Here is a 227,447-nt window from a genome sequence, read left to right as displayed (position 1 = left end):
TGTGGGTGGCCAGGGTCGAACCATTGCCCGGCAGGGCCAGGCCGAGGGCTTCCATCAGGCAGTTCATCGAGTTGGCGGTAAACATGCCGGAGCAGCTGCCGCAGGTCGGGCAGGCGCTGCGCTCGTATTCGGCGACTTTCTCGTCACTGGCCGAATCGTCGGCGGCGATCACCATGGCGTCAACCAGGTCCAGGCCGTGGCTGGCCAGCTTGGTTTTACCGGCTTCCATAGGCCCACCAGACACGAAGATCACCGGGATATTTAGGCGCAGGGATGCCAGCAGCATGCCGGGGGTGATCTTGTCGCAGTTACTGATGCAGACGATGGCGTCGGCGCAGTGGGCGTTGACCATGTATTCCACGGAGTCGGCGATGATTTCACGGCTCGGCAGCGAATAGAGCATGCCGTCGTGGCCCATGGCGATGCCGTCGTCGACCGCGATGGTGTTGAATTCCTTGGCCACGCCGCCGTGTTTTTCGATCTCGCGGGCGACCAGCTGACCCATGTCCTTTAGGTGCACATGGCCGGGCACGAACTGGGTGAAGGAGTTGGCGATGGCGATGATCGGCTTCTTGAAGTCTTCATCCTTCATCCCGGTGGCACGCCACAGGGCGCGGGCGCCGGCCATGTTGCGGCCGTGGGTGGAGGTTTTTGAGCGGTAATCGGGCATGACACGGTTCCTGCGGTTAATCAGGTGATGTTCGTATGGTGAGCGTCGACTGCACCGGATGCAAACGGGAGATGGCCGTGCGTTCGGCGGGGGGCACAGGACAACGCGGGGTGGCCGCTTGTCTGACCCGTGCTCAGAGACCCGCCAGAGGATGGACGGCGAGGGATGCGCCGATTCTACGCCCGCCGCTGCCGCCGAGCCAAGGCGCATTGACTGTCGGCGACTGCGGTTGATGCGGTGGGGCAGCGGATTGGCATCGCTCCTTGGTGCGATGCCGTTCATCCGCTTACCCCCTTTGGGCGACTGCCTGCGTGACCGGCTGGTCATTTAGGGTGCTTGGCGGTGCGTACTGCCGGTGAGGCGGGCGCCCACAATCGCCAGCGCAAATGTGTGCTGCGCAGTCCACTCCGATGCAGTGGTTCGGGACGGCGATGGCGACTCGTATAAAAGGACAATAGAACGAGGAATCTTCGATGCTTGACTTGAAACTCGGCAGCCTGGCGGCTGCTTGCCTGTTCATTTCCATCAGCGCTTTGGCTGCACCGCTACCGGACACACCGGGGGCAGCGTTCCCGAATGTTTCCAATTTCGACCGCAGCGGCCCTTATGCCACCAGCAACCAGAGCGAGGGGCCGAGCTGTCGCATTTACCGGCCCAGCAACCTGGGGCAGGGCGGTGTGCGCCATCCAGTGATCCTCTGGGGCAACGGCACCGGTACCGGGCCGTCAACCTATGCCGGGCTGTTGTCGCATTGGGCCAGCCACGGATTTGTGGTGGCAGCGGCAGAAACCTCCAACGCAGGCAGCGGTCGGGAGATGTTGGCCTGTCTGGATTATCTGGTACAGGAGAACGGCAACGCCTACGGTACTTATGCCGGCAAGCTCAACACCGGGCGGGTCGGCACCTCCGGGCACTCCCAGGGCGGTGGCGGTTCGATTATGGCCGGGCAGGATCAGCGGGTGCGCTCCACTGCGCCGATCCAGCCCTACACCATCGGTCTGGGGCACGACACTGGCTCACAGCGTCGCCAGCAGGGGCCGATATTTCTGATGTCCGGCGGTGGCGATACCATCGCCATCCCCTATCTGAATGCCCAGCCGGTCTATCTACGCAGCAATGTGCCGGTGTTTTGGGGCGAGCGTCGCCTGGTCAGTCATTTTGAGCCGGTGGGTGATGGTGGTGCTTACCGTGGGCCAACCACGGCCTGGTTTCGTTTCCAACTGATGGACGATCAGAGCGCTCGGAACACCTTTTTCGGTACCTTGTGTCGTCTCTGCAGCAGCCTGCAGTGGTCAGTCAACCGGCGCGGTATCCAGTAGGTCGCAGTGCCCGCCTTTCGGGGCGGGCTTTCAGTTGGGCCGTTCGATACCGCGCATGCGAGTGGCGCGTCGGCGCAGCAGTTCGATGGTAATCAGCAGGACAATCGACATCAGGATCAGCAGGGTGGCGATGGCCAGAATGCTCGGGCTGATTTGCTCGCGCAGGCCCGAGAACATTTGCCGAGGGATGGTGCGCTGCTGCGGCCCGGCCATAAACAGGATCACCACCACCTCGTCGAACGAGGTGATAAAGGCGAACAGCGCGCCGGAAATCACCCCGGGACGGATTAGCGGCATGATGATGTCGAAGAACACCCGTAGCGGCGTGGCTCCGAGATTGAGAGCGGCGCGGGCCAGGCTGTAGTCGAAGCCAGTGAGGGTGGCGGTCACGGTGATGATTACGAACGGCGTGCCGAGGGCCGCGTGGGCGATGATTACGCCCAGGTAGTTGCCGGCCAGGCCAAGATCGGAATAGAAAAAGAACATGCCAGCGGCGGTGATGATCAGCGGCACGATCATTGGCGACAGCAGCAGCGCGGTAATCAACCGCCGCGCTGGCATGTCATCGCGGGCCAAGCCTACAGCTGCGCACGTGCCCAGGATGGTGGCCAGCAGGGTGGCGAAGAAACCGATCACAAAACTGTTCTTGATTGCCAGCAGCCACTTGTCGTCGGTAAAGATGGCGGTATACCAGCGCAGCGAATAAGCCTCGGGCTGAAAGGTGAGCATGCCTTCGGTAAAACTGAAGAACGGCTCTACGTTGAAGGACAGCGGGATGATCACCAGAATCGGCATGATCAAAAACAGCAACACCAGCCAGGAGCTGGTTTTCAGCAACCAGCTGCCCAGGTGATGCCAGAAGCCGTAATAGGCGGGAATCTTCATTGTAGGGTCTGCTCCTGCTTCGTTCGTGAGCTGCGTTGCTGCGGCAAATGGTGCCAGGCTAGGCGCGGGACGCGGGGAATGGTGTTCCCTTGCCAAGTCCCGCAACGCCGCATGGCATCATTTGCCGCGCAACCCGGAGGGCCGGGCCAGTTTTTGCGCGGTGCTGCGTTATTCGTCGTTCATTTGGAATACCAAACGTCTCTCCTCATGCCTTGCTCCGCGCAAAAACTGGCTCCGGCGCAGCCGCGAACGAAGCAGGAACAGACCCTCTAGCCCAGTTTGATATTGCTGGCACCGACGAAGCGGTCGTACAGCCAGTACAGCAGTAGGATCAGCGCGAGCAGCAGGGATCCCAGTGCGGCGGCCAGCTCCCAGTTGTTCGAGCGCTGCATATGGAAGGCGATGATGTTGCTGATCATCTGCCCATCGGTGCCGCCGACCAGCGCCGGGGTGATGTAGTAGCCCACGGAAATGATGAATACCAGCAGGGCGCCGGCGCTTAGTCCGGGCATTGTCATCGGGAAATAGATGCGGGCGAACGCCGGAATCGGCCGTGCACCCAGTGACAGCGCCGCGCGCAGGTAGCTGGGGTCGATGCCGCGCATCACGCTGTACAGCGGCAGAATCATAAACGGCAGCAGGATATGGGTCATGGCCACCACCGTGGCGAATGAGGTGTAGAGCATTTCGATGGGCTGATCGACGATGCCGACCCCGAGCAGAAACGAGTTGATCACCCCGTTGGTCTGCAGTAAGGCGATCCAGGCCGTGGTGCGTACCAGCAGTGAGGTCCAGAACGGCAGTAGCACCAGCACCAGCAGCAGGTTGGCACGGTTCTCCGGCAGCCCGGCCAGGTAGTAGGCCAGGGGGTAGCCGAGTAGGGCGCAGAAAACGGTGATGATCAGCGCCATGTTCAGGGTCTTGGTGTAGAGCTGCAGGTAGATCTGTGTGTCTTCGCGTACCTGAATGCCTTGCTCTGGGTTTAGTTCAAGGTCGAGGGCGGTCAGGTAGTAGTCATAGGTGTAGGGCTTGCCGGCGCGCTGGATGGCGTACCAGGTATCCGGGTTGCTCCACTTGCGATGGGCCTTGAGCAGCGTATCCGCACCTTGTTGTGCGAGTTGTTCGTTATTCAAGCGCGAGACCTTGCGCGCGGTGGATTTGACCACGCTGGACATGCCGGCGGTAGCGCGGTTGATCTCTTCGGCTAGCTTGCCGGACTGGCGCTCTTTGGCCAGGTCATGCAGTTCCTTGGCGAAAACAGTGAGTGTCTGTTCATCGGGTATGGTTTTGCCGTCCCAGCGTTGCAGCTCGCTTAGGGTCAACGGAATTAGGGCGGCCACCGTCGGGTGACTGACACTGCGCCAGAGCATGCTGGCGATGGGGGCAACGAAGCTGAGCATGATGAATATCAGCAGCGGCAGCACAAACAGAAACGCAGTCAGACGCTTCTTGCGTCGACCACTGGCGGCTTGGTTGGCTTCGGTGCTGGTGAGAGAGGACAAGCGTTAACTCCTATACAACCTGAAAGCGACACCCCGCGCCATTGTGGCGCGGGGTGTCCGAGGTATTACTTCAGCAGCCACTCGTTGAATTTTTCACCGAGGGATTCGCCGTAGTCAGCCCAGAAGTCCGAACCGGCTTGGATGCCTTTGCTCAGGTGAGCAGTCGGCAGGTGCGGTGCAGCGCTTTGGTCAGCCAATGGCATGGAGGATTTGCGCGTCGGGCCGTAGGCCACGTCTGGCATGCCGGCCAGTGGGGTGGAGCCAGTGGCGTAGGCAATGAACTTCAATGCCAGGTCTTTTTTCGGCGAGCCTTTGACGATGGCCCAGGCGTCGAGGTCGTAGACGTGGCCGTCCCAGACGATGACGAAGGGTTTGTTTTCCTGGCGGATGGCGTCATAGAAACGTCCGTTAGCCGATTGCACCAGTACCGCGCCGCCATCGTTGAGCAGTTGTGGGGCTTGCGACCAGGAGTCGAACCAGACGATATCTTTCTTGATGGTGTCCAGTTTGGCGAAGGCGCGGGCCTGGCCTTCTGGAGTGGACAGCACATCATAGACTTCGCCCGGCGGCACGCCGTCAGCCAGCAGCGCCCACTCCATGTTCACCTGTGGACGTTTGCGCAGGGCGCGCTTGCCCGCAATTTTGCTGGTGTCGAAGAAATCGCTGATGCTCGCGGCCTTGGTGCCGCCGATGGTTTTCTCGTTGTAGGCGAAGACCACCGACCAGACGATGTTGCCGACCGCGCACTCACTGGCCAGGGCTTCAGGGATAAAGTCCTTATCGGCGGGTACGCCATCGATACCCGCCGGCAGGATGTCGCGCGGAATGCTTTCCAGCAGGCCTTCGGAGCAGGCGCGCTCAAGGTCGATTACTTCGAAGTCGACCACGTCCCACTGAATATTGCCGGACTCGACCTGGGCTTTGATCTCGGCTACACCGCCGGTGTAGTCCTCGAACAGCACCTTGTTGCCAGTGTCTTTCATAAATGGGTCGATCACGTGCTTCTGCTGAGCTGCACCATAGGCACCGCCCCATGACACCACGGTCAGGGTTTCTTCGGCGCTGGCGGTGAAACTTGCCGTGCCCAGGGCGGCGGCGAGGGCGAAGGTGGAAAAGCGGGTGGTCAGTGTTCTAGCCATTGCTGTGCTCCATTGCTTCTGCTTTTAGTTATTGGGGTCAGGTTGGTGTGACGACTGGGCGATCCAGGGCCTGGCTGTCTTGCGGTAGCCAGGCCAGGGCGACTTCTTCCTTGGCACTGAGTTGTGGGGCGCTGCTGTCATTCATGTTCTTCACCACCAGTTCGGTGCCGCCTGCGGTTTCGAAGTGGTAGCGGATGTATTCGCCGACGTAATGTCGGGTGACGAAGCGCGCCAACACCTGATTGCCGGTGCTGCCTAGGCGTTCGGTGAAGCTGAGCTTTTCCGGGCGAATAGACACGGTGGTTGGCAGGCCGACTTCGTTGCAATTGGCTTTCAAGGCGCTGACCAGACCGCCATCTTCCAGACGCACCTGCACGCTGTCCGCGCCGACGCTTTCGATCACGCCGTTGAGCTTGTTGCTCTCGCCAATAAAGTCGGCAACGAATAGGTTGGCCGGGCGCTCGTAGAGCACGTGGGGCGGCGCACATTGCTGGACGATGCCGTTGTTGAATACGGCGATGCGGTCGCTCATGGTCAGCGCTTCGGTCTGGTCATGGGTCACGTAGATCACGGTGAAGCCGAGCTGCTCGTGCAGGCGTTTGATCTCGAACTGCATCTGCTCGCGCAGTTTCTTGTCCAGTGCGCCGAGGGGTTCGTCCATCAGTACGATGTCGGGTGCAAAGATCAGTGCCCGGGCCAGCGCCACTCGCTGGCGCTGGCCGCCGGAGAGTTGGCCGGGAAAACGGTTGCCGAAATCCAGCAGTTCAACCAGCGACAGGTACTCATCGACCTTGGCGTTAATTACTTCCTTGGGCTGTTTGCGAATTTTCAGCGGGTAGGCGAGGTTCTCGCGCAGGGTCATATGTGGGAACAGCGCGTACTGCTGGAACACCATGCCGATATTGCGCTGATAGGGGGCGATGCTGGTGACCGAGCGGCCGTTGATCAGGATCTCGCCGCTGGTCACGTCCTCGAACCCGGCGAGCATCATCAGGCAGGTGGTTTTACCCGAGCCGGACGGGCCGAGCAGGGTGATAAATTCGCCCTTGGCCACATCCAGGTTGAAATCCTTGACCACCAGATTCTTGTGGTCATACGTCTTCTTGACGTTGGTGAATTGCAGGAACGGTTTGTCCCCAGCCAGGTCAGCCATACCCCTCCCCAAATGTGCTCTGAACAGACAACTGCTTATGGCCGTTATCTGAATACTTGAATCCGTGTGCCCGCTTTTATGCTGTAACGGGTACTTGTTTGAATGTTCAAGTTACGCAAGCACTGTGCCAGTCGGTCGGCGGCATAGTGCGAGCGCGGCGGTGCTGGGATGTAAGCCTAGTCCAGGCGCGGGGTTGCGCCAGGCCGGTGTGGGGAGTGGTAACAGCGCGGGAGAGAAAGAAGCACCTGCCGACACGCACTCGGCAGGTGCAGGTGCCTAGGGTCTGTTGCCATTTCGACGCGCGCCGCGTTGCCGCGCAAAATCTCGCCAGGCTAGGCGGAGGACGCAGGGAATGGTTGTTCCCTTGCCAAGTCCTTCAACACCGCATGGCGAGATTTTGCGCGCAAACCAAAGGGCCGGGCCTGTTTTAGCGCGATACTGCGTTTCTCGACACTCATTTGGAACAACCACAAAAACGCCGGGAGCGTTTTAGCGCGCAAGCCCCGAAGGGGTGAAGCACATGGATGTGCTGAACAAACTTCGTGTCTCGTGCCTTGCCTCGCGCTAAAACAAGCTCCGGCGCGACCGCGAACGAAACGGCAACAGACCCTAACTATTGGGCAGCAGACGCACTGTCAGGCTCTTGATATAGCGGGTCTCATTAATGGCCGGGTGCACCGGGTGATCCGGGCCTTGGGCGCCGCGCTCGAGCAGCTGGATATTGCGGTCCAGATGACGTGCGCTGGTCAACAGGATGTTCTGCAGGTTGTCTTCTTCCAGGTGCATGGAGCAACTGGCGCTGATCAGGATGCCGTCCTTGTTGAGCAGGCGCATGGCTTGCTCGTTGAGGCGGCGGTAGGCGCCTTCGCCGTTCTTCTGGTCTTTCTTGCGTTTGATAAAGGCGGGAGGGTCGGCGACGATCACGTCGAAGCGCTCTTCCGAGGCTTTCAGCTGTTTCAGCGCTTCGAACACATCGCCTTCGACGCAGGCGACCTGGTCGGTCAAACCGTTCAGTGCGGCGTTGCGTTCAACCCCATCAAGGGCAAAGCCGGAAGCATCCACGCACATCACGTCGCTGGCGCCGAAGGCTGCAGCCTGCACACCCCAGCCGCCGATATAGCTGAACAGGTCGAGCACGCGCTTGCCTTTGACGTAAGGCGCCAGGCGCGCGCGGTTCATGCGGTGGTCGTAGAACCAGCCGGTTTTCTGCCCTTCGATTACCGGGGCTTCGAACTTCACGCCGTTCTCTTCCAGGGCGACCCACTCCGGCACCACGCCGAACGGGGTTTCCACATAGCGGGCCAGGCCTTCGGCATCGCGGGCAGCGGAGTCATTCTTGAGCAGGATGCCGCTGGGTTTGCACACCTGGATCAGTGCGGCGAGTACGTCATCCTTATGCCGCTCCATGGTGGCCGAGGCCAGTTGCACCACCAGAATGTCGAAGAAACGGTCGACCACCAGGCCGGGCAGCAGATCGGAGTCGCCGTACACCAGGCGGTAGCAGGGCTTGTCGAATAGGCGCTCGCGCAGGCTCATGGCGACGTTGATGCGGTGCACCAGCAGGGATTTGTCCAGCACGTGTTTGACGTCACGCGACAGCAGGCGCGCGCAGATCAAATTATTCGGGCTCATCGCGACGACGCCCAGCGGCTTACCGCCGGTCGCCTCGAGGATGGCCTGGTCACCGGCTGCGAAGCCGCTGAGCGGAGTGGCGGCGACGTCGATTTCGTTGCTGTAGACCCATAGATGGCCGGCGCGCAGGCGTCGATCGGCGTTGGCTTTCAGGCGCAGGCTGGGCAGGGACATGCTGGGGACTCCGAAAAAAGAGCGGAATTATAGCGGTTTCATAAAGGGTGCGTCGGTTACAAAAGTCGCCTGTGGAAGTGCTGGGGGTTTAGCTAGACTGACGTTCACTTATCATTCCGGTTGTTCCCGTTATGTCCCAAGAGCTTTCCGCCGAATATATCCAGCAAGTGCTGCAGGGCATCAGCGTGCCGCCGCAGCCGCAGATCATGGTGGATTTGCAGATGGAACAGGTGATGCCGAGCCCGGACCTGCGCGCCATCGCCAAGCTGATTGGGCAGGACCCGGGACTCTCCGGCGCGTTGTTGAAACTGGTGAACTCGCCATTTTTCGGCCTTGCCAATCGAATTGCCTCGATCCAGCAGGCGGTCAATCTGCTGGGCTGCAACACGGTGATCAACCTGATCAACGCGCAATCGATTCGCGGCGAGCTGACGGACGAGGCCATCGTCACCCTCAATCGTTTCTGGGATACCGCCCAGGATGTGGCCATGACCTGCCTAACCCTGGCCAAGCGCATCGGTTACCACTCGCCAGATGAGGCCTACACCCTTGGCCTGTTCCACAACTGTGGCATCCCGCTGATGGTCAAGCGCTTCCCCAATTACATGACTGTGCTTGAGGAGGCCTATGCCAGCGCCACCGGCGAGCGCCGCGTAGTGGATACCGAGAACCGCCTGCTCAATACCAACCACGCGGTGGTCGGCTACTTCACCGCCAAGTCGTGGAACCTGCCGTTGCACCTGTGTGAGGCGATTGCCAGCCACCACAACGCCCTGGCGATTTTCACCGAGGATTCCAGCCGCGATGCACAGCTGAAAACCCTGCTGGCGATTTTGAAGATGGCTGAACACATCTGTGAAAGTCATCTGGTGCTGGGTAATCAGCCGGACGACCATGAGTGGCAGAGCATCGAACAGCTGGTGCTGGAGTATGTCGGCCTGTCCGGATATGACTTCGAGAACCTGCGCGAGAGCATTCGCGACTTAGGGGCGAGTTAATCGGCAGCTAGCCTGCCTCGTCGATGTTGGAGCATTCCTGCTAAGGTAGGCGCCCGCTCGGATTGCTCAGCTGACCACTCGCTATGCCAGAACTTCCTGAAGTAGAAACCACTCGCCGCGGCATCGCGCCGTTCCTTGAGGGCCAGCGTGTCAGCCGGGTGATCGTGCGCGAACGCCGCCTGCGTTGGCCGATTCCCGAAGATCTGGATATCCAGCTGTCTGGGCAGCGCATCGAATGCGTCGAGCGGCGCGCCAAATACCTGCTGATCAAGGCCGAAACCGGCAGCCTGATCAGCCATCTGGGTATGTCCGGCAGTCTGCGTCTGGTCGAGACGGGTTTGCCAGCGGCCAAGCATGAGCATGTGGATATCGAGCTGGAGTCCGGTCTAGCCCTGCGCTACACCGATCCGCGCCGGTTTGGTGCGCTGCTCTGGAGCGCCGAGCCGTTGAGCCATGTACTGCTCAGCAAGTTGGGGCCGGAGCCGTTGACCGAACTGTTCGATGGCGAGCGATTGTTCCAGCTGTCCCGTGGCCGCGCCATGGCGATCAAGCCTTTTATCATGGACAACGCCGTGGTGGTCGGGGTGGGCAATATCTACGCGAGCGAAGCGCTGTTCGCTGCGGGTATCGACCCGCGCCGTGAGGCTGGCTCGGTGTCGCGGGCGCGTTATCTGACGCTGGCGGACGAGATCAAGCGCATCCTCGCCCATGCCATCGAGCGCGGCGGCACCACCCTGCGTGACTTTGTCGGTGGCGATGGCCAGCCGGGTTATTTCCAGCAGGAACTGTTCGTCTATGGACGTGGCGGTGAGTTTTGCAAGCACTGCGGCAGCACCTTGCGCGAGGTCAAGCTCGGCCAGCGCGCCAGCGTCTATTGTCCGCGCTGCCAACGTTAAGGTCTTTTGTCGGGCTGGATTTACTCGTTAGGCACGGGTGGCTGAACTGACTACATAACAATAAGAACGACCGAGGTATTGATGTCCGGTAATTACCTGCCCCGTAACTTTGTGGCCGAGTGGGTCGGCCGCGTGGCGCTAAAACTGATGGGCTGGCGTGTCGAAGGGGAGTTGCCGAAACTCGACAAGTTCGTAGTGATTGGCGCGCATCACACCTCCAATTGGGATTTCGTGATCTTTATCGCGGTGAAGTTCGTTCTGCGGCTGAACGCCCGCTGGTTCGGCAAACATACGATTTTCCGATGGCCCTTTGGCGCGCTGATGCGCCTATGGGGCGGTATCGCCATTCGGCGCGAGCGCCAGGGCAATACGGTTGAACAGGCCGTGCAGGCTTTTCGCGAACATCAGCAATTTATGCTGATCCTCTCACCCGAAGGCACGCGCAAGAAGGTTGAGCGCTGGAAAATGGGCTTCTATCACATCGCCCTCGGCGCGGGCGTGCCAATTGTACTGGGCGCGCTGGACTACCAGAATCGGCGTGTAGTTATCGGTCCGACATTTATACCGACGGGAGATGAAATGGCCGATCTCAAGGAGATTCTGGTGTTTTACCGACCCTTTATTCCGAAAAAACCTGAATACGCCTTTTATGGCGATTGACGGCCGTCACGCTGACAATTACCAATGCGCTGTTATAGTTAGACTCACCGCCTCCTAATAGCTGAAGGATCGCCCCATGAAACTGTTCCGCTCAACCGCTGCTGCTCTGGCGCTGACCACTGGCCTGCTGGCGCTGCCGGCTTATGCTGACGTAGCGCAGCAGAACACTAGTGGCGACCCTCTTTATACGGCTAACGCACCAAAAGCCTATTCAATGATTGGCGATCTGCTGATTGCACGACCGTTACTGATCGGTGCAACTGCTATCGGTGCTGTGGCATTTGTTGTAACGCTGCCGTTCTCCGCAGCGGGTGGCAATATTGGTGAGGCAGGTAAGTCACTGGTTGTTGAGCCTGGTATGGCTGCTTTTGTACGCTGTCTCGGCTGTACTACCAGTGGTTATCGCAAAGACTAGTAGCTTCGCTGTTTTTGGGCTGCCTCGGTATTTTGGCCTGGCAGCCCTGTGTAGCCCATAGCCTTCGCCTGAGTCTGATTTACTGGGGAGCTGCCGTTCTAATCACCGCAGTACCAATCCCGCGCGGATCACTTGCCGCCGCAACCTTCCCGTCTTGCTTGTCCCAGTACAGCACCTGTTGATTGCCGTACTGCCTGCCGGTTGATTTCAATTGATGCCCGAGCGCCTCTAGCGCTGCGATTTCTGTTGGGCTGAAAGTGTCCGGTTCGTGCTCGATCAAGTCGGGGCGAAACTGATGGTGGTAGCGGGCGACACTGGGCCAGCGCTCGACCGGTTGCTGATCCAGGTACTGCAATATCGCCAGCAGCACCATGCTAGGAATCCGGCTGCCGCCCGGCGTGCCGAAGCTGGCGAAATCCTCGGTGCTTTCGATAAAGCTTGGGCTCATGCTCGACAGCGGCCGTTTGCCGGCGGCGATGCTGTTGGCCTGGCTACCGCTCAGGCCGTAGGCATTACTGCCTTGTATATCGGCGGCAAAGTCATCCATCTCATTGTTCAGCAACACCCCGGTGCCGGGGGCGGTAAAGGCTGCGCCGAACGGCAGGTTGATCGACAGTGTCGCCGCCACCGCGTTGCCCTCGGTGTCGAGTACCGAGAAATGGGTGGTGTGGTCGCCTTCCTGCCAGGTTTTGCTGGGAGGCAGGCTGTCACTCGGCGTGGCACGTTGTGGGTGGATGTCGCTGGTCAGCTGCTTCAGGTAGGCAGGGGCCAGCAGTTGTTGCGCCGGGTTGCGGACAAAGTCCGGGTCACCTAGCAGGCCGCGATCACGGTAGGCGCGGCGCAGGGTCTCGACCACCAGATGAGTGCGCTGCACGCTATCAGCCTGCTGCCAGGGCAGTTGCTGCAGCATCAGCAGGCTTTGTCCCAGAGCGATGCCGCCGGCTGATGGCGGTGGTGCGCTGATTAGCTCGCGCCCCTGAACCAGAGAAACGCGCAGTGGCTGGCGTTCAACGATGCGGTAGTCAGTCAGGTCCTTGAGGGTCCAGATACCGCCTGCCTCACGCACTGCCTTGACCAGCTGTTCTGCCACCACTCCGCCGTAGAAACCCTCAAGGCCATTTTTGCCCAGTTGTTCCAAGGTGCGGGCCAGTTCCGGCTGACGCAGCAGGCCGAGTCCTTCGGGTATTTCGCCTTTATCGAGGAATATCTGCGCGGTTTCCGGGTTGTCGCGCATAGCCGCTAAGCGCCAGCGGGCACGTTCCCGGTAAACCCGGTCGATGCTGACACCGCTGCGGGCCAGGCGAATGGCCGGCGCCAGCGAGTCGCGCAGCGGCAGGTGGCCGAAGCGTTCGGCCAGCTCGACCAGCGCCGCCGGGAGGCCGGGAATGGCAGCGGCCAATGCGCCATTTAGCGAAAGATCTTTGCTGATTTCGCCGTTGACTCGATACAGATCGGCATGGGCTGCTTGTGGGGCGCGTTCGCGGGCATCGAGAAAGCGATAGGTGGGTTGCTCGCCGGCTTCGCGTAACAGAAAGAAGCCGCCGCCGCCCAGGCCCGAGCCGTAGGGCTCGACCACTGCCAATGCCGCACTGATCGCTACAGCCGCATCAAAGGCATTCCCACCCAGGGCCAGGGTTTCCTGGCCGGCCACGGTGGCGGCTGGGTGTGCGCTGGCAATGGCGATGCGTTCAGGCTGGGCTGCGGCATGCAGCTCAAGGGCGCAAAGCAGAGCAAGCGCGCCGAGCACGGCACGCCAGTGATAGCCGCAGAAAAGGCGGCCGGTCTTCATGCTTTACCGGTGATGATCAGGTACTTCTGCATCAGTTCATCCTTGCTCTCGACATTGTTTTCATCGAGTGGGATGCAATCGACCGGGCAGACTTGCTGGCACTGCGGCTCATCGTAGTGGCCGACGCATTCAGTGCACAGGTTGGGGTCGATCTCGTAGATTTCTTCTCCCTGAGAGATCGCGGCGTTCGGGCATTCGGGTTCGCAGACGTCGCAGTTGATGCAGTCGTCGGTGATGATCAGGGACATGACGCACTCCTGCTGTGCTCTCTTGGGCACAGCCATAAAACTGGGGAAACAATGCGCAAATTGTGCCCCATCAAGGCCGCGCTTGCACGCGGCCGACGCTTTGCGATCAGCGCTTGAAGCGCTCTGTCAGCGCTGCGGCCACGGCCGGGTGCACGAAGTTGGAGATATCGCCACCCAAGGCAGCGATTTCGCGCACCAGGGTCGAGGAGATAAAGGAGTATTTTTCCGACGGAGTGAGGAACAGGCTTTCCACGTCCGGGGCCAGTTGGCGGTTCATATTGGCCAGCTGGAACTCGTATTCGAAATCGGACACTGCACGCAGGCCCCGCAGGAATGCATTCGCGCCTTGTTCTTTGGCGAAGTGCGCCAGCAGGGTGGAAAAGCCCACGACTTCGACATTCGGCAGATGTTGAGTGACTTCCCGGGCCAGTTCAACGCGTTGTTCCAGGCTGAACAGCGGATTCTTCTTCGGGCTGGCGGCGACCGCAATGATCACGCTGTCGAACAGCCGTGCGGCACGTTCGACCAGGTCGCCGTGCCCCTTGGTGATGGGGTCGAAGGTGCCTGGGTATAACACTCGATTCATCGTGACGTCCTGGCGGGTCCGTTGGGGAGTCGGATGGTAGCGCAGCAAGGCGACGTCGGCCAAGTCAGCGCGGTTGGCTTTAGACCTTGCGCGCCAGGACAACCAGCAGCGTGGCGATCAGCAGGCAGGCCAGCGCCAGCCAGTCGGCGATTACCACCCGGCGCAGCGCCTCGTTATAAGTAGGGCTGCTCCAAGCCAACAGAAGAAAGCTCAGCACACTGACCAGGCCGCCAATTAGAGCGAGCGGTTGCAGGGCCGGGCGAAAAGCGGCGTAGACCAGAAAGGCACCGAGCAGGCCGAACAGCACCGCGCGGCTGCGCATCAGCAGGAGCAGGTTGGGTTCCTCGAAGGCCAGGCCGTAGAGCTGCGCCAGCCGCTCAGCGCCGAGCACACCACTGAGCGGCAGCAGGTGGATGATGCCGGCGATAATCAGCAAGGCGGAAACCACTTTTTGCAGCATGACCCTGTTCCTCCACAAGAATTTACCCGCGTAGCCGTTCGGCGAGTTTTGTCGCGAGCTTGGCCGTTAAGCCGTAGATCGACAGCTGCGGGTTGGCCCCGATGCTGGTGGGGAACAGCGAGCCGTCATGGATCGACAGGTTGCCCAGCTGGTGATGGCGGCCAAGGCTGTCAGTCACTGCCTGCTGCGGGTCTTCACCCATGGCGCAACCGCCCATGACGTGGGCGCTGCCGAGGCGGGTGCGGTACAGCTCCAGGCTGAGGTTGTCGATCAGGCTTTTCGCTTCGGCCAGGGTTTTCACATAGCCGGCATCGGCATGCAGCGGCAGCACCGCCTTAGCCCCGGCGGCAAACTGAATCTCGGCCATGGTATGGAAGGCCCGGCGCACGCCGTCCCAAGTGTAATCGGTCATCTGGTAATCGAGCACCGGGCTGCCATCGCCGCGCAGTTCCACCGTGCCTTCGGCGCTATCTGGGTGGAAGCCGTCGCGCAGCAGGGCCAGCATCACATTGGTGTTGGGCAGCTGCTCCATGCGCATGGCGTTATCGACACCGAAACGGCCGAGCAGGGTGGCGGTCAGCGCCGGTTGCAGCGGCGGGACTTCGAGCTTGTAGGACAGGCGCCCAGCGGTGCCGTCATCCCATTGAAAGTGATCGGAGTAGATCGACTGCGGCGCGCCGTAGAAAGGGTTGATCACCTGATCGAACAAGGCTGCGGAAAAATTCACTAGATGCAGAAAGGTGCGCTTGCCCGTGCGCTGATGCGGGTCCGGTGCATTCGAACGCAGGAGAATCCCCGGTGTGTTGATGCCTCCGCCGGAGAGTACGTAATGCTTGGCCTTGACCGTAATCTTGCGGCCATTGGGGGCGACGCAGCGCTCGTCCATGCCTAGGCATTCGATGCCCATGACCTGGTCACCCTCGATCAGCAGCTTGTCGGCACGGGCCAGATAGAGCAGTTCGCCGCCTTTCTCCAGGGTCGCTGGAATGGTGGTAACCAGCATCGATTGCTTGGCGTTGGTCGGGCAGCCCATGCCGCAATAGCCGAGGTTCCAGCAACCGCGTACGTTGCGCGGAATCGTCTGCCACTCGTAGCCGAGTTTTTCACAGCCGCTGCTGAGCACCGCGTTATTGGCGTTCGGCGGCACGGCCCAGGGCGCGACGCCCAGGCGCTGTTCCATCTGCTCGAACCAGGGCGCCATTTCTTCTGAGCCGTGGCCTTTGACGCCATGTTCCGTAGCCCAGTGTTCCAGGGTTGGTGCGGGTGTGCGAAAGCTCGAGGTCCAGTTGATCAGCGTGGTACCGCCGACTGCGCGGCCTTGCATGATGGTGATCGCACCATCCTTGCTCATGCGCCCGATGCCTTCCTGATAGAGGCTGGCGTAGGCCTTGTCTTCAAGCATCTTGAAATCGTCGCTGGTCTTCAGCGGGCCTTCCTCGATCAGCAGCACCTTGAAGCCTGCCGAACTGAGGATTTCCGCGGTGGTGCCACCGCCCGCGCCGCTGCCGACAATGGCGACGTCGGCTTCGAGGGTCAGATCGCTGTCCAGGCGTGAGCCGTTATAGGTTTTCCAACCACGGGCCAGGCCCTCTTTAAAGCTATCGGGTACAGGCATTTCAGGTTCTCTTTTTTATGATCGCGCTGCTTAAAAGGTTGAGCGAGCTAGAGCCAGGCTAGGCGCAGATGCGCGAGGACGCGGAGTTTACGAGCGTAAATGAGCAGTACTCGTTTCACTCGCCCTTGCGGGCCGCCCTCCGGGCGTTCGGTGACACGTCACCGTCCGAGCGCATCTGCAACAACGCATGGCCGACGCGCAGCCAGCCGTCAGACTGTAGGAGGTCCGGGGTAGCCGCAGTGCGCCCAGGACTCGGCTCGGCTATACCAGCTCATCATCACCAGCTGCAGCAGCGAGGCGTGGCCCATCTTCAGCAGGCCGATGGAGCTGTTCTGCCAGCGGTCGAGAAACGCCTGTACATCGGCGCTCGAAGCGTTTTCCCAGCTGCCCCAGACGCCAGTCAGTGGGCCACGGGTGATTGGCATGGCCAGCACGTCGAACAGCTGCACGGTCAGCTTGAGCAGTTCCGGTGAGAGGTGGCTAAGGCTGTAATCGAGGTTGGCGAGGGTACCCGCCACGGCTTGTGGCATCTTCTCGGCCGTGACCGCTCCGGTCAGCATCACCGGGATCAAGGCATTGAGAAAGGCCAGGTCGGACTCGCGGATTACCGCAAAGCCGGCTTTCGGTATGCTGGCCGAACAGCCGCTGAGGCTGGCAGTGAGCCCGGCAGTGGCGAGAAAGGCCGAGCCCATCAGGCCGACCTTGAGCAGGCCGCGCCGCGACAGGCCGGTAGCTGCGAGAGTGCTGTCGTGCATTGTTGTTATCACTCAAACAGGCTGATGCAGGAGCGGATTAGCCGCTCCTGCAGAGGAAGGGTTAGCGAACGAAGAGTTTGTACACCAGTTTCTGGATCGACTTGCCGTATGGCGGGTAGATCAGCTTGGCGGCGTTGAAGCGCTGTTTGATAAACACGCCCTTGGCCTTGCTGAAAGTGAGGAAGCCTTCATGGCCGTGGTAATGGCCCATGCCGGACGGGCCGACGCCGCCGAATGGCATGTCGTCCTGGGCCACATGCAGCAGGGTGTCGTTGAGGCATACGCCGCCGGAGTGAGTCTCGTGCAGCACGCGCTGCTGCTCGCCCTTGTCGTAGCCGAAGTAGTAAAGCGCCAGCGGCCGGTCGCGCTCGTTGATAAAGGCGAAGGCATCTTCCAGCTTGTCGTAGGGGATGATCGGCAGCAGCGGGCCGAAAATCTCGTCCTGCATCACCTTCATTTCATCCGTCACGTTCAGCAGCACGGCCTGCGGCATGCGCCGGCCCTGAGCTTCGGGGTACAGCGAGATCACCGTGGCGCCCTTGCTTTCGGCGTCCTGCAGGTAGCCGTTGAGGCGATGCTGCTGGCGCTCGTTGATGATCGCGGTGTAATCCGGGTTATTTGCCAGCGCCGGGTAGAAGCTCTGCACCGCATCGCGGTAAGCCGCGACGAAGCCGTCTACGCGGTCTCTTGGCACCAGCACATAGTCCGGAGCCACGCAGGTCTGGCCGGCATTCATGGTCTTGCCGAAGGCGATGCGTTCGGCCGCGTCATTGAGCGGCACGTCGGCGCTGACGATGGCCGGTGACTTGCCGCCCAGCTCCAGGGTCACCGGGGTCAGGTTGTCGGCCGCAGCCCGCATCACGTGTTTGCCGATGCTGGTGGCGCCCGTGAACAGCAAGTGGTCGAACGGCAGTTTGGAGAAGGCCATGCCGACTTCCGCTTCGCCCAGCACCACGGTTACCAGATCCTCAGGGAAGACCTTGGCTAGCAGATCTTTGATCAGCTGCGAGGTAGCCGGGGTCGACTCGCTCATCTTGATCATCACCCGGTTGCCGGCCGCCAGGGCGCCGACCAGCGGACCGATGGCGAGGAATAGCGGGTAGTTCCACGGCACGATCACCCCGACCACGCCCAGTGGCTGGTAGATGACCTTGGCGGCGGCGGGCATAAATTGCATGCCGACGCTGCGCCGCGACGGCTTCATCCATTTTTTGATGCGCTTGGTCGCGTAGTGAATGCCGTGCAGGCTGGGCATCAGCTCGGCGAGCAGGGTTTCGTCGGCGCTGCGGTTGCTGAAGTCCTGGGAGATGGCGCTGATCAGCGTCTCGCGCTCGTCGCGAAGCAGGTCGCGCAACACATTCAGCCACTGGATGCGTTGCTCGGCCGAGGGCATGGGGTTGGCCTTGAACGCCTGACGCTGACGGGCAAAGCTGCTCTCCAGCTGGCTGAGCTGTTGTTGGCTCTGTTGCAGGCTTTGTTCTAGGTAGGCGACGTCGGCGACCATGGTGTTACTCCTCGGCATTCCAGCGATGCAGTGCGGCAGATGGGCTGACGTCGCTGCAGAAAAGGTGTGCTGGATTTTTAGAGCAATTGCTCTAATCTGTCAAATAGCATGGCGCTTTAAGCCGATGTGCGTAGCCCAACTAAACGTTAGCGAGCGCGGATCGATTGGCGTGCAGGTAACACTTTGGTGCCGGCTGCGTGTACCTTTGCCGGGCTTTTGAGCCGAGATCGAGTTGCTATGTCAGCCCCACTGAAAACCCGCGAACGCATCATTCAAGAGAGCCTGGCGCTGTTTAACGCCCAGGGCGAGCGCAGCGTCACCACCAACCATATCGCCGCGCACTTGGGCATTTCACCGGGCAACCTGTACTACCACTTCCGTAACAAGCAGGCGATCATCGCCGAGCTGTTTAGCCTCTACGAAAGCCAGGTAGACACTTTTCTGCGCCGCCCCGAAGGCCGCGCGCTAACGGTGCAGGACAAAACTTTCTACCTGGAAGCGCTGCTTGCTGCCATGTGGCATTACCGCTTTCTGCACCGCGATCTGGAGCACTTGCTCGACAGCGACGCCGAGCTGGCCGAGCGCTATCGCTTGTTTGCCCAGCGCTGCCTGGTGCAGGCGCAGAATATCTATCAGGGCTTTGTTGAGGCCGGCATCTTGCTGATGGATGAGGCGCAGATCGAGGCGCTGACCCTTAATAGCTGGATCATCATGACCTCCTGGGTGCGCTTTCTCTGCACCACTCGCGGCAACCCCGGCGACCTCAGCCAAGAAATGCTCCGCCGTGGCATCTACCAAGTGCTTGCGTTGGAAGGCGGCTACACCGCCCCGCAAGCGCGCGAGGCTTTGGATGCCTTGTACGCCAAACTGCATGTGCCGCTTGATCAGGTGATCTAAATGGCATCCGGCTTTGCTGCGGCGGCGCTTTTGTAGTTGTCGGGTGGGGCAACGCGAAGCTTGCCCACCGTCACCTACACAACCACTCGAATATCACTTGCCCTATTGGTGGATGATAAGAGCGTCATCCACCCTACAGGAGTTTCGCGGCTTGCTCGGCCAGCCACTGCGGGATGCGTCGTTCTAGGTAATAGCCCGGCTTACCCAGGCTGCCTTCGACAAAGCCGACATGGCCGCCATGGGCGTGCAGCTCGAATTCGATGCTGGATGACAGTTCGTTGGCTTCGGGCAGGCTGTGGGGGAAGACGAAGGGATCGTCGGCGGCCTGGATGATCAGCGTGGGTGTTTCGATCCGGCTAAGGAAGTAGCGGCTGGAGGCGCGCCGGTAATAGTCCTCGGCGTCCGCGTAGCCATGCAGCGGCGCGGTGATGCGGCCGTCGAAGTCCCAGAAGGTACGCATGCCGTCCAGCGGGCCGAGTTTCTCCAGCGTGGATAGTCGGTCGGCCATGCCCTGATGAGCGAACAGGCGCTGCTTGTCCTTCACGTAAGCCACCATCTCGTGCATGAAATGGCGCTGATAGACCCTGGAAAAGCCCATGCCGATGCGGTCGGCGCACTGATCCAGACGAAACGGCACTGAGACTGCCGCCGCGCCCTGCAACTGACTTTCTGCGCCGGTCTCGCCGAGATACTTGAGCAGCACATTGCCGCCCAGTGAGTAACCCACTGCATACAGCGGCGCCATTGGCCGCTGGGCGCGCAGGTGGCGCACCGTTTCGGCCAGATCTTCGCTGGCGCCGGAGTGGTAACCACGGGCCAGCAAGTTCGGCTCACCGGAGCAGCCGCGCCAGTTCAGCGCCACGCTGGCCCAGCCCTGGGCCGCCAGTTGTTGCTGCAAGCCCAGCACATACAGCGAGTCGGATGAGCCGGTCAGGCCATGCAGCACCAACACCAGCGGTGTGCTGGCGTCATGCGGGCCGTGCCAGTCCAGGTCGAGAAAGTCGCCATCTTCCAGCCACAGGCGTTCGCGGATGCGTGCAAGCTTCGCTGGCGTGCGGCACATCGGGTTCCACAGGGTTTGCAGGTGTGGGCCGGGTAACCACCAGGCGGGCTTGAAGGGCGTTTGCATGACCAGATATCGCTTGGGAAAGCGCTCAGGCTAGGGCCTGAGGCGGTGAAACGGAAGCGATATGAGTAGGGCGAATAACAGAACCTGGCCGAGGTTGGGCTTCACAGCGTGAAGCCCCAAGGTTTCCCCTCAGGCTTCGGCCGTGCGCTGCCATAGCGCGTAATACACCTGGCCGGCCTTCTGCTCGCGGTGCAGGCGCCAGTTGCCGGGCATGCCCAGGCTGGACGGTGAATTTTCGCTTTCGGTGTAGACCCAGGCGTCGGCCGCCAGCCAGCCGTTCTGCTCCAGCAGGGTACAGGCGGGCAGGAGCAGATTCTGGTTGAACGGCGGGTCGAGAAACACCAGATCGAACGGTGTGGCTGCCGGGTTCTGCAAGTAGAGCAGGGCGTCGGTCTGCTGCAGCTGGCCGTTGCCGCAGTTCAGCGTTTGCAGGTGCCCGCGCAGGCTGGCGATGGCGGCAGGGTTGAGGTCCAGGGCCAAGGCGCTGCCGGCACCGCGTGACAGTGCTTCAAGAAACAGCGCACCGCTGCCAGCGAACAGGTCGAGCACTTTGGCGCCTTCGACGTAGGGCGCCAGCCAGTTGAACAGGGTTTCCCGTACGCGGTTTGGCGTTGGCCGCAAGCCGGCGGCCATGGGGAAGTTGAACTGGCGTGAGCGCCATTGCCCGCCGATGATCCGCAGCTGGCCATCGCCACTATGGGCGGGGTTGGCTTTCGGCGGCTTGGGTCGCTTGCTCATCAGTGCTCCGGGATCGCAGAGGGTTGTTCGACAGGGTTGTCAGTGGGCGGCGGCAGTTCTTTCTGAGCCACTGCCGGGCCTGCGGTGACGATCACCAGCGCATCGGGGTTCAGGTGCTTGGCCATGGCAGCCTTGACCTGCGCTACATCCAGCGCCTGCACGTCGCGCATAAAGTCTTCCAAGTAGCTCAGTGGCAGGTCGTAGAAGCCCATGGAACCCAGCTGACCGACGATGGCCGCGTTACTGGCAGTGGACAGCGGGAAGCTGCCGGCCAGCTCGCGCTTGGCGTTGTTCAGCTCGTCAGCGGTCGGGCCGTCCTTGATGAAGTCGGCCAGCATGCTTTTGACCAACTGCAGGGTGCCATCGCTGAGTTCGGCGCGGGTCTGCAGGTTGATCATAAACGGACCGCGCGCCTGCATGGCGCTGAAGCCGGAGTAGACGCCGTAGGTTAGACCGCGTTTCTCACGCACTTCGGTCATTAGGCGGGTGCCGAAACCACCGCCGCCGAATACCTGGTTGCCCAGGTAGAGCGCGGCGTAGTCCGGGTCGCGGCGATCGATGCCGAGCTGGGCGATCATCAGGTGGGTCTGGTTCGACGGGTACTCGATATGTAGCAGGCCGGGTTCGGGTGTTTCCGGCTGGGCGATGCGCGGTAGTGCCGGGCCTTTGGGCAGGGCGGCTGAGACTTGGCTGGCCAGGGCTTCGGCGTCGCTGCGCGAGAGGTCGCCGACCAACGCGATAATCGCATTGCTGGCGGTGTAGGCCTTGGCATGGAATGCCTGCAGTTGCTCGCGGCTGATTGCCGGAATCGACTCCGCCGTGCCATCGCTCGGATGGGCGTACGGGTGCGTGCCGTACAGGCGCTCGAACAGCGCCAAGCTGGCCAGCTTGCCGGGGTTCTGCTTCTGGTACTCGAAACCGGCCAGCAGTTGGTTCTTGATTCGCGCCAGGGCGTCTTCTGGGAAGGTCGGCTGGCCGAGCACCTGATTGAACAGCTGCAGGGCCGGCTCGCGTTTGTCCGCCGCACTGAGGCTGCGCAGGCTGGCGATGGCCATGTCGCGGTAGGCACCGTTGCCGAAATTGGCGCCGAGGTTTTCGAAGCCGGCGGCAATCGCACCGACATCCTTGCCCGGTACGCCTTCGTTGAGCATGGCGTTGGTCAGCATGGCCAGGCCGGCAATTCCGTCGTCATGGCTGCTGCCGGCGGCAAAGGTCAGTTGCAGGTCGAACATCGGCAGCTCGCGGGCTTCGACGAACAGCACCTTGGCGCCTTCGGTGGTTTGCCAGGTCTGGATATTCAGATCACGGCGGCTGGGCGGCTGATCGCCAAGGGCGGCCAGGGACTCGATGCTGGTCGATTCAACGGCCGGAGCCGCGGTTGGGCTGCTATCCGGGCGGTTGCTCACCAGGGCCAGCAGGGCCAGCAATATCAGTAGCGCCAGGCCGAGCAGGCCGTAGCGCAGGCCATTACGCTCACTCATTGCGCTTCTCCTCAGGCAGAGCATGGGCGACGCTCAGGCGGTCGCGGGTAAAGAAGGTGCGGGCGGCCTGCTGGATATCGGCCGGGGTCACGGCCTCCAGTTCGGTCAGCTCCTGGTCGATCAGCTGCCATGACAGGCCGACGGTTTCCAGTTGGCCAATGGCGGTGGCCTGGCTGGTGATCGAATCACGCTCGTAGACCAGGCCGGCGATCACTTGTGCACGCACACGGGCAAGCTCTTCGGCGCTCGGTGGGGTGTTCTTCAAATCCTCCAGCTCGCGCCACAGGCCGGCTTCGACCTGCTCAAGCGTCTTGCCGGTCTGCACGTTGGGCGTGGCGGACAGGATGAACAGACTGTCGCCACGGGAGAAACCGTCGTACCAGGCCGATGCGCCGGATACCAGTTCCTCGCCGCGCTCCAGGCGGGTCGGTAGGCGGGCGCTGTAGCCGCCATCGAGCAGGGCGGCGGCCAGGCGCAGCGCGTGCACCTGGCGCGGTTGTTCGGCGGTGGCGAGGCCTGGCACGTTAAAGCCCATCATCAGGCTCGGCAGCTGGGTTTTCAGGTGCAGGGTAATACGCCGTTCGCCCGGTGCGGCCAGCTCACGCGGCGCTTTTGCCGTCGGTACCGTGCGCTTGGGGATGGCGCCGAAATAGCGCTCGGCAAGGATTTTCACCTCGGCGACGCTGACGTCGCCGACCACCACCAGGGTGGCGTTGTTCGGCGCGTACCAGGCTTCATACCAGGCGCGCAGTTCCTCGACGGTCATGCGCTCAAGGTCGGCCATCCAGCCGATGGTCGGCGTGTGGTAACCGCTGGCGGGGTAGGCCATGGCCTTGAAGCGCTCATAGGCCAGGCTCGACGGCTTGTCGTCGGTGCGCAGGCGGCGCTCTTCCTTGATCACCTCGATTTCCTTGGCGAACTCGTCGGCCGGCAGCTTGAGGCTGGCCAGACGGTCGGCTTCCAGTTCCAGGGCAATGGCCAACCGATCGCGGGCCAGCACTTGGTAGTAGGCGGTGTAATCGTCGCTGGTAAAGGCGTTTTCCTCGGCGCCCAGTTCACGCAGGATGCGCGAGGCTTCGCCGGGGCCGAGCTTGCGGCTGCCCTTGAACATCATGTGCTCGAGGGCATGGGACAGGCCGGTCTGGCCCGGCGTCTCGTAGCTGGAGCCGACCTTGTACCAGAGCTGGCTGACCACCACCGGAGCGCGATGGTCTTCGCGCACGATGACCTTGAGGCCATTGTCCAGGCTGAATTCGTGGGTCGGTTGCGGCTCTGCGGCCAGGGCCAGCAGCGGTGTAAAGAGCACGCCGAAACATAAGGCGGCGACACGATGGGCAAGCGTAGGCATGGGGTCTGTTCACCGTAAATGACAGGTTGCCGGGTCGCCCAGGGCGGCTCGGCACGCATGAAGCGCGGGTGTGAGGTGTAGGGCAAAACCTGCGGCAGAGTATCGTCTGTTATGCCAGTCAAACCACAGCAGCTGTTTGGCCGCGCCAGGCAGAGGCGGATTCTAACGGCAAGCGGCGCACAACAGAACCGTGAGACCTCGCCGCTATGGGCCGGTTCCGCCCGCGCCGGCGATATTGCTCAGGCCTCGATTGTGGGCTTGAGGCCGAGACCACGTGCATCGAGAAACGCCGCCAGGTAATCGATAAACGCCTGCACCTTGCGCGTGGCGCGCCGATGGCTGGGATATACGGCGAGGATCAGTGGACCGAAGGCATCCGGGTCGAAGTCGTACTCGGGCATCACCTGCACCAGTTGGCCGCTGTCCAGATAGGGCTGCACGCTCCAGGTCGGGCAGCCGTACAGGCCTGCGCCGCTCAGGGTATTGGCCAGCAACAGATCGTAGTTGTCGCTTTCCAGGCGGGCATTAGGCACTGGGACGCGCAGGCGCACACCGTTTAGCGCCAGCCACCAAAAGTGCTGATCCAGTGAAGGATGGCGGTAGAGCAGCCATTGGTGCTGGGCGAAGTGCTGCGGGCGCACCGGCGTCGGGTTGGCGGCCAGGTAGGCCGGGCTGGCGCACAGCACGATACGGTTGTGCCCCAGGGGCTTGGCAATCAGCCCCGGCAGGTCGCTGCGGCCCTCGCGCAGGGCCAGGTCATAGCCACCTTCGACCAGATCGACAAAGGCGTCGCACAAATCCACCCGCAGGCGAATCTGCGGGTTGGCGACGAGAAAGCCGCCACACGCCTCATCGAGAAACGCCCGGCCAAAGCCCAGCGGCGCGGTCAGGCGCAGTTTGCCATGCAGGCCGTGCTTGAGCTGACCGATCTCCTCACCGGCATCGTGTAGGCGCTGCAGCACCTGGCGCGCGGTATCTAGATAAAGCCGTCCGGCCTCGGTCAGTGCAGTACGGCGGGTGCTGCGCTCGAACAGCTGCGCGCCGAGTTCGGCTTCCAGGTGGCTGACCGCCTTGGTCAGGGCCGAAGGCGTCTTGCCCAGTTGCTCGGCCGCGCGGCTGAAGCTGCCGTGCTCGGCGGTGGCGACAAACATGGCCATGGCGCTGAGCTTGTCCATAAAGTTTTTCCTGATTGGCAAAAGAATTTTGCTTGGCACTGCGGTTCTGCCGCCAGAGTACAGGCGCTAGTCTCGAGGCCAGATCAATAAAAACAAGAGGCTAAGGCAATGCAACGATTTATTCCAAGCCTATTGGCCGCCGCTCTGGCTTTTTCCTCGATGGAAGCCATGGCCGCCGCTGACTTGCTGCTGTTCAACGGCAAGGTATACACCGCAGAACCCGGTCAACCCTTGGCCCAGGCCGTGGCGGTGGTGGATGGCAAGATCCTCAAAGTCGGCAACGATGCCGAGATCAAGGCTCTGGCCGATGCCGATACGCAGCTGATCGACCTGGCCGGCAAGGTGCTGATGCCGGGCATGATCGACACCCATAGCCATCCGGTGATGGCCGGCATGGCCAGCCTGCGCGCCAACCTGTATGACGAGGTGCTGCCGTTGGCCGAGCTGGAGCAGTGGATCATCGCGCAGGACCAGGCCGGCATGGCGCGCATGGGCGACTTGATCGTGATTTCCGGCAGCAGTTCGGCCTACTGGCAGCAGAGCGCCGAGCTTGGAAAAATATTCAATCGGGGTCGTTGGGCCGAGCAGCCGCTGGTGCTCGATGGCATCGACGGGCATACCGGCTGGGCCAACCAGGCCATGCTCAAGCGCCTGAAAATCAATGCCGAGCTGGTGCGCAGCCTGGACGACAAGGAGCGCGGCTTTATCGAGCATGATGCCGAACTCAACCCCACTGGCTACCTGGCGGAAACCGGCTGGGATCGGGTGCGCAGCCAGTTCCCTGCGCCCAGCGACGCCGACATGCTCGGCGCTGCCCGCGAGGCGGTGAAGATCAATAACCAGGTCGGTGTTACTGCCTGGATGGACGCCGCAGCCAATGCTGGTGACGGCGACAGCCTGTTCGAGTTGCGCCCCACCGAAAAGGATGTCGGCGTATTGCCGCTGTACCGCAAGCTGGCCGAGAACGGCGAACTCAGCGCCCACGTCGCGGCGCTGCTGATCACCCACCCACAAAGTAAGCCGGCCGATCTCGACGTGCTGGGCAAGGTTATGCAGCAGTTCCAGGGCGTGCCGAACCTGACCTTCCCGGGCATCAAGATCTTTGCCGATGGCGTAATGGAGTTTCCCGGGCAGACTGCAGCGGTGCTAGACCCATTCCAGAACAGCCTCAAGCGCGGCGAACTGCTGATCGACCCTAAGAGCTTCGGCAAGCTGGTGGCGGCGACCGAGCAGCGCGGCTGGATCATGCATGTGCATGCGGTCGGTGATCGCGCGGTGCGTGAAGCGCTGAATGGCTTCGAATACGCCCGCTCGCTGAAACCAGCGGTGGTTCCGCACAGCATCAGTCACCTGCAGCTGGTCAATCCCAAGGAGTTCCCGCGCTTTAAACGGCTGGGCGTGATCGCCTCGATGCAGCTGCTCTGGGCCACCGCCGAGAGCTATACCGAGGAGCTGGTCAAACCCTATATCAGCGCCGCGGCCTATCAGTACCAATACCCGGCGCGCTCGCTGCATGAGGCCGGAGCGACGATCGCCGGTGCCAGTGACTGGCCGGTATCCAGCCCCAATCCATGGAACGCTATCGCCCAAGCCAGCACCCGCAAAGGGCCGATGGGCGTGCTGAATGCCAAGGAAAGCATCGACCGCGAAAGCATGTTCCAGGCCTACACCATCAACGCCGCCAAGGCTCTGCGCCTGGACAGCCAGATCGGCTCCCTGGCACCCGGCAAGCAGGCCGACCTGATCGTCCTCGATCGCGATGTGTTCAAGGTCAGCGATGAAGAGCTGTTCGACACCCAGGTGCTGCGCACCTTCTTCGCCGGCAAGCAGGTTTACGCCCCGGCCTCCTGACCCAGACTCCGCCCGCTCCGCTGTATCGGCACTGCTCCCCGCATGGGGCGGGGCGGGCGGAGCCTTGTCCAGCAGGCGCCACAGACCCATAACAATAAGGAAAAGCCAATGCGCGTATTACCCATCCTCACCCTTGCCAGTCTGACGCTGCAGCCCCTCTGCAGCCAGGCAGTAGAGCTGAATGATCAGTTTGCCCTGCTGATCACCCCCAAAGTGGTCAGCGACTACCGCTCCGACGGCGTCTCGCAAACCCTCGGCGACCCAGCCGCACAGCTCGATGTGATGCTCAGCCATGTCAGCGGTGCTTACCTCGGGGCCTGGACCAGCCATGTAAATTTTGGCTACGACTGGGAAAATGACGATAACTACGGCACCCGCCAGGAAGTCGATTACTACGCCGGCTACTACTGGCAGATCAACGACCACATCAGCCTGGACACCATGTACAGCAAGTACACCTACCCAGGTGAAAGCCAGTTCAACAGCAGCGACATCATCGTCACCCTGGAGGCCTACGGCGCCTATGTCGGCGGCAAGTATTCGGTCGATACCGATGACGACAAGCTCAACGCGTACATCGGTTATCGCACCCAGTTGCCGTTGGACGTAGCCCTGGATGCCCGCTACGGTAACGTCGACTACAAGGACGATGTGCTCTGGAACGAAGACTTCAGCCGGTCGCGGCAGCGCTATGACTACTGGCAGGTCGACCTGACCCGCGATCTGATTGGCGTGACCTGGGGGCTGAGCTACATCGACACCGATCAGTCGAAAGCCGAGTGCTTGAACTTCAGCGGCTACGACGACCTATGTGGGCCGACCGTCGTCGCCAGCGCCAGCAAGACCTTCTAAGGAGCAACACATGCCGTCGGACGCGCCCGCTTGGCCTTAGCGCCAGCGGACGCGGAGGTGCTAGGATACGCATCCGTTTTACTGGCGGCCGTGTCTGCTGGGGCATCCGGGTATTACTGCGCACACTCTTCAGCTCTGTTGCGCTGCGTGGGTAATACTTTCTGAGCCTTGTACCGGCGTGTCGCACCATTCGAGATAGCCGTCCTCCATGCTTGGTTCCAACGACGACAAGAACACCCCCGCGCCTGCTGCGCCGTCCTCTGCCGAGAAGCCCGCAGAGAAGAAAGACCTGTTCGGCTGGCTGCGCAAGAAGCCGCAGGCACCGAGCAGCCCTGAACCGCAGCCGGCGCCCGTCAGCGAGCAGCCTGCTGCTCCGGCTGTTGCCGAGACCGCACCTGCGCCCGTTGCGCCGGTAAGCGAAGTCGCTGCGCCAGTTGAGTCGCCAGTCATTCCCGCAGAAGTCGCTGTTGAGCCGCAGCCTGCTCCGGCAGCCCCTGTCCAGGCTGAGCAGACTGTTGCTGTCGCTCCCGCGCTGCCTGAAGCCGGCGAAGCCAACCCGCAGCCACGGACGTCGCGTTTCCGTATCAATGCCGGCAGCGAAGTGCTGCATGCCCATATTGAACAGCCAGCGCTGGTTGAGCCGGTTGTCGCGCCGACAGTGGCCGAGCCTGCAGTCGTGCAACCCGTCGTTGCCCCGGTCAAAAGCGCCGAGGAAACTCGAGCGGGCTTTCTCGAACGCCTCAAGCAGGGCTTGTCGAAGACCAGTGCCAGCCTCGGCGAAGGCATGGCCAGCCTGTTTCTCGGCAAGAAGGCCATCGATGATGACCTGCTCGAAGACCTGGAAACCCGCCTGCTGACCGCCGACGTCGGCGTCGAAGCCACCACCGCGATTATCGGCAATCTGACCAAGCGCGTGGCGCGCAAGGAGCTGGCCGACAGCGGCGCGTTGTACAAGGCCCTGCAGGACGAGCTGGTGGCGCTGCTCAAACCCGTCGAGCAGCCGCTGCAGATCAACAGCAGCAAGCAGCCTTATGTGATTCTGGTGGTCGGCGTTAACGGCGCCGGCAAAACCACCACCATCGGCAAACTGGCGAAGAAACTGCAGCAGGATGGCAAAAAGGTCATGCTCGCCGCCGGTGATACCTTTCGCGCCGCTGCCGTTGAGCAGCTGCAGGTGTGGGGCGAGCGCAACCAGATTGCGGTGATTGCCCAGCACACCGGTGCCGACTCCGCCTCGGTAATCTTCGATGCGGTGCAGGCCGCCAAGTCGCGCGGCATGGACGTATTGATTGCCGACACCGCGGGGCGCCTGCATACCAAAGACAACCTGATGGAAGAGCTGAAGAAGGTTCGTCGGGTGATCGGCAAGCTGGATGACACCGCGCCGCACGAAGTGCTGCTGGTGCTGGACGCCGGCACTGGGCAGAACGCCATCAGCCAGGCCAAGCAGTTCAACCAGACGGTCAATCTCACTGGCCTGGCGTTGACCAAATTGGACGGCACCGCCAAAGGCGGGGTGATCTTTGCCCTGGCTAAGCAGTTTGCCTTGCCGATTCGCTATATCGGCGTGGGTGAGGGCATTGATGACCTGCGCACCTTCGAGGCCGAGGCCTTCGTTCAGGCGCTGTTCGCGGAGAAATAGGATGATCAAATTCGAGCAGGTCGGTAAGCGCTACCCGAACGGCCACATCGGGCTGCATGAGCTGAGCTTCCACGTGCGCCGTGGCGAGTTCCTCTTCGTCACCGGCCACTCGGGCGCGGGTAAGAGCACCTTGCTGCGCCTGCTGCTGGCGATGGAGCGGCCGAGCAGCGGCAAGCTGCTGCTGGCCGGCCAGGATTTATCGCACATCACCAATGCGCAGATTCCGTTTCTGCGTCGACAGATCGGCGTGGTGTTCCAGAATCATCAGTTGCTGTTCGACCGCAGTGTGTTCGACAACGTGGCGCTGCCGCTGCAGATTCTCGGCCTGTCCAAGGACGAAATCGGCACCCGCGTGCGCACTGCACTGGAGCGGGTGTCCCTGGCCGACAAGGCCGAACAATCCCCTGGCGATTTATCTACCGGTCAGCAGCAGCGCGTCGGTATTGCCCGCGCCGTTGTGCATCGTCCGGCGCTGCTGCTGGCGGATGAACCCACCGGTAACCTCGATCCGCGCCTGGCGGCCGAGATCATGGGCGTGTTCGAAGACATCAACCGCCTGGGCACCACCGTGCTGATCGCCAGCCATGACCTGGCGCTGATCGCGCGCATGCGTCACCGCATGCTGACCCTGCAGCGCGGCCGCCTGATCGGCGACGGGGAGGCCGCATGAGCGCCACCCGCATGCCGCCACCGCAGCCCGCGCAGCGCGTAGGTGCTGCACCGAAGAAGTCCGAGTCGCCGACGCCGGGTGATGACGGCCCAAGCTTTACCCACCAGCTGCATGCCTGGCTGGAAAACCACCGCGCCAGTTTGGTCGACAGCTTGCGCCGTCTGGGCAAGCAGCCAATCGGCAGTTTCTTTACCTGCTTGGTGATGGCCGTGGCCCTGAGCCTGCCCATGGGGCTGGCGCTGCTGCTGGATAACGTCGAGCGGTTGGGTGTGTCCTGGCAGCGCGCGGCGCAGATTTCCCTGTTTCTGCAAATTGACGCCACGGATGCCCAGGGCCAGGCGCTGCGTGAGCAGATCGCGGCAATGGATGATGTCGAAGAGGCCGAATGGATCAGCCGTGAACAGGCGCTGAACGAGTTCCAGCAGCAGTCGGGGCTGGGTGAAGCGCTTAAGGAGTTGCCGGATAATCCGTTGCCTGGGGTGATCGTGGTCACGCCGCAGCAGGTCGACAAGATTGCCCTGGAGGCCTTGCGCTTGCGCCTGGCCGAGTTGCCGCAGGTGCAGCAGGCACAGCTTGATCTGCTCTGGGTCGAGCGCCTGAGCGCCATGCTCAAACTGGGTGAGCGCTTTGTCTTCGGCCTGACGCTGTTGCTGGTGATGGCGCTGCTACTGGTAATCGGCAACACCATTCGTCTGCATATCGAGAACCGCCGTACCGAGATCGAGGTGATCAAGCTGGTCGGCGGCACCGACAGCTATGTGCGTCGGCCCTTCCTCTATATGGGCACTCTCTATGGTTTGGGTGCTGGGCTGCTGGCTTGGCTGCTGCTGGCCTACGGTCTGGGCTGGCTAAATGACGCCGTGGTGCGCCTGGCCGGTTTGTATGGCAGCGACTTCGCCCTGGCGGGCGTGCCGATAGCCGATGGTCTATCCCTGCTGCTCGGTGCGGTGCTGTTGGGCTATATTGGCGCCTGGCTGGCGGTCGCACGGCACTTGAGCGAACTAGCCCCTAGATAGTAAGTTATTGTTTTGCTTGATATTGACTATGTGTAAGGGAACTTGTACCTCGGTATAAAGTCCCAAGGAGCAGTGCTAGACTGCCCCACGATTCGTAAGTCGGAGGATTCAGATGTCCACTTCTTTGCAACCTGTTCATGCTCTGGTTCCGGGTGCCAACCTGGAGGCATACGTGCATGCGGTAAACGGCATCCCGCTGTTGACCCCCGAGCAGGAGCGTGAACTGGCGGAAAGTCTCTTCTACAAGCAGGACCTCGAAGCCGCCCGGCAGATGGTGCTGGCTCACCTGCGGTTTGTGGTGCATATCGCTCGCAGCTACTCCGGTTATGGCCTGGCCCAGGCCGACCTGATTCAGGAAGGCAACGTCGGCCTGATGAAAGCGGTCAAGCGTTTCAACCCGGAAATGGGTGTGCGCCTAGTGTCCTTCGCCGTGCACTGGATTCGCGCCGAGATCCACGAGTTCATCCTTAAAAACTGGCGCATTGTCAAAGTCGCCACCACCAAGGCGCAGCGCAAGCTGTTCTTCAACCTGCGTAGCCAGAAGAAGCGTCTGGCCTGGCTGAACAACGACGAAGTACATGCCGTTGCCGAAAGCTTGGGTGTTGAGCCGCGTGAAGTGCGCGAGATGGAAAGCCGCTTGACCGGCCACGACATGGCCTTTGATCCAGCTGCCGAGGCGGACGACGAAAGCGCCTTCCAGTCGCCGGCGCATTACCTGGAAGACCACCGTTACGACCCGGCGCGTCAGCTTGAAGATTCGGACTGGAGCGACAGCTCCACCGCCAATCTGCATGAGGCGCTGGAAGGTCTGGATGAGCGTAGCCGTGACATTCTCTACCAGCGCTGGCTGGCCGAGGAAAAAGCCACGCTGCATGACCTGGCCGCCAAGTACAATGTGTCGGCCGAGCGCATCCGTCAGTTGGAAAAGAACGCGATGAACAAGCTTAAGGGCTCGATCGCCGCGTAAATCGCGCTACTTTCAAAAGCCGCACCCAGGTGCGGCTTTTTTATGGCCTGCCATCCTGGCGGCCACCCTTGGGCCGTCGCTGTGCGACGTTAAAAACTGCTCCGGGCAGTTTTTTATGCTGCCACCCATCTTTGGCGGCCACTTTTCGGGCTGTCGCTGTGCGACGTTGAAAATCGCTAGTGGCGATTTTTATGGTCAAGGAAATCTCAATGAAATTACCGCCCATACGCCTGCAACATTGGCTGATCTTTGCCGTAGTCGCCGCCCTGTTTTTTGCCTGGGGCGCCTGGCTGATGCGCCCGCAGCCGGCCGCGCAACCTTTGCCTTGGCTGGCAGAGTGGCAAACCAAGGTGCTTACGCCGTTGGCGGATGATCGTCTGAGCCTGGTGCACCTAAATGATGCTCTGGAAGGCGAGCTTTGGCTGCAGCCCAATCTGGATGGCGCGCGTCTGCTGTATCGCGGTGAGTTGCAGGATAGCGGCGCAAACTGGTCGCTGGAGGCGGAGGTCGGTCTGGATAAAGCCGAACTTGAAAGCTTGCTGGCCGCCGCAGGGCTAAAGCCAGCGGACAAGGAGCAGCCGCTGGGCAGCCAAATGCTGGTGCCATTGGCCAATCGCCCGATTATTGCGCTGACCCTGCTACCGCCTGCGCCGCTGGATGTCGCGCGACTCGCCGCGAGCATCGGTCAGCCGCGTCTGACCCTGGAGCTGGCCGAAGGGCAGGCTTGGGTCTATCCCGAGCTGGGCATGACCGCGCACCTACAAGACGAAGAGCTGTACTTCCTTTATGCCATACCGCGACATCTACTCAAGCAGCGCTGAGTTAGAGGTCTTTCAAGCGCGCTGGCCACCATTCGGGGTAACTGGGTTGCAGGCGGTTGAGGTAATGACTGCCGCCCAGTTGCCACATCTGCTGGCGAATCCAGCTGGCTCGACGGCTGATGTGCGCACTCGGGCGGCTGGCGCTCCACTCGCGTGGGTTAGGCAGCACGGCGGCTAGCAGGCTGCTCTGCTGGCGTGACAGATAGGGCGCGCCGACCTTGAAGTGATGGCGCGCTGCCGCCTCTGCACCGAACACGCCGTCGCCCCATTCGACGCTGTTAAGGTACACCTCAAGAATCCGCTGCTTGGGCCAGAGCAGTTCGATCAGGCCGGTGAACCACACCTCGAAGCCTTTGCGCAGCCAGCTACGACCGGACCAGAGAAACAGATTTTTCGCCACCTGCTGGCTCAGGGTACTGGCGCCGCGCAGTGAGCCGCCTTGCTGATTGTGTTCCAGGGCTGCCTGGATGGCTGCGACATCAAAGCCCCAGTGTTCGGCGAACTTCTGATCCTCGCCGGCAATCACTGCCATCTTCAGATCGTCCGGCAGTTCACTCCAGGGCCGCCAGCTGCGCTGCAGGTTGATGGGTTTATCGTCGACCCAGGACTCGATCTTACGCTCGGCCATCAGCGCGGTGCCGGGTGGAGGCACCCAGCGGAATAACAGCACCAGTAGAACCGAGGCGAGCATCAGCCAAAGCAGGAGTTTGAGCAGTCGACGGAAGAAGTATCGAAACATGCGTGCTTGGCCGGGATGAATTTGCCGGCCATTATAGCCAGCCCTGTTTCTATAACTGGAGTGATGCATGGCTCGTCTGTGGTTATTGCTGTCCGCCTGTGCCGGTTTTAGCGGTGTCGCTTTGGGCGCCTTTGCTGCGCATGGCCTGACGTATCAGCTGACGCCGGCCTACCTCGCGGTATTCCAGACCGGTGCTCACTACCAACTGATTCACGCGCTGGCGTTGTTCGGCGTTGGCCTGCTGGCCTTGCTGCGGCCAGCGCCGCTGGTCAATTGCGCCGGCGCGCTGTTTAGCCTGGGTATCCTGCTGTTCTCCGGCAGCCTGTATGCGCTGACCTTGAGCGGCATCAGTGCATTGGGCATGGTCACGCCTTTCGGCGGCCTGGCGTTTCTCGCCGGTTGGCTGTGCCTGGGTGTGGCTGCCTGGAAGCAGGGCTCGCGCAATATTGCCTGACCCGTAAGTCAGAAAGCAGGACGAGTGGCAGCCTTTAGCCTTGGTCAGCGTCCATGATCAGGCTAGAATGCCGGCCCTTTTCCCAGTTGTGACCAACCCGTCATGCGTATTCAGTTAAACGGTGAAGCGTTCGAATTGCCTGACGGTGAAACCGTCGCCGGGTTGATCGACCGCCTGGATCTGGCCGGACGCCGCGTGGCGGTTGAGCTCAATCTGGATATCGTGCCGCGCAGCCAGCACGCCACCACCGCCTTGCGCGACGGTGACCAGGTTGAGGTGGTACATGCGATTGGTGGCGGTTAAGGCCAGCCCACTCCGCTGAAAGTCTGCCCACTTTACGAGGATTACCCATGAGCCATGCGCCCAGCGACAAGCCCTTTACTCTGGCCGGCCGTACCTATCAGTCGCGTCTGCTGGTCGGTACTGGCAAGTACAAGGACCTCGAAGAAACCCGCCTGGCTATCGAGGCCTCGGGTGCCGAAATCGTTACCGTGGCCGTGAGGCGTACCAATATCGGACAGAACCCGGACGAGCCGAATCTGCTGGATGTGATTAGCCCCGACAAGTACACCATCCTGCCGAATACCGCCGGTTGCTATGACGCCGTAGAGGCGGTACGTACCTGCCGTTTGGCTCGCGAGCTGCTCGACGGCCACAAGCTGGTCAAGCTAGAAGTGCTGGCCGACCAGAAGACCCTGTTTCCCAATGTGATCGAAACCCTCAAGGCCGCCGAAGTACTGGTCAAGGACGGCTTCGACGTGATGGTGTACACCAGTGATGACCCGATCATCGCCCGCGAACTGGCGGCCATGGGTTGCATCGCGGTGATGCCCCTGGCCGGTTTGATCGGCACCGGGCTGGGCATCTGCAACCCGTATAACCTGCGCATCATCCTTGAAGAAGCTACCGTTCCGGTATTGGTTGATGCCGGCGTGGGTACCGCGTCCGACGCCACTATTGCCATGGAGCTGGGCTGCGAGGCGGTGCTGATGAACAGCGCGATTGCCCATGCGCAGAACCCGATTCTGATGGGCGAAGCGATGAAGCACGCGATCATTGCCGGACGTATGGCCTACCTGGCCGGGCGCATGCCGAAGAAACTCTATGCCAGCGCCTCGTCGCCGCTGGATGGCCTAATCAAGTAAGGACTACGATTTGCTGCGCGCCGGCCCTGCTGCGTTAGAAACAGGCTGGAGCGCCAGCCCGGTCGTAATGCTCATTTACAACTCGTAAACTCGTATGCGAGCCCAGTCCGCTTCCTCGCCAGCTTTGACCAGCCGGAGGCTGTTACTAACGTAGCGCCCTGCATGGCTCTAGCTCGCGAAATCGTAAAAGCACTTTAAGAGCACAGCATGACTGAATTGCAGCAACAGCCTGATCCGGCTGAAGACACTTCCAAGCACCGCGCGATCAAGAGTTTCGTGATGCGTGCCGGGCGTATGACCGAAGGCCAGCAACGCGGTCTCGATCAGGGCTGGCCGAAGTTTGGCCTGCAACTGGAGGATGGTCTGCGCGACTTTGATCAGGTGTTCGGTCGCAGCGCACCGCGGACCTTCGAAATCGGTTTTGGCATGGGCCATTCCACCCTGGAAATGGCTGCTGCCGCGCCCGAGCAGGACTTTATCGGGGTGGAAGTGCATCGCCCGGGTGTTGGTGCGTTGCTCAACGGTCTGATGACGCAGAACCTCAGCAATATGCGCGTCTACAGCTGCGATGCGCTGGAAGTGCTGCGTAACTGCGTGGCGGACGCCAGCCTGGATCGGCTGCTGCTATTCTTCCCGGATCCGTGGCACAAATCCCGCCATCACAAGCGCCGCATCGTTCAAGCGTCCTTCGCTGAACTGGTGCGGCAGAAGCTCAAGGTTGGCGGCGTGCTGCACATGGCCACCGATTGGCAGCCCTATGCCGAGTACATGCTGGAAGTGATGAATGTCGCGCCCGGTTATCAAAATCAGGCTGAGGATGGTCAGTACGTGCCGCGTCCGACGGAGCGCCCAACTACCAAATTTGAGCGCCGCGGCGAGCGTCTGGGGCATGGCGTATGGGATCTGAAGTTCCAGCGCATCGATTGATTGATTCACGCGCTGAGGTATCGGCGCAGCAAGACCATAAGCACATGGACGATTGCACAAGATCGGAATAATCCGACGCCCGCCAGGACGGCTCCTCACCAAGACGGCACATAAACCCGGGCAGCACTGCCCCGGTCATAAAAACAGCAGCCCTGCCTCAGGCCAGGCTGCGAGGAGATCGCTGTGTTGAGAACGCTTTCAATTCTGCTGCTGGCTACGTGCGCGCTACAGGCACAGGCCAAAGTCGACAGTGCTCAGGCTGCACGCCTGGGCCAGGACCTGACCCCACTGGGCGGTGAGCGCGCGGGTAATGCCGCCGGCACCATTCCTGCCTGGGATGGTGGCCTGGCACAACCACCGGCCAACTACCAGCCGGGCATGCATCACCCTGACCCCTACAGCGCTGATGCGCCCTTGTACCAGGTCAACAGCCAGAATCTGGCACAGTACCAGGCGCAACTGCCGGCGGGCCTCAAGGCATTGTTGGAGAAGAACCCGGATTACTTCCTGCGGGTGTTCCAGACCCGTCGCAGCGCGGCCGCGCCGCAGCGTATCTATGACGCTACGCGCTTCAATGCGCAGACTGCCGAGCTGATTTCCGGCGGTAATGGTGTCGACGGTGCTGCAGCCGGTATTCCCTTCCCGCTGCCGACAACCGGCCAGGAAGTCATCTGGAACCACATCATGCGTTACCGTGGCGACCAGATTACTTTCGCCACCAACCAGGCTGCGGTGCTGTCCAACGGTGCCTACAACCTGCTCAAGCTGGAGCGCGATATCTACTTCCTCTACGGTCGTGAAGGCGTCAGCCCGCAGGACCTGGACAACACCCTGTTCTACTACAAGTACAAGGTAGTCGCGCCGGCCAAGCTCGCCGGCTCGGCGCTGGTGGTGCAAGAGACCCTCGACCAGGTACTGGCGATTCGCAAGGCCTGGCGCTTCAACCGTGGCGAGCGCCGCGTGCGTCGTTTGCCGATGCTGGCTTACGACACCCTGCAGCCGGATAGCAACGGCATGGCCACTGCCGATCAGGTCGACTCCTACAATGGTGCACCGGATCGCTACGAGTGGAAGCTGGTTGGCAAGCAGGAAATGCTGGTGCCGTACAACAGCTACGCCGTGCACCAGAAGGGCATTCCCTACGACAACATTCTCAAGAGCTCCACGGTTAACCCCGATTTGCTGCGCTATGAGCTGCACCGCGTCTGGATAGTCGAGGCCGATCTGCGCAAGGGCTTTAGCCATCCGTATGCCAAGCGTCGTTTCTATATCGACGAAGACAGCTGGCAGATTCTCGCCGCAGACCTGTACGACAAGAGCGGAGAGCTGAGCGGTGCGCAAGAAAGCCACCCGATCAGCTATTACGACGTGCCGATGTTCGGCAGCACCCTGGAAACCATCTACGACTTCAAGGGCAAGCGCTACTTCGTCGATGGCCTGGATAACAATGAGCCGATGTACAACTTCAACGCCAAGTTGGGCCCACGTGATTTCACCCCGCAGGCGCTACGCCGCGAAGGTAACTAAGCCTCGGCTCAACTGAAAACCGCCTCTTCGCAGGCGGTTTTTTATGGACGGGCAACTACAGTGATGCGAGTGCGCATGGCTGAGCCTGTCGGCGCTGCGTCGATTTCTATCGGTTATCCAGGTCATGCCAGGGAGGGTATATGGGCAAGCGGAGTCAGTGTCTGTTGTTGCTTGCGCTGTTGTTGAGTGGCTGCAGCACTCAGGGCGAGCGCAGCATTCAGGAGGTGGCCGGCATCTGGTCAATTCGCCAGTTCAATGAAAGCAGTTTTGCCTTGGGCAAGAGCAACCATTACCGGGTCTATCACCGCGGTCAACTGGTGCGCCTGGCGCCGCCACTGGTAGAGCGGGAAACCAGCGAGCTGCTGGCGGTAGGCCACTTCAATCCTGGGGTGTTTCCCTATCCGGACCTGATCGTACTGGTGCATGACCGCTTTACCAATGCGCGAGGCTATGGCGATGCCAAGCTGCGGGCATTTCAGCTGATTTCCAAGCAGGACAGGTTCGAGATCGTGCCAACCGAGATAGCCGCTGCGGGTTTTTAGTTGCGGCTGCTGGCCTGACTGAGCAACCCGCTAGCGATGGGGTTGGCTGCAGGTGTAAGCGGCTGGCTGGGTTTGTTCGGGAAGTGCAGGCTCTCGCGGCGGCCATGGCGGCGCAGGGTGACATGCTGGCGCTGCACGCTTTCAAGGGTCACACCTGGGGCGACGGTGGCACCCACCATAAAACGCTCAGGAGTCTGGCCGGCCTGCCCAATGATGGCACTGGAGCGACTGCTTTGCGGGTGATTGAAGGCGGCCATCAAGGTCAGCTGCAGAGATGTAGCCGGAGCCGGGTCGCTACTGTCGACTAGAGGGACGCCGAACAGCCCCGCCAGTTGCTGTTGATCGATAACCGGCTGCGCTTGGGCCTGTTGCACGGGCGCCAGGTTGATCGGGCGATGCAGTAGTCGCCAGAACGCCGTGCCCTGATAGGCCAGGCTAAGACTTCCGGCCAGCACAAGCAGCAGGCACAGGACGGTGATCAGTTGTTCCGGAATTATTGGCTGGGCTGGTTTATCGAGCTGCAACATAAAGAATCCTTCATGAAAAAGCCCATGACTGCTCAGGCAGCCATGGGCTTGGGTGCTGCCGGGTGTTTACAGTTTGCTGATACTGACGTTGTCGATAAACAGCGACTCAGCGCGTTGCGTGCCCAAAATCAGCAGGTCGACGCGGCGCAGAGTACCTGCCGGCAGTTGTACCTCATGCTGCAACTTGCTCCAGCTGCCACCACGGGTGGTGCGCTGGCCCAGCGGCAGGTACTGTCCACGGCCATTGCCATCTTCGACATACAGGTAGGCGTAAGCGATGGCGCTGATCATGCTGCTGCGACCGATACTCAGGTCGGCAGAAACGCGATAGCGATTACCGGCCTGGACGTTACCGACCAGGCTGACGCTCGCGCCGGCGCCTTCGTACTGACGCTGATAGGCTTCCAGGGCTTGGCGGCTGCCGTTGGCGAACGTGCTGGCGCGTGCGCTGCCATGGAAGCCAGACCAGCCAGCAATGCCGTTCTCGAAGTTCCAGCCGAACTGGGTCGGAGCAGGAGGTACCGGCGGTGCGGCAGCCTGGACTTCCTGCAGCTCGACCTCATCGACCAGCAGGCTGCTGCCGCTGTCGCTCCAGATCGCCACATACAGATTGCGCACGTTGCTTGGCGCTGTGTAAGTGAAAGATTTCTCCAGGCGGCTGAACTCGTTGCCAGTCACCGACAGGCTTGCCGTCTGCTCGGCGCTGTAGGTAAAGCGACCATCGGTGCTTTCCTGCAGGATCGCCAGGCGTACGTTTTCACGGCTGTCGCGGGCCTTGAGCATGGCTTTGGCTTTCAGACGATATTTTGCGCCGGCCGTCAGGCCGGTGACCGGTGTGGCCAGTACGTCGAAGGCCTGGGCATCCATTTGCAGCGCGTTGTCGCGGCAGTTCAGGGCCACATTGACCAGGCTCAGTTGCGCCTGACCGAACAGTGCACGCCAACCTTGGTTGCTGCTGAATTCGCCGTTACTGACCAGGCCCTTGAGTGCAGGCTTGCTGCACCAAGGCAGTTCGGCTGGCGGCGTGGTCGGATTGCCCGTGCCCGGGTTGTTGGTGATCGGCACCTGGGTGGCGCGGAAGGTGGCGATCTGCGCGGCCATGGTGTTTAGCGAGCGCACGGCATCGGAGCGATCGGGCATGCCGCAAGGCTGATTGGCGCAGTCGGCGTCATTCAGCCTTGGGGTGGAAAATACCGGCGCCTGACGGCGAGCATTGAAGACCTGCGGGTAGGCCATGATGGTGCTGAACTGGCCCTGGACGCCGTAGCCACGGCTCCATTCGTGGGTGCCGTTATGACCGTTGGCGTTGTAGTAGCCTTCCTGTTGGTCCTGCTCGTAGGAGTGACGCAGGCCCATGTTGTGGCCGGCTTCATGGGCGAAGGTGCTGAGGCTGCAGTCAACGCCGGTAAGGCCGTAGGCCATTTCCTTGGCACCGCTGTTGAAGCGATCACTGTTCTTCGCGCCAGTGCCCATCCAGGCGATACCACAGACGCCATAGCCCTGGCCCTGGGTGGTGCGGTTGATCAGTTGCACCACGTCGGCACCGTATTGCTCACGTAGGCGTTTTACCTGGGCGTCGTCGGTGAACTTGTTCAGGTTGGCACTGGACACGTCGTAGTAGTTGGCCCAGTCAAGCAACTGCTTGTGTACCAGGCGCAGGCGGAGATTGACGCCGCTTTTGGCGTAGGCCGTGTTGGTGTATTCGATATAGCTAGTGATGCGTGCGTCGATATCGCGGCCGTTAGGCAGGCTCTGCGCGTCTTTGGTGTAGAGCACCATGATGTCGACGGTTTGCGGGTTGGCCTGGGCGCTATGGGCGGTCAGAGCCAGTGCGAGGGCAGAGAGCCATTGCACTTTCTTCATATCAGCGTTCCTTGTGCGATGTGGGTAAAGAGGTGATCAGCCCTGGGTGGGCGGTGGCAGCGGGGCCAGTTCTTTGTGGTCGTAGTGCAGGTGATCATTAGGATCGGCCCGCATTACCAGCTGGTTCTCATCGGTGATCACCGTCTTGCCGGTGGCGTTATCGATGATGATCGACAGGCTGCCGTCGAGCGTGGCGACGGTGATATGGGTCTCCAGCGCACCCTTGACCAGGGTCATGCTTTCCACCTCGTCACCATCGATCAGGCTGCCTTGCCATACGGCGCTGCCGGCGGTGTTGCGGGTTTCGCCGAGGGTGGCGCGGGTTGGGCTGCTACGCCCCGGCAGTGCCAGAGAAACCACCTGACCGACCGCCAGATTGCTGAGTTGCTGTGGGTCGACCTGGGTCAGGTGCTGGGTGATGCCGTTGCTCTCGGTTTCCTGCAGCGACTGGGCATCCCAGAGCGTGGCCTGCGCGGCGCTATTGGCGGCCACGGGCGGTTTGGCCTGCAGGGTGGAGACGCCGCTGGCGCCCTGGCTAGCTGCCTGATTTGCGGACGCGGCAGTACTCTGGCTGGGCGCGGGCGCTTGGCTGTCGGGGGCGTTGTTTGATGCTGCCTGGGTTGGCTTTGGCTGCTCAAGGTCAGCCGAGAGCACGACCCCCAGCACACCGCCGACAATGGCGGTGGCGACTGCGGCTGTAATCCAGCGTTTTGACATGCGACTGCTCCATTAGTCTGGGAAGTTGAAGCAGCGCAGTCTAGGTAGAGCCTTTACGGTTATTCGCTATGCAGTTCACAGGCAGAGGGTATGGGCAGTGCCAGCTTGTCTAATTTGAACGCTGGTCTCATATGCAGGGTGTGCCACGTCTCGTTGGAAATGGGGCACAGTTCCAGGCAGCTCGGTTATGCCGTTGCTGCGCAGTGCAGCAAGGGTTTTGCGTTTATTCGGGCAGGGCGGTTGCGTCACGTTTGGGCAGCTGTATGGGCAGGGCAGCCAGTGCTTTGATGGCCACTTCACGGCTCGGGTAGCTGCCATAGAGAACGGCATAACGGGTTTCTCCGCCCCTATTACGTTCGGCCAGGCGCAGCGGCTGCTTGGGATGGCGCTCTAGCAGGGCTTGCATAAATTCGCGACTACTGCCTTCAACCAACTGGATGGTGTGGCGTCGCGTTGCAACCTTGGGTTTGCTTTCGCCGCCACGGCCATCGCCCAGGGTGGCTGGGTCGACAGGTTTTGGCGTCTCAATCAGAGCCTTGCTTGGTTTTGCCGGGATGGCTTTGGCCGGCTGGCGCAGGTCGGTCGCAGGAATATCAATGCCCTGGCTGAACAAGGCATTGGCCTGCTGCGGTAGATGGTCGTAACCGTTGGCCTGGCCGAGCAGGCGCAGGTCACGGTATTTACCCAGGCTCAGGTTGGCCAGGCCGACGCCGTCGCGTGCCACGGAGGGGCGCAAAAATACCATCAGGTTGCGCTTCTGCCGGGCTTCGCGGGTTGAGCGGAACAGCCTGCCAAGCCCGGGGATATCACCGAGCAGCGGCACCTTGCTCTCGCTGCTGGTGATGTCGTCCTGAATCAGGCCGCCGAGCACGATCACCTGGCCGTCATCGGCCAGCACGGTGCTCTTGATCGAGCGCTTGTTGGTCACCAGATCCACGGCCTGGGCATTCAGTCCGGTGCTTGGGGCGATGGAGGAGATTTCTTGCTCGATCACCAGGCGCAGGGTGGCGCCTTCATTGATATGCGGCGTGACCTTGAGGGTGACGCCGATATCCTTGCGCTCGATAGTGGTGAAGGGATTGCTCGAGCCGGCAGCGTCGGTGGTGTAAGAGCCGGTCTGGAACGGTACGTTCTGTCCGACCAGAATTTCGGCGGCCTGGTTGTCCAGGGTCAGCAGGGTTGGGGTAGAGAGCAGGTTGCTTTTACCGTTCGACGACAGCGCGGTGATCAGCGCGCCGAAGTTGTCGTTGCCAACGCCGATAATCGCCCCATTGGGCAGCGCCGCAGCCAGCTCGCCGGTTTTTTCGCTGGCGATGGCGCCAAGCAGAGTACCGACCGACAGGCCGGTGTTACTGAAATTGACGCCGCCCAGGCCACCGCCGCTGCGGCCATCGATGGCCCATTGCACGCCGAGGGCGTCATTGATATCGCCGGACATCTCGACGATGGCCGCCTCCACCAGCACCTGGGCGCGAGGTATATCCAGCTGGCGCACCAGATCCTCGAACATATTGACGATATCGGCTTCGGCCATGATGACGATGGCATTCAGGCTCTCGTCGGCGCGAATCATCAGCTTCAACGGCGTGGCGTTTTCACTGCCCTGACTTTGGCTCAGGTTGTCGCCGAAGTCGCCGAGGGTCTTTGCCATTTCCTTGGCATCACCATGGCGCAGGCGAATAACCCGGGTATTGGTCGAGCGCGAGCTGGGCGTGTCGAGGCTCTGCGCCAGCTTTAACAGGCGTGCGCGGGCATCGCTGGGACCAAGCAGCAGCAGACGGTTGGCGCGGGTGTCGGCAATTACCTGGGCACCGCTGGCCTGGGCGTTTTTCAGTGAACTGTTGATCACCGCTGCCAGCTCATGAACCCAGGCATGGCGCAGGTCATAGACGCTGAAGTCGTCCTGATTCTGGCTGTCCAGCTGGCGGATGATTTCGTCGATGCGAGCGATATTGGCCGGCGTGTCGCTGATGATCAGGCTGTTGGATGAAGGCACAGCGGCCAGGTGACCATGGTTGGCGACCAGCGGGCGGATCAGCGGCAGCAGGTCGTTGGCAGCGCCATGCTGCACTTGCAGCACGCGGGTTTCCAGGTTGCCGCGGCTGCCGGCGGTGGTCTTGGCTTCGCTGCTGGGGATGATGCTCAGCTGATTGCCCTGGGGCATCACGGCGAAACCATGGGTGCTCATCACCGAGAGGAACAGTTTGTAGACCTCGGCGATATTCATCGGCTGCTGGGCAATCACCGTGACCTGGCCTTTCACCCGTGGGTCGATGATAAAGGTCTGCCCGCTGATGCTGGAAATCTGCTCGATAAAGTCGCGAATCTCCGCGCTCTGCATATTGATCGTCCAGCTTTCCTCGCTCTGCGCAGGTGCCTCGGTCGACGCATTGGCCTGGCTGGCGATGCTTAGCAACAGGGCCGTGTGCAGCAGTAGCAGGCGGACTAGATGGCGCAGGGCAGGCGTGATCATGGCTAGGGGCATCAGTATGTGTGGCCGTAATGCACTGCCGCGGCTGACGCGAGGTCGGACAAGGGAAGGCTGGAGGCGCTGTTCGGACGGGAGAAAACGGCTGCAACCAGCACTGCGAGCAGTGTTGGGGGCGCAAGGCTAATGAAAAAAGCCGGCCTGTGTTGAGGCATGATGGCGATCTGCGATGATCGTCACAGTCAGTCGGTGATTTGTTGCCTGGGCGTGATGGACGTCAGTTGGCAGTTGAGTCTGTAAGCGGAGCCTGAGGCCAGGCTCCGCTCAGTTCGCCGGCAGCTCAGCTGCGGTCGGCGAGGATGCCGATGATAAAGAACACCAGAATCAGCACCGGGGCCAACGTGAAATTGTTGAAGAAACCCAGGCCCTTGGCCATGTACGGGGTGGCGAAGACGATCAGCAGGCCGTAGCCCACCGCGCAGAGCAGCACGAAGATCAGCGTGCGAAAAATAAAGTTCATGCTGCTGGTGTTGCGCTGCACCCAGGCGTTGATGCCGGGGCCGAACAGCACCAGCAGGGTGGCCATGATTGCCAGGGAAATATCGTAGAGGTGGCTGCGGCTCCAGCGCGACAGGGTGACGATCAGGTCGAGTAGCAGGTCCATCAGGTTTCCTTAGCCGTGTGGGCGCATGCGTCAGGGTAGAAAGTGTTGCAGCAGGTCATTGAGAAACAGCTGGCCTTCGCGGGTGGCGCTCAGGCGCATCGGGTCGCTGTGCAGCAGGCCACGTTGCTGGGCCTCCAGGCGTGCTGCAGCAAGCTGGCTGAGCGGCAGGCCGGTGCGCTGAGTGAACAGCTCGCTGGCGACGCCGTCCGTGAGGCGCAGCACATTCATCAGAAATTCGAAGGGCAGCTCATCCGCGCTCAGTGCGCGCTCACCGGCACTGAAGCGTTTGCTGCTGTCCAGATAGTCCTTGGGCAGGCGGGTTTTCCAGCTGCGGCTGATAGTGCCGTCCGGGGAGCTTAATTTGGCGTGGGCGCCGGCACCGATGCCGAGGAAATCGCCAAAGGTCCAGTAATTCAGGTTATGTCGCGCCGCTTTGCCTGCCTGGGCATAGGCCGAAACTTCGTACTGCGCGTAGCCTTCGGCGGCCAGCAGGGCCTGCCCAGCTTCCTGAATGTCCCAGAGAATATCGTCCTCGGGCATTACCGGCGGCTGGTTCCAGAACACCGTGTTCGGTTCCACCGTCAGCTGATACCAAGACAGGTGCGTCGGCCCCTGGGCAATGGCGATGCGCAGGTCGCTGAGGGCATCCTCGATGGACTGGTCCGGCAGGCCGTGCATCAGGTCCAGGTTGAAATTGTCGAAGCCGGCGGCGCGGGCCATATCGGCTGCGTGCACCGCTTCATCGCCGTCGTGGATACGTCCCAGGGCGATCAGCTTGGGCGCCTGGAAACTCTGCACGCCAATAGACAGGCGATTGATGCCCAGGCGTCGGTAGTCCTTGAACTTGGCCTGCTCGAAGGTGCCCGGGTTAGCTTCCAAGGTGATTTCGATATCGGCGGCAAACGGCACGCGCCGTTCCACACCCTCAAGCAGGCGACCGAGGGCTTTGGCGGAAAACAGGCTGGGGGTACCGCCGCCAAAGAAGATCGAACTCAGCGGTCGGTTATGCACCTGCGCCAGATCGGCATCCAGATCGGCCAGCAGAGCGTCGACGTATTCTTCTTCCGGCAGTGTTGGCCCGGCGGCGTGGGAGTTGAAGTCGCAATACGGGCACTTCTTCACGCACCAGGGGATGTGCACATAAAGTGCAAGTGGCGGCAGCTCGAAGCCGCCACCGGACGCCGTGGTCATGCCAGACCCAGCCGCTGTTTCAGCAGGGCCATGGCGCGCGCGCGGTGGCTGATCTGGTTTTTCTCGGCCGCCGGCAGCTCGGCGCTGGAGCAGTCGCGCTCGGGCACCCAGAACAGCGGGTCATAACCAAAGCCTTCCACGCCTTGCGCGGCGTGCAGGATGCGCCCGTGCCAGAGACCTTCGCAGATGATCGGCAGCGGATCGTCGGCATGCCGCACCAGCGCCAGGCAGCAGACGAACTGCGCGCCGCGCTCGGCATCCGCAACATCTTTCAGCGCGTCGAGCAGCTTGGCGTTATTCGCCGCATCACCCTGGCCATCGGCGTAGCGCGCCGAGTAGATACCTGGCGCACCGCCGAGAAAATCCACCGCCAGGCCCGAGTCGTCGGCCAGCGCCGGCAGGCCGGACAGTCGTGCGGCATTGCGCGCTTTGAGGATGGCATTCTCGATAAACGACAGGCCGGTTTCTTCCGGCTCGACCATCGAAAATTCGCCGACCGAGCGCACGCGCACACTGCTACCGAGCATGGCCTGCAGCTCCTTGAGTTTGCCGGCGTTATGGCTGGCGAGTACAAGCTCGTTGAAATGCATCATGGATTCAGGGCCATCATTCGTCTGGGAAGAATTCCTGGTTGAAATTGAAGCTGTACGCCACGCCATCGGTAGCACGCACATTGATGGTGAAACGCAGCATCTCGCGCTGAGTGAAGTTGAATTGCGCCAGGTAATAGATGGCCTCGTCTTCGTTGATCTGCTTGAAAGTCAGCGGCTGGCTGCGGCCGACCAGGTCTTTCACTTCACCACTGACGCTGGCGCTGCTGGCCTTGCCCGCCTTGAGCACGGAGATATTCACCACGCCCTGGGTCTTGCTGCGCACCAGGCCGCTGGCGGCTGCGATGTCCGGTTGCAGAAACTCGGAGTTGAAGGCGATGTAGTGCACGTCGAGGTCGCCGAAGGTCTGTTTGCGTTCAGCAAGCGCCGGCAGGCTCAGACACAGGGCGATAAACAGAAATGCGATGCGACGCATAAGGGTTCTCCAGATAGCAAATCTTGCGGGGCAGTCGCCTAGTTGGCGATCTGCACGTCTTCGGCTGTGGGGCCGCTGATCCGGTAAATGCCGATTTCACCTAACAGATTAGGCCAGATCCGGCTGGCCCAGCCGTGCCGGTGGTCGCGGTCCACGGCCAGGCGATCCATGACTTTCGCACCCTGGTTGTGGCACAGGTTTTCGAAGTCTTCAAAGGTGCAGAAGTGGATGTTTGGCGTGTTGAACCAGGTGTACGGGAGAAAATCCGACACCGGCATACGGCCCTTGGTGGTGAGGTACCAGCGGCAGTGCCAGTGGCCGAAATTGGGGAAGGTGATGATGCAGGTCTTGCCGACGCGCAGCATTTCCGCCAGCACCTTGTCCGGGTAATGCAAGGCCTGCAGCGACTGGGTCATGACCACCACGTCGAAGCTGTTGCTGGCGAAGTTGCCCAGGCCTTTGTCGAGGTTCTGCTCGATGACGTTGACGCCCTTACTCACGCATTGGGCGATGTTGTCCGCGTCGATTTCCAGGCCATAGCCGAACACCTGCTTGTGTTCGGCCAGCCAGGCGAGCAGTTCGCCATTGCCGCAACCCAGGTCGAGCACACGGCTGCCAGCGGGAATCCACTCTTGGATGATTTCGAGATCCGCGCGCATGGCTACACCTTAATCCGTTTCATATAGCTGTCGAACGCCTGCAGGTAGCGCGGAATCGGCATCAGGAAGGCGTCGTGGCCCTGAGGCGCATCGATTTCCAGGTAGCAGACGTTTTTCCGCGCAGCGGTCAGCGCATCGACGATTTCTCGCGAGCGTGCCGGCGAGAAGCGCCAGTCGGTGGTGAAGGACATCACGCAGAAGTCAGCGCTGACATGCGCCAATGTCTTGGCCAGATCGCCATCGAAGGACGCGGCCGGATCGAAGTAGTCCAGCGCTTTGGTCATCAGCAGGTAGGTGTTGGCGTCGAAGCGTCCGGAGAACTCCTCACCCTGATAGCGCAGGTAGCTTTCCACCTGGAATTCGACGCTGTGGAAGTCGTAGTTGAGCTTTTCGCTCTTCAGGCCACGGCCGAATTTTTCGCCCATGGCGTCGTCCGACAGGTAGGTGATGTGGCCGACCATGCGCGCCAGCATCAGCCCGCGCTTGGGGATCACACCCTGTTCCTGGAAGTGCCCGCCATGGAACTGTGGATCAGTCAGGATCGCCTGGCGCGCCACTTCGTTGAAGGCGATGTTCTGCGCCGACAGCTTGGGCGCCGAGGCAATTGCCAGGCAGTGGCGCACGCGCTCGGGGTAGCTGATGGTCCATTGCATGGCCTGCATGCCGCCGAGGCTGCCGCCGATCACTGCGGCCCACTGGCGGATGCCGAGGTTGTCGGCCAGCCGCGCTTGGCTGTGCACCCAGTCCTCCACGGTCATGACCGGGAAGTCGGCGCCGAAGGGTTTGCCGGTCGCGGGGTTGAGGCTGCTGGGGCCGGTGGAACCGTTGCAGCCGCCGAGATTGTTCAGGCTGACGACGAAGAACTTGTTGGTGTCGATCGGCTTGCCGGGGCCGATGCAGCTGTCCCACCAGCCCGGTTTACGGTCTTCCGCACTGTGATAACCGGCAGCATGGTGATGGCCGGACAGCGCGTGGCAGATCAGCACGGCGTTGCTTGCCGTGGCATTTAGCTCGCCATAGGTTTCGAAGATCAGTTGGTAGTCGGCCAGGCTGCGCCCGCAGGCCAGCGCCAGAGGTTCTGCGAAGTGCAGAACCTGCGGGGTTACTAGGCCAACAGAGTCTTGGGGAAAGGCAGTCGACATCGACCCTGCTCGCAATAAAGGAAGTGCCGCAGTCTAAAGAGCGCCGCCCCAGGCGGCAAGAACAGCGCTAGGCTCCGCTAGGAATGCATTGCCTGATTTGCAATGCCCATTCGGGTGTTTCGTCATCCGCCGCGTATGTTTTGCAAAGCGAGCCTTCGCGGGTGCGGAATAGAAGGCGAGGGTCTTGATCGTTTACCGAGTTGTCGTAGACGTAAAGTCGATCAACCAAAGATGTCAGTGCCACGCAATTGGCAATGGACTTTGTATAGCGCGCGACAATTTTACTGATGGGGACTTCATGACCTCCATCCATGTAGCGGTATGTGATCCGATAGGCATTGATAGCGGGGTGCGAGGTGCTGACGAAGAACACTCTGACAAAAAATCCGGCATCTACAGCGCGCTGGATAAAATCAAGTTTGTCTTCAGTGGATAGAACGGTCTCAAATGCCAGGCTGCGCTTTTCGATTAGGCATTGTTCGCGTAGTCGCTCTGATTTATCGGCGGCCTGCTTGAAGGCGTCCTCCGAGTTCCAGCCACCGAACTCATTCTGTGCAATTTCGTCTGGATTTACGAAAGTGCAGTCAGATAGCCAGTGGTGTTTGCGCAGCATCTCAGTGATGGACGTCTTACCGGAGCCATTGGGGCCGGCAAACACTAACAGTTTGGGTCTGGCTTCAGGCATTGCGCTGTGCGCGTACAGCATTGGACTGTTGCTTGGCTTTGATCGCACGAGCCAATGATTCGGTAAGTAGGTTATCTACGCGAGCAACCCTTTTGTGGGCTGTTTGACGTACTTGTGACATTAACTTGGAAAGCTGCACGTCACTCGGGTCGTCTTGGCTTGCAACCAAGTCAAAAGAGCTATTCATTTTCAGTACTCCTTAAACATCTTTCCTACGTGGCAGCATAAGAGCTTCATTAGTGAAAGCCAACAGCGCTATTCCCCGATGCTGTGCGGGCGCGCAGCCCCTGGCAGGTTAACCACCTTGCCCTGGCGCTGCACGGGGGCAGGGCGACGCAGGATGCGCAGCATGTCGTTGGCCTGCGCCAGTTGCTGCTCCAGTTCGCCGCTGTAACGCGCCAGTTGCTGGCCGCGTTGACGCGCCTGCTGGGTTTCCTGGGCCAGGGCCTTGAGCCGCAGCATATGGGTTTCCAGCAGTTGTTTGTGCTCCAGGGTGTGCTGCATCAGTGGCATCAGCGCATCGCTGGCCCACTGCTCGGCTTCCTGGCGCATACGTTGATGCAGGCCGATGACTTCCTGCACCAGGGTGGCGAAGAAGCGCTTGGTCAGGCTGCGCTGTTCGGTCAGCAGGGTTTTCAGCTGCAGGCGGAACTGGTCGGCCTTGGTCTGCTGCTGCTTGAGCTCACGCAGGTAGCGTTTGACGTTGAACTGCGGTGCGTCGACGCCGTGCAGCGGGTTCTCTTCGTTGTGCCGACGGTAGATGGCCGCGACCATCTTGTTGGCCATCTCGGCTTCCTGCGACAGGTTGTGCAGGTCCTGCTCCACGCTGCGGAAGAAATGCAGGATGGCCTGGTTGATGCCCAGGGTGGTCCAGCTGCCGGTGAGGTTCTTGCGCACCTTGTTCAGGTGTTCGTCCAGGCGTTCACTGCGCGAGGCGTGGCGCAACAAGTCGCCCTGACGCTTGAGCAGGCGCTGGTTGGTTTTCAGGCCAAGCAGGCGTTTGTGGTGCTGGCTGTGGTCTTCCTTGGTCTTGGCGGTCAGCTCGAACAGCATCTGGCCGTTGTCGTGCTGATGGTTGCTCAGCAGGGCCTGCTGCTCGTTGACCTTTTCCAGGCGCAGGTTGAGCACGTGCTGGCTGTTCTGCAGCAGAGCCAGCACCTGATTGACCACGCGGTCTTCGAGCAGGCGCTCCTTCTGCGCGATGATGCGCTCGCACAGCAGGTTTTCCAGGTTGCTCATCTGGCTGCGGGCCAGCAGCTCCGGGTCCTTGCGCACCTTGGCCAGCATCGCCTGTTTGGCCGACAGCGGCAGTACGTCCTCCACGCGGATGCCGAGCTGGCGCGCGGTGCTGGTCTGGATCTGGCGGATGGCGTTCTGCACAAAGGCTTCGCCGGCCAGGTCATCCCACAGCACGTCGATCTTGTTCAGCACGGCAAACAGGCTGGTCTGGGTGTCTTCGTCGAGCTGGCGAATATGTTGTTGCCACACGGCCATGTCGCTGGCGGTCACGCCGGTATCGGCGGACAGCAGGAAGATGATCGCCTGGGCACTAGGCAGCATCGACAGGGTCAGCTCCGGCTCACTGCCGAGGGCGTTCAGGCCTGGGGTGTCGAGGATGCGCAAACCCTGACGCAACAGCGGGTGATCGAAGTTGACCATGGCGTGACGCCAGGCCGGCACCAGCACTTCGCCGGACTTATTGGTGCTTTCCAGCATGTCCGGGTGGAAGCCCAGGGCAATCGCCTGTTCGACCGGCATGGGCTTGGTCCGCGCGACCTGGACAAAGGCCTGGACCATATTGTCCGGGTCGCTGAGGTCCAGCGGGATATTTACCCAGTGCCGCGGAATACGTTTGAACTGCGCCACGCTGGCTTCGGACACACGGGTCTCGATCGGCAGCAGGCGGATATAGGAGCGCTCCGAGCGCGGATCGAAGAACAGCTCGGTGGGGCACATGGTGGTGCGCCCCGCCTGGGACGGCAGCATGCGCTGGCCGTAAGAAGAGAAGAACAGGCTGTTGATCAGCTCGGTCTTGCCGCGCGAGAACTCGCCGACAAAGGCCAGGGTGATGTGGTCGGTGCGCAGCAGCTTCAGCGCGCGCTCAAGCTTGGCTTCCACGGCGTCGGAGTTCAGCCGATTGGTCACCAGCCAGCTGCGATAGCGGGTGATTTCGCGCATCAGCTCGCGCTTCCAGGTGACGTAAGCATCGACCTGCTGACTGAGACGTTCCATGCTCATCCTGGGCTTTCCTCCGGTTGGCGCATCCATTGTGGGGCGACTGGGGCTATACGGCACCCAGGTTAAGTCGGGCACAGATTGAACGATGCCGCGCAGCTGACTGACGCGGCAGATAACGCTTTTAAAGCCTGTGGAATTACGCCAGATCCCAGAAGTTCGTGGATTGACCTGCTTGGCATTATGCGGGTCGCAGCTATGGCGTCAATTGCATGTCATCGCACGCCCGCCTTATGGTCGGTCGGGGTGACTGAATGGTCAGGGGCGGCGGCAGGGGCGGGATACACCTCCCCTGCGCGCGTAACCTTCAGATCGCCAGGCTTAGGCCTTTATACATACCGGTCATGATCGCCAGGTTGCGAATCACCAGCATGTCGATCAGGTTGAGGAGCAGAAACGCCACGATAGGCGACAGGTCCAGCCCGCCCATGCTTGGCAGGATGCGGCGGATCGGCGACAGCAGCGGCTCGCAGATCTGGTTGATCAGCATGGCGGTGGGGTTATGGCTGCCCTGGGCGACCCAGGACAGAATCACGCTGATGATCAGGGCGAAGAAGAACACCTTGAGGAACAACGCGGTGACGCCAATGATCGACCACACCAGCAGCTGCAGCGGGTTGTCCAGGCCATAACCGAGCAGCAGCAGGGTCACTGCCATCAGCAGCAGTTGCACCAGAATCGCCAGCATCAGCGAGGCCAGATCCAGCCCGGCCAGGCTCGGAATTATCTTGCGCAGCGGCTTCAGCAGCGGGTGGGTGGCGCGCACAATGAACTGGCTGACTGGGTTGTAGAAATCTGCCCGCACCAGTTGCAGGATAAAGCGCAGCAGCACGATCAGCAGATACAGGCTGCCAATGGTCTGCAGGATATAAACGGCGGCAGTGTTGAGTCCGATCATTTTCGTTCCTTATTGGCCGAGTTGTTCGGCCAGCTCGGCAGAGCGGTGGGCGGCAGCGTTCAGGGCTTTCTCGACCAGGGCTTCGAAGCCGTCGGCCTGGAAGCTCTTGATCGCCGCTTCAGTAGTGCCGGCAGGTGAGGTTACCCGGCGGCGCAGTTCACTGGCATCGACATCGCTGGCCACGGCCATGCGTGCGGCGCCAAGGGCGGTGTGCAGGGTCAGCTGGACGGCGGTATCACGCGGCAGGCCGAGTTTCTCGCCAGCAGCGGTCATGGCCTCGATCAGCAGGAAAAAATACGCCGGGCCGCTGCCGGACACGGCGGTCACGGCATCAATCTGCGCTTCCTTATCCAGCCACAGCGCCAGGCCTACGGCGCTGAGCAGCTGTTCGGCCTGCTGGCGCTGGGTCTGCGATACGTGTGCATTGCCATACAGGCCGCTAACGCCCTGACGCAGCAGTGCCGGAGTGTTGGGCATGCAGCGCACAATTGCACGTGGGCCGAGCCAGTTTTCCAGGCTGGCGCAGCTGATACCGGCGGCAATCGACACCACCAGCTGCTGCTCGCTGATATGCGCGGCGAGATCCAGGCACACCTCTTTCATCACCTGCGGCTTGATCGAGAGCACGATAACGTCCGCGCCCTGAATGGCCTCGGCGTTGCTGGCAAAGGTTTCGATGCCATGTTCGGCGCTGATCTTGCTGCGCTGTTCGGCGCCGCGGTCACTGGCGCGAATGGCGCTGGCGTCAATGCCCTGGGCACGCAATCCGCCGATCAGGCTGGCGGCCATATTGCCTGCGCCGATAAAGGCAATGCGGGGAGTGGTCATAACGGGCTTCCTTTAAGAAGGCTGAAGGCAAATTCAATCAGCTAGTGCTGTAGTCGCGCGCGCCGAACAATGCGGTACCGATGCGCACCCAGGTCGCACCTTCGGCGATGGCGGCTTCCAGATCATGGCTCATGCCCATGGACAAGGTGTCGAGGTCCAGGTTCAGGTCTTGCTGCAGCTCGCGCAAGCGGGCGAAGGCGGCGCGTTGCTCGTTGGTGTTGTCGGTCGGCTCAGGGATTGTCATCAATCCGCGCAGGCGCAGGTTGGGCAGTTGTGTAACCGCTTGTGCCAGTGCCGGCAGCTCGTCCGGGTTGCAGCCGGACTTGCTGGCCTCGCCGCTGACATTCACTTGCAGGCAGATGTTCAGCGCTGGCAGATGCGCCGGACGTTGATCAGACAGGCGCTGGGCGATTTTCAGACGGTCCACCGAATGCACCCAGGCAAAGTGCTCGGCGATGGGCTTGGTCTTGTTCGACTGGATGGGGCCAATGAAGTGCCAAGTCAGCGGCAAATCGCTCAGCTCGGCCTGCTTGTCCAGGGCTTCCTGCAGGTAGTTTTCACCAAAATCGCGAGTGCCGGCCGCAAATGCCTGACGAATCGCCTCAGCCGGTTTAGTTTTGCTCACTGCGAGCAGGCCAACAGCCGCACAATCTCGCTGCGAGGCTTGCGCCGCCTCACGGATGCGCACTCCGACCTTTGCAATATTCTCTGCTATCGTGGACATTACTTGCGCCCGCCGCCTGGGTTTCGCGGCATTCTACCTGCTTGTCTGTCATTAGGGAGTCCCATGGATATCACTGAATTGCTGGCCTTCAGCGCCAAGCAAGGTGCATCGGACCTGCATCTCTCCGCTGGCCTGCCTCCGATGATTCGGGTCGACGGTGATGTTCGCCGGATCAATTTGCCTGCGCTGGACCATAAACAGGTGCACGCACTGATCTACGACATCATGAACGACAAGCAGCGCAAGGATTTCGAGGAGTTCCTCGAGACCGACTTCTCCTTCGAAGTGCCAGGCGTGGCGCGTTTCCGGGTTAACGCCTTCAACCAGAACCGTGGTTCTGGCGCAGTATTCCGGACCATTCCGTCGAAAGTACTGAGCATGGAAGACCTCGGCATGGGCGAGATTTTCCGCAAGATTTCCGATGTGCCGCGTGGTCTGGTGCTGGTCACCGGACCGACCGGCTCGGGCAAGTCGACCACTCTGGCGGCGATGCTCGACTACATCAACAGCAACAAGTACCACCACATCCTCACCGTTGAAGACCCGATCGAATTCGTCCATGAATCGAAAAAGTGTCTGATCAACCAGCGTGAGGTACACCGCGACACCCTCGGCTTCTCCGAAGCCCTGCGTTCGGCCCTGCGGGAAGACCCGGACATCATCCTGGTCGGCGAGATGCGCGACCTGGAGACCATCCGCCTGGCCCTGACCGCTGCAGAAACCGGCCACTTGGTATTTGGCACCCTGCACACCACCTCGGCGGCCAAGACCATCGACCGTGTGGTCGACGTATTCCCGGCCGAAGAGAAGTCTATGGTTCGTTCCATGCTCTCCGAGTCGCTGCAATCGGTTATCTCGCAGACGCTGCTGAAGAAGATCGGTGGCGGTCGCGTAGCAGCGCACGAAATCATGATCGGCACCCCGGCAATCCGTAACCTGATCCGTGAGGACAAGGTGGCGCAAATGTACTCGGCAATCCAGACCGGTGGCTCGCTGGGTATGCAGACCCTCGACTCCTGCCTGAAGACCCTGGTTTCCAAGGGCATCGTTAGCCGCGAAGCGGCGCGCGAAAAAGCTAAAACGCCAGAAAATTTCTAAATCGACAGTACCCGGCAGGCACCTGCCTGGCGGGTTCAGCCCAGCGGCAATCCACGCGCCTGCCGCTGGCCTTGCATAACCGCGTGATGCACATGGGCGAACAACGATGGAATTCGAAAAACTGCTGCGCCTGATGGTGGAAAAGGGCGGCTCCGACCTGTTTATTACTGCTGGCGTGCCGCCGTCGATGAAGGTCAACGGCAAAATCATGCCGATCACCAAGACGCCCATGTCGCCGGAGCAGACCCGTGAAACCGTGCATGCGGTGATGAACGAGCAGCAACGCCGCGACTTTACCGAAAATCATGAGTGCAACTTCGCCATCAGCGCGCGCGGTGTTGGTCGTTTCCGCGTTAGCGCCTTCTACCAGCGCAACCTGGCCGGCATGGTGCTACGCCGCATCGAGACCAATATCCCGACGCTGGATGAGCTAAAGCTGCCGGAAATCCTCAAGAAGCTGGCGCTGACCAAGCGCGGCCTGGTGCTGTTTGTCGGTGCTACCGGTACCGGTAAGTCGACCTCGCTGGCGGCGATGATCGGCTACCGCAACAAGAACAGCAGCGGTCATATCATCTCCATCGAAGACCCGATCGAATATATCCACCAGCACCAGAGCTGCATCGTCACGCAGCGCGAAGTCGGCATCGACACCGAGTCCTTCGAAGTGGCGCTGAAGAACACCCTGCGCCAGGCGCCGGACGTGATTCTGATCGGTGAGGTGCGTACCCGCGAGACCATGGACCACGCCGTGGCCTTCGCCGAAACCGGTCACCTGTGTCTGGCCACCCTGCACGCCAACAACGCCAACCAGGCGCTGGACCGCATCATCAACTTCTTCCCGGCTGACCGGCAGAACCAGGTGTGGATGGACCTGTCGCTCAACCTCAAGGCCATCGTTGCCCAGCAACTGATTCCTACCCCGGACGGCAAGGGCCGCCGCGCGGTAATCGAAGTGCTGATCAACACCCCGCTGGCCGCCGACCTGATCCGCAAGGGCGAGGTGCACGAGCTCAAGGCGTTGATGAAACGCTCCACCGAGCAGGGCATGCAGACCTTCGATCAGGCGCTGTACAACCTCTACAGCCAGGGCGAGATCACCTACGAAGATGCGCTGCTGTACGCTGACTCGGCCAACGACCTGCGCCTGATGATCAAGCTCGGCTCGGAAACCGACGGCGACCATCTGAGCAGCATGGCCCAGGGCTTGTCGCTGGAAGTCAGCGAGGAAGATCCGGGTCGGCGCTTTCGCTGACTGTTGGCGGTTGCGCGCTGGTGTGGCGAATGCGTTTGCCGCCCTGGCGCGCGACGGCTTCGGCCTGACCATCGCGTTGCGCGCCGGCGCGCGCCTGACTCATCAGCTGTGGAATCAGTGGTCCTTCCGGCAGGTTTTTCCAGAAGCGCACGGGCATGCTGGTTTCCAGGGCGCTGCGATTGAGTCGCGCGGGATTGAAGGTGCTGCCGTAATAGGCGAGCCACAGGGCCTCTCCCTCATCCTCGGGCGCTTGCGCCAGGCGTTGCCACTCACTGGGACACGGTCGCTGGTAGTGCAGTCGCTGGCCATCCCAATACACGCCGTCATCCGGTGTGGCAATCAACCAGGTACTGCGCCCCAGGCGTTCGGCAAAGTGCCCACAGGCACTGGCCAGAATGTCGTGGACAGGCTCATGCCAGGCCACCAGCTGTGGCCCTTCGGCGCTTTCCGGCCGTGGATGAAAACGTAGAAAGGCATGCAGGTGATGGGCTTCGCGGCGTACCGCTTTGAGTCGCTTATGCAGCTGGCTGCCATCTATGTCCCCCGCGAGCATGGCGGCGCGATCACCCTGGGCGACGCGCCAGAGAATCCGATAGAGCAGGCTCCAGCGATCCTCGACGCGAAAGTATGAGGCGCTCTGCAGCAGTTCAAGTAACTGTTTAGGAATGCGCGGTGCCGGGCTCGTTACGGCGCGGCCGAGGCTTATCGGCGTTTGGTCAAACAGTCCACCGCTGTCGCCGTCACCCAGCCAGTTGACCTGGTGCGGTGGCACGCCTTGCTGTAACAAGCTTCTGGCGACCTCGCGCCAGCCAGCAAAGCTGCCGTCGAATTGCGCGCAATGCATCACCACAACGCCATCTGCGCAGGTGTTTCGCTGAGTTGCTGGCGCAGCAGCAGGGATTCGCGGCTGGCCTGCAGGGGGCGGTAATCCTGGGTGACGATAAAGGGCTTGGCCTTTTCCAGTGAGCAGCGCAGGCGCGTCAGATCCTCGAAACGAATGCGTTTCTGCCGACGCAGGGCGACCAAACGGTTTGCACTGAGCACGCCGATGCCCGGCACACGGGCGATCATCGCCGGTTCTGCGCGGTTTAAATCGACCGGGAAATGCTCGCGGTTATTCAGCGCCCAGGCCAGTTTCGGGTCGATATCCAGCGCCAAGTTACCAGGGCCGCTCAGCAGCTCGGAGGCAGCGAAGCCGTAGCCGCGCATCAGGAAGTCGGCCTGATACAAGCGATGTTCGCGCAGCAGTGGCGGCGCTTCAAACGGGACGGTGTTGGGGCTTTTCGGGATCGGGCTGAACGCCGAGTAATAGACTCTGCGCAGGCGATAGTCACCGTAGAGCGAGGCGGCAGTGTGCAGGATGGTGCTGTCATCGGTGGCGTCGGCACCGATGATCATCTGCGTGCTCTGGCCCGCCGGGGCGAAACGTGGCGCACGTATTTCTGCTCGGGCCTCGCTCTCGCCCTGGTGGATCGAGTGCATGGCCTGCTTGATGGTGAGCACTTTCTTTTCCGGGGCTAGGCGGATCAGGCTGGCTTCGGTGGGCAGCTCGATATTCACGCTGAGGCGGTCGGCGTAGCGCCCGGCTTCGGCAATCAGCAATGGGTCTGCGTCTGGGATGGTCTTGAGGTGGATGTAGCCGCGAAACTCATGCTCTTCGCGCAGCAATTTGGCCACGCGGATCAGTTGCTCCATGGTGTAGTCGGCCGAGCGAATGATCCCGGAGCTGAGAAACAGCCCGCTGATGCAGTTGCGCTTGTAGAAGTCGATGGTCAAGGCCACCACTTCTTCCGGGGTAAAGCGCGCGCGCGGCACGTCGCTGGAGCGGCGATTGACGCAGTACTGACAGTCATATAGGCAGAAGTTGGTCAGCAGGATTTTCAGCAGGGCCACACAGCGTCCGTCCGGGGTGAAGCTGTGGCAGATGCCCATGCCATTGGTCGAACCTATTCCGTTTTTACCCTTGGAGCTGCGGTTTGGCGCGCCACTGCTGGCGCAGGAGGCGTCGTACTTGGCGGCGTCGGCGAGGACGGTGAGTTTTTCGATCAGCTGCATGATTCGGCCTGTTTAACTGGCTATACATACAGTATTTAGCAATCGCCAGCGGGCTTCAAGTGTGGATGTGGCTAACTGCATGGTGGATTTCCCCAAGCGGCGAACCTTGCGTAGAGTGGGCCGTCAAAGCGTCATCAGCCAACAGGAGCATGCACATGCAGCGACAGGACACGCACAGCAAACTTATCGGCTATCTGCTGTGGATTTTTGGTTTTCTCGGCGCTCACCGTTTTTACTACGGCAAGCCGGTAACCGGGACCATCTGGTTTTTCACCTTTGGCCTGCTGTTTATCGGCTGGATCATCGACCTGTTTCTGATTCCGGCAATGGATCGCGAAGCCGATCTGCGTTTTACCGCCGGCGATACCGATTACAACGTTGCCTGGATTCTGCTGACCTTCCTCGGCATTTTTGGCGTGCACCGTATGTATCAGGGCAAATGGATCACGGGAATCATCTACCTGTGCACCGGCGGCTTATTTTTGCTGGGCGTGCTGTACGACTTCTGGACTCTGAACACTCAGGTGTCGATCAAGAACGCTGAACGCAGCTAGCGTTCAGGCAAGAAAAAGCCCGCCAATTGGCGGGCTTTTTGTGCTCTGCCATCCATGGCGATCACCCGGCGGGCCGTCGCTGCGCGACGTCAAAAATCGCTCTCGGCGATTTTTTATGTGGCGATGAGTCAGGCTTTGTAGCTGACGTGCCCATCTACCAGGGTGTAGCGCACGGCGCTGGGCAGGCAGTGACCAATAAACGGACAGTTGGCGCCTTTCGAGTACCAGCTCTCTCCAGCCAGGGTCGAGGCCTGTGGATCAAACAGCAGCAGGTCGGCGGGTGCGCCCACGTTCAGGTTGCCAGCGGGCAGGCGTAGTGCTTGTGCCGGGCCGCTGCTCAGGCGGGCGAGCAGGCTGGGCAGGTCGAGCAGGCCATCCTGCACCAGGCTCATGGCCAGCGGCAGCAACAATTGCACGCTGCTGATGCCGGGCTCGGTGGCGCCGAAGGGGGCCAGCTTGGCGTCGCGCTCATGGGGCTGGTGGTGGCTGGATATGGCCGAGATCACCCCGCTTTTTACCGCAGCACGCAGGCCGTCGCGGTCGGCGGCGGTGCGCAGCGGCGGCTGTACGTGGTACAGGCTGGAGAAATCACTCAGCGCTTCATCGGTAAGGATCAGCTGATAGAGCGCCACGTCGGCGGTTACCGGCAGGCCACGGGCCTGAGCATCGGCGATCAATTGAGCACCGCGGGCGCTGGTCAGCTGGCTGAAGTGCGCGCGTACCCCGGTCTGCTCGACCAGTAACAGGTCGCGGGCCAGGGCCACGGTTTCCGCGCTTTCCGGAATGCCCGGCAGGCCGAGGAAACTGGCGGTCGCGCCTTCGTGGGCCAGGCCGCCCTCGGCCAGGTCATGGTCCTGGGAATGGAAAATCACCGTCAGGTCGAAGGTGGCCGCGTACTCCAGGGCGCGGCGCAGGGTGCGGTTATTGCGAAAGCTGTCCAGGCCGTTGCCGAACGCCACGCAGCCGGCGTCGCGCAGCGCCACCAGTTCAGCCAACTGCTCGCCTTCCAGACCTTTGCTCAGTGCGCCGATCGGGAACACCTTGGTGTGTCCGGCCTCGCGGGCGCGGTCGAGAATCAGCTCGGCCACGGCCGGGGTGTCCAGTACGGGCTTGGTAAACGGCGGGCAGCACAGACTGGTGATGCCACCAGCGGCGGCCGCCAGGGTTTCCGTGGCGATGCTGCCTTTGCGGCTATACCCCGGCTCGCGCAGGGCGACGTTAAGGTCGACCAGCCCAGGTGCGGCGATCAGGCCCTGGGCGTCAATGCTCTGCTCGGCGACGAAATCGGCTGGCGCCTGGCCAATGGCGACGATCTTGCCGCTTTCGAGGTAGATATCGGCAAGCTGATCAAAGCCGCTGTTGGGGTCGATTACACGAGCTCCGAGGATACGCATACGCATCAGTTCTGCTCCTCGGCATCTTGATTGAGTTGGCGTTGCGCGGTCTGGCCGCTCATGGCCATGGACAGCACCGCCATGCGCACGGCGATGCCGTAGGTAACCTGGTTGAGAATCACCGACTGCGGGCCGTCGGCCACTGCCGATTCGATTTCCACGCCGCGGTTGATCGGACCAGGGTGCATCACCAGAGCATCCGGCTTGGCCGGCTTGAGGCGTTCTTCGGTGAGGCCGAAGAGGCGGTAGAACTCACCCTCGCTGGGCAGCAGGCCGCCGGTCATGCGTTCACGCTGCAGGCGCAGCATGATCACCACATCGACATCCTTGAGGCCGGCAGCCATGTCGCTGTAAACCGTCACGCCGTATTGCTCGATGCCAACCGGCAGCAGGGTTTTTGGCGCGATTACGCGGATATCCGGGCAGCCGAGGGTTTTCAGCGCGAGCATGTTTGAGCGTGCCACTCGCGAGTGCAGGATGTCGCCGACGATGGCCACCGAAAGATTTTCGAAGCTGCCCTTGTGCCGGCGAATCGTCAGCATGTCGAGCATGCCCTGGGTCGGGTGGGCGTGGCGGCCGTCGCCGCCATTGATGATCGCCAGGTTGGGGCACACATGCTCGGCAATAAAGTGCGCGGCCCCGGAGTCAGCGTGGCGCACGACGAAGATGTCGGCGGCCATGGCTTCCAGGTTGCGCAGGGTGTCGAACAGCGTCTCGCCCTTGCTGGTCGAGCTGGTTGATACGTTGAGGGTGATGACGTCGGCAGACAGGCGCTGGGCCGCCAGCTCGAAGGTAGTGCGGGTGCGCGTGGAGTTCTCGAAGAACACGTTGCACACAGTCTTGCCACGCAGCAGCGGGACTTTCTTCACCGCGCGCGCACCGACTTCAAGGAAGGAGTCGGCGGTGTCGAGGATTTCCGTCAACAGCTCGCGCGGCAGGCCGTCGAGGGACAGGAAGTGGCGCAGTTGGCCTTGGTCATTCAGCTGCAGCGGGCGCTTGGCGGCTATGGTCGTCATCTGGCGAGTCTCAGTTGGCAAGCGTCTGGAGTTCGAGGGTCAGCGGCGTGGGGCCGGACAATTTTACCCGCTGATCCTCTGCCAGCGACAGGGTCGCACCGACCACATCCGGGCGGATTGGCAGCTCGCGGGCATTCAGGTCGAGCAGGCTGACCAGGGTTACGCTGGCAGGACGACCGTAATCGAACAGCTCATTGAGTGCGGCGCGGATGGTGCGGCCGCTCATCAGCACGTCGTCGATCAGCACCAGGTGCTGACCTTCGATCTCGAACGGTAGCTCCGAGGGCTGCACCTGCGGGTGCAGGCCGTTCTGGGTGAAGTCATCACGATAGAAGGACACATCGAGAATGCCCAGCGCGTCGTCGCGGTCCAGAGCTTCCAGCAGCGCCTGAGCAACCCAAACGCCGCCAGTGCGGATGCCGATAAAACGCGGTTCACTGATCTGCCGCTGGTTCAGGTGGCTGGTCAGGGCAGCGGCCATTTGCGGTAGCAGTTCGGCCGGGTTGGGTAAGCTCATGGCAACACTCCAGATATATACAAAACAGCCCTTGAAAACGTAGGCGAGGCAGCCGAGACAAGGCAAAAACAGGCGAGGAAGCGCAGTTTACGTGTTGTAAATGAGCATTGCTCGCTTCGCTCGTCCTTCGGGCCGCGCTAAAGCACGTCAGCAGTTAGCTGCTTTCCGAGCCTGTTTTTAACGCAGTATCGGCAACGCAGGTAGTTTTCAGGGGCTGTTTTCTTCGAGCCAGCCTTGCAGCAGTAACGCGGCGGCCAGGGCGTCGACCGGGCGCTCGCGGTAGCCGCTATTCTGCCCTTGCTGCAGGCGCTGGCCCTTGGCTTCATAAGTGGTCAGGCGTTCGTCGTGGGTATGCACGGGCAGGTTGAAGCGGCCGTTAAGGCGGCGAGCGAATTTCTCGGCACGCTCGCTCATCTCGCTTTTTGTGCCGTCCATATTCAGCGGCAGGCCGACGACGATGGCGTCTGGCTGCCACTCCTTGATCAGCGCTTCGACCTTCTGCCAGTCCGGCACGCCGTTCTGCGCCTTGAGGATGCACAGCTCGCGGGCCTGACCGGTGATCACCTGGCCGACCGCAACGCCGATCTGCTTACTGCCGTAATCGAAGCCCAGCAGCAGGCGCAGCGGTTTTGCATTCGCCTCGGCCATCAGGCGTGCCCGGCTTGCGAGGTAAGCAGGCTGAGGTTGACCCCTAGGCGTGCGGCCGCGGCGTTCAGGCGCTGGTCGAAAGGCAGGTCGAAGAGGATGGTGTTATCGGCCGGGCAGGTCAGCCAGGCGTTGTCTGCCAGCTCTGCCTCTAGCTGTCCGGCTTCCCAGCCGGCGTAACCGAGGGTGATCAGGTATTTCTCCGGGCCAGTGCCGTCGGCAATGGCGAACAGCACGTCCTGCGAGGTCGATAGGCCCAGGTCGCCTAGTTCCAGGGTGGCTTGGAACTGCGGGCCGCTGGGGTGCAGGACAAAGCCGCGATCGGTTTGTACTGGCCCTCCGGTCAAGATCGGCGTGCTCTGGCAGAGCGCGGGCGGCTCGTCATCCGGGCGCAATTGCTCAAGTACGTCAGCCAGGTTGAGGCCGTTGGGCTTGTTGATCACCAGGCCCATGGCGCCGAACTCGTTATGGTCGATGAGGTAGGTGACGGTCTGCGCGAAACGTGGATCGGCCATATGTGGCATGGCAATCAGGAAGTGGTGTTTGAGGTAGCTGGGGCTGGCGTCTTTCATGGGCATTAGTTTCAGGCTTCAGGCCATTGGCTTCAAGCGCGACGCGGCATCGCTGGATAAAAGTCTGTCTGATCAGTTGCTTGACAGGCGATCGCCACGCTCGAAGCGCCAGGTACGGATGATTTCCAGGCGGTCGACATCGGCCAGATCGCCGGTAAACGGCGCGAATGGCGCGGCAAGTCGCACAATGCGTTGGGCGGCCTGGTCGAGCGTGCGCTGCCCGGAGGATTCCAGCACCTGCACTTCGTACAGGGTGCCGTCGCGGTTGATCGACACCAGCAGGCGCAGGCTGCCGTAGATGCCCTGACGGCGTGCTTCATCTGGGTAATTCAGATTGCCGACCCGCTCGACCTTCTTGCGCCACTCATCTTTATACCAGGCGCCCTTGTCGCGCATGGTCGAGGCGGCGTTGAGGCGGTGGATCTTCGGTCGCTTGGCGTATTGCTGAACTTCCTGGGCCAGTTCTGCTTCCAGGCTGGCGATTTCCGAAGACAGTTGCGCGCTGTCAAACACTGGCGCTGGCCGGGCTTGCGGCGTTGGCTTGGCTTCTTCGCGCTTTACCGGGGTTTTCTGCTGCTGTGGGGCGCGGGTGGCGACGGCAGCTTTCGGTGCTTGCTGGCGTACTGCTGGCTGTTGCGGCGAGGCCGGCGGAGTGATGCGCTTGACTTCGCTGTCCTGAAACAGTGCCTGCTCGGTGGTTTTCGGCGCGGCTTTGTGTTCCAGAGTACCGCTGCCTTGCTGGTTGTCCTGGGCTAGGAAGTCGGCCTCTTTAGGCTTTTCTTCGCTTTTGAAGGTGGAGAGGGTGATTTCCAGGGTTTTGCTGATCTGGCTCGGTTCGGCCAGGGTAAAGCCCAGGCCGAGGATCAGTGCAGCATGCAGCACGGCCGCGAGGAACAAGGTGAAGCCCAGGCGGTCCGCCGGCTGTACGCCGGCGCTGGAAAGTTCAGGGAGTTGGGCTGCTGCGTTCATCGCGTGTCGGGTCTGCTCAGGTTGCCGCGCAGTCTGCCGAGGGCGCATGGAAAAGTCTATGAAGCACTGCGCGCATTGAGCTTCTCGGCAATCTTGTCCATCAGCTGTTCGCCGATGCGTGTATCGAAGGCGGCGTCGATCTCGCGGATGCAGGTCGGGCTGGTCACGTTGATCTCGGTCAGGTGCTCGCCGATCACGTCCAGGCCAACGAACAGTAGGCCTTTCTCGCGCAGGGTCGGGCCGACTGCGGCGGCGATTTCACGGTCGCGCTCGGTCAGCGGCCGGGCTTCGCCACGCCCGCCGGCGGCGAGATTGCCGCGGGTTTCGCCTGCCGCTGGAATGCGCGCCAGGCAATAAGGCACCGGCTCGCCGTCGATCATCAGGATGCGCTTGTCACCATCCTTAATTGCAGGCAGGTAACCTTGGGCCATGATTTGTTGCTGGCCGTGGTTGGTTAGGGTCTCGAGGATCACTGACAAGTTGGGGTCGCCCTCGCGATGACGAAATATCATCGATCCACCCATCCCATCGAGGGGTTTGAGAATGATGTCACGCTGCTCTTTGGCAAATTCGCGCAGAATGTCGCCCCTACGGCTGACCACGGTCGGCGGTGTGTATTGGCCGAATTGGGTGGCAAAGTACTTTTCATTACAGTCGCGCAGACTTTGCGGGCGGTTGACCACCAGAGCGCCCGCTTGCTCGGCTTGTTCCAGTAGGTAGGTGGAGTAGACAAACTCGTTATCGAAGGGCGGATCCTTGCGCATCAGGATTACGTCCAGCTCGCTGAGCGCGATATCGTGCTCGTTACCCAGTTCGAACCAGCGCTGTGGGTCGTTGAATACGCTAAGCTCTGAGAGTCGAGCGCGCGCTTCGCCCTTGGCTTGGTAAAGATCTTTCTGCTCCATATAGAAGAGGGTCCAGCCGCGCGCTTGGGCGGCCAGCAACATGGCCAGCGAGCTGTCCTTCTTGAAGGCGATTTGGGCGATGGGGTCCATGACAATGCCGAGGCGGACGCTCATGGCGGGGTTCTCCGTAAAATGGCAGCGATTAAATTGTGCTAAGACGTGATGTGGCGTCAGGGTGGCGCTGACAAGTCGGGTGGTCAAGGAAAAACCTTGGCTCCGCGCGGCTTATAGATTGCATCTGGAGAGTGTGCTAAAAAGGCCCGACGATTGGGTTGTAGCCCGTCGGTGACAGGGCCTCAGGCGCACTGATATAACGCAAAAATAACGACTCACCGAGGCGATGGTAGGGCAAACATGGAACAGCATTCCGAGGGTTTGAGGGTGATGGTGATCGACGATTCGAAAACGATTCGTCGTACCGCGGAAACCCTGCTGAAAAAGGTGGGCTGCGAGGTAATTACTGCAGTTGACGGCTTCGATGCTTTAGCAAAGATCGCCGATACCCATCCGAACATCATCTTTGTCGACATTATGATGCCGCGGCTCGATGGCTATCAGACCTGTGCCTTGATCAAGAACAACAGCGCTTTCAAATCCACCCCGGTGATCATGCTGTCTTCTAAAGACGGCCTGTTCGATAAAGCCAAAGGTCGCATTGTCGGTTCCGATCAGTACCTGACCAAGCCCTTCAGCAAAGAAGAGCTGCTCGGCGCGATCAAAGCCCATGTGCCTGACTTTGTACCGGTGGAACAAGCGTCCTGACGCCTGGCTGAATAGCTGAGCGCCTTTTTAAAGTATTGGGAAACACCATGGCTCGAATTCTGATTGTTGATGACTCGCCGACTGAAATGTACAAGCTGACCGCTATGCTGGAAAAGCATGGTCACCAGGTACTAAAAGCGGAAAACGGTGCCGACGGCGTTGCCTTGGCACGCCAGGAAAAGCCGGATGCAGTGCTGATGGATATCGTCATGCCAGGCCTCAACGGTTTTCAGGCGACCCGTCAGTTGACCAAGGATGCCGACACTAGCCACATCCCGGTGATCATCGTCACCACCAAGGATCAGGAAACCGACAAGGTCTGGGGGAAGCGCCAGGGCGCGAAGGATTACCTGACCAAACCGGTTGATGAAGACACCCTGGTTAAAACCTTGAATGCGGTATTGGCCGGCTAATACCGGGTCAGTCCGCAATTAAAAAAGAATAAGGCCGCAGCTGGCATGTCGGACGCGCAAACACCTTTTCAGACCCTCCAAGATATCGACAGACTCTGTCGTTCGCTGGCGGCTGGCTTGCCTTCGCAGCAAGCCGTTGTGCAGACCTGGAGCGGTATCGGTTTTCGCATGGGCGACCGTTTTTTCGTCGCGCCTATGGGTGAGGTTGGCGAGGTGTTGCATGAACCGCGCCATACTTTGCTGCCCGGCGTTAAAAGCTGGGTCAAAGGCGTAGCCAACGTGCGTGGTCGTTTGCTGCCAGTGATGGACCTGTGTGGTTTCTTCGGTAGCGAGCTGTCGCCACTGCGCAAGAAGCGCCGCGTCTTGGTGGTTGACCACCAGGAAGTCTTTGCCGGCCTCACGGTTGATGAAGTGTTCGGCATGCAGCATTTTCCTGTGGATACCTTTTCCGAGCAGCTGCCGCCGCTCGAGGCATCCATAGCACCATTTATCCACGGAGTATTTCAACGTGAACAGCCCTGGTTGGTGTTCAGCCCACACGCGCTGGCCCAGAATCCGGGTTTTCTCGACGTGGCGTATTAACAGTTTATCGGTGGGGCCGGCTTTGTCGGCCTTTTGGCGTTACATGGGAACCGTAGTGCGGTCGGTCCAGGCGGGGGCCAGTAAATGAAAAAACTAAATGCAGGTAATTTGTTAGCAGGTGCGCGCAGTAGCACATTGATCGCAGGGCTGTTTATTGTCCTGATTGTCTCGATCGTGCTGTTGTTCGCCAACTTCGCCTACATCAACACCCAATCCAACTACGACACGGAGTACATCGGTCACGCCGGTGAGCTGCGCGTACTCTCCCAGCGTATCGCGAAAAACTCCACTGAAGCGGCGGCCGGTACGGCCGAAGCGTTCGCCTTGCTGCGCGATGCGCGTAACGACTTTCAGACTCGTTGGGGTTATTTGACCGACGGTAACGAGGAAACCGGGCTGCCTGCAGCGCCGGAATCCCTGCAGCCGCAGATCGCTGTGGTGCAGCAGGACTGGGATACGCTGCGGCAGAACACTGACGCCATCCTGGCCAACGAACAGACCGTACTGTCGCTGCACCAGGTAGCCGCCACCCTGGCGGAAACCATTCCGCAGCTGCAGGTCGAGTACGAAGAAGTGGTCGATATTCTGCTGGAAAGCGGCGCGCCAGCGGCTCAGGTCTCGGTTGCTCAGCGTCAATCCTTGCTGGCGGAACGTATCCTGGGTTCGGTGAACAAGGTACTCGCCGGTGACCAGGACTCGGTGCAGGCGGCTGACATGTTCGGTCGTGACGCCAGCCTGTTCGGTCGCGTATTGAGCGCGATGCTTGAAGGCAACGCCGCCATGGAAATCTCCCAGGTAAGCGACGAGGAAGCCCTCGAGCGTCTGGCGGAAATTTCCGAACTGTTCGAATTCGTATCTGGTTCGGTGGACGAGATTCTCGAAACCTCGCCTGAGCTGTTCCAGGTACGTGAGTCGGCCAACGTTATCTTCAGCGTTTCGCAGACTCTCTTGGACAAAGCCTCGGAGCTGGCTGTCGGCTTTGATGACCTGGCCACTGGTCGTGCCATCAACACCCTGGTCGGTTACGTACTTGGCGCTCTGGCGCTGGGCTCGATCATCCTCATCGGTTTGGTGATGGTGCGGGAAACTAACCGTCGTCTGGCATCTACCGCCGAGAAGAACGAACGTAACCAGGCGGCGATTCTGCGACTGCTCGATGAAATCGCCGACCTTGCAGACGGTGACTTGACTGTGGCCGCGACGGTAACCGAAGACTTTACCGGTGCCATCGCTGACTCCATCAACTACTCCATTGACCAGCTGCGTGACCTGGTAGCAACGATCAACCTGACCGCCGTACAGGTAGCCGGTGCGGCCCAGGAAACCCAGGCCACGGCGATGCACCTGGCTGAAGCTTCCGAGCACCAAGCCCAGGAAATTGCCGGTGCTTCTGCGGCGATCAACGAAATGGCCGTGTCGATTGACCAGGTATCGGCGAACGCCTCGGAGTCCTCCGCGGTAGCGGAACGTTCCGTAGCCATCGCCAACAAGGGTAACGAAGTCGTACACAACACCATCACCGGCATGGATAACATCCGTGAGCAGATCCAGGACACCTCCAAGCGTATTAAGCGCCTCGGTGAATCGTCCCAGGAGATCGGTGACATCGTTAGCCTGATTAACGACATTGCTGACCAGACCAACATCCTCGCACTGAACGCCGCGATCCAGGCCTCCATGGCCGGTGACGCGGGTCGAGGCTTCGCCGTGGTAGCGGACGAAGTACAACGCCTCGCAGAACGTTCTTCTGCTGCAACCAAGCAGATCGAAGCGCTGGTTAAGACGATTCAGACCGACACCAACGAAGCCGTTATCTCGATGGAGCAAACGACTTCCGAAGTGGTGCGCGGTGCTCGTCTGGCGCAGGATGCCGGGGTTGCACTGGAAGAGATTGAGAAGGTATCCAAGACCCTCGCGGCCTTGATTCAGAACATCTCCAACGCTGCTCGCCAGCAGGCGTCGTCGGCGGGCCATATTTCCAACACGATGAACGTGATCCAGGAAATTACCTCGCAAACCTCCTCCGGTACCACTGCAACCGCCAAGAGCATTGGTAACCTGGCCAAGATGGCCAGTGAGATGCGTAAGTCGGTATCCGGCTTTACCTTGCCGGGTGGGGAGCAGGCTTAACCTGGTGCCACGCGGCAGGCTGAAAAGCCTGTCGCACAAGGACTATGGCCGTGAGCGAGGGGCACGACATGCAGTCAGGCGTCTGGGCCTTGCAGCCTTTGGCAGACATGACAGCCACGGAATTCCGTGACTGGCAGACGCTGCTCGAGGAGCGCACTGGGGTCGTTCTCAATGAACGGAGGCGGGCGTTTCTGCAAACCAATCTGAGTGCGCGGATGCGTGAGCTGGGCGTAATGGATTACGCCACGTATTACCGGCAGGTAACCGATGGTCCCCGCGGTGCGGTGGAGTGGTCGACCTTGCTGGATCGGCTGACTGTGCAGGAAACCCGCTTTTTTCGTCATCGTCCTTCCTTTGAAGTGCTCGAAAGCTATTTGCGTGAGCGTTTGCAGCGGGGCGTGACGCAGCCATGGGAGCTGTGGAGCGTTGGTTGTGCCAGTGGCGAAGAGCCATATTCGCTGGCCATCAGTGCGGCCGAGGTTCTGCGAGAAAGTGAACACCCGGATCATTTCGGGGTAACAGGCACTGACATCAGCCTGAATGCCCTGAGTAAGGCGCGCGATGGCCAATATGGTGCACGCCGTCTGGAACAGTTGGATGCCGATCTGTGCCAGCGTTACTTCCTGGCCCAGGACGATGGACGTTTCAAAGTGGTGCCTAATCTGGCCGCGCGCGTGTGTTGCGCCCGGCTCAATGTGCTGGAGCTGGCCAAGGCACCGATGTCAGGTATGGACGTTATTTTTTGTCAGAACTTGTTGATCTATTTTCGTCGCTGGCGTCGCCGCGAAATCCTCAACCGCCTGGCCGAGCGCCTGGTGCCCGGAGGACTGCTGGTGGTGGGAGTGGGCGAAATAGCAGGTTGGCAGCATCCGGAGTTGATCCCGGTAGCCGACGAGCGAGTTCTGGCGTTTACCCGCAAGGGATAAGGCAGAGCCAAGTTTATGAGTGGAGTGGCTATGGGTGATCGGCACGATTATGTCGCCCTGGAATGGGTTAAGGGCGAGATCGCGGAAACCCTGAAGCAGGCGCGTCAGGCCCTCGAGGCGTTCGTTGAGAACCCTCAGGACGCTACGCGCATGCGTTTCTGCCAAACCTATGTGCATCAGGTGCTCGGCACCCTGCAGATGGTCGAATTTTTCGGTGCGGCGCTGCTGGCTGAGGAAATGGAACAGCTGGCCGGCGCCCTGATCGACGGCCGGGTGACCAATCAGGGTGAAGCCCTGGAAGTGCTGATGCAGTCGATTCTGCAGCTGCCGGTGTACCTTGACCGTATCCAGACTGCCCGCCGCGACCTACCTATGGTCGTGCTGCCTCTGCTCAATGACCTGCGCGCTGCGCGCGGCGAAAAACTGCTCTCGGAAACCAGCCTGTTTGCCCCGGATATGTCCGGTCGCACGCCGGCGCTGCCCCATGAAACCCTTGACCAGCTGCGCACCGCCGAACTGCCGGTGTTGCTGCGCAAACTGCGGCAAATGCTGCAAATGGCCTTGGTCGGGGTGATTCGCAATCAGGACCTGCCGACCAATCTGGGCTATATGGCACGGGTGTTCGCGCGCCTGGAGAACCTCTGCAAGGACTCGCCACTCGGCCCGCTGTGGCAGATTGCCTCGGGCGTGATCGAAGGCCTTGCCAATGGCAGTGTGACCAATGGCACCTCGATTCGTACCTTGTTGCGTCAGGTCGATAAGGAGCTCAAGCGCCTGCTAGAACAGGGCGCCGATGGCCTTAACCAGGCTGCTCCCGACGAGCTGAGCAAGAACCTGCTGTTCTATGTGGCCAAGTCGTCGGCGCAATCGCCGCGTGTGCGTAATCTCAAAGAACAATATCGCCTCGACGATGCGCTGCCGGACAACGATGTTGTCGACGAAGAGCGGGCTCGCCTGGCCGGTCCGGACCGCGACGCCATGCGTTCGGTAGTCGCCGCACTCTGTGAAGAGCTGGTGCGGGTTAAGGACAGCCTCGATCTGTTCGTACGCAGCGACCGCACGCAGGTTGCCGATCTGGATGCCCTCGCTGCGCCACTCAAGCAGATTGCCGACACCCTCGCCGTGCTGGGGTTCGGCCAACCGCGCAAAGTCATTGCCGACCAGCTTGATGTGGTCAACGGCCTGGCCAAGGGCCAGGGTGAGCCAAGCGATGCAGTGCTGATGGATGTTGCCGGCGCACTGCTGTACGTCGAAGCGACCCTGGCTGGAATGGTCGGCCCCGCGCAGGACGGTGGCCATGAAGAAAGCCATCTGCCCACCACCGACGTGGCGCAGATTCACCAGCTGGTGATCAAGGAAGCGCGCAACGGACTGGAGCAGGCCAAAGACGCGATCATCGAATTTATCGCCTCGCAGTGGAACCATGAGCACCTGGCCCGTGTTCCCGATCTACTGACTCAGGTGCGTGGCGGCCTGGCGATGATTCCGCTGCAGCGTGCCGCTGACCTGCTGAATGCCTGCAATCGTTATATCCAAGAGCAGCTACTGGCGCGCAAGGCCGTGCCCAACTGGCAGAACCTCGACACCCTGGCGGACGCCATCACCAGCGTTGAGTACTACCTTGAGCGCTTGGCTGAAGACCACGCTACCCAGGGTGACCTGATTCTTGACGTGGCCGAGGAAAGTCTGGAAAGCCTGGGCTACCCGCTGAAAGAGAAACCCTCGATACTCGACCGCGTCGAGCCGCCCGTAGAGTCCTTCGCGCCGTTGGCCGATCCGTTGGACGATATGGAAGTGCTCAGCGCCGAACCGGAGCAGCCTGCTGAGGTTGAACCGAGCCTGGAACCGGTGGTCGACGAACCCCTGAGCCTGGATCTGGCAGACGATCTCAGTGCCGAGTTTGCCGATCTGGATTCGACAGCGATTGAAGCGTCATCCAGCGAGGCTGAGTGGGCTAGCGAGGCACCCGCTGCCGATCTTGAACTGATCGATTTCAGCATCGACCTGCCCGACGCCGAGCCCGTGCCGCTGGTTGAAACTCAACCAGAACAGCCGTTCGCTGGCGAGGAGATGCAGCTCGGCAGCTTTGAACTGGATGAGACCGACAGTCCGGCCAACTGGAACGAGGCTGAACTGGCCGCTCTCGAGTTGCCTGAAGTCGAGCTGCCAAGCGCTTCGCTGAGCGAAGAGCCTGAGAAACCTGTAGCCGAAAAAGCCCTGTCGATGGCTGACGTGATGGCCGCGCCAGTGCAAGCAATAAACCCGCCGGCTCACGATGTGCCGCCGAGCCTGCTGCCGCCACCGGCTGATGAAGAGCCAATTGATGAAGAGTTGCTGGAAGTCTTTATCGAGGAAGTGGGTGAAGTGCTCGAAACCATTGGCGAGTACTTCCCGCAGTGGTGCGCCGACACCGACAACAAGGATGCACTGACCGAAATCCGCCGGGCTTTCCACACCCTCAAGGGCAGTGGGCGCATGGTTCGTGCTCTGGTCATTGGTGAGCTGGGCTGGTCGATTGAGAATTTGCTCAACCGCGTGCTCGACCGCAGCATTCAACCTGGCGCCGAGGTACAGCAGGTAATCGCCGATGTGGTCGAGCTGATGCCTGCCCTGGTCGATGAATTTGCCAATAAAGCACAACGTCAGCGTGACGATGTTGACCACCTGGCAGCGACGGCGCACGCCCTGGCCAAAGGCCGAAGCCTCCCAAAACCTCAAGCCCCGGTTGAGCAGGTAGCGGAGCCCGAGGGCAGTCCAGTTGCTACCGCCGAACGTGTTGAGGATGACGACGGGCTAGATCCGCAGTTGCTGGAAATTTTCCGCAACGAAGCTGAGATGCACCTCGATACCCTGGTTGGCTTCCTGGCCGATTGTGCTCAGGAGCTGCCGCAGCCCGTTACTGACGACCTGCAGCGTGCCTTGCACACCCTCAAGGGCAGTGCCTCGATGGCCGGTATCCAGCCAGTGGCTGAGATCGCTTCACCGTTGGAAAAGCTGGTCAAAGAATTCAAAACCAACCTGATCCCGATGGACCTGGCCGAAGCGGAGCTGCTGAGTAGCGCCGAGAAACTCTTCCGCCTGGGTCTTGAGCAGCTGGAAAGCCAACCGCTGGCCGTCTTGCCGGGTGCTGCCGAGTTCCTTGAGCGCGTGCAGAAGCTGCACAGTGACCGCCTTGAGCATGCTGAAAACAGCCGCCAAAGTGATCAGGGTGATAAGCGCGATCCGCAGATGATCAGCATCTTCCTTGCCGAAGGCATGGATATCCTGCTGGATGCCGAGGACCTGTTACGCAAATGGCGCGAACACCCGTCCGAGCGTCAGGAGCTGAGTTCCCTGCTGGACGAGCTGACTACCCTCGGCCGCGGCGCCGAAATGGCCGAGCTGCCGCAGATCGATGAGCTTTGCGAAGCCTTGCTTGACCTCTATGGTGCGGTCGAAGAAGGCCGCCTGGCGGTCAGCGAGCGTTTCTTCAGCGAAGCAGAACAGGCACACGAAGCCCTGATCGGCATGATGGATCAGGTCGCCGCCGGCCTGCAGGTCAGCGCGGCTCCTGAGCGCGTAACGGCCCTGCGCAACTTGCTGATGGAGGCGCTGGATCCAGACACCCTGGCGTTACTGTCGAACAACGGTGACGGCGGTATCGAGATTGTTGAGCTGGCTGATGCCACTGCCGCGCTGGAAGAGCTCAGCCCGGCTGAGCCAGATGAGCTGATTGAACCGCTAGAGCTCGACGCGCCTGACGTTGAAGAACTGCCCGCGCCTGCCGAGGCCGTCAGTGAGCCTCTTGCCGAAGCACCGGCTGCCTCACTATATGAATCGCTCGATGAAGAAATGGTATCGATCTTCCTCGAAGAGGCAGTCGATATTCTGGAAAGTGCTGGTCAAGCGCTTGAGCGTTGGTTAGCCGACCCAGATAACAAAGCCGCTCTATCATCACTGCAGCGCGATTTGCATACCCTCAAGGGTGGCGCGCGCATGGCCGAGATTCGTCCGATTGGCGATCTTGCCCATGAGCTCGAGTCGTTGTACGAGGGCTTGGTCGACCGCCGTTACAGTTTTTCGCAACCACTGGCGAACCTGCTGCAACAAAGCCATGACTCACTGGCCCAACTGCTGGAACAGCTGCAGGCACGTGCCCCCATGCATTCGCCGCTGGAACTGATCGAGGCCATTCGCAGCTTCCGCCAGAGCGGCGGACAAAACTTGCCAGTGACCCCGGCTAGCTCCGAGCCTGTTGCCGAAGCCGAAGCCGAAGCCGAAGCCGAAGCCGAAGCCGAAGCCGAAGCCGAAGCCGAAGCCGAAGCCGAAGCCGAAGCCGAAGCCTTGCCACCGATCGAGTCACTCGATCTGGCAGAGCCTGAGTCTGTTGAGCTGCCGCAGATTGAAGAAGAGATCGACTTTGGCATGCTGGTGGATGCTCCGCACGAGCCGCTGGAGATCGAAGAGCTTGAGCTGCCTGCTGCTGAATTTGACGAACAACCGTTGGTCGAATTCGATGGCGAACCTGAAGCCGAGCTTGTTCCGATCCCTGAAACTGAGCCAGAGCCAGAGCCAGAGCCAGAGCCAGAGCCAGAGCCAGTCGCTGTTACTGCACCTGCCGTATTTGATGACGAGCGCGATCCGGAGCTGGTGGAAATCTTCCTTGAGGAAGGTTTCGACATCATCGACAGCGCCGGTGCGGCGCTGCAACGCTGGATGGGGGACGTCAACAACAGCCTGGAACTGGAGTCGCTGCAGCGTGATTTGCACACCCTCAAGGGTGGTGCACGTATGGCCGAGATCCGTGAAATCGGTGACCTGGCCCATGAGCTGGAATTCCTTTACGAAGGCCTTGGCCAAGGGCGTTTGCGTGCCAGCCAGGATCTATTCACTCTGCTGCAAGCCTGTCACGACAGCCTGGCCGAGATGCTCGAAGCGGTACGCGGCAAGCGCGGCGTACCGAGTGGCGAAGCGCTGATCGAAACCATCAAGCGGTTTCGCGCCAACCCGGATGAGCAACTGAGCATGCCGTCTTCGGTAGCCCTCAAGGCCGCCGAAGCCCAGCAGGATGACGATGCCGAATCTGACATCCTCGACATCTTCCTTGAGGAAGGCGATGACCTGCTGGAAGCCATGGAAGTCGCCATCGGCCGTTGGGAGGCTGACCGTGAAGACGGCGCCGCCATCGACGATATGCTGCGCATCCTGCACACCCTTAAAGGTGGTGCACGACTTGCCGGGCAAAAGCGCCTGGGCGATCTGACCCACAGCCTCGAGCAGCACCTGACCGAAGCGCAAGCCCAGGGCGCGCCTTGGCCGCAGAGCCTGTTTGTCGATGTGCAGTCAGGCTTCGAAGGCTTGCAGCAGGAACTCGACGCGCTGCGTCAGCGCCTGAATGACAGCCTGGTGACCGATACGGCCAGCCAGCAAGCGGCTGCTCCAGTTGCCGAGCAAGCCGCGCGCCTGCCGGAACTGAGTACGCCGATTGTTGCGGCCAGCGCCATGCCCGCCAAGGAGCTGGTGGCCAAGGTGCTGCCGTTCGTCCGTCGTGCCGAAGAAGCTGCGCAAGAAGCGGCTTCCCGTCGCGCGCCGCAGGAACTGGTCAAGGTCCCGGCCGAGTTACTCGAAGGCCTGGTCAACCTGGCCGGTGAGACATCGATTTTCCGTGGCCGTGTCGAGCAGCAGGTCAGTGACTTCGGTTTCACCCTGAGTGAGATGGAAGCCACCATCGACCGCGTGCGCGATCAGTTGCGTCGTCTCGATACCGAAACCCAGGCGCAAATTCTCAGCCGTATTGAGGCTGAAGCCGAGCGTATGGGCTATGAAGATTTCGACCCGCTGGAAATGGACCGTCACTCGCAGTTGCAGCAGCTCTCGCGTGCACTGTTTGAGTCGGCTTCCGACTTGCTCGACCTGAAAGAAACCCTGGCCGCGCGTAACCGCGACGCAGAAACCCTGTTGCTGCAACAGGCGCGGGTCAACTCCGAACTGCAGGAAGGCCTGATGCGTACGCGCATGGTGCCTTTCGACCGTCTGGTGCCGCGTCTGCGCCGTATCGTGCGGCAGATTTCCGGTGAGCTGGGCAAGCAGGTCGAGTTCGTCGTTGGCAACGCCGATGGCGAGATGGACCGTACCGTACTCGAACGTATCGTCGCGCCACTGGAACATATGTTGCGTAACGCCGTTGACCACGGTATCGAAGCGGCTGGTGTGCGTCGCGCAGCCGGTAAGCCGGAACAGGGCACCATTCGCCTGGCGCTGGGCCGTGAGGGCGGCGATATCGTCCTGACCCTGGCCGATGACGGCGGCGGTATTCGCCTGGAAGCGGTGCGGCGCAAGGCCATCGAGCGCGGCTTGATGGACGCCGACTCCGATCTGACCGACTACGAAGTGCTGCAGTTTATCCTCGAGGCCGGTTTCTCCACTGCCGAGAAGGTCACGCAGATTTCCGGGCGTGGCGTGGGAATGGACGTGGTCCATTCTGAGGTCAAACAGCTCGGCGGCTCGATGAGCATCGAGTCGATCCCCGGTACTGGCACCACCTTTACCATTCGCCTGCCGTTTACCGTGTCGGTCAACCGCGCGCTGATGGTGCTGTCGGGTGAAGACCTCTACGCCATTCCGCTGAACACCATCGAAGGTATCGTGCGGGTCTCCCCGTACGAATTGGAAGCCTACTACGCGCCGGATGCACCGCGCTTCGAGTACGCCGGGCAGAGCTATGAACTGCGCTACCTGGGCGACCTGCTGAACAACGGCCAGCAGCCCAAACTGGTTGGCCAGAGCCTGCCGCTGCCGGTGATTCTGGTGCGCTCCAAGGAGCATGCCGTAGCCGTGCAGGTCGACTCCCTGGCTGGTTCGCGCGAGATCGTGGTGAAGAGCCTCGGTCCGCAGTTCGCTGGCGTTCACGGGATTTCCGGTGCAACCATCCTCGGTGACGGTCGCGTGGTGGTGATTCTTGACCTGCTGGCAACCATTCGCGTGCTGCATGCGCATTTGCTTACCCAGCTGACGCCGCGTCTGCTCAAGCAGTCGGCAACGGCGGCGGAGATCGAAGCGGATCGGCCGACCCTGGTCATGGTGGTCGACGATTCGGTCACCGTGCGCAAGGTCACCAGCCGTCTGCTCGAGCGTAACGGCATGAACGTGCTGACCGCCAAGGACGGTGTCGATGCGATCTCGCAGCTGCAGGAGCGCAAGCCCGACATCATGCTGCTGGACATCGAAATGCCACGCATGGACGGCTTCGAAGTGGCCACCCTGGTGCGCCACGATGAAGGCCTGAAAGACTTGCCGATCATCATGATTACCTCGCGTACCGGTGAAAAGCACCGTGAGCGGGCCATGAGCATTGGTGTCAACGAGTACCTTGGTAAGCCTTACCAGGAGTCCTTGTTGCTTGAAACCATTCAGCAACTGGTGGGCCGCCACCCGGTAAACCGCACATGAGTGAGAAAACTGCAGCCCGTATTGCGGTTATTGCCGACACCTCACTGCAGCGCCATGTGCTGCAACAGGCGTTGACTGGTAGCGGCTATCAGGTGGTGATGAACAGCGACCCGGCGCGCCTCGATCAGGAAACCCTGAACGCCTGCGAAACCGATCTGTGGCTGGTTGATCTGGCGCAGTCGGAAGACTTGCCGCTGGTCGACAGCCTGATGGAAAGTGCCTCGGCCCCGGTGCTGTTTGGCGAAGGCCACGCACCTGAGCGTCATTCGGAAAACTATCCGCGCTGGGAACGCCGCCTGTTCGGCAAGCTGAAGAAGCTGGTTGGCGATCCATCTCAGGCCGTTGGCCCGAGTCTGGAAGCCCTGCTGGCTGAAGCGCAGCGTCCATCGCGTCTGGATTTGCCGGCTGAGCTGGCGGACACCCCGCTGGTAGCCGGCGAGCCGGCGCGTCAGGTGTGGTTGCTGGCGGCCTCCCTGGGCGGCCCAGCTGCTGTAAAAACCTTTCTCGATGCCTTGCCGGGCGGTCTGCCGGTGGGGTTCGTGTATGCCCAGCATATCGATGCGAGTTTCGAGAGCGCGCTGCCGCAAGCGGTGGGACGCCACAGCCAGTGGCATGTGAATCCGGCGCGGCATGGCGACCCGGTGCGTTGCGGTGAAGTAGTCGTAGTGCCGATTAGTCATGAACTGGGTTTCAGTGATGACGGCCAGATGCAGATTTCCGAGCGCGGCTGGCCTGAACCCTATAGTCCTTCGATCGATCAGATGATGCTTAATCTGGCCCAGCATTTTGCTGCACTGAGCGGTGTGATCGTTTTCAGCGGCATGGGCAGCGACGGCAGCGCCGCAGCCGCCTATGTGCGTCGCCAGGGCAGTGTGATCTGGACCCAGCGCGCGGACAGCTGCGCCTGCCCGAGCATGCCGGACAGCCTGCGTGAAGGTGGTTACAGCAGCCTCAGCGGTGACCCGCGCGAGCTGGCCGCTGCCCTGGTCAATCACCTGGCCGAGCAGTGCCGATAATCCGGGGCCATGCCCTGTACAGGAAATTCACATGAGCCAAGCCGTCGCCACGCAGAACAGCGCCAACAGCCTTACCGGCCTGTTGATGCCGCTGACTGACCGTACTCTGCTGCTGCCCAACGTCGCGGTGGCCGAGCTGATCCCTTATCGCGCACCGCAAGTCAGTGAAGGCATGCCCGGCTGGTTCCTCGGGCAGATTGCCTGGCGCGATCTGCGCCTGCCGCTGCTGTCGTTCGAGGCCGCCTCGGATGGACAGGTTAGCGTCAGCCCTGGCTCGCGGGTGGCGGTGATCAACGCTCTCGGCGGTCGCCCGGCAGTGAAATTTATTGCCGTGCTGGTGCAAGGCATTCCACGCTCAATCAAAGTCGGTGCCGAGCTGGTACGCGCCGATGTCGCCCTGTCGCCGTTGGAGCTGGATGCGGTGCAATTTGGCGAGGCTGTGCTGAAAATTCCGGACCTGATTGGTCTGGAGCAGAAGCTGGCGGATGCCGGATTGATCTGACCGATAACAAACAAAAAAGCCCGCGCTAGCGGGCTTTTTTATGGCGCTGATGTGGGCCTAGAAATCGCCCCACAACTGCTGCGCCACGCTTAATGCTACGACCGGCGCGGTCTCCGTGCGCAGCACGCGCGGGCCGAGGCGGGCGGCGTGGAAGCCCTGGGTCTTGGCCAAGGTGACTTCGTTGTCGTTTAGACCACCTTCCGGGCCGATCAGAAAGGCCAGCGATTTAGGCTGTGGGTGGCTGGCCCAGGGTTCGGCGACCGGATGCAGCACCAGTTTCAGCTCGGCGGTTGCCTGCCCCAGCCAGTCGTTCAGACTGATCGGCGGGTGAATAATCGGCAGCACCGAGCGGCCGCATTGCTCGCAGGCGCTGATCGCCACTTGCCGCCAATGCGCCATGCGCTTGTCGGCGCGTTCATCCTTGAGGCGCACTTCGCAGCGCTCGCTGACGATCAGGCTGATTTCATTGGCACCCAGTTCGGTGGCTTTCTGAATGGCCCAATCCATGCGTTCGCCGCGGGACAGACCTTGGCCCAAGTGAACATGCAGCGGTGATTCGGTCTGGCCGGCAAAGGCTTCGCGCAATTCGACGCGCACGCTTTTCTTGCCCACCTCAATCAGCTCGCCCCTATATTCCTGGCCGCTGCCATCGAACAATTGCACCGCATCGCCCACGGCATGCCGCAACACGCGGCCAATATAGTGAGCCTGTGCTTCCGGCAGCTCGTGCTGGCCGAGGGAGAGGGGGGTATCGATAAAGAAACGGGAAAGGCGCATGGATTGATCGCAGCAGCGGCACAGTTGAGGCGGCAAGCTTAACGCCTTAGGCGTGCCGCATACAGCCGGCGAAGTCTGAACGCTTAGATATCCGTAGGGTGGATGACGTTCTTTTCATCCACCAGGCTAGGGCAACGGTGGATGGGTAAAACGTCAGCTACGCGCCCCGATCCACCCTACATCAGCCCGGATCGCGAAAGCCTGGGTAGTTGGTATTGCCTTGCGCCACGCTGACCGAGGTGCGGGTGGCGATGTCGATACCTTCGCTGGCCACCTCGGCGAGGAAGTCGATCTGCTCGGGTGTGATTACATAGGGCGGCAGGAAGTACACCACGCTGCCCAGTGGCCGCAGCAATGCGCCACGCTCCAGGGCATGCTGGAACACCTTGAGGCCGCGACGTTCCTGCCAGGGGTAGGCGGTCTTGCTGGCCTTGTCCTGCACCATTTCAATGGCCAGGGCCATGCCGGTCTGGCGCACCTCGGCGACATGCGGGTGGTCGGCCAGGTGCGCGGTGGCGCTTGCCATCTGTGCGGCCAGGGCCTTGTTGGCTTCGATTACATTGTCCTGTTCGAATATGTCTAAAGTCGCCAGGGCGGCCGCGCAGGCCAGCGGGTTGCCGGTGTAGCTGTGCGAGTGGAGGAAGGCGCGCAGGGTCGAGTAGTCCTCGTAGAACGCCTCATACACCTCGTTGGTGGTCAGGCAGGCGGCCAGCGGCAGATAGCCGCCAGTCAGTGCTTTCGATAGGCAGAGAAAATCCGGGCGAATACCGGCCTGTTCACAGGCGAACATCGTCCCGGTGCGGCCGAAGCCGACGGCGATCTCGTCGTGGATCAGGTGCACGCCGTAGCGGTCGCAGGCTTCGCGCAGCAGCTTGAGGTAGATCGGGTGGTACATACGCATACCGCCGGCGCCCTGGATCAGCGGCTCGACGATTACCGCCGCGACCTGATGGCTATGCTCGGCCAGTGTCTGTTCCATGGCGGCGAACATGTTGCGCGAATGTTCTTCCCAACTCATACCCTCGGGGCGGTGGTAGCAGTCCGGGCTGGGTACCTTGATGGTGTCCAGCAGCAGCGCTTTGTAGGTGTCGGTAAATAGCGCAACATCGCCCACCGACATCGCCGCGATGGTCTCGCCGTGGTAGCTGTTGGAGAGGGTAACGAAGCGCTTCTTCGCGGGTTTGCCGACGTTGAGCCAGTAGTGAAAGCTCATTTTTAGCGCAACTTCGATGCAGGAGGAACCGTTGTCGGCGTAGAACACCCGGTCCAGGCCTGGTGGGGTCATGTTGACCAGGCGCTCGGACAATTCGATCACTGGCTGATGGCTGAAACCGGCGAGGATCACATGCTCCAGCTGATCGACCTGATCCTTGATGCGTTGATTGATTCGTGGGTTGGCGTGGCCGAACACGTTGACCCACCAGGAGCTGACCGCGTCGAGGTAGCGTTTGCCGTCGAAGTCCTCGAGCCACACACCTTCGCCACGCTTGATCGGCACCAGCGGCAGCTGTTCGTGGTCCTTCATTTGTGTGCAAGGGTGCCAGAGCACTTTCAGGTCACGCTGCATCCACTGGTCATTCAGGCTCATCGCTGTACTTCTTCCTCGGCTCGCAATCATCTGCACCAAGCCTATCAGAAGCACTGCGCTGGATGGACGGCACAACCACGGGTGGATGGCCCAGGAACCCGTTGATCTTCTCTATCATGCCGCCTGTAGCCTGGCTGCTGAACTTTGCGGAATGCCTCCAGCCTAAAGCGGCTGAGGTAAAAAGCAAAAACTACGTATCGTATTTCCCGATATTTCAAAGCGAAAATTTCCGCTTTTAGCCGATAGGTTTATTGTTAGTCTTGCTCCACTCGCGGTTCTAGTCCTTCTTTCCGGAAAGTTTTTAATGCAATGGCGTAATAGCACTTCTCACTACGGCCTGGTCAGCATCGTGCTGCACTGGTTGGTAGCGCTGGTCGTGTTCGGTCTGTTCGGCCTGGGTTACTGGATGGTCGACCTGGACTACTACAGCAGCTGGAGGCAGACCGCACCGGACCTGCACAAGAGCATCGGCCTAGTGCTGTTTGCCGTGATGCTCGCCCGGGTGGTGTGGCGCAGGGTTAGCCCGCCGCCAGCAAGCTTGCCCAACCATGGGCGGATGACACGCCTAGCCAGCAAGCTGGGTCACGGCTTTCTCTATCTGGGGCTGTTTGTCCTGATGATTTCTGGTTACCTGATTTCCACGGCAGACGGTCGTGGCATCCCGGTATTCGGTCTGTTTGAAGTGCCAGCCAGTTTGACCAGCATTCCCGATCAGGAAGATATTGCCGGACTGGTGCATGAGTACCTGGCGTGGACGCTGGTGATCTTCGCCGGTGTGCATGCTCTGGCTGCGTTGAAACACCACTTTATTGATCGCGACCGTACGCTTGCGCGGATGTTCGGTCGCTAGTTCTGTTTGTTGTTTCCGGGGCTGGATTGGCCCCATCCCACACTCACAAGGAGCATGCCCATGTTGAAGAAAACCCTCGTAGCCCTGGCGCTTGGTGGCGCACTGATCGGCGCTGGTCAGGCGATGGCGGCTGACTACGCCATCGACAAACAAGGCCAGCACGCTTTCGTCAATTTCAAGATCAGCCACCTGGGCTACAGCTGGCTGTACGGTACGTTCAAGGACTTCGACGGCAGCTTTAGTTTCGACGCCGCCAAGCCGCAGGACAGCAAGGTCAACGTGACGCTGAACACTACCAGCGTCGACACCAACCATGCTGAGCGTGACAAACACATCCGCAGCGATGATTTCCTCAACGTCAGCGAGCACCCAACGGCGACTTTCGCGTCCACATCGGTCAAATCCACCGGTGAAGGCACTGCCGATATCACCGGCGACTTGACTCTTAATGGTGTGACCAAGCCTGTGGTGATTGCCGCCAAGTTTATCGGTGAAGGAAAAGACCCATGGGGCGGGTACCGTGCCGGCTTCGAGGGCAGCACCACCCTGAAGCTGAAAGACTTCGACATCAGCAAAGACCTGGGCCCAGCCTCGGAAAGCGTCGAACTGATCATCTCGGTTGAAGGCGTCCGCAAGTAAGACTGCCTGGATGGGTTAGTCGCGCAGCGGCTTAACCCGTCCCTGCTCTGAGCTACACAAACAAAAACGCCGCCCAATGGGCGGCGTTTTTGTGTGCGGCTAGCAGGCTGTTGAAAAACTACCTGCGTTGCCATCGCGGCGTTAAAAACAGGCTCACAGCCGAAGGCTGAACGTGCTTTAGCACGGCCCCGAAGGGGTGAGCGAAGCGAATCAAATGCTCATTTACAACTCGTAAACTTCGCTTTTGACTCACTGCGTTCGCCCTTCGGGCCAGCCTACGGCTGTTACTTCGCTGCGCTGCGTTTCGCCTGTTATTGCCTTGCGCTGGCTGCCTCGCCAACGTTTTTCAACGGCCTGCTTCGCGGACTATGACTCTTCGCGGTTGCGCGTCAGCAGGGCCGGCTTTTCGCCGCGCGGACGTGCGCTCGCCAATTCGTCAAGCTGCTCCGGTGTCGGGAAGCGGTCCAGGCGTGAGCCCTTGTGCACGATCACCGGTTGCTTGTCGCGTGGGCTTTTCACTGCCGCTTCTTGGCGTGGCAGCTCATCGCGGTTCAGCGAGGTGGTGCGTGTATCACGTGGTGGACGTGCACGGCCGGAACCATTACGGCCCTGACCACCTTGGCCGCCACCCCCAGCGCCCTGACGACGGCCTTGCCCGCCAGCATTGGCAGCACCGCCATTGCTGCGCGCAGGCTTGGCTGGGCGAGCCCCCTGGCCGGCGTTCGAACCGTTTGCCGCAGGCGCACCGGGCCGACGGCCACGGTTCTGCTGCTTGTTCTGGTTCGGGCTTACATAATCGGCACGGTTGCCGAAATTGTCGATTTCATCGTCGCGGAACTCGTCCGGCGCGCGGTCCGGAGGCAGGGTCGGCACGGCTGGCGCTGCGGCGCGGCTCGAAGACGAATTGCGCGACTGTTGGTTGCGCCCGCCCTGGGGCTTGCTGCGGTTATTGTCACGGCCGCTGTCCTTACCCTTGTCCTTGCGGCCGCCGCCATGGCGTTCGCCTTCCGGCTTGGCGCCGCGTGGCTGGCGTGGTTTCTGCGGCTCGCGGACTTCCGGGCGCTCAGCCTCGACCTTGCTGGCATCAAAACCGAGCAGATCGCCATCGGCGATGTTCTGCTTGGTCATGCGCTCAATGCCCCTGAGCAACTTCTCTTCATCCGGCGCCACCAGAGAGATCGCTTCACCACTGCGGCCCGCGCGGCCAGTACGGCCGATGCGGTGCACGTAGTCTTCTTCGATGTTTGGCAGCTCGAAGTTGACCACGTGTGGCAGTTGATCGATATCCAGGCCGCGGGCGGCGATATCGGTGGCTACCAGAATGCGTACTTTGTTCGCCTTGAAGTCGGCCAGAGCTTTGGTGCGCGCGTTCTGGCTCTTGTTACCGTGAATCGCCACAGCCGGCAGGCCGTGTTTATCCAGATACTCGGCCAGGCGGTTGGCGCCATGTTTGGTGCGGGTGAACACCAGCACCTGTTCCCAGGCGCCCGCGGTGATCAGGTGAGCGAGCAGGGCGCGCTTGTGGCTGGCCTGGACGCGGAATACCCGCTGTTCGATGCGCTCGACCGTGGTGTTCGGCGGCGTCACTTCGATGCGTTCCGGGTTGTGCAGCAGCTTGCCGGCCAGATCGGTGATGTCTTTCGAGAAGGTCGCCGAGAACAGCAGGTTCTGGCGCTTGGCCGGTAGCTTGGCGAGGACCTTCTTCACGTCATGGATAAAGCCCATGTCGAGCATGCGATCGGCTTCGTCGAGGACGAGGATTTCCACGTGCGACAGGTCGATGGCGCGCTGGTTGGCCAGGTCGAGCAGGCGACCGGGGCAGGCCACCAGGACGTCGACGCCCTTGGCCAGGGCCTGAACCTGCGGGTTCATACCAACGCCGCCGAAGATGCAGGCGCTGACGAATTTTAAATCGCGGGCATACAGCTTGAAGCTGTCATGCACCTGGGCGGCCAGTTCGCGGGTCGGTGTCAGCACCAGTACGCGCGGTTGTTTCGGGCCGTGACGCTGTTCGCGATCCGGGTGACCGTTGGGGAACAGTCGCTCGAGGATCGGCAGGGCAAAACCGCCTGTCTTACCTGTACCCGTCTGGGCCGCCACCATCAGGTCGCGGCCTTGCAACGCGGCGGGAATGGCCCGCTGTTGCACCGGAGTGGGTTGGGTGTAGCCGGCGGATTCGACCGCACGGACTAAAGCCTCGGAGAGACCGAGGGAGGCAAAGGACATGTGTAATCCTGTCTAGTGAGGGCTTGGCCCTATGGGGTGTATTGCCTGGCTTGAATCACGCTTGGGGGGCGCAATCCCGTCCGGTACTGCTGACCTCTGGGGGCTAGCATCCGGGCGCAAGCCTGGCGGGAAGGGCCGAGTATAACAGAGCGGCCGGTCTGTGCGAGTGTCTGCCTGCTCGGTGGTCGGTGCGCCGTTGCCATGCCAGCAACGGCGCGGGTTCCGCCGATTCAGCTGGTCAACTTGTAGCAGGGCACATAGGCGCTGTTGCCCGGTAGTTTCATCCGGTGCTGATCGACGAAAGCCTGCAGCAATAGATCGAGCTGCAGCATGATCTCGCGCTCGCCGGTGATCTCGTAGGGGCCGTACTGTTCGATCAGGCGGATGCCTTTGTCCTTGACGTTGCCGGCGACAATCCCAGAAAACGCCCGGCGCAGGTTGGCCGCCAGCTCATGCAAGGGCTGTTCGCGGGTCAGCTTGAGGCTGGCCATGTTGGCGTGGGTCGGCTCGAACGGGTGCTGGAAGCTCTCGTCGATTTTTAGCAACCAGTTGAAGTGGAACGCATCGTTGTGCGCACGGCGGTACTGCGTGACCGCCTTGATTCCTTCGGCCATTTCCCGCGCGACCTGCTCGGGGTCATCGATGATGATGCTGTAGCGTTGCTGGGCTGCCTCGCCCAGGGTTGCGCCGATAAACGCGTGCAGCTGTTCGAGGTAGGCGGCGGCGCTGCGTGGTCCCGTCATGATCAGCGGGAAGGGAATGTTCTGGTTATCCGGGTGCATAAGGATGCCGAGGAAATACAGCAGCTCCTCGGCCGTACCGGCGCCGCCAGGGAAGATGATGATGCCGTGACCAACACGGACGAAGGCTTCCAGGCGTTTCTCGATATCCGGCAGGATCACCAGCTCATTGACGATTGGATTGGGCGCTTCGGCGGCGATGATTCCCGGTTCGGTCAGACCCAGGTAGCGGCCTTGCACGTTGCGCTGTTTGGCATGGGAAATGGTCGCGCCTTTCATCGGTCCTTTCATCACCCCAGGACCGCAGCCGGTGCAGATATCCAGGCCGCGCAGGCCCAACTCGTGGCCGACGGTCTTGGTGTATTTGTATTCTCCGGTGCTGATCGAGTGGCCGCCCCAGCACACTACGATCTTCGGTTCGACGCCAGCGCGCAGGGTGCGAGCGTTACGCAGCAGATGGAAGACGTAATCGGTGATGCCCTGAGAGCTGCTGAAATCGATGCGCTGATTCTCCAGCTCGCTCTGCGTGTAGACGATATCGCGCAAGGCGCTGAACAGCATCTCGCGGGTGCTGGCGATCATCTCGCCATCGACGAAGGCGTCGGCGGGCGCGTTGAACAGCTCCAGGCGAATGCCGCGATCCTGCTGCAGGATGCTGATTTCGAAGTCCGGGTAGGCTTCCAGAATGGTCTTGGCGTTATCGCTGTGTGAGCCGGTATTGAGGATCGCCAGGGCGCACTGGCGAAACAGCGCATAAACGCTACCGGAACCGGTTTCGCGCAACTGCTGCACTTCACGCTGCGAGAGGGTTTCCAGGCTGCCCTTGGGCGTCACGGTGGCATTGGTGGTTTTACGTGTGGCCATTGCGGCGCTCCATGTTTGTGATACCGCGTAAGCCCTACATGGCTAGACGCTTGCTGAAAGTATGGTCGTGACTGAGTGCTTTGGGTTATGAGTTAACCGGGTAGTGCGTTGCAAAAGGCTACCGTGGTTTGCCGGGAGAGTGGTGAAAAGGCTGCGGCGCAGGGCCGGATAAAGAGCCCTCAGCATCCGCAGGGTGCGGGTGCTGAGGTTGCTGCCATGGCGCGTTAGCGCGGCAGTTTGAGGTTGTTCCAGATAGCCAGGCTCGGTTCTACCAAGTTCATGCTGTAGAAGTGCAACCCAGGGGCGCCGCCCTGCAGTAGGCGTTCGCACATCTCGCTAACGACCTGCTCGCCGTAGGCGCGGATGCTGTCGCTGTCGTCGCCATAGGCCTCCAGCTGCTTGCGCACCCAGCGCGGAATCTCTGCGCCGCAGGCATCGGAGAAGCGCGCCAACTTGCTGTAGTTGGTGATCGGCATGATGCCCGGCACCACCGGAATATCTACGCCCAGCTTGCGTACGCGCTCGACGAAATAGAAGTAGCTGTCGGCGTTGAAGAAGTACTGGGTGATTGCACTGTTGGCACCGGCCTTGGCCTTGCGTACGAAGTTAGCGATGTCGTCCTCGAAATTGCGCGCCTGCGGATGCATCTCCGGGTAGGCGGCAATTTCGATATGGAAGTGATCGCCGGTCTCGGTGCGGATAAAGCTGACCAGTTCGTTGGCGTAGCGCAGCTCGCCGCTGGCCATGCCCATACCGGAAGGCAGGTCACCGCGCAGGGCGACGATGCGTTTTATTCCAGCATCTTTGTACAGATTGAGCAGTTCGCGCAGCTCGGCCTTGCTGTCACCGACGCAAGACAGGTGCGGCGCAGTGCTCACACCAACATCGTTGTTCAACTGCAACACGGTGTTCAGGGTGCGATCACGGGTCGATCCACCTGCACCGTAGGTGCAGGAGAAGAAATCCGGCTTGTAGGTCGCCAGTTGGCGCGCCACATTCATCAGTTTTTCGTGCCCGGCTTCGGTCTTGGTGGGGAAGAACTCGAAGCTGTAACGGCGTTCTTGGCTCATAGGGTTTCTAGCCTTGCAGACGTAGGGTGGATGGCGTTATTCCATCCACCTTGCAGGAAGTCGGCGGTGGATAAGCCATAGGCTTACCCACCCTACGCATTAGTAGCGGTAGGCGTGCGGCTTGAACGGACCTTCCACGGCTACGCCGATGTAGTCCGCCTGGGTCTTGGTCAGCTGGGTCACCACGCCGCCAAAGCCCTTGACCATTTCCAGGGCGACTTCTTCGTCGAGCTTCTTCGGCAGCACTTCCACGGTCAGGCGCTCGGCCTTCTGTGCCGGCATCAGGTCGGCGAACTTCTGGCCGAACAGGAAGATCTGTGCCAGCACCTGGTTGGCGAACGAGCCGTCCATGATCCGGCTTGGGTGGCCAGTGGCGTTGCCCAGGTTAACCAGACGGCCTTCGGCCAGCAGGATCAGGTAATCGTCGTTGTGCGGATCGAAGCTGCCGGTGCCTGTGCGGTGGATCTTGTGTACCTGCGGCTTCACTTCTTCCCACGCCCAGTTCTTGCGCATGAAAGCGGTGTCGATTTCATTGTCGAAGTGACCGATGTTGCAGACTACGGCGCGTTTTTTCAGAGCTTTGAGCATGTTGGCGTCGCAGACGTTGACGTTACCGGTGGTGGTAACGATCAGGTCGATCTTGCCCAGCAGCTGCGCGTCGATGCTGGCGGCGGTGCCGTCGTTGATGCCGTCCTTGAATGGCGAAACCACTTCGTAGCCGTCCATGCAGGCCTGCATGGCACAGATCGGGTCGACTTCGGTGACCTTGACGATCATGCCTTCCTGGCGCAGCGACTGTGCCGAGCCCTTGCCCACGTCGCCGTAGCCGATAACCAGCGCTTGCTTGCCGGACAGCAGGTGGTCGGTGCCACGCTTGATCGCGTCGCTCAGGCTGTGACGGCAGCCGTATTTATTGTCGTTCTTGCTCTTGGTCACCGAGTCGTTGACGTTGATCGCCGGGATCTTCAGCTCGCCCTTGGCCAGCATGTCCAGCAGGCGGTGTACGCCGGTGGTGGTTTCTTCGGTAACGCCGTGGATGCGCTCCAGCATCTGTGGGTATTTTTTGTGCAGGATTTCGGTCAGGTCGCCGCCGTCGTCGAGGATCATGTTGGCGTCCCACGGCTTGCCATCTTTCAGGATGGTTTGCTCGATGCACCATTCGTATTCTTCTTCGGTTTCACCCTTCCAGGCGAATACCGGGATACCGGCGGCGGCGATGGCGGCAGCGGCCTGATCCTGAGTCGAAAAGATGTTGCACGACGACCAGCGTACTTCGGCACCCAGTGCGGTCAGGGTTTCGATCAGCACGGCGGTCTGGATGGTCATGTGGATGCAACCGATGATCTTCGCGCCTTTCAGCGGCTGCTCACCAGCGTATTTGCGGCGCAGACCCATCAGGGCTGGCATTTCTGATTCGGCGATGATGGTTTCGCGACGGCCCCAGGCAGCCAGGGAAATGTCGGCGACTTTGTAATCGTTAAAAGCGGCGCTCATAAAAAGCTCTCCATTCGTTGTCTGCGAATGGGCGCCGTTGATGCGTATGGTTAACGCCCCATCCGAGCCTGACAAAACTCCGGTATCAGAGTTTGCTGCAGCGCCCCTCGGACGGGTGGCGGGAGCAACCGGAGCGGTGCCGGTTGCGTGAAGCTGGCGAAGTATAGCCAGCCCGGTGCAGAAGCCCAAGGTTTTCTGTCGGGCGAATTGGCTGTTGCGCCGTGCCTTCTGGCCGGTTCAGCCATGGCCTTTGTGTTGTACCTGAGACAGGCTGCAAGCCTCATTTTCCCAACCGCTGGAGCCTCCATGACCCTTGCCTACTGGTGCGTGCTGATCGCTATTGTTCTGCCTTATTTGGCCACTGCCAGCGCCAAGTTCCTTGGTGCTGGCTACGGGCCGCGCGCCAACAGCGACCCGCGCACCTTTCTCTCCGGCCTTGAAGGCTGGCGCAAGCGTGCCAACAACGCCCAGCTCAACGGCTTCGAGGTGACGCCTGCTTTCGCTGCGGCAGTGATCATCGCCCACCAGGCCGGTGGTGCCGCGCAGGGGCTGCTGGATCAGCTGGCAATGGCCTTTGTGCTCAGTCGGGTGCTGTATTTTATCTGCTACCTGGCCGACTGGGGCCCGATCCGTTCGCTGGTGTGGTTCGCCGGTATGGCGCTGATCGTCGCGTTGTTTGTCGTCTCCGCTTAGCGCTTACGCTGCAGCACTCGCGCCGTTCTGGTGTCTGCGGCAAAACACCACGCTTGGCCGGTGGTTGGTCGGTGGCGATACTGTCGCCCGTCATCCATCCGGTTGTTGGTATTGAAGGTGTTATGAAGCGTAAATCCCTGTTTCTGATTGTGCTGACGCTGGCTCTAAGTGGCTGCGGCGGTGTCGACCCCAATTCGCCGCAAGGTCAGCGTCAGAGCATTTTCAAGCAGATGCTCAAGGTCAGCGAAGACCTCGGCGGCATGCTGCGCGGGCGACTGGCGTTCAAGGAGCAGGCATTCGTTGAGGGCGCCGCCAAGCTCGATCAGCTGACGCGCACGCCCTGGCAACACTTTCCCCAGGTGCGTGAAGACGGTGAGGAGAGCCGCGCCAAGGATGACGTCTGGCAGCGCCAGGCGCGTTTTCAGGAATTGGCTCAGGCCATGGAAGCCAGTACCGCTGCACTGGTGGCCGCCACTGCCGCGCAGCCGTTAACGGCGCCGGCACTGGTGGCGCCGATGCAACGTGTCGAAGACAGCTGCAAGGCCTGTCATGAAGAGTTTCGAGCGTTCTGAGCACCGTTCAGAACCCGGATACCTGCGCCTCACGCAGTTGGGTGCGCAGGGCCTGTACTTCCGGATGTTGAAAAAAAGCCTGTAACTGCGCCGCACGCTGCGGACCGATACCGGGTTGACGTTGCCAGTCGGCTACGCTGCGTTGCGCCAGGGTGTCCCAGTCTGCGTCCAACGTCAGATGACTATTGCCCGGCAGGCCGAGGGCGCGCAGCCAATCATGCATAGGCCGTTCGCGGGCCAGGTTGAAGCTCTGCTGCAGAGCGCTGGCGCTGCGTGGGCCCAGGCCCGGAATGCCCTTCAGTTGCTCGGCGGAGAGGTGCAGCCAGTCGAGTAGGCTGTCGAGCTGTTTCGCATGCAACAGTTTTTCCCAGGTGCCGGGGCCTACGCCCGGTAGCGCCAGGCCCTGTTTGCTGCTGAGCCAGGCCAGGCGTGCGCGAAATTGGCTAGCGCAGGCCGGGGTGGCGCGCCAGCAGCTCAGTTCGTGATAGGCCGCTGGGTCGGGTACGCGCAGTGCGACGCGTTGCTGGGTGCGCCAGAGCACGCTGTCGAGCACTGGAATGGTCAGCCCTGAGAGGCGGATCACCACCTGATCACCAGGGCGAATGTCCAGGGCCTGCCAGCGCTGCAGCGAGCCGGCGCTGACATATTCGATGCGCCGGTCATCCAGCTTGACCGGCTGTACGCGCAGTACTGGGGTGATGCGCCCGCTGCGACCGATACGAAAGTCCACTGCCTGCACCACCGCTAATGCCTGTCTGACTGGGTATTTCCAGGCCACCGCCCAATGCGGAGGTTCGGCTTGCCAGCGCGCTGCGGCGGGGCGCTGGCCTTGGCGCAGGACTACACCGTCGGTGGCGAAGGGCAGGGCGCTGTTGTACCAGCGTTCGCGCCATTGGCTGGCCTGTTCGAGGGTGCGAATCGGCTGGCTGAAGCGCTGACTGTCGGCAAAGCCCAGCTCGGCCAATTGCTGCAGACGTTGGGGCATCAGAGCTGGGCCATTGGGCCAATCCCAGACAAACAGGCCGATAGCAGCGGCGTCCTTGCTGGTCAGCTTCTGCCGGTTCAGCAGCCCGGCGACCTTGCTGCGCGCGCCAAGGCCACCGGATTTGTGTTGGATGTGCCCCGGCAGGCGCCAGTACAACTCGCCCTGCAGCACCAGGCTGATTGGCTTTGGCAGTTGTGCGGGTATAGCTTGCAGATGGCGGGCGTGAACGCTCCAGTCCTGTCCCGTGCGGCCATTGCCACGGCTGATCAACTGTTGCAGCTGGCCGTTGTGATAGACCAGGCTGACGGCTACGCCATCGACTTTGGGTTGAATCCACAGGTCTTTGCGGTTGGCGACCCAGGCTTCCACTGCGGCACTATCAGCCAATTTGCGCAGTCCGGTATGTGCAGTTGGATGCGATTGGCGGCCGTTGCTGGTGCTGAGCGGGTCGGTTGTCGCGGCAGAGACATCTGGGAAGCAGGCGCGCCAGCGCTGCAGGTTGGCGCTGGCCTGGTCATAGAGTTCGTCGGCCACTGGTGATTCGCCTTGGCGATGGTAGGCATCGTCCCAGGCTGCCAATTGCTGGCTCAGTGCAGCGATTTCCAGCTCGGCGCGTTGCCTCTGCCAATCCGGGCAGGGTGCGGCCCAGGTGTGTAGGGTCAGGGCGGTGAGTAACAGCGCTAAGGCGGCTTTCATACTGAGCATCCTTGCTCGGAACGGTTTATCCAGCGTAGCAGCTATGCTTAATAGGTCAGCTTAAGCGCGTGTTTGGGGGTGGCAGCTTTATGCCAATGGGATTGCATCGGTGTTGGGGTGTAGGCCTGTGCCTGCTTGTCATGGGTTTTGCGCCATTTGGCGTGGTGCGTGCGGCCGATGCGCTGGTCGAGCAGTGGCGCTTTGTGCATAACGCGCCGGAGACGGCCGATGATCAGCGCTACGCTTATCACTGGCGCGTATTACGCGCTGCGCTGGAGGTAACCCGCGAGCAATACGGCGCCTATCAACTTGAGCCCGGCCAGCCGCTGAGCGAGAAGTTGCAGGTGGTCGAGATGCAGCGCCCGCATGGCAGCCTCAATACCCTGGTGCTGGATGCCACGCAGTCTCTGGAGGAAACCCTGTTGCCGGTGAAGATCCCGGTCGACAAGGGCTTGCTCGGTTACCGGGTATTCCTGATTCAAGCCGCCGATCAGCCGCGCTTTGCCGGCGTACAGTCACTTGAGCAGTTGCGTCAACTGCGATTTGGCCAGCAGCGCGAGTGGTCCGATGTGGCGGTGTATAAGGCGGCTGGCTTGCCGGTGGTCACCGGCAGCAGTTATGAAGGGTTGTTCCATATGCTGATGCTGCGGCGTTTCGATGCCTTTGGCCGGGGTGTCAGCGAGGTAAGCGGCGAGCTGGCGCACTGGCGCAAGCAATACCCACAGATGATCATCGAGAACGAGCTGCTGTTGTATTACCCGTTGCCGGTGTACTTCTGGTTCGCGCGCACTGATGAGGGCCGCCTGCGTGCGCAGCGTGTCGAGGAAGGCATGCGCATGCTGATTGCCGACGGCACTCTGGATCGATTATTCGCTGAGGAATATGCCGCCACCATCAAGCAGCTTGGTCTGGAGCGCCGGCGTACCTTGAAAATTGCCAATCCTCATCTCTCCTCGCTGCATCCGTTCGACAAACCAGAGTATTGGTTTGTGCCAGCCCCCTAACCCTGAAGTGTCATATTGAGACAATAAAAAACCCGCCGTAGCGGGTTTTTTCTGCAGCCGATTGCCCTTACAGGCCGGCGGCGGCGCGCAGGTCGGCGACCTTGTCGGTCTTCTCCCAGGTAAAGGTGGTGAAGGTGTCGTCACCGACGGTCTTCTGCTGCGGGGTGCGGCCGAAGTGGCCATAGGCCGCGGTTTCCTGGTACATCGGGTGCAGCAGGTCGAGCATCTTGGTGATCGCGTACGGACGTAGGTCGAACACCTCGCGCACCAGCTTGATGATCTTGTCCTCGGCGATCTTGTGGGTGCCGAAGGTGTTGATCGAGATGGAGGTCGGCAGGGCCACGCCGATGGCGTAGGACACCTGGATTTCGCAGCGATCAGCGAGGCCGGCGGCGACGATGTTCTTCGCTACGTAGCGCCCGGCGTACGCCGCCGAACGGTCGACCTTGGACGGATCCTTACCGGAGAATGCGCCGCCGCCGTGACGGGCCATGCCGCCGTAGCTGTCGACGATGATCTTGCGGCCGGTCAGGCCGCAGTCGCCCACCGGGCCGCCGATCACGAAGTTGCCGGTCGGGTTGATGTGGAACTGGGTGTCCTTGTGCAGCAGTTCGGCCGGCAGGGCGTGCTTGATGATCAGCTCCATCACCGCTTCGCGCAGGTCCGGCAGCGAGACTTCCGGGTTGTGCTGGGTGGACAGCACTACGGCGTCGATACCGACTACTTTGCCGTTCTCGTACTGGCAGGTGACCTGGGATTTGGCGTCCGGGCGCAGCCACGGCAGCAGGCCGGACTTGCGGGCTTCGGCTTGGCGCTCGACCAAGGCGTGGGAGAAGCGGATCGGCGCAGGCATCAGCACGTCGGTTTCATTGCTGGCATAGCCAAACATCAGGCCCTGGTCGCCGGCGCCCTGGTCTTCCGGCTTGGCGCGATCGACGCCCTGGTTGATGTCCGGGGACTGCTTGCCAATGATGTTCATCACGCCGCAGGTGGCGCCGTCGAAGCCGACGTCGGAGCTGGTGTAGCCGATGTTGCAGATCACATCGCGGACGATCTGTTCCAGGTCGACCCAGGCGCTGGTGGTGACTTCGCCAGCGACGATGGCCACGCCAGTCTTGACCAGGGTTTCCACGGCGACGCGGGCGTGTTTGTCCTGGGTGATGATGGCGTCGAGTACCGCGTCAGAAATCTGATCGGCGATTTTATCGGGATGGCCTTCGGATACGGACTCGGAGGTAAAGAGGGAGTATTCGCTCATCGTGCGGGTTCCTGTTGGTTGCCGGTAATTGCAGCCCGTAGGCCATGAGTTATTGGAGGTTTGGCGAAGTGCCGCACCTGAATCTGAAAACCGTTGCGTAACCCGATATAGAGGCTTTCGCAGGTGTTGAGGTCGGCCGCGATGGCCCAGCGGGCCAGATCATCCTGTTCGAAGCCCAGCCACAGATCACCGCAAGCTTCACGGGCCCAGCTCTGGTTGTGGCTGCACAGCTCGGTGATCAGCAGGCTGCCGCCGGGCTTGAGGCGCTGTGCCAGCTGCTTGAGTGCCTCGGCCGGGGCGGCAAAGTGGTGCAGCACCATATTCAGCACCAGACAATCGGCGGCCGGGTAGTCGTCCTGCAGAGCGTCGGCCAGCTGTAGTTCCACATTGTCCAGGCCTTCCTCTGCGCAGCGCATGCGGGCCAGTTCGAGCATCGCCGCGCTGTTATCCAGGGCCAGCACCTGCTTGAAGCGTCGCGCCAGCTCTGGCAGAAAGCCGCCGTCACCCGGGCCGATTTCCACGGCGCTGGCATCGGTCGCAAAGCCTAGGGAGTCGAGCAGGGCTAGAACGCTGTCGCGGTACTGCGGCAGGCCGGCGATCAGGTCCTGCTGCGCCTGAAAGCTCGCGGCGCTGCGGGCGAAGAACTCCTGGCTGGCAGCGGCACGCTGGCTATGCACGGCGGCAATGCGTTGCTGCACCTCGAGCGGTAGCGACAGCTGATCGACTTCATCAAGCAATGCGGCATGTAGACGGCTGCCCAGCTGTTCGCCCTGAGCCAGAGCGCGGCGATAGAAGATCGCGTTGCCTTCGCGGCGTGTGGCCACGAGCCCCGCTTGAGCCAGCACCTTCAGGTGGTGACTGATGCCGGACTGGCCAGTGGCGAAGATCTGCGCCAGCTCCAGTACGCCGAATGAGTCGTTGGCCAGGGCGCGCAGAATGTTCAGGCGCAGCGCATCACCGCTGGCCTTGCACAGGGCGGAGAGGGCATCGACCGGCTCGAAGGCCAGATGGGAGGCGCGCATATTCATAGGCTGGGCAGTCTAGGCGGTCATTTTTTATCCAGCAAGGGCAATATCAAAAAGTTTTGATATTGCCCTTGCTGGCGCTCAGGCCAGAAAACATTGGCTGCGCGACTATCTGTCATTGCCCCGACAGGCCCCGCTGGGCGAAAATGGCCGCCTTTTTCGACCCCAGTTGCCCAAGCAACCCGTAGGAGATTCAGTGATGCCCAGCCGTCGTGAGCGAGCCAATGCCATTCGTGCCCTGAGCATGGATGCCGTGCAAAAGGCCAACAGCGGCCACCCCGGTGCCCCGATGGGTATGGCGGATATCGCCGAAGTGCTGTGGCGTGATTTCCTCAAGCACAATCCGAGCAACCCGAAATTCGCCGACCGTGACCGCTTTGTACTGTCCAACGGCCACGGTTCGATGCTGATCTACTCGCTGCTGCACCTGACCGGCTACGACCTGTCCATCGAAGACCTGAAGAATTTCCGTCAGCTGCACAGCAAAACTCCGGGTCACCCGGAATACGGTTACGCGCCGGGCGTCGAGACCACCACCGGACCGCTCGGCCAGGGCATCGCCAACGCCGTCGGTTTCGCCCTTGCTGAAAAAGTCATGGCCGCGCAATTCAACCGTGACGGTCACAGCATCGTCGACCACTACACTTACGCCTTCCTCGGTGACGGTTGCATGATGGAAGGCATCAGCCATGAAGTCTGCTCCCTGGCCGGCACCCTTGGCCTGGGCAAGCTGATTGCTTTTTATGACGACAACGGCATTTCCATCGACGGTGAAGTGCATGGCTGGTTCACCGACGACACGCCGAAGCGCTTCGAAGCCTACGGCTGGCAGGTGATCCGCAACGTTGACGGTCACGATGCCGACGAAATCAAGATGGCGATCGAGACCGCGCGCAAGAGCGAGCAGCCGACCCTGATTTGCTGCAAGACCATCATCGGCTTCGGTTCGCCGAACAAGCAGGGTAAGGAAGAGTCCCACGGCGCCGCCTTGGGGCACGACGAAATCGCTCTTACCCGCGCCGCTCTGAACTGGAACCACGCGCCGTTCGAGATCCCGGCTGACATATATGCCGAATGGGACGCCAAGGAAGCCGGCCTGGCTGCCGAAGCTGAATGGGACCAGCGTTTCGCCGCTTATTCCGCCGCCTACCCGGAACTGGCCAACGAGTTTGTCCGCCGCATGGCTGGCGAGCTGCCGGCCGACTTCTCCGCCAAAGCCAGCGAATTCATCCGCGCCGTGGCCGAAAAGGGCGAGACCATCGCCAGCCGCAAAGCCAGCCAGAACTGCCTGAACGCCTTTGGCCCGCTGCTGCCGGAACTGCTCGGTGGCTCTGCGGATCTGGCCGGTTCCAACCTGACTCTGTGGAAGGGCTGTAAGCCAGTGGTTGCCGAAGACGCTTCGGGTAACTACATGTACTACGGCGTGCGCGAGTTCGGCATGAGCGCGATCATGAACGGCGTCGCCCTCCACGGCGGCCTGGTGCCTTATGGCGCGACCTTCCTGATGTTTATGGAATACGCCCGTAATGCTGTGCGCATGTCGGCGCTGATGAGGCAGCGCGTGCTGTACGTGTTCACCCACGATTCCATCGGTCTCGGCGAAGACGGCCCGACCCACCAGCCGGTCGAGCAGCTGACCAGCCTGCGTACCACGCCGAACCTGGACACCTGGCGCCCGGCCGATGCCGTCGAAGCCGCGGTGGCCTGGAAGTTCGCCATCGAGCGCAAGGACGGTCCAAGCGCGCTGATCTTCTCCCGCCAGAACCTACCGCATAACCTGCGTGACCACGAGACCGAGGCGGCCATTGCCCATGGCGGCTACGTGCTCAAGGACTGCACTGGCGAGCCGGAGCTGATCCTTATCGCCACCGGTTCGGAAGTCGGCCTGGCCATCCAGGCGGCCGACAAGCTGGCCGAGCAGGGTCGCCAGGTACGTGTGGTATCTATGCCGTCGACCAACGTCTTCGACCAGCAGGATGCGGGCTACAAGCAGTCGGTACTGCCGCTGCAGGTCACCGCGCGGATCGCCATCGAGGCCGCTCACGCCGACTTCTGGTACAAGTACGTCGGTCTTGAAGGTCGCGTTATCGGTATGGAAACCTACGGCGAGTCGGCCCCGGCCGGCGCGCTGTTCGAGCATTTCGGCTTTACCGTCGAAAACATCCTGGAAACCGCCGCCGAGCTGCTGGACGCCTGATCCGGCGAATGATGGGTGATGCCGCTTTGCGGCTAACCCATCCTACGGTTGCCTATCGAGATCACCATGTCCCAACGCCCCTATCGAATTGCCCTCAACGGCTACGGCCGCATTGGCCGTTGCGTGCTGCGTGCATTGCATGAACGTGGTGCAGGGGCGCAGCTGGAAATCGTCGCGCTGAATGATTTGGCCGACCAGGCCAGCATCGAATACCTGACCCGTTTCGACTCCACCCACGGGCGTTTCCCCGGTGAGGTGAAGGTCGATGGCGATTGCCTGCATATCAATGGCGACTGCGTGAAAGTGCTGCGCCAGGCGTCACCGGAAGGTATCGATTGGGCCGCCCTGGATATCGATCTGCTGCTGGAATGCTCTGGCCAATACACCAGCCGCGCTGATGCCCAGCGTTTTATCGATGCGGGTGCGCCACGGCTGTTGCTGTCGCAACCGATGGCCAGCGAGGCGGATATCGATGCCACGGTGGTCTTCGGGGTCAATCAGGATTGCCTGAGTGGCCGTGAACAGCTGGTGTCGAACGCGTCCTGTACCACCAACTGCGGCGTACCGTTGTTGAAACTTCTCAACGAGGCGGTGGGTCTGGAGTATGTCTCCATCACCACCATCCACTCCGCGATGAACGATCAGCCGGTAATTGACGCTTATCACCACGAAGACCTGCGCCGCACGCGCTCGGCCTTCCAGTCGGTGATTCCGGTGTCCACCGGTCTGGCGCGCGGCATTGAGCGCTTGCTGCCGGAACTCTCTGGGCGCATCCAGGCCAAAGCCATACGTGTGCCGACGGTGAATGTTTCCTGTCTGGATATCACCCTGCAGACCGCTCGCGATACATCGGCGGCCGAGATCAATGCGGTGTTGCGTCAGGCGGCCGAGAGCGGCCCGCTAAAAGGCCTGCTGGCCTACACCGAACTGCCCCACGCCAGCTGTGATTTCAACCACGACCCGCATTCGGCGATTGTCGACGGCAGCCAGACCCGTGTCTCCGGCCCGCGTCTGGTGAATTTGTTGGCCTGGTTCGACAACGAATGGGGTTTTGCCAACCGCATGCTGGATGTCGCCGAACACTTCCTTTTAATAGCCAACCCACAAGTGAGCGAGCTAGAGCGAGACAAGGCAAAAACAGGCGAAGAAGCGCAGTTTACGGGTGGTAAATGAGCATTCTGAGCCTGTTTTTAACGCAGTATCGCCGACGCGCAGCCGCTTGTGGCTTGGCGCAACCAGCCCCCGTGAAGGACTGATATATGACTGTTCTGAAGATGACCGACCTCGACCTCGCCGGTAAGCGCGTGCTGATCCGCGAAGACCTCAACGTGCCGGTAAAAGACGGTGTGGTGAAGAGCGACGCGCGCATCCTCGCCTCCCTGCCGACCATCAAGCTGGCGCTGGAGAAGGGCGCCGCCGTGATGGTCTGCTCGCATCTGGGACGTCCGACTGAAGGCGAGTTCAGCGCAGAGAACAGCCTGGCCCCCGTCGCCGCCTACCTGAGCAAGGCCCTGGGCCGCGACGTACCACTGGTCAAGGACTACCTCGGCGGCGTTGAACTCAAGGCCGGTGAGGTCGTGCTGTTTGAGAACGTGCGCTTCAACAAGGGCGAGAAAAAGAACGCTGATGAGTTGGCCCAGCAATATGCTGCCCTGTGCGACGTGTTTGTCATGGATGCCTTCGGTACGGCTCACCGCGCCGAAGGTTCGACCCACGGCGTGGCCAAATTCGCCAAGGTCGCTGCGGCCGGTCCGTTGCTGGCTGCCGAGCTGGACGCTCTGGGCAAGGCCCTGGGTAACCCGGCCAAGCCAATGGCTGCTATCGTTGCGGGCTCCAAGGTGTCGACCAAGCTCGACGTGCTCAATAGCCTGAGCCAGATCTGCGACCAACTGATCGTTGGCGGCGGCATCGCCAACACCTTCCTCGCGGCTGCCGGTTTCCCGGTCGGCAAATCACTGTACGAAGCCGATCTGGTCGACACCGCCAAGGCCATCGCTGCCAAGGTCAGCGTGCCGTTGCCGGTCGATGTGGTGGTGGCTAAAGCCTTTGCCGAAGACGCCGAAGCCACCGTCAAGCTGGTGGCCGATGTGGCCGAAGACGACATGATTCTGGATATCGGCCCGCAGACCGCCGCGCAGTTCGCCGAGCTGCTGAAGTCGTCGAAGACCATTCTGTGGAACGGCCCGGTTGGCGTGTTCGAGTTCGATCAGTTCGGCAATGGCACCAAAGTGCTGGCCCAGGCCATCGCCGAAAGCCCAGCGTTCTCTATTGCCGGCGGTGGCGACACCCTGGCGGCCATCGATAAGTACGGCGTTGGCGCGCGGATTTCCTATATCTCCACCGGTGGTGGTGCATTCCTTGAGTTCGTCGAGGGCAAAGAGCTGCCGGCTGTGGAAGTGCTTGAAGTCCGCGCCAAGGATTGATGCGCGTAACGGGCTTGTTCGGCGCGTGGTCAGCATGGCCCTGCTAGGGTGAAGGGCGAGTCTCTGTATCTGCACGGGTAACCCCCGGCAGATCGGGTTGTCTGAGTAACCAAGCAAGGAGTGTGACCATGGGCAGGTTTGTCGTATTGGTGGTTATGGGTTTGTTGTTGGTCGGTTGTGCGGATAATGTCCGGGAAGATGCCTGCAAGGTCTTCAGCCCTGCGCAGATCGAGACGCCGAGCAATCAAGATGCCCAGCGTATTGATAGTCAAAGCGGCAGTGGTGCCGACGGCGGAATGCCGGATCAGCGCTGCTGACAAGGGAAACGGATGACGGGAAAAGGATGGATTGGACTGGCCGCCGCGATGCTGTTGCTGGGGGCATGCGCCAGCCAACCGGCACCGAGTGATGAGTGGACCCGTTGGGTCTGCGACAGTCAGGCCGAGGTGCTGTGGCGCTTTACCGATAGCAGCCGTGAAGCGCTCGACCTGCGGCTGGGCGGCGGCGATATCGTCCACCGGCTGGAACTGGAGCCTGCGGGCTCTGGCGCGCTTTACAGCGACGGTATGCTGGCCTTCCACACCAAGGGCGATGAAGGCCTGGTATACCGGGTGGCCAATAACGACCTGATTGGTCGCGGCTGTAAGGCGCAGTAGCGGACAAGATTGATGGCGGGCTCAGGTGGCCCCCCAGGCTTTACCCTCGCGCTCCGTTGGTGTGCGAGACGGGCAGGGCGCAACCCCTGGTCCCAGAAACTTGAACACGGCCCGCCCCTGCGGCAGGCTGGCAACGATTAACGATCCTTTGCGGGAGACAGGAAAACCATGGCACTTATCAGCATGCGTCAGATGCTCGACCACGCCGCCGAATTCGGCTACGGCGTGCCGGCCTTCAACGTCAATAACCTCGAGCAGATGCGCGCGATCATGGAAGCGGCCGACAAGACCGACTCTCCAGTGATCGTTCAAGCGTCTGCTGGCGCGCGTAAATACGCTGGCGCGCCGTTCCTGCGTCACCTGATTCTGGCGGCCATCGAAGAGTTCCCGCATATCCCGGTGTGCATGCACCAGGACCACGGCACCAGCCCTGACGTCTGCCAGCGCTCGATCCAGCTGGGCTTTAGCTCGGTGATGATGGACGGCTCGCTGAAAGAAGACGGCAAAACCCCGGCCGACTACGACTACAACGTCGCCGTAACTCAGCAGACCGTGGCCTTTGCTCACGCCTGCGGCGTGTCGGTAGAAGGTGAGCTGGGTTGCCTGGGCAGCCTGGAAACCGGCATGGCCGGCGAAGAAGACGGCGTTGGCGCCGAAGGCGTGCTGGACCACAGCCAGATGCTAACCGACCCGGAAGAGGCCGCCGACTTCGTCAAGCGCACCCAGGTCGATGCCCTGGCCATTGCCATCGGCACCAGCCACGGTGCGTACAAGTTCACCAAGCCGCCGACCGGCGACATCCTCGCCATCGACCGTATCAAGGCGATCCACGCGCGCATTCCCGACACCCATCTGGTGATGCACGGTTCTTCTTCGGTGCCGCAGGAGTGGCTGGCGATCATCAACCAGTACGGCGGCGACATCAAAGAAACCTACGGTGTGCCGGTTGAGGAAATTGTCGAAGGCATCAAGTACGGCGTGCGCAAGGTCAATATCGATACCGACCTGCGTCTGGCGTCCACCGGTGCCATGCGCCGCCTGATGGCCACCAACCCGAGCGAGTTCGACCCGCGCAAATTCTTCGGCGCCACCGTGACCGCCATGCGCGATATCTGCATCGCCCGTTACGAAGCCTTCGGCACCGCCGGCAACGCCTCGAAGATCAAGCCGATATCCCTGGAAGGCATGTTTCAGCGTTATGCCAAGGGTGAGCTGGCCGCCAAAGTGAATTGATCACTGCAGCGTCAATCGTTCAAGAAAAAGCCCGCTGAATTCAGCGGGCTTTTCTTTTGGCAGCATCCTACGAGGGAGAGCCTACGTGGACCGCACTGCTGCTGTTGTTCGTCCTACTTGGACGCTGGCTCAGTGGTCACATGATCGACCTTCAGCACGTAGAACGTCGCTGCACCGGCTTCGGTTTCATAGCCGCTGTTGTCCTGGGTGTAAACGCCGGCCTTGAAGTACAGAGGCTTGGGCGCCCATGCAGGATCAACATGGGTCGACCATTGCGTGCCCTTGACGTTTACCGCCAGCAGCCCCTTGGGTGTCAGGCGCAGGGAGTAGGTGAAGCGCTGATTCAGCTGGACGCCACTGAGTACGGTGATCACCTGGCCCACCTCATCCAGTGGGTGGGTGCGGACTTTGGCGACGATGTTGGCGGTGCCGGTCTTGGTCTTGTATTGGAACTCCAGCTTCACCATTGGCTTGTTACTGCCGTGCGCGTGAATCTGACCGATCACCACCTTGCCGGTAGAGGGCACCTGAGTAACGGCTACGGCCGCGCGCAGGATGTTGTCGGCGCTGGGGTAAGTCCAGTTGCGCAGTTTGCCGTCGGCATAGGTTTCGCGCAGCTCGCTACGGGGATAGCTGGCATTGCTGGTGGTTGTGCCATTGACGGGGGCCCAGAAAATAATCGAGCCGTCATCTGACTTGAAGTAATAATCCTGATAGCCGCCCGCTAGCAGCGGGGTCTCGATGGTGGTTGCCGGTACACCGACGGGAATGGAGAGGTTCCAGATTGCAAGATCGATCATGACTGAGTTCTCGATAGAGAACTTTCAGTCGGGCATTTCTCATCCGCGAGTTAGTAGCGATGTACTCGGCATTCCGGCCTGTGTGCTCGAACTAAAAGTTAGGCTAGGGAAAGACGGCAGGGGCGCCGCATTGCTTCGACGGCCTGGGCCATCGAGACGGAAGGCTTTATACGCGTGATGACGGAGGTTGTTAATTGATGTTGGCGTTTTTCTTGACGTCAAAAAAATGTTTATTTGGCGCTTGGCTATTATTTTGCCAGTAGAAAATAGACGTGAAAAAAACGTGTATAAATTCACGCCTTGATAACAAAGGAAAGTTTTCTGAGTCAGGCGTCAGTTTTTTGGAAGGCAGGTAGGGGTGGGCGTTTTTCTATGCGCAAATATCCGACGAGTGGATACATAGTGGCTTACCGGCGCTGGGTTTTTAGGGCGTTTGGGGTGGCAATTTTTCCTGCCTTACTGGTTGGTTGTGCAGGGCCTGCACGATTAACACCAGTACCGTTAGCGGCACCCTTGCCGAGCGATCCGCAGGCTTGCCTTACTCGCGCCGAGTGCAGCATCAAACTGTCACGTACGCTGCTCTTTGTCTTCGATTATGCCGCTGCCGGCGCGCCGTTGGTGCAGCGTGAGGGTCGGCTGCTGTTCACTCCAGCCGATGCGCCAGTCACGGACTGGCCGGCGCTGTATTTCCGCCTGGCCGAGACTGAGCAAAGCGCCTTTGCCTTTAATGCGCAGTGCCGGGCAACCGCCTGCCGCCTGACGGTAGAACAGTTGCTGCAGATTTACCGCAGCTACCTGGCTGACAATCCTTGTCCCATCAGCGCGGCGGTGTGCCGTGTCGACTAGTGCCTACGATTTGTCCGGCAAGTTGGCCAGAAACGCCAGAATCGCTGCCTGCACCCGTGGCGTGTCATTCGGCGAAAGGATGTCGCCAGCCAGCACATGGTGCGACGGGTCTTGGGTGTCCTTGAGGGCAATCAACTGTTTGTGCGGCGAACCGAAGCGGGCGAAAGCTGTTTCGATAGCGGCGGCGCTGACCACCTGATCGCCGTTCGAGTAGATGGTCAGCAGCGGCGCCTTGATCTGCTCCAGCGGCTGTTCACGCACGTATTTCACCAGCGCCATCATTGGCAGCAATGCCTGCACCGGATAGCGGTGGCTCCAGTAACGCGCCTGCTGCGGATTATGCGGCTGCCATTGATGCTCAGGCCCCAGCAGCAAGGGTACGAAATGCGTGGCCCAGGGCCAGGTCAGCACGGTAGCTGCCGGGTCTTTGGGGGCGAAATTTGGCGACACCATGATATAGGCCAGCACTTGCGGGCTATCGCCCTGCAGTGCGAGCCAGGTGGCGAGGGTGGCGCCGGTCGAGGTACCGATCACCAGCACTTGTTTTCCCAGGCGCTGACCTATCTGCAGCGCTTCCTGGCTGTCTTGCAACCAGTCGTTCACGCTGGCCTCGGCCATCGCCGCGCCGCTGCGGCCGTGACCGTTCAGGCGGGTGTAGAACAGGTTGGCGCCCAATTGCTGGGCCAGTTGATCGCTGAGCGGCGCGGTTTCCTGGCGGGTGGCTGAGTAGCCGTGCAGGTAGATGATCGCCACATCGGTTTGGCGCTGGTCCGGATGGGCCCAGACGATAGTTTTTTCTGCCCCAGGGGTAATGTCCGGGTGGCGCGCTTCGGTCTCGGCTAGATATCGGTTGAGGTCAGCGGGCAGCTCGACAGGCTTCAGTTGTATGTCGACTGGCGGCACCGGGCCGAGGCCGAATGCCACGGCGAGCAGCGCGAGGGTCAGCGCACAGTAGGACAGGGCTTTTTTCATCGTGCAGTTCTTGTATGGGTTGTTGGCAGGCGGGTTGCTGGCATTGTGCTACAGCAGTCATAACTGCGCCTATCGCCCATTTGTGGGCTTGGTAAAACCATGTAAAACACCTGCCACATACAGTGCACCGTGCTGGTCCATACTCGGGCCACTGTCGTCTCTGGAAGTCCGCCCGCATGCCGAGCAAATTGCGCACTCTGTTGTACTTCTTTATCGCTGTGCTGCTGACGAGTGTGGCGGGCAGCGTACTGCAGACGCAGTTCAATCTGGCCAACCTGCAAGCACTCGGCGCGCCCATGCCGCTTGACGTGCGTGCCTATACCACCTGTCTGGACCTGCTGGGCTTTAGCCCGACTTTCGCGGTGTTGGTACTCCTCGGTTTTCTCTTTGCCTTACCGGCGGCCAGCGTGCTGGCACGCGCCTGGCCAATGTGCCGCTGGCTGCTGTTTACCCTGGCCGGTGCGCTGGCTGTGCTGGCGGCGATGGCGCTGGCCAATGCGTTGCTGCCGATGCCAACGTTGATCGGCGCCAACCGCAGCCTCGCTGGCACTCTCGGGTTGATGGCCTGTGGCAGCCTTGGGGCACTGCTATTTGCCCTGTTGGTGCGGCGTTTTCGCTCCGCGTAACCCTGACTCATTCCTCTGCAAGCAAAAGGCCCGAATCATGTTGAATACTTCCCGCGCCCTGATGTTGCTTGGTCTGCTTGGCAGCAGCTTGTTGGTACACGCCATGGATTACCGCATCGAAACCGTGACCGAAGGCCTGGAGCATCCCTGGTCGCTGGCCTTTTTGCCGGATGGGCGCATGCTGGTGACCGAGCGGGTCGGGCGTCTGCGCATCATCGAGCAGGACGGCAGCCTCAATCCGCAGCCGGTCGGTGGCGTACCCGAGGCTTTTGTCGCCGCTCAGGCCGGGCTGATGGAGGTGTTGCTTGACCCTGAATTCGCCAGCAATAAGCAGCTTTATCTGAGCTACGCCTACGGCACTACCCAGGCCAATAACACCCGTCTGAGCAAGGCGCGGCTGGTCGATGGTCAGTTGCAGGATGTGCAGGTGTTGTTCACCGCGCAGCCGGCCAAGTCCGGTGCCGCGCATTACGGTGGGCGTATGGCCTGGCTGCCGGACAGCAGCCTGGTGCTAACCCTGGGCGACGGTTTCGACTGGCGCGAGCAGGCCCAGGACCCGAGTAGCCACCTCGGCAAGATCGTTCGCCTCAACCGTGATGGCAGCATTCCCAAGGACAACCCGCTGGTGGGCCAGACCGGCGCCGCTGCGGAAATCTACAGCCTGGGCCATCGCAACGTGCAGGGCATCGTCTATGACAACCAGCTGCAGCGCCTCTACAGCCACGAGCACGGCCCGCGCGGCGGCGATGAGTTGAACCTGATCGAGCCCGGCAACAACTATGGCTGGCCGCTGATTACCTTCGGCATCGACTACACCGGTGCGCAGATCTCGCCCTATACCGAACTGCCTGGCCTGCAACAGCCCTTGTTGCAATGGACGCCCTCGGTGGCACCGTCGAGCCTGACCCAGTATCGCGGCGCATTGTTCCCCGAGTGGCAGGGCGATCTGTTTGCCTCGACCCTGGCCGAGCGCAGCGTGCGCCGCATCCGCTTGCAGGATGGCAAGCTGGCCGGTGAGGAAGTGTTGTTTGAAGAGTTGGCCGAACGTATCCGCGATGTGCGCGGCGGGCCGGATGGCGCGCTGTACCTGCTTACTGACAGTGCTGACGGCCGCCTGCTGCGCGTGGTGCCGAGTCAATAACCACGCCACCAAAAGCCGCACCCTGGTGCGTGCGGCTTTTGGCATAATCCACGGCCCTATCGTGCCGCGTCACCTAGACCATGACCCCGTTTAAATACCTGCAAGGCTACCCGGCTCAGCTGCAAGACAAGATTCGCCAGCTGATCGCCGAACAACGTCTGGGCGATTATCTGGCGCGATCCTACAGCGGCAAGCATGCGATCCAGAGTGACAAGGCGCTGTACGCCTATATTCAGGGGCTCAAGCAGGAGCACCTGCGCAATGCGCCGGCCATCGACAAGGTGCTCTACGATAATCGCCTCGACCTGACCCACCGCGCCCTCGGCCTGCACACGGCGATCTCGCGGGTGCAGGGCGGCAAACTCAAGGCGAAGAAGGAAATCCGCGTGGCTTCGTTGTTTCGCGAGGCCGCGCCGGAGTTTCTGCAGATGATCGTGGTGCACGAGCTGGCGCATCTGAAGGAAGCCGAGCACAACAAGGCCTTCTACAAGCTTTGCGAGTACATGCTACCCGGCTACCACCAGTTGGAGTTCGACCTGCGGGTGTATCTGACCTGGCGCGAATTGCCGGGCACGGTTCCCTAGAATCTGTTTACGGTCTCGCGAGCTAGAGCCATGCAAGGCGCTACGCCAGTAACAGCCTTCGGCTGGTCAAAGCGGCGAGGAAGCGGAGTTTACGTGCGGTAAATGAGCATTCCGAGCCTGTTTTTAACGCAGTAGGGCCGAGGCGCAGCAGATCTTAAGCAGGTTCTAGCCCCGCAGCCGTAAATTGAGCTGATCCACCACTTCGGCCCATTCGGCGTCGGCCAGCAGTTGCTGGCGGAGGAAGTCTGCCTGGGCCTTGTCCCAGAACGGCGCGTCGGCCAGCAGGCAGTCCTCCGCTAGGGGTGAGTGACGCTTGATAAACAGGTCGATGCTGATCGGGTCATGCTCGAGACCCAGTTGCTGGAACAGTGTTTCGAGTTCTAGAGTGTTGGTTTGCATGAAGATCTCCCCTGAAAGCTATCGGCTGATAGCCCTTTAGTCGACCAATAGATGCGTAAACAGTTGCATGATGATGCATTGCTCCACTTGCGTATCCGATTGACCTGCTAGGCTGGCAAATACCGCCATCCCGTGGCTGAGGCCGCTACTCCATGTGTTCGAACTTTCTGCGCCGGCTGTCGCTGGCGTTTTGCTGTGTGCTGCTGATCGCGCCCCTGTCAGCGCGCGAATTGTTGGCGGTAGGCAGCAACTTTCCTGGCGTGTTCGAGCAGAACGGCAGCGGTTATAGCGGCCTCGCCACCAGCGTATTACGCCAGGCACTGGAGCCGTTGGGCTATCAGGTTCGTTTCGAGCTGCATCCCTGGGCTCGTGCACAGCACATGGTGGCGCGCGGTGAGGGCGATATCCTTATTGGGCCCTACAAAAACGCCGCGCGTGAGCAACTCTTCGCCTTTTCCGCTCGGCCCTTCTACCGCGATCACATCGTTTTTTACCGCCCACGTGGCCGCGGGTTGCGTTGGGATGGCGACTATCAGCAGCTGCTCGGTCGGCGTATTGGTGTGGTGCGTGGGTGGGTCTATGGCGCGCATTTCGACAGCCGGCGAGAGCAGCTCAAGTTAGTCACCGTGCAAGGCGTCGAGAATGGCCTGAAGATGCTCGGCGCCGGCCGCCTGGACCTGCTGGCCAGCAATCAGCGCAATACCCAGCCGGTGCTTGTGGCGTTGGGCTTGGCCGATAAGCTTGAGCAGCTGGAACCGCCGATCGACCTGCAGGATGGTTACTTCGCCTTTCCCCGCAAGGGCCGTTATGGGCCTTTACGTGAGGAGCTCGATCGGGCGCTGCAACAGATGATCGAGCAAGGTCAGTTGGCGCAGTTGGCTGCCGACTGGCAGGTGGATATTCCTTAAACGATCCGCACAATCTCCAGCAGTTGCACGCCACTGGCCACCCGTAGGGTCACTTCGTCGCCGACGGTCTTGCCAAGCAGGATCTGCCCAAGTGGCGCGTGCGGGCCGATCACCTGAACCGTCTGGCCGTCCTGTTGCAGTTTCATGGCTGCACCGTCCGGGCCGAGGAACAGGCATTGGTGGCGATCTTCGTCGTCGCTCAGCTCGATCAGCGCGCCGAGCTGGATGCCCAGTTGAGGGTCAAAAGCGCGTAACACCAGCTGCTTCCAGTTCGCCAGGGTCTGGCGAATAGCGGCTGCGCGGCGTGCCTGCCCGGTGGCCAGGTAGGAAGCCTCCAGGCCGAGGGTGTCGTATTTGTTCTCGGCGATATTTTCTTCGTGGGTCGCCGTTTCATAGGCGGTCAGCGCCGCCTGCTGGGCCTGCAGCAGGTCATCTTCGAGGCGGGCGATAACCTGTTGCAGCAACTGGGATTTGTTCATGCGTGGCTCTTCAGTAGATGTGCGGCCAGGGTGCGCAGCGGCCCGAGCTGGCGGCAGATCAGCGCCAGCTGGGTTTGCACCAGGCGTTGCTGGTCATCCAGGTCGTCGCTGAGTTGTTCAAGCTCGGCCGCCAGTTGCTCTTCGGCGTCACTGTGGATGGCCACCGGGCGCTCTTCGTTCAGGCAGCTAGCAATTTCCTCCAGGCTGGCGGCCAACTGGCTGGCGCTGGCCAGTAGCGGGTTGTCGCTGCCGCTCAGGCTGGTTTCGCCACGGTGCGCGCCGAGTCCCGAGAGGTAACTCAGGAGGGTGTGTGAGAGCACCAGAAAGCGAAAGCCAATATCCGCCTCCTTACGAAAGTGCCCCGGCTCCATCAGCATATTGCCCAGGGTGGTCGACAGCGTGGCGTCGGCGTTGTGCGCGTTGCGTCGGGCCAGGCGATAGGCCAGGTCGTCGCGCTTGCCGTTGGCGTACTGGGCGATGATCTGCTGCAGGTAGCGGCTGTTGCAGCTCAGGGTGCTGGCAAGCAGGCGATTCAGGCGCCGGCCCTGCCAGTCCGGCAGGATCAGCAGCACCGCCAGGCCGGCGATCAGGCTGCCGAGCAGGGTGTCGACCAGGCGTGGAATAAACAGCCCGTAGCCATCGCCGACCTGGTTGAAGCAGAACAGCACCAGCAGGGTGATGGCAGCCGTGGCCAGTGTGTAGCGGCTGCTGCGCAGGGCGAAGAACACCACCCCGGCGACCACCGCGAACAACGCCTGCACCAGCGGGTTGGGGAACAGATCGAACAGCGCCCAGCCAAGTAGCAGGCCGAGCACCGTGCCGCTGATGCGCTGCATCAGCTTGAGCCGGGTCGCGCCGTAGTTCGGCTGACAGACGAACAGCGTGGTCAGCAGAATCCAGTAGCCCTGGGTCGGGTGGATCCAGTGCAGCAGGCCGTAGCCGACGGTCAGGGCGCAGGACAGACGCAGGGCGTGGCGAAACAGCAGCGAGGTCGGCGTCAGCTGTAGGCGCAGGCGTTCCCAGACATCTTTGAGTGACTGCGGCTCGCGGTCGAGCAGGCTGCTATCCTGCTGCTCCGCCATGGCGTCTGGGTTGCTGGCGTTGCCCAGCAGGGTATCCAGGCTGCGCAGGTTGCCAGCCAGGGCGCCGAGGGAGCGCAGCAGGTGACGCCAGGCCGGGTTGCTCTGCACGCGCAGGTGTTCGAGGGAATCGTGCAGGTCGTCCAGCGCCTGGCGGCACAGCTCGCGGTATTCGAACGGCTGGCGCAATTCGATGGCTTGGGCCAGGCGCTGGCAGGCTTCGCCATGCAAGCGCAGCAGGCGCTGGCAGCGAAACAGCACATCGCTGTGGAAGAACGCTTCGGCCAGCTCGTTGTAGGGGTAGTGCGAGGAGCTGGCGCGTTCGTGAATGTCCTGGGCGAGAAAGTACAGTTTCAGGTAGCGGCTGACCTTCGGCCCCGGCCGGCCATTGCCGACGCGGTGCAGGATGATTTCTTTGGCCGCATTCAGCGCGGCCACCACGCGACCGTTCTGTTTGGCCAGGGCCAGGCGGCGCTCTTCCACGTCCAGCTGACGCAGCGGCTCGAACAGCGCCGCCTTGAGCTTGAGGTACTGGCCCAGCTCACGAAACAGCCGCGCCAGGCTGTGCTGCACCGGCTGGTTGGCGAACAGCGTATTCCACAGCACGGACAGCAGGCCATACCAGGCTGCGCCCGCCACCAACAGCAGAGGCTCCTGCCAGAGGCCCGCCGCGCCGCCGCGCTGCTCCACGCCGATCATGCTGTACACCGCGAGAATCAGCGTGGCTGCGCCAAGGGTGGCGTAGCGTTCGCCGAGTGCGCCGAGCATGGTCAGGGCAAAGCTCGACAGCGCCAGGGCGCAGACGAACAGCCAAGGGTAGGGGAACAGAAACTCCACCGCATAGGCCGCCACGCTGAAGCAGCCGAGGGTGACCAGCAGTGCCACCAGGCGGCCTTGCCAGCTGTCGTCGGTTTCCGCCAGGGCGCTGGCGATGACGCCGAGAAACAGTGGAATCAGCGCATGCATCCAGCCCTGCGACCAGCACAGCAGCAACGCCCCGCTGAGGGCGATATACACCCGCAGGCTGTAGCTGAATTTGTCCTGGGCCCAGAGGCGACGAAACGAGTGGCGAAGTGAGGGTGGCGACATCAGGCGGTGGCCTTAGCGTGAAACGTACGCGCAAGACTAAAGCAATAACCCGGGCTACGGCACGCCCTGTTGCCAGGCTTGGGCCGCCAGGCAGTGAAGGCACTTGGCGAGCCCGGTAGGCTCTGCGTTGAGCTGAGCGCTCTGCATCAAAGCGGCCAGACCAGCAGCAACAGCGGTACGCTGATTGCCACCACCAGAATTTCCATTGGTAGGCCCAGGCGCCAGTAATCGCCGAAACGAAAGCCTCCGGGACTAAGAATCAAGGTGTTGTTCTGGTGGCCGATGGGGGTCAGGAATGAACAGGACGCGCCGATGGCCACGGCCATCAGCAAGGCATCCGGGTTGACGCCGAGCTGGCTGGCGGCGCTCAGGGCAATCGGGCACATCACGGCAGCCGTGGCGGCGTTGTTCATAAAGTCCGAGAGGGTCATGGTCACCACCAACAGCAGCGTCAGTACCACCACCGGATTACCCTGGGCTAGGTGCTCCATCAGCAGGCGCGCAAGCAGGTCGGCCGCACCGCTTTCGGACATGGCTCCGGCAATGGGAATCATGGCGCCGAGCAGCACGATCACTGGCCAGTCGATGGACTCATACAGCAGGCGCAACGGCACCACGCGGGCCACCATAAAGACCAGCATCCCGGCGGCGAACGCCACGGCTGCCGACAACACGCCGAACGCCGCCAGCGCCACAGCCAGGAGCATTACGCTAACCGCAAAGCCGGCCTGGGTCGGGTTGGGGATGCTGATGGAGCGGTCAGCCAGTGGTACGCACTCAAAGTCATTGGCGAAGTCGGCGATATCGCCCGCTTCGCCCTGTACCAGCAAGACATCGCCTTGTTCGAGCTGGGTCGACCGCAGTCTCTTGATCGAGCGATGGCTCTGCCGCGAGATCGCCAGCAGGTTGATGCTGTAACGGTGGCGCAAATGAATATCGCTGGCGGTCTGACTGACTAGCCGAGAGTCCCGGCGCACCAGCAATTCTTGCAGCACTCGTTCGTCGTCGCTGCTGTCTTTCTTCTCCTCGGTCTTGGTTTTCTCGGCCGTGCCTGCATCAGCGTCTTCATCGTCCGCTGCCTGCTTGGCCGCTTCGAGCGTCAGTCCCAGGGTGCTGAGGACCTCTCCCAGAGATTCCGGCTCGGCCTCGATCACCAGCACGTCATCAGCCTGAAGGACGCGCCGCGGGTTGGGTGCCGATAAGCGCAACTTGTTACGTACCATGCCCACTACCTGGGCATCGGCCTCCTCCAGCAGTTGTTCAACTTCACGCAGGCTCTTGCCCACGGCGTTGGCATCTTGCTTGACGCGGGCCTCGGTAATGTAAGTGCCGGTGTCGAAACTGGCGACACCGGCCACCTCGCGGCGCGGCACCAGTCGCCAGCCGATCAGGCTAATAAACAGTACGCCGGCCAGGGCCACGGCGACGCCCACCAGGCTGAAGTCAAACATGGCGAACGGCCCTGCGTCAGTCTCGGCCCGGAAGCTTGAGACAATCAGGTTGGGCGGTGTGCCAATCAGGGTGGTCATTCCTCCCAGAATGGTACCGAAGGCCAGTGGCATCAGGAGGCGACCGGGGGGCAGCTCTTGCTTGCTGGCGATTTTCAAGGCAATCGGCATCAGCAGGGCTAGAGCGCCGACGTTGTTCATAAAGGCCGATAGCAAGGCGCCCAGGCTGGTCAATGCAGCGATCGAGAGCATGGGGCCGGCATCAACGGGTAATATTCGCTGAGCCATGGCGTCCACCGCGCCGGTCCTCTGTAAACCGAAGCTGAGTACCAGCACACAGGCCACGGTGATCACTGCGGGGTGGCCAAAGCCGATAAACGCCTGTTGATCCGGCACCAGGCCGGTGATCACGCAAGCCAGCAGGGCGCCGAGCGCGACGATGTCATGACGCCAGCGGCCCCACAGAAACAGGCCCATGGTCGCGACGAGAATGGCGAAGATCAGTCCTTGCTCTTGGGTCATGGCGATACGCTTATTCGATAGAGGTTAAAGATGGCGGTTTAGCTATGCCCGGCCAATAGGCGGCCTACACCACAGTGCTGACAGCGGTTTAGACATAGTGTGCCGCCGCATAGCCCGAGGCCCAGGCCCACTGGAAGTTGAAACCGCCCAGATGGCCAGTGACATCCAGCACCTCGCCGACAAAATACAGCCCCGGCGATTTCAGCGACTCCATGGTCTTCGACGACACCTCGCGGGTATCCACGCCTCCCAAGGTGACCTCGGCGGTGCGGTAGCCCTCGGTGCCGGCTGGCACCAGCTGCCAGTCGCCGAGCTGCTCGGCAATCGCCTTGAGTTCGGCGTGGGTGTACTGCTTCATCGGTTTGGAGGCGAACCAGTTGTCCGCCAGCAGCCCGGCCATCTTTTTGGTAAATAGCTCGGCGAGCAGGGTTTTCAGCTCGCTATTGGGCCGCTCGCGCTGCTGCTCGGCCAGCCACTCGGGCAGATCAATATGCGGCAGTAAGTTGATGCTGATGGCCTCGCCGGGTTGCCAGAATGAGGATATCTGCAGAATCGCCGGGCCGGACAGGCCGCGGTGGGTAAACAGGATATTTTCCTTGAAGCTCTGGCCGTTGCAGCTCACCACGCAGTCTTCCACCGAGGTGCCGGACAGCTCGGTGCACAGCGTCTTGAGTTGCGGGTCGGTAATGGTGAAGGGCACCAGGCCGGCGCGGGTCGGCAGCAGGGTATGGCCGAATTGCTTGGCCACCTGATAGCCGAAGCCGCTGGCGCCGAGGGTCGGAATCGACAGGCCACCGGTGGCGATCACCAGTGACTCGCAGCGCACCAAGCCGGCGCTGGTCTGCAGCTGGTAGCCGCTGTCCAGTTTGCTGATCTCACTGACCGATGTGTCCAGGCGCAGTGTCACGCCGGCTTCATCGCACTCGCTGAGCAACAGACCGAGGATGTCGCTGGCCTTGTTATCGCAGAACAGCTGGCCGAGTTTCTTCTCGTGGTAGGGCACGCCGTGCTTGGCCACCAGGCCGATAAAGTCCCACTGGGTATAGCGCGCCAGGGCGGATTTGCAGAAGTGCGGGTTCTCCGAGAGAAAGTTGCCCGGCTCGCAGTACATATTGGTGAAATTGCAGCGCCCGCCGCCGGACATCAGGATCTTCTTGCCTGCCTTGTTGGCGTGATCCAGCAACAGCACCTGGCGTCCGCGTGCGGCAGCCGTCAATGCGCACATAAGCCCGGCGGCTCCGGCGCCAATAATCACGACCTGGGGTGTAAGCACAGCCATTTCCTCAACCTGCGACACGCGCCAAGGCTGGCGCAGAACAGCGCGCATCTTAACTGCAAGTTGTCGGGTGCGCTTGCGGGCGGGACCTGAGGTTGTAGGTCATTACCTGCATGCCAATATCTAGCAGGTCGGTACTGAATGGAATTTCGCCGCAGGCATGGAAACCGAAGCGTGAGTAGAAGGCTTGTGCCGCGCAACATCCAGCCACAGCCGCTCTTGTTGGCGTGCTGAAGCACGCTCACAGATAACCCTCAGTAACTGCATGCCATAGCCTTTGCCGGTCGCGGACTTGAGCAGATAGATCTTCTGCAGTTCTGCGCCCACTGCGTTATGCAGTGGCATGCGGCTGTTCCAGTTGAGTTTGGCAAAGCCCTGAGTATTGCCGGCCGCGTCCTCGGCCAGTAGCCATAGATGCTGGTCCGTCGCCGCGAGCGAGCTGGCTAGGTTCTCGCTTGAAAAATCAACGGAAAGAAAGCGCTGCATCCCCGCGGGCGTCCAGATTCCACTGAAATGCTCACGGTAGGTATCGCAGCCGATGCGCTGCAACCTTTCTAGATCAGCATCTGCGGCATCGTGAATGCGTAGGGGTTGTTGTGGCGCCATGTGGCGGAACTCCTGTTTGCCGCGGTGGATTGTTGCCTGCACAGAGTAGCTTCCGGGATGTTCGCGGCTATGACTGCGCTGTCAAAAAACGCTGTGGCAGCTAGGATTAGTTTTCCGCTTGCTCTGGAACCGCCGTTGATGAATGGACTGCGTGCCTGCCTGCTGTCGTGGGTGCTGTTGGCACCTATATATGGCCATGCTGCAGAAACCTTGCGGTTGGTGGCCGATCCCTGGCCGCCATTCAATGACCAGTCGCTGCTAAACAACGGCGTGGCATCCGACCTGGTGACCACTGCCCTGACGCGCGCCGGCTACACCACCAGTTACGCTCAGGTACCTTGGGAGCGCGCGGTGCGGGGGTTGCAGCAGGACATCTATGATGTGCTGATCAATGCCTGGTACACCGATGAGCGGGCGGTGTTTGGTCATTACTCGCAGCCTTACTTAATCAACCGCATCCGCTTTCTGCAGCGTAAGGGCAGTCAGATCAGCTTCAAGCAGTTGCCCGATCTGTACCCCTACAGCATTGCCGTGGTGCGCGGTTATGCCTATTCCAATGAGTTTGATCAGGACAGCCGGCTGACCAAGGTCGGCGTGGTCGGCTTTGAGGTGGGCGCACGCATGCTGCAGGCACGGCGGGTGCAGTTGACCCTGGAAGATGAACTGGTAGCGCGTTATCACCTAAGCCGCGGCCTGGTCGGGATTCGCGATCAGCTGGAATTTCTACCGCAGCCGTTAAGCGAGAACGGCCTACATATCCTGGTCAGCCGCAAACATCCGCAGCATCAGCAGATTGCCGATGCCTTCAACAAGGCGATTGAGGAAATGCGTGCCGATGGCAGCTATGCGCAGATCTTTAAGCGTCACGGCTTGTAAAGCGTTGCTGTCAATTCTGGGTCATGTTGCGCTGATCACGGGCGTACATTCTCAAAGCGTTTGCGATACGCACTAGGCGTAAGTCCCACCCGTTGTTTGAACAGGCGCCGAAAGGAGTTGCCGTCGTCATAGCCCACCTGCAGGGTGATCTGGTCAAAGGCTTGCTGGCTGCTTTCCAATAAGAACTTGGCCCGCTCGATACGCAAATTCTGCAAATACTCAATGGGCGTTTGCTCAGTGGCGGCTTTGAACCGGCGGATAAAGTTGCGCATGCTCAAGCAGAACGCCTCAGCCACCTGCTCCATAACAATGCCCTGCGCCAGGCGATGCTCCAGCCAGACCTGGATCTTGAGAATCTCGGCGTCGGTATGGTTTTTCTTGAAGGTGGTGCTGGCGTAGGGGGTTTGGCTGCGCACGGCGACATCGACCAGCAGCTTCTTCGCGCATTCGGCAGCCAGCTGGGGTGAGGAAAATTTGCGGATCAGGTGCAGCAGCAGGTCGCTGCCGCTTGTGGAGCCTCCCGAGCACAGCACCTGGCCGTCATCCGTCACGGTGCGCTCGGGTTGTAACTTCACCTTGGGGAAGCGTCGCGTGAATTGTTCGCTGAACAGCCAGTGCGTGGTGGCGCAGCGCCCATCCAGCAGCCCGGCCTGGGCGGTGACAAACGCACCGGTGCACATGCTGGCGATATAGCTGCCTTGCTGGTGCTGCAGTTGCAGCCATTCGACCATTCTGCCCAGGCCGGGCAGCACGCCGAGAATGTTGAACATAAAGCCGGGCACGATAATCAGCTGCGGGTTGTGTACCTCATCCAGGGCTTTGTCTGGGGTCAGTCGCAGGCCGCCGGTGCAGGCCACGCTGTGGCCATCGATTGACGCGGTTTGCAGGGTGAACAGCGGTGCCTGGCCGAGTTCATGGCTCGCGCTTTTCTCGGTCGCATAGTGGTGCAACACATTGGCGGTTGCGAAGAACTCCAGGGTCGCGGCCACGCTGGTAGAGGAGCAGTGATCGGCCATCAGGACGGTGACGCGCATTGCTACTCTCCGGTCTGCGGGGCGTACTGATAAAAATCGCATGTTATATGTCATTTCTGCCCATAGAGGCAGCCATGCGTGCGCTCTAGTCTGTGCTTATCAGCTTCCGATCATCGATAACACAGGGATTTCCAGCATGAAGAACACGGCATACCGACTGTTCAAAAAGCCTTTCTTCGGCCGCTTTGTGCGGCCCTGGCGCTGGCCGGAAAATGTTGAGCAGAGCCAGTGGCAGCGCCTGACCGTCGATAGCCAGTCGGGTGCGCGCATCTCTGCGCTGCTGGCTGCGGCGCACACCGCGCAGGCCAAAGGCGCAGTGTTGCTGGCGCACCCCATGGGCGTGGCGGCCAAGGGCTTCTGGATAAAGTACGGGCATGCCGAGCTGCTGCGCCAGGCGGGCTATCACGTGATGCTGTTTGACTTGAACGGCTTCGGCGAAAGCACCTCGACCACTATGGATTACCCGCTGGATGTGCTTGCCGCTGGCCAGGCGCTGCAGGTGCAGTACCCGGCGCTACCCGTTGCGGTACTCGGTGCTTCCATGGGCGCGGCCATGAGCCTGTGCGCGTTGGCGCAGCCTGATCATCCGTTCAAGGTGGCGGTGCTGGAATCAGCCTTTCCGACCCTGCTGCACTTCTGGTCGCGTTACCCCATTCCCAAGCTGGGTATCCAGCTGTCCAAGCTGGTGTATCCCGCCGGTGAGCGCAGCTTGCGCCCCACCTACGCCGCGCAGCGCCTGGTGGGCCGCCCCGAGCTGTTGCTGATTTACGGCGAGGCCGATGAGCTTACCCCGGTCAAAGACGGCAAGTTGCTGCTGCAGGCTTTGCAGGGCAAAACCGCCGTGGAGTTCTGGCAGGTGCCGGGGGCCGAGCATACTCATGCCTACGCCGCGCAGCCGCAGAGCTATGCGCAGCGTGTCATCGGGTTTCTGGATAAGCATCTGCAGGCGCAACGCCTGGCGTCTTGATGGCGGAGCAGCGTGGCTTTCTATTGCTGCGTTACTGCCAGCAGTTGCGCCCGCGGCCCTGGTTCTTGGCCTGATACAGGCGCAGGTCGGCCTGGTGCAGCAGGCTTTCCAGGTCGTCCGGGGCGCCATGGTAGATGCCCGCACTGAAGGACAGGGGCGGTGCGCCGATGGCGTATTTCAGATTGGCGCAGTGTGCGCGCAGCTGGTCGAGGGTGTCGCTGAGGGTTGCGGCGTCCTGCTGGCTGACCATGGCAAATTCTTCGCCGCCCAGGCGGCCGAGCAGGGCGTCGGGGAAGGCGGCGGAAAATGCGCGAGAGAAGGCGATCAGCGCTGCGTCGCCGCTGGCGTGGCCATGTTCGTCGTTGATCCGTTTGAAGAAATCCAGGTCGAGCATTGCCACGCTAAGGTCGCGGCCGCCCGAGCGGGCCTGCTGGAACAATTGCTGGCCATGCTCATAAAAGGCGCGGCGATTATTTAGGCCGGTCAGGGCATCGAACTGTGCCGCTTGTTTCAGTGCACGCAGCAGGTCGCGGCGTTCGAGGGTCGACATCACCCGGCAGTTCAGCTCTTCCGGGCAGAAGGGTTTGCGCAGAAAATCATCGGCGCCGTGCTTGATAAATTTGGCGCTGAGCGAGCCCTTTACGTCGGCCGAGAGGCCGAGAATGATCAGTTCGTGGCGCTTCATCTTTTGCCGCAGCAGTTTGACCAGGTCGAAACCGCTCAGCCCCGGCATGCTGTGGTCGACCACCAGCAAGTCGATATCCGGCTGCTCCTTGAGGATGCGCAGGGCGTCGTCGCCGTCGCAGGCTTCAAGAATCTGGTAGCGATGCGGGGTCAGCACGTGGCGGATGTAATGGCGGGTGGCGTCGGAGTCCTCGGCTATGAGGATCTTCACTTCGCTGTTGCTTTCCAGGCGGTGCAGCAGGCGGAAGGCGTACTCGTAGGAGTGCTGGCTTTCCTTGAGCACGTAGTCGACCACGCCCTTGAGCAGCATCTGGTCACGGCGCTGCTCGTTATAGGTGCCACTGAGCACGATGCACGGCAGGTGATAGCCCATCACCACATCGACGATCTCACCATCCGGGGCGTCTGGCAGGTTGAGGTCGACGATGGCGGCGAAGAACAGCTCGGCCGAGGTTTCCAGCATCACCTGGGCTTCGCCCATGGAGGCGCAGAAAATCGGCTGAAAACCGCTCTCCTTGCGAAACAGATGTTCGAGAATTTTCAGCACCAGCGGGCTGTCTTCGATCACCAGAATATTGCGCAAGGGGGCTACTCCTCTGTCGCTGGCCGCGTCAATGCAGCCGTCTATTTAGCTCATGCGGAAACTATAGGGTACGAATACGCAGCGAGCGGCCCTTGATCTTGCCTTCACTGAGGCACTTGAGTGCCTGCATAGCAACAACGCGCTCGACGGCCACATAGGCCTGGAAGTCGAAGATCGCGATCTTACCGACCTGCGCGCCAGGGATGCCCGCAGCGCCAGTCAGTGCGCCGAGAATATCGCCGGGGCGCAGTTTGTCTTTGCGCCCGGCGCCGATGCACAGGGTAATCATTGGCGGCTGTAACGGCGCGCCGCCCTGGTGTTTCAGGCTGCTCAGCGGATGCCAGTTGAGCGGCGCCCTTTGCAGCGTTTCAATGGCTTGGGCGCGATGGCCTTCGGCGGGGGCAACCAGGCTCATGGCCAGGCCCTTTTCACCGGCACGACCGGTACGGCCGACGCGGTGAATATGAATTTCCGAGTCACGCGCCAGTTCGACGTTGATCACCATGTCCAGCGCATCGATATCCAGGCCGCGCGCGGCTACATCGGTGGCCACCAGTACGGACAGGCTGCGGTTGGCAAACATCGCCAGCACTTGATCACGGTCGCGTTGTTCCAGGTCGCCGTTCAGCGCGGCAGCCGAGATGCCTTTGGCGGTCAGGTGGTCGACCACTTCCTGGCACTGCTGCTTGGTAAAGCAGAAGGCCACACAGGATTGCGGTCGGTAGCAGTTGAGCAGCTTGACCACCGCGTCCATGCGCTCTTCCGGGGCGATCTCGTAGAAGCGCTGCTCGATCTGCGTATCGTCGTGCATGGCCTCGGCTTTGACCTGTTGCGGGTCGCGCATAAAGGTCGCGGACAGCTGCTTGATCCCGCTTGGGTAGGTGGCCGAGAACAGCAGGGTCTGCCGGCGCGTCGGGGTCTGGCTGATGATTTCGGCGATGCTGTCATAGAACCCCATGTCGAGCATGCGGTCGGCTTCGTCGAGCACCAGGGTGTTCAGACCGTCGAGCTTCAACGTGCCCTTGCTCAGGTGCTGCTGGATGCGCCCCGGGGTGCCGACGATGATCTGCGCGCCGTGCTCCAACGAGCCGATCTGCGGGCCAAACGGCACGCCGCCGCACAGAGTCAGAATCTTGATGTTGTCGGCGGAGCGCGCCAGGCGACGCAGTTCTTTGGCCACCTGATCGGCCAGCTCACGGGTCGGGCAGATCACCAGCGCTTGGCAACCGAAGAAGCGCGGATTGAGCGGGTTGAGCAGGCCGATACCGAAGGCGGCGGTCTTGCCGCTGCCGGTCTTGGCCTGGGCGATCAGGTCCATGCCCTTGAGCATTACCGGCAGGCTCTGCGCCTGAATCGGGGTCATCTCGGTGTAACCGAGGGACTCGAGGTTCGCCAGCATGGCGGCGGAAAGCGGCAGAGAAGAGAAAGCGGTGTTGGTCACGGTACAGGCCTGCTAAACGAAATGGCGTGCAGTGTAACAGGCTAGCTGGAGCGGCTTAGCTCTAACGGTCAGCCGGTCTTTGCGGGTGGCTAGAACAGATCGATGGGGTCAACATCCAGCGACCAGCGCACGGCGCGGCCGCTGGGCATCTGTTCCAACGCGTACATCCAGGTATTGAGCAGGCGGTGCAGCGGCGCGCGGGCGTTGGCCTGCACCAACAACTGCGCGCGGTAGCGGCCGGCGCGGCGTTCCATCGGCGCGGGCACCGGGCCGAGCAGTTCGATGCCGCTGAGTTTCAGCTCGTTCAATAACAGCTCGGCTTCGCTGCAGGCGTCGTCGAGAAAGCCTTCGGCCTGGCCGGGCTTGTGCGCCTCGGCGCGTAGCAGGGCGAGGTGGCAGAACGGCGGCAGGCCAGCACTGCGCCGTTCGCTGAGGGCCTGTTCGGCGAAGGCGAAGTAGCCCTGTTCGGACAGTTGCACCAATAGAGGATGGTCGGCCAGGTGGCTCTGGATAATCACCTTGCCCGGCTCTTCGGCGCGACCGGCACGTCCGGCGACCTGGACGATCAGCTGAGCCATGCGCTCGCTGGCGCGAAAATCCGCGGAAAACAGCCCGCCATCGGCATCGAGGATCGCCACCAGGGTCACGCGCGGGAAGTGGTGGCCCTTGGCGAGCATCTGTGTGCCGACCAGGATGCACGGTTCGCCGCGTTGCACGGTGTTGAACAGGGTGGTCATGGCCTCCTTGCGCGAGGTGCTGTCGCGGTCGACGCGCAATACCGGTACGCCGGGGAAGAGAATCTCCAGGCGTTCTTCGGCGCGCTCGGTGCCAGCACCGACCGGGCGCAAGTCGACGTTGTTGCACTTCGGGCAGTTGCTCGGCTGGCGCTCGACGTGGCCGCAGTGATGGCAGCGCAGCTCGCGCGAGCGCTGGTGCACGGTCATCCGCGCGTCGCAGCGCGGGCATTCCGACAGCCAGCCGCAGTCGTGACACAGCAGGGTGGGAGCGAAGCCGCGACGGTTAAGGAACACCAGCACCTGCTGGCCGGCCTGCAGGGTTTGCCCGATGGCCTGCTGCATGGGGCCGGAGATGCCGGAGTCCAGCGGCCGGCTTTTTACATCCAGGCGCAGAAAGCGTGGCTGCTTGGCGCCGCCGGCGCGCTCACGCAGGTGCAGCATGGCGTAACGGCCGCTGTGAGCGTTGTGCAGGCTCTCCAGCGAGGGCGTGGCCGATCCCAGGACAATCGGGATGTTCTCCTGATGGGCGCGCACCACCGCCAGATCGCGGGCGTGGTAGCGCAGGCCTTCCTGCTGTTTATAGGAGGCGTCGTGTTCCTCATCGATGATGATCAGGCCCGGCCGCTGCATCGGGGTGAACAGCGCCGAGCGGGTGCCGATGATGATGTCGGCCTCGCCATCACGCGCCGCCAGCCAGGCGTCTAGACGTTCGCGGTCATTCACTGCCGAATGCAGCAGGGCGATACGCGCGTTGAAGCGCTGCTCGAAACGCGCCAGAGTCTGCGGGCCGAGGTTGATCTCGGGGATTAGCACCAGGGCCTGCTTGCCGGCCTCCAGGGTTTCGCGGATCAGCTGCAGGTAGACCTCGGTCTTGCCACTGCCGGTAACGCCAGCGAGAAGAAAAGCCTTGAAACTGTCTGCGCCGGCGCGGATCGTCTCGCTGGCTGCGCGCTGTTCGGCATTCAGTGGCAGTTCCGGCTGCGCCAGCCAGTTGGCGTGGCGCTCGCTTGGCGCATGGCGGCGTACTTCGACCTTGACCAGACCCTTTTCCAGCAGCAGGTCGAGGCTGTCCTTGTTCAGTTGCAGCTTGCTCAACAGCGCATGGGCGACGCCGTGGGGGTGCTGGGCCAGGGTCTTCAGCGCATCACGCTGGCGCGGCGCGCGGCTCAGGCGTGGATCATCGAACTGCGCGCCTTCAGTGACCGACCAGAAGCGCTGTTGACGCACTTCCGCCGGCTCGCCCTGGCGCAGCAACACCGGTAGCGCCCAGCTCAGGGTGTCGCCGAGGCTGTGCTGGTAGTACTGCGCGGTCCACAGGCACAGCTTGAACAGCGCGGGCGGCAGCGGCGACTGGGCGTCGAGCAGTTGCAGGGCGGGCTTGAGTTTGTCCGCCGGCACCTCGCTGCGATCCGTCACCTCGATCAGGATGGCGATCATCTCGCGCCGACCAAACGGCACACGCAGCCGCGCGCCCGGCTGCAATGCGCTGCGCGGCACACCGGGCGGGGCACGGTAGTCGAACAGGCGGCGCAGTGGCGAGGGCAGGGCAAGGCGCAGAATGACGTCGGGCACGCAAGGGCTCCAGCTGGAAGGGCGCGATCTTAGCATGCAGCCAGTCGACGGCCGGCCTTGCGTCGCTGCGGTGCTCTGGTATTATCGCCGGCCTAATTCCGTGCGGTACCTGACAATAGTGTCTGGTGGCGGCACGACAGTCCTGAGGAATCACCATGAAAGCCGATATCCACCCGAACTATGTAGCCATCACCGCCACCTGCAGCTGTGGCAACGTGATCGAAACTCGCTCCACCCTGGCCAAGCCACTGAGCCTGGACGTGTGCAACGAGTGCCACCCGTTCTACACCGGCAAGCAGAAAATGCTGGATACCGGCGGCCGTGTTGATCGCTTCAAGCAGCGTTTCGGCATGTTCGGCGCCAAGCAGTAAGCTTGCGCGCAGCGACGGAGGCCCTGATGGGTTTCCCCGCGCTACTGAAAAAGGCGTCCCTAGTGGGCGCCTTTTTCGTTTTCGGCGTTTATGCCGGCACCGCCCTGGCGTTTTGCCCGGCCCCCGGCAAGTTGCCCAGTGCCAAGGTGCAACGGGTGGTGGATGGCGACACCCTGCGTCTGGTCGATGGGCGCAATGTGCGCTTGATCGGTTTGAACAGTCCGGAAATGGGTCGCCAAGGCCGCTCTGCCGAGCCTTTCGCCGAAGCCGCTCGCAAGCGCTTGCAAGCCCTGGTAGCGGCCAGCGATGAGCGCGTTTCATTGCAGTACGGCAAACAGACCAAGGATCACTACGGACGCACTCTGGCGCATGCCTACGACGACCGTGGTCGCAATCTGGAGGCGCAGTTGCTGGCCGAGGGCTTGGGCTATCTGGTGGCTGTCGCGCCCAATCTGGCGCTGGTGCCGTGTCAGCAAGCCGCCGAGCGCAGTGCGCGGCAGGCACGTGCCGGGCTCTGGCAGCGCTCGCCGGTGCAAGCCGCTGTACAGTTGAATAGCGGCGGTTTTGCCCTGCTGCAGGGCCAGGTCGAACGTGTCGAGCGCAATGGCGGCGGGCTGTGGTTGGAAATGGGTGATTCGCTGGTGCTGCATATCGCCCCGCGTGCGTTGGGCAATTTTGATCTGCGTGCTGTCCAAGGCCTTGAAGGTCGCAAGGTCGAGGCCCGCGGTTGGGTGATCGACCGCTCCAAGCGTGGCGGCTTACGCGCGGGGCAGGCGCGCTGGATGCTGCCGCTGACCGATAAGGCCATGTTGGAGGTGTTGCCATGATCTTGCGCGTAATGACGGTGTTCGTCCTGCTGCTGCAGTTGGTGGGTTGCGCAGTCAACCCGGCCACCGGCCGCAGCAACTTTGTGATGATGAGCGAGCAGCAGGAACTCGACCTCGGCCGCCGCTACAACCAGGAAATCCTCAAGCAGAACCCGCGCTACGCCGACGAGAAGCTGCAGGCCTATGTGCAGCAGGTCGGTGAGCGGGTGGCCAAACACAGCCACCGCAACCAGCTGGCCTATCAGTTCACCGTGGTCGACAGCCCCGATATCAACGCCTTTGCCCTGCCGGGCGGCTACATCTATATCCATCGCGGACTGCTGGCCTACCTCAGCTCGGAAGCCGAACTGGCCGCCGTGCTCGGCCACGAGGTGGGCCACGTTACCGCGCGGCACAGCGTGCAGCAGCAAAGCCAGTCCACCGCCTGGGGCTTGCTGGGCCAGGCCGTGGCGATTGGTACCGGCGTGGGTGCCGCTGCCGATGTCACCGGCGTGCTGGGCAGCGCCTTTGTGCGGGGCTATGGCCGCGATATGGAGCTGGAGGCTGACGGTCTCGGCGCGCAGTATCTGGCCCGCAGCGGCTATGACCCGCAGGCGATGATCGAAGTGGTCAAGGTGCTGAAAAATCAGGAAGACTTCGCCCGCGACCAGGCTGCAGCGAGCGGTGAGGCGCAGCCGGCCGGCGGTTACCACGGGTTGTTCGATACCCATCCGGATAACGACCGGCGTTTGCAGCAGGTACTAGGCCCTGCGCGGGCCTTGGCCACCGGCCAGCAGGAGGTCAATCGCGAGGTCTTTCTCAAGCGACTGGAAGGTTTGCCCTTCGGTGATTCTGCCGAAACTGGCGTGCGTCGTGGCCAGCGCTTCTATCACGCCGATCTGAACTTTACCCTGGCGTTTCCCCAGGGCTGGAGCTTGCTCAATCGCCCGGATGCGCTGATTGGTCACACCGCCGATCAGCAGGCGTTTATTGCCATGACCCTGGAAGATAACCCACAGAACCTGACGCCGGCTGAGCTGCTGCGCCAGCGCGTCGGCGGTCAACGGCTGGTGGCCGGAGTCGAGTTGCAGCAGGCTGGCCTCACGGGTTACAGCGCGGTGATTCCAGGCAATGCCGCCAAGCGCGTGGCGGTTATCCAGCAGGGTGCGCGGGTTTACCTGTTTGTTGGTGCGGTGCGTGGTCGCGCCTCGTTGGAAAGCCACGATGAGCAGTTTCTCAGCGTGATCAAAAGCTTCCGGCCGATGACCAGTGCCGAGTACCAGCAGGCGCAGCCGCTGCGCCTGCAAATGGTCAAGGTCAAGCCGGGGCAGACCATTGAAGCGCTGGCCAAGGGCAGCAAGTTGCCAGGTGACGCGCTGAAGACTCTGCGCCTATTGAATAACCTCTACCCGACAGGTCAGCCGCGTGCTGGCGACTGGCTGAAGGTCGTGCGCTAGGGCCCGCGTGCCCATCCGGACTTGCCAGTCTTGTGCAGCTGTATACAACTTGCGTATCCTCGGCCGCCTGCCTGTTCAACAGCCCAAAGCGGAAATGCCAACATGTCTGATTTGAAAACAGCCGCTCTCGAATATCACGCCAAACCCCGTCCGGGTAAGCTGAGTGTCGAGCTAACCAAGCCCACCGCAACCGCACGCGATCTGTCCTTGGCTTACAGCCCGGGCGTCGCTGAGCCTGTGCGCGAAATCGCGCGTGATCCGGAGCTGGCGTACCGCTACACCGGCAAAGGCAACCTGGTGGCAGTCATTTCCGACGGTACCGCGATTCTCGGTCTCGGCGATCTCGGCCCGCTGGCTTCCAAGCCGGTGATGGAAGGCAAAGGCGTGCTGTTCAAGCGCTTTGCCGGTATCGACGTATTCGATATCGAAGTCGAGTCCGAGAGCCCGCAGGCCTTTATCGACACCGTACGCCGTATCTCGATCACCTTTGGTGGCATCAATCTGGAAGACATCAAAGCACCTGAGTGCTTTGAAATTGAACGCACGCTGATCGAACAGTGCGACATTCCAGTGTTCCACGATGACCAGCATGGCACCGCGATCGTCACCGCCGCCGGCATGCTCAACGCCCTGGAAATCGCCGGCAAGACCTTGCCAGAGGCCAAGATCGTATGCCTGGGTGCTGGCGCTGCAGCAATCTCCTGCATGAAGCTGCTGGTGAGCATGGGCGCCAAGGTCGAGAACATCTTTATGATCGACCGCAAAGGCGTGATCCACGCCGGCCGCGACGATCTGAACCAGTACAAGGCGGTATTCGCCAGCGAAACCGACAAGCGCACCCTGGCTGATGCGCTGGACGGTGCTGACGTATTTGTCGGCCTGTCGGGTGCCAACCTGCTGGCGCCGGAAGACCTCAAGCGCATGGCGCCGAGCCCGATTGTGTTCGCCTGCTCCAACCCTGACCCGGAAATCAAACCGGAGCTGGCCCATGAAGTGCGTAATGACGTGATCATGGCCACCGGTCGTTCCGACTACCCGAACCAGGTCAACAACGTGCTGGGCTTCCCGTTCATCTTTCGTGGTGCCCTGGACGTTCGCGCCACGCGTATCAACGAAGAGATGAAGATCGCTGCAGCCCTGGCCCTGCGTGACTTGGCCAAGCTGCCAGTTCCTCAGGAGGTCTGTGACGCCTACGGCGGCATTGCCCTGTCGTTCGGCCGTGAGTACATCATTCCGAAGCCGATGGACCCGCGTCTGATTACTGTGGTCTGCGATGCTGTGGCCAAGGCTGCGATTGAAAGCGGTGTGGCGACGCTGCCATATCCGAAGCATTACCCGCTGCAGTCGGTAAACGACGTGTTCAACGGCTAAGCGCTTAGCTCAAGAGCAATAAAAAACCCGCTACGGCGGGTTTTTTATTGGCGCTATTTTGGCTATGCCAGGCGTCATGCATCTGCCGCAAGAGGCCTCAAAACAGGTCGATTGGCGCTGCTTCATCGGCAGGCAGCGGGCTGCCCGGGATGTACATGCCAGGCTCAAACTCGCCCATGGGTGGTGGCGAGTCCTCACTCTTGAACAGCTCGAAATAGGCTTCCGGTGTATCGGGTGTTGCTGCACGGCCGCTGTGTGGATCGATGCGCAAGGTCAGCAGGCCTTCGGGTTCGGCCAGTATGTGGCTGGGCTTGTCCTTCAACGCGGCGCCCATGTAGCTCATCCAAATCGGCAGGGCCACTGTGCCGCCGTATTCATTGCGGCCAAGGCTTTCCGGTTGGTCGAATCCGGCCCAGACGGTGGTGATGTAGTCGGCGTTATAGCCGGAGAACCAGCTGTCTTTCGACTCGTTGGTGGTGCCGGTTTTGCCCGCCAGGTCATCGCGGCCCAGGGCCATGGCACGGCGACCAGTGCCGCGCTTGATCACGTCCTGGAGCATGCTGGTCATGATGTACGCGGTGCGCTCATCGATGATCTGTTCGGCAAGCACCGGTTCAGGCGGCAGTGGCTGGTCGCCAACGCTGAGTTGCAAGGCGCTGCTCTGTTCTGCGCGTTGAGCTATGCCGGTGGGGGTTTGCGCGGGGCTTGCATTAAATAGTTGCTTGCCGGTGCGGTCCTCGATTCGTTCGATCAGGTAAGGCTCGGTTTTGTAGCCGCCGCTAGCAAACACACTCCAGCCCTCGGCAATTTCCATTGGTGTGAGGCTCGCGGTGCCCAGCGCCAGAGACAGATTGGGCGGCAGGTCCTTCGTCTCAAAGCCAAAGCGCTCGATATAGCTCAAGGTGTTGGCAATGCCGAGGTCCTGTAATAGGCGAATCGACACCAGGTTACGCGAGCGGTACAGGGCTTCGCGCAGGCGGATCGGGCCGAGGAAGGTGTTGTTGTCATTCTTCGGTCGCCATACCTGCGACAGCGCATCGTCGGCGAACACAATCGGCGCGTCATTCACCAGCGTGGCGGCTGTGTAGCCGTTATCCAGCGCGGCGCTGTACACAAAGGGTTTGAAGCTTGAGCCTGGCTGGCGCTTGGCCTGCGCGGCGCGGTTGTAATTGCTTTGCTCGAAGGAGAAACCACCTACCAGCGCGCGAATGGCGCCGTTGTTCGGGTCCAGCGAGACCAGGGCGCTCTGCGCCGCCGGCAGCTGAACAAAGCGCAAGCTGCCGTCTTCCTGGCTCTGCACGCGGATCAGGTCACCGATCTGGCTGACATCGGCAGGCTGCTGTGGGCGAGGGCCGAGGCTATTGGTATTCAGAAACGGTCGCGCCCATTTCATGCTGTCCCAGGCCACGGCGTGTTCTTCGCCGTTTCGCAGCAGGACCATAATTCCACTTTTTTCTACGGCAGTAACAATGGCTGGCTCCAGGCCGCCGAGAGAGGTTTGCTTGCTCAGCGCGGCTTGCCAGTTCTCCTTGGTCATACCCGGCAAGCGACTTTCCGGCCCGCGATAGCCGTGGCGCTGGTCATAAGCGATCAATCCCTCGCGGACTGCCGAGTTGGCCGCGAGCTGTAGGTCGCTGGATACCGTAGTGGTGACGTTGAAACCATCGGTGTAAGCCTCGCTGCCGTAGCGGCCGACCATTTCTGCGCGTGCCATTTCGGCTATATAGGGTGCTGCCAGTTCCGGTGCCGGCACGTGGTAGCTGACGTTGATGGGTTCAGCCAGGGCTTCTTCATAGCGCTGCTTGTCGATGCGGCCGAGGCCGTACATGCGCCCAAGAATCCAGTCTCGGCGCTCCATTGAGCGTGCTGGATTGGCCAGGGGGTTATAGCGTGATGGGGCTTTCGGTAGGCCGGCAATCATTGCCATTTGTGCAAGGCTGGCCTCACGTATGGATTTGCCGTAATAAACCTGTGACGCTGCTTCGATACCGTAGGCGCGATTGCCTAGGTAAATCTTGTTGACATAAAGCTCAAGGATTTCGTTCTTACTGAGCTCTCGTTCAATCTGTAGGGCCAGAAGTATCTCGTTGATCTTGCGGGTGAAACTTCTTTCGCTGGTCAGAAAGAAGTTCTTCGCCACTTGCATGGTAATGGTGCTGCCGCCGGTTTGAATTTGCCCGCTTTTCAAGATTTGCGTTGCAGCGCGCATCAGGCTGGTAAGGTCGACGCCATAATGGTTGGCAAAGTTGTCGTCTTCGGCTGCCAGCAAAGCGCTGATGAAGTCCGGGGGGATTTCCGCAAAGGCGATTGGCGAGCGGCGCATTTCACCGAATTCAGCAATCAGCTTGGCGTCGCTGCTGTAGACCCGCAGAGGAATCTGCAGCTGGATGCTGCGCAAAGATTCGACGGATGGAAGGCTAGGGCTAAGATAGAGGAAGGCCCCGCTGAAACTGAGTACCAGGCCACAAAAAGCGGCGAGGCAAGACCAGCAAAAAAAACGTAAAAGACGCATCAAGATTTTTGGATTTCCAGATAAAAGAACGGGTTAAGCGAAACACAAGGTTAAAAGAGAAAAACTGATCACATTATAAGCGGTTTTTTTGCTGGGTAGCCATTTGCGCTTCTGTCAAGACTGTTATTTAATGTGAAAAAACATAAATAGTCCGTAAGTCGCGGATGCCAATAGGAAATCGGTCGTGCTAGGGCTCTTCAATAAGAAAGCGAATACGCTACTCGGGATCGATATCAGTTCGACCTCCGTCAAGCTCCTCGAATTGAGCCGCTCCGGAAGCCGCTACAAGGTAGAGGCTTACGCAGTCGAGCCGCTCCCGCCAAACGCGGTGGTTGAAAAAAACATTGCCGAGCTAGAGGGAGTGGGGCAAGCGCTCGCGCGCGTGCTCGCCAAAGCCAAGAGCGGTGTGAAAACCGTCGCGGTGGCGGTGGCGGGTTCTGCAGTGATTACCAAGACCATCGAAATGGAAGCCGGGCTTTCCGATGATGAGCTGGAGAATCAGCTGAAGATCGAGGCCGACCAGTACATCCCTTATCCTCTGGAAGAAGTTGCTATCGATTTTGAAGTGCAGGGCGCCTCTGCGCGCAATGCTGATCGTGTCGAAGTGCTGCTTGCCGCTTGCCGCAAGGAGAACGTTGAAGTCCGCGAAGCCGCTCTGGCGCTCGCCGGGCTTACCGCCAAGGTGGTTGATGTCGAAGCCTATGCACTTGAGCGTGCATACGGTCTGTTGATCGATCAGCTGGGTGGTGGTCGTGATGAGCTGACCGTAGCGGTTGTCGATATTGGTGCGACCATGACCACACTCAGCGTCCTGCACAACGGTCGCACTATCTATACCCGTGAGCAGCTGTTTGGCGGCAAACAATTAACTGAAGAAATTCAGCGCCGCTATGGCCTGTCCGTCGAAGAGGCGGGACTTGCGAAAAAGCAGGGCGGTTTGCCAGACGACTATGACAGCGAAGTGCTGCAGCCATTTAAAGAGGCCGTGGTTCAGCAGGTTGCACGCTCGTTGCAGTTCTTCTTTGCTGCCGGTCAGTTCAATGATGTCGATTACATCCTGTTGGCTGGTGGTACCGCGTCGATTCCCGATCTTGATCGTTTGATTCAGCAAAAAATAGGCACCCAAACATTGGTTGCCAACCCATTCGCTGAAATGGCGCTGAGTGGCAAGGTCAACGCCGGTGCGCTCGCCAGTGATGCGCCGGCCTTGATGATTGCCTGTGGTCTGGCGATGAGGAGTTTCGACTAATGGCGCGGATTAACCTTCTACCCTGGCGCGAGCAACTGCGCGAAGAGCGCAAACAGCGCTTTTTGGTGACGCTTGCGGGCGTGTTTATTGTTGCGGCAGGAACTGTACTTCTTGGCGATCAATACTTTAGTGGGGCGATAGAGCAGCAGAGTGCGCGGAATGAATTTGTACGTAAGGAAATAGCTGTTCTGGATGCGCGTATCAAAGAAATCAGTGAGTTGAAAACTCGTCGCCAGCAGCTTCTAGAGCGAATGAAGATTATTCAAGATTTGCAAGGTAATCGACCGATTATTGGCCGTATCTTCGATCAATTAGTTAGAACCTTACCTGATGGGGTTCATTTCACTGGGGTGAAAATGACCGCAAAAAATATCGCTATTGTTGGCGCTGCTGAGTCTAACAATCGCGTGTCAAACCTGATGCGAAATTTAGACGCGTCGGAATGGTTGACGGCGCCAAACCTTACTGAAGTTAAGTCTGTAACGGCCGGTGCAGTTGATCAGGCTAATGTCTTTCAGTTAAGCGTGCAGCAAACTCAGCCCGGGCTTGTAGAAGAGGAGGCTAAATAATGAGCCTTAACGATTCTTTAGAAAGCCTGCGGAAAATTGATTTAAGTGATCTTGACATTAATAATGTTGGCTCGTGGCCTGCAGCAGTAAAGTTTATTGTGGGTGTCCTCCTGTTAGTTGCAGTCATTGTCTTGGGTTATAGCTTTCACCTTAAAGACTTACAGGTTCAGCTAGAGGGTAAGAAGGCCGAGGAAGTATCTCTCAAGGAGCAGTTTTCAAGTAAAGCTTTTCAGGCTGCAAATCTTGATGCTTATAAAGAGCAAATGCAGGAGATGGAGGTCTCGTTTGGTGCGCTTTTGAAACAGCTGCCAAGTGATACCGAGGTTCCCGGGCTGTTAGAGGATATAACTCGCACGGGGCTGGGTAGTGGTTTGGAGTTTGAAGAAATTAAGCTGCTGCCAGAAGCTGCCCAGCAGTTCTATATAGAGCTTCCAATACAGATTACAGTGGTGGGCGCGTATCACGACTTGGCGACCTTTGTCAGTGGTGTTGCAAGTCTTCCGCGAATTGTAACATTGCATGATTTTAATCTGGTTTCGGCTAATGAAGATAGTTCATCTAAACTGCGAATGAGCATTTTGGCTAAGACTTATCGATATAATGACAAGGGAGGGGCGCAATGATGCTTTCCAGGTCTTTATTGGTTTTCTCGATAGCAGTTTTGTCTGGCTGCGGTGGCGGTGATTTTTCAGACCTTCAAAGTTATATGGATGAGGTGCGCGCCCGCCCCAAGGGTGAAATTGAACCGCTGCCAAAATTTCAGCCTTATGAAAGCTTTACATATAGCGCCTCTGCGCTGAGAAACCCGTTTCAGCCCCCGGTTAAATTGGAAATGGCTGATCGGAAAAAAGGTTCTAAAGATGTAAAGCCTGATGAAACGCGCACAAAGCAGTTTCTTGAAGGTTTTAATATTGAAGCATTTGTAATGGTAGGTACCTTGGCTAACGACTCTGGCGCTTTTGCGCTGGTGAGTGGTGCCGGTGGCGTCCATCGGGTTCGGGTAGGTGATTATCTCGGCCGTAATCATGGTCGGATACTTGCTATAGACGAGTCAAAAATTGATGTGATTGAAATCGTTCCAGATGGCGAAGGCGGCTGGTTGGAGCGGCCGCGCAGCTTATCCCTTAAGGAGCGCTCTTAATCGGAGCGGAATGAATATGAAAATAAATAACCGATCTGCTCAGTGGAATATGATTATGAACACATCCCCTTCGTTTTTGGGGCTTTCTCTTCTTGCTGCACTTTTTGCGCCGGCGCTGATGGCCGCAGACCTTCAGTCGCTTGATGTTGCTTCATTGCCGGGAGATCGTGTCGAGTTGAAATTAACCTTTGATGAGCCTGTGCTCGCTCCTCGAGGGTACACGATCGAGCAACCGGCGCGTATCGCGCTTGACTTGCCGGGCGTATCAAACAAATTAGGTGCCAAGACTAGGGAGTTGGGGGTTGGGAATGCGCGAAGCGTTACCGTTGTTGAGGCAAAAGATCGTACGCGGCTTATAATAAACCTTACGAGCCTTTCTCCATACAGCACTCGTTCCGAGGGTAATAACCTTTTTGTGGTTGTTGGTGAAGGTGTTAGCAGCACAGCTTCAAGCGCTTCCTCGGCAGCACCTGTTGTGTCTGCGCCAATCAAAAAGTATGCGTCTCAAGAAAGTGCAATTAGCAATATAGATTTTCAGCGTGGAGAGCTTGGTGAGGGCAATATTGTAATCACATTGTCTGACTCCTCTGTCAGTCCCGATATTCAAGATCAGGGCGGTAAAATTCGCTTAGAGTTCTCAAAAACACAGCTGCCTGAATCGCTTCGGGTAAAGCTTGATGTGAAGGACTTCGCTACCCCTGTGCAATTTGTTAGCGCCACGGGCTCTGCTGATAAGGCAAGTATTCTTATAGAGCCCTCAGGTATTTATGATTATTTAGCGTATCAGACGGATAACAAGCTTACTGTTAGCGTAAAGCCGTTGACACAGGATGAGGCAGAGCAACGTAAGATTGATAGTTTTTCCTATACCGGTGAGAAGCTATCTCTTAATTTCCAAGATATTGATGTTCGCTCTGTTCTGCAGCTAATTGCAGACTTTACTGATCTGAATTTAGTTGCCAGTGATACGGTGGCTGGAAACATTACACTTCGCCTGCAAAATGTACCGTGGGATCAAGCTTTGGATCTGGTACTGAAAACAAAAGGTTTAGATAAGCGTAAGGTTGGCAATGTCTTGCTAGTAGCGCCAGCTGACGAGATAGCAGCGCGTGAGCGTCAAGAGCTTGAGTCAAAGAAACAGGTTGCAGATTTGGCTCCTTTGCGTCGTGAGCTTATTCAAGTTAATTATGCTAAAGCTTCTGATATGGCCAAACTTTTCCAATCAGTGGCTAGCGCTGATGGTTCTGTCTCCGATCGCGGTTCTATTACTGTGGATGATAGGACTAATAGTATTATTGCTTACCAAACACAGGAACGGCTCGATGAGTTGCGCCGCATTATCGCGCAGCTTGATGTGGCCGTACGCCAAGTAATGATTGAGGCCCGGATTGTCGAGGCGAATGTGGACTATGATAAAGCGCTTGGTGTGCGTTGGGGAGGGGGGGCAAGAAGCGGGCGGTGGGATGTAAGCGGCAAAGATGGGGCGCAAATCTTTGATAAGGATACTGGTCAGCGCATGGTTCTAGGGACTGACAAGATAGGGGATACTACCGTAGATGATGGTTTGGCTTACTTGCCCTTTGTGGATATGGGGGTTGCAAGCAGCACTTCTGGTATTGGGATCGGCTATCTGGGCAGTAATGTCGTTCTTGACTTGCAGTTGTCTGCTATGGAGAAGACTGGTAACGGCGAGATAATTTCTCAGCCTAAGGTTGTCACCTCTGATAAGGAGACTGCAAAGATATTGAAGGGCTCTGAAATTCCCTATCAAGAAGCAAGCTCCAGTGGCGCCAGTACTACCTCATTTAAAGAAGCTGCGTTGTCGTTGGAAGTTACTCCGCAAATTACTCCAGATAATAGAATTATCATGGAGGTTAAAGTCACTAAAGATGCTCCTGATTTTGCGCGGGCAGTTAATGGTGTGCCGCCGATTAACAAAAACGAGGTTAATGCTAAGGTTCTCGTAAGCGACGGCGAGACAATCGTACTTGGTGGGGTTTTCTCAAATACACAGACTAAAGGTGTAGAGAAAGTGCCTTTTCTTGGGGACCTGCCTTATCTAGGGCGGCTGTTCCGCCGCGATATTATTCAGGATAATAAAGCAGAGCTTTTGATTTTCCTTACCCCAAGGATAATGAACACTCAAGCCATTGCGGTGAGCCGTTGACTCAGTGCAAAACTTGATTCTCGTTGGCCCGATGGGCGCTGGTAAAAGCACCATTGGGCGTTTGCTTGCTAAAGAGTTGCGGTTGCCTTTCAAAGACTCCGATAAAGAGATTGAGCAGCGTACGGGTGCAGATATTCCCTGGATCTTTGATGTTGAAGGTGAGCAGGGTTTTCGTGAGCGTGAGCAGGCGGTAATCGCAGAACTTTGTGATGTTGACGGTATGGTCTTGGCTACCGGTGGCGGCGCGGTGATGCGGGCAGAGAACCGTGTTGCTCTAAGGCGCGGTGGTCATGTGGTCTACTTGCATGCCTCTGTTGAGCAGCAGGTTGATCGCACGTCGCGTGATCGTAATCGTCCGTTATTGCGCGCTGCTGATCCAGGTAAGGTTTTGGCTGAGCTGCTGGCGGTTCGTGATCCGCTTTACCGTGAAATCGCTGATGTAGTGATTGAAACCGACGAGCGTCCGCCTCGTCTGGTGGTGCAAGAGATCCTTGAGCGTCTTGAGGCGCTTTCTCCCCGTTAAAGCGCAGGCTGAACTGCGCTATCCTAGGCCCCTTTGTAAACTGGGGGCTTTATGCAAACTCTTCATGTCGATCTTGGTGAACGTAGCTACCCGATCTATATCGGTGCCGAACTGTTGGCTCGTGCTGATTTGTTGGCGGCCCATGTTGTCGGTCGGCAAGTCGCGATAGTGACCAATGAGACAGTTGCCCCCCTTTATCTTGCTGCGCTTGAGCAGTCGCTCGCAGGCTATGCCATTACCTCTGTGATTTTGCCTGATGGCGAGAGTTATAAGACCTGGGAAACCCTGCAGTTGGTTTTTGATGGATTGCTGGGCGCGAGGCATGATCGGCGCACGACGGTGATTGCTTTGGGTGGCGGGGTGATTGGCGATATGGCGGGGTTTGCAGCCTCCTGTTATCAGCGCGGTGTGAACTTTATCCAGGTGCCAACCACGTTGCTGTCGCAAGTTGATTCATCGGTTGGTGGCAAAACCGGTATCAACCATCCGTTGGGCAAGAACATGGTAGGTGCCTTCTACCAGCCGCAAGCAGTGCTGATCGATACCGCTACGCTGGCTACCTTGCCTGCGCGTGAGCTGTCTGCAGGTTTGGCCGAGGTGATCAAGTACGGGCTGATCTGCGATGAGCCATTCCTCTTCTGGCTTGAGGAACATATGTCTGCATTGCGTGCCCTTGATCAGGAGGCGCTGACTGCAGCAATCGCTCATTCCTGTTCCGCCAAGGCTCGCGTTGTCGCGGCCGATGAGCGTGAGTCGGGGGTGCGCGCTACCTTGAATCTTGGTCACACCTTTGGCCATGCCATCGAGACGCATCAGGGTTATGGTGTCTGGCTACATGGTGAGGCGGTGGCGGCTGGCACCGTTATGGCGTTGGATATGTCCGAGCGTTTGGGCTGGATTAGCGCGGCTGAGCGTGAGCGGGTCGTTAGGCTGTTTGTCGCTGCCGGTTTGCCGGTTGTTCCTCCCGCGAATATGACGCCTGAGGATTTTATGGAGCATATGGCGGTCGACAAGAAGGTTCTCGATGGAAAGCTGCGCCTGGTGTTGTTGCGCGGTTTGGGTGAGGCGGTTGTAACCGGTGATTTTCCCCGGGAAATTTTGAATGCCACGCTGAGCGCAGACTATGCGGCGCAGCTGGCTCAGCTTAAAAATTAACGAGTGTCCCATGACAAGTCTGCATGCTGATGAGGCGTTTCTCGATCACTACCAATTCACTCATGACCCCTTCGCTTCGCGGGTTCCGGGGTTCAAATTCTTCCCGGCGCAGCGCAAGCCGGTGCTTGGGCAGTTGCACCATTTGGCGCGCTACAGTCAGCTGTTGCTGGTAGTCAGCGGGCCGGATGGCAGTGGTAAAACCCTGCTGCGCCAGGCGCTGGTAGCGAGCACCAACAAGCAGGCAGTGCAGAGTGTGGTGGTGTCTGCCAAGGGTGCTTCTGATCCTGCCAGTATTCTGCGTCAGGTCGCCCAGGGCTTGCAGGTGCAGCGCCCTGAGCTGCCGGCCATTCTTGCTCAGGTTGGCCAGTTGGCCCTGACCGGGCAGGAGGTCTATGTGCTGGTTGATGATGCTGAGGATCTCAGTGACGCCGCGCTGACCAGTCTGTTGAGCTTGGCGTTGGGTAATGCTGAAGGCCGTCCGCACGTATTTCTGTTTGCCGAGTCGCAGCTGCTGTCGCGCCTTGAAAATGTGGCAGCAGGCGATGAGTGTTTTCATGTCATCGAGCTGCAGCCCTATAGCGAGGAAGAAACCCGTGAGTATCTAGCTCAACGCCTTGAAGGTGCGGCGCAGGGTATTGAGGTTTTGAGCGACGAGCAGGTTGCGGATATTCATGAGCAATCTGCCGGTTGGCCTGGGCTGATTAATCACGCAGCGCGCGAGTCTTTGGTTGAAGCGATGTTGGCTCAGTGCGGTGCGGCGAGCCGTGGTGGTTTTTCTTTCAGTTTGCCGCGCAAGCATTTGCTGGCTCTCTGTGTGGTGGCGATTGGTGTGTTGGCTGCCTGGTTTATGCAGGGGCGAGTGGTTGAGGATGTTGATGCGCCTGTGATTGCACAGTTGCCACTCGGTGAAACTATTCCGCCTGCCGTGGTTGTGGAGCCAGGCACGACAGCTGCTCCTGTGGTTGCACCCGCGATTCAATTCGAAGGCGCCAATCAACCGCTGCCACTGCCTTTGGTTGGAGAAGCGCAGCCGGTTATTCGTGAGCCTTTGGCGCAGGCTGCGGGCTTGAGTGGCGCGGAAGAGGCTGACGCTTCGGGTGCTTCAGGTGAGGCGGATATCGCGCCTGAGCCAGCTGTTTCGCTGAGTGCGCCGGTTGCCCCTGTAGTGACGGGGCCAGCCAAGGTTGCGCCTTCGGTTGCTCCGCCTGCTGCACCAGCGGTCAAGGCCGATGCTCCAGTGGCGGCTGCGGTGTCGCCGCCAGCTAAGCCGCAAGCGCCTGCTGTTGCGGTCAAGCCTGCTGCTGCTGGTGATTGGTATGCCGCGCAGGCTGGCTCGCGTTATACCCTGCAGATCCTAGGGGCTCGGTTGGAAAGTGGTGCGCAGGCTTTTGTAAAAGCTAATGGTGCGGATTATCACTATTTTAAAAAGCAGCATCAGGGCAAGCCGCTGTACGTGGTTACCTATGGCAGCTTTGCCACGCGTGATGCGGCGCAGGCGGCCTTGCGTGCCCTGCCTGCAAAGGTGCAGGCTGGTAAGCCCTGGCCGCGTAATTTTGCCGGCATTCAGCAAGAGATTGCCCTGGCGCGCTAGCTGATACACTTCAGCGCTTGCGCTGACCGGTCGGTCGCTACCACGACCTTCCGGTCTTATCCTTCGTTTTCGCGACATATTTTTTCAAGGCTTCGTCACTAAGATTTGTGACGGCCTAGGTGGGTATGTACAATGACTGCCCTTTCGCCTGCGCAAAGCTGGGGCTTAGTCCTGCGCGCATGGTAAGTGGTTGAATTAGAAAGTAATTGCCTTGTGATAGGCCGTCTGGTGAGAGTCCCTATGAAAGCAGGTTTGTACCGTCCTGATGAGTTCAAGGATAACTGCGGCTTCGGCCTTATCGCCCATATGCAGGGTGAGGCTAGCCATCACCTGCTGCAGACCGCGATTGAAGCCCTGACATGCATGACCCACCGTGGTGGGATCAACGCCGACGGCAAGACCGGCGACGGTTGTGGTCTGCTGATCCAGAAGCCTGATGCTTTCCTGCGGGCCATGGCCCAGCAGCACTTTGCCGTCGAGCTGCCCAAGCAGTATGCCGTGGGCATGGTGTTCCTCAACCAGGACCCGGTGAAAGCCGAAGCTGCCCGCGAAAACATGAATCGCGAGATTCTCGCGGCTGGCCTGAGCCTGGTCGGCTGGCGCAAAGTGCCAATCGATACCAGCGTACTCGGCCGTTTGGCGCTTGAGCGTCTGCCGCAGATCGAGCAAGTGTTTATCGGCGGCGAAGGCCTGTCCGATCAGGAATTTGCGATCAAGTTGTTCAGTGCCCGTCGTCGTTCTTCGGTGGCCAACGCTGCTGACAGCGATCACTACATCTGCAGCTTTTCGCACAAGACCATCATCTACAAAGGCCTGATGATGCCGGCCGATCTGCAGCAGTTCTACCCGGACCTGGGTGACGAGCGCCTGCAGACCGCCATTTGCGTGTTCCACCAGCGCTTCTCCACCAACACCCTGCCGAAGTGGCCGCTGGCTCAGCCGTTCCGCTTCCTCGCGCACAACGGTGAAATCAACACCATCACCGGTAACCGCAACTGGGCGCAGGCGCGTCGCCTGAAGTTCGCCAACGACCAGATTTTCGATCTCGAAGAGCTCGGCCCGTTGGTCAACCGCGTGGGTTCCGACTCCTCGAGCATGGACAACATGCTTGAGCTGATGGTCACCGGCGGCATCGACCTGTTCCGTGGCGTGCGCATGATCATTCCGCCAGCCTGGCAGAACGTCGAAACCATGGACGCCGATCTGCGCGCGTTCTACGAATACAACTCCATGCATATGGAGCCCTGGGATGGTCCGGCCGGTGTGGTACTCACCGATGGCCGCCATGCCGTGTGCCTGCTCGACCGTAACGGTCTGCGTCCGGCGCGCTGGGTCACCACCAAGAACGGCTACATCACCCTGGCCTCGGAAATCGGCGTGTGGAACTACGCACCCGAGGACGTATTGGCCAAGGGCCGCGTAGGCCCAGGGCAAATCCTGGCGGTGGACACCGAAACCGGGCAGATCCTAGGCAGCGACGACATCGACAACCGTCTGAAGTCGCGCCACCCCTACAAGCAGTGGATGCGCAAGAGTGCCCAGCGCATTCAGGCGACCCTGGAAGACCGCGACCACGGCTCGGCGTTCTACGACGTCGACCAGCTCAAGCAGTACATGAAGATGTACCAGGTCACCTTCGAGGAGCGTGACCAGGTGCTGCGTCCGCTGGGCGAACAGGGCCAGGAAGCGGTCGGCTCCATGGGCGACGACACGCCGATGGCCGTACTCAGCCAACGCGTACGCTCGCCGTACGACTACTTCCGTCAGCAGTTCGCCCAGGTCACCAACCCGCCGATCGACCCGCTGCGTGAAGCCATCGTCATGTCGCTGGAGATCTGCCTCGGTGCTGAGCGCAATATCTTCGAAGAGTCGCCAGAGCACGCCGCACGGGTGATTCTCAGCAGCCCGGTGATCTCGCCGGCCAAGTGGCGCGCGTTGATGAACCTGGATCGCCCAGGCTTCGAGCGTCAGCTGATCGACATGAACTACGACGAGTCGCTCGGTCTGGAAGCCGCCGTGCGCAATATGGCCGATCAGGCCGAAGAAGCGGTGCGCGCCGGTAAGGTGCTGCTGGTTCTGACTGACCGCCACATTGCCCCAGGCAAGCTGCCGGCCCACGCTTCGCTGGTCACTGGTGCGATTCACCACCGCTTGACCGAAAAAGGCCTGCGTTGCGACTGCAACATCCTGGTCGAGACTGCTACTGCCCGCGATCCGCACCACTACGCGGTGCTGCTCGGCTTCGGCGCGTCGGCGGTCTACCCGTTCCTCGCTTACGAAGTGCTGGGCGATCTGATTCGTACCGGCGAAGTGCTCGGCGACCTCTATGAGGTGTTCAAGCACTACCGCAAAGGCATCTCCAAGGGCCTGCTGAAGATCCTGTCGAAGATGGGCATCTCCACCGTCGCGTCCTACCGTGGTGCGCAGTTGTTTGAAGCGGTCGGCCTGGCCGATGACGTCACCGAGCTGTGCTTCCGTGGTGTGGCCAGCCGCATCAAGGGCGCGCGCTTTGTCGATATCGAAGCCGAGCAGAAGCTGCTCGCGCTTGAGGCCTGGAACGCGCGCAAGACCATCCAGCAAGGCGGCCTGCTCAAGTTCGTCTACGGCGGCGAGTACCACGCCTACAACCCGGATGTGGTCAACACCCTGCAGGCTGCTGTGCAGCAGGGCAGCTACGAGAAGTTCAAGGAATACACCACGCTGGTTGATACCCGTCCGGTGTCGATGCTGCGCGACCTGCTGCAGTTGAAGCTGGCCGATCAGCCTTTGCCGCTGGATCAGGTCGAACCGTTGGAAGGCATCCTCAAGCGCTTCGACTCCGCCGGGATTTCCCTTGGCGCACTGTCGCCAGAGGCGCATGAAGCTATCGCCGAGGCAATGAACCGCCTGGGCGCACGTTCCAACTCCGGCGAGGGCGGTGAAGACCCTGCCCGTTACGGCACCGTGCGCAGCTCGAAAATCAAACAAGTGGCCACTGGCCGTTTTGGTGTGACCCCGGAATACCTGGTCAACGCTGAAGTGCTGCAGATCAAGGTTGCCCAGGGTGCCAAGCCCGGTGAGGGCGGCCAGCTACCAGGCGGCAAGGTCAACGGTCTGATCGCCAAACTGCGTTACGCAGTGCCGGGCGTGACGTTGATTTCGCCACCGCCGCACCACGACATCTATTCCATCGAAGACCTGGCACAGCTGATCTATGACCTCAAACAGGTCAACCCGTCTGCTCTGGTGTCGGTCAAGCTGGTGGCGGAAGCCGGTGTCGGCACCATCGCCGCCGGTGTGGCCAAGGCCTATGCCGACCTGATCACCATCTCGGGTTACGACGGTGGCACCGGTGCATCGCCGCTGACCTCGATCAAGTACGCCGGCGCGCCGTGGGAACTCGGCCTGGCCGAAACCCACCAGACCCTGCGTGGTAATGACCTGCGCGGCAAGGTGCGGGTACAGACCGACGGCGGCCTGAAAACCGGCCTCGACGTGATCAAGGCTGCCATCCTCGGTGCAGAAAGCTTCGGCTTCGGTACTGCGCCGATGATCGCCCTGGGTTGTAAGTACCTGCGTATCTGTCACCTGAACAACTGCGCCACCGGCGTGGCCACGCAGAACGACAAGCTGCGCAAGGATCACTTTATCGGTACCGTCGAAATGGTGATGAATTTCTTCACCTACGTCGCCGAAGAAACCCGCGAATGGCTGGCCAAGCTGGGCGTACGCAGCCTCGAAGAGCTGATCGGGCGTACCGATCTGCTGGAAATGCTGCCGGGCGAAACCGCCAAGCAGGGTCATCTGGACCTGACCCCGCTGCTCGGCAGCGACCACATTCCGGCCGACAAGCCACAGTTCTGTCTGGTTGACCGCAACCCGCCGTTCGATGAAGGCCTGTTGGCTGAGAAGATGGTTGAGCTGGCCAAACCGGCGATCGACGCGGCTAGCGGTGCTGAGTTTGAGCTGGATATCTGTAACTGTGACCGTTCCATTGGTGCCCGTGTCTCCGGCGAAATCGCCCGAGTGCACGGCAACCAAGGTATGGCTAAAGCGCCGGTCACCTTCCGCTTCAAGGGCACTGCGGGCCAGAGCTTCGGTGTGTGGAACGCCGGTGGTCTGAACCTGTACCTGGAAGGCGACGCCAACGACTACGTCGGCAAGGGCATGACCGGCGGCAAGCTGGTGATCACCCCGCCGAAAGGCAGCCCGTTCAAGACCCAGGACAGCGCCATCATCGGCAACACCTGCCTGTACGGCGCAACGGGCGGCAAGCTGTTTGCAGCCGGCACTGCGGGCGAGCGTTTTGCGGTGCGTAACTCCGGTGCGCATACCGTAGTGGAAGGCACGGGCGACCATTGCTGCGAATACATGACCGGCGGCTTTGTCTGCGTGCTGGGCAAGACCGGCTACAACTTCGGTTCCGGTATGACCGGCGGTTTCGCCTACGTGCTCGACCTGGATAACAGCTTCTACGATCGCGTTAACCACGAGCTGGTGGAAATTCAGCGGATCAACAATGAGTCGATGGAGGCTTATCGCAGCCACCTGGAGCGCGTACTCGCCGAGTACGTCCAGGAAACATCGAGTGAGTGGGGCACCAACCTGCTGGAAAACCTGGACGACTACCTGCGCAAGTTCTGGCTGGTCAAACCGAAGGCGGCAAGCCTGAAGTCGTTGCTCTCCAGCACCCGTGCCAACCCGCAATAAGAATGCGCCAGAAGTGGTTTGATGAGGTATTGCAATGACTGAACGTCTGAATAACGACTTCCAGTTCATCGAAGTCGGGCGCAAAGACCCGAAGAAGAAACTGTTGCGTCAGCGTAAGAAAGAGTTCGTCGAGATCTACGACAACTTCAAGCCTGCGCAAGCGGCCGACCAGGCGCATCGTTGCCTGGGCTGCGGTAACCCCTATTGCGAATGGAAGTGCCCGGTGCACAACTTCATTCCCAACTGGCTCAAGCTGGTGTCCGAGGGCAATATCCTCGCCGCCGCCGAACTGTCGCACCAGACCAACACCCTGCCGGAAGTCTGTGGCCGCGTGTGCCCGCAGGACCGTCTATGCGAGGGTGCCTGCACCCTGAACGACGGCTTCGGCGCGGTGACCATCGGCTCGGTGGAGAAGTACATCACCGACACGGCGTTCGCCATGGGCTGGCGTCCGGATATGTCGCGCGTGGTGCCAACCGGCAAGCGCGTCGCGGTGATTGGTGCCGGCCCGGCGGGTCTGGGCTGCGCCGACGTACTGGTGCGCAACGGCGTGACCCCGGTGGTGTTCGACAAGAACCCGGAAATCGGCGGCCTGCTGACCTTCGGTATTCCCGAGTTCAAGCTGGAGAAGAGCGTGCTGAGCAATCGCCGCGAAGTCTTCACCGGCATGGGTGTCGAGTTCCGCCTGAACACCGAGATCGGCACAGACATCACCATGCAGCAGCTGCTGGATGAGTACGATGCCGTGTTTATGGGCATGGGCACCTACACCTATATGAAGGGCGGCTTCCCCGGTGAAGACCTGCCGGGCGTTACCGATGCGTTGGATTTCCTGATCGCCAACGTCAACCGCAACCTCGGTTTCGAGAAAAATGCGGAAGACTTTATCGACATGAAGGGCAAGCGCATCGTCGTCCTCGGCGGCGGCGACACCGCGATGGACTGCAACCGCACCTCGATTCGCCAGGGTGCCAAGTCGGTTACCTGCGCCTATCGCCGCGACGAAGAGAACATGCCGGGCTCGCGCAAGGAAGTGAAGAACGCCAAGGAAGAAGGGGTGAAGTTCCTCTTTAACCGTCAGCCCATCGCCATCGTCGGTGAAGACAAGGTTGAAGGCGTAAAAGTGGTCGAGACCCGTCTCGGCGAGCCGGATGCCCGTGGCCGTCGCAGCCCTGAGCCGATTCCCGGCTCCGAGGAAATCATCCCGGCGGAAGCCGTGCTGATCGCTTTCGGCTTCCGTCCAAGCCCGGCTGCCTGGTTCAGCGATTTCACAATCGAAACCGACAGCCAGGGCCGGGTGGTCGCGCCCGAGCAGAGCCAGTTCAAGCACCAGACCAGCAACCCGAAGATCTTCGCCGGTGGCGATATGGTGCGCGGTTCTGACCTGGTGGTGACGGCAATCTTCGAGGGGCGTAATGCTGCCGAAGGTATCTTGGACTACCTGGGCGTGTAGGTTGGGTTGAGCGCAGCGAAGCCCAACGGCGGCCATGAGGCTCTGCATGTTGGGCTTCGTCGCTGCGCTCCTCAACCCAACCTACGTCCGCGACAAATTGACCCTATAGACAAAAGGCACGGCACTCGTCGTGCCTTTTGTTTTTGGGTCTGCGAAAATACCCGCACTTTTTCTGCGTCACGGTGTGCGATGCGCCTGTGACCCAGGAGCCCGCCCGGAGGAGGGGGACGCCACTGGCCGACTCTCACACAATCCTTCGCCGTGAAGCCTCCCTGCCGAATTTCCAGGAATCCTGCCGATGTCCGTCCTGAAGAACGACCGTTTTCTCCGTGCTCTGCTCAAGCAACCTGTCGACGTCACCCCGGTGTGGATGATGCGCCAGGCCGGTCGTTACCTGCCGGAATACCGCGCCACCCGCGCCAAGGCCGGCAACTTCGTCAACCTGATGAAGAACCCGGAGCTGGCCTGCGAAGTCACCATCCAGCCGCTGGACCGCTACCCGCAGCTGGACGCAGCGATTCTGTTCTCCGACATCCTGACCATCCCCGATGCCATGGGCCAGGGCCTGTATTTCGAAACCGGCGAAGGTCCGCGCTTCAAGAAAGTCATCAGTTCGATGGCCGATATCGAGGCGCTGCCGATCCCCGATCCCGAGCAGGATCTGGGCTATGTGATGGACGCGGTGCGTACCATCCGCCGCGAGCTGAATGGCCGGGTGCCGCTGATCGGTTTCACCGGCAGCCCCTGGACCCTGGCCACCTATATGGTCGAAGGCGGCTCAAGCAAGGACTTCCGCAAGTCCAAGGCGATGCTCTACGACAACCCGCAGGCTATGCACGCGCTGCTCGACAAGCTGGCGCAGTCGGTCACCGCCTACCTCAATGGGCAGATCAAGGCGGGCGCGCAGGCGGTGCAGATTTTCGATTCCTGGGGCGGTTCGCTGTCGGCGGCGGCTTATCAGGAGTTCTCCCTGGCCTATATGCAGAAGATCATCGACGGCCTGATCCGCGAACACGACGGTCGCCGTGTGCCGGTCATCTTGTTCACCAAGGGTGGCGGCCTGTGGCTGGAGTCCATGGCCGAGACCGGTGCCGAGGCTCTGGGCCTGGACTGGACCTGCGATATCGGCAGCGCCCGCGCCCGCGTCGGTAGCAAGGTGGCGCTGCAGGGCAATATGGACCCGAGCGTGCTCTACGCCAACCCGGCGGCTATTCGTGCTGAAGTCGGGCGTATTCTCGCGGCTTACGGGGCTGGCAGCGGTCAGGTGTTCAACCTAGGCCACGGCATCACCCCGGAAGTCGACCCGGCGCATGCCGGTGCGTTCTTCGAAGCGGTGCATGAGTTGTCGGCGCAGTATCACCGCGCCTGAAATTGAAACGCGGCGTTTTGCCTGGTTAGGCTCTGTTCACGCTGATGTTGGTGATGCCGAGCGTTTCAGCCTGCGCCATGATTTCGGCTGGCGCCGCATCGGGCGCTGGCATGACCAGGCTGTTTTCTGCATCGGCGAAATGCAGTTCGATCAGCTGTGAAGCGGCCACGTGAACGGGCAGCGCATTCTCATGTGAGTCAGTGCGATGGCTACGTGGGTCGTTGTTGAAACGGTAGGCGATTTCGAACGAGTGAGCTGATGGCATAGGTTGTCCTCGGGGTCGTCGATGGCAATGCAATTAGGGCTGCATTGCCTTGGTTGACTCCCGGGTCAGCTTGTTGGTTCCGTGCATTTCTATGCCGCCCGTTACAGCCTGCTGCGGCGTCCATGGCAGGCTGTAACGGTGGGTATTACTTGAGGTTGGCCAGGTCACCTTTAAGTGCAACACCCGCCATCACCGCGCCGGCGTGGCATTCGTATTTCTGGCTGTCCTTGTACTCGACGTTCTTGTAGTTGCTGGCCAGGTTGACCACGGCGTTGGCGCCGGCAGCTTTGGCGGCGTTCTGGAAACGGATCAGCGCGGACTGCAGCGCCCAGCTGCAGGCGGCTTCATCACTTTTGTTGAAGGCGTTGGTCTTCTGGCTGGTGGTGACGCCGGATTTGACCACGCTGACGGCACCGGCCGGCTTGTTACCCGCCAGATAGAACTTCACGCTGCCGTCGAGACGGCCGGCATTCAGGGCTTCCTGCACAACCGCGTCGAACGGCAGAAAGTGGGTGGTATCACGGGCCTGGCTAACGGCCGGGAACAGGCTGATGCAGGCTGCTGCGAGAATCCAGGTTTTGGCGTTCATGGGTTGCTCCTTGTTATGAGGCTTTTCTGGGAACTGCTTGTGGGTTGCGCAAAGTTTTTACTGCCGCAGCAAGTGTAATCCAGCGGCTTTTTAGCTCCAGCGTTTGAAGATCAGCGAGGTATTCACCCCGCCAAAGGCGAAATTGTTGTTCATCACGTACTGGTGGCTCATCTGGCGGAATTCACCGCGCAGGTAGTCCAGTTCGCCGCAGGCCGGGTCGATTTCGTCGAGGTTCAGGGTCGGCACATAGCTGTCCGCGTTCATCATTTCGATGCTGAACCAAGACTCCAGTGCGCCGCAAGCCCCCAACGTGTGGCCGAAGTAGCTCTTCTGCGAGCTGATCGGCATCTGGCTGCCGAACAGCTCCTGGGTGGCCAGCGTCTCGGCGACATCACCCTGATCGGTGGCGGTGCCGTGGCCGTTGACGTAACCGATGGCGGAGGGACCTAAGCCGGCATCCTGCAACGCCAACTCCATCGCCCCGCGCATGGTCGCCTGCACCGGCTTGGTGGCATGCTGACCGTCTGAGTTGCAGCCAAAACCGACAATTTCGGCATGGATGGTCGCGCCACGGGCCAAGGCGTGCTCCAGTTCTTCGAGGACCAGAATGCCGGCACCTTCGCCAATCACCAGGCCGTCGCGGCCGCTGTCGTAGGGGCGTGGTGAGGTATGCGGGGCATCGTTTTTCAGGCTGGTGGCGTACAGCGCGTCGAAAACCATCGCCTCGGTCGGACAGAGTTCTTCCGCGCCGCCGGCGAGCATCATCGGCAGACGGCCGAACTTGATCGCTTCATAGGCGTAGCCGATGCCCTGGCTGCCGCTGGTGCAGGCGCTGGAGGTGGGGATCAGGCGGCCCTTGAGGCCGAAGAAGATGCTGATATTGGCCGCTGTAGTGTGCGGCATCATGCGGATATAGGAGTTGGCATTCAGGCCGTCGGCCACCGAGTTGAGCAGCATATTGCCGAACGCCTTGATCTCGTCGGTGCTGCCGGTGGAAGAACCGCAGGCCACGCCCATCCGCCCGTCCTTGATCGACTCATCGCCGAGCAGGCCGGCATGTTCCAGGGCGCGCTCGGCGGCGTACACCACCAGCTTGGATACGCGGCCCATGCTGCGGGTCTGCTTGCGATTCCAGTGCTTGGGTTGTACGAAATCATCCACCGGGCCGCCGAGGCGGGTATTCAGCTCGCTGAACCTGTCCCATTCGTGCATATAGCGAATGCCGCTCTTGCCGGCCTTGAAGTTCGCTTCAATCGTCGGCCAGTCGCTGCCCAGCGAGGTCACCCCGGCCATGCCGGTGACTACAACCCGTTTGCATCCGTTCATCAGCACAACCCACCGTTAACCGCGAGGACCTGGCGGGTAATGTAGGCCGCCTCCTCGGACATCAGAAAATTCACCGCGCCGGCCACTTCTTCCGGGGTGCCCATGCGAGCGGTCGGGACCATCTTGAGGATTTCCTCGATGGGTACATCGGCATCGAGAATCTCAGTATCGATCAGCCCCGGAGCCACGCAGTTGACCGTGATCTTGCGCTTGCCCAGCTCGATCGCCAAGGCCTTGGCCGCACCGATAATGCCGGCCTTGGAGGCGCTGTAGTTGACCTGGCCGCGGTTGCCGATCAGCCCGGATACGGAGGTGATGCAGACAATGCGCCCGGCCTTGCGCCGCCGGATCATCGGCATGGTCAGCGGGTGCAGCACGTTATAAAAACCGTCCAGATTGGTGCGCATGACGATGTCCCAGTCCTCCTCGCTCAGCGCCGGGAAGGCACCGTCGCGGGTCAGGCCGGCATTGCACACCACGCCGTAATAGGCGCCGTGCTGCTCGACATCGGCCTCCAGCGCGGTGCGGCAGGCGGCGCGGTCGGAGACGTCGAACTGCAGAATGCGCGCTTGCTGGCCCAGCTCATGAATCTGCGCCTGCACCGCTTCGGCTTCTTCGCGGCGGGCGCGGCAGTGCAGCACGATGTCGTAGCCGCCCTTGGCCAGACGCAGGGCAATCGCCCGGCCGATGCCACGGCTGGAGCCGGTGACCAGAATGGTTTCGCTTATGGCTGCTTGTTCGCTCACGGCTGCGTTCCTTGAAATTCTTCCTGAAGATAGCTGGCCACCTGGGGCGGACGGAATACGTTAAGGCGGGCCAGGGCCTCGATGCCAGGGCCGCGCAACTGGCATTCGAATACGCCCATGCCGTTGTCATCCTGCAGCGAGCGACTTGCGCGGATATGCAGCTCGGCACCGGCCGGGAAGCGCTCGACATTGCACTCGTACTTGCGCGTGCCGAGCAGAAAGCCCAGCTCCACCGGCTCGCCGCGCAGGCGCGCCTGGCAGCCAGCGTAGGCGGCGACGCTCTGGGCCATCAGCTCAATGCCGACCCAGGCCGGCAGGCTGCCGTCCTCCAGATTAAACAGACCGCCGTCGCGCACGCGCAGTTGGGTCTCGATGTCCTCGTCGCCAAAGCGCAGCACCTGATCAATCAGGATCATATCGGCGGCGTGGGGGATCAGTTCGGCGATTGACCATTGGCTCATGCGGGTTCTCCTGCTTCACCCAGCTCTTCACCCAAGAGCAGGCTGATATTGTTGCCACCAAAGGCGAAGGAGTTGCTCATCAGTCGGCGTGGGCGGTTGTTGTTCAGCGGTGTGCCGGGCGCCACCAGATTCAGCGCCGGCAAGGCCGGATCAGCCTGGCCGTCCCACAGGTGTGGGGGCAGCAGTCGCTCTGGGTTGTATTCGCTTAAGGTCAACCAGCAGAAAGCCGCTTCCAGCGCCCCAGCCGCGCCGAGTGTATGACCGACCATGGGTTTGCTCGATGAACAGGGCACACCATGGGGGAAGACAGCCTGTACGGCCTGGCTTTCCATGGCGTCATTGTGGGTGGTGGCGGTGCCATGCAGGTTAAGGTAGTCGACCTGCTCAGCGCTGATCCCGGCTGTAGCCAGGGCCTTGCGCATGGCGGCCTGGGCGCCGAGGCCGTCGGGCTGGGGGGCGGAAATATGGTGGGCGTCCGAGCAGGCGCCGCCGCCAAGCAGGGCGATTGATACGGCACTCCGTGCTGCACTGCCAGGCAGCGCTTCTCTGGTCATCGGCACTTTAGTCATTAAGAACAGCGCCGCCGCCTCGCCGATATTGATGCCATGGCGATTGACCGAGAACGGGTTGCAGCGCTCGACCGAGACCGCTTCCAAGGCGGAAAAGCCATTCAAGGTCAGACGGCACAGGCTGTCCACGCCGCCGCAGATCACCGCATCGCACAGGCCGAGGTTGAGCAGACGCTGCGCGCTCAGCAGCGCGCGGGCGCCCGAGGTACAGGCGGTGGAAATACTGAAGCACGGCCCGCTGAGGCCCAGCCAGTCACTGAGGAAGTTCGCCGGTTCAGCCAGCTCCTGTTGCGCATAGTGATAATGCGCCGGCAACTCGCCCTCTTTGAGGTAGGTGGCGATGCTCTGGCTGGCTTCTTCGATGCCCGAGGTGCTGGTGCCGAGTACCACGGCTATACGCTCGGCACCGAAGCGGCTGATGGCGGCGCGCAGCTCCGGCTCGATTTCCAGTGCGGCGGCCAGTAGCAGCTGGTTATTGCGGCTCGGCGGATGGCCCGGCAGGTCGGGTAACTCTGGCAGGTTTCCGGGCACCGCTCCGACGGTCAGTGCGCGCTCCGCTACCCAGCCGCTTTGCGCTTGCATGCCGCTGCTGTCGCCGGCAAACAGCGCTGTTGCCACCGTCTGCTTGCCTTGGCCGAGGGCGCAGTTAAGGCCCAGTGCGTTGAGGTAGACCGGCATCAGGGAATCTCTTCGTCGGCGAGGGCATAGACCCGGTAACTCAGTTCCGGGCCCTGGCTCAGGGTGAAATCCAGCGGCGCGTGGTAGTCGATCAGCCAGTGCGGATTAAGCAGGCGCTGACCGTCGGCCAGTTGCTGCCAGGTGTCCGGCGCGTAGCTGGCGGGCAGCTGGTCGATAGGTGTAAGGGCGAACAGCAGGGCGGCGAACAGCTCCTGGGCTTCGCTATTGGGTGGTAGCAGCCCATCGGCGCGCCACTTGCCATCTTCCAGCAGTTGCCGCGCCAGGGGGATGCCAAGGGGATCGAACAGCGACCAGCGCAGTGCCGACTGTTCTGTCTGCACCACCAGCCACCAGGTCTGCTGATCCGCACCTTGCTGGCGTTCGACGCGCAGCGATGCGGGCAGTGGCGTGTCGAAGGTCGGTGCGCTTAGCGGCAGCGGCGTGTGGGCGGCGCAGGCGCTGAGCAGCAGGCCAAGGCCAAGCAGGAGGAGGCGTTTCATGCCGGCGTTGCCTCCAGCGGCTTGCGTGCCACCACGTTGACCAGGGTTTCATTGCGTTGGCCGACTGGCTTGGGCTTCATCAGGCCCCAGCGTTCCAGCAGGCCGAAGTCCTTGGAGCGGCTCCACCACAGGTAGGGGTAGGAGATATTCTCGGCGGCAAACTCGAAGCCCTGGCCGCGCAGCATGGCCAGATAGCCCTCAGCGCTTTTCTGCACATGCATGGGGTGGCGGAACAGCCAGCGGATCACCCAGGTGTCGATGTAGTACTGGGTCGACTCGGCAAACAGCAGGTAACCGCCCGGCTTGAGCACGCGCCAGAACTCGGCCAGGGCCTGCTCCTGCTCGACCAGGTGGTGGAAGGTCTGGTGGCAGAACAGTAGGTCAACGCTGGCATCGGCCAGGTCGATGGCCGCGCAGTCGCTGGTGAGCAGCTGCACCTCCAGGCCCAGGCGCTCGGCCTCGGCGCGTGAGCAGTCGAGGCTGTGTGGGTCGGCGTCCAGGCCAATCATCCGCGCCGGTTTGAACGCCTCGGCGAGCAGGCCGAAGGACTTGCCCTGGCCGCAGCCGGCATCCAGCAGTACCGGCGCGTCCGGCAGCGGAGCGGCGAACAGGTCGCGCAGGTCATTGATCGCCACGCGCAGTACATGGTGCTGCCAGACGTGGCTCTGCAAGAACCAGAAGCCGAAGCGGGTTTCCTCGACGTAGGTGGCGGCCGGGTTGGTCATGATGGTCCTTATCAGTTAGTGGCGCAGAGTTCGGCGAGTACCCGCAGGCGGCGGCGCGGTTCGGCGACATAGGGGTTTTTCTGATCCCAGGCGTAGCCGGCGAGGATCGAGCTGATCATCCGGCGGATTTCCGGTTGGGCTTTCTCGAAATAGATCACGTCCTGGAAGCTACCGTCGTACCAACCCTCGACATACACGCGGAAGGTGTCGACGCCGCGCTTAAGCGGCTTGGCAAAGTCCTGCTCCCAGTCCACCGTCTCGCCGCTGAGCTGGCGGTGCAACAGGCCGGCGGCCATGCTTGCCGAGCGCATGGCGATGGTCACCCCGGAGCTGAACACCGGGTCGAGAAACTCCGCGGCGTTGCCGAGCAGGGCAAAGCCCGGGCCGTGCAGGGTTTTGACGTTGGCCGAGTAGCCGCCGATGGTGCGCGTGGGGGTGTCCCATAAGGCATTTTTTAGCACCTTGTGCAGGCTGGGCGTCTCCTCAATAAACTGCTTGAGGCAGGCGTCCAGGTCGTCTGGGCGGCCCTGGAAGCGGGTGGCATCGGCGACCACGCCTACCGAGCAGCGGCCGTTGCTGAACGGGATGGTCCAGAACCACACATCGCGCAGGGTCGGGTGGGTGGTGATGAGAATCTTCTCGCGGTCGAAGCCGGTGCCCTCGCTGCGGTCTTCAACGTGGGTAAACATCGCCTGGCGCACCGGGAAGCTTGACGGTGTGTCGAGGTCGAGCAGGCGCGGCAGCACGCGACCGTAGCCGCTGCCATCGAGGACGAAGGCGCATTCGATCTGATATTCGTGACCATCGGCCAAGCGGCGTACCGAGAGGCGCGGGCAGTCGCCGCTGCGCACGCCGCTGAAGTCGACGGCGAAGATTTCTTCTTCATAACGGATTTCCACGCCCTGCAACTCGGCCTGATCGGCCAGCAGCTTGTCAAAATCGGCGCGCAGTACCTGATAGGTCGAGCCCTGACCTTTGGTGAAGGTGTCGCGGAAATCGAATTCGGTATAACGCTCGCCCCAGCCAAAGGCCGCACCATGCTTGGTCTGGAAGCCCGCCGCACGCACCGCTTCGAGCATCCCGGCTTCTTCGACGAAGTCCAGGCAATGCGACAGCAGGCTTTCGCCAATCGAGAAGCGTGGGAAGCGCTGGCGCTCCAACACCAACACGTCATGGCCATTGCGCTTGAGCAGCGCGCCGGCAATCGCCCCGGACGGGCCGGCACCTATCACTACGACTTGGCGTTGTTCGACTTCAAGAGACTTCATAGCGGCTTCTTGCCTCAAGTTTAGCGGCGTGTGGGTAAGCACCGGCCAGGGCCGGTAACAGGGTCGAAATCAGGCCCATCAGCATCAGTGCAAAATACAGTGTCGGGCTGATTATCTGCTGTTGCAGCAGCAGATTGAGAAAGATGATTTCAGTCAGGCCACGGGTATTCAACAGCAGGCTTTCGCGCCATTGCCCCGCATAGGCGCGCAGCTGCCCGGCGGCCCAGCTCAGGCCCAGCCAGTTACCGGCCAGTTTGCTGATGATTGGCAGCAGCAACAGCGCGCCGAACTGCCAGGCAGAATACCCCTGCCAGGCGTCGTGCCAGTCGATCTGCAGCAGGCCGAAAGCCAGAATCAGCGGCACCGCTAGCCAGGTTTGCAGCCAGCGCAGCACTCCGGCAGGCAGTGGCAGGCGTAAAGGCAGGCGTAGGGCCGTGAGCAACAGCAGGTAGGCGATGCCAAACACCAGGGCGTTCAGCTGCAGTTGTTGCATCACCAGCAGCAGGGCGAGAAAGCAACTGCCATTGAGCCGCGCCGAGCGCAGCGGAAGCAGCTTCAACAGCAGTGGCAGGCTGGCGGCCAGCAGCGGCCAGAGCAGGGGCGCCGGGTCGCTGCTGCCCTGGGCCAGGCCGAAGATCAGCCAGCAGAGTAAATCCATGATGATCGCCGCCTGCAGCAGCTGGCGAATCTTGGCCACCGGGTAGCCGAGGTGCTGCAGGTAGAGAAACAGCACCGGAATGGCGGTCAGGGCAAACAGCAGGCCCACGGCAAGATCGGCCAGCAGGCCTTGTGCCGGCAGCAACCAGACTGCGCAGGCCAGGCCGCAGAAGAACGGCACAAAGAAACTTGGCAGGGCGATCTGCAGGCTGCCGGGTTCCAGTTGCAGATCGACCACATCACTGAGGATATGCCCGAGCAACAGGCAGAAGGCCACGCCGTACAGAGGCTCCAGCCACACCGGTGCGAGCAGTTCGCTGGGGCCCAAACCCATTGGGGCAGTCCACAGCATCAGCAGCGGCAGGCCCAGGGTGGCCAGCAGCAACTGGCTGACAATCGGGATCAGGCGCAGGCGCTTGCCCAGCCAGGTCGCCAGGGCAAAGAGGGCGAGCAACGCCAGCCAGGCCAGGGCGATGGTCATAGCGTCTGCGCCTGGGTAGCTGTGGCTTGCCGGGTGCCGGCCCAGGGCGCGAGCAGGAAGCAGAACAGCAGGCCAAGGCTGATCGCCAGGCCGAAGTTGGCAATCGCCGGGGTGTCGCTGATCAGCAGCAGGCCGAACGACAGCCAGCTGGTCAGCGCCGACAGCAGGGTGCCGAGCAGGCTAACGGCAGGCCCACCGATGTTTTCGCGCATCAGGATGGCGTAATCGACGCCGATGGCAGTGATCAACAGCAGGCCAAACAGGCTGAACAGCGTCAGCGGCTGGCCCAGCCAACCCAGACAGGCCAGCGCCGCCATGGCCGCCAGCAGCGGCAGGCAGACCACCCGCAATGCGCCGCCGAGGCCGAAGGGCAGGCACAGCAATAACAGGATGGCGACGCTGGAGATAAGTTTCAGCTGGGCGGCGCTAAGTTGGGTGGCGCTAAACAGTGCGTTGAGCTCGCCGATCCGGTCCACCAGTTGCACCCCCGGCAGGCCCTCGACCAGCGGCTTGAGTTCGCTGCTGTTGCTAAGCCCTTGCAGGCTGACCAGCCCGGCCACACCAGCGGCGCCGTTCTTGCTATGAGCGCCCAGCCATAGCGGACGCCAGGCCTCGCCCAACGGGCTGGCCAGGGCTTGCTCAAGGCTGGCCTGATTGTTCTGTTGCAGCTCCTGCAATTCGTCATGCAGCGCGGCCGGCGGGACGCCCAGGTCGAGCAGCGGCTGCCAGTGCTGCGGCAGTGCACCGAGCGCCGCGCGTAGCTCCTGCAGCTGGCTGTCGGGTGCAACCAGTTGGCTGAGGGCGCGGTAGCCACGCAACTGACCGTTGTGTACCGCCTGATCCAGGCGCTGGCCCAGCGCCGCCTGGCGCTCCAGCAACTGTTGCGGATTTGCCGCGCGCACCAGAAAGAACTGGCTGGTGGGCTGTTGGCCGGTCAGCTCGGCAATGCGCTGGGCCTCGGCCAACAGTTGCGGCTCCTGGCCCAGCCACTGGCGCAGATCATTCTGCGTATGCAGCTGCCACAGGCCGCCGGCGCAGAACAGCAGCAGTAACACCAGCAGCGGCGCGCTACCGACTTTGCCCAGCAGACGTTCCTGACCGGCCAGCAGGCCTTGGCTAAAACTCAGCAGCTGCGGCGATGGACTTAGCCGCAGGCCATGTAGCCAGGCCGGCAGCAGGCATACCGAGCAGAGGTAGGCGGCAATCAGCCCGGCGGCGGAGAACAACGCGACCTGGGTCAGCGCCGGAAAGGGGGTAAAGGCCAGCGCTAGGTAGCCGATCAGGTTGGTGCCCAGGCTCAGGCTCAGGCCCGGCAGGGTGGCGTGCAGTGCGCCCCAGCTGGTCCAGCCGTCTGTGCCCTCAGCGTTGTTCCAGCTCTTACTTAAGTAGTGTTGCGGATAGTCGGCGGCCACCCCGACCAGGCTGGCACCCAGTACCAGGGTTAGGGCGTTGATCTGACCAAACACCAACACGCAGGCGGTGCAGCCGGCCAGTAGGGCCATGCCGATGGGCAGCAGGCTGACCAACACCCGCACACGGCGGAAGGCCAGCAGCAACAACAGCAAGGTGCCGAGCGTAGCGCCGCCGCCAATCAGGCTGATCTCGCGTGTGGCCTTGGCCTGCCCGGCGGCGGCATACAACACGCCACCAGCGGCCAGCAGTTGGCCGCCGGCTGTTTCGATCTGCGCGCGGGTGTCGGCGACCTGGGCGGCAATCAGCGGCGGCTCCTGCATATCGAAGGCGCTGCCCTGGGCGCTGGCGCGCAGCAGAGCCCAGGTCATGCCCGGTTGTTCCAGCAGCAGTGCGCCGCTGCTCAGGTCGGCCTGGATACGGCTGCCGGGATTCAGCGCCTGTTGCGCACGAACACCCAGGCCCAGCCAGTCCTGCTCGATGGGCAGCAGGCTGAAGCCGGCGAAGGTGTCGAATAGCTGGGCGGCGCGTTGTTCGATCAGTTGTTGCGGTTGTTCCAGCAGCAGTTGGCGATCTGCGGTCGGCAGCAGGGCCAGACGGTTGCTGCGCAGGTAGTCGCGCAGCGCCGCGAGGTCGCTGTCGACGCTCCACTGCACGTGGGCGAAGCGCCCGCTGCTCCGCCACTGCTCGCCCACCTGCTGCGCGAGGGCAATCGCCTGGTCGCGCTGCGGGTGACCGATCAATAGCAGCAGATCGCGGTTGAGCGGCTCCTGCATACGCTGTTCGGCCTGCTGCACCAGCGCATCGCCGCTGCCTGCGGGCAATAGCGCGAGCATATCTGCCGCTACGGGCGGGCCGTTGCGCCACTGCCAGGCGGCAAGCGCCAGCAGCGCCGCGAGCAGCAGCAGAAAGCCGCGCGGCAGCCAGCGTTCACTGCGCAAAGTCGCGCCGCTCCTGCTCACTCAAGGCATCACCGGCCTGGCTTTCCGGTAAGCGCAGCACGCTGCGGTCGCCCTGGGTTTCATGCAACTCGATACGCTGCACCAGCGCACCGCCATCGATCTGGATGCGGCTGAAGATCTGCTTAAGCAGCTGCGAACGGGGTGTAAGGCGCAGTTGCCAGACCTCGGCCGTGCCGCTTAGTTGCAGCTGGAAGTCTTTGGCAAGGCCGCTGTGGTCGCCCTTGAGCACGGCGAGAAACAGCCGGCTCTGCTGGGCGGCGACATCCTGGCCGGGCTGCTGTTGCCAGCCGCCGGGTGTGCGCTTGGCGATGCCCTGGCCGTCGATGCGGTAATCCTGTTTGAGCGGGCTTTGCAGTTGCCAGAGCAGGCCCAGCTCGCGGCTGAGGACAAACTGGCCGCGGCTGGTCAGCGGCTTTGGCAGGGCGCGCAGGTGTTTTTCCTGGATCAGCGGGCCGCGCACCACGGCAGGTTTGGCCAGCTGGGCGCTGAGTTGGTCGAGGTCGAAGGCGTGAGCCTGGGTGGTTAAGAGCAGTAGACACAATGCGCTTAGTGATCGGCTCATTATCGAGTTGAGCTTACGCTTGGGTTGCGCCCCCTCGGGCGCGTCACTTTTTCTTGCTTGCCCAAGAAAAAGTGACCAAAAAGAAGGGCCCCCCGACATCCGGGTCTCGCTGCGCTCGACTTCCCTCGCTCCATCACCACTCCAGGGGCCGGCGTACAAGGGCCGTCCCTGGCCCTTTACGCCTTTCGCCGCATCCATGCGGCTCATCCCCTTGCGTGGTGATTGCGCTCGGCCTTCTGACGGGGGCTTTCCCCGCTCCAACATCGCCGCTAGGCCGGAGCTGGTGCAGTTGCTTTTGATTTCTCTTTTTTCGAGCCAGCGCATAACTAAAGCTCGAAAGATGCCAGTCGGGCCAGGTTCCGGGGTCCCCTCAGGAGGCCGAGTGGAATCCCTGCGTAAGGGGTTGAGCGGTATGGATGCCGCGAGAGCTGCGATGGGCCAGGGATGGCCCTTCGCAGCGTGCCCCTGGAGCCGGGGTGGAGCGAGGGAAGTCGAGCGCAGCGAGACCCGGATGTGGGGCGCGCTTTCTCTTTGCGCGCGCAAAGAGATACGCAGCGAAGCGGAGTAACAGCCACAGGCTGACCCGAAGGGCGAGCGTAGCGAGTCAAGAACTCGTCCGACAGGACGAAACCGGTCATCGGGCCACGTAGCCCGGAGCCTGCCGAAATAACCGCCCCCAGGAACTCTCACGCCAACACCTTCTCAACTGCCTCGATCAACACCTTGGGCGACACGAACTGCATTTCGCGGGTGGCGATTTCCACCGCCACCTGCACGCTGCTGCCACGGGTCATGCGCTCGCCGGTAACGGCATCAGTGATCAGGTAATTGATCTTCAGGCGGTTCTCCCACTCCACCAAGTCGGCGCGGATAGTGAGCTTCTGGCCGAACTGCGCGCCGCGGATATAGCGCAATTGCAGGTCGATCACCGGCCAGGCGTAGCCGGCGTCGCGCATCTGCACGTAGTTGTGGCCGATCTTGTCGAGCAGGGCGCAGCGCGCTTCTTCGAAGTATTTGACGTAATGGCCGTGCCAGACCACTTCCATCATGTCGACGTCAAAGAACGGCACCTGCAGTTCGATTTCCGCCTGCAATACGCCCTTGCTACGCATAGAGCCTCCAGTGCTGGTCGCGGATGCGCACCAGGCACAGACGCAGCTCGGCTTCCAGGGCGCGGTCTTCGATCACCGGGTGGAAGTCCACGGCTAGTTGTTCGCGCATGGCGGCGACGGGTGCGGGAATATCGATCTTGCCGTCGCGCTGGCGCAGCCACACGCCCTGGTTGGCGGCCAGCAGGGTGGCGGCGGCGACCTGTTCGGTCAGCTCCAGGCTGCGCAGGGCATCGCGGGCGGCGATGGTGCCCATGCTCACCTTGTCCTGGTTGTGGCATTCGGTGGAGCGCGAGAACACGCTGGCCGGCATGGTGTTTTTCAGCGCTTCGGCGGTCCAGGCGCTGGTGCCGATCTGCACCGCCTTGAAGCCGTGGTTGATCATCGCGCTGACGCTCGGCGCGCCGGACAGGTTGCTCGGCAAGCCATGGTTGTAGCGGGTGTCGACCAGCAGGGCGAGCTGGCGGTCGAGCAGGTCGGCGACGTTGCCGACCAGGTTTTTTAGGCTGTCCATGGCGAAGGCGATATGCCCGCCGTAGAAGTGCCCGCCGTGCAGCACGCGTTCTTCTTCGGCGTCGATCAGCGGGTTGTCGTTGGCGCTGTTCAGCTCGGTTTCGATAAATTGGCGCAGCAGGCCCAGGCTGTCGGCCAGCACGCCGAGCACGTGCGGCGCGCAGCGCAGCGAGTAGCGGTCCTGCAGGCGGTGCAGCGGCGCGGTCGGCGCGTCGATGGCCAGGTCCTGGCGCAGCCAGGCGGCAACCTGCATCTGCCCCGGGTGCGGCTTGGCGGCGAACAGGCGCTCGTCGAAGTGCTCGGGGTTGCCTTCCAGCGCCACCACGTTAAGCGCGGTGATGCGCGTGGCCAGCTTGAGCAGGTAATCGGCGCGCGAAAAGGCCTGGCAAGCCAGGGCGGTCATCACCGCGGTGCCATTCATCAGCGCCAGCGCTTCCTTGGGGCGCAATGTTAGCGGCGTCCAGCCGAGTTCCTTATGCACATCTGCTGCGCTGCGGCGTTCGCCTTTAAACATCACCTCGCGCTCACCGCTAAGGGTGGCAGCGACATAGGACAGCGGGGTCAGATCGCCACTGGCGCCGACCGAGCCTTCTTCCGGGATCAGTGGCAGCACATCAAATTCGAGAAACGCCTGCAAGCGTTCGAGCAGCTCCACGCGTACCCCGGAAACGCCGTGGCACAGCGACTGCAAGCGTGCGGCGAGCACGGCACGGGTACTGGCTTCATCCAGGAGCTTGCCCAGGCCACAGCCGTGGAAGGTGTAGAGGTGACGCGGCAGCGCCTCGACTTGGTGCAGCGGCACGGCTACGACGCAGGAGTCGCCGTAGCCGGTGGTAACGCCGTAGATCACGCCTTCCTTGTCCAGCAGGCTGTCGAGAAAGCGCGCGCCCTTGGCAATTTTTTCGCGGTAGGCGGCGTCGTTTTGCAGCTGCGCCGGGGCACTGCGGTTGGCCAGGGCGACAACCTGCTCGATGCTCAAGGGGCGCTCGCCAAACACGATGGGATCAGTCGTCATCTTCATTCCAGAACGGGTAAAAATTGAACCATTGCAGGGGGGCATCCAGGCAGCGTTGCGCGAGCTGGTCGGCGTAGCGCTGGGCCCAGTGGCGAATCACCTCATCCCGTTCGCTGCGCTTCCACTGCAGGCGCTCGGCGAAGGGTTCGATGATCACTTGATAGCGTTCATCGATTTTCAGGCAGTGAATTAGATTGACCGGACATTGCAGCAGCCCGGCCAGCAACCATGGGCCTTGTGGGAAGGCCGCCGGTTTGCCGAGAAAATCCACGCTGACCTTGCGGCTGCCCTTGAGCGGCACGCGGTCGCCGGCAATTGCCAGCCATTCGCCGCGTTCCAGGCGCTCGGACAATTGCAGCATGATCGCCGCGTCCAGCTCACTGACTTGAATCAGACGCAGGTGGGTGGCACCGGCCTCGCCGAGCAGGCGGTTGAACTGTTCGGCGTGTTTGGTGTGCACCAGTACATTCATTGTCACCTGCTCGCCGAGCTCGGCCAGGGCGCGGCAGACCTCCAGATTGCCCAGGTGTGCGGCTACCAGCATCTGCCCACGGCCTTGTCGGTGCAACTGAGCGCAGGCGTTGCTTGGGTCGATCAGGGTCACCTGTTCCAGGCCGAGCTTGCCATTCCACACGTCGAGCTTGTCGAGCAGGGCGTCGGCGAAACTCATAAAGTGGCGCAGCACTGACAGGCGGCTAGGTTGCAGCTCGGCACGGCCGCTCCAGTTGGCCAGATTGCGTTGGTACTGGCGGATGCTGCGCCGCGCCTTGGCGCCGAACAGGTAGAAATACAGCACGATCAGGTACAGCAGCGGGCTGATCAGTCGGCGGCCAAGCAGGCGTGCCAGCCAGGCGGTGAATTTCATCAGGACAAAACTGCCGCGCTCGCGCTGTCTGGCCCAGTGCTGCTGATGACTCATGCGCGCCACCTGTGCCAGAGAATCAGCGGCGCGCGCAGCAACATGCCGAAGAACAGCTTGGCGTGCATCTTCGAGATCAGCGCGTTGTCATGCCACAGGCGAAAGTGCGAGAGGCCGTCGAGCGGGTAGTGCACCTTGGTTGGCAGCCAGTGCATGGGCTGATTGCGCCAGGCCAGGCGCACCAGAATCTCGGTGTCGAAATCCATGCGCTTGCCGATGTTTACCGTGTCGATCAAGGCCAGGGTGGCAGGCAGCGGATAGACGCGAAAGCCGCACATGGAATCGCGGATGCTCAGCGATAGGGTGTTGATCCAAACCCACACGTGGGTCAGGTAGCGCGCGTAGAGGCGGCCTTTCGGCACGCTTTCGTCGTACTGCGGGTAGCCGCAGATCAGCGCCTGGGGTTCCGCTTGTGAGGCCTGGATAAAACGCGGCACGTCGCTGAGATCGTGCTGGCCGTCGGCGTCCACCTGAAGCGCATGGCTGAAACCCAGGCGCGCCGCTTCACGTAGGCCGGCCATGACTGCACCGCCCTTGCCCTGATTGACTGCCAGGCGCACCAGGTAGCAGTCGGGTTGCTCGATAAGCTGATCCATCACCGCCGCACAGGCCGAGCTGGAGGCATCGTCTACCAGCACGCAGGGCAGACCGGCGTTATGCAGAGCAGCAACCACCACGTGCAGCGCGTGCTCGTGGTTGTAGACCGGAATAACCGCGCAGGGCTTATGCACTGGCAGTTCCCAGCAGAATCCGTCCGGACGAGCAGGCTGCTTCGCCATTGCGGAAGGCGAAGTACAGCTTGCCGCGCGCATCGTCGAAACGCAGGGTCAGCTGCAGCTGATCACCGGGGCGCACCAGTTGCTGGAATTTCAGCACTTCCATGCCGCTGAAGCGTGGCGGCAGGTCCTTGATCAGGCGGCGCGCGAGTTGCTGTGCCCAGTCGATCTGTACCACGCCGGGGAGCACCGGGGTCTGTGGGAAGTGGCCGGTAAAGTGCGCCAAATCCAGCGGCACCACTAGCTGCAGCTGCCATTCGCCATCCTGCTCCATGGCAGACAGTGGCTCTACCTGAGTTGGTCGTGATTCGGCCAGCAGCCACTCTACTTCGGCCTGGGCCAATTTGCCCTGACTGTTGTAAGGCAACTGGGCAAGCAGGCGCCAGCGTCGGGGCAGGGCAATCGCTTCGCAATGGCCTGCTAGGTGGCGGCGCAGGGCTTCTGTAACGGTTTTGCGCCCCTGGTTGCGCAGGGCATGTAGCCCCGCCGGGCTCAAGGCGACCAAGGCGCCTAAGTAGGCGCGCCCTTCCTGCACCACGCCGAGGCGCGCGTCGCTGAGCCATTCGTGGCTGCTCAGCGCCTGTTCGAGCATGGGCAGGGAGATTCGTTTTTCTTCCAGTTTGATAATCCGGTCCAGGCGGCCGCACAGGGCAAAGCGGCCATCGGCCTGCAGTTCCACCGCATCGGCGGTCTGCTCGCGGTGGCCGACCGGTAGATACGGCGAGGTCAGGTGCAGGGCACCTTCGGCGTTTTGTCCCAGGTCGATGCCGGCAAACGGCGTCCACAGCTCACCGCCCTGACGCCAGGCGATGCCGCCGGTTTCCGAGCTGCCGTAGATTTCTGTGGGCCATTGGCCAAGCAGCGTGTGCAACTCGGTGGCGGTTTCGGCTGGCAGCGCGCCGCCGGAGGAGAACACCTGACGCACTGCACGCAGCGCTGGCCAATTAAGGTTGTCGCCCATTCTTTTTAGTAGCGCGGGGCTGGCCACCCAGACGAAAGCAGTGCCGGTTGCCAGGCTTTCGCGCTGCAAGTCTTCAGGAAACGGCTGGGCACTGCGCAGAAAAGCGCGGCCGGCACACAGCGGCCAAAGCACGCGAAACAGCAGGCCGTAGATATGTTGGGTGGCGACGCTGCCGAGGATGGTCGCGTCGCCCAGTTGCGCGCCCCATAGCTGCTCCAGGGCGGTGACTTCATTGGCCAGTTGACGCAGGGATTTTTCGATCAGCTTGGCTTCGCCGCTGGAGCCGGAGGTGCACAGAGTCAGCTGGCATTGGTCGAGATCGAGCGGGGCCGGCGGCAGTGCAGCGTTGTTTGTATCAAGCAGGCCGTCAAGCGTAGCGACGCCCGAACTGTCCAGCCACAGGTCGCACTGCGCACTCAGACGCTGGCGGGTGTGCGGCTGGGCATCGGCCGGCAGCAGTACGGCAATCCCGGCGCGCCAGGCGGCCAGCAGGGCGATGGCCAGTTCAGCGGCATCGTCGAGGTACAGCGCCAGGCGTTTTACGCCACGGCTTTGCAACTCAGCCGCCAATTGCAGGGTGTGTTGGCGCAGCTGTGGGTGATCCAGATCCGTGGTTATTGCACGGCCTGGGTGGGCGTCGAGCAGCAGGTGCTCGAGGGGCAGCCAGTTCATTCATGTCTCCTTACACGCTGGCGCACCAGCCACTCTCCGGCAAACAGCAGGCCCATCAGGCCGTAGGCGATCAGCCCGGTATACAGCGTCCACCAGCTCAGCGGCGCCCAGAAATTCAGCGCCACCACCACCAGGCCGTTGGCCAGGAAGAACCAGGCCCAGACCGCGGTAACCAGGCGCGTGTAGCGCACCGCCACCTCCGGTAGCTGTGGTTCAGTCAGACGTGCCAGGCGCTCGATCAGCGGCGGGCCGAACTTCAGGCTGAGGCCGAACAGCGCCAGCAGCAGGCCGTTGAGCAGCACCGGATACCAGCGCAACAGTTCTGGCTCACCGGCCACGCCGAGCAGCAGACAGAAGCCCAGGGCCACGGCAGTCATCCAGCGGTTGCCGGGTTTGCCCCATTGGCTTAGCGCACGCACCAGCCACAGGCCGCCGAGCACGGCGGCGAACAGGCGCGGCGACAGGTGCTCCATGCCGTAGTACACGGCAAAGGGGTAGAGCAGCCCGGCCAGCAGCAGGAGCAGGCCAAATAGGCGGCTCATTATTCGCTGGCTGGGGCGTTGACCAGCTGCAGCACCGCCTCGACCACGTCACCGACGGTGCGCACCGCCTTGAACTCTTCGGCGGCGAGCTTCTTGCCGGTCTGACGCTTGATATGGTCGATCAGGTCTACAGCGTCAATGCTATCGATCTCAAGGTCCTGGTAGAGGTTGGCTTGCGGCGTAATGCGCTCGGCATCCAGCTCGAACAGCTCGACCAGCGCATCGCGCAGGGTCTCGAAAATTTCTTCACGGGTTTGCATCGGTGGCTTCCTCAGGCGGTCTGTTGCGATGACACGAATGCCGCCAGGCTGGCTACGTTGGCAAAGTGCTTACGGGTATCTTTGGCTTCGGCGTCGATCTTGATACCAAAGCGTTTCTGGATGGCCAGGCCGAGCTCCAGTGCGTCTACCGAATCCAGGCCCAGGCCTTCACCGAACAGGGTCAGGTCGGCGGCGATGTCTTCGGCAGCCATGTCTTCGAGGCCGAGGGCGTCGATGATCAGGTTCTTAATTTCCAACTGCAAATCGCTCATCTTTGGCGAGCTCCTTCATAAAGTGTTGGTGCAGAAAATCATTGAGTTTGCGTGAGGCTATCGGCGGCGGCCCCATGGCATTGAACTGTTGTGGGTCAATATCCTCGCCTACGCGCAGACGAATGTGAAAACGGCGCGACGGAATGCTGTACCAGGGTTCGGCTTTGGTCAGGGTGGTGGGGCTGACGCTGATCACCACTGGGGTGACGATGCGCGCGCCACGCAGGGCGATGGCCGCTGCGCCACGATGAAATTCCGGATTTTGCCCCGGTTTGGTGCGTGTGCCTTCCGGGAAGATCACCAGGGTCTGCCCGCTTTGCAGGGCACCGGCCGCCTCGTCGAGCATATCCATGCTGCCGCTGTTGCTGATGTAGTGGGCCGCGCGCAGTGGCCCACGCATGCTCGGGTTATCCCATAGGCTCTGTTTGACCACGCAGTTGGCGTCGCGAATAAATGCGATCAGCACCACCACGTCAATCAATGAGGGGTGGTTAGCGATGACCATCTGGCCCGGCTGGCCGAGGCGCTCAATGCCCTCAACCTCATAGGTGAGCACGCCGCTGCGGTACATAAAGCGTACAAACAGGTAGAAGGTCTTGCTCACCACGGCGCGGGCGCGGGTGCGCCGGCTCAGGGCATCACCCGGCAGCAGGGCCAGCAGCGGGAAAATCAGCACGCGCAGCAGCACCCCGCCGATACCGAACAGGCTAAAACTCAGGGCCGTGGCAATCAGCCGCCACCAATAGGGCGCGCTGTGCCGGCTCAGGCCTTGTTGCGAGACCAGGTCCATTCTCGGCTCTTCCAGTGGTGCTGTAAGGAGGGCTGGTCGCTGCACAGGGCACGGACCAGGTTAAGCGTATGGGGCCATGGGCTGCCGGGGCCGTCCCCTCGGCGGAGCTGCAGTTGCCAGTCCGCGCCTGGGGCCAGCAGCAGGCCAACGGCATAGGGGAACGGCACGTCATGAATAAAGGGGGTATAGGGCTGCGGCGGAGTTTCTTCGGCAATCACCAGCAGCACTGCCGGCGCGCCGTCGTGGAGCATGCCGCAGGCTTCCAGTATGGCGTTTTCCAGGCCGTCGCCGGCACCGGCCAGGGCGGTCATTTCGCTGTGATCGCCGCGCTGGATCGACCACAGGCCGATAATCGCGTTGTGCACCGAGAGACTGAACTGGGTCGGTGACAGCGGTTCGCTATGCGCCAGGTCGGTCAGAATGCTCAAGGTGCGCGGGGTTTCGCCGTGTCGGCTGACGAACACCATGGGCAATTGTGGATGCGTTTCGGCCAGCGGCCAGGCGACGTGGAAGGCCATTCGCGCCAGGCGGCTCAGACGTCGGCGTTGCATGGCCGGCAGGGCGCTGACATCCGGTTGTTGGCCAGTATCCTCCAGGCGTGACGGTGCCTGATGCCAGGCGCACCAGTCAGCCGTGCTGTCCAGGCCAGGGGCCCAGGCACGCCATTGTTCGATCCTGAAATGTGTCACGCGGTGCGCGTCCGTGTCGGCTACAGCCAGCCGCAACTAGCGGAGGGCTTGGCAGCAGGTGTGGCGAAGTGCTGGCATTATCCAGACCGCGCAGGCTGTGCGCAAATCCATGGCATAGCGTTCTGACCGGAGGCGCTGGGGTTTTGCCGAATATCTCGCCCTTGTCACGCACTTTGCATAGAATCCAAGCCCGTTTCGGGGCTTATGTGGGATTCAGGAGGGAGTTTTATGCGGCGCGTGATCTTCAATCAGAAGGGCGGAGTGGGTAAGTCCAGTATTGCCTGCAACCTGGCTGCGGTCAGCGCTTCACAGGGCTATCGCACGCTGCTGATCGACCTGGATGCCCAGGCCAACTCGACCCATTACCTCACCGGCCTGACCGGCGAGGACATTCCCATGGGCATCGCCGAGTTCTTCAAGGGCACTCTGTCGTCCACGCCGTTCGGCAAGAAAGGCAGCGTGGATATCTACGAAACGCCGTTCGATAACCTTCATGTGGTCACCGCCACCGCCGAGCTGGCTGATCTGCAGCCTAAGCTTGAGCAGAAGCACAAGATCAACAAGCTGCGCAAACTGCTCGAAGACCTCAGCGAGGATTACGAGCGGATCTACCTGGATACCCCGCCGGCGCTGAACTTTTACACCGTCTCCGCGTTGATTGCCGCCGATCGCGTGCTGATTCCATTCGACTGCGACAGCTTCTCGCGTCAGGCGCTGTATGGCCTGCTACGTGAAATCGAAGAGCTCAAGGAAGACCACAACGAGGGCCTGGAGGTTGAAGGCATTGTGGTCAACCAGTTCCAGCCGCGCGCCAGCCTGCCGCAACAGCTGCTCGACGAACTGATCGCCGAGGGCTTGCCGGTGCTGCCGGTCAACCTGATGAGCTCGGTGAAGATGCGCGAATCACACCAGGCCTGCATCCCGCTGATCTATCTGGATCGCAGCCACAAGCTGACCCAGCAGTTTGTCGAGTTGCATGACCTGCTTAACGCCAACTGAGCGTTAGCCCGTAAATAAAAAAGCTGCCTAGGCAGCTTTTTTATTGGCTGGTTCAGAGTCTATTGAAGATATCGCGAGCTAGAGCCATGCAAGGCGCTACGTTAGTAACAGCCTCCGGCTGGTCAAACAGGTGAGGAAGCGGAGTGTACTTTTGTACATGAGCATTCCGAACCTGTTTTCAACGCAGTAGGGCCGACGCGCAGCAGATCGTCAGCGGACGACGTAGATGTCGCAGGGCGCCTTATGCAGGAAATGCTGCGCCAGGCTGCCGAGCAATGCTTGCGACAGTGCGCTGCGGCCGTGACTACCGAGTACCAGCAGTTCGGTGTTGGTACTTTTCAGGCGGGCTTGCAGGCAGCGCAGGATGCCGCCTTGCTCCACTGAGTGGGTCAGGTTCGGGCCTTCTGCCGGAAGATTTTGCGCTTCATCTTCCAGCAACTGATCGATCAGGGCTTTCTGCGTGGCCAGTTGCGTTTCGATCTGTTTGGGCGTGCCCTTGTCTGGTTCGAACACATGCAGTGCATGCAGTTCGGCGTTTTTCGGCAGCAATCGATAGGCCTGGCCGAGGGCGCTGCAGGCGCAGAGCGAGAAGTCGATGGCAGACAGCGCGCGCTCATACGGGCGCGAGTCGTTACGTGCGACCAGCAACAACGGCACCGGGCAGTTGCGGGCAATGCGGTCGAGGCTGGTGCCGGAAAAGAAGTCATGGCGCTGGTGATGGCCGCCAAGTACCAGCAGGTCGCAGCCAAGCTTATTGAGCTGCTGCAGCACCATTTCCGAAGGCTTGATGCTCGTGCAGATTAACAACTCGCTGCCGGGCGGGGCGTATTGGGTCAGGCTGCGATCCAGCGCCTGTTTGGCCTGCTCGTGTTGCTGGCTGCTTTTGCTCGGGTCGAGCACATGCAGGATGGTCAGTTTGGCGTTGAATTGCTTGGCCAGCTGCGCCGCGCGGCACAGGGCCATGTCGGCAGTGTCGCGCAAGTCGTGGGCGATAAGAATGTGACTGGGCATGGTCGGCGTTCTCCTGCCGATGCATGTCGGCACATTTATTGTGACCTCGAGTCATAGCTGGACTTTTGACCCAGGGCAAGGTCAGGTGTCAGCGTGCGCGTAATTGATACAGGCCGCGACTCTCGACCACTACTTCACCACTCTCATCGGTCAGCTGCAACTGTAAAACATACTCGGCTTTGCCGAGTTCTGTTGCCTGCTTTTGCAACTGCTGGATTTCTTCCGCCGTAAGGCATGCCTCGACCCAGATATCGCCGCTGGCGGGGCGGCGAAAGCGCAGGTTCATTTCCTTAACGATGGGGTAAAAGCGCTGGGCATCGAAGCTGGTGAGAAACAGTGCGCCACCGGGAATTTCCGCCAGGGTGAACAGCGCGCCGGCGTACATGCTGCCGATATGGTTCTGGTTACCCGCCAGCGGCATGCGCAGACGCACATGGCCAGCTTCCAGCACTTCGGCCTTGAGCCCGCTGCGCTGGACAAAGGTGATCTGTTCTTCGGTGAGCTGGCGTACCAGTTCGATAGGCATCGTCATGCTTGGCTCCACACGTCCTGTTGTGCAGCCAGCCTAAAGGTTGGTCGTGAGCGCAGTAATGACCGCAATGCCTATGCGTAATTGACCGATTCGCTCAAATGCCCTGCTGGCGCAACCAGCCAAGCAGTTGCGGCAGGGGCAGCGCGCCACTCTGCCGGGCAACTTCCACACCGCCCTTGAGCAGAATCAGTGTAGGAATTGAGCGAATGCTCATTTCCGCCGACAGCTGTGGGTTGGCTTCGCTGTCCAGCTTGCTCAGGCGGCAGTGACCTTGCAGCTGCGCGGCGGCCTGTGCATAGGTCGGTGCAAAGCTGCGGCAGGGGCCGCACCAGCTGGCCCAGACATCAATCAGCAGCGGCAGGTCGCCCTTGTTCTGCGCATCGAAGTTGGCCTGGGTGAGCTCGAAAGGCGTGCTCGGCAGCACCTCGGCCTTGCAGCGGCCACAACGCGGCGCATCGCCCAGGCGTTCGGCGGGGATACGGTTTAGGCCGTTGCAGTGTGGGCAGGGGATCAGCAGGGGATTGGACATGGGCGACTCCAGAGGCGGTTATGCCTTATCTGGAGTCGCTTGCGCGGATATCAAGGGCGATCAGCCCGCTGCAGCGTCGAGAGCCTGAGCCAAGTCGGCGAGGATGTCGTCGCTGTGCTCGATGCCGATGGACAGGCGCACCATGTCGCGCGGCACGCCGGCGCGCTTCAGCTCTTCGTCATTCAACTGGCGGTGAGTGGTCGAGGCCGGGTGGCAGGCCAGGGATTTGGCATCGCCGATGTTGACCAAACGAACCACTAACTGCAGCGCATCGATAAAGCGCGCGCCGGCTGCCTGTCCGCCGACAATGCCGAAGGAGAGGATCGAGGCCGGTTTGCCGCCGCAGAAACGCTGCGCCAGGGCGTGCTCGGGGTGATCGGGCAGGCCCGCGTATTTCACCCAGGCCACCTGCGGATGATTTTGCAGGTAATGGGCGACCTTCAGCGCATTCTCGCAGTGGCGCTCCATGCGCAGGGCCAGGGTTTCCAGGCCTTGCAGGATGAGGAAGGCATTGAATGGCGACAGCGCCGCGCCGGTGTTGCGTAGTGGCACCACGCGGCAGCGGCCGATAAAGGCGGCCGGGCCGAAGGCCTCGGTGTAAGTCACGCCGTGGTAGGACGGGTCCGGCGTGTTGAGCAGCGGGAAGCGCGTCTGGTTATCCGCCCAGGGGAACTTGCCGGAGTCGACGACGATGCCGCCGATGCTGGTGCCATGGCCGCCGATGTACTTGGTCAGCGAGTGCACGACGATGTCCGCGCCATGCTCGAACGGACGGCAGAGGATCGGCGTGGCCACGGTGTTGTCGACGATCAGCGGCACGCCATGGCGGTGCGCAGCAGCGGCGAGGGCTGCGAGGTCGACGATATTGCCGGCCGGGTTGCCGATGGACTCACAGAACACGGCTTTGGTTTTATCGTCGATCAGCGCTTCCAGTGCGGCGATGTCGTCGTGGGCGGCAAAGCGGGTCTGGATGCCGAAGCGCGGTAGGGTGTGGGCCAGCAGGTTATAGGTGCCGCCGTAGAGTTTGGCCACCGAGACGATGTTGTCACCGGCTTCGGCGACGGTCTGGATCGCATAGGTGATCGCCGCCATGCCGGAGGCCACGGCCAGCGCGCCGACGCCACCTTCCAGTGCCGCCACGCGCTCTTCGAGCACGGCGTTGGTCGGGTTCATGATGCGCGAATAAATGTTGCCGGCGACCTTCAGGTCGAACAGGTCGGCACCGTGCTGGGTGTCATCGAAGGCAAAGGAGCTGGTCTGGTAGATCGGCACCGCCACGGCTTTGGTGGTTGGGTCGGGGCTGTAGCCGGCGTGGATGGCCAGGGTTTCCAATTTCATGCGCGCGTTCCTTCAGGGCAGATTGAAGGTTGGCAGCATGGAGAAAGTAGCAAGGCCCGGTCAATGCGCTAGCGCAATGAAACGGGCCCCAGGAGCCTGTCGGACTTGACACTGTTCTACTGCGGAAAAGCCGGACTTGGACATTTTTGCTGCTTTCCCTCGTTAAATAGCCAGCTATTCGCCTCGGAAAAGCAGAAAAACTGCCTCAAGCCGGGCTTCCCCTCGCTACGAACGGTCATGCCCGACAGGCTCCTAGTCTAGATCGATATATTCGCCGCTTATGCCGTCAAACCGGTGTCAGCGGGAAGAACCAGGGGATGACAAAGCTGGCCACGACCCACAGCAGCAGGTTGAGCGGGATGCCGACTTTCATAAAGTCGGTGAAGCGATAGCCGCCGGCGTTATACACAAAGGTGTTGGTCTGGTAACCGATCGGCGTGGCGAAGCTGGCGCTGGCGGCGAACATCACCGCGACCACAAAGGCGCGCGGGTCTACGCCCAGGTGCTGGGCCATGCCAATGGCAATCGGCGTGACCAGTACCGCCACCGCGTTGTTCGACAGCACCTCGGTGAGGATCGAGGTAAACAGGTAGATAAACGACAGCATCAGCAGCGGCCCGGCCCAGGGCATCAGGTCCATGACATTGCTGACCATCAGGCTGACCAGGCCGACTTTGTCCATGGCGATGCTGATGGCCAGCATGCCGAAGATCAGGCTGAGAATCTTCCAGTCCACCGCCTTGTAAGCGTCTTCCACATCCAGGCAGCGGGTTGCCAGCACGGTCACTGCGCCGATGATCGCCAGGCCTTCGATGGGCATCACACCGAAGGCCGCCAGCAGCATCACCGCCAGGGTGGCGATGATCGCGATCGGCGCTTTGTCGCGTCGGAAGGCGCGCTCCTGCACGGCGTTAAGACTGATCAGTTCGCCGTTGTCGGCAAAGCGCTTGATCTGCGTTGGCGTGCCCTCCACGAGCATCACATCGCCGAACTGCAATTCGAACTCATCCAGGTTGCCCTGGATATTTTCATCCTGACGGTGCACGGCAAGCACGGCGATGCCATAGCGCGCGGTGAGGTCAAGGTCGCGCATGGGGCGGTGACTGTAGCGCGAGTTCCGTCCGACGATGGCCTCGGCGAGGATCACGTCATGGCTGCTGATGGTTTCGAAGGCATCGCTGCGGTTGAAGATCAGGTGGCCGCTTTCGCGCAGCTCCACCACATCCTTGACCTGACCGTGCAAAACCAGCTGGTCGCCGGCAACCAACAGGGTGTCGTGGGCCGGTTCGGTGAGCTCCTGCTCGTCGCGGAAGATCTTCAGCACTTGCAGGCCGCTGCCGCCATTGAGGTTGGCTTCGTGCAGAGATTTTCCGATCACTGGCGAGTTCTGTGGCACCAGCAGCTCGGTCATAAAGGTGCGGTCGAGGTTCGGGCGCAGCTGCTTGGACAGCGTCTCGCGCTCGGGCAGCAGGTGGCGACCTATGGTCAGCAGATAGAGCATGCCCACCGTTGCCAGGATCAGCCCGGCACCGGTGATTTCAAACATGCCAAAGGGCTCAAGGCCAGCCTTGCGTGCTACGCCGTCGACCAGAATGTTGGTCGAGGTGCCGATCATGGTCAGAGTCCCGCCAAGGATGGTGGCGTAGGACAGTGGAATCAGCAGTTTCGAGGGCAGGGTGCCGGCGCGCCGCGCCAGGGAAATTGCCACCGGAGTGAGAATGGCCACCACCGGGGTGTTGTTGAGGAACGCCGAGATCACCAGTGCGGTGATGGTTAGCCCGGTGAGTACGCGAATCGGGCTGGTACCAACCAGATTCCCCAGCCAGTTACCGAGAGCGTCGATGCAACCGGTTCGTTCCAGTGCGGCCGAGAGCACGAACATGCAGGCGATGGTGACTGGCGCCGAGTTGCTCAGCACGCTGAGCACTTCCTTGGGTTCCAGTAGCTGGGTAATCAGCAGCGCCGCCACGGCGATGGCCGCGACAATGTCCGGGCTCCACTTCTCGCGCACAAAGGCGTACAGCACCCAGACCAGCAGGGCACCGACAAACAACAAGGGCAGAGGAAGAGAGTCCCAGAACATGAACATCCTTAGCGTAAGCGGGCGAATCTCGTGTGAGGTATCGGGCACGCCTATTTCAGACGGGGCGGCCACGCAAGGCGGAGAAGATAAGGGTTGCTGCTTAGAGAGTCTAAGAATGTTTGGAAAGGTTTATATGCCTTTTCGATTTAATAGATAAGGCTGTACCGGCTGCTCTAGCGTGGACTGTGTCTGTGCGTTGGAGGGGGCGCGGATTAGGCTCAAGGCTTTAACGAGCAGGAGGTGGTATGCGTCAGTTAGGCATTCTCGGGGGGATGAGCTGGGAGTCCACGGCCAGCTATTACCGGTTACTCAATCAGGGCGTGCGTGAACGTCTCGGTGGTTTGCATTCGGCGCCGTTGCTGCTGCATTCGGTGGACTTTGCCGATATCGCCGAACTGCAGCGGCGCGGCGACTGGCAGGCGGCAGGGCAGGTCCTAGCGCAGGCGTCTCGGGGCCTCGAACAGGCGGGTGCAACGGCCCTGCTGTTGGCCACCAACACCATGCACAAGGTGGCGCCGGCTATTGAAGCGGCAGTGCAGATTCCTTTGCTGCATATCGGCGATGCCGTCGGCCAAACCCTGCAGCGCCAGGGCGTACGCCGTGCCGCTTTGCTCGGTACGCGCTTTACCATGCAGGAGGAGTTCTACCGCCAACGCCTGGCTGAGCGCTTTGCCATTGAAGTAATGACCCCGAACGCGGCGCAGATGACGGAAATCGACCGGGTGATCTTTGCCGAACTGTGCCAGGGCCAGTTTCTGCCGCAGGCGCAGGGGTTCTATCTGGACTGTTTAGGCTCGTTGCAGGGGCAGGGCGCCGAGGTGGCCATCCTGGGCTGCACCGAGATCGGCCTGTTACTGGACGGCCTGGATGCGCCGCTGCCGTTGCTCGACAGCGCCGAGTTGCATGTGGCCATGGGGTTGGAGTGGATGCTGCGGGTGTAGGCGCTCGTAGGGTGGATGGCGCTTTTTTCATCCATCCACCGTTAACGGTTGGTGGATGAAAAAAGCGCCATCCACCCTAGGTTCGGTTCAGGACGAGCAGCTGATTTCCAGATGCTTACCCCACTCGGGCGGGCGCTCGGCGTAGCGTTCGAAACCGGGCTGATCGTCGAAGGGGCGTGACAGCACCTGATGCAGTTCGCGTACTGGGGCGTAGTCGCCCTGTTCGGCGGCCTCGATCACTTGCTGGGCCAGGTAATTACGCAAGATGTACTTGGGGTTGACCGCGTGCATGCGTTCGCGCCGCTGCGCTGGGTTATCGCCATCCTCAGCGCTGCGCGTCAGGTAGTCGGCGGCCCAGGTGTCGAAACCGGCCAGATCGGTAAACTCGTCGCGCAGGCGCGCGACGGCTTGCGCTGCCGGGCTGTCGCCGAGCTCGCGGAAGAACAGCGTGTAATCCACTGCGCTGCTTTGCATCAGTTGCAGCAGACGCTGCACCAGGGCTTCGTCGCCTTCATCGGCACTGAGCAGGCCCAGGCGTTTGCGCATCAGGTCGAGGTAGTGCGCCTGGTACAGCGGCAGAAACAGACCGAGCGTCTCACGAAGCGCGTCGACATCGACCAGCGGCACGAGGGCCTGGCCGAGGGCGGCGAGGTTCCACTGAGCGATCGGTACCTGGTTGCTGAACGAGTAGCGGCCAGTGTCGTCGGAATGGTTGCAGATGTGCTGGGCGTCGAAGTCATCGAGAAAGGCGTAGGGGCCATAATCGAAGGTGATGCCGAGGATCGACATATTGTCGGTGTTCATCACCCCATGACAGAAACCGTAGGCCTGCCAGTAGGCAATCATTGCCGCATTGCGCTCGATGATCGCGTGGAACATCGCCAGGTAGGGCTGCTCCTGCTGCTGGCATTCGGTGTAGTGGTTGTGCAGCACATGTTCGGCCAACTGTTTGAGCTGCTCATGCTGCTGGGTGTAGTAGAAGTATTCGAAGTGACCGAAGCGCACGTGGCTGGGTGCCAGGCGCAGCACCATGGCCGCGCTTTCCTGCTTCTCGCGCCACACAGGGGTGCTGGAGCCGGTCACGCACAGCGCTCGGGAGCTGGGGATGCCGAGGGAGTGCAGGTGTTCGCTGGCGAGAAATTCGCGGATCGATGAACGCAGCACTGCGCGGCCGTCGCCCATGCGTGAATAAGGCGTTTGCCCGGCGCCTTTGAGGTGCAGGTCCCAGTACTCGCCAGCGTCGTTGACTACCTCCCCGAGTAGCAGGCCGCGTCCATCACCTAGACGCGGGTTGTAGCCACCGAACTGGTGTCCGGAATAGACCATGGCGCGTGGCTCGGCGGTGCTCCACAGCTTGTGCCCGGCGAAGATCTGCGCAAACACGTCGCTGTCGGCCTCGCTTGGTTCGAGATCGAGCAGGGCCATGGCCGCCGGGCTAGCGACGACCAAGCGCGGTTCGGCAATCGGTTCAGGCAATACGTGGGTGGAGAACGCGTCGCCGAGGCGGGCGAAACGGTTATCGAATTGCAGCTCGATGAGCGACTTCAAAGTCAGACTCCGGTCGGGCTGGCGCGGCCCGGCGATGATGAGGGTTTAGGCCCGCGGCGGCGGGCGAGTAACAGACTTACAGCGGGTCTACAGAAGGAGCGGGCGGCAGTTGCTCTTGTTTCGCGGCGGCAGCTGCCCCGGCGTTTATGAGCTGTCCGCTGCTTAGGTTGAGCTCCTGACCCTGCAGATTTTTGATCATCACTTCGACCTGGTTGAAGGCCATTTCCACGTTGTGCTCACGGAAGCTCAGGGCTATGCGCGTGAGGATTTCGTCGGTAGCGGCGTTGCGGTCACCGAGTTCACGTACATGGAAGCGCAGCTCGTAATCGAAGGTGCTGGCGCTGATGGTCAGGAAGAACAGCAACGGCGCCGGGTCGCGCAGTACGCGTGGGTTTTCCTCGGCGGCCTGCATCATCAGCTTGCGTGCCAGCGGCAGGTCGGTTTCGTAGGCTACGCCGATCTTCACGATAACCCGGGTAACGGTGTCGTTGAGCGACCAGTTGATCAACTGGTCTGTGACGAAGGTCTTGTTCGGTACGATGATTTCTTTGCGATCGAAGTCGGTGATGGTGGTGGCGCGAATACGGATCTTGCTCACGGTGCCGGACAGGTTGCCAATGGTCACCACGTCGCCAATCCGCACCGGCCGCTCGAACAGGATGATCAGGCCGGAGATAAAGTTGGCGAAGATCTCTTGTAGGCCAAAGCCCAGTCCCACCGACAGGGCGGCGACCAGCCACTGCAACTTGTCCCAGCTGACGCCGAGGGTCGACAGGGTGGTGACAAAGCCAATGGCCACGATCAGGTAGGACAGCAGGGTGGTGGTGGCGTAGGCACTGCCCTGGGCCAGCTTCATCCTTGATAGCACCAACACTTCGAGCAAACCAGGTAGGTTGCGGCCCAGCGCGATGGTGATGCCGACGATGACCAGTGCGCCGAGTACATCACTGAGGCTGATCGGCACCAGGGTGGCGGCATCACCGCTGCCGCTGCTGTACTGGTAGAGGGCGATGTTGTCGAGGTAGGCAAACACCGAGATCAGGTCCGCCCAGACCCAGTACAGACCAGCGATAAAGGTGCCGAGCAAAGCCAGGCGGATCAGTCGCAGCGATTGCTGGTTGACCTGTTCGATATCCAGGGTCGGTTCCTCGACCACGATTTCCGTGCCTTCGCCGCTGTCTTTGCTCTGCGCCTGGCGTTTCGCTGTAGCGCGTTGGTAGGCCAGGCGACGTGCCGCCACGCCCAGGCCACGGACAAAAGTGGCTTCGATAACCAACCAGATCACCAGTAGGTTCAGGGTGTTGATCAGGCGGTCGCTGAGTTTCAGCGCGGTGTAGTAGTAACCGAGGCCGACCGCGATGATCAACGCCAGTGGTAACAGGCTCAGGACTATGCCGATCAGCATACGGAAGGCCGAGGCATGTTCGCGTGCCGGGCCGGTGAGCAGCAGTTTGTGCAGCAGCCAGACCATCAGTGCATAGCAGGTCAACACCACGGTCAGGCCGATCACATCATCGCCCAATCCGGCGGGTTGGTGTTTGGCCACCGTCACTACGGCCACCATGGCCATAACGACCAGGCCCAGGCGGCGCACCTGGCGATGCAGGAAGGCTACCTGCGGACGGCCCCAGCGGAAGTGCAGTTCGGCCACCCCGCCATCGGCGAGGATGCGATACAGGGTGTAGAACACCAGCCAGGCCTGGGCCATCTGGAACAGGGCTTCACCGAGATTGGCGTTCTGTCCGCGGGCATCCATCTGCAGAGCAAAGCCGCACAAGGCCAGAAACAGCGTGCCGGGCAGCGCCAACAGTACGTTGAGCATGATGGCCATGGGCGTGTGCAGCTGGCTGTCGCGCTTGAAGTGGCCGATGTCCTGATGCAGCTCGCTGAGCTTGCGGTACAGGTAACCACGACGCCACAACAGCACGACAATCAGCAGCAGCAGCGGCAAAAACAACAGTGGTCTTTCGGTCAGGCCGGCGCCCAGCTGGCGCACAGTGGAGCCCCAGGGCAGGTCGGCGATCTGTCGCTCCAGTAGGCGCGGTACGGATTTGAACCATTCCAGATTCAGCGGCTTGTTGCTGGGGATCCAGAACATCTGCTCGTCGAGGGTGGTGCGCAGGGTTTCGGCGGTGCTTTTCAGTTGCTTCTGATTCAGTTGCAGGGTGATCGACTCGTTGAGCAGAGCATTCAGCTCGCGGTTCAGGCGGTCTATCAGTTCGCGACGGGTGTTAATGATTTCCAGTAGATCGGTGCGCAGGGCCGCAGTATCGGTCGCGCTATCGGTGAGCAGGCCATCGACATATACGCTGGGGTTGTTGATAGCTTCGCGTTGCTGGTTTAGCTCGAACTGGTACAGGCGCAGGTCGGCGATCTGGTCGGGCAGTGTGCTGTCGAGCTTTAGTGTCGGCAGGGCTTGCTGCTGCTTATAGAGGATGCGCGAGAGCAGCAGGCTGCCTTGCAGCACGCTGATCTGTTCGGCCAGGGCCTGGTCACTCTGGTTCAGGCTGTCGAGCTGCTGCTTGGTCTGTAGGTTCAGGCGGGTCAGTTCATTGAGCCGGTCGGTGGCGCGCAGCAGGTAGTCGGAAAGCTTCAGGTTCAGCGCGCTTTCGCGAGCCAGTACGGTGCCGCTGCCGGCTTTCTCGGCCTCGCGCGATTGTTCTGCGACGGTTTGCTCGGACAGGTTGCGGCGCTTTTCATTGATCAGGTTCTGCAGGTCGAGCAGCTCTTTTTCCAGGCGCTTGATGCGCTCATCGAGCAGGTTGCGGCGGCTGTTTCCGAGGTCCTGGAGCAGGCTGTTGCCAGCCAGCTCCTGGCGGCGCAGCTGGGTTTGCGCTTCGAGTTTGGCCAGTTCGGCATTCAGTTGGTCGCGGCGCTCGTTGCTCAGTGGCTTGCTGCCTTCGCGGCCGCTTTTGAGGATGCTGTTGATTTCCTGATTGCGGGTTTGATTGCCACTGATCTCTGCCTGTGCGCGTTCCGGGCGGGTTTGCGCGGTGATCACCAGGCTGTTGGCTTCGATGATCTGCTTCTGCCACTCGTTGAGTTGCGCGTTGCGCTCAGCCAGCAACTGTTCGAGCTGCTGCAGGGTACTTCTGCCATGGCGCAGGTTCACCGCCGTGGGCGCACTGTTTTTCAGTCGTTCGTAATCGCGTTGCGCCTCGCCAATCAAACGCGGGGCCTGTTGCAGTTGCTTCTCCAGGTCAGCCAGGCGTTTCTTGCTGTCGGCTTGCTCATCGAGCAGCGCCAGGGTTTTTTCCAGTGTCTGCTTGATGGCCTGCTGCTCGGCTTCCGGCAATTTGCGCTCGGCCAGGTTATCCAGGTTGCTTTGTACGTCAGCGCGGTTCGGCGGTACTGCGGCGTGCAGCAGGGGGGCGCTCAGGCACAATCCGAGTAGGGCGACGGCGAGATAAGTACGAAGAGAAGGCATAGTGACGTTCGTTGGCTCGAAAAGAGGCTGAGTTTAACAGGCGTGCGGAGCGGCGCCTGTACCGTCGAAAACGGCTTATTGGGGTGGGTTAGAGGAAGAGCCCAGGGCCGGGACGACTGCCCTCGGGGAATCTGACGCCGACCTTGCGGATCTTGTTCCCTGCCATGGCCGCCACCGTCCAGGTCAGGCCTTGCCATTCCACCTGGTCGCCGATAACCGGCGAGCCGCCAATCTTGTGGGCGATAAAGCGGCCTAGGTGCAGCTGGCCCTCGGCGCCTTCCAGTTGCAGGCCGTAGAGTGCGGCGACGGCGGCCAGTTCGGCATCGCCTTCGAGTACGAAATCACCAAAAAAGCGCAGGTCCTGGCCGCGCGTTGGTGCCTGGCTAAACAGCTTGCCGAGGCCGGGTAGGTCGTGTTCATGGCCGACCACGCAGAGCAGATCGCCGGCTTCCAGGGTGGTGCTGCCGGAGGGGTGCAACAGCTCCTTGCCACGGAACAGCGCGGCGATGCGTGTGCCTTCGGGCATCTTCAACTCACGCAGGGGCGCGCCGATGCACCATTTCTCTGCGCCAAGGCGATAGATAAATAGCTCCCACTGGCTGGTCGGATGAACGTCCAGTCCGGCGCGCGACACGGGTGCCGGCTCCGGCGGTACGGTGACGCGCAGCAGCTTGGCTGCCCAGGGCAGGCTGGTGCCTTGCAGGAGCAGCGAGACCAGCACGATAAAGAACGCCACATTGAAAAACAGTTGGGCATTTGGCAGGCCGGCCATCAGCGGGAACACCGCAAGAATGATCGGCACCGCGCCGCGTAGGCCAACCCAGGCGATAAAGGCGCGTTCGCGGTCATGGAACCCCTTGAAGGGCAGCAGGCCGATGAAAATCGACAGTGGCCGGGCAAACAGGATCATCCACAGCGCCAAGATCAAGGCTGGCAGGGCAATCGGCAGCAGCTCACTGGGGGTGATCAGCAAGCCCAGCACCAAGAACATGCCGATCTGCGCCAACCAGGCCAGGCCGTCGAGCATATGCAAAATGCCATGGCGTGAGCGGATCGGTTTGTAGCCTAGTAGCAGGCCGCACAGGTAGATTGCCAGAATGCCACTGCCGCCAATGGCGTTGGTTACGGCAAAAATAATCAGCCCGCCGCTGACCACCAGCAAAGGGTAGAGGCCGTTGGCCAACTCCATACGGTTGACCAGGTTGAGCAGCAACCAGCCGCCACCCAGGCCGAGCAACGCACCGATGCCGAATTGCAGCAGCAACTGCAGCAGCAGATCCCAGCTCAGCCCTTGTTGGCCGCTGCCGAGCATGGCGATCAGGGTCACGGTAAGAAATACCGCCATCGGGTCGTTGCTGCCGGACTCGATTTCCAGGGTGGCGCTGACCCGCTCATTGAGGCCGCGCCCGCCAAGCAGGGAAAATACCGCCGCGGCATCAGTGGAGCCGACGATGGCGCCGATCAGCAGTCCTTCCATCCAGGTCAGTTTGAACAGCCATGCTGCGGCCACGCCGGTCAGCCCGGCAGTTATCAACACACCAACGGTGGCCAGTGAGAGGGATGGCCACAAGGCCACGCGAAAGCTCGATACCCGGGTGCGCATGCCACCATCGAGGAGGATGATGGCCAGCGCCAGGTTGCCGACCAGGTAGGCCAGCGGGTAGTTGTCGAAGATGATGCCGCCAGGGCCGTCGGTGCCGGCGAGCATGCCCACGCCGAGAAAGATCACCAGAATCGGGATGCCGAAGCGCGAGCCGAACGCGCTGACCAGAATGCTCATTGCCACCAGCAAGCCACCGATCAAAAACAGGTTGTTGATGGTGCTGGCATCCAAGGCGCGAACTCCGTGCGGGTTGGTGAACGTGCCACTACGCATGGCGCGTGCCAGAGATTCTAACCGTTGCCTTCGTGCCTCGCTCAAAAAAACGCCCCGCATTCAGCGGGGCGTCTTGTGATAAGTACAGCGCCGACTGAAGGTTTAGAACCAGGCGTCCTGCATGCCTAGACAGGTGTCATCGCGGGCTTCGAGGATGGCCAGGTCGTGGTGGCAGCTTGGCACTTCCCAGGTCAGAAAATAACGCGCTGCTTGCAGCTTGCCCTGGTAGAACTCGGCATCAGCGGCGGTACCCTCGGTGTTATTGAGTCGGGCCAGGCCTTCCTCTGCGCGGATTGCCTGTTCCAGCCAGCGCCAGCCAATCACCATATGGCCGAAGACCTTGAGGTACAGTGCCGAGTTGGCCAGGCCCTGGTTGACCTTGCCGCTCATCAAATCACCCAGCAGTGCCAGTGTCACCGTCTGCAGGCGCGCCAGCAGTTGCTCTAGCGGCTGGCGCAGGGCGGTCAGCGAGGCATGGGCTTCGGCGCGCTGGCAGGTGCCGTGGATCAGCTTGAGCAACTGCTTGAGCGCTGCGCCGCCATTCATCGAGACCTTGCGCCCGAGCAGGTCGAGGGACTGGATGCCGTGGGTGCCTTCGTGGATCGGGTTGAGGCGGTTGTCGCGGTAGTACTGCTCCACCGGGTAATCGCGGGTATAGCCGTGGCCACCGAGGATCTGGATCGCCAGTTCGTTGGCCTTAAGGCAGAACTCCGACGGCCAGGATTTGACGATCGGGGTCAGCAGATCGAGCAATTCCAGGGCGCTGCGGCGCTCTTCCTCGGTCGCCAGGGTCTGAGTGTCGTCAAATAGGCGCGCGGCATACAGGCCGAGGTCGAAGGAGCCTTCCACGTAGGCTTTCTGGGTCAGCAGCATGCGCCGCACGTCGGCGTGCTCGATGATCGCCACCTGGCTGGAGGCCGGGTCTTTGCCGTCGGGTAGGCGACCTTGCGGGCGCTGGCGGGCGTAGTCCAGCGAGTACAGGTAGCCGGCGTAGCCGAGCATCACCGCACCCATGCCGACGCCAATGCGCGCCTCGTTCATCATCTGGAACATATAGGCCAGACCATGGTGCGGCTTGCCCACCAAGTAGCCGACGCAATCGCCGCTGTCACCGAAATTCAATGCGGTGGAGGTGGTGCCGCGCCAGCCCATCTTGTGGAACAGGCCAGCCAAGACCACGTCATTGCGTTTGCCCAGTGAGCCGTCGTCGTTGACCAGGAACTTGGGCACGATAAACAGCGAGATGCCCTTCACCCCGGGCGGCGCGTCCGGCAGCTTGGCCAGCACCATGTGTACGATGTTTTCCGAGAGGGGATGGTCGCCGCCGGAGATAAAGATCTTGTTGCCCTTGAGTCGGTACGTGCCATCGCCCGCCGGTTCGGCGCGGGTGCGAATATCCGACAGCGAGGAGCCGGCATGCGGTTCGGTCAGCGCCATGGTGCCGAAGAAGCGGCCGTCGATCATCGGTTGCAGAAAGCGCTGTTTCTGCTCATCGCTGCCGAATGCCTCGATCAGGTTGGCCGCGCCCATGGTCAGGAATGGGTAGGAGGTGGTCGCCGCGTTGGCCGACTGGAAGTGCGCGAAGCACGCCTGCGACAGCAGGTTGGGCAGCTGCATGCCGCCGACTTCGAACTCACGGGTGGCATTGAGAAAGCCAGCTTCGAGGAAGGCGTCCACTGCCGGTTTCACCTCGGGGATCAGCACCGCGGCACCGTCGACATACTCCGGCTCATGTTCGTCGTTCTTGCGGTTGTGCGGGGCAAACAGGTTCTCGGCGATGCTGCGGGCGGTGTCGATGGCTGCATCAAAGGTTTCGCGGCTGTGCTCGGCGAAGCGCTCGCGCTGGGTCAGGCCTTCGGCGTCCAGCACTTCATACAGCTCAAAGGCCAGGTTGCGGGAACTGAGCAGGGACTCGGACATGGGTGTGCCTCCGGTGGCGATGCGCCGAGTCTAGAACCTGTCTCGTCTCTGCTGCGCGTCGGCGATACTGCGTTAAAAACAGGCTCGGAATGCTCACTTACAGCTCGTAAACTCCGCTTCCTCGCCTGTTTTTGCCTTGTCTCGCTCTAGCTCGCGAGATCCGAAACAGATTCTAAGCAGCCGCGGGTGCTGCTCCCAGCACTATCAATAAGCGTGATAACTGCGCGTGGGGCCGGAGCGATCGAGTAGGGTGGATGAGGTTATGCAGTCGCGGTCGTGCTTACGGGGTCAAACCTTGAGCCAGCTCACGGGTCAGTTCAGCTGCGCCGATGGGCTTGCAACCACTGACATTCTGCCCGGCCCAGAGTGGTGAGAAGTCGCCGCTGCCCAGGCTTTCCGCTTTGGCCCGCAGCGGTGCAATGGCCGCTGTGGCCAAGGGGAATGCCGGTGCCAGTGGGCTAATTGGCCCCAGTTCGCGCATCACCCGGTTAACGATGCCGCGCGCCGGTCGGCCGCTAAACAGGTTGGTCAGGGCCGTGTGCTGCGCCGCCGGGCTGTGCAGAGCCGCGCGGTGGATGGCGCTGGTGCTGGCCTCATCGCAGCACAGGTAGGCGGTGCCGATCTGCACCCCGGCCGCGCCAAGGGTCATGGCTGCACGCACGCCTTGGGCATCGGCGATACCGCCAGCGGCAATCACTGGCAGGCGCACCGCCTGGACGATCTGCGGCAACAGGGCGAAGGTGCTGAGCTGACTGCTCAACTCGTCGCTGAGAAACATGCCGCGATGGCCGCCGGCTTCCAGGCCCTGGGCGATGATTGCATCGGCACCGTTGTCCTGCAGCCACAGCGCTTCCTCCACCGTGGTCGCCGAACCGAGCACCTTGGCCCCGCAGGCCTTGACCCGCGCCAGCAGTTCGGTCGAGGGCAGGCCGAAGTGAAAACTCACTACCGCCGGGCGAAACTCATCCAGCAAGTCGGCCATCTCTGCACTGAACGGTAGACGGCCAGGGCCACTGGCGATGCTTGCTGGGTCAATGTCCAGCTCGGCGTAGTAGGGGCTCAGCGTCTCGCGCCAGGTGATTGCACGTGCGTTATCAACAGGTGGTGGGGTGTGGCAGAAGAAGTTCAGGTTATAGGGCTTGCGGGTTGCCCCAGTCAGGGCCTGCAGCTCCTTGCGCAAGCCGTCCGCGTCGAGCATGGCGCAGGGCAGTGAGCCAAGCGCGCCGGTATTCGATACGGCTGCAGCCAGCCTGTGGTTCTGTACGCCGGCCATGGGGGCCTGGATCAGGGGCAGCTCGGTACCTAATAGCGCTTGCAATGACATGCCGTTCTCCTTGGCTTGGTCTGGGTGGCGAGACACCCTAACCCTTGCCGAGGCCCTCGGGCAAATGCGGCTGTCGGGCTCAGGGCGGCCTGTTAAACTGTGCGGCCACAGGAGCTCGCCCAAATGAACTACCGTCACGCCTTCCATGCCGGCAACCATGCCGATGTGCTGAAACACTATGTCCTCAGTCGTCTGATTGCCCTGCTGTCACGCAAAGAGGCGCCGTTCGCCTACCTCGACAGCCACGCCGGCATCGGTCTGTATGACCTGCGTGGCGACCAAGCCAGCCGCACCGGCGAGTGGCTGGAGGGCATTGCGCGGTTGTGGCAGGCCACGGATGTGCCGGACCCGCTGCTGGATTATCTGGAAGTGATCCGGGCGATGAACCCGGATGGCGAGTTGCGCCATTACCCAGGCTCGCCCGAGCTTGCGCGCCTGCTGACCCGCGAACAGGACCGCCTGCATCTGAACGAGAAACACCCGGAAGATGGTCGTCTGCTCAAGGAAAATATGCACGGCGACCGCCGCGTTGCGGTGCACTTGGGCGAAGGCTGGTACGTGCCGCGCGCCCTGCTGCCGACCCGCGAGAAGCGCGCGCTGCTGCTGATCGATCCGCCGTTCGAGCAGGTCGATGAGATGGAGCGTTGTGCCCAATCCCTGAGTGAAGCCATCGGCCGCATGCGCCAGGCGGTGGTGGCGATCTGGTACCCGATCAAGGACCTGCGTCAACTGCGCCGTTTCTACAGCGACCTGGAAAAGAGCAAAGCGCCCAAGCTGCTGCGGGTGGAGCTCTATGTGCACTCAACCGATGAGCCGACGCGGCTGAATGGCTCCGGCCTGGTGATCAGCAATCCGCCCTGGGGCCTGGAGGATGAGCTCAAGCAGACCCTGCCGTGGCTGGCCGAGCACCTGGCGCAGAGCCAGAGCGGCTGGCGTATGGATTGGTTGATTGAGGAAAAAGCTGCCTAAGCTCTGCAACTGTAGGTAGGTGCGCTCGCGCCTATTATCACGCTGATGCCGCAGGAGCCTGTATGAGCTTGTCGTTGTTGAATCGCTACGCCTTCTTTGCCTTCTGTGTGTTGTTCACAATCGCTGGTTTACCGTTTGTTACGGGGCATGCCTGGTTATGGGCCGTGTTGCTGATAACCGGGCTGCTCAGTGCGGTGGGGGTGAATGACTTGTTGCAGAGTCGCCATGCGGTGCGGCGCAACTACCCGATCCTCGGTAACATCCGTTATTTGGTTGAGGGGATTCGCCCGGAGATCCGCCAATACTTGCTGGAGTCTGATAGCGAGCGATTGCCGTTTTCGCGGGCACAGCGCTCGCTGGTGTATGCGCGGGCCAAGAACCAGAGTGCGGACAAGGCCTTCGGCACCCTGACTGACGTGTATCAGAGTGGCTTCGAGTTTATCGGTCACTCGATGTTGCCGGCCGCGCATGCTGATCCCTGTGCATTTCGCGTCAGCGTTGGCGGACCGCAGTGCACGCAGCGGTACTCAGCATCGGTCTTCAATATTTCGGCCATGAGCTTTGGCTCGCTCAGCGCCAATGCGATCCGCGCATTGAACCAAGGGGCCAAACTCGGCGGTTTTTATCACGACACCGGTGAGGGCAGCATCAGCCCCTATCACCGTGAACATGGCGGCGATCTGGTCTGGGAGCTGGGCAGCGGTTACTTCGGTTGTCGCCAGGACAATGGCCAGTTTGACCCGCAGCGTTTTGCAGCGCAGGCAGTTAACCCGCAGGTGAAGATGATTGAGGTCAAACTCAGCCAGGGTGCCAAGCCAGGGCACGGTGGGATTCTGCCGAAGCACAAGATCACTGCCGAAATTTCCGAGACTCGCGGCGTGCCCATGGGCCAGGATTGTGTGTCGCCGGCGAGCCACAGTGCGTTTTCCACACCTATTGAGTTACTGCAGTTTGTCGCTCAGTTACGCGAGCTGTCGGCGGGCAAACCTGTGGGTTTCAAGTTCTGTCTGGGCCATCCGTGGGAGTTCATGGGGATTGCCAAGGCCATGCTAGAGACCGGAATTCTACCGGACTTTATCGTCGTCGATGGCAAGGAGGGCGGCACCGGTGCTGCACCAGTGGAATTTACTGACCACATTGGCGTACCGCTGCGAGAAGGGCTGCTGTTTGTGCATAACACCCTGGTTGGCATCGGTTTGCGCGAGCACATCCGTATAGGCGCCAGCGGCAAGATTGTCAGCGCCTTCGATATTGCCAGTGTGATGGCGCTGGGGGCTGATTGGGCCAACTCGGCCCGTGGCTTTATGTTTGCCATCGGCTGTATTCAGAGTCAGTCGTGCCATACCAACAAATGCCCGACTGGCGTGGCCACGCAAGACGCCCTGCGCCAGCGGGCATTAGTGGTGCCGGATAAGGCCGCGCGCGTGCACAGTTTTCATCGCAATACCCTCAAGGCGTTGGCGGAGATGCTCGCCGCCGCCGGCCTTGAGCATCCCTCGCAGGTGGAGGCCAAGCACCTGGTGCGGCGCATGTCAGCGAGTGAGATCAAGCTGTACTCGCAGCTGCATGTATTCCTTAAACCGGGTGAGTTGCTCAGTGGCGAGGTCTCCGGGGAGTTCTATTCGCGGATGTGGCAGATGGCGCAGGTCGGCAGTTTCGCACCGGCGCAGTGAGTGCGGTAAAGCCGTGGGCGGCCCGGAACGGGCGATGCAACGTCGCCTGATGTTGCATGTTGGCGGTAGCCGGGGCTGGTGTCACGGTTGCGCCAAACAGAGCCTATTTGTTGCTGGGCTCGACAAAGTAACTCAGCTGCTGGCGCGGGTTAAGGTATTCCAGCGCCTCGCGTGGTAGCTGGGACGGACGCAGGCAGGCGGCGATGCCCAGGCGCGGTTCCTGTTCCAGATCGATGATCAGGGCCTCGTTCTTGGGCACTGCGGCGTCGTAGACAATCAGCGTCGGCTTCAGTGGTTGGCTCGGATTCATGCCCAGTACCAGGCCGTAGCGCTGGTCGTCCAGTTGCACCAGGCAGCCTGGCGGATAGATGCCCATTACCCGGATAAAGGCCTTTAGCGCCACCGCATCGAAGCGCGCACTGTATTGCTTGAACATCAATGCCAGGGCCTCGTGCGGGCTGAGGCCGTCGCGTGGGTTGAGTGGGTTACAGAGGTTGTCGAACTGGTTGGCAATGCACACCAGGCGACTTAGCCGGCCAATGGCGGCCTCGCGCAGCTGGCGCGGGTAGCCGCTGCCGTCGCAGTACTCGTGGTGCTCGTTGATGATGCGCAGCACTTCGTCGTCGAGCATCAGCTTCTGGCCCATGCGCAGACCGAATTCGCAGTGCAGCTGCAGTAGCTGTTGCTCCGGGCGGGTCAGCGGTTCGCTTTTCAGCAACACCTTGCTCGGTACTTCCAGCTTGCCGACATCGTGCAGCAGTGCGCCTAGGCCGAGGATATGGCAGTCCTCGCTGTCCAGGCCGAGTTGGCGGCCGAGTAGCAGGGCCAGTACCGTGACATTCAGTGAATGGAAGTAGCTGTCTTCGGCGGCCTTGCTGTTGATGCTGTGTAGCACCACGCCGCTGCCGCCGAGCAGGGTTTCGACCATCGCGCCGACTATCTCGCCGGCCTGCTTGACGGCATCTTCCGGGCGGCTGCGCAGGGTCTGGTTAAGCGTTTTGACTTGCTGGCTGGCCTGGACGAATTTGCGATCGACCTCGACCAGGCGCTTGCGCAACGCTTTGAGCTTTTCCGCACGGGCCTGACTGGCCTGTTGTTGCGGGCTGAGCGTTGGCGCAGCTACGGGCTCGGTTGCAACCGGGGCCGCAGTGGCATCCGGCGGCGGGCAATCGCTGCGCGCCGGGTCATAGCGCAGGCGCTCCAGGCCGAGGGCGCGCAGGGCCTTGATCTGCCCCTCGTCCTTGATCTTGAAATTGCTGAAAGCAAAGTTGTGTTCCCACCAGGCCAGTTCGAGCTGGATATATAGGCCGACGCACAGCTGATCGGGGGAGATATAGGCGGAGGTCGCAGGCATGCGGATATCGGCGATGGTGGCTATTGGCTTGCAGTCTAGCGGTTTGCCTATGAGCTGGCAGCAATCGGCAGTGAGTTCTGCGGTGCTTAGCTTTTCCGCAGTTCCTGTTCGACCTCATCGGCCCAGGCCAGCCAGGATTGTTCGCCGAGAATGCCGCGGCGCAAGGTCAGGTAGGGCAGGCGCAGTGCCTTGCGTTGCTCGGTGGGCAGGGCCTGGTAGTCGCGCTCGATGCTCAGCAGGCTGTCCAGGGTCTTGCGGTGCACGGCCACATGCCGACTCATTTCCTCGCGCAGGTTATCCAGCGAGGTATGCGCGCCCGCGTACAACTTCACCAGCAGCGCATCGTTGATCTTGTTCGGCAGCACCGGCTCGCCCAACCAGCGCAGCAGCTCGGCGTGGCCGGCGGGGGTCAGGCGGTAGTTCTTCTTGTCCGGGCGGGTGTCCTGGGCCTGCGCTTCGAACTCCAGCCAGCCGGCTTCACTGAGTTTTTTCAGCTCCAGATAGACCTGCTGGTGCTTGGCGTTCCAGAAGTAGCCGAGGCCATCCTTGAAGCGCTTGAGCAGGTCGTAGCCGCTGCCGGGTTCGCTTTCCAGGAGGATAAGGATGGCGTGCTTGAGCGACATAGGCGGGTTTCACCGGCTGCTATTGAGGTGCGCCGCAGTATACGGATTATGCAAAAAGTTGCACTGACTCCAATCGCTGTCTAGTATGCAAAAAATTGCATAACAAGAATAACGCAGGAGCTTCCCATGAAACGCACCGGTACCCGCTTCCGTCCGCGCCTGGTTCAGGGTGATTACGACGCCATCATCATCGGCTCCGGTATCGGCGGCCTGACCACCGCCGCGCTGCTGGCCAAGCTCGGCAAGCGCGTGTGCGTGCTGGAGCAGCACTACACCGCCGGCGGTTACACCCACAGCTATGAGCGCGAAGGCTACGAGTGGGATGTGGGCGTGCACTATATCGGCGAGGTGCACAAACCCTGGTCGGCGATCCGCCGCATCTTCGATGTGATTTCTGACGGCAAGCTCGAATGGGCGCCGATGAATGCCCACTATGACCGCATCGTCATTGACGATAAGACCTACGACTACGTGGCCGGGCGTGAGGAGTTCAAGGCGGAGATGCTGCGTCACTTCCCCTCTGAAGGCGCGGTGCTTGAGCGTTATGTCGACCTGCTGAGCGAGGTCAGCGCCAAGGTGCCGCGCTTCTTCGCCGGGCAAGCGCTGCCACGTTCACTGGGCATGCTTTACAGCAAGCTGCGTCGGCTGTGGCTGCCGGATTACTTCTTCAAGACCACCCGCGAAGTGCTCGAAGGCCTGACTGATAACCAGGAGCTGATCGGCGTACTCACCGCGCAGTGGGGTGACTACGGTCTGCCACCGGCCGAGGCCGCCTTCGTTATGCACGCCATGGTCGCCAAGCACTACATCACCGGCGGCAACTACCCGGTGGGCGGTGCGATAAAAATTTCCGAAACCATCATCCCGGTGATCGAGGCGGCCGGCGGCCAGGTGTTCACCTATGCCGGGGTCGACAAGATTCTGGTGGAGAAAGGCCGCGCGGTGGGCGTGCGCATGCACAAGGATGGTTTCGAGATTCGCGCCCCGCAGGTCGTCAGCTGCGCCGGCCTGGTGCCGACCTATACCCGTCTGATTGATCATCAGGTTGCGAGCGAATATGGCCTGCTAAAGCAGCTGCCCAAGGTCAAACTGTCGGCCGCCACCCTGTGCCTGTATGCCGGCTTCAAGGGCAGCGCCGCCGAGCTGAAGCTGCCGAAGACCAACTACTGGGTTTACCCAACCCACGATCATGATCACAACGTCAGCAGCTTTATGGCCGGGCAGAACCCGGCGATGCCGCTGATCTACATCAGCTTCCCCTCGGCAAAAGATCCGGCCTGGGATGCGCATTACCCGAACAAGGCCACGGTGGAAATTGTCGCGCCGACCCAGCCACAGTGGTTCGCCCAGTGGAAAGGTACGACCTGGGGCAAGCGCGGCGCTGACTACGAGGCGTTCAAGACGCAGCTCACCGAGCAACTGCTGGAAACCCTCTATCAGCATCAGCCGCAACTGCGCGGTACGCTGGATTTTTGCGAGCTGGGCACGCCGCTGTCCACCGAGTGGTATCAGTGGAACGAGCAGGGCGAGATTTATGGGATCGACCATACGGTGCAACGCTTTGATCAGCACTGGATTCATAGCCAGACGCCGATCAAGGGGCTGTATCTGACCGGTGCCGATACGGTTACTGCTGGGGTTGGCGGTGCGCTGATGGCCGGGGTGCTGACTGCTACGCGCATGCTCGGTTGGCGCGGCTACCGGGTTGCCGGAGTGTTGAAAAACTGGCGGCATAGCGAGCCAGTGCAATCTCAAGAAACCGCCAGCCTGGAGCGCTAGCTGATAGGCACCATTGGCTGGCATTCGTGAAGTTGGATGAGGCTAGACGCTGATATCCACACTGTTACCCAGGTTGGGTGGATTGCTCGGGGCGCTGACCGGGGCGATGCTCTGGAGCATGCTGGCAGCACTCTCGGCTTGCAGCTCCAGGGTTTTTTGCAGGATTAGCAGCGACATCTGTGCCGACGCCTGGCTGGCGTTGGCGGCGGAAACCGCGCTAGCGATTTTACTTAGTTCCATGGGGCAAACTCCCGCAGGTTCGATAAACAATCGACTCGGCTATTACTCTGCGGGTTCCGCTCATATCGGCAGGCACACGCCTGTGCCACCTAACCCGCAGTAACCACCTGGATTCTTTGCCAGATACTGCTGGTGATAAGCCTCGGCGTAATAGAACGGTGGAGCCTCACGTACTTCAGTGGTGATCGGGCCGAAACCGGATTTTTCCAGCTCGACCTGAAACTGCGTTTGGCTGCTTTGCGCTGCGGCCAGTTGCTCTGCCCCGTAACAGTAAATCGCCGAGCGATACTGGCTGCCCGTGTCGTTACCCTGACGCATGCCCTGGGTCGGGTTGTGCGCCTCCCAGAAGACTTTCAGCAGGGCTGCGTAGCTGGTGACCTTTGGGTCGAACACCACCAATACCACTTCGGTGTGACCGGTCAGGCCCGAGCAGGTTTCGTCATAGGTCGGGTTCTGCGTATGGCCGCCGGCATAGCCGACCGCCGTGCTCCACACGCCTGGTTGCTGCCAGAAGCGCCGCTCGGCACCCCAGAAACACCCCATGGCAAACACCGCCTGCTCAAGACCCGCAGGAAATGGTCCCTGCAGCGCGTTGCCATTGACGAAGTGCGCAGCGGGCACTGCCATGGCTTCGGCGCGGCCGGGCAGGGCTTGCTCGGCGCTGGGCAGCTCGAGTTTGTGGGCGAGAATTTGCGAACGCAGAACCATGAGCCATTTCCTCAGCAGAAGCATGTGTGTCATAGACCGTTAAAGCCTAGGCTTGTTACAGCCGGCTAGCCCCAGTTCGGATAGCGCTTGAGGCTTTCCAGCAGGTCGCGGCCGGCGATGGGTTTGTCGAACAGGTAGCCCTGGCCAATATCGCATTGCTGGCGGCGGAGAAAACCCAGCTGCGCGGCGGTTTCGATACCTTCGGCCACTACCTTGAGTTTCAGGTTGTGCGCCATAGCGATCACTGCTGAGGTGATTTCCATGTCGTCCTGATTCTCTGGGATGTCCTTGATAAAGCTGCGATCGATCTTGATCACGTCGATGGGGAATTTCTTCAGATAGCTCAGTGAGGAGTAGCCGGTGCCGAAGTCGTCCATGGCCAGGGTCAGGCCCAGGCTTTTCAGGCGGCTGAGCTGGTGACGGGTGTCGTCGGTGGCTTCCAGCAGCAGGCTTTCGGTCAGTTCCAGTTCGAGCAGGGCTGGATCGAGTTGCTCTTCATGGAGAATGGCGGCGATCTCGCCGACCAGGTCGGGATCGGAGAATTGTTTGGGCGACAGGTTGATGGCCATCTGCAGTGGCGTGTGGCCAATGGAGATCAACTGTTTGCTCATGCGGCATGCCTGGCGGGTAACCCATTTGCCGATGGGGATGATCAGGCCGGTTTCTTCCGCCACGCTGATAAATTTGTCCGGGCTGATCATGCCCTTGTCCGGGTGGTGCCAGCGCAGCAGCGCTTCCAGGCCCAGCAGCCGGCCGCTCTTCAGGCACAGCTTGGGCTGGTAGAAGACTTCCAGTTCGTTCTGCATCAACGCGCGGCGCAAATTGCTCTCGACGAACAGCTTGTAGTGCGCCTCGGCATTCAGTACATCGGTAAACACCTGCAGCTGATTTTTGCCGTTGGCCTTGGCTTTGTGCAAGGCCAGGCCGGTGTGTTTCATCAGGGTCTGCGGGTCGTCGCCATGTTCGGGCGCACAGGCCAGGCCAATGGAGCCGGTGACGCTGATCAGCTGGTTGTCGACAAACAGCGGCTTGTCCAACGTGTGCAGGAGCTTCTGTGCCACCAGCTCGCTGTCGGCCTGGTTGGCGTCGAGCATTACCGCAAATTCATTGCTGGCAAAGCGCGCCAGCACACTGCTGGGGTGCAGGGTATTGCGTAAGCGGCGCGCCAGGCTGACCAGCAGTTTATCGCCAGTTTGATGGCCGAGGCTGTCGTTGATCCGCTTGAAGTTGTCGATGTCCACCAGCAGCAGGCTGATCGGCTTGCCTGAATGTTCGCTGAAGTGGCTCTCCAGCGAGCGGATAAAGGCGTAGCGGTTACCCAGCCCGGTGAGGTTGTCACGAAAGGCCAGACGCTCAATATGCTGCTGCGCCTGCTTGCTCGCGGTAACGTCTTCGTAGATGCCGATGTAATGGGTCAGGTTGCCATCGTCGGCATGCACCTTGGACAGCGACAACTGGCCCCAGTAAGGGTCGAGGTTTTTGCGCCGGCTCTTGAATTCGCCCTGCCAGCTATTGTGTTCGGCCAGGCTGGAGCGGGCGTCGAACAACAGGTCGCTGAGGTTTTCCAGGGCCGGGATTTCGGAGAGGCGGCGGCCCTGCACCTCGTTGGCGCTGTACAGGGTGATGGCGGTAAAGCTCGGATTGACGTATTCCACCAGGCCGTCGCGGTCGAGCAGGATAAAGGCGCTGGAGCTCTGCTCGACGGCGCGCTGAAACAGGTACAGGGCGTTGGTCGCCGAGCGCCGCTGCTGGTTGGCCAGCACCTGGGCATACTGGTCGGCCAGCTCGCCGGCAAAGGCAATCTCATCGGCCTGCCAGATGCGTGGCGCGCCGGTATGTTCCAGGCACAGCACGCCCACCACTTCGCCAGCGATACGGATACTGGCATCGAGCATGGCGCTGATACCCATGGGCTGCAGGTAGCTGCTGCTCAATTCGCAGGTGCGCGGGTCCTGGTGTGCGTCATGGGCATCCAGGGCCCGGCCGCTGTGCAGCGCCTGCAAATAGGCGGGGTAGGGGCTGGCATCGATATCGGCTTGGGCGACATGCTGGCCCTGGTCCTGTTGATAGAGGGCCACCGATTGCAGCATGTGCTGATTGAGGTTCCAGATGCCGACACGGCTGACGCCATACAGCTCACAGGCGCTTTTGCTGATCAGCTCGGCGGCTTCGCGCAAGGGGTCACTGTCGCCGTAGTGATGGCGCGCAAGGGTGACAATCAACTGCTGCTGGGCTTGGGTGCGCCGCTGTTGCGCCTGCAATTCGGCCTGGCTGCGCTGGTACAGCTCGAGGGTATGTGGCGAGGGCGCGCTCTGCTCATTCATCACCAGCAGATAGCCACGCAGCAAATGTCGGCCGCGTTGTTTGAAGGCTTCACCCACTTCCATCAGCGTCAGGCTGCCGCATGGGGTGTGCAGGCGGTACTGCACGCTGTAGTGGCTACGTTCGGTAAGTTGTTGCGCAATGCTGTCGTGCAACTGATGGCGAGCCGCGGGTTCCATCAGGCTGGCATAGGGAGCATCAAGCAGTGAGCAGAGTTCTTGAGCCGGCAGACCAAACTGTTGTTCGCAGCCAGCGTCGAGGTACAGCAGAGTCCAGCTGGCTTCATTCAAGCGCTCGAAACGCAGCAAGCCAAGGCGCGAGGGCACTGGCAACTGCGTCACAACCTCGGCCGCTAAACGACTCGCGGCATCGGGATGGCTTTTCATTCGGAGGCTGGCTTCCAGTATGCTGATCGGAGCGGCAATCGACTCACTTCATATATAGCGTCGGGTAAGGGTGCATCATGCAATTGCGACTGACAAGAAAACTAATATCCGCAGTGCTACTGAGCAGCTGTATGACCACCTCGACGGTATTCGCCGCTGAGCCTGACGCGGGGTTGAGCAGCGCCGAGCAGGGCAATTATCTGCTCGAACTCAAGCGCCTCTACCTGACCCAGAATGACCGTCAGGCGCTGTTGGCGCACTGCAATGATCTGCTGAAAACCTACGCCCTGCGCGCCGCCTATCAGGTCGGCCAAGCGCAGCGTCAGGACTTGATCTATCAGCTGCGTCAGGGCGAGGCCGGCGAGCTGTTGCTGCGTGAAGAAATCCGTGGCCAGCAGGGTACCGATATTGCTGTGCGCAACCAGCGGGTGCCGCTTTTTGGCGTCGATCCTTTCGTGCGTTACGAGTGCCCGGCCAGTGGCATCAGCTGCGTGCTGCACAACCCCAACGACGGCCGCCCAATGCTGACCATCGTGCGTGATCACAAGGGCGCCGCCGAACTGGCCAAGGCCTTGAGCTTTCTGATTCGCAATCTACAGAAAGGCTGATTGCCTCCCACATTATCTGCTGTTGCGGTAAAGCTAAAAAAAACCCCGCCTATTAAGCGGGGTCGAGGATACGAGCGTGGCTGCTCGAAAGTTGATGCGTTACAGCAGCATGGTGCGGATGTCCGTCAGTACGTCACCCAGGCGCTTGGTGAAGCGCGCCGCCGCGGCGCCGTTGATCACCCTGTGGTCATAGGACAGCGACAGCGGCAGCATCAGCTTGGGTTGGAAGGCTTTGCCATCCCAGACCGGCTGGATGGTTGCCTTGCTCACACCGAGAATCGCCACTTCTGGCGCATTGACGATCGGCGTAAAGCCGGTGCCGCCAATGTGGCCGAGGCTGGAGATGGTGAAACAGGCACCCTGCATATCGTCGGCTGACAGCTTCTTGCTGCGCGCTTTCTCAGCCAGTGCAGCCGCTTCCGCAGCCAGCTGCAGCAGGCTCTTCTGATCGACGTTCTTGATCACCGGTACCAGCAGGCCGTCTGGGGTGTCTACGGCAAAGCCGATGTGCACGTATTTCTTGCGGATAATCGCTTTGCCGCTCGGTGCCAGTGAGCTGTTGAAGTCCGGCAGTTCCTTGAGCAGGAAGGCGCAGGCCTTGAGCAGCAGCGGCAGCACGGTGAGCTTGACTCCAGCCTTTTCGGCGACAGCTTTCTGCGCGACGCGGAAGGCTTCCAGCTCGGTAATGTCAGCCGAATCGAACTGGGTCACGTGCGGCACATTGAGCCAGCTGCGATGCAGGTTGTTGGCGCCGACCTGCATCAGGCGGGTCATGGCCACTTCTTCGATTTCACCAAACTTGCTGAAGTCCACCACCGGAATCGGCGGGATGCCGGCACCACCGGCTGCGCCGGCGGCCGGGGCCTCCTTGGCCTTCTGCATCATCGCTTTGACGTATGCCTGCACGTCCTCTTTGAGGATGCGGCCTTTCGGCCCCGTGCCCGATATGACTGACAGCTCGACACCAAACTCACGCGCGAGCAGACGTACAGCCGGGCCCGCATGCACCTTGGCGCCGTCGCGTTTGGGTGCGGCGGCAACGCTGGCGGCGGCGGCTGCCAGAGAGGCAATCGCGCTGACTTCGGCGGCGACCGCCGGATGCGCGCCGGCTGGAACCTTATGCACATCGTTTGCGGTTGCGGCGGTCTGTGCTGGTGCTGGCTTTGCGGCCGCAGCTGGAGCCGCAGCAGCGCCGGCCACCTTCAGCTTGAGGATAAAGTCACCGGTACCGACTTCGTCTTCGAGTTTGACGCTGATGCTTTCCACCACGCCGGCAGCCGGCGAGGGAATTTCCATGCTGGCCTTGTCCGACTCCAAGGTAATCAGCGATTGGTCGACTTCGACCGTATCGCCGGCCTTGACCAGGATTTCGATGACCTTGGCTTTGCCGTCCGAGCCGATATCCGGCACATGCACGTCTTGCACGCTACTGCTGGCCTGCTCGGCAGGTGCAGCAGCTGGTGCGGGCGTTTCAGCTGCAGCGGCTTTGGGCGCGTCAGCAGGTGCTGCCGCTGGAGCCGCGGGTGCTGCTTCGGTAGCGCCTTCTACTTCCAGCTCAAGCAGTTCGTCGCCTTCTTTCAGCGTGTCGCCCAGCTTCACTTTCAGGCTTTTCACCACGCCGGCTTTCGGCGCAGGAATTTCCATACTGGCCTTGTCCGACTCCAGCGTCAGTACGCTCTGGTCGGCTTCGATACGGTCGCCGACTTTCACCATCAGCTCAATTACTTCACCCTCACCGCCACCGATGTCGGGTACGCGAATCAATTCACTCATCGTTTCGCTCCTTAGCAGTCCAGTGGGTTGAGTTTTTCCGGGTTGATACCGAACTTGGCGATGGCTTCGGCCACCACTTTCGGTTCGATATCACCGCGGTCGGCAAGTGCTTCCAGGGCAGCCAGAACTACCCAGTTGCGGTCCACTTCAAAGAAGTGACGGAGCTTCTTGCGGCTGTCGCTGCGACCGAAGCCGTCGGTACCGAGGACTTTGAATTCCTTGCTTGGAACCCACTGGCGAATCTGTTCGGCGAACAGTTTCATGTAGTCGGTCGACGCAATGACCGGACCCTGACGGCCGTTCAGGCACTTTTCCACGTAGGTCTGTTTGGGTTTCTGGCCCGGGTGCAGGCGGTTGCTACGTTCCACGGCCAGGCCGTCACGGCGTAGTTCGTTGAAGCTGGTGACGCTCCACACGTCTGCCGCGACGTTGAACTCGTCACGCAGAATTTTTGCTGCTTCGCGCACTTCACGCAGGATGGTGCCGGAACCCAGGAGCTGTACGTGGTGCGCGGCTTCCTTCTTGTCCTCTTCGAGCAGGTACATGCCCTTGATGATGCCGTCCTCAACGCCCGCCGGCATGGCCGGCTGCTGGTAGGACTCGTTCATCACGGTGATGTAGTAGAAGACGTCCTGCTGCTCTTCGGTCATCTTCTTCATGCCGTCCTGAATGATCACCGCCAGCTCGTAGCCGTAGGTAGGGTCATAGGTGCGGCAGTTGGGGATGGTCGCCGCCAGCATGTGGCTGTGACCGTCCTCGTGCTGCAGGCCTTCGCCGTTCAGTGTGGTGCGCCCGGCGGTGCCGCCGATCAAAAAGCCTCGGGTGCGGCTGTCGCCAGCGGCCCAGGCCAAGTCGCCAATACGCTGGAAGCCGAACATCGAGTAGAAGATGTAGAACGGCAGCATCGGTTGGTTATGGCTGGAGTACGAAGTACCTGCGGCGATGAAGGAGCTCATGGCGCCGGCTTCGTTAATGCCCTCTTCGAGGATCTGGCCCTTCTTGTCCTCGCGGTAGAACATTACCTGGTCTTTATCGACCGGCTCATACAGCTGGCCGACCGAAGAGTAGATACCCAACTGACGGAACATACCTTCCATGCCGAAGGTACGCGCTTCGTCCGGGATGATTGGCACGATGCGCTGTCCAATTTCCTTGTCCTTGACCAGTTGCGCAAGGATGCGCACGAAGGCCATGGTGGTGGAGATTTCACGGTCGCCCGAACCATCGAGGATGGCCTTGAGGGTGTCGAGTGGCGGCGTCGGGATGCTGAAACTCTTAGCCCGGCGCTGCGGTACGAAACCGCCCAGGGCGGCGCGGCGTTCGCTCAGGTAGCGGGCTTCGGCGCTGCCTTCTTCCGGTTTGATGAAGGGCAGGTTTTCCAGCTGTTCATCCTTGACCGGGATGTCGAAGCGGTCACGGAAGTGCTTGAGGCTCTCGGTGTCGACCTTCTTGGTGTTGTGCGCGATGTTTTTCGCTTCACCGGCACCGGTGCCATAACCCTTGACGGTTTTGGCCAGAATGACGGTTGGCTGCTCTTTGTGGTTGACCGCTTGATGGTAGGCCGCATAAACCTTGTACGGGTCATGGCCACCACGGTTGAGCTTCCAGATCTCGTCGTCGGACAGGTCGGCGACCATGGCCTTGAGTTCAGGCGAGTTGAAGAAGTGCTCACGGACGAACGCGCCGTCTTTGGCCTTGTAATTCTGGTACTCGCCGTCGATGACTTCGTCCATGCGGCGTTGCAGGATGCCGTCGACGTCTTTGGCCAGCAGTGGGTCCCAGAAGCGCCCCCAGACTACCTTGTTGACGTTCCAGCCACCGCCACGGAACACGCCTTCGAGTTCCTGAATGATCTTGCCGTTACCGCGTACCGGGCCGTCGAGGCGTTGCAGGTTGCAGTTGATGACGAAGATCAGGTTGTCCAGTTTCTCGCGGCCAGCCAGGGATATCGCGCCGAGGGATTCCGGCTCGTCGCACTCGCCGTCGCCCATAAAGCACCAGACCTTCTGTTTGCCGGCCGGAATAAAGCCGCGCGCTTCCAGGTACTTCATAAAGCGCGCCTGGTAGATCGCCTGAATCGGGCCCAGGCCCATGGAAACAGTCGGGAACTGCCAGAAGTCGGGCATCAGCCACGGGTGCGGATAGGACGAAAGGCCCTTGCCATCCACTTCCTGGCGGAAGTTGTTCATCTGGTCTTCAGTGATGCGGCCTTCCATAAAGGCGCGGGCGTAAACGCCGGGCGATGCGTGGCCCTGGAAGAAAATCAGGTCGCCGCCGTGCTCCTCGGTGGGGGCCTGGAAGAAGTAGTTGAAGCCGATGTCATACAGGGTTGCCGAGGACGCGAAGCTGGAGATGTGGCCGCCCAGGTCCGAGTCTTTCAGGTTGGTGCGCATTACCATGGCCAACGCGTTCCAGCGCACCAGCGAGCGAATGCGGCGTTCCATAAACAGGTCGCCAGGCATGCGTGCTTCGTGGGTCAGTGGAATGGTGTTGCGGTAGGGCGTGGTGATCGCATACGGCAGCTGTGAACCACTGCGGGTGGCCAGCTCGCCCATACGGGTCATCAGGTAATGTGCGCGGTCTTCACCCTCGTTATCGAGGACGGACTCAAGGGCGTCCAGCCATTCCTGGGTTTCGACGGGATCGAGGTCTTGCATGGCTTGCTCCAGGGCGGAAAGGCTTCCAGAATCGGAGGCCAGGTTTCGTGGCCGACTTCGTGAGTGGCCGCGTGAATTCTTGGATTGACCGGGGGTAGGACCGGCTGCGTGTAGTTTTACTACATTCCGACGCCGATTTCAGCCTTTTGGATACAATCTTTGGTAGTAAAACTACAATTATTTTTCTGCCAGTGATTCGACCCGCTCTAGCGTGGGTGGTGCCATTTCCGATCGCTGCACTGGTAGACCGCTAAAAAGGATAGACCATGAGCCTGCCCGCGCTGGCCTCTTTGCCCGCTGCCTTGTCCCCCCTCGCACTGCGTGCCGAACAGTCCCTGCAGCAGGTATTTGCCGGGCTCTCCAGCGAGGCGGCAGCGGCTTTTGCAGGTTGGCCGCGCGAGCGACTGGAGGCGTTGCAGTGGGTGGGCGCTGCCAGTGATTTCGTGGTGCAGCAAGGGCTGCGCGATCCGCAGATGCTGCTCGATCTGGCCGCCAGCGGTGAGTTGGAACGCAGCCTGGGTGCTGGCGAGCTGCGTGGCCAATTGGCTAGTGAGCTGGAGGAGTGCGCAGATGAGGACGAGCTCGGGCGGCGCTTGCGGCGTTACCGCAACCGTCAGCAATTGCGCATCATCTGGCGCGATATCAGTCGCCAGGCTGATCTTATCGAGACCTGTCGCGACCTTTCCGATCTGGCTGATGCCTGTATCGACCTGGCTTATCAGTGGCTCTATCCGCGCCATTGCACGCAGTTCGGCACGCCCATCGGTCGGCGCAGCGGTCAGGCGCAGCATATGGTCATCCTCGGCATGGGCAAGCTGGGCGCCCATGAGCTGAACCTCTCCTCGGACATCGATCTGATCTTCGGCTATCCCGAGGGTGGTGAAACCGAAGGGGTCAAGCGCTCGCTGGATAATCAGGAGTTCTTTATCCGTCTCGGCCAGAAGCTGATCAAGGCGCTGGACGTGATCACCGTCGACGGTTTCGTCTTCCGTACCGATATGCGTCTGCGCCCCTACGGCTCATCCGGTTCGCTGGTGTTCAGCTTTAACGCGCTGGAGCAGTACTACCAGGATCAGGGGCGCGACTGGGAACGTTACGCGATGATCAAGGCACGGGTGGTCGGTGGCGACCAGCTCGCCGGTGCGCAGCTATTGGAGATGCTGCGGCCGTTCGTTTATCGGCGTTATCTGGACTTCTCGGCGATTGAAGCGCTGCGCGCGATGAAACAGCTGATCCAGCAGGAAGTGCGACGCAAGGGCATGGCCGAGAACATCAAACTCGGCGCTGGCGGCATCCGCGAAGTGGAGTTTATTGCCCAGGCTTTCCAGCTGATTCACGGTGGCCGTGACCTCAGTCTGCAGCAGCGCTCGCTGTTCGCCGTGCTCAATACCTTACGCGACCAGGGCTACCTGCCGCCGGCGGTGACCGATGAGCTGCGCGACGGGTATGCCTTTCTGCGTTACGCCGAGCACGCGCTGCAGGCCATTGATGACCGGCAGACGCAGATGCTCCCGGACAACGATCAGGACCGTGCGCGTGTGGCCTTTATCATGGGCTTCGACACTTGGCAGGCTTTTCATGAGCAGCTAATGCACTGGCGCGGTCGGGTGGACTGGCACTTCCGTCAGGTGATTGCCGACCCTGATGAAGAGGAAGGCGGCGAGCCGGTCGAAGAGGCCGTGGGCTGCGAGTGGTTGCCGCTCTGGGAGGATGTGCAGGACGAAGAGGCCGCATGCCGACAGCTGGCCGAGGCCGGCTTTGCCGAGCCGCAATCGGCCTGGCAGCGCCTGGCGGGGCTGCGCAACGGCAATCAGGTGCGCGCCATGCAGCGCCTCGGCCGCGAGCGCCTGGATGCCTTTATTCCGCGCCTGCTGGCGCAAGCGGTGGAACATGAAAATCCGGATCTGGTGCTCGAGCGCGTACTGCCGCTGATCGAAGCCGTGGCGCGGCGTTCGGCTTATCTGGTGCTGCTCACGGAAAACCCCAGCGCGCTGCAACGGCTGCTGACCCTGTGTGCCGCCAGCCCGTGGATTGCCGAGCAGATCACCCGCTTTCCGCTGCTGCTCGATGAGTTACTTAATGAAGGGCGCCTGTTCAAGCCGCCGCTGGCCCCTGAGCTGGCTGCCGAGCTGCGCGAGCGGCTGATGCGTATTCCCGAGGAGGATCTGGAGCAGCAAATGGAGGCGCTGCGTCATTTCAAGCTGGCGCACCGTCTGCGTGTGGCGGCCTCGGAAATTGCCGGCACCCTGCCGCTGATGAAGGTCAGCGACTACCTGACCTGGCTGGCTGAGGCGATTCTCGATCAAGTGCTGGCCCTGGCTTGGCGCCACACCGTGAGCAAATACGGTGCGCCGCGCCGCCCTGACGGCAGTATCTGTGATCCGGATTTCGTCATCGTCGGATACGGCAAGGTCGGCGGCATCGAGCTGGGCCACGGTTCGGACCTCGACCTGGTATTTATCCACGATGGCGATTCGCAGGCGGAGACCGATGGCGAAAAATCCATCGACGGCGCGCAGTTCTTCAACCGCCTGGGTCAGCGCATCATTCATCTGCTGACCACTCAGACCAACTCCGGCCAGCTCTACGAAGTCGATATGCGTCTGCGGCCTTCCGGCTCGGCGGGGCTGCTGGTCAGCTCGCTGGGCGCCTTTGAGCGCTATCAGCAGGGTGAAGCCTGGACCTGGGAGCATCAGGCCCTGGTGCGGGCGCGGGTGTTGGTGGGCTGTGCGCGGGTCGGCAAGGGGTTCGAGTCCGTGCGCGCCGGGGTATTGGGGCGTGAGCGCGACCTGACCACGCTGCGCACTGAGGTCAGTGAAATGCGCACGAAGATGCGCGACAACCTCGGCAGCAAGGCCACGGCGGCCGGTACCGCGGCGAATGCCTTTGAAGCAACGGCGCCGTTCGACCTCAAGCAGGACGCCGGAGGTATCGTCGATATTGAATTTATGGTGCAATACGCGGCCCTGGCCTGGTCGCGCCAGTACCCGGAATTGCTTGAGTTCACTGACAATATTCGCATTCTGGAAGGGCTGGAGCGGGTCGGCTTGCTACCGGGCGAAGATGCCCGCTTGCTGCAGGATATCTACAAGGCTTACCGCTCGGCGGCGCACCGCCAGGCCCTGCAAAAGCAGCCTGGGGTGGTCAGCGGTGAGCAGTTTGCCGAAGAGCGACGCACGGTAATGCGCATCTGGCGTGAGCTGGGGTTGAGCTGAATATGAGATGTCGGACGCGCAGCGGCCGGCCAATGTTGTACCAATCGAGTTTGAGGAGCAGGCAACTATGTCGATGGCCGATCGTGATGGCGTGATCTGGTATGACGGCGAGCTGGTGCCGTGGCGCAACGCGACCACCCACGTGCTGACCCATACCCTGCACTACGGTATGGGCGTGTTCGAGGGCGTGCGCGCCTACAACACCCCGCAAGGCACGGCGATCTTCCGTTTGGAGGCGCACACCGATCGCCTGTTCGACTCGGCCCACATCATGGGCATGAAGATCCCGTTCAGCAAAGACGAAATCAACGAAGCCACCCGCGCCGCCGTGCGTGAGAACAACCTGGAAAGCGCTTACATTCGCCCTATGGTGTTCTACGGATCTGAAGCCATGGGCCTGCGCGCCAGTGGCCTGAAAACCCAGGTGATCGTCGCTGCATGGAGCTGGGGCGCCTATATGGGCGACGAAGCCCTACAGGTAGGTATCAAGGTGCGTACCAGCTCCTTCACCCGTCACCACGTCAATATCTCGATGACCCGCGCCAAGGCGAACGGCAACTACATCAACTCGATGTTGGCCTTGCAGGAAGCCATCTCCGGCGGTGCTGACGAAGCACTGTTGCTGGACCCGGAAGGCTACGTGGCCGAAGGCTCGGGCGAGAACATCTTCTTGGTGCGTAATGGCGTGATCTATACCCCGGAAGTCACTTCCTGTCTGAACGGTATTACTCGTAATACCATTCTGACCCTGGCCGCCGAGCATGGCCTGGAAGTGGTCGAGAAGCGCATCACCCGCGATGAGGTGTATATCGCCGATGAAGCCTTCTTTACCGGCACCGCCGCCGAAGTTACGCCGATTCGTGAAGTCGACGGTCGGCAGATCGGCGCAGGCCGTCGCGGGCCGATCACCGAGAAGCTGCAAACTGCTTATTTTGATCTAGTCACCGGCAAGACCGATGCCCACGCAGAATGGCGTACATTGGTTAAATAAGGCCTGATTTAGGTAAAACGAGGGAGGCGATCAGGCTGTTTGGAAGCGTCGCGAGCGACGGCGAGGCAAGGCAAAAACTGGCGAGCGGCGGAGTTGACCCCAGTCAATGAGCAAACGAGTCAGTTTTTAACGCAGCACCGCCGAGCGCAGTAGCTTCCAAGCAGTCTGATAAGCCTCCCCGGTCGTTTCTGGAAGAGCATGAAAATACTGATCGTAGGCCCCAGCTGGGTGGGCGATATGGTGATGGCGCAGACGCTGTTTCAGTGTCTCAAGCAACGCCAGCCCAATTGCGAGATCGACGTGCTGGCGCCCGAATGGAGCCGGCCGATTCTCGAGCGCATGCCCGAAGTGCGTCAGGCCTTGAGCTTCCCGCTCGGCCATGGCGTGCTTGAGCTGGCGACCCGGCGCAAGATCGGCAAGTCCCTGGCGGGCCAGTATGACCAGGCCATTCTGCTGCCCAACTCGCTGAAATCCGCGCTGGTGCCGTTTTTTGCCGGTATTCCCAAACGCACTGGCTGGAAGGGCGAGCTGCGCTACGGCTTGCTCAACGACATCCGTACTCTGGATAAACAACGCTATCCGCTGATGATCGAGCGCTTTATGGCGCTGGCCTTCGAGCCTGGCGCTGCGCTGCCGCAGCCCTATCCGCGTCCATCTCTACAGATCGATGCGCAGAGTCGCGACGCGGCGCTGGCCAAGTTTGGCCTGAGCCTGGATCGTCCGGTGCTGGCGCTGTGTCCAGGGGCTGAGTTCGGTGAAGCCAAGCGCTGGCCGAGCGAGCATTACGCCAAGGTCGCCGAGCTGAAGATTCGTGCCGGCTGGCAGGTGTGGATTTTCGGTTCGAAGAGCGATCACCCGGTCGGCGAGGATATTCGCAGTCGGTTGATTCCTGGCCTACGCGAAGAGGCCGCTAACTTGGCCGGCGAGACCAGTCTGGCCGAAGCCATCGACCTGCTGTCTTGCGCGGGGGCTGTGGTGTCCAACGACTCCGGCCTGATGCATGTTGCCGCTGCACTGAATCTCCCACTGGTGGCGGTCTACGGTTCGACCTCGCCGGGTTTTACCCCGCCGCTGGCCGAGCAGGTGGAAATCGTCCGCCTGGGTATCGAATGCAGCCCGTGCTTTGACCGTACCTGCCGTTTCGGCCACTACAACTGCCTGGGCCAGCTTAAGCCGCGCCCGGTGATCGAGGCGCTGGATCGCCTGGTCAGTGATCCGGTTGAGGTCGAATAGTTTGCGGGTACTGTTGATCAAAACCTCCTCGCTGGGCGATGTGGTGCATACCTTGCCGGCGCTGACCGATGCGGCTCGGGCGATTCCCGGTATCCAGTTTGACTGGGTAGTGGAAGAGGGCTTTGCCGAGATTCCCGCCTGGCATCCGGCGGTGGCGCAGGTGATTCCGGTGGCCATTCGCCGCTGGCGCAAGCACCTCTGGCAGACTTTTAGAAATGGTGAGTGGAGGCGCTTTAAGCAGCGGCTTGGCGAAACCAGGTACGACCTGGTGATTGATGCCCAAGGCCTGCTGAAAAGCGCCTGGCTGACCCGCTACGTCAAGGCGCAGATTGCCGGGCTGGACCGTGATTCGGCCCGCGAGCCACTGGCCAGTCGCTTTTATGATCAAACCTATGCCGTGCCGCGTGAGCAGCATGCGCTGGAGCGCACCCGCCAGCTATTCGCCCAGGCGCTGGGCTATGCGCTGCCAGCAGGCGTCGGCGATTACGGCCTGAACCGCGCGCAGCTGGCCGATCACGCGCCGCAGCCTTACTTGCTGTTTCTGCACGGCACCACCTGGCCAAGCAAGCATTGGCCGGAAGCCGATTGGCGAGCGCTGGCCGAACAGATGAGTGCGCAGGGTTGGGCGGTGCGCCTGCCTTGGGGCAATGAAACCGAGAGAGCGCGCGCCGAACGGATTGCCGCCGGCGTTGAAAACGCCGCGGTGCTGCCCAAATTAAATCTTGCAGGCGTGGCCAAGGTCATCGCTGGGGCCAGCGCCTGCGTGGCGGTGGATACCGGCCTGGGCCATCTGGCCGCTGCGTTGGATGTGCCGAGTATTTCCCTGTACGGGCCAACCTTGCCGGGCCGGGTCGGCGCTTATGGCCGTGGCCAGGTGCACCTGTGCGCCACGGGGCCGAATGCTGGCTCAGGTGATCGCCACAAAGCCTGTTTCGACGGGCTGGATGCGGAGCGTGTCGCCCCACAATTGCAGGCCCTGTTGCTGGCCGAGGACGTTGTCTGATGCAGCTCGCGTTTATCCTCTACAAATACTTCCCGTTCGGCGGCCTGCAGCGCGACTTTATGCGCATCGCCCAGGAGTGCCAGGCGCGCGGCCACTCTATTCGCGTGTACACACCGATCTGGGAAGGTGAAGTGCCGGCTGGTTTCGAGGTGGTGGTGGTGCCGGTCAAGGCGCTGTTCAACCACAAGCGCAATGAAAAGCTCACCGCCTGGGTCGAGGCCGACCTGGCCAAGCGCCCGGTGGATCGGCTGATCGGTTTCAACAAAATGCCGGGGCTGGATGTCTATTACGCCGCCGATGGCTGCTATGAAGACAAGGCACAAACTCTGCGCGCGCCGATTTATAAGCGCTGGGGGCGTTATAAGCACTTCGCCGATTACGAGCGGGCGGTGTTTGCCCCCGAATCGAAGACCGAGATTCTGATGATCTCCGAAGTGCAGCAGCCGCTGTTTATCAAGCATTACCACACCCCGCTGCAGCGCTTTCACCTGCTGCCGCCGGGCATCGCCGCAGACCGCCGCGCGCCGGCTAATGCCGGCGAAATTCGTGCCGAGTTCCGCGCCGAGTTCAAGCTGGCGGATCACCACCTGCTGCTGGTGCAGATCGGTTCTGGCTTCAAGACCAAGGGCCTGGATCGCAGCCTGAAAGCCCTGGCCGCCTTGCCGCGCGAGCTCAAACAACGCACCCGACTGATCGCCATCGGTCAGGACGACCCGCGTTCGTTCCAGCTGCAGGCCAAGGCTTTAGGCGTGTCTGATCAAGTGCAGATTCTCAAGGGGCGCAGTGACATCCCGCGTTTCCTGCTCGGTGCCGATCTGCTGATCCACCCGGCCTACAATGAAAACACTGGCACGGTGCTCTTGGAGGCGCTGGTTTCCGGCCTGCCGGTGTTGGTGACGGACGTCTGCGGCTATGCCCACTACATTGCCGAAGCGGATGCCGGGCGAGTGCTGACCAGCCCGTTTGAGCAAGAGCGGCTGAATCATCTGCTCGCCGATATGCTGGCCGACGATCAGCGCCGCGCTTTCTGGTCACGCAATGGTCTGGCCTATGCCGACAGCGCCGACCTGTATTCCATGCCGCAGCATGCGGCCGACATCATTCTGGCGACACGTCCATGAAACTGGTACTGGCTGAACCCTTTAAAAGCCTGTGGGCCGGACGCGACGCCTTTGCTGCTGTCGAAGTGCTGCAGGGGCAGGTGTACCGCGAGCTGGAAGGCCGCCGCACACTGCGCACCGAAGTCGATGGGCGCGGTTATTTCGTCAAGATCCACCGTGGCATCGGCTGGGGCGAGATCGTCAAAAACCTGCTTGCCGCCAAGCTGCCGGTGCTCGGCGCGCGCCAAGAGTGGCAGGCTATCCAGCGTCTGACCGAGGTCGGCGTGGCGACCATGACCGCTGTGGCCTACGGCGAGCGCGGCAGCAACCCGGCGGCGCAGCATTCGTTTATCGTCACCGAAGAACTGGCGCCAACCACCGACCTCGAACAACTCAGCCTGAACTGGGCGCAGCAACCGCCTGAGCCTCGGCTCAAGTGGGCGCTGATCAAGGAAGTGGCGAACATGGTCGGATCGATGCACCGCGCCGGGGTCAATCATCGTGACTGTTATATCTGCCACTTTCTGTTACACACCGATAAACCGGTAACCGCCGACGATTTTCGCCTGTCGGTGATCGACCTGCACCGCGCTCAGGTGCGCAGCTCCACGCCGTTGCGCTGGCGCAACAAGGACCTGGCTGCGTTGTACTTTTCGGCGCTGAATATTGGTCTGACCCGCCGTGACAAGCTGCGTTTTCTGCGTGGCTATTTTCAACAGCCGTTGCGCCAGACTCTGCGTGATGAGGCGCGCCTGTTGGCGTGGCTGGAGCTCAAGGCTGAGCGTTTGTTGCAGCGTTATGCGCGCAAATATGCACCAGGGGCCGGGCAATGAGTGAGTGGCGGGTAACCGAGCACTGTCCCGCTGCGTTGCGTGATGAACTGGCCGATCTGCAGCGGGTGTTTGCCCTCGAGGGACGGCGGCTGACTCGCGATCCGTTGTCTGAGGTGATACGTATCGAGCGTGATGGCGTTTACTACTACGTCAAGCGCTACTGGGGCGCGGGCAAAGGGTTGCGCCGCTATATTGGTCGGCCACGGGTCAAGGCCGAATGGCAGAACCTCAAGTATTTTGCCAAGTGGGGCATCCCCACCGCCTCCATCGTGGCTTATGGCCTGGAGCGCAAGGCAGGGGCCTTCGCGCGTGGCGCGCTGATCACCCGTGAGTTGCCCCGCACCGAGGATATGGCTCTGCTGGCGCGGCGAAATGATCCGCGTCTGGCTGATCGGACCTGGGTCGATCAGGTCAGTGTGCAGCTGGCCCGCGCCACCCGTACCCTGCATGATCACCACTTCACCCATAACGATTTGAAATGGCGCAATCTGCTGGTCAACGACCGGGCGGATCTGTTCTTTATCGATTGCCCGACCGGAGCGTTCTGGTGGGGGCCGTTGCTCCGTTACCGAATGGTTAAGGACCTTGCTTGCCTGGACAAGGTGGCCAAACACCATCTGAGTCGTACTCAGCGCCTGCGTTTTTATCTGCAATACCGTGGTCGCGAGCGCTTAAGTGCAGCGGACAAGCGCAGGGTGCGTCGCATCGTCAAATTCTTTGAGGGGCGGGAATGAGTGATTTTATTGCGGCCGAGGATCGTGCCGTGCTCGAAGGTCGCAACCTAGCTAGTTTCGAGGCGCTGTGGGCGTTGCAACTGGAAGCTGTGGATGAGCCCAATACTGAACGCGGTGGTTGGAGCAGTGTGTATCGTCTGGAACTCGGCAGCTCGGCCTTTTACCTCAAGCGCCAGAGCAACCACCTCACCCGCAGTTTGCTGCACCCTTTTGGCGAGCCGACCTTCGCTCGCGAATTTCGCAATATCCAGGCATATCGTCGGCTGGGGATCCCTGCGCTGCAGGCGGCTTTCTTCGCCGAGCGACGTCTGCCCGGCGAGCGGCGCGCCATTCTGCTGACTCGCGCACTGGACGGCTGGCACGATCTCGAATATTGGCTGCAGGGCTGGAGCTCTACCCCCAGCACTACTCGCCAGGCCATCCTTCGCGCCTGCGGCGAACTGGCGCGGCAGCTGCACGGCGCAGGGCAGATGCACGGTTGTTTCTACCCAAAGCATATTTTCTTAAAGGCGGACGGCGGAGGGTTTGCCGCGCAACTGATCGACTTAGAGAAGACCCGCCCACTGCTGTTCGGTCAGCGTGACCGAATCAAGGATCTGGAGCCGTTGTTGCGTCGCGCCAGCGTCTGGGCCGAGGCCGAGGTACGTGAGCTGCTGCTGGCCTACCTGGGCGCTGCAGGCGACCTAGAAAGCTGGTGGCAGCAACTGGTTGTACGCCGGCGGCATAAGGAGGCGCGTTGATGCAGCTTGCCCAGCTGGCCCAGGCCGGCCGCGCGCCGGCACTGCCGCTGTGCCTCGAGCTGGCGGGCGAGGTGCTGGAACTGCAACGTCTGTTGCGCGTGCTGCCGGATCAACGCTACGTCGCGCTTGCTCTGTGGCGCGGTCGGCCGGTGCTGGCCAAGTTGCTGGTTGGCGGCAAGGCCGAGCGGCATTTTCAGCGCGAACTGCAAGGTGCTCGCCTTCTTGCTGAGCAAGGTTTACGAACCCCCGAGCTGCTGGCCCAGGGCTGGCAGGCAGGCGAGGGTGGTTGGCTGTTGTTCGACTACCTCGCCGATGCGCAAAGCCTGTGGGATGCCTGGCGAGCGGTGGCGAGCCAGCCGCTGCTGAGCGCTGGGCAGCAGGCTGTGCTGGGCGAAGCTCTAGCCGTGATCGCACAGATGCACGCTAGAGGCCTGTGGCAGTCCGACCTGCACCTGGACAACCTGTTGCGCCATGCCGGCAGCGTGTCGATTATCGATGGTGGCGGGGTGTGCGTCGAAGTCGCTGGCACGCCTCTGTCGCGGATACGGGTGCTGGAAAACCTTGGCATGTTCTTCGCTCAGCTGCCTAACGCAGTGCAGCCCTTTATCGAGGAGCTGCTGGTGCATTACCTGCTGGCCAATGGTGAGCACGCGTTGCCTTTGGAGGGGCTACTGGCGCAGGTGGATAAGGTACGGCGCTGGCGCCTGCGTGACTATATGAAGAAGATTGCCCGCGATTGCAGCCTGTTCAGTGCCAAGATTGGTGCGTTCGGTCTGCGCGTGGTGCGCCGTGAGTGCGCCGACGAGCTTGCGCCATTGCTCGGACAGCCCGACTCAATGCTCGCGCAAGGGCGCGCCTTGAAGCTGGGCGGCTCTGCCACTGTTGCCCAAGTCCGCCAGGCCGACCGTGTGCTGGTGGTCAAACGCTACAACGTGAAGAGCGTTGGCCACTGGCTCAAGCGTTTCTGGCGACCCAGCCGGGCCTGGCACAGTTGGGTTGAAGGTAATCGCCTGCTGCTGTTGGGCATCGCCACCCCGCAGCCATTGGCCGTACTAGAGCAGCGCTGGTGTTGGTTGCGTGGGCGCGCCTACCTGATTACCGAATACTGCGGCGGGCAGGATATAATCGCGCGCTTTAAACCCTACCAAGATGGCACTCCCCCGGAAACCGAGCTGTTGGCGCTGGATTATTTGTTCGCCGCCTTGCTGCGCGAGCGCATCAGTCACGGCGATTTCAAGGGGCATAATCTGTTTTGGGATGAAAGCCTGAGTCGTTGGTCGCTAATCGATCTCGACGCCATGCAGCAGCACCGCAGTGCGCGCAGTTTCGCCAAGGCCTATGCCCGCGATCGCGCCCGTTTCCTGCGTAACTGGCCCGCCGATTCGGCGCTGCACCAGTTGCTCAACCAACGTTTACCGCTGACGCCCGATGTCGGCTCAGCAGACTAGAAGAGGCAAAACCAGTGGCACTGACCATTCTCGGCCTGTCCGGCGCCCTCAGCCATGACCCTTCCGCCGCCCTGTATATCGACGGCAAGCTGATCGCGGCCGTCGAAGAAGAGCGCTTCGTGCGCGACAAGCACGCGAAGAACCGCATGCCCTACGAATCGGCCAAGTTCTGCCTGGAGCAGGCCGGGATCAAGCCGTCTGATGTCGACGTGGTGGCCATCCCGTTTGCACCAATCAGCATCCTCGAAAAGGCCCGCTGGCAGTACGCCAAGCGTTATTGGTACGCACCTGATCGCGCCCTAGACGCGATTCTGATGGGCAACCGCCGCTACAAGCGCTACTACAAGCACATCCAGTGGTGCCTGCAGCAGCTCGGCTTCGATCTGAAGAAGATCAAGATCGAGCCGGTCGAGCACCACCTGGCCCACGCAGCCAGCGCTTATCACTGCTCGGGCTTCACCGAGAAGACAGCGATTCTCGGCATCGACGGCAAGGGTGAGTACGCCACTACCTTCTTCGGCTACGGCGAAAACGGCAAGATCCACAAGATCAAAGAGTTCTTTGATCCGGATTCGCTTGGCGGTCTGTACGGCGCGATCACCGAGTTCCTCGGTTTCGAGATGCTCGACGGTGAGTTCAAGGTCATGGGCATGGCCCCTTACGGCGATGCCAGCAAGTACGATTTCTCCCGTCTGGCCAAGTTCGAGAACGGTGAGCTGATCATCAACACCGAATACGCCAACGTGATCGGCCTGCGCCGCTATAAAGAGAACGGCAAGGGCTTCTACTTCTCCAAGAAGCTGATTGAGTGGCTGGGGCCGAAGCGTCAGGGCGATATCGCCGATGACCCGTACATCCACTACGCCGCCAGCATGCAGGCGTTGTTCGAGAAGCTGGCGCTGCAGATGATGGAGCACTACCTGGGCGACATCATCCGTGAAACCGGCAAGATCGCCTTCGCCGGGGGCTGTGCGCTGAACGTCAAACTCAATCAGAAGATCATTGCCCGCGACGATGTGAAGGAGCTGTTCGTCCAGCCCGCATCCGGCGACGCCGGTACTGCGGTCGGCGCAGCCGCCTACGTCTCACACCAGCGCGGCGTGCCGGTGGAGAAGATGGAACACGTCTACCTCGGCCCGTCTTACACCAACGAAGACGTGATCGCCGCCTGTGGCCGCCACCCAAGCAAGCCGGTGTTCAAGCAGATCGACAATATGCCGCAGCGCATCGCCAAGATCATGGTCGATGCCAACCCTGTGGCCTGGTTCCAGGGCCGTATGGAATTCGGTCCGCGTGCGCTTGGTGGTCGCTCGATCATCGGCTGCCCTAGCGTGGCGGGCGTGGCCGACCGGATCAACGAGCAGATCAAGTTCCGCGAGCGCTGGAGGCCGTTCTGTCCGTCGATGCTCGACACTGTCGGCCCGCAGATGCTCAAGGTCGATCACCCGAGCCCCTTTATGACCTTCACCTTCGAAGTCAACGAAGAGTGGAAGACCCGCGTCGGCGAAGTGGTGCATGAGGACGGTACCTCGCGCGCCCAGGTGCTCAAACGCGAATACAATCCGCGTTACTACGACATGATGCTCGAGCTGGAAAAGCTCACCGGCAACGGCGTGTCGCTCAACACCTCGCTGAACCGCCGTGGCGAGCCAATGATCTGCTCGCCCACCGACGCGCTGAACATGTTCTACGGCTCCGACCTGCAGTACCTGATCATGGAAGACATCTTGGTGGTCAAGGACGGCAAGGGTTGGTATGACAACATCTGAGATTGCTGAGATTGACCGGCCGTGGGTGCTGCAGTTGTGCCACGGCTACGACGGGCCTTTTTTGGACTGTGCTCGCCAATACGCCAGTCTGTTCACTGGCACCCGCTACAAGGTGCTCACGGTGTTTCTGACTGGTGCACCTGATCCGCAGGTGGTGGCCGGTTGCGCCTCCGACGAGGTGATATTTCTCGACTATCGCGCCAAGGATATTGGCGGGCTGAAGCTGCGGGCGATTCGCGACGTGCGCACTATCACGCGCACTCGATCCTTCTCACTGTGCATCGCCCATCGTTTCAAACCGCTTTATATCGCTTGCCTGGCCACGCGTTTGCCGATCATCGGTGTGAGCCACGCGTTCGACGTTTACCAGCGTCGGTCGCGCCGATTATTCGCTCAGACTTTTCGCCGCCGTTTGAGCCTGCTGGGGGTTTCCGAAGCGGTGCGCGATGACATACGCCGTTGCCTGCCAAACTGGCCAGGTGAGCGCATTGAGGCATTGCATAACCGTATCGATGTCGAGCAGTTACAGGCTACGCAGTTGGATCGCCGGACTGCGCGCGAGGCGCTGCAATTGCCGGTCGAAGCCTGGATTGTTGGCAATGTGGGTCGCCTGCACCCCGACAAGGATCAGGCCACATTGATCCGCGGCTTTGCTCATGCATTGCCTCAGCTCCCCGCCGGCAGCGTGTTGGCGCTGCTGGGCAGCGGGCGACTGGATGGCAGCCTTAAAGGGCTTGCCACGGAGCTTGGGGTGAGCCAGCAGGTGCTGTTTCTTGGCCAGGTTCCCGAGGCGCGGCGCTACTTCAAGGCGTTCGATGTATTTGCCCTGAGCTCCGACCACGAGCCATTCGGCATGGTTCTGCTGGAGGCTATGGCTGCTGGCGTTCTATTGATTGCGACGGCCTGTGGCGGCGCTCGCGAAGTGGTCGAGGGCGTCGGTGTGCTGTTCCCTCTGGCCGATGATCGTGTTTTGGCTCAAGGCTTGCTGCATATGGCGCAGTTGGATCCAGCGCAGCGTCTCGCGTGCGCACAGGCCATGCAGGAACGATTGGTAGAGCGTTTTTCGGATGCCGCTATTAGCCGGCGATTCTGGGCCCTGCCGATAATCGCGCCTGTGCTTGGCGGTAATTAACATGACGACCACTAACCAGCCAGATACCCCCGTAGCAGGAGCCTGGGCCGCAAAGGCCAGGGCGCTGGATCGCTACCGTTGGTTGATGTTGCGCGAGCGGCATGGGGTACTTGGCGCTGCTTTTCGTTTTGGCCGGGATGCCTTATTTGATCTGGTCTTTGGTATCCGTGCCTATCTAGCCTTACCTAAAGGCATGGTTATGGCGGAACCCTGCGATTTTTTATTACTGCAGGGTGCTCTTAAAGTCGTTCCGCTGCAGCGCAAGAAGCGGCTAATCGAAACGCTGAGGTCTCGCGGCCATCATTTGGTCGAAAGCGCGCTCGAAGAGCCAAGCAGCATCATTGCAAAGAAGATGCTGTCGCGTCCGCCCCAGCCAGTGCAACTGCGTTATTTCGGCTACGCGGCGTATGCCCAGTGGCTGGTTCAGCGGCATGACCCGCGCTTGCTTATCAATGATCGCAATGGCAGTTTTTTTGCCCCGTTTTTGCGCTTGTCGCTTAATCAGCGGCATCGGCTACTTGTTCAGCTTGCGCATGCCTCGACCGTTGAAAACTCCCGACGGTTAAGCATGAACGACTACGACTATTACCTCTTGTTTGGTAAAAGCTCGGAGGAGGCGTTAAAGAGACGTTCTTTACGATTCGGTACTTCGACCCTGTTACTGGCAGGGTCCCACATGATTGATTCCGCGTTTGATTTGCCTGCTGCGTCGGATGCATTGAAAACAGTACTGGTGTTGGGTGTGGGCCCGGACAAGGAAAAAGAATCCTGTTACTTGAACAATTACCAAATCGTGAGCGATTGGGCAGCAAGTCACACTGATCGCCGTGTTCTAGTCAAAGGGCATCCGCGCAGTCGCATGTCGTTCTGGAAGCAAGCGGCGCAGGAGCGGGAAAACATTGAAGTATTGCCGGCGGATTGCCCGTTGGAGAAAGCACTTGAGCAGTCGGCAATTGCCATCAACTTTATGTCGAATGCCGTCATAGAGGCCGGGTTGGCTCGTCGTCCGGCGATCTACCTCAATACCTGCCAGGAGCGCGAAATCTTTGAACAAGAGCGTTTCTTCGGCTCTGCAGTTAAGAGCGCTGTTGTCTTGCAAGAACGCATTAATCTAATTGAGCAGAATTATCAGGAACATGTCACTCGTTCCGAGGAGTTTTCTTGCTTCCACTTGGCGGGCGGCGTGCAGGGGTTGCAAAGAACTGTGGCAGTTCTTGAGGCTCTTGTTGGCGGAACCGAACTGCCGGTTGATATCGAGCAGTCGGTGCTGGCGATGAGTACCTAGGTAGTTGCCAGCAGGTTTGCTGTCTGGTGTCGCTATTAACTAAAAATATTCTGTTAGCAGTTTGAAATTGGGGAAGGGTATGGGGCTGGTAAGTACTATTCGCATGAATGCCGTGGACGTCGCTCATAAATGGGCTGCAACGGGCTTTCTGGTGTTCTTGGCAAGTTCCTTTTTCTTGGCAAGTAGTCGTCAGAAGACAGTGTTCTATATGCTCGTGGCTGTGCCGTCGCTGTTGTTATTTATCAGATTCAAATCATTACTTAAGGAAAATCTCTGGCCTTTACTCTCGGTTCTAGCTTTTTTGGCCTACTTTTCGGTGAGCTCGCTATGGTCAGGCGTGGCTTCTGAGTCTTTGGAAGATGCTTTGAAGTTCAGTCTGAGCATCCTTTGCTTAATGCTTGGGATTGAAGCCTCCAGCCGGCGATACTCCCCCGAGGTTTTCACCCAATTGATTGCCTGGGTTGGCGGGCTAACTGCTTTTGTATATATCGCCGTGATTCTATGGAAAACCCCCGACTTTGCTACGTTGCTGGCCGATAGAAGTTCATTCAAAGACCTGACGGGGTGGGGCTCAGATAATCCGATTTCTTCGGCGATTTACCTGGGGCTTTCTGTCTTGGCTGCTTGGTGGTTACTGCCAAACAAAGCACGTCATATTCAACTCGGGTTGATAGTGCTGATTGCGGTCAGCATGGTCCTTTTGTTTTTAACCAAGAGCCGCGGGCCAATGCTGGCACTGTTTGCTACGTTGCTGCTGCTTTCGTTGTTCAGGCGCAGCCGGACTGATATCACTCTGCTGCTCGCTGGTGTTCTTGCCGCGCTGGCCATTGTCCTAACCACCGATATTCTCTCGCTAGTCATGCAGCGTGCGAGCGAGCCGAATTATCGTATGGAGATATGGACCGCGGCGCTGGAGCAAATTAAGCAGCACTGGGCGTTCGGCCAGGGTTTTGGCCATGAGGCGAATATTCAAATAAAAGCGGATAAGTTTGTTACGCATGCCCATGCGTCAGTGCTTGAGGTTTTCAGGGTCGGTGGCTTGATCGGCGGCGGGCTGCTGCTGGGAATGCTGTTTCTACTCAGCAGGGGCACCGTTTCTCACCGTGGTGGCATGTTCTTCCTGCTTTGGCTTTTCTATGGCTTGCTTTGCTTGTCCACTAATGGGCGTATGTTGTTGAGCCGGCCGTCTATCGAGTGGTTTGGTTTTTGGACACCGCTGTTCCTTTTGTATTTTTCCACACGCTATGAAGCCGCTAAGTTGGTTGCGCAGGATCAAAGTGCAAGGGGTTTGGCTGATTCACAGTAATACGAGGAAAGTGCATGAGCAGGCAGTGAGGGTCTACTAAATGACTGATTCAATGGCCCTTGAGTCGCGGCTTTCCCCGCTGTGGGATGAGGGGCGAAAGTTCCAGCAGTGCAAGGGGAAGCACTCAGGGGCTGTGATAATTTTTGCGTCCGGCCCATCGGCTGCTCAGTTTCCCCTTGAGCGCTACGCACACGTGCCGTTCATTACTATGAATGGGGCGATTGCGCGCTTCTCCCAGACTTCGGTCCGCCCCTTGTTCTATCTTTGCGATGATCAAGGGTTTGTCCGTGAGCGTTGTCAGTTGGTGTTGGAGGGTATTCGCTTATCCAGCCACGCCGCCCTTGGAGCTAACGCTCTGAAAGTACTGATGCAGGCCTCCCCTGATAGTGTCGAAATGGCTGATCCGTATTTGATGCTACGGGTTAATCGCCCTCTATCAGGTACACCCTTGTCAGATCGCCAGTTCGCTTGGAGTGCGCGCGGTAATGCTGAACTGGAATGCGGTTTCTCTCTATTTCAGCGTAAGCCCAACCGCATCGGCTTTAGTCGAGACATGTCGCTTGGCTATTTTGGCGGCCGAACTATTCCCTATGCAGCGGTTCAGCTTGCCTTCCACTTAGGCTTTGACCGCGTTTTCCTAGTTGGAATGGATCTCAACGCTCAGGCCGGGCGCTTTTATGAGCAAGCCGGTGAGGCTTTGCCTAGCCGCCTTGACGATGACTATCTGGATTACATTCTTCCCAGTTTTCAGTTGATGGCGAAACGCGTTGTTGGGGAAAAATTTCAAGTCTTTAATTTATCAACCGATAGCCGGATGCCTTCGGCAATAGTGCCGAAAATCGATTTGGCTCAGTTTGAAGCGCTTCTCGCGCGCTCGTAATGATCCATCAGCTGGCGCCAGGGGAAATCTTGGACTTTGCGCCGCTGTAGGTAATTGTGCATGTGCTGGAAGTTACGCCGAATCATCCTCGAGCCCAGCGGTTGGCGTTTAAAGCGCATATCCAGAAAATCAATCAAACCGAAGTCTCCGGATGGTGTCAGTAATACATTGCCTAAATGCAGAGAGCGAAAGTAGATGCCTTGCTGGTGCAGGTGGTGGATGTAGCTGGCCAGGCGCGGCAGAACGGTCTCGAACTCCACGCGAGAGTCCTTGAACAGTCGATCGAGCGATGTGCCTTGGAGGGGCGCATACATGCACGCACTTACGCCCTGCTTATGGTCGATCCAATAGCACTCTTTGATCAGGGGAGTGGCAATGCCGAGGGCCTGCAGACGTTGAGCATGTTCAGCGAAGCGCAAGGCGTCTGGGCGCCAGCGGACCAACAGTGGCGCGCGGCGGCTGCGGAATATCTTCAGTATTTCTCCCTGAGGTAAGCGCAACACCTTAGGGCCCTTCGTGTCTTTTTCCAGCACCTCACCGGCACTCAGCCAATCTTGCAATTCGTTCGCTGTTACAATCCGCATCTTGTCTCTCTAGCCAGTCGTACGAGGCCCGCCGCATGGCTAACTCCGCACAGCAATCCAGTTTAAAAGTTTACTTCCGATTGCTGAAATACGTTGCGCCCTATTGGGTTGCATTCGCTGTCAGTATCGTGGGCTTTCTGCTTTTTGCTTCGAGCCAGCCAATGCTTGCGCATATGCTCAAGCTTTTTCTAGATGGTTTGCAACATCCCGAACATGCGACCCTGCTGGGTGTGCCAATGATCTATGGCGTACCGTTGCTGATTGTACTCATAGCACTTTACCAGGGCATAGGCTCTTTCCTCGGCAATTACTATCTGGCCAAAGTAGCACGTGGCGTCGTTCACGATCTGCGCTGTGCCTTGTTCGATAATTTGTTGACTCTGCCGAATCGCTATTTCGACAACCACAACTCCGGGCATTTGATTTCCCGCATCACTTACAACGTGACCATGGTTACGGGGGCCGCCACCGATGCGATTAAGGTGGTCATCCGTGAAGGGTTAACAGTGGTTTTCCTGTTTGGCTACCTGCTGTATTTGAACTGGAAGCTAACCCTGGTGCTGCTCAGCATCCTGCCGATCATCGCGCTGATGGTGGGGTCGGCTAGCCGTAAATTCCGCAAGCAAAGCAAGAAAATCCAAGTGGCTATGGGCGACGTGACCCATGTTGCCTCCGAGACCATCCAGGGCTACAGGGTGGTGCGCAGCTTTGGCGGTGAAACCTATGAACAGCAGCGCTTTCATCGCGCTAGCGCAGACAATATGAACAAGTCGCTAAAAATGACCCGCACCCAGGCGGTTTATACGCCTATGTTGCAGTTGGTGATTTTTAGCGCCATGGCCGTGTTGATGTACTTGGTGCTCTATCTGCGCGGTGATGCCTCGGTTGGCGAATTGGTGGCCTATATCACTGCGGCTGGGTTGCTGCCAAAGCCTATCCGCCAACTTTCCGAAGTCAGTGCCACTGTGCAAAAAGGCTTGGCTGCCGCTGATAGTATTTTTGAGCAGTTGGATGAGGTCCCTGAGGTCGATCACGGTACCTTGGAAAGCGAGCGCGTCAGCGGGCGCCTTGAAGTGCGAGAGTTGAGCTTCACTTATCCTGGGACCGAAAAACCGGTGCTGGATAACATTTCCTTTAGCGCCGAGCCTGGTCAAATGATTGCCTTGGTGGGCCGTTCCGGCAGCGGCAAATCCACGTTGGCAGGCTTGATTCCGCGCTTCTACCACCATGAGCAGGGACAAATTCTACTTGATGGTGTGGACGTCGAGCGCTACAAGCTGAGTAACCTGCGCCGACATATTGCGTTGGTGACCCAGCAGGTCACGTTGTTCAATGATAGCGTGGCCAGCAACGTTGCCTATGGTGATCTCGCCGAGGCACCCCGGGAGGCTATCGAGCAAGCGGTTGAGGCGGCTTATGCCAAGGAGTTCGTCGATAAGCTGCCACGTGGGCTGGATACCGAGGTCGGTGAAAATGGCGTGCTGTTGTCGGGAGGCCAGCGTCAGCGCTTGGCAATTGCCCGGGCATTGCTCAAGGACGCACCGATCTTGGTTCTGGACGAGGCAACGTCGGCCCTTGATACCGAGTCCGAGCGGCATATCCAAGCGGCCTTGGACCGTGTCATGAGCGGACGGACCACGTTGGTCATCGCGCACCGGCTGTCGACCATTGAGAAGGCCGACATGATTCTGGTTATGGAGCAGGGACGTATCGTCGAGCGCGGCACGCACCGTGAGTTGCTCGCGCTTAATGGTTTCTATGCGCGCTTGCATGCCATGGGACTTGATGACAGCGCGCCATTGGATGTCGCCTGATAAACTACGCGTCCGCCACGTTAGGCTTCGGAGTTCACATGAAGTTGTCCATGCCCAGTTTTGACCAAGCCGCCGTTCTGGTAGTGGGCGACGTTATGCTTGACCGTTATTGGCATGGCGGCACCTCGCGGATTTCTCCGGAGGCGCCGGTGCCGGTGGTCAAGGTCGAGCAGATTGAGGATCGTCCGGGCGGTGCGGCTAACGTCGCGCTAAACATCGCCGCTCTTGGCGCGCCAGCTACGTTACTCGGCGTGACCGGTGAGGATGAAGCCGCTGAAAGCCTGCGCAACAGCTTGCGGGCGGTTGGCGTAAAGACCTTTTTTCAGACGATCAAAGATCAACCCACCATCGTCAAGCTGCGGGTGATGAGTCGTCATCAACAGCTGCTGCGCATGGACTTTGAAGAGCCGTTCCGCACTGACAGTGCCGCTCTGGCGGCTAGCGTCGAATCGCAGCTTGAGGGCATCAAGGTGCTTATCCTCTCCGACTACGGCAAAGGCGCGCTGCAGAACCATCAGGCGCTGGTGCAGCTGGCGCGTAGCAAAGGTATTGCGGTTCTGGCCGACCCAAAGGGTAAGGATTTTTCCATCTACCGTGGCGCCAGTCTGATTACCCCCAACTTGCACGAGTTCGAAACCATCGTAGGTTCTTGCCACGATGAGGCCGAGCTGGTGGCCAAGGGCGCGGCGCTAATGGCCGAGCTGGAGCTGGGCGCGCTACTGGTGACCCGTGGCGAGCACGGCATGACCCTGCTGCGCCCCGAACATCCAGCGCTGCACCTGCCGGCGCGCGCGCGTGAAGTGTTCGATGTGACCGGCGCTGGCGATACGGTGATTTCCACCTTGGCCGCCAGCCTGGCTGCGGGCGAAGAACTGCCGCAGGCCGTGGCCCTGGCCAACCTGGCCGCGGGTATTGTGGTTGGCAAACTCGGTACTGCGGCGATCAGTGCGCCTGAACTGCGCCGCGCAATTCAGCGTGAAGCCGGTTCCGAGCGTGGCGTACTGAGCCTCGATCAGTTGTTGCTGGCTATCGAGGATGCCCGCGCCCATGGCGAGAAGATTGTCTTCACCAATGGCTGCTTCGATATTCTGCATGCCGGCCATGTGACGTATCTCGAACAGGCACGCGCTCAGGGCGATCGGCTGGTGCTGGCGGTAAATGACGATGCTTCGGTCAGTCGTCTGAAAGGCCCTGGTCGGCCGATCAACGCGGTGGATCGGCGTATGGCCGTATTGGCCGGTCTGGGCGCGGTGGATTGGGTGGTGAGCTTTAGCGAAGACACCCCAGAAAATCTGCTGCGTGCGGTCAAGCCGGATGTGCTAGTCAAGGGCGGCGACTACGGCATTGAGCAGGTGGTTGGCGCCGATATCGTCAGCGCTTATGGCGGCGAAGTGCGGGTGCTGGGGCTGGTGGAAAACAGTTCCACCACCGCCATCGTCGAGAAGATCCGCAGCAAGTAACCCTCCACACTGACTGGCTGCTTTGCCAGTCAAGCGCGTCGGTGCGGTCATAGGCGCTTGCCCTGACCGCGCGCATGATCCGTGGCATCCCCCGTATGGAGTGAGATGCCATGAGTTCCGACATACAGGGCCGTGCCCTGGCAATGCTCAACCGGGCCGCCCAGGCTGACTGGCCGGACCGCTTAAAGCTGCGCAAACCTTTCGAAAAACTGATCTACACCGGCAGCCGTGCAAGCTTTCGCGCGGCGGCGCAGCGCGCGGGCAAATTGCCGCGCCCGGCTGACCCGGATGCGCTGTTCGACCTGTCCCTGTCTGATGAGCAACAGATGCTGGTGGAGATGCTGGAAGCCTTTGCCAGTGAAGTGCTGCGCCCGCTCGCCCACGATGCCGATGAACAGGCGGCGCTGCCGGCGGCTTTACTCAACCAGGCGCACGAGCTGGGGCTGACTCATTACGCCGTGAGCGAGGCCCAGGGCGGCATGGCCGGTGAACGCACCACCCTGAGTAATGCGCTGATTGCCGAGGCGCTGGGTAAAGGCGATTTATCCCTGGCCGCCGCTTTGCTGGTGCCCTTGTCGGCGGCCAACTGCATCCGCCGCTGGGGCAATGCCGTGCAGCAGGCGCGTTGGCTACCGGCCTTTGTCGCTGAGGAACCCGCGCCCGTGATGGCCATCGCGGTGAATGAACCGACACCGCTGTTCGACCCGCACAAGCTGGCGACCCGTGCGCGTAAACGCGGCAAACACTATGTGCTCAGCGGTGAGAAGAGCCTGGTGTTGCGGGGGTTGGACGCCAGCCACCTGATTGTCGCGGCGCAGGCGGCGGACGGCCCTGCGCTGTTTATCGTCGAAGTCGGCGCCAAAGGTCTACAACGCAGCCCGCAACCGGCCATGGGCCTGAAGGCCGGCAGCACAGCGCGGGTACGGCTCAATGGAGTCAAAGTGCCGGTTGAGGCGCGATTGGCTGCTGAGTCGTTCAACTACCAGTGTTTTCTCGATTATGCCGGGCTGGCCTGGTGTGCCCTGGCTGTGGGCACGACGCAGGCGGTGCTGGATTATGTGGTGCCGTATTGCAACGAGCGCGTGGCCTTTGGTGAGCCGATCAGCCATCGCCAGGGCGTGGCCTTTATGGTCGCCGATATGGCCGTAGAAATTGATGCCATGCGCCTGATGGTCTGGCGTGCCTGTGCGCGGGCCGAGCAGGGTTTGCCGTTTCAGCGTGAAGCCTACCTGGCGCGCCTGCTGTGCAGCGAAAAGGCCATGAAGATCGGCACCGATGCCGTGCAGTTGCTCGGCGGCCACGGTTTTACTAAAGAACATCCAGCCGAGCGCTGGTACCGCGATTTGCGTGCGCTGGCGATTATGGCCGGCGGTCTCCAGCTCTAAGGGCACATCACCATGAACTTGGAAACCCCAAAGAAATTCCGTGGCCTGGTTAATCAGGCTCATCAAGTGGCGGAGAATTATTTCCGGCCGATTTCACGTAAATATGACAAGGCCGAGCACGCCTATCCCAAGGAGTTGGACCTGCTCGCAGCGCTGCTCGATGGGATGAACGCCGGGTCGCCGGACGCCATCGGTGCCACCTCGGCGAGCAAACGTGGCGCAGCCCGTGAGCAGCAGGACGGCATCAAGAATGGCGGCAATCTATCCGCCCTGCTCGGGGTGATGGAGCTGTGCTGGGGTGATGTCGGTTTGCTGCTGGCCATGCCGCGTCAGGGCCTGGGTAATGCGGCGATTGCCGCAGTGGCCAATGATGAGCAACTGGCGCGCTTCGGCGGCACCTGGGCGGCCATGGCGATTACCGAGCCGGGTTGCGGCTCGGACTCGGCGGCGATTCGCACCACGGCGATCAAGGATGGCGATCACTACGTGCTCAACGGCGAGAAGATCTTCGTCACTTCCGGAGAGCGCGCGGATGCCGTAGTGGTCTGGGCCACCCTGGACAAGAGCCTCGGCCGGGCGGCGATCAAGTCCTTTGTGGTTGAACACGGCACGCCGGGCATGAGTGTGACGCGTCTAGAGAAGAAACTCGGGATCAAGGCTTCGGATACGGCCTCGATCAGCTTCAGCGATTGCCGCGTGCCGGCGGCCAACCTGCTCGGCAACCCGGAAATCGATGTGCAGAAGGGCTTTGCCGGGGTGATGGAAACCTTCGACAACACCCGCCCGTTGGTTGCCGGGATGGCGGTGGGCGTGGCCAAGGCCTCGCTGGACCGCACCCGCGAGCTGCTGAAAAAGGTCTGCAAGTTGGATTACCGCACGCCGCTGCTCAGCGTCAGCCATGCCGAGGCGACCCTTTATCGCCTGGAGGCCGAATGGGAGGCCGCGCGACTGTTAACCCTGAAGGCTGCCTGGATGGCCGACAACAAGCAGCCCAACTCCAAGGAAGCCTCCATCGCCAAGGCCAAGGCCGGGCGGGTGGCCAACGAGGTGACGCTCAAGTGCGTTGAACTGGCCGGCGCCTTGGGTTATGGCGAGGATGAGTTGCTGGAGAAGTGGGCGCGCGACTCGAAGATTCTCGACATCTTCGAAGGCACCCAGCAGATCCAGTTGTTGATCGTCGCCAGGCGCCTGCTGGGCAAGAGTTCCAGTGAGTTGAAGTAACCAGCCTGCTCGGCTAACTGCACCCTTTCCCCAGCGAGGGGGGCAGTGTTTTGCGGTTTCTGCCCTGGTAGTCCGGGATGTCATTCGGGACTGCTTGAAAAATCCCTTTTTGCCCTGCCTAGGCGGGGCTTTTTTGCGTGTGCGCCAGCCAATCCTTCCAGCGAATACGTTCATCGCGTACCAGCCAGCCGTCCTGGGGCGCGAAGCTTTCCGCCAGCCACAGGCCGCGGGTGCTAGCAGCTAGCAGTTGACCTTGCTTTAGGGTTAGCAGCTCGGCGGTTGGCCGGCCCTGGTTCAGTGGAATCAGAAACAGATCGGGGCGGGCGCGGTTTAGGCGGGCGATCAGTTGGCCGTCTTCCAAGTGTTCGTCGACATGCAATAGGCTGAGTTGACGCGCTTCCTTGGGCAAATCCAGGCGCAGGTCATACACCAGCTGCAATGAGGCGGTTGGCAGGTGCACGTAGGCGCGCGGGCGTTCGAGCAGCTTGAGGTTGCCACACTGCACCGGTCGCGCCGCGCCGGACAGCGAGCTGAGGCTGAAGTGCGCGGTTTCCCGGTAGCGCAGGCTGCTCTGATAGGGCGTGGGTAGCCAGGTGTCGCCAAAGCGTCCGCTTAGCCAGCCTTCCGGGGTTTCCAGCAGGCATTCTTCGGCCACTTCCTGAATTGCAGTAAGCAGCGGCAGGTTGAGTTCATGGGCCGGCACGTAACCAGAGATCAGCTTGAGCACCACATCACCGCGATCCGCACGGCGCTGGCGCACCAGCACCCAGTATTCGCGGCCTTGCCAGCAGAGGGTCAGGCGCACCGAAACGCCCAGGTTGGCCAGCTCCACGGCAAAACACTGCGTGTCGGCCACGGTTACCGGTTTGCGCTTTTCCAGCACCTGCGCGAAGTTCAGCGGCATGCCCAGGCCCTGATAGCTCAGGCCTTCGGGGCTGGCTTCGACAAACAGCTGCAGGGTCTTGAAGTTGCTGGGGTCTTTGCGGATCAGGGTGCGCGGCATGGCAACTCCTCGCGGGCATGGATACGGCCTGAGAGCTTGGCACAGATGGGCGGGCGTGAACGCTTAGGCAATATCCTGAATTACAGCGCCAGCGGTGGCGACGTTATGGGCCAAATGCTGCGGGTTGATGGTGCCGATAATCGCGCTGCAGGCTGCCGGGTGGCTGAAAATCAGCTCGAAACTCGCGCGTACTGGGTCTGCACCAGGCAGGCAGGCGTGACCGCTGGCCAGGGCCTTTTTGATCAAGATGCCTTTGCCGTGCAGCTCGGCGTAGTCGAGCACGGCCTGCTCACTTTGCTCGTTAAGGTTGTAGGTAAGCATCGCGCAGTCGCCGGTTTCCAGCGCCAGCAGGCCGCCTTCAACGGTTTTTCCGGAGAGGCCGAAGCCGCGAATCTTGCCCTCGCGTTTGAGCTCAGCCAGGGTTTCGTACACGCCACTGTCACGCAGAATCGCCACATCGTTGCCGTCGGAATGCACCAGTACCAGGTCGATAAAGTCGGTTTCCAGGCGTTTGAGGCTGCGCTCCACCGAGAAACGCGTGTGCGCCGGGCTGAAGTCAAAGTGCGATTTGCCGTTCTCGAATTCTTCGCCGACCTTGCTGACAATCACCCACTGCTGGCGCTGGCCACGCAATAACGGGCCGAGGCGGGTTTCGCTGGTGCCATAGGCCGGCGCGGTGTCGATCAGGTTGATGCCCAGATCATGGGCCTGGGCCAGCAGCTCGCGGGCGGCGGCGTCACCGGGGATGGAGAAGCCGTTGGGGTATTTCACCCCCTGATCGCGGCCCAGCTTGACCGTGCCCAGGCCCAGCGGCGAAACCAGTAACTCGGTGGCGCCCAGTGGGCGATGCAGGTTGTGCAGGCTGTGCAGTGGATGCATCAGAACAGTTCCTCCCAGGCGGGTGGGGCGACGCTCGGGCGCGGCAGCGCGGGCAGTGGCGTATGCTGCGTCGGCTGAATGCCGTCCCGGCTGAGCGCCGCCAGCACGCGGTCGGCAAAGTCAGGGGCTAACGCCAGTTTAGTCGGCCAGCCGACCAGCAGTTTGTCCTGCTCATGCAGGAAGGCGTTGTCCGGGCGCACCAGGCCGGATTGCGCCGGCTCGGCGCGCTCCACCCGCAGCGTAGCCCATTGCGCGGCGGACAGATCGATCCAGGGCAGCAGCTCACTCAGCTCTTTTTTGGCCGCCTGGAGCTGCGCCGCTTGATCGCGGGCCACACCATCGGCTTCGGCTAAATCCCCCCCTAAGTACCAGACCCATTGGCCGTCGGCCGCCGGGTGGGTGGTGATGGTTACGCGCGGCTTCGGTCCGCCGCCCAGGCAGTGGGCGTAAAGCGGTTTCAACGTTGGACCTTTGACCAAGACCATATGTAGCGGGCGCAGTTGCTGTGCCGGCTGGCTGAGGTCGAGGGCGCTGAGCAGCTCGGCATTGCCACGCCCTGCGCTAAGAATGATGCGTTGTGCGCGAATCTCACGGCCATCGATGATCAGGCCAGCCAGCACGCCGTTTTCCCGCAGCGGTTCTATGCGCTCGGCTGCCAGCAAACCATCGCCGGCCAGTTCGCTGAGGCGGCTGATCAGGCTGGGCACATCCAGCACCAGTTCGGCCAGGCGGTAGACCTTGCCCTTGAATTTCGGGTGTTGCAGGGCGGGTGGCAGTTGCTCGCCCTTGACCTGATCGACCCGTCCGCGCACCGCCTTGCTGGCGAAGAAACTGGTGATATTGCCGGCCAGGCTGCCGGGCGACCACAGGTAGTGCGCGTCAGAGAGCAGGCGCACGCCGGACAGGTCCAGTTCGCCATTGCCAGCCAGGGCTTCGCGCCAGCGCCGTGGCATATCGGCGATGGCTTCGGAGGCCCCGCTTAGCGCGCCATGCAGGGCGTATTTAGCACCGCCGTGAATAATGCCCTGGGATTTCACACTCTGGCCGCCACCGAGGCGGGCGTTTTCCACCAGCAGGGTGGCGAACCCCTGGCGGCGCAGGCGCGCATTCAGCCAAAGGCCAGCAATGCCGCCGCCCACGATCAAAATATCAGTGCTCAATGCCTGGGACATGCAGGTGTCTCACCGGGAAAACAGGCGCGCAGTATAACCCGCTCGCGCTAGCGCCTTACCTCGGAACCCGCTCAACGTCTCGCGAGCTAGAGCCATGCAAGGCAAAAAAAGGCGAGAAGCGCAGTGAAACGAAGTAACAGCCGTTGGCTGGCCCAAAGGGGGAGCGCAGCGAATCAAGCGGAGTTTACTGGCGTAAATGAGTATTCCGAGACGCCGCGTCCCGGCCTGTTTTAAACGCCGTAGGGCCGAAGCGCAGCAGGCGTTGGGCAGGTTCTCAGTGGCCGACACTCTGCGAGAACAATTGGATCACTACGACGCCGGCGACGATCAAACCCATGCCGAGCATGGCCGGCAGGTCCAGCCGCTGCTGGTAGAGAAACACCGCCGCGATGCTCACCAGCACGATGCCCAGGCCCGCCCATACCGCGTAAGCGACGCCGACCGGGATGGTCTTCACCACCAGGCTGAGCATCCAGAACGAGATGGCGTAACCGACCACTACCAGCAACAGAGGCAAGGGTTTGTTAAAGCCGTCCAGCGCTTTCATCGAGGTGGTGGCGATGACTTCAGCGGTGATGGCAATTGCGAGGTAGAGATAGCCGCCCATGATGTGGCCTCCATAGTGATCTGGCGGCCATTCTAGTGATCTGAAGGATGGGATAAAGTGATTACCTATCTGAATTGGAGATGGGTCATGCAGTGGAGCCTGGAGCAGATTCGCCTGTTTGTCAGTGTCGCCGATGGCCAGTCGTTCTCCGCCGTGGGCCGGCAGATGCAGCGCGCGCAATCGGCGGTGAGCAATGCGATTGCCTTGCTGGAGGCCGACCTCGGCGTGCGCCTGTTCGAGCGCAGCAGCGGCCGTCAGCCGCGACTGACTGATGAAGGCGTAGCCTTGCTGGAGGAGGCGCGCGAGGTGCTGCGCCAATGTCAGCGCCTTGAAGGGCGTGCGCTTGGCCTCGTGCGTGGTGAAGAGGTACGCCTGCGCCTGGCTCAGGATGAAGCCATGCCCTATCAGCCGGTGCTCGACAGCCTGGAGGCGCTGGCCCAGCAATTCCCGTTGCTGGAGGTGCAGCTGGCCAGCGGCGCGCAGGGCGATGTGGCGCGCAAGCTGCTGGAGCACCGCGCCGACCTCGGTCTGTTGTTCCACCATGAACAGATGCCTGACGCCCTGGAGCGCCAGCGCCTGGGCACTATCGAGATGGTCACGGTCTGTGGCGCTGGGCATGCGTTGGCGGGGGCTGGGCATGTTGATCGGCGAGAGCTGGCGCGGCATCGGCAGCTGCTGATGGCGCCGCAGGACAGTCATTACCCCGGCGGTGAGCAGCTCAGCCCGTCGGTCTGGCGGGCCGATAGCTTTTATGCGATGGCCGAGCTGTTGATGCGCAACCTCGGCTGGGCCTGGCTGCCGCGCCATGTGGTGCAGTATCCGACTTACCAGAGCCAGCTGGTTGAGCTGAGCAGCGACTGGACGCCGCCGCCATTGGTGGTCGAGTTGGTCTGCCGCCGTGATGAGGCGCTGGGGCCGGCTGCCTTGTGGTTGGCTGAGTGTTTTGCTCAGCACCTGCAGGCCATCGGCTAGCAGGCCTGCGCCTGACTCGACGGTACTGGCCAAAGTGCATAAGCTGCGCGCCATGAATAGAAGCCTCTATACCCTGTTGTTTCATCTCGGCCTGCCGTTGGTGGCCGGGCGTCTAGCCTGGCGTGCCTGGCAGGCGCCGGCCTATGCCAAACGCATCGGCGAGCGCTTTGCCCTCGGGCTGCCTGTGCTCAAACCGGGCGGCATCTGGCTACATGCGGTGTCGGTGGGCGAGAGCATCGCCGCCGCGCCGTTGGTGCGTGAGCTGCTGGCGCGTTACCCGCAGTTGCCGATCACTATCACGTGCATGACGCCGACCGGTTCGGAGCGTATCCAGGCCATGTTCGGCGGCAGCGAGTACGCCGGACGGGTTCAGCATTGCTACCTGCCCTATGACCTGCCCTGGGCCGCCGCGCGCTTTCTCGATCAGGTGCAGCCACGGCTGGCGGTGATTATGGAAACCGAGCTGTGGCCAAACCATATCCATCAGTGCGCCAAGCGCGGTATTCCCGTGGCGCTGGCCAACGGGCGGCTCTCCGAGCGCTCGGCGCGTGGCTATGCGCGCTTTGCCAACCTTACCGCGCCGATGCTCGCCGAGTTGGATTTGTTGGCCGTGCAGACGGCGCTGGAAGCCGAGCGCTTTCGCAGTCTGGGTGCGCGGCCTGAGTGTGTTGAGGTGACCGGTTCGATCAAATTTGATCTGACGATTGATCCGGCATTGCTGACCCGCGCCGCAGCCTTGCGTGAGCAATGGCAGGCTACGCAGCGCCCGGTGTGGATCGCCGCGAGCACCCATGCCGGCGAGGATGAAATCGTCCTCGCTGCTCACCGTGAGCTGCTCAAGCAGAAGCCTGATGCGCTGTTGATGCTGGTACCGCGCCATCCCGAGCGTTTCAATGCGGTGTTCGAGTTGTGCCAGCGGCAAGGCTTCAACACGCGGCGCCGCTCCACTGGCGAAGCGCTGCTAGCGGCTGATCAGGTGCTGCTCGGCGACACCATGGGCGAGCTGCTGTTTCTCTATGCCCTGGCCGATATCGCCTTTGTCGGCGGCAGCCTGGTGGCCAATGGCGGGCATAACCTGCTGGAGCCTGCGGCGCTGGGCAAGCCAGTGCTGAGCGGGCCGCACCTGTTTAACTTTATGGAGATTGCTACGCAGTTGCGCGCTGCCGGTGCTTTGAGCGAGGTGGTGGATGCCGACGGTCTGGCTCTGCGTGTTGCGCAGCTGTGGCGTGAGCCTGAGGCTGCTCAGGTCATGCGTAATGCTGGATTGGCGGTGATGCAGACCAATCAGGGCGCGCTGGCGCGTTTGCTGGCTGGCCTGGGCCGATTGTTAGCGGGCAAGCCTTAACAGGCTCCTGCAAATGGATGCGCCATAAAAAAGGCTATGTCCCAAGACCGTGTTGCAAGGACTAAGCTTTAAGGCAGACATCCGCTTGTGAGGTCAGCCCACCATGGATACTCAAGCCTTTCAGCGCTGGTTGGCCCAGGTGAGCCAGCTCAGTGCCAAACAGAAATCCGCGCTTCACCAGGCGCTGCAGGAACCACCGGCAACAGAGATTCTTGATAGCTTGCCCTCGCTACAGAGCTGCCCACACTGCCAAGCGAAGGCCGAGCATCTTGC

General features: G+C 61.0%; 199 protein-coding genes and 1 riboswitch (1 of these 200 running past the window's edge). Of the genes, 89 read left to right on the top strand and 110 right to left on the bottom strand.

Going from position 1 to position 227,447, the window contains the following annotated elements; genetic code table 11:
- Nucleotides 1–670 carry the start of a dihydroxy-acid dehydratase gene (gene ilvD / locus AACX99_RS00995; RefSeq protein WP_339408985.1) on the bottom strand. Its footprint begins 1,178 nt before the window's first position, so the window shows 670 of its 1,848 coding nt (coding positions 1–670); it begins with the start codon at nt 668–670; its stop codon lies beyond the left edge, outside the window.
- A gap of 473 nt (nt 671–1,143) precedes the next feature.
- Here ilvD and AACX99_RS00990 point away from each other — a divergent pair, with 473 nt between their 5' ends.
- Nucleotides 1,144–1,989, top strand: coding sequence for a poly(ethylene terephthalate) hydrolase family protein (locus AACX99_RS00990; RefSeq protein ID WP_339408984.1), 846 nt, complete (start codon nt 1,144–1,146; stop codon nt 1,987–1,989).
- Between the two features lie 30 nt (nt 1,990–2,019).
- On the opposite strand, the gene AACX99_RS00985 is transcribed toward AACX99_RS00990, so the two are convergent.
- The 5 genes from AACX99_RS00985 to AACX99_RS00965 all read right to left on the bottom strand — a co-directional run bounded on the left by AACX99_RS00985 (nt 2,020) and on the right by AACX99_RS00965 (nt 8,474).
- A complete protein-coding gene (locus AACX99_RS00985; protein WP_339408983.1) occupies nt 2,020–2,874 on the bottom strand; it encodes an ABC transporter permease in 855 nt (284 codons plus the stop codon).
- 269 nt (nt 2,875–3,143) lie between these two features.
- A complete protein-coding gene (locus AACX99_RS00980) occupies nt 3,144–4,376 on the bottom strand; it encodes an ABC transporter permease (protein WP_339408982.1) in 1,233 nt (410 codons plus the stop codon).
- A gap of 65 nt (nt 4,377–4,441) precedes the next feature.
- A complete protein-coding gene (locus AACX99_RS00975) occupies nt 4,442–5,515 on the bottom strand; it encodes an ABC transporter substrate-binding protein (RefSeq protein ID WP_339408981.1) in 1,074 nt (357 codons plus the stop codon).
- Nucleotides 5,516–5,552: 37 nt separating this feature from the next.
- A complete protein-coding gene (locus AACX99_RS00970; protein WP_339408980.1) occupies nt 5,553–6,668 on the bottom strand; it encodes an ABC transporter ATP-binding protein in 1,116 nt (371 codons plus the stop codon).
- 609 nt (nt 6,669–7,277) lie between these two features.
- The gene (locus tag AACX99_RS00965) at nt 7,278–8,474 is read right to left on the bottom strand and encodes a class I SAM-dependent rRNA methyltransferase (protein WP_339408979.1); all 1,197 of its coding nucleotides are present in this window, start codon (nt 8,472–8,474) and stop codon (nt 7,278–7,280) included.
- Nucleotides 8,475–8,659: 185 nt separating this feature from the next.
- Between AACX99_RS00965 and AACX99_RS00960 the strand changes: the two genes are divergently transcribed.
- The 4 genes from AACX99_RS00960 to AACX99_RS00945 all read left to right on the top strand — a co-directional run bounded on the left by AACX99_RS00960 (nt 8,660) and on the right by AACX99_RS00945 (nt 11,443).
- Nucleotides 8,660–9,472: an HDOD domain-containing protein gene (locus tag AACX99_RS00960; protein ID WP_339409643.1), complete on the top strand. Its 813-nt coding sequence runs from the start codon at nt 8,660–8,662 to the stop codon at nt 9,470–9,472.
- A gap of 83 nt (nt 9,473–9,555) precedes the next feature.
- Nucleotides 9,556–10,368, top strand: a complete 813-nt coding sequence (mutM, locus tag AACX99_RS00955; RefSeq protein WP_339408978.1) for a bifunctional DNA-formamidopyrimidine glycosylase/DNA-(apurinic or apyrimidinic site) lyase — start codon at nt 9,556–9,558, stop codon at nt 10,366–10,368.
- 81 nt (nt 10,369–10,449) lie between these two features.
- Entirely contained in the window at nt 10,450–11,028 is a 579-nt protein-coding gene (locus AACX99_RS00950) for a lysophospholipid acyltransferase family protein (RefSeq protein WP_339408977.1), read from the top strand.
- Nucleotides 11,029–11,104: 76 nt separating this feature from the next.
- The gene (locus tag AACX99_RS00945) at nt 11,105–11,443 is read left to right on the top strand and encodes a multidrug transporter (protein ID WP_339408976.1); all 339 of its coding nucleotides are present in this window, start codon (nt 11,105–11,107) and stop codon (nt 11,441–11,443) included.
- A 79-nt stretch (nt 11,444–11,522) separates the two neighbouring features.
- Here AACX99_RS00945 and ggt read toward each other — a convergent pair whose 3' ends face one another.
- From ggt to AACX99_RS00910, 7 genes are all read right to left on the bottom strand, one after another.
- Complete coding sequence (gene ggt, locus AACX99_RS00940) at nt 11,523–13,232, bottom strand: gamma-glutamyltransferase (protein ID WP_339408975.1); 1,710 nt, start codon at nt 13,230–13,232, stop codon at nt 11,523–11,525.
- Nucleotides 13,229–13,480: a YfhL family 4Fe-4S dicluster ferredoxin gene (locus AACX99_RS00935; protein WP_090250215.1), complete on the bottom strand. Its 252-nt coding sequence runs from the start codon at nt 13,478–13,480 to the stop codon at nt 13,229–13,231. Before AACX99_RS00935 ends, ggt begins: the two co-directional genes overlap by 4 nt.
- A gap of 106 nt (nt 13,481–13,586) precedes the next feature.
- On the bottom strand, nt 13,587–14,066 hold the full coding sequence (coaD, locus tag AACX99_RS00930; RefSeq protein ID WP_339408974.1) for a pantetheine-phosphate adenylyltransferase: 480 nt from the start codon (nt 14,064–14,066) through the stop codon (nt 13,587–13,589).
- Between the two features lie 79 nt (nt 14,067–14,145).
- Entirely contained in the window at nt 14,146–14,526 is a 381-nt protein-coding gene (locus AACX99_RS00925) for a phosphopantetheine adenylyltransferase (RefSeq protein ID WP_339408973.1), read from the bottom strand.
- Between the two features lie 22 nt (nt 14,527–14,548).
- Nucleotides 14,549–16,141 carry a GMC family oxidoreductase gene (locus AACX99_RS00920; protein ID WP_339408972.1) on the bottom strand — a complete coding sequence of 531 codons (1,593 nt, stop codon included), beginning with the start codon at nt 16,139–16,141 and terminating at the stop codon, nt 14,549–14,551.
- Nucleotides 16,142–16,350: 209 nt separating this feature from the next.
- A complete protein-coding gene (locus AACX99_RS00915) occupies nt 16,351–16,896 on the bottom strand; it encodes a twin-arginine translocation pathway signal protein (protein ID WP_339408971.1) in 546 nt (181 codons plus the stop codon).
- Nucleotides 16,897–16,957: 61 nt separating this feature from the next.
- Nucleotides 16,958–18,400 (bottom strand): coniferyl aldehyde dehydrogenase, encoded by a 1,443-nt coding sequence (locus tag AACX99_RS00910; protein WP_339408970.1) that lies wholly within the window; start codon nt 18,398–18,400, stop codon nt 16,958–16,960.
- A gap of 237 nt (nt 18,401–18,637) precedes the next feature.
- Here AACX99_RS00910 and AACX99_RS00905 point away from each other — a divergent pair, with 237 nt between their 5' ends.
- Nucleotides 18,638–19,297, top strand: coding sequence for a TetR/AcrR family transcriptional regulator (locus AACX99_RS00905; protein ID WP_339408969.1), 660 nt, complete (start codon nt 18,638–18,640; stop codon nt 19,295–19,297).
- Nucleotides 19,298–19,430: 133 nt separating this feature from the next.
- Here AACX99_RS00905 and AACX99_RS00900 read toward each other — a convergent pair whose 3' ends face one another.
- From AACX99_RS00900 to AACX99_RS00880, 5 genes are all read right to left on the bottom strand, one after another.
- Nucleotides 19,431–20,426 carry a hydrolase gene (locus AACX99_RS00900; protein WP_339408968.1) on the bottom strand — a complete coding sequence of 332 codons (996 nt, stop codon included), beginning with the start codon at nt 20,424–20,426 and terminating at the stop codon, nt 19,431–19,433.
- Nucleotides 20,427–20,555: 129 nt separating this feature from the next.
- On the bottom strand, nt 20,556–21,164 hold the full coding sequence (rsmD, locus tag AACX99_RS00895) for a 16S rRNA (guanine(966)-N(2))-methyltransferase RsmD (RefSeq protein WP_339408967.1): 609 nt from the start codon (nt 21,162–21,164) through the stop codon (nt 20,556–20,558).
- On the bottom strand, nt 21,164–22,645 hold the full coding sequence (locus tag AACX99_RS00890) for a M16 family metallopeptidase (RefSeq protein ID WP_339408966.1): 1,482 nt from the start codon (nt 22,643–22,645) through the stop codon (nt 21,164–21,166). Before AACX99_RS00890 ends, rsmD begins: the two co-directional genes overlap by 1 nt.
- Nucleotides 22,638–23,993 (bottom strand): M16 family metallopeptidase, encoded by a 1,356-nt coding sequence (locus AACX99_RS00885; protein WP_339408965.1) that lies wholly within the window; start codon nt 23,991–23,993, stop codon nt 22,638–22,640. The genes AACX99_RS00890 and AACX99_RS00885 overlap by 8 nt, the downstream gene beginning before the upstream one ends.
- Nucleotides 23,994–24,232: 239 nt before the next feature.
- Nucleotides 24,233–25,168: a LysR family transcriptional regulator gene (locus tag AACX99_RS00880; RefSeq protein WP_339408964.1), complete on the bottom strand. Its 936-nt coding sequence runs from the start codon at nt 25,166–25,168 to the stop codon at nt 24,233–24,235.
- Nucleotides 25,169–25,276: 108 nt separating this feature from the next.
- Here AACX99_RS00880 and AACX99_RS00875 point away from each other — a divergent pair, with 108 nt between their 5' ends.
- From AACX99_RS00875 to AACX99_RS00845, 7 genes are all read left to right on the top strand, one after another.
- The gene (locus AACX99_RS00875; RefSeq protein WP_339408963.1) at nt 25,277–27,019 is read left to right on the top strand and encodes an amidohydrolase; all 1,743 of its coding nucleotides are present in this window, start codon (nt 25,277–25,279) and stop codon (nt 27,017–27,019) included.
- Nucleotides 27,020–27,127: 108 nt separating this feature from the next.
- Nucleotides 27,128–27,871 carry a TorF family putative porin gene (locus AACX99_RS00870; protein ID WP_339408962.1) on the top strand — a complete coding sequence of 248 codons (744 nt, stop codon included), beginning with the start codon at nt 27,128–27,130 and terminating at the stop codon, nt 27,869–27,871.
- Between the two features lie 208 nt (nt 27,872–28,079).
- Nucleotides 28,080–29,513, top strand: a complete 1,434-nt coding sequence (gene ftsY / locus AACX99_RS00865) for a signal recognition particle-docking protein FtsY (RefSeq protein WP_339408961.1) — start codon at nt 28,080–28,082, stop codon at nt 29,511–29,513.
- A 1-nt stretch (nt 29,514) separates the two neighbouring features.
- Entirely contained in the window at nt 29,515–30,183 is a 669-nt protein-coding gene (ftsE, locus tag AACX99_RS00860; protein WP_339408960.1) for a cell division ATP-binding protein FtsE, read from the top strand.
- Nucleotides 30,180–31,199 carry a permease-like cell division protein FtsX gene (ftsX, locus tag AACX99_RS00855; RefSeq protein ID WP_339408959.1) on the top strand — a complete coding sequence of 340 codons (1,020 nt, stop codon included), beginning with the start codon at nt 30,180–30,182 and terminating at the stop codon, nt 31,197–31,199. Before ftsE ends, ftsX begins: the two co-directional genes overlap by 4 nt.
- Before the next feature lie 112 nt (nt 31,200–31,311).
- On the top strand, nt 31,312–32,166 hold the full coding sequence (gene rpoH / locus AACX99_RS00850; RefSeq protein WP_160012860.1) for an RNA polymerase sigma factor RpoH: 855 nt from the start codon (nt 31,312–31,314) through the stop codon (nt 32,164–32,166).
- A gap of 209 nt (nt 32,167–32,375) precedes the next feature.
- A complete protein-coding gene (locus AACX99_RS00845) occupies nt 32,376–32,987 on the top strand; it encodes a hypothetical protein (RefSeq protein ID WP_339408958.1) in 612 nt (203 codons plus the stop codon).
- Between the two features lies 1 nt (nt 32,988).
- Here the strand turns inward: AACX99_RS00845 and mtgA are convergent, their stop codons facing one another.
- Nucleotides 32,989–33,726 (bottom strand): monofunctional biosynthetic peptidoglycan transglycosylase, encoded by a 738-nt coding sequence (mtgA, locus tag AACX99_RS00840; protein ID WP_339408957.1) that lies wholly within the window; start codon nt 33,724–33,726, stop codon nt 32,989–32,991.
- Between the two features lie 67 nt (nt 33,727–33,793).
- On the opposite strand from mtgA, the gene AACX99_RS00835 reads away from it, so the two are divergent.
- From AACX99_RS00835 to AACX99_RS00810, 6 genes are all read left to right on the top strand, one after another.
- Complete coding sequence (locus AACX99_RS00835) at nt 33,794–34,180, top strand: DUF423 domain-containing protein (RefSeq protein ID WP_339408956.1); 387 nt, start codon at nt 33,794–33,796, stop codon at nt 34,178–34,180.
- 102 nt (nt 34,181–34,282) lie between these two features.
- Nucleotides 34,283–34,483 (top strand): sulfur carrier protein ThiS, encoded by a 201-nt coding sequence (gene thiS, locus AACX99_RS00830; RefSeq protein WP_339408955.1) that lies wholly within the window; start codon nt 34,283–34,285, stop codon nt 34,481–34,483.
- Between the two features lie 47 nt (nt 34,484–34,530).
- Nucleotides 34,531–35,325, top strand: a complete 795-nt coding sequence (locus AACX99_RS00825; protein ID WP_339408954.1) for a thiazole synthase — start codon at nt 34,531–34,533, stop codon at nt 35,323–35,325.
- A 207-nt stretch (nt 35,326–35,532) separates the two neighbouring features.
- Complete coding sequence (gene trmB, locus AACX99_RS00820) at nt 35,533–36,252, top strand: tRNA (guanosine(46)-N7)-methyltransferase TrmB (protein WP_339408953.1); 720 nt, start codon at nt 35,533–35,535, stop codon at nt 36,250–36,252.
- 183 nt (nt 36,253–36,435) lie between these two features.
- Entirely contained in the window at nt 36,436–37,779 is a 1,344-nt protein-coding gene (locus AACX99_RS00815) for a DUF1329 domain-containing protein (protein ID WP_339408952.1), read from the top strand.
- Between the two features lie 140 nt (nt 37,780–37,919).
- Nucleotides 37,920–38,321, top strand: coding sequence for a hypothetical protein (locus tag AACX99_RS00810; RefSeq protein WP_339408951.1), 402 nt, complete (start codon nt 37,920–37,922; stop codon nt 38,319–38,321).
- On the opposite strand, the gene AACX99_RS00805 is transcribed toward AACX99_RS00810, so the two are convergent.
- The 16 genes from AACX99_RS00805 to AACX99_RS00730 all read right to left on the bottom strand — a co-directional run bounded on the left by AACX99_RS00805 (nt 38,318) and on the right by AACX99_RS00730 (nt 53,908).
- Nucleotides 38,318–38,848: a type II secretion system protein N gene (locus tag AACX99_RS00805; RefSeq protein ID WP_339408950.1), complete on the bottom strand. Its 531-nt coding sequence runs from the start codon at nt 38,846–38,848 to the stop codon at nt 38,318–38,320. The genes AACX99_RS00810 and AACX99_RS00805 overlap by 4 nt on opposite strands.
- Nucleotides 38,849–38,914: 66 nt before the next feature.
- A complete protein-coding gene (locus AACX99_RS00800; protein WP_339408949.1) occupies nt 38,915–40,711 on the bottom strand; it encodes a zinc-dependent metalloprotease family protein in 1,797 nt (598 codons plus the stop codon).
- A 36-nt stretch (nt 40,712–40,747) separates the two neighbouring features.
- Nucleotides 40,748–41,428 (bottom strand): hypothetical protein, encoded by a 681-nt coding sequence (locus AACX99_RS00795; protein ID WP_339408948.1) that lies wholly within the window; start codon nt 41,426–41,428, stop codon nt 40,748–40,750.
- A gap of 223 nt (nt 41,429–41,651) precedes the next feature.
- Nucleotides 41,652–43,901: a type II secretion system secretin GspD gene (gene gspD / locus AACX99_RS00790; protein ID WP_339408947.1), complete on the bottom strand. Its 2,250-nt coding sequence runs from the start codon at nt 43,899–43,901 to the stop codon at nt 41,652–41,654.
- Nucleotides 43,902–44,196: 295 nt separating this feature from the next.
- On the bottom strand, nt 44,197–44,520 hold the full coding sequence (locus AACX99_RS00785) for a DUF3392 domain-containing protein (protein WP_339408946.1): 324 nt from the start codon (nt 44,518–44,520) through the stop codon (nt 44,197–44,199).
- Nucleotides 44,521–44,550: 30 nt separating this feature from the next.
- A complete protein-coding gene (gene hemW, locus AACX99_RS00780) occupies nt 44,551–45,711 on the bottom strand; it encodes a radical SAM family heme chaperone HemW (RefSeq protein ID WP_339408945.1) in 1,161 nt (386 codons plus the stop codon).
- Complete coding sequence (gene rdgB, locus AACX99_RS00775) at nt 45,708–46,304, bottom strand: RdgB/HAM1 family non-canonical purine NTP pyrophosphatase (RefSeq protein ID WP_339408944.1); 597 nt, start codon at nt 46,302–46,304, stop codon at nt 45,708–45,710. The genes hemW and rdgB overlap by 4 nt, the downstream gene beginning before the upstream one ends.
- Nucleotides 46,305–46,317: 13 nt before the next feature.
- The gene (locus AACX99_RS00770; protein ID WP_339408943.1) at nt 46,318–46,737 is read right to left on the bottom strand and encodes a DUF4426 domain-containing protein; all 420 of its coding nucleotides are present in this window, start codon (nt 46,735–46,737) and stop codon (nt 46,318–46,320) included.
- A gap of 38 nt (nt 46,738–46,775) precedes the next feature.
- Entirely contained in the window at nt 46,776–47,396 is a 621-nt protein-coding gene (gene metW / locus AACX99_RS00765; protein ID WP_339408942.1) for a methionine biosynthesis protein MetW, read from the bottom strand.
- Between the two features lie 2 nt (nt 47,397–47,398).
- Nucleotides 47,399–48,538 carry a homoserine O-succinyltransferase MetX gene (metX, locus tag AACX99_RS00760; RefSeq protein WP_339408941.1) on the bottom strand — a complete coding sequence of 380 codons (1,140 nt, stop codon included), beginning with the start codon at nt 48,536–48,538 and terminating at the stop codon, nt 47,399–47,401.
- Between the two features lie 67 nt (nt 48,539–48,605).
- Nucleotides 48,606–49,244 carry a zeta toxin family protein gene (locus AACX99_RS00755; RefSeq protein WP_339408940.1) on the bottom strand — a complete coding sequence of 213 codons (639 nt, stop codon included), beginning with the start codon at nt 49,242–49,244 and terminating at the stop codon, nt 48,606–48,608.
- The gene (locus AACX99_RS00750; RefSeq protein WP_339408939.1) at nt 49,216–49,410 is read right to left on the bottom strand and encodes a hypothetical protein; all 195 of its coding nucleotides are present in this window, start codon (nt 49,408–49,410) and stop codon (nt 49,216–49,218) included. Before AACX99_RS00750 ends, AACX99_RS00755 begins: the two co-directional genes overlap by 29 nt.
- A gap of 68 nt (nt 49,411–49,478) precedes the next feature.
- Nucleotides 49,479–51,461, bottom strand: coding sequence for a dynamin-like GTPase family protein (locus tag AACX99_RS00745; RefSeq protein ID WP_339408938.1), 1,983 nt, complete (start codon nt 51,459–51,461; stop codon nt 49,479–49,481).
- A gap of 304 nt (nt 51,462–51,765) precedes the next feature.
- Nucleotides 51,766–52,356, bottom strand: a complete 591-nt coding sequence (locus AACX99_RS00740) for a YggT family protein (RefSeq protein WP_339408937.1) — start codon at nt 52,354–52,356, stop codon at nt 51,766–51,768.
- A gap of 9 nt (nt 52,357–52,365) precedes the next feature.
- On the bottom strand, nt 52,366–53,184 hold the full coding sequence (proC, locus tag AACX99_RS00735; protein ID WP_339408936.1) for a pyrroline-5-carboxylate reductase: 819 nt from the start codon (nt 53,182–53,184) through the stop codon (nt 52,366–52,368).
- 37 nt (nt 53,185–53,221) lie between these two features.
- A complete protein-coding gene (locus tag AACX99_RS00730) occupies nt 53,222–53,908 on the bottom strand; it encodes a YggS family pyridoxal phosphate-dependent enzyme (RefSeq protein ID WP_339408935.1) in 687 nt (228 codons plus the stop codon).
- A 63-nt stretch (nt 53,909–53,971) separates the two neighbouring features.
- Here AACX99_RS00730 and AACX99_RS00725 point away from each other — a divergent pair, with 63 nt between their 5' ends.
- Nucleotides 53,972–55,006, top strand: a complete 1,035-nt coding sequence (locus AACX99_RS00725) for a type IV pilus twitching motility protein PilT (RefSeq protein WP_090240439.1) — start codon at nt 53,972–53,974, stop codon at nt 55,004–55,006.
- A gap of 106 nt (nt 55,007–55,112) precedes the next feature.
- Nucleotides 55,113–56,258: a PilT/PilU family type 4a pilus ATPase gene (locus AACX99_RS00720; RefSeq protein ID WP_275960388.1), complete on the top strand. Its 1,146-nt coding sequence runs from the start codon at nt 55,113–55,115 to the stop codon at nt 56,256–56,258.
- Here AACX99_RS00720 and AACX99_RS00715 read toward each other — a convergent pair.
- Both AACX99_RS00715 and AACX99_RS00710 read right to left on the bottom strand, forming a co-directional pair.
- Nucleotides 56,224–57,102 (bottom strand): TIGR03915 family putative DNA repair protein, encoded by an 879-nt coding sequence (locus tag AACX99_RS00715; protein WP_339408934.1) that lies wholly within the window; start codon nt 57,100–57,102, stop codon nt 56,224–56,226. The genes AACX99_RS00720 and AACX99_RS00715 overlap by 35 nt on opposite strands.
- Nucleotides 57,102–58,313 (bottom strand): putative DNA modification/repair radical SAM protein, encoded by a 1,212-nt coding sequence (locus AACX99_RS00710; RefSeq protein ID WP_339408933.1) that lies wholly within the window; start codon nt 58,311–58,313, stop codon nt 57,102–57,104. Before AACX99_RS00710 ends, AACX99_RS00715 begins: the two co-directional genes overlap by 1 nt.
- Nucleotides 58,314–58,468: 155 nt before the next feature.
- Here AACX99_RS00710 and AACX99_RS00705 point away from each other — a divergent pair, with 155 nt between their 5' ends.
- Nucleotides 58,469–58,867 carry a TM2 domain-containing protein gene (locus AACX99_RS00705; protein ID WP_339408932.1) on the top strand — a complete coding sequence of 133 codons (399 nt, stop codon included), beginning with the start codon at nt 58,469–58,471 and terminating at the stop codon, nt 58,865–58,867.
- A gap of 128 nt (nt 58,868–58,995) precedes the next feature.
- Here the strand turns inward: AACX99_RS00705 and AACX99_RS00700 are convergent, their stop codons facing one another.
- The 7 genes from AACX99_RS00700 to gshB all read right to left on the bottom strand — a co-directional run bounded on the left by AACX99_RS00700 (nt 58,996) and on the right by gshB (nt 64,999).
- A complete protein-coding gene (locus AACX99_RS00700) occupies nt 58,996–60,267 on the bottom strand; it encodes a dihydroorotase (protein ID WP_339408931.1) in 1,272 nt (423 codons plus the stop codon).
- On the bottom strand, nt 60,267–61,277 hold the full coding sequence (locus AACX99_RS00695; protein WP_339408930.1) for an aspartate carbamoyltransferase catalytic subunit: 1,011 nt from the start codon (nt 61,275–61,277) through the stop codon (nt 60,267–60,269). The genes AACX99_RS00700 and AACX99_RS00695 overlap by 1 nt, the downstream gene beginning before the upstream one ends.
- 10 nt (nt 61,278–61,287) lie before the next feature.
- A complete protein-coding gene (gene pyrR, locus AACX99_RS00690; protein ID WP_339408929.1) occupies nt 61,288–61,794 on the bottom strand; it encodes a bifunctional pyr operon transcriptional regulator/uracil phosphoribosyltransferase PyrR in 507 nt (168 codons plus the stop codon).
- Nucleotides 61,795–62,001: 207 nt separating this feature from the next.
- Nucleotides 62,002–62,442 carry a Holliday junction resolvase RuvX gene (gene ruvX / locus AACX99_RS00685; RefSeq protein ID WP_339408928.1) on the bottom strand — a complete coding sequence of 147 codons (441 nt, stop codon included), beginning with the start codon at nt 62,440–62,442 and terminating at the stop codon, nt 62,002–62,004.
- Nucleotides 62,442–63,011, bottom strand: a complete 570-nt coding sequence (locus AACX99_RS00680) for a YqgE/AlgH family protein (RefSeq protein WP_339408927.1) — start codon at nt 63,009–63,011, stop codon at nt 62,442–62,444. Before AACX99_RS00680 ends, ruvX begins: the two co-directional genes overlap by 1 nt.
- Before the next feature lie 72 nt (nt 63,012–63,083).
- A complete protein-coding gene (locus AACX99_RS00675) occupies nt 63,084–63,980 on the bottom strand; it encodes an energy transducer TonB (RefSeq protein ID WP_339408926.1) in 897 nt (298 codons plus the stop codon).
- Between the two features lie 56 nt (nt 63,981–64,036).
- Nucleotides 64,037–64,999, bottom strand: a complete 963-nt coding sequence (gene gshB, locus AACX99_RS00670) for a glutathione synthase (protein WP_339408925.1) — start codon at nt 64,997–64,999, stop codon at nt 64,037–64,039.
- A 240-nt stretch (nt 65,000–65,239) separates the two neighbouring features.
- On the opposite strand from gshB, the gene pilG reads away from it, so the two are divergent.
- From pilG to AACX99_RS00630, 8 genes are all read left to right on the top strand, one after another.
- On the top strand, nt 65,240–65,647 hold the full coding sequence (gene pilG, locus AACX99_RS00665; RefSeq protein WP_160012893.1) for a twitching motility response regulator PilG: 408 nt from the start codon (nt 65,240–65,242) through the stop codon (nt 65,645–65,647).
- A 47-nt stretch (nt 65,648–65,694) separates the two neighbouring features.
- The gene (gene pilH, locus AACX99_RS00660) at nt 65,695–66,060 is read left to right on the top strand and encodes a twitching motility response regulator PilH (RefSeq protein WP_090250086.1); all 366 of its coding nucleotides are present in this window, start codon (nt 65,695–65,697) and stop codon (nt 66,058–66,060) included.
- A 45-nt stretch (nt 66,061–66,105) separates the two neighbouring features.
- Nucleotides 66,106–66,642: a chemotaxis protein CheW gene (locus AACX99_RS00655; protein WP_339408924.1), complete on the top strand. Its 537-nt coding sequence runs from the start codon at nt 66,106–66,108 to the stop codon at nt 66,640–66,642.
- Nucleotides 66,643–66,726: 84 nt separating this feature from the next.
- Nucleotides 66,727–68,772, top strand: coding sequence for a methyl-accepting chemotaxis protein (locus AACX99_RS00650; protein WP_339408923.1), 2,046 nt, complete (start codon nt 66,727–66,729; stop codon nt 68,770–68,772).
- A gap of 68 nt (nt 68,773–68,840) precedes the next feature.
- A complete protein-coding gene (locus AACX99_RS00645; RefSeq protein ID WP_339409641.1) occupies nt 68,841–69,698 on the top strand; it encodes a protein-glutamate O-methyltransferase in 858 nt (285 codons plus the stop codon).
- A gap of 30 nt (nt 69,699–69,728) precedes the next feature.
- A complete protein-coding gene (locus AACX99_RS00640; protein WP_339408922.1) occupies nt 69,729–77,126 on the top strand; it encodes an Hpt domain-containing protein in 7,398 nt (2,465 codons plus the stop codon).
- The gene (locus AACX99_RS00635) at nt 77,123–78,142 is read left to right on the top strand and encodes a chemotaxis protein CheB (RefSeq protein WP_339408921.1); all 1,020 of its coding nucleotides are present in this window, start codon (nt 77,123–77,125) and stop codon (nt 78,140–78,142) included. Before AACX99_RS00640 ends, AACX99_RS00635 begins: the two co-directional genes overlap by 4 nt.
- A gap of 31 nt (nt 78,143–78,173) precedes the next feature.
- Nucleotides 78,174–78,644, top strand: a complete 471-nt coding sequence (locus tag AACX99_RS00630) for a chemotaxis protein CheW (protein ID WP_339408920.1) — start codon at nt 78,174–78,176, stop codon at nt 78,642–78,644.
- Nucleotides 78,645–78,701: 57 nt separating this feature from the next.
- On the opposite strand, the gene AACX99_RS00625 is transcribed toward AACX99_RS00630, so the two are convergent.
- Complete coding sequence (locus AACX99_RS00625) at nt 78,702–79,421, bottom strand: 16S rRNA (uracil(1498)-N(3))-methyltransferase (RefSeq protein WP_339408919.1); 720 nt, start codon at nt 79,419–79,421, stop codon at nt 78,702–78,704.
- Nucleotides 79,422–79,602: 181 nt separating this feature from the next.
- Nucleotides 79,603–81,009, bottom strand: a complete 1,407-nt coding sequence (locus AACX99_RS00620; protein WP_339408918.1) for an adenosylmethionine--8-amino-7-oxononanoate transaminase — start codon at nt 81,007–81,009, stop codon at nt 79,603–79,605.
- Nucleotides 81,010–81,313: 304 nt separating this feature from the next.
- On the opposite strand from AACX99_RS00620, the gene AACX99_RS00615 reads away from it, so the two are divergent.
- Both AACX99_RS00615 and AACX99_RS00610 read left to right on the top strand, forming a co-directional pair.
- Nucleotides 81,314–81,859 carry a cytochrome b gene (locus AACX99_RS00615; RefSeq protein ID WP_339408917.1) on the top strand — a complete coding sequence of 182 codons (546 nt, stop codon included), beginning with the start codon at nt 81,314–81,316 and terminating at the stop codon, nt 81,857–81,859.
- A 60-nt stretch (nt 81,860–81,919) separates the two neighbouring features.
- The gene (locus tag AACX99_RS00610) at nt 81,920–82,498 is read left to right on the top strand and encodes a YceI family protein (RefSeq protein WP_339408916.1); all 579 of its coding nucleotides are present in this window, start codon (nt 81,920–81,922) and stop codon (nt 82,496–82,498) included.
- A gap of 366 nt (nt 82,499–82,864) precedes the next feature.
- Here the strand turns inward: AACX99_RS00610 and AACX99_RS00605 are convergent, their stop codons facing one another.
- The 4 genes from AACX99_RS00605 to ahcY form a co-directional block, all read right to left on the bottom strand.
- Complete coding sequence (locus AACX99_RS00605; RefSeq protein WP_339408915.1) at nt 82,865–84,724, bottom strand: DEAD/DEAH box helicase; 1,860 nt, start codon at nt 84,722–84,724, stop codon at nt 82,865–82,867.
- A 230-nt stretch (nt 84,725–84,954) separates the two neighbouring features.
- Nucleotides 84,955–86,328: a nucleotide 5'-monophosphate nucleosidase PpnN gene (gene ppnN, locus AACX99_RS00600; RefSeq protein ID WP_339408914.1), complete on the bottom strand. Its 1,374-nt coding sequence runs from the start codon at nt 86,326–86,328 to the stop codon at nt 84,955–84,957.
- A 224-nt stretch (nt 86,329–86,552) separates the two neighbouring features.
- A complete protein-coding gene (metF, locus tag AACX99_RS00595; RefSeq protein WP_339408913.1) occupies nt 86,553–87,398 on the bottom strand; it encodes a methylenetetrahydrofolate reductase [NAD(P)H] in 846 nt (281 codons plus the stop codon).
- Nucleotides 87,399–87,497: 99 nt separating this feature from the next.
- Nucleotides 87,498–88,892, bottom strand: coding sequence for an adenosylhomocysteinase (gene ahcY, locus AACX99_RS00590; protein WP_339408912.1), 1,395 nt, complete (start codon nt 88,890–88,892; stop codon nt 87,498–87,500).
- Between the two features lie 22 nt (nt 88,893–88,914).
- A riboswitch (S-adenosyl-L-homocysteine riboswitch) is annotated at nt 88,915–89,007 on the bottom strand.
- Nucleotides 89,008–89,198: 191 nt separating this feature from the next.
- On the opposite strand from ahcY, the gene AACX99_RS00585 reads away from it, so the two are divergent.
- Both AACX99_RS00585 and AACX99_RS00580 read left to right on the top strand, forming a co-directional pair.
- A complete protein-coding gene (locus AACX99_RS00585) occupies nt 89,199–89,585 on the top strand; it encodes an MAPEG family protein (protein WP_339408911.1) in 387 nt (128 codons plus the stop codon).
- A 122-nt stretch (nt 89,586–89,707) separates the two neighbouring features.
- The gene (locus AACX99_RS00580; protein ID WP_339408910.1) at nt 89,708–90,157 is read left to right on the top strand and encodes a c-type cytochrome; all 450 of its coding nucleotides are present in this window, start codon (nt 89,708–89,710) and stop codon (nt 90,155–90,157) included.
- A gap of 7 nt (nt 90,158–90,164) precedes the next feature.
- Here AACX99_RS00580 and ligB read toward each other — a convergent pair whose 3' ends face one another.
- Complete coding sequence (gene ligB / locus AACX99_RS00575; protein ID WP_445261820.1) at nt 90,165–91,847, bottom strand: NAD-dependent DNA ligase LigB; 1,683 nt, start codon at nt 91,845–91,847, stop codon at nt 90,165–90,167.
- An 80-nt stretch (nt 91,848–91,927) separates the two neighbouring features.
- Here ligB and AACX99_RS00570 point away from each other — a divergent pair, with 80 nt between their 5' ends.
- On the top strand, nt 91,928–92,842 hold the full coding sequence (locus AACX99_RS00570; RefSeq protein ID WP_339408908.1) for a hypothetical protein: 915 nt from the start codon (nt 91,928–91,930) through the stop codon (nt 92,840–92,842).
- 67 nt (nt 92,843–92,909) lie between these two features.
- On the opposite strand, the gene metK is transcribed toward AACX99_RS00570, so the two are convergent.
- Together metK and AACX99_RS00560 are read right to left on the bottom strand one after the other, a co-directional pair.
- A complete protein-coding gene (gene metK / locus AACX99_RS00565; protein WP_339408907.1) occupies nt 92,910–94,100 on the bottom strand; it encodes a methionine adenosyltransferase in 1,191 nt (396 codons plus the stop codon).
- The gene (locus AACX99_RS00560; RefSeq protein WP_339408906.1) at nt 94,097–95,128 is read right to left on the bottom strand and encodes an ArsR/SmtB family transcription factor; all 1,032 of its coding nucleotides are present in this window, start codon (nt 95,126–95,128) and stop codon (nt 94,097–94,099) included. Before AACX99_RS00560 ends, metK begins: the two co-directional genes overlap by 4 nt.
- A gap of 196 nt (nt 95,129–95,324) precedes the next feature.
- Between AACX99_RS00560 and tkt the strand changes: the two genes are divergently transcribed.
- From tkt to fba, 6 genes are all read left to right on the top strand, one after another.
- Entirely contained in the window at nt 95,325–97,322 is a 1,998-nt protein-coding gene (gene tkt, locus AACX99_RS00555) for a transketolase (RefSeq protein ID WP_339408905.1), read from the top strand.
- A gap of 66 nt (nt 97,323–97,388) precedes the next feature.
- Nucleotides 97,389–98,495: an erythrose-4-phosphate dehydrogenase gene (gene epd, locus AACX99_RS00550; RefSeq protein WP_339408904.1), complete on the top strand. Its 1,107-nt coding sequence runs from the start codon at nt 97,389–97,391 to the stop codon at nt 98,493–98,495.
- Between the two features lie 86 nt (nt 98,496–98,581).
- The gene (locus AACX99_RS00545) at nt 98,582–99,745 is read left to right on the top strand and encodes a phosphoglycerate kinase (protein ID WP_339408903.1); all 1,164 of its coding nucleotides are present in this window, start codon (nt 98,582–98,584) and stop codon (nt 99,743–99,745) included.
- A gap of 128 nt (nt 99,746–99,873) precedes the next feature.
- Nucleotides 99,874–100,062: a hypothetical protein gene (locus AACX99_RS00540; RefSeq protein WP_339408902.1), complete on the top strand. Its 189-nt coding sequence runs from the start codon at nt 99,874–99,876 to the stop codon at nt 100,060–100,062.
- Between the two features lie 12 nt (nt 100,063–100,074).
- On the top strand, nt 100,075–100,401 hold the full coding sequence (locus AACX99_RS00535; protein WP_339408901.1) for an MliC family protein: 327 nt from the start codon (nt 100,075–100,077) through the stop codon (nt 100,399–100,401).
- A gap of 168 nt (nt 100,402–100,569) precedes the next feature.
- A complete protein-coding gene (gene fba, locus AACX99_RS00530; RefSeq protein WP_339408900.1) occupies nt 100,570–101,634 on the top strand; it encodes a class II fructose-bisphosphate aldolase in 1,065 nt (354 codons plus the stop codon).
- A gap of 113 nt (nt 101,635–101,747) precedes the next feature.
- On the opposite strand, the gene AACX99_RS00525 is transcribed toward fba, so the two are convergent.
- On the bottom strand, nt 101,748–102,434 hold the full coding sequence (locus AACX99_RS00525; RefSeq protein ID WP_339408899.1) for a polysaccharide lyase family 7 protein: 687 nt from the start codon (nt 102,432–102,434) through the stop codon (nt 101,748–101,750).
- Nucleotides 102,435–102,947: 513 nt separating this feature from the next.
- On the opposite strand from AACX99_RS00525, the gene AACX99_RS00520 reads away from it, so the two are divergent.
- Nucleotides 102,948–103,280: a hypothetical protein gene (locus AACX99_RS00520; RefSeq protein ID WP_339408898.1), complete on the top strand. Its 333-nt coding sequence runs from the start codon at nt 102,948–102,950 to the stop codon at nt 103,278–103,280.
- Nucleotides 103,281–103,283: 3 nt separating this feature from the next.
- Here AACX99_RS00520 and AACX99_RS00515 read toward each other — a convergent pair whose 3' ends face one another.
- Entirely contained in the window at nt 103,284–104,252 is a 969-nt protein-coding gene (locus AACX99_RS00515) for an alpha/beta hydrolase (protein ID WP_339408897.1), read from the bottom strand.
- Between the two features lie 176 nt (nt 104,253–104,428).
- On the opposite strand from AACX99_RS00515, the gene AACX99_RS00510 reads away from it, so the two are divergent.
- The 3 genes from AACX99_RS00510 (at nt 104,429) to AACX99_RS00500 (ending at nt 106,603) form a co-directional block, all read left to right on the top strand.
- A complete protein-coding gene (locus AACX99_RS00510) occupies nt 104,429–104,878 on the top strand; it encodes a hypothetical protein (RefSeq protein WP_339408896.1) in 450 nt (149 codons plus the stop codon).
- A gap of 37 nt (nt 104,879–104,915) precedes the next feature.
- Complete coding sequence (locus AACX99_RS00505; RefSeq protein ID WP_339408895.1) at nt 104,916–106,019, top strand: PQQ-dependent sugar dehydrogenase; 1,104 nt, start codon at nt 104,916–104,918, stop codon at nt 106,017–106,019.
- Nucleotides 106,020–106,099: 80 nt separating this feature from the next.
- Nucleotides 106,100–106,603 carry a M48 family metallopeptidase gene (locus AACX99_RS00500; protein ID WP_339408894.1) on the top strand — a complete coding sequence of 168 codons (504 nt, stop codon included), beginning with the start codon at nt 106,100–106,102 and terminating at the stop codon, nt 106,601–106,603.
- A gap of 165 nt (nt 106,604–106,768) precedes the next feature.
- On the opposite strand, the gene AACX99_RS00495 is transcribed toward AACX99_RS00500, so the two are convergent.
- Nucleotides 106,769–107,002 carry a DUF2789 domain-containing protein gene (locus tag AACX99_RS00495; RefSeq protein WP_339408893.1) on the bottom strand — a complete coding sequence of 78 codons (234 nt, stop codon included), beginning with the start codon at nt 107,000–107,002 and terminating at the stop codon, nt 106,769–106,771.
- A gap of 152 nt (nt 107,003–107,154) precedes the next feature.
- On the opposite strand from AACX99_RS00495, the gene AACX99_RS00490 reads away from it, so the two are divergent.
- The gene (locus tag AACX99_RS00490; protein WP_339408892.1) at nt 107,155–107,910 is read left to right on the top strand and encodes a substrate-binding periplasmic protein; all 756 of its coding nucleotides are present in this window, start codon (nt 107,155–107,157) and stop codon (nt 107,908–107,910) included.
- On the opposite strand, the gene AACX99_RS00485 is transcribed toward AACX99_RS00490, so the two are convergent.
- The 5 genes from AACX99_RS00485 to AACX99_RS00465 all read right to left on the bottom strand — a co-directional run bounded on the left by AACX99_RS00485 (nt 107,907) and on the right by AACX99_RS00465 (nt 114,409).
- Nucleotides 107,907–108,389: a GreA/GreB family elongation factor gene (locus AACX99_RS00485; protein WP_339408891.1), complete on the bottom strand. Its 483-nt coding sequence runs from the start codon at nt 108,387–108,389 to the stop codon at nt 107,907–107,909. The genes AACX99_RS00490 and AACX99_RS00485 overlap by 4 nt on opposite strands.
- Nucleotides 108,386–110,557 (bottom strand): YccS family putative transporter, encoded by a 2,172-nt coding sequence (gene yccS, locus AACX99_RS00480; RefSeq protein WP_339408890.1) that lies wholly within the window; start codon nt 110,555–110,557, stop codon nt 108,386–108,388. The genes AACX99_RS00485 and yccS overlap by 4 nt, the downstream gene beginning before the upstream one ends.
- Nucleotides 110,558–110,703: 146 nt before the next feature.
- A complete protein-coding gene (locus tag AACX99_RS00475) occupies nt 110,704–112,527 on the bottom strand; it encodes an SLC13 family permease (protein ID WP_339408889.1) in 1,824 nt (607 codons plus the stop codon).
- 88 nt (nt 112,528–112,615) lie between these two features.
- Nucleotides 112,616–113,806, bottom strand: coding sequence for an NAD(P)/FAD-dependent oxidoreductase (locus AACX99_RS00470; protein ID WP_445261827.1), 1,191 nt, complete (start codon nt 113,804–113,806; stop codon nt 112,616–112,618).
- Between the two features lie 120 nt (nt 113,807–113,926).
- Entirely contained in the window at nt 113,927–114,409 is a 483-nt protein-coding gene (locus AACX99_RS00465) for a GNAT family N-acetyltransferase (RefSeq protein WP_339408888.1), read from the bottom strand.
- A 138-nt stretch (nt 114,410–114,547) separates the two neighbouring features.
- Here AACX99_RS00465 and AACX99_RS00460 point away from each other — a divergent pair, with 138 nt between their 5' ends.
- Nucleotides 114,548–115,285 (top strand): substrate-binding periplasmic protein, encoded by a 738-nt coding sequence (locus tag AACX99_RS00460; protein WP_339408887.1) that lies wholly within the window; start codon nt 114,548–114,550, stop codon nt 115,283–115,285.
- A gap of 35 nt (nt 115,286–115,320) precedes the next feature.
- Here the strand turns inward: AACX99_RS00460 and AACX99_RS00455 are convergent, their stop codons facing one another.
- Complete coding sequence (locus AACX99_RS00455; protein ID WP_339408886.1) at nt 115,321–116,319, bottom strand: GlxA family transcriptional regulator; 999 nt, start codon at nt 116,317–116,319, stop codon at nt 115,321–115,323.
- Nucleotides 116,320–116,455: 136 nt separating this feature from the next.
- Between AACX99_RS00455 and AACX99_RS00450 the strand changes: the two genes are divergently transcribed.
- Complete coding sequence (locus AACX99_RS00450; RefSeq protein ID WP_339408885.1) at nt 116,456–117,286, top strand: alpha/beta hydrolase family protein; 831 nt, start codon at nt 116,456–116,458, stop codon at nt 117,284–117,286.
- Nucleotides 117,287–117,317: 31 nt separating this feature from the next.
- Here AACX99_RS00450 and AACX99_RS00445 read toward each other — a convergent pair whose 3' ends face one another.
- From AACX99_RS00445 to AACX99_RS00435, 3 genes are all read right to left on the bottom strand, one after another.
- Nucleotides 117,318–118,553, bottom strand: a complete 1,236-nt coding sequence (locus tag AACX99_RS00445) for a diguanylate cyclase domain-containing protein (protein ID WP_339408884.1) — start codon at nt 118,551–118,553, stop codon at nt 117,318–117,320.
- A gap of 61 nt (nt 118,554–118,614) precedes the next feature.
- Nucleotides 118,615–119,994 carry an ATP-dependent RNA helicase DbpA gene (gene dbpA / locus AACX99_RS00440; protein WP_339408883.1) on the bottom strand — a complete coding sequence of 460 codons (1,380 nt, stop codon included), beginning with the start codon at nt 119,992–119,994 and terminating at the stop codon, nt 118,615–118,617.
- A gap of 89 nt (nt 119,995–120,083) precedes the next feature.
- The gene (locus AACX99_RS00435) at nt 120,084–122,303 is read right to left on the bottom strand and encodes a primosomal protein N' (protein ID WP_339408882.1); all 2,220 of its coding nucleotides are present in this window, start codon (nt 122,301–122,303) and stop codon (nt 120,084–120,086) included.
- 155 nt (nt 122,304–122,458) lie between these two features.
- On the opposite strand from AACX99_RS00435, the gene rpmE reads away from it, so the two are divergent.
- From rpmE to AACX99_RS00415, 4 genes are all read left to right on the top strand, one after another.
- Nucleotides 122,459–122,674 (top strand): 50S ribosomal protein L31, encoded by a 216-nt coding sequence (gene rpmE / locus AACX99_RS00430; protein WP_275960444.1) that lies wholly within the window; start codon nt 122,459–122,461, stop codon nt 122,672–122,674.
- Between the two features lie 26 nt (nt 122,675–122,700).
- Nucleotides 122,701–123,501: a thermonuclease family protein gene (locus AACX99_RS00425; RefSeq protein ID WP_339408881.1), complete on the top strand. Its 801-nt coding sequence runs from the start codon at nt 122,701–122,703 to the stop codon at nt 123,499–123,501.
- A complete protein-coding gene (locus AACX99_RS00420; RefSeq protein WP_339408880.1) occupies nt 123,498–124,937 on the top strand; it encodes a M48 family metalloprotease in 1,440 nt (479 codons plus the stop codon). Before AACX99_RS00425 ends, AACX99_RS00420 begins: the two co-directional genes overlap by 4 nt.
- 102 nt (nt 124,938–125,039) lie before the next feature.
- Entirely contained in the window at nt 125,040–126,308 is a 1,269-nt protein-coding gene (locus tag AACX99_RS00415; RefSeq protein WP_339408879.1) for a malic enzyme-like NAD(P)-binding protein, read from the top strand.
- Nucleotides 126,309–126,405: 97 nt separating this feature from the next.
- Here the strand turns inward: AACX99_RS00415 and AACX99_RS00410 are convergent, their stop codons facing one another.
- Entirely contained in the window at nt 126,406–128,820 is a 2,415-nt protein-coding gene (locus tag AACX99_RS00410) for a penicillin-binding protein 1A (RefSeq protein WP_445261819.1), read from the bottom strand.
- Between the two features lie 184 nt (nt 128,821–129,004).
- On the opposite strand from AACX99_RS00410, the gene AACX99_RS00405 reads away from it, so the two are divergent.
- From AACX99_RS00405 to hemE, 11 genes are all read left to right on the top strand, one after another.
- Nucleotides 129,005–130,069, top strand: coding sequence for a pilus assembly protein PilM (locus tag AACX99_RS00405; RefSeq protein WP_339408877.1), 1,065 nt, complete (start codon nt 129,005–129,007; stop codon nt 130,067–130,069).
- Entirely contained in the window at nt 130,069–130,638 is a 570-nt protein-coding gene (gene pilN, locus AACX99_RS00400) for a type 4a pilus biogenesis protein PilN (RefSeq protein WP_339408876.1), read from the top strand. Before AACX99_RS00405 ends, pilN begins: the two co-directional genes overlap by 1 nt.
- On the top strand, nt 130,638–131,261 hold the full coding sequence (gene pilO, locus AACX99_RS00395) for a type 4a pilus biogenesis protein PilO (protein ID WP_339408875.1): 624 nt from the start codon (nt 130,638–130,640) through the stop codon (nt 131,259–131,261). The genes pilN and pilO overlap by 1 nt, the downstream gene beginning before the upstream one ends.
- Complete coding sequence (gene pilP / locus AACX99_RS00390) at nt 131,258–131,779, top strand: type 4a pilus biogenesis lipoprotein PilP (RefSeq protein WP_339408874.1); 522 nt, start codon at nt 131,258–131,260, stop codon at nt 131,777–131,779. The genes pilO and pilP overlap by 4 nt, the downstream gene beginning before the upstream one ends.
- 55 nt (nt 131,780–131,834) lie before the next feature.
- Nucleotides 131,835–133,946, top strand: a complete 2,112-nt coding sequence (pilQ, locus tag AACX99_RS00385) for a type IV pilus secretin PilQ (protein ID WP_339408873.1) — start codon at nt 131,835–131,837, stop codon at nt 133,944–133,946.
- Between the two features lie 4 nt (nt 133,947–133,950).
- Nucleotides 133,951–134,469, top strand: coding sequence for a shikimate kinase AroK (gene aroK / locus AACX99_RS00380; protein WP_339408872.1), 519 nt, complete (start codon nt 133,951–133,953; stop codon nt 134,467–134,469).
- Between the two features lie 51 nt (nt 134,470–134,520).
- The gene (aroB, locus tag AACX99_RS00375; protein ID WP_339408871.1) at nt 134,521–135,624 is read left to right on the top strand and encodes a 3-dehydroquinate synthase; all 1,104 of its coding nucleotides are present in this window, start codon (nt 134,521–134,523) and stop codon (nt 135,622–135,624) included.
- Nucleotides 135,625–135,634: 10 nt separating this feature from the next.
- On the top strand, nt 135,635–137,215 hold the full coding sequence (locus AACX99_RS00370) for an SPOR domain-containing protein (RefSeq protein WP_339408870.1): 1,581 nt from the start codon (nt 135,635–135,637) through the stop codon (nt 137,213–137,215).
- A 240-nt stretch (nt 137,216–137,455) separates the two neighbouring features.
- Nucleotides 137,456–141,904 carry a glutamate synthase large subunit gene (gene gltB / locus AACX99_RS00365; protein ID WP_339408869.1) on the top strand — a complete coding sequence of 1,483 codons (4,449 nt, stop codon included), beginning with the start codon at nt 137,456–137,458 and terminating at the stop codon, nt 141,902–141,904.
- Nucleotides 141,905–141,938: 34 nt separating this feature from the next.
- Complete coding sequence (locus AACX99_RS00360; RefSeq protein ID WP_339408868.1) at nt 141,939–143,357, top strand: FAD-dependent oxidoreductase; 1,419 nt, start codon at nt 141,939–141,941, stop codon at nt 143,355–143,357.
- Between the two features lie 298 nt (nt 143,358–143,655).
- Entirely contained in the window at nt 143,656–144,726 is a 1,071-nt protein-coding gene (gene hemE / locus AACX99_RS00355) for a uroporphyrinogen decarboxylase (protein WP_339408867.1), read from the top strand.
- Between the two features lie 25 nt (nt 144,727–144,751).
- Here hemE and AACX99_RS00350 read toward each other — a convergent pair whose 3' ends face one another.
- From AACX99_RS00350 to AACX99_RS00245, 22 genes are all read right to left on the bottom strand, one after another.
- On the bottom strand, nt 144,752–144,991 hold the full coding sequence (locus AACX99_RS00350) for a hypothetical protein (protein ID WP_339408866.1): 240 nt from the start codon (nt 144,989–144,991) through the stop codon (nt 144,752–144,754).
- A gap of 145 nt (nt 144,992–145,136) precedes the next feature.
- Complete coding sequence (locus tag AACX99_RS00345) at nt 145,137–145,580, bottom strand: excinuclease (RefSeq protein WP_339408865.1); 444 nt, start codon at nt 145,578–145,580, stop codon at nt 145,137–145,139.
- A 90-nt stretch (nt 145,581–145,670) separates the two neighbouring features.
- Nucleotides 145,671–146,906 carry a beta-ketoacyl-ACP synthase gene (locus AACX99_RS00340; protein WP_339408864.1) on the bottom strand — a complete coding sequence of 412 codons (1,236 nt, stop codon included), beginning with the start codon at nt 146,904–146,906 and terminating at the stop codon, nt 145,671–145,673.
- Nucleotides 146,906–147,634 carry a 3-oxoacyl-ACP reductase FabG gene (gene fabG, locus AACX99_RS00335; protein ID WP_339409638.1) on the bottom strand — a complete coding sequence of 243 codons (729 nt, stop codon included), beginning with the start codon at nt 147,632–147,634 and terminating at the stop codon, nt 146,906–146,908. Before fabG ends, AACX99_RS00340 begins: the two co-directional genes overlap by 1 nt.
- Before the next feature lie 14 nt (nt 147,635–147,648).
- Nucleotides 147,649–148,113: a hotdog family protein gene (locus tag AACX99_RS00330; protein ID WP_339408863.1), complete on the bottom strand. Its 465-nt coding sequence runs from the start codon at nt 148,111–148,113 to the stop codon at nt 147,649–147,651.
- Nucleotides 148,110–149,360, bottom strand: a complete 1,251-nt coding sequence (locus AACX99_RS00325; protein ID WP_339408862.1) for a beta-ketoacyl-[acyl-carrier-protein] synthase family protein — start codon at nt 149,358–149,360, stop codon at nt 148,110–148,112. Before AACX99_RS00325 ends, AACX99_RS00330 begins: the two co-directional genes overlap by 4 nt.
- A complete protein-coding gene (locus tag AACX99_RS00320) occupies nt 149,360–149,860 on the bottom strand; it encodes a hypothetical protein (RefSeq protein ID WP_339408861.1) in 501 nt (166 codons plus the stop codon). Before AACX99_RS00320 ends, AACX99_RS00325 begins: the two co-directional genes overlap by 1 nt.
- Complete coding sequence (locus AACX99_RS00315) at nt 149,857–150,585, bottom strand: class I SAM-dependent methyltransferase (RefSeq protein WP_339408860.1); 729 nt, start codon at nt 150,583–150,585, stop codon at nt 149,857–149,859. Before AACX99_RS00315 ends, AACX99_RS00320 begins: the two co-directional genes overlap by 4 nt.
- A gap of 11 nt (nt 150,586–150,596) precedes the next feature.
- Nucleotides 150,597–151,853, bottom strand: a complete 1,257-nt coding sequence (locus AACX99_RS00310) for an NAD(P)/FAD-dependent oxidoreductase (protein ID WP_339408859.1) — start codon at nt 151,851–151,853, stop codon at nt 150,597–150,599.
- The gene (locus AACX99_RS00305) at nt 151,840–152,991 is read right to left on the bottom strand and encodes a sodium:proton antiporter (RefSeq protein WP_339408858.1); all 1,152 of its coding nucleotides are present in this window, start codon (nt 152,989–152,991) and stop codon (nt 151,840–151,842) included. Before AACX99_RS00305 ends, AACX99_RS00310 begins: the two co-directional genes overlap by 14 nt.
- The gene (locus tag AACX99_RS00300; RefSeq protein WP_339408857.1) at nt 152,988–155,342 is read right to left on the bottom strand and encodes an MMPL family transporter; all 2,355 of its coding nucleotides are present in this window, start codon (nt 155,340–155,342) and stop codon (nt 152,988–152,990) included. The genes AACX99_RS00305 and AACX99_RS00300 overlap by 4 nt, the downstream gene beginning before the upstream one ends.
- Nucleotides 155,332–155,925: an outer membrane lipoprotein carrier protein LolA gene (locus tag AACX99_RS00295; RefSeq protein ID WP_339408856.1), complete on the bottom strand. Its 594-nt coding sequence runs from the start codon at nt 155,923–155,925 to the stop codon at nt 155,332–155,334. Before AACX99_RS00295 ends, AACX99_RS00300 begins: the two co-directional genes overlap by 11 nt.
- A 686-nt stretch (nt 155,926–156,611) precedes the next feature.
- On the bottom strand, nt 156,612–157,037 hold the full coding sequence (locus tag AACX99_RS00290; protein WP_339408855.1) for an acyl-CoA thioesterase: 426 nt from the start codon (nt 157,035–157,037) through the stop codon (nt 156,612–156,614).
- Nucleotides 157,030–158,562: an HAL/PAL/TAL family ammonia-lyase gene (locus tag AACX99_RS00285; RefSeq protein ID WP_339408854.1), complete on the bottom strand. Its 1,533-nt coding sequence runs from the start codon at nt 158,560–158,562 to the stop codon at nt 157,030–157,032. The genes AACX99_RS00290 and AACX99_RS00285 overlap by 8 nt, the downstream gene beginning before the upstream one ends.
- Nucleotides 158,552–159,481, bottom strand: coding sequence for an LpxL/LpxP family acyltransferase (locus tag AACX99_RS00280; RefSeq protein WP_339408853.1), 930 nt, complete (start codon nt 159,479–159,481; stop codon nt 158,552–158,554). The genes AACX99_RS00285 and AACX99_RS00280 overlap by 11 nt, the downstream gene beginning before the upstream one ends.
- The gene (locus AACX99_RS00275; RefSeq protein ID WP_339408852.1) at nt 159,478–160,212 is read right to left on the bottom strand and encodes a glycosyltransferase family 2 protein; all 735 of its coding nucleotides are present in this window, start codon (nt 160,210–160,212) and stop codon (nt 159,478–159,480) included. The genes AACX99_RS00280 and AACX99_RS00275 overlap by 4 nt, the downstream gene beginning before the upstream one ends.
- Complete coding sequence (locus AACX99_RS00270) at nt 160,205–161,890, bottom strand: acyl-CoA synthetase family protein (RefSeq protein WP_339408851.1); 1,686 nt, start codon at nt 161,888–161,890, stop codon at nt 160,205–160,207. Before AACX99_RS00270 ends, AACX99_RS00275 begins: the two co-directional genes overlap by 8 nt.
- Nucleotides 161,887–162,432 carry a hypothetical protein gene (locus AACX99_RS00265; protein ID WP_339408850.1) on the bottom strand — a complete coding sequence of 182 codons (546 nt, stop codon included), beginning with the start codon at nt 162,430–162,432 and terminating at the stop codon, nt 161,887–161,889. Before AACX99_RS00265 ends, AACX99_RS00270 begins: the two co-directional genes overlap by 4 nt.
- On the bottom strand, nt 162,432–162,692 hold the full coding sequence (locus AACX99_RS00260) for an acyl carrier protein (protein WP_170049506.1): 261 nt from the start codon (nt 162,690–162,692) through the stop codon (nt 162,432–162,434). Before AACX99_RS00260 ends, AACX99_RS00265 begins: the two co-directional genes overlap by 1 nt.
- An 11-nt stretch (nt 162,693–162,703) precedes the next feature.
- Nucleotides 162,704–162,964, bottom strand: a complete 261-nt coding sequence (locus AACX99_RS00255; RefSeq protein ID WP_090249897.1) for a phosphopantetheine-binding protein — start codon at nt 162,962–162,964, stop codon at nt 162,704–162,706.
- On the bottom strand, nt 162,939–163,754 hold the full coding sequence (locus AACX99_RS00250) for a lysophospholipid acyltransferase family protein (RefSeq protein WP_339408849.1): 816 nt from the start codon (nt 163,752–163,754) through the stop codon (nt 162,939–162,941). Before AACX99_RS00250 ends, AACX99_RS00255 begins: the two co-directional genes overlap by 26 nt.
- Nucleotides 163,727–164,443, bottom strand: a complete 717-nt coding sequence (locus tag AACX99_RS00245) for a beta-ketoacyl synthase chain length factor (protein WP_339408848.1) — start codon at nt 164,441–164,443, stop codon at nt 163,727–163,729. The genes AACX99_RS00250 and AACX99_RS00245 overlap by 28 nt, the downstream gene beginning before the upstream one ends.
- Nucleotides 164,444–164,671: 228 nt before the next feature.
- Between AACX99_RS00245 and AACX99_RS00240 the strand changes: the two genes are divergently transcribed.
- On the top strand, nt 164,672–165,442 hold the full coding sequence (locus AACX99_RS00240; RefSeq protein WP_339408847.1) for a ParA family protein: 771 nt from the start codon (nt 164,672–164,674) through the stop codon (nt 165,440–165,442).
- 210 nt (nt 165,443–165,652) lie between these two features.
- Here AACX99_RS00240 and AACX99_RS00235 read toward each other — a convergent pair whose 3' ends face one another.
- The 5 genes from AACX99_RS00235 to AACX99_RS00215 all read right to left on the bottom strand — a co-directional run bounded on the left by AACX99_RS00235 (nt 165,653) and on the right by AACX99_RS00215 (nt 170,935).
- A complete protein-coding gene (locus tag AACX99_RS00235) occupies nt 165,653–166,453 on the bottom strand; it encodes a universal stress protein (RefSeq protein WP_339408846.1) in 801 nt (266 codons plus the stop codon).
- 88 nt (nt 166,454–166,541) lie between these two features.
- Nucleotides 166,542–166,985: a PaaI family thioesterase gene (locus AACX99_RS00230; RefSeq protein ID WP_339408845.1), complete on the bottom strand. Its 444-nt coding sequence runs from the start codon at nt 166,983–166,985 to the stop codon at nt 166,542–166,544.
- Between the two features lie 94 nt (nt 166,986–167,079).
- Nucleotides 167,080–167,514, bottom strand: coding sequence for a thioredoxin TrxC (gene trxC / locus AACX99_RS00225; protein WP_339408844.1), 435 nt, complete (start codon nt 167,512–167,514; stop codon nt 167,080–167,082).
- Nucleotides 167,515–167,574: 60 nt separating this feature from the next.
- Complete coding sequence (locus AACX99_RS00220) at nt 167,575–168,852, bottom strand: bifunctional O-acetylhomoserine aminocarboxypropyltransferase/cysteine synthase (RefSeq protein ID WP_339408843.1); 1,278 nt, start codon at nt 168,850–168,852, stop codon at nt 167,575–167,577.
- A gap of 286 nt (nt 168,853–169,138) precedes the next feature.
- Entirely contained in the window at nt 169,139–170,935 is a 1,797-nt protein-coding gene (locus AACX99_RS00215) for an SLC13 family permease (RefSeq protein ID WP_339408842.1), read from the bottom strand.
- A gap of 245 nt (nt 170,936–171,180) precedes the next feature.
- Between AACX99_RS00215 and AACX99_RS00210 the strand changes: the two genes are divergently transcribed.
- The gene (locus AACX99_RS00210) at nt 171,181–171,876 is read left to right on the top strand and encodes an aspartate/glutamate racemase family protein (RefSeq protein WP_339408841.1); all 696 of its coding nucleotides are present in this window, start codon (nt 171,181–171,183) and stop codon (nt 171,874–171,876) included.
- Nucleotides 171,877–171,963: 87 nt separating this feature from the next.
- Here the strand turns inward: AACX99_RS00210 and selO are convergent, their stop codons facing one another.
- The 5 genes from selO to AACX99_RS00185 all read right to left on the bottom strand — a co-directional run bounded on the left by selO (nt 171,964) and on the right by AACX99_RS00185 (nt 181,971).
- Nucleotides 171,964–173,424: a protein adenylyltransferase SelO gene (gene selO, locus AACX99_RS00205; RefSeq protein ID WP_339408840.1), complete on the bottom strand. Its 1,461-nt coding sequence runs from the start codon at nt 173,422–173,424 to the stop codon at nt 171,964–171,966.
- 76 nt (nt 173,425–173,500) lie between these two features.
- Entirely contained in the window at nt 173,501–176,851 is a 3,351-nt protein-coding gene (gene mscK / locus AACX99_RS00200) for a mechanosensitive channel MscK (RefSeq protein WP_339408839.1), read from the bottom strand.
- A gap of 88 nt (nt 176,852–176,939) precedes the next feature.
- Nucleotides 176,940–178,685, bottom strand: a complete 1,746-nt coding sequence (locus tag AACX99_RS00195; protein WP_339409637.1) for a potassium/proton antiporter — start codon at nt 178,683–178,685, stop codon at nt 176,940–176,942.
- A 144-nt stretch (nt 178,686–178,829) separates the two neighbouring features.
- Complete coding sequence (locus AACX99_RS00190; RefSeq protein ID WP_339408838.1) at nt 178,830–180,647, bottom strand: acyl-CoA dehydrogenase; 1,818 nt, start codon at nt 180,645–180,647, stop codon at nt 178,830–178,832.
- Between the two features lie 280 nt (nt 180,648–180,927).
- Entirely contained in the window at nt 180,928–181,971 is a 1,044-nt protein-coding gene (locus AACX99_RS00185; protein WP_339408837.1) for an NAD(P)H-dependent flavin oxidoreductase, read from the bottom strand.
- Between the two features lie 123 nt (nt 181,972–182,094).
- Here AACX99_RS00185 and AACX99_RS00180 point away from each other — a divergent pair, with 123 nt between their 5' ends.
- Both AACX99_RS00180 and AACX99_RS00175 read left to right on the top strand, forming a co-directional pair.
- The gene (locus tag AACX99_RS00180) at nt 182,095–182,940 is read left to right on the top strand and encodes a 23S rRNA (adenine(2030)-N(6))-methyltransferase RlmJ (protein ID WP_339408836.1); all 846 of its coding nucleotides are present in this window, start codon (nt 182,095–182,097) and stop codon (nt 182,938–182,940) included.
- A gap of 62 nt (nt 182,941–183,002) precedes the next feature.
- Nucleotides 183,003–184,613 (top strand): FMN-binding glutamate synthase family protein, encoded by a 1,611-nt coding sequence (locus AACX99_RS00175; RefSeq protein WP_339408835.1) that lies wholly within the window; start codon nt 183,003–183,005, stop codon nt 184,611–184,613.
- Nucleotides 184,614–184,716: 103 nt separating this feature from the next.
- Here the strand turns inward: AACX99_RS00175 and AACX99_RS00170 are convergent, their stop codons facing one another.
- The gene (locus AACX99_RS00170; RefSeq protein ID WP_339408834.1) at nt 184,717–185,967 is read right to left on the bottom strand and encodes an HD-GYP domain-containing protein; all 1,251 of its coding nucleotides are present in this window, start codon (nt 185,965–185,967) and stop codon (nt 184,717–184,719) included.
- 86 nt (nt 185,968–186,053) lie between these two features.
- On the bottom strand, nt 186,054–186,590 hold the full coding sequence (locus AACX99_RS00165; RefSeq protein WP_339408833.1) for a PadR family transcriptional regulator: 537 nt from the start codon (nt 186,588–186,590) through the stop codon (nt 186,054–186,056).
- Nucleotides 186,591–186,716: 126 nt separating this feature from the next.
- Here AACX99_RS00165 and AACX99_RS00160 point away from each other — a divergent pair, with 126 nt between their 5' ends.
- Entirely contained in the window at nt 186,717–188,369 is a 1,653-nt protein-coding gene (locus AACX99_RS00160) for a phytoene desaturase family protein (RefSeq protein WP_339408832.1), read from the top strand.
- Nucleotides 188,370–188,411: 42 nt separating this feature from the next.
- On the opposite strand, the gene AACX99_RS00155 is transcribed toward AACX99_RS00160, so the two are convergent.
- From AACX99_RS00155 to AACX99_RS00145, 3 genes are all read right to left on the bottom strand, one after another.
- A complete protein-coding gene (locus AACX99_RS00155; RefSeq protein ID WP_339408831.1) occupies nt 188,412–188,609 on the bottom strand; it encodes a YjfB family protein in 198 nt (65 codons plus the stop codon).
- A 60-nt stretch (nt 188,610–188,669) separates the two neighbouring features.
- Nucleotides 188,670–189,317: a peptide-methionine (S)-S-oxide reductase MsrA gene (gene msrA / locus AACX99_RS00150; protein ID WP_339408830.1), complete on the bottom strand. Its 648-nt coding sequence runs from the start codon at nt 189,315–189,317 to the stop codon at nt 188,670–188,672.
- A gap of 65 nt (nt 189,318–189,382) precedes the next feature.
- Nucleotides 189,383–192,025 (bottom strand): sensor domain-containing protein, encoded by a 2,643-nt coding sequence (locus tag AACX99_RS00145; protein ID WP_339408829.1) that lies wholly within the window; start codon nt 192,023–192,025, stop codon nt 189,383–189,385.
- Between the two features lie 131 nt (nt 192,026–192,156).
- On the opposite strand from AACX99_RS00145, the gene AACX99_RS00140 reads away from it, so the two are divergent.
- Nucleotides 192,157–192,633, top strand: a complete 477-nt coding sequence (locus AACX99_RS00140) for a hypothetical protein (RefSeq protein ID WP_339408828.1) — start codon at nt 192,157–192,159, stop codon at nt 192,631–192,633.
- Between the two features lie 99 nt (nt 192,634–192,732).
- Here AACX99_RS00140 and aceF read toward each other — a convergent pair whose 3' ends face one another.
- Both aceF and aceE read right to left on the bottom strand, forming a co-directional pair.
- On the bottom strand, nt 192,733–194,406 hold the full coding sequence (gene aceF, locus AACX99_RS00135; protein WP_339408827.1) for a dihydrolipoyllysine-residue acetyltransferase: 1,674 nt from the start codon (nt 194,404–194,406) through the stop codon (nt 192,733–192,735).
- 11 nt (nt 194,407–194,417) lie between these two features.
- Nucleotides 194,418–197,063 carry a pyruvate dehydrogenase (acetyl-transferring), homodimeric type gene (gene aceE / locus AACX99_RS00130; protein ID WP_339408826.1) on the bottom strand — a complete coding sequence of 882 codons (2,646 nt, stop codon included), beginning with the start codon at nt 197,061–197,063 and terminating at the stop codon, nt 194,418–194,420.
- A 266-nt stretch (nt 197,064–197,329) separates the two neighbouring features.
- On the opposite strand from aceE, the gene glnE reads away from it, so the two are divergent.
- The 14 genes from glnE (at nt 197,330) to AACX99_RS00060 (ending at nt 214,732) form a co-directional block, all read left to right on the top strand.
- Entirely contained in the window at nt 197,330–200,278 is a 2,949-nt protein-coding gene (gene glnE / locus AACX99_RS00125) for a bifunctional [glutamate--ammonia ligase]-adenylyl-L-tyrosine phosphorylase/[glutamate--ammonia-ligase] adenylyltransferase (RefSeq protein WP_339408825.1), read from the top strand.
- A 67-nt stretch (nt 200,279–200,345) separates the two neighbouring features.
- Entirely contained in the window at nt 200,346–201,269 is a 924-nt protein-coding gene (locus AACX99_RS00120) for a branched-chain amino acid transaminase (protein WP_339408824.1), read from the top strand.
- A 198-nt stretch (nt 201,270–201,467) separates the two neighbouring features.
- A complete protein-coding gene (gene waaF, locus AACX99_RS00115; protein WP_339408823.1) occupies nt 201,468–202,502 on the top strand; it encodes a lipopolysaccharide heptosyltransferase II in 1,035 nt (344 codons plus the stop codon).
- Between the two features lies 1 nt (nt 202,503).
- Nucleotides 202,504–203,505, top strand: a complete 1,002-nt coding sequence (waaC, locus tag AACX99_RS00110) for a lipopolysaccharide heptosyltransferase I (RefSeq protein WP_339408822.1) — start codon at nt 202,504–202,506, stop codon at nt 203,503–203,505.
- Complete coding sequence (locus AACX99_RS00105; protein WP_339408821.1) at nt 203,505–204,626, top strand: glycosyltransferase family 4 protein; 1,122 nt, start codon at nt 203,505–203,507, stop codon at nt 204,624–204,626. Before waaC ends, AACX99_RS00105 begins: the two co-directional genes overlap by 1 nt.
- A complete protein-coding gene (gene rfaP / locus AACX99_RS00100; protein WP_339408820.1) occupies nt 204,623–205,438 on the top strand; it encodes a lipopolysaccharide core heptose(I) kinase RfaP in 816 nt (271 codons plus the stop codon). The genes AACX99_RS00105 and rfaP overlap by 4 nt, the downstream gene beginning before the upstream one ends.
- Nucleotides 205,435–206,172 carry a lipopolysaccharide kinase InaA family protein gene (locus tag AACX99_RS00095; protein ID WP_339408819.1) on the top strand — a complete coding sequence of 246 codons (738 nt, stop codon included), beginning with the start codon at nt 205,435–205,437 and terminating at the stop codon, nt 206,170–206,172. Before rfaP ends, AACX99_RS00095 begins: the two co-directional genes overlap by 4 nt.
- A complete protein-coding gene (locus AACX99_RS00090; RefSeq protein ID WP_339408818.1) occupies nt 206,169–206,912 on the top strand; it encodes a lipopolysaccharide kinase InaA family protein in 744 nt (247 codons plus the stop codon). The genes AACX99_RS00095 and AACX99_RS00090 overlap by 4 nt, the downstream gene beginning before the upstream one ends.
- Complete coding sequence (locus AACX99_RS00085) at nt 206,912–208,360, top strand: lipopolysaccharide kinase InaA family protein (RefSeq protein WP_339408817.1); 1,449 nt, start codon at nt 206,912–206,914, stop codon at nt 208,358–208,360. Before AACX99_RS00090 ends, AACX99_RS00085 begins: the two co-directional genes overlap by 1 nt.
- Before the next feature lie 14 nt (nt 208,361–208,374).
- The gene (locus AACX99_RS00080) at nt 208,375–210,129 is read left to right on the top strand and encodes a carbamoyltransferase family protein (protein WP_339408816.1); all 1,755 of its coding nucleotides are present in this window, start codon (nt 208,375–208,377) and stop codon (nt 210,127–210,129) included.
- Complete coding sequence (locus tag AACX99_RS00075) at nt 210,116–211,261, top strand: glycosyltransferase (protein ID WP_339408815.1); 1,146 nt, start codon at nt 210,116–210,118, stop codon at nt 211,259–211,261. The genes AACX99_RS00080 and AACX99_RS00075 overlap by 14 nt, the downstream gene beginning before the upstream one ends.
- Nucleotide 211,262: 1 nt before the next feature.
- Nucleotides 211,263–212,546 carry a capsule biosynthesis protein gene (locus AACX99_RS00070; RefSeq protein ID WP_339408814.1) on the top strand — a complete coding sequence of 428 codons (1,284 nt, stop codon included), beginning with the start codon at nt 211,263–211,265 and terminating at the stop codon, nt 212,544–212,546.
- A 103-nt stretch (nt 212,547–212,649) separates the two neighbouring features.
- Entirely contained in the window at nt 212,650–213,852 is a 1,203-nt protein-coding gene (locus AACX99_RS00065) for an O-antigen ligase family protein (RefSeq protein WP_339408813.1), read from the top strand.
- A gap of 40 nt (nt 213,853–213,892) precedes the next feature.
- Nucleotides 213,893–214,732 carry a lipopolysaccharide core biosynthesis protein gene (locus AACX99_RS00060; RefSeq protein ID WP_339408812.1) on the top strand — a complete coding sequence of 280 codons (840 nt, stop codon included), beginning with the start codon at nt 213,893–213,895 and terminating at the stop codon, nt 214,730–214,732.
- On the opposite strand, the gene AACX99_RS00055 is transcribed toward AACX99_RS00060, so the two are convergent.
- On the bottom strand, nt 214,702–215,316 hold the full coding sequence (locus AACX99_RS00055) for a lipopolysaccharide kinase InaA family protein (RefSeq protein ID WP_339408811.1): 615 nt from the start codon (nt 215,314–215,316) through the stop codon (nt 214,702–214,704). The two genes, AACX99_RS00060 and AACX99_RS00055, sit on opposite strands and share 31 nt — an antisense overlap.
- 35 nt (nt 215,317–215,351) lie before the next feature.
- On the opposite strand from AACX99_RS00055, the gene msbA reads away from it, so the two are divergent.
- From msbA to AACX99_RS00035, 4 genes are all read left to right on the top strand, one after another.
- Complete coding sequence (msbA, locus tag AACX99_RS00050; protein ID WP_339408810.1) at nt 215,352–217,130, top strand: lipid A export permease/ATP-binding protein MsbA; 1,779 nt, start codon at nt 215,352–215,354, stop codon at nt 217,128–217,130.
- Between the two features lie 38 nt (nt 217,131–217,168).
- Nucleotides 217,169–218,590: a bifunctional D-glycero-beta-D-manno-heptose-7-phosphate kinase/D-glycero-beta-D-manno-heptose 1-phosphate adenylyltransferase HldE gene (gene hldE, locus AACX99_RS00045; RefSeq protein ID WP_339408809.1), complete on the top strand. Its 1,422-nt coding sequence runs from the start codon at nt 217,169–217,171 to the stop codon at nt 218,588–218,590.
- A gap of 110 nt (nt 218,591–218,700) precedes the next feature.
- Entirely contained in the window at nt 218,701–219,975 is a 1,275-nt protein-coding gene (locus AACX99_RS00040; RefSeq protein ID WP_339408808.1) for an acyl-CoA dehydrogenase family protein, read from the top strand.
- A gap of 12 nt (nt 219,976–219,987) precedes the next feature.
- A complete protein-coding gene (locus tag AACX99_RS00035) occupies nt 219,988–221,196 on the top strand; it encodes an acyl-CoA dehydrogenase family protein (protein WP_339408807.1) in 1,209 nt (402 codons plus the stop codon).
- A gap of 118 nt (nt 221,197–221,314) precedes the next feature.
- Here the strand turns inward: AACX99_RS00035 and AACX99_RS00030 are convergent, their stop codons facing one another.
- The 4 genes from AACX99_RS00030 to AACX99_RS00015 form a co-directional block, all read right to left on the bottom strand.
- Nucleotides 221,315–222,199 (bottom strand): metal ABC transporter ATPase, encoded by an 885-nt coding sequence (locus tag AACX99_RS00030; RefSeq protein ID WP_339408806.1) that lies wholly within the window; start codon nt 222,197–222,199, stop codon nt 221,315–221,317.
- 63 nt (nt 222,200–222,262) lie between these two features.
- Entirely contained in the window at nt 222,263–223,078 is an 816-nt protein-coding gene (locus tag AACX99_RS00025; RefSeq protein WP_339408805.1) for an aldo/keto reductase, read from the bottom strand.
- On the bottom strand, nt 223,078–224,250 hold the full coding sequence (locus AACX99_RS00020) for an FAD-dependent oxidoreductase (protein WP_339408804.1): 1,173 nt from the start codon (nt 224,248–224,250) through the stop codon (nt 223,078–223,080). Before AACX99_RS00020 ends, AACX99_RS00025 begins: the two co-directional genes overlap by 1 nt.
- A gap of 274 nt (nt 224,251–224,524) precedes the next feature.
- On the bottom strand, nt 224,525–224,857 hold the full coding sequence (locus tag AACX99_RS00015; RefSeq protein ID WP_090249763.1) for a DMT family transporter: 333 nt from the start codon (nt 224,855–224,857) through the stop codon (nt 224,525–224,527).
- An 87-nt stretch (nt 224,858–224,944) separates the two neighbouring features.
- On the opposite strand from AACX99_RS00015, the gene AACX99_RS00010 reads away from it, so the two are divergent.
- Together AACX99_RS00010 and waaA are read left to right on the top strand one after the other, a co-directional pair.
- Nucleotides 224,945–225,829 (top strand): LysR family transcriptional regulator, encoded by an 885-nt coding sequence (locus tag AACX99_RS00010; RefSeq protein ID WP_339408803.1) that lies wholly within the window; start codon nt 224,945–224,947, stop codon nt 225,827–225,829.
- A 52-nt stretch (nt 225,830–225,881) separates the two neighbouring features.
- Nucleotides 225,882–227,174 (top strand): lipid IV(A) 3-deoxy-D-manno-octulosonic acid transferase, encoded by a 1,293-nt coding sequence (waaA, locus tag AACX99_RS00005; RefSeq protein ID WP_339408802.1) that lies wholly within the window; start codon nt 225,882–225,884, stop codon nt 227,172–227,174.
- Nucleotides 227,175–227,447: the final 273 nt, after the last annotated feature.

Source organism: Pseudomonas sp. EA_35y_Pfl2_R5 (assembly GCF_963970805.1).
Taxonomy (GTDB): domain Bacteria; phylum Pseudomonadota; class Gammaproteobacteria; order Pseudomonadales; family Pseudomonadaceae; genus Aquipseudomonas.
Note: the sequence above shows the minus strand (reverse complement) of the source record. Positions and strands in the feature narration are given on the sequence as shown.

Excerpts from the sequence above, each read along its gene's own strand:
- AACX99_RS00870 (WP_339408962.1), top strand. The coding sequence starts at position 27,128 with ATGCGCGTATTACCCATCCTCACCCTTGCCAGTCTGACGCTGCAGCCC.
- tkt (WP_339408905.1), top strand. The coding sequence starts at position 95,325 with ATGCCCAGCCGTCGTGAGCGAGCCAATGCCATTCGTGCCCTGAGCATG.
- hldE (WP_339408809.1), top strand. The coding sequence starts at position 217,169 with ATGAAGTTGTCCATGCCCAGTTTTGACCAAGCCGCCGTTCTGGTAGTG.
- rfaP (WP_339408820.1), top strand. The coding sequence starts at position 204,623 with ATGAAACTGGTACTGGCTGAACCCTTTAAAAGCCTGTGGGCCGGACGC.
- AACX99_RS00340 (WP_339408864.1), bottom strand. The coding sequence starts at position 146,906 with ATGAACGGATGCAAACGGGTTGTAGTCACCGGCATGGCCGGGGTGACC.
- AACX99_RS00265 (WP_339408850.1), bottom strand. The coding sequence starts at position 162,432 with ATGAGCCGCCTATTTGGCCTGCTCCTGCTGCTGGCCGGGCTGCTCTAC.
- pilO (WP_339408875.1), top strand. The coding sequence starts at position 130,638 with ATGAGCCTTAACGATTCTTTAGAAAGCCTGCGGAAAATTGATTTAAGT.
- glnE (WP_339408825.1), top strand. The coding sequence starts at position 197,330 with ATGAGCCTGCCCGCGCTGGCCTCTTTGCCCGCTGCCTTGTCCCCCCTC.
- AACX99_RS00785 (WP_339408946.1), bottom strand. The coding sequence starts at position 44,520 with ATGGACCTGCTACTCGACCTGATCGTCACCCTGTCGCGCTGGAGCCGC.
- trxC (WP_339408844.1), bottom strand. The coding sequence starts at position 167,514 with ATGTCCAATCCCCTGCTGATCCCCTGCCCACACTGCAACGGCCTAAAC.
- AACX99_RS00040 (WP_339408808.1), top strand. The coding sequence starts at position 218,701 with ATGAGTTCCGACATACAGGGCCGTGCCCTGGCAATGCTCAACCGGGCC.
- AACX99_RS00320 (WP_339408861.1), bottom strand. The coding sequence starts at position 149,860 with ATGAAACGCCTCCTCCTGCTTGGCCTTGGCCTGCTGCTCAGCGCCTGC.
- AACX99_RS00175 (WP_339408835.1), top strand. The coding sequence starts at position 183,003 with ATGAGCTTGTCGTTGTTGAATCGCTACGCCTTCTTTGCCTTCTGTGTG.
- AACX99_RS00105 (WP_339408821.1), top strand. The coding sequence starts at position 203,505 with ATGCAGCTCGCGTTTATCCTCTACAAATACTTCCCGTTCGGCGGCCTG.
- AACX99_RS00285 (WP_339408854.1), bottom strand. The coding sequence starts at position 158,562 with ATGACGACTGATCCCATCGTGTTTGGCGAGCGCCCCTTGAGCATCGAG.
- AACX99_RS00525 (WP_339408899.1), bottom strand. The coding sequence starts at position 102,434 with ATGATCGATCTTGCAATCTGGAACCTCTCCATTCCCGTCGGTGTACCG.
- AACX99_RS00140 (WP_339408828.1), top strand. The coding sequence starts at position 192,157 with ATGACCACCTCGACGGTATTCGCCGCTGAGCCTGACGCGGGGTTGAGC.
- AACX99_RS00460 (WP_339408887.1), top strand. The coding sequence starts at position 114,548 with ATGAATGGACTGCGTGCCTGCCTGCTGTCGTGGGTGCTGTTGGCACCT.
- AACX99_RS00950 (WP_339408977.1), top strand. The coding sequence starts at position 10,450 with ATGTCCGGTAATTACCTGCCCCGTAACTTTGTGGCCGAGTGGGTCGGC.
- ruvX (WP_339408928.1), bottom strand. The coding sequence starts at position 62,442 with ATGGCCGAGGCGAATGCAAAACCGCTGCGCCTGCTGCTGGGCTTCGAT.
- AACX99_RS00210 (WP_339408841.1), top strand. The coding sequence starts at position 171,181 with ATGCGTCAGTTAGGCATTCTCGGGGGGATGAGCTGGGAGTCCACGGCC.
- AACX99_RS00925 (WP_339408973.1), bottom strand. The coding sequence starts at position 14,526 with ATGCTGCAAAAAGTGGTTTCCGCCTTGCTGATTATCGCCGGCATCATC.
- coaD (WP_339408974.1), bottom strand. The coding sequence starts at position 14,066 with ATGAATCGAGTGTTATACCCAGGCACCTTCGACCCCATCACCAAGGGG.
- AACX99_RS00230 (WP_339408845.1), bottom strand. The coding sequence starts at position 166,985 with ATGACGATGCCTATCGAACTGGTACGCCAGCTCACCGAAGAACAGATC.
- msbA (WP_339408810.1), top strand. The coding sequence starts at position 215,352 with ATGGCTAACTCCGCACAGCAATCCAGTTTAAAAGTTTACTTCCGATTG.
- AACX99_RS00090 (WP_339408818.1), top strand. The coding sequence starts at position 206,169 with ATGAGTGATTTTATTGCGGCCGAGGATCGTGCCGTGCTCGAAGGTCGC.
- AACX99_RS00675 (WP_339408926.1), bottom strand. The coding sequence starts at position 63,980 with ATGAACGCAGCAGCCCAACTCCCTGAACTTTCCAGCGCCGGCGTACAG.
- AACX99_RS00215 (WP_339408842.1), bottom strand. The coding sequence starts at position 170,935 with ATGTTCTGGGACTCTCTTCCTCTGCCCTTGTTGTTTGTCGGTGCCCTG.
- yccS (WP_339408890.1), bottom strand. The coding sequence starts at position 110,557 with ATGTCGCCACCCTCACTTCGCCACTCGTTTCGTCGCCTCTGGGCCCAG.
- AACX99_RS00310 (WP_339408859.1), bottom strand. The coding sequence starts at position 151,853 with ATGAAGTCTCTTGAAGTCGAACAACGCCAAGTCGTAGTGATAGGTGCC.
- trmB (WP_339408953.1), top strand. The coding sequence starts at position 35,533 with ATGACTGAATTGCAGCAACAGCCTGATCCGGCTGAAGACACTTCCAAG.
- AACX99_RS00875 (WP_339408963.1), top strand. The coding sequence starts at position 25,277 with ATGCAACGATTTATTCCAAGCCTATTGGCCGCCGCTCTGGCTTTTTCC.
- AACX99_RS00985 (WP_339408983.1), bottom strand. The coding sequence starts at position 2,874 with ATGAAGATTCCCGCCTATTACGGCTTCTGGCATCACCTGGGCAGCTGG.
- AACX99_RS00085 (WP_339408817.1), top strand. The coding sequence starts at position 206,912 with ATGCAGCTTGCCCAGCTGGCCCAGGCCGGCCGCGCGCCGGCACTGCCG.
- waaA (WP_339408802.1), top strand. The coding sequence starts at position 225,882 with ATGAATAGAAGCCTCTATACCCTGTTGTTTCATCTCGGCCTGCCGTTG.
- rsmD (WP_339408967.1), bottom strand. The coding sequence starts at position 21,164 with ATGAGCAAGCGACCCAAGCCGCCGAAAGCCAACCCCGCCCATAGTGGC.
- AACX99_RS00715 (WP_339408934.1), bottom strand. The coding sequence starts at position 57,102 with ATGCATTGCGCGCAATTCGACGGCAGCTTTGCTGGCTGGCGCGAGGTC.
- aceF (WP_339408827.1), bottom strand. The coding sequence starts at position 194,406 with ATGAGTGAATTGATTCGCGTACCCGACATCGGTGGCGGTGAGGGTGAA.
- AACX99_RS00455 (WP_339408886.1), bottom strand. The coding sequence starts at position 116,319 with ATGCGCGTCACCGTCCTGATGGCCGATCACTGCTCCTCTACCAGCGTG.
- AACX99_RS00505 (WP_339408895.1), top strand. The coding sequence starts at position 104,916 with ATGTTGAATACTTCCCGCGCCCTGATGTTGCTTGGTCTGCTTGGCAGC.
- AACX99_RS00180 (WP_339408836.1), top strand. The coding sequence starts at position 182,095 with ATGAACTACCGTCACGCCTTCCATGCCGGCAACCATGCCGATGTGCTG.
- metX (WP_339408941.1), bottom strand. The coding sequence starts at position 48,538 with ATGTCGACTGCCTTTCCCCAAGACTCTGTTGGCCTAGTAACCCCGCAG.
- AACX99_RS00485 (WP_339408891.1), bottom strand. The coding sequence starts at position 108,389 with ATGAACAAATCCCAGTTGCTGCAACAGGTTATCGCCCGCCTCGAAGAT.
- AACX99_RS00880 (WP_339408964.1), bottom strand. The coding sequence starts at position 25,168 with ATGGACAAGCTCAGCGCCATGGCCATGTTTGTCGCCACCGCCGAGCAC.
- ftsY (WP_339408961.1), top strand. The coding sequence starts at position 28,080 with ATGCTTGGTTCCAACGACGACAAGAACACCCCCGCGCCTGCTGCGCCG.
- AACX99_RS00810 (WP_339408951.1), top strand. The coding sequence starts at position 37,920 with ATGGGCAAGCGGAGTCAGTGTCTGTTGTTGCTTGCGCTGTTGTTGAGT.
- hemE (WP_339408867.1), top strand. The coding sequence starts at position 143,656 with ATGTCCGTCCTGAAGAACGACCGTTTTCTCCGTGCTCTGCTCAAGCAA.
- pilQ (WP_339408873.1), top strand. The coding sequence starts at position 131,835 with ATGAACACATCCCCTTCGTTTTTGGGGCTTTCTCTTCTTGCTGCACTT.
- ahcY (WP_339408912.1), bottom strand. The coding sequence starts at position 88,892 with ATGAGCGCCGCTTTTAACGATTACAAAGTCGCCGACATTTCCCTGGCT.
- AACX99_RS00710 (WP_339408933.1), bottom strand. The coding sequence starts at position 58,313 with ATGCAGCTGATCGAAAAACTCACCGTCCTCGCCGACGCCGCCAAGTAC.
- mscK (WP_339408839.1), bottom strand. The coding sequence starts at position 176,851 with ATGCCTTCTCTTCGTACTTATCTCGCCGTCGCCCTACTCGGATTGTGC.
- AACX99_RS00705 (WP_339408932.1), top strand. The coding sequence starts at position 58,469 with ATGCAGCGACAGGACACGCACAGCAAACTTATCGGCTATCTGCTGTGG.
- AACX99_RS00970 (WP_339408980.1), bottom strand. The coding sequence starts at position 6,668 with ATGGCTGACCTGGCTGGGGACAAACCGTTCCTGCAATTCACCAACGTC.
- AACX99_RS00420 (WP_339408880.1), top strand. The coding sequence starts at position 123,498 with ATGATCTTGCGCGTAATGACGGTGTTCGTCCTGCTGCTGCAGTTGGTG.
- AACX99_RS00805 (WP_339408950.1), bottom strand. The coding sequence starts at position 38,848 with ATGTTGCAGCTCGATAAACCAGCCCAGCCAATAATTCCGGAACAACTG.
- AACX99_RS00695 (WP_339408930.1), bottom strand. The coding sequence starts at position 61,277 with ATGACGACCATAGCCGCCAAGCGCCCGCTGCAGCTGAATGACCAAGGC.
- AACX99_RS00170 (WP_339408834.1), bottom strand. The coding sequence starts at position 185,967 with ATGCCTGCGACCTCCGCCTATATCTCCCCCGATCAGCTGTGCGTCGGC.
- AACX99_RS00450 (WP_339408885.1), top strand. The coding sequence starts at position 116,456 with ATGAAGAACACGGCATACCGACTGTTCAAAAAGCCTTTCTTCGGCCGC.
- AACX99_RS00155 (WP_339408831.1), bottom strand. The coding sequence starts at position 188,609 with ATGGAACTAAGTAAAATCGCTAGCGCGGTTTCCGCCGCCAACGCCAGC.
- AACX99_RS00605 (WP_339408915.1), bottom strand. The coding sequence starts at position 84,724 with ATGTCCTTTGCCTCCCTCGGTCTCTCCGAGGCTTTAGTCCGTGCGGTC.
- AACX99_RS00425 (WP_339408881.1), top strand. The coding sequence starts at position 122,701 with ATGGGTTTCCCCGCGCTACTGAAAAAGGCGTCCCTAGTGGGCGCCTTT.
- AACX99_RS00295 (WP_339408856.1), bottom strand. The coding sequence starts at position 155,925 with ATGAGCCGATCACTAAGCGCATTGTGTCTACTGCTCTTAACCACCCAG.
- AACX99_RS00120 (WP_339408824.1), top strand. The coding sequence starts at position 200,346 with ATGTCGATGGCCGATCGTGATGGCGTGATCTGGTATGACGGCGAGCTG.
- AACX99_RS00515 (WP_339408897.1), bottom strand. The coding sequence starts at position 104,252 with ATGAAAAAAGCCCTGTCCTACTGTGCGCTGACCCTCGCGCTGCTCGCC.
- AACX99_RS00360 (WP_339408868.1), top strand. The coding sequence starts at position 141,939 with ATGACTGAACGTCTGAATAACGACTTCCAGTTCATCGAAGTCGGGCGC.
- ftsX (WP_339408959.1), top strand. The coding sequence starts at position 30,180 with ATGAGCGCCACCCGCATGCCGCCACCGCAGCCCGCGCAGCGCGTAGGT.
- AACX99_RS00095 (WP_339408819.1), top strand. The coding sequence starts at position 205,435 with ATGAGTGAGTGGCGGGTAACCGAGCACTGTCCCGCTGCGTTGCGTGAT.
- AACX99_RS00010 (WP_339408803.1), top strand. The coding sequence starts at position 224,945 with ATGCAGTGGAGCCTGGAGCAGATTCGCCTGTTTGTCAGTGTCGCCGAT.
- metK (WP_339408907.1), bottom strand. The coding sequence starts at position 94,100 with ATGAGCGAATACTCCCTCTTTACCTCCGAGTCCGTATCCGAAGGCCAT.
- AACX99_RS00680 (WP_339408927.1), bottom strand. The coding sequence starts at position 63,011 with ATGAAAGACGCCAGCCCCAGCTACCTCAAACACCACTTCCTGATTGCC.
- ftsE (WP_339408960.1), top strand. The coding sequence starts at position 29,515 with ATGATCAAATTCGAGCAGGTCGGTAAGCGCTACCCGAACGGCCACATC.
- AACX99_RS00635 (WP_339408921.1), top strand. The coding sequence starts at position 77,123 with ATGAGTGAGAAAACTGCAGCCCGTATTGCGGTTATTGCCGACACCTCA.
- AACX99_RS00535 (WP_339408901.1), top strand. The coding sequence starts at position 100,075 with ATGACGGGAAAAGGATGGATTGGACTGGCCGCCGCGATGCTGTTGCTG.
- AACX99_RS00075 (WP_339408815.1), top strand. The coding sequence starts at position 210,116 with ATGACAACATCTGAGATTGCTGAGATTGACCGGCCGTGGGTGCTGCAG.
- AACX99_RS00345 (WP_339408865.1), bottom strand. The coding sequence starts at position 145,580 with ATGAACGCCAAAACCTGGATTCTCGCAGCAGCCTGCATCAGCCTGTTC.
- msrA (WP_339408830.1), bottom strand. The coding sequence starts at position 189,317 with ATGGTTCTGCGTTCGCAAATTCTCGCCCACAAACTCGAGCTGCCCAGC.
- AACX99_RS00730 (WP_339408935.1), bottom strand. The coding sequence starts at position 53,908 with ATGTCCACGATAGCAGAGAATATTGCAAAGGTCGGAGTGCGCATCCGT.
- epd (WP_339408904.1), top strand. The coding sequence starts at position 97,389 with ATGTCCCAACGCCCCTATCGAATTGCCCTCAACGGCTACGGCCGCATT.
- AACX99_RS00755 (WP_339408940.1), bottom strand. The coding sequence starts at position 49,244 with ATGCTGTACGCGCACAGCGCAATGCCTGAAGCCAGACCCAAACTGTTA.
- AACX99_RS00585 (WP_339408911.1), top strand. The coding sequence starts at position 89,199 with ATGACCCTTGCCTACTGGTGCGTGCTGATCGCTATTGTTCTGCCTTAT.
- AACX99_RS00720 (WP_275960388.1), top strand. The coding sequence starts at position 55,113 with ATGGAATTCGAAAAACTGCTGCGCCTGATGGTGGAAAAGGGCGGCTCC.
- AACX99_RS00725 (WP_090240439.1), top strand. The coding sequence starts at position 53,972 with ATGGATATCACTGAATTGCTGGCCTTCAGCGCCAAGCAAGGTGCATCG.
- AACX99_RS00475 (WP_339408889.1), bottom strand. The coding sequence starts at position 112,527 with ATGACCCAAGAGCAAGGACTGATCTTCGCCATTCTCGTCGCGACCATG.
- AACX99_RS00885 (WP_339408965.1), bottom strand. The coding sequence starts at position 23,993 with ATGCCTACGCTTGCCCATCGTGTCGCCGCCTTATGTTTCGGCGTGCTC.
- metW (WP_339408942.1), bottom strand. The coding sequence starts at position 47,396 with ATGCGCGCGGATCTCGAAATCATCCAAGAGTGGATTCCCGCTGGCAGC.
- mtgA (WP_339408957.1), bottom strand. The coding sequence starts at position 33,726 with ATGTTTCGATACTTCTTCCGTCGACTGCTCAAACTCCTGCTTTGGCTG.
- AACX99_RS00625 (WP_339408919.1), bottom strand. The coding sequence starts at position 79,421 with ATGCGCCTTTCCCGTTTCTTTATCGATACCCCCCTCTCCCTCGGCCAG.
- AACX99_RS00220 (WP_339408843.1), bottom strand. The coding sequence starts at position 168,852 with ATGAAATTGGAAACCCTGGCCATCCACGCCGGCTACAGCCCCGACCCA.
- AACX99_RS00615 (WP_339408917.1), top strand. The coding sequence starts at position 81,314 with ATGCAATGGCGTAATAGCACTTCTCACTACGGCCTGGTCAGCATCGTG.
- AACX99_RS00025 (WP_339408805.1), bottom strand. The coding sequence starts at position 223,078 with ATGCATCCACTGCACAGCCTGCACAACCTGCATCGCCCACTGGGCGCC.
- pilG (WP_160012893.1), top strand. The coding sequence starts at position 65,240 with ATGGAACAGCATTCCGAGGGTTTGAGGGTGATGGTGATCGACGATTCG.
- rpmE (WP_275960444.1), top strand. The coding sequence starts at position 122,459 with ATGAAAGCCGATATCCACCCGAACTATGTAGCCATCACCGCCACCTGC.
- AACX99_RS00165 (WP_339408833.1), bottom strand. The coding sequence starts at position 186,590 with ATGTCGCTCAAGCACGCCATCCTTATCCTCCTGGAAAGCGAACCCGGC.
- AACX99_RS00825 (WP_339408954.1), top strand. The coding sequence starts at position 34,531 with ATGAGCCATGCGCCCAGCGACAAGCCCTTTACTCTGGCCGGCCGTACC.
- AACX99_RS00650 (WP_339408923.1), top strand. The coding sequence starts at position 66,727 with ATGAAAAAACTAAATGCAGGTAATTTGTTAGCAGGTGCGCGCAGTAGC.
- aceE (WP_339408826.1), bottom strand. The coding sequence starts at position 197,063 with ATGCAAGACCTCGATCCCGTCGAAACCCAGGAATGGCTGGACGCCCTT.
- AACX99_RS00835 (WP_339408956.1), top strand. The coding sequence starts at position 33,794 with ATGGCTCGTCTGTGGTTATTGCTGTCCGCCTGTGCCGGTTTTAGCGGT.
- mutM (WP_339408978.1), top strand. The coding sequence starts at position 9,556 with ATGCCAGAACTTCCTGAAGTAGAAACCACTCGCCGCGGCATCGCGCCG.
- AACX99_RS00315 (WP_339408860.1), bottom strand. The coding sequence starts at position 150,585 with ATGACCAACCCGGCCGCCACCTACGTCGAGGAAACCCGCTTCGGCTTC.
- fba (WP_339408900.1), top strand. The coding sequence starts at position 100,570 with ATGGCACTTATCAGCATGCGTCAGATGCTCGACCACGCCGCCGAATTC.
- AACX99_RS00145 (WP_339408829.1), bottom strand. The coding sequence starts at position 192,025 with ATGAAAAGCCATCCCGATGCCGCGAGTCGTTTAGCGGCCGAGGTTGTG.
- AACX99_RS00235 (WP_339408846.1), bottom strand. The coding sequence starts at position 166,453 with ATGCCCAGTCACATTCTTATCGCCCACGACTTGCGCGACACTGCCGAC.
- AACX99_RS00645 (WP_339409641.1), top strand. The coding sequence starts at position 68,841 with ATGCAGTCAGGCGTCTGGGCCTTGCAGCCTTTGGCAGACATGACAGCC.
- AACX99_RS00280 (WP_339408853.1), bottom strand. The coding sequence starts at position 159,481 with ATGAGTCATCAGCAGCACTGGGCCAGACAGCGCGAGCGCGGCAGTTTT.
- AACX99_RS00330 (WP_339408863.1), bottom strand. The coding sequence starts at position 148,113 with ATGAGCCAATGGTCAATCGCCGAACTGATCCCCCACGCCGCCGATATG.
- AACX99_RS00915 (WP_339408971.1), bottom strand. The coding sequence starts at position 16,896 with ATGCACGACAGCACTCTCGCAGCTACCGGCCTGTCGCGGCGCGGCCTG.
- AACX99_RS00255 (WP_090249897.1), bottom strand. The coding sequence starts at position 162,964 with ATGAGCGATTTGCAGTTGGAAATTAAGAACCTGATCATCGACGCCCTC.
- thiS (WP_339408955.1), top strand. The coding sequence starts at position 34,283 with ATGCGTATTCAGTTAAACGGTGAAGCGTTCGAATTGCCTGACGGTGAA.
- ggt (WP_339408975.1), bottom strand. The coding sequence starts at position 13,232 with ATGAAGACCGGCCGCCTTTTCTGCGGCTATCACTGGCGTGCCGTGCTC.
- AACX99_RS00020 (WP_339408804.1), bottom strand. The coding sequence starts at position 224,250 with ATGTCCCAGGCATTGAGCACTGATATTTTGATCGTGGGCGGCGGCATT.
- AACX99_RS00415 (WP_339408879.1), top strand. The coding sequence starts at position 125,040 with ATGTCTGATTTGAAAACAGCCGCTCTCGAATATCACGCCAAACCCCGT.
- AACX99_RS00490 (WP_339408892.1), top strand. The coding sequence starts at position 107,155 with ATGTGTTCGAACTTTCTGCGCCGGCTGTCGCTGGCGTTTTGCTGTGTG.
- AACX99_RS00240 (WP_339408847.1), top strand. The coding sequence starts at position 164,672 with ATGCGGCGCGTGATCTTCAATCAGAAGGGCGGAGTGGGTAAGTCCAGT.
- AACX99_RS00030 (WP_339408806.1), bottom strand. The coding sequence starts at position 222,199 with ATGCCGCGCACCCTGATCCGCAAAGACCCCAGCAACTTCAAGACCCTG.
- AACX99_RS00160 (WP_339408832.1), top strand. The coding sequence starts at position 186,717 with ATGAAACGCACCGGTACCCGCTTCCGTCCGCGCCTGGTTCAGGGTGAT.
- pilH (WP_090250086.1), top strand. The coding sequence starts at position 65,695 with ATGGCTCGAATTCTGATTGTTGATGACTCGCCGACTGAAATGTACAAG.
- AACX99_RS00740 (WP_339408937.1), bottom strand. The coding sequence starts at position 52,356 with ATGATCGGACTCAACACTGCCGCCGTTTATATCCTGCAGACCATTGGC.
- AACX99_RS00630 (WP_339408920.1), top strand. The coding sequence starts at position 78,174 with ATGAGCCAAGCCGTCGCCACGCAGAACAGCGCCAACAGCCTTACCGGC.
- AACX99_RS00070 (WP_339408814.1), top strand. The coding sequence starts at position 211,263 with ATGACGACCACTAACCAGCCAGATACCCCCGTAGCAGGAGCCTGGGCC.
- AACX99_RS00410 (WP_445261819.1), bottom strand. The coding sequence starts at position 128,820 with ATGCGTCTTTTACGTTTTTTTTGCTGGTCTTGCCTCGCCGCTTTTTGT.
- AACX99_RS00260 (WP_170049506.1), bottom strand. The coding sequence starts at position 162,692 with ATGCAAACCCGTGAAGAAATTTTCGAGACCCTGCGCGATGCGCTGGTC.
- AACX99_RS00655 (WP_339408924.1), top strand. The coding sequence starts at position 66,106 with ATGTCGGACGCGCAAACACCTTTTCAGACCCTCCAAGATATCGACAGA.
- aroB (WP_339408871.1), top strand. The coding sequence starts at position 134,521 with ATGCAAACTCTTCATGTCGATCTTGGTGAACGTAGCTACCCGATCTAT.
- AACX99_RS00015 (WP_090249763.1), bottom strand. The coding sequence starts at position 224,857 with ATGGGCGGCTATCTCTACCTCGCAATTGCCATCACCGCTGAAGTCATC.
- AACX99_RS00750 (WP_339408939.1), bottom strand. The coding sequence starts at position 49,410 with ATGAATAGCTCTTTTGACTTGGTTGCAAGCCAAGACGACCCGAGTGAC.
- hemW (WP_339408945.1), bottom strand. The coding sequence starts at position 45,711 with ATGACCACGGCGTCCGGTGGCGGCTTCGAGCTGCCGCCACTTGCACTT.
- AACX99_RS00770 (WP_339408943.1), bottom strand. The coding sequence starts at position 46,737 with ATGCGTCGCATCGCATTTCTGTTTATCGCCCTGTGTCTGAGCCTGCCG.
- rdgB (WP_339408944.1), bottom strand. The coding sequence starts at position 46,304 with ATGATGCATTTCAACGAGCTTGTACTCGCCAGCCATAACGCCGGCAAA.
- AACX99_RS00845 (WP_339408958.1), top strand. The coding sequence starts at position 32,376 with ATGAAATTACCGCCCATACGCCTGCAACATTGGCTGATCTTTGCCGTA.
- AACX99_RS00990 (WP_339408984.1), top strand. The coding sequence starts at position 1,144 with ATGCTTGACTTGAAACTCGGCAGCCTGGCGGCTGCTTGCCTGTTCATT.
- AACX99_RS00745 (WP_339408938.1), bottom strand. The coding sequence starts at position 51,461 with ATGAGCATGGAACGTCTCAGTCAGCAGGTCGATGCTTACGTCACCTGG.
- AACX99_RS00305 (WP_339408858.1), bottom strand. The coding sequence starts at position 152,991 with ATGACCATCGCCCTGGCCTGGCTGGCGTTGCTCGCCCTCTTTGCCCTG.
- AACX99_RS00890 (WP_339408966.1), bottom strand. The coding sequence starts at position 22,645 with ATGAGTGAGCGTAATGGCCTGCGCTACGGCCTGCTCGGCCTGGCGCTA.
- waaF (WP_339408823.1), top strand. The coding sequence starts at position 201,468 with ATGAAAATACTGATCGTAGGCCCCAGCTGGGTGGGCGATATGGTGATG.
- AACX99_RS00640 (WP_339408922.1), top strand. The coding sequence starts at position 69,729 with ATGGGTGATCGGCACGATTATGTCGCCCTGGAATGGGTTAAGGGCGAG.
- AACX99_RS00350 (WP_339408866.1), bottom strand. The coding sequence starts at position 144,991 with ATGCCATCAGCTCACTCGTTCGAAATCGCCTACCGTTTCAACAACGAC.
- AACX99_RS00270 (WP_339408851.1), bottom strand. The coding sequence starts at position 161,890 with ATGAACTGGCTGCCCCTCGAGCACCTGCTGCTCGACGCCCACCCAGGC.
- AACX99_RS00610 (WP_339408916.1), top strand. The coding sequence starts at position 81,920 with ATGTTGAAGAAAACCCTCGTAGCCCTGGCGCTTGGTGGCGCACTGATC.
- metF (WP_339408913.1), bottom strand. The coding sequence starts at position 87,398 with ATGAGCCAAGAACGCCGTTACAGCTTCGAGTTCTTCCCCACCAAGACC.
- AACX99_RS00065 (WP_339408813.1), top strand. The coding sequence starts at position 212,650 with ATGAATGCCGTGGACGTCGCTCATAAATGGGCTGCAACGGGCTTTCTG.
- AACX99_RS00500 (WP_339408894.1), top strand. The coding sequence starts at position 106,100 with ATGACCCCGTTTAAATACCTGCAAGGCTACCCGGCTCAGCTGCAAGAC.
- AACX99_RS00250 (WP_339408849.1), bottom strand. The coding sequence starts at position 163,754 with ATGGACCTGGTCTCGCAACAAGGCCTGAGCCGGCACAGCGCGCCCTAT.
- gspD (WP_339408947.1), bottom strand. The coding sequence starts at position 43,901 with ATGATCACGCCTGCCCTGCGCCATCTAGTCCGCCTGCTACTGCTGCAC.
- AACX99_RS00570 (WP_339408908.1), top strand. The coding sequence starts at position 91,928 with ATGCCAATGGGATTGCATCGGTGTTGGGGTGTAGGCCTGTGCCTGCTT.
- AACX99_RS00975 (WP_339408981.1), bottom strand. The coding sequence starts at position 5,515 with ATGGCTAGAACACTGACCACCCGCTTTTCCACCTTCGCCCTCGCCGCC.
- AACX99_RS00900 (WP_339408968.1), bottom strand. The coding sequence starts at position 20,426 with ATGCAAACGCCCTTCAAGCCCGCCTGGTGGTTACCCGGCCCACACCTG.
- AACX99_RS00185 (WP_339408837.1), bottom strand. The coding sequence starts at position 181,971 with ATGTCATTGCAAGCGCTATTAGGTACCGAGCTGCCCCTGATCCAGGCC.
- AACX99_RS00370 (WP_339408870.1), top strand. The coding sequence starts at position 135,635 with ATGACAAGTCTGCATGCTGATGAGGCGTTTCTCGATCACTACCAATTC.
- gshB (WP_339408925.1), bottom strand. The coding sequence starts at position 64,999 with ATGAGCGTCCGCCTCGGCATTGTCATGGACCCCATCGCCCAAATCGCC.
- AACX99_RS00910 (WP_339408970.1), bottom strand. The coding sequence starts at position 18,400 with ATGGTCGCCGACGTCGCCTACCTAGAACAAAGCCTGCAACAGAGCCAA.
- AACX99_RS00800 (WP_339408949.1), bottom strand. The coding sequence starts at position 40,711 with ATGAAGAAAGTGCAATGGCTCTCTGCCCTCGCACTGGCTCTGACCGCC.
- AACX99_RS00510 (WP_339408896.1), top strand. The coding sequence starts at position 104,429 with ATGCCGAGCAAATTGCGCACTCTGTTGTACTTCTTTATCGCTGTGCTG.
- AACX99_RS00470 (WP_445261827.1), bottom strand. The coding sequence starts at position 113,806 with ATGGCTGTGCTTACACCCCAGGTCGTGATTATTGGCGCCGGAGCCGCC.
- AACX99_RS00920 (WP_339408972.1), bottom strand. The coding sequence starts at position 16,141 with ATGCCTGTACCCGATAGCTTTAAAGAGGGCCTGGCCCGTGGTTGGAAA.
- AACX99_RS00965 (WP_339408979.1), bottom strand. The coding sequence starts at position 8,474 with ATGTCCCTGCCCAGCCTGCGCCTGAAAGCCAACGCCGATCGACGCCTG.
- pilP (WP_339408874.1), top strand. The coding sequence starts at position 131,258 with ATGATGCTTTCCAGGTCTTTATTGGTTTTCTCGATAGCAGTTTTGTCT.
- AACX99_RS00795 (WP_339408948.1), bottom strand. The coding sequence starts at position 41,428 with ATGTCAAAACGCTGGATTACAGCCGCAGTCGCCACCGCCATTGTCGGC.
- ppnN (WP_339408914.1), bottom strand. The coding sequence starts at position 86,328 with ATGGCCACACGTAAAACCACCAATGCCACCGTGACGCCCAAGGGCAGC.
- ligB (WP_445261820.1), bottom strand. The coding sequence starts at position 91,847 with ATGCTCAGTATGAAAGCCGCCTTAGCGCTGTTACTCACCGCCCTGACC.
- pilN (WP_339408876.1), top strand. The coding sequence starts at position 130,069 with ATGGCGCGGATTAACCTTCTACCCTGGCGCGAGCAACTGCGCGAAGAG.
- AACX99_RS00325 (WP_339408862.1), bottom strand. The coding sequence starts at position 149,360 with ATGCCGGTCTACCTCAACGCACTGGGCCTTAACTGCGCCCTCGGCCAA.
- AACX99_RS00540 (WP_339408902.1), top strand. The coding sequence starts at position 99,874 with ATGGGCAGGTTTGTCGTATTGGTGGTTATGGGTTTGTTGTTGGTCGGT.
- AACX99_RS00465 (WP_339408888.1), bottom strand. The coding sequence starts at position 114,409 with ATGGCGCCACAACAACCCCTACGCATTCACGATGCCGCAGATGCTGAT.
- AACX99_RS00620 (WP_339408918.1), bottom strand. The coding sequence starts at position 81,009 with ATGAGCCTGAATGACCAGTGGATGCAGCGTGACCTGAAAGTGCTCTGG.
- AACX99_RS00035 (WP_339408807.1), top strand. The coding sequence starts at position 219,988 with ATGAACTTGGAAACCCCAAAGAAATTCCGTGGCCTGGTTAATCAGGCT.
- AACX99_RS00905 (WP_339408969.1), top strand. The coding sequence starts at position 18,638 with ATGTCAGCCCCACTGAAAACCCGCGAACGCATCATTCAAGAGAGCCTG.
- AACX99_RS00060 (WP_339408812.1), top strand. The coding sequence starts at position 213,893 with ATGACTGATTCAATGGCCCTTGAGTCGCGGCTTTCCCCGCTGTGGGAT.
- AACX99_RS00495 (WP_339408893.1), bottom strand. The coding sequence starts at position 107,002 with ATGCAAACCAACACTCTAGAACTCGAAACACTGTTCCAGCAACTGGGT.
- proC (WP_339408936.1), bottom strand. The coding sequence starts at position 53,184 with ATGACCACTCCCCGCATTGCCTTTATCGGCGCAGGCAATATGGCCGCC.
- AACX99_RS00055 (WP_339408811.1), bottom strand. The coding sequence starts at position 215,316 with ATGCGGATTGTAACAGCGAACGAATTGCAAGATTGGCTGAGTGCCGGT.
- AACX99_RS00935 (WP_090250215.1), bottom strand. The coding sequence starts at position 13,480 with ATGTCCCTGATCATCACCGACGACTGCATCAACTGCGACGTCTGCGAA.
- gltB (WP_339408869.1), top strand. The coding sequence starts at position 137,456 with ATGAAAGCAGGTTTGTACCGTCCTGATGAGTTCAAGGATAACTGCGGC.
- pyrR (WP_339408929.1), bottom strand. The coding sequence starts at position 61,794 with ATGAGCTTACCCAACCCGGCCGAACTGCTACCGCAAATGGCCGCTGCC.
- rpoH (WP_160012860.1), top strand. The coding sequence starts at position 31,312 with ATGTCCACTTCTTTGCAACCTGTTCATGCTCTGGTTCCGGGTGCCAAC.
- AACX99_RS00290 (WP_339408855.1), bottom strand. The coding sequence starts at position 157,037 with ATGCGTAGCAAGGGCGTATTGCAGGCGGAAATCGAACTGCAGGTGCCG.
- AACX99_RS00700 (WP_339408931.1), bottom strand. The coding sequence starts at position 60,267 with ATGCGTATGCGTATCCTCGGAGCTCGTGTAATCGACCCCAACAGCGGC.
- AACX99_RS00190 (WP_339408838.1), bottom strand. The coding sequence starts at position 180,647 with ATGTCCGAGTCCCTGCTCAGTTCCCGCAACCTGGCCTTTGAGCTGTAT.
- AACX99_RS00545 (WP_339408903.1), top strand. The coding sequence starts at position 98,582 with ATGACTGTTCTGAAGATGACCGACCTCGACCTCGCCGGTAAGCGCGTG.
- AACX99_RS00560 (WP_339408906.1), bottom strand. The coding sequence starts at position 95,128 with ATGAATATGCGCGCCTCCCATCTGGCCTTCGAGCCGGTCGATGCCCTC.
- AACX99_RS00580 (WP_339408910.1), top strand. The coding sequence starts at position 89,708 with ATGAAGCGTAAATCCCTGTTTCTGATTGTGCTGACGCTGGCTCTAAGT.
- AACX99_RS00945 (WP_339408976.1), top strand. The coding sequence starts at position 11,105 with ATGAAACTGTTCCGCTCAACCGCTGCTGCTCTGGCGCTGACCACTGGC.